187 protein-coding genes, 5 tRNA genes and 3 rRNA genes (2 of these 195 running past the window's edge) are annotated in these 230,686 nt (G+C 44.6%); 96 read left to right on the top strand and 99 right to left on the bottom strand.

The window, feature by feature from the left end:
- The 5 genes from JXR92_RS08525 to JXR92_RS08505 form a co-directional block, all read right to left on the bottom strand.
- On the bottom strand, positions 1 to 335 hold the 5' portion of the coding sequence (locus JXR92_RS08525; protein WP_117601582.1) for an adenylosuccinate synthase. Its footprint begins 937 nt before the window's first position; only the first 335 of its 1,272 coding nucleotides appear in the window; it begins with the start codon at positions 333 to 335; its stop codon lies beyond the left edge, outside the window.
- The gene (locus JXR92_RS08520) at positions 332 to 820 is read right to left on the bottom strand and encodes a Fur family transcriptional regulator (protein WP_005835580.1); all 489 of its coding nucleotides are present in this window, start codon (positions 818 to 820) and stop codon (positions 332 to 334) included. Before JXR92_RS08520 ends, JXR92_RS08525 begins: the two co-directional genes overlap by 4 nt.
- A 127-nt stretch (positions 821 to 947) precedes the next feature.
- On the bottom strand, positions 948 to 1,622 hold the full coding sequence (locus JXR92_RS08515; protein WP_117601583.1) for a DNA alkylation repair protein: 675 nt from the start codon (positions 1,620 to 1,622) through the stop codon (positions 948 to 950).
- A 6-nt stretch (positions 1,623 to 1,628) separates the two neighbouring features.
- Positions 1,629 to 3,677, bottom strand: coding sequence for a dipeptidyl-peptidase 3 family protein (locus tag JXR92_RS08510; RefSeq protein WP_117601584.1), 2,049 nt, complete (start codon positions 3,675 to 3,677; stop codon positions 1,629 to 1,631).
- Positions 3,678 to 3,778: 101 nt separating this feature from the next.
- On the bottom strand, positions 3,779 to 4,252 hold the full coding sequence (locus tag JXR92_RS08505; RefSeq protein ID WP_117601585.1) for a helix-turn-helix domain-containing protein: 474 nt from the start codon (positions 4,250 to 4,252) through the stop codon (positions 3,779 to 3,781).
- Positions 4,253 to 4,533: 281 nt separating this feature from the next.
- Between JXR92_RS08505 and recQ the strand changes: the two genes are divergently transcribed.
- Entirely contained in the window at positions 4,534 to 6,345 is a 1,812-nt protein-coding gene (recQ, locus tag JXR92_RS08500) for a DNA helicase RecQ (protein ID WP_138344716.1), read from the top strand.
- Between the two features lie 3 nt (positions 6,346 to 6,348).
- On the opposite strand, the gene JXR92_RS08495 is transcribed toward recQ, so the two are convergent.
- The 15 genes from JXR92_RS08495 to JXR92_RS08425 all read right to left on the bottom strand — a co-directional run bounded on the left by JXR92_RS08495 (position 6,349) and on the right by JXR92_RS08425 (position 21,257).
- Complete coding sequence (locus JXR92_RS08495) at positions 6,349 to 7,200, bottom strand: tetratricopeptide repeat protein (RefSeq protein ID WP_138344714.1); 852 nt, start codon at positions 7,198 to 7,200, stop codon at positions 6,349 to 6,351.
- Between the two features lie 15 nt (positions 7,201 to 7,215).
- Positions 7,216 to 8,166 (bottom strand): cysteine synthase A, encoded by a 951-nt coding sequence (cysK, locus tag JXR92_RS08490; RefSeq protein ID WP_131225911.1) that lies wholly within the window; start codon positions 8,164 to 8,166, stop codon positions 7,216 to 7,218.
- A 298-nt stretch (positions 8,167 to 8,464) separates the two neighbouring features.
- A complete protein-coding gene (leuB, locus tag JXR92_RS08485) occupies positions 8,465 to 9,526 on the bottom strand; it encodes a 3-isopropylmalate dehydrogenase (protein ID WP_117966782.1) in 1,062 nt (353 codons plus the stop codon).
- Between the two features lie 4 nt (positions 9,527 to 9,530).
- The gene (locus tag JXR92_RS08480; RefSeq protein ID WP_025834589.1) at positions 9,531 to 9,773 is read right to left on the bottom strand and encodes an anthrone oxygenase family protein; all 243 of its coding nucleotides are present in this window, start codon (positions 9,771 to 9,773) and stop codon (positions 9,531 to 9,533) included.
- Positions 9,774 to 9,785: 12 nt separating this feature from the next.
- Positions 9,786 to 11,327: an alpha-isopropylmalate synthase regulatory domain-containing protein gene (locus JXR92_RS08475; protein WP_138344712.1), complete on the bottom strand. Its 1,542-nt coding sequence runs from the start codon at positions 11,325 to 11,327 to the stop codon at positions 9,786 to 9,788.
- Positions 11,317 to 11,916, bottom strand: coding sequence for a 3-isopropylmalate dehydratase small subunit (gene leuD / locus JXR92_RS08470; protein ID WP_117601589.1), 600 nt, complete (start codon positions 11,914 to 11,916; stop codon positions 11,317 to 11,319). Before leuD ends, JXR92_RS08475 begins: the two co-directional genes overlap by 11 nt.
- A gap of 109 nt (positions 11,917 to 12,025) precedes the next feature.
- The gene (gene leuC, locus JXR92_RS08465) at positions 12,026 to 13,420 is read right to left on the bottom strand and encodes a 3-isopropylmalate dehydratase large subunit (RefSeq protein ID WP_131225908.1); all 1,395 of its coding nucleotides are present in this window, start codon (positions 13,418 to 13,420) and stop codon (positions 12,026 to 12,028) included.
- A gap of 42 nt (positions 13,421 to 13,462) precedes the next feature.
- Positions 13,463 to 14,959, bottom strand: a complete 1,497-nt coding sequence (locus JXR92_RS08460; protein ID WP_005835565.1) for a 2-isopropylmalate synthase — start codon at positions 14,957 to 14,959, stop codon at positions 13,463 to 13,465.
- Between the two features lie 365 nt (positions 14,960 to 15,324).
- Positions 15,325 to 15,591, bottom strand: coding sequence for a hypothetical protein (locus tag JXR92_RS08455; protein WP_117966787.1), 267 nt, complete (start codon positions 15,589 to 15,591; stop codon positions 15,325 to 15,327).
- A gap of 123 nt (positions 15,592 to 15,714) precedes the next feature.
- A 5S ribosomal RNA gene (gene rrf / locus JXR92_RS08450) occupies positions 15,715 to 15,825 on the bottom strand.
- 73 nt (positions 15,826 to 15,898) lie between these two features.
- Positions 15,899 to 18,776: ribosomal RNA gene (locus tag JXR92_RS08445) — 23S ribosomal RNA — on the bottom strand.
- A 122-nt stretch (positions 18,777 to 18,898) separates the two neighbouring features.
- Positions 18,899 to 18,972: transfer RNA gene (locus JXR92_RS08440), tRNA-Ala, on the bottom strand.
- A 56-nt stretch (positions 18,973 to 19,028) separates the two neighbouring features.
- Positions 19,029 to 19,102 (bottom strand) — tRNA-Ile (locus tag JXR92_RS08435).
- Positions 19,103 to 19,237: 135 nt separating this feature from the next.
- A 16S ribosomal RNA gene (locus tag JXR92_RS08430) occupies positions 19,238 to 20,764 on the bottom strand.
- The 16S, 23S and 5S rRNA genes sit together here with 2 tRNA genes alongside, the layout of an rRNA operon.
- 232 nt (positions 20,765 to 20,996) lie before the next feature.
- On the bottom strand, positions 20,997 to 21,257 hold the full coding sequence (locus JXR92_RS08425) for a hypothetical protein (protein ID WP_206897467.1): 261 nt from the start codon (positions 21,255 to 21,257) through the stop codon (positions 20,997 to 20,999).
- Between the two features lie 766 nt (positions 21,258 to 22,023).
- On the opposite strand from JXR92_RS08425, the gene sppA reads away from it, so the two are divergent.
- From sppA to JXR92_RS08400, 5 genes are all read left to right on the top strand, one after another.
- Entirely contained in the window at positions 22,024 to 23,793 is a 1,770-nt protein-coding gene (gene sppA, locus JXR92_RS08420; protein WP_005835560.1) for a signal peptide peptidase SppA, read from the top strand.
- Positions 23,794 to 24,924 (top strand): tetraacyldisaccharide 4'-kinase, encoded by a 1,131-nt coding sequence (gene lpxK / locus JXR92_RS08415; protein ID WP_117601100.1) that lies wholly within the window; start codon positions 23,794 to 23,796, stop codon positions 24,922 to 24,924.
- Entirely contained in the window at positions 24,863 to 25,672 is an 810-nt protein-coding gene (locus tag JXR92_RS08410; RefSeq protein ID WP_005835556.1) for a purine-nucleoside phosphorylase, read from the top strand. Before lpxK ends, JXR92_RS08410 begins: the two co-directional genes overlap by 62 nt.
- A gap of 6 nt (positions 25,673 to 25,678) precedes the next feature.
- Complete coding sequence (gene thiL / locus JXR92_RS08405) at positions 25,679 to 26,728, top strand: thiamine-phosphate kinase (RefSeq protein ID WP_005828671.1); 1,050 nt, start codon at positions 25,679 to 25,681, stop codon at positions 26,726 to 26,728.
- Between the two features lie 143 nt (positions 26,729 to 26,871).
- Positions 26,872 to 26,944, top strand: a tRNA-Phe gene (locus tag JXR92_RS08400).
- Positions 26,945 to 27,184: 240 nt separating this feature from the next.
- Here JXR92_RS08400 and JXR92_RS08395 read toward each other — a convergent pair.
- From JXR92_RS08395 to JXR92_RS08375, 5 genes are all read right to left on the bottom strand, one after another.
- Positions 27,185 to 28,942, bottom strand: coding sequence for a relaxase/mobilization nuclease domain-containing protein (locus tag JXR92_RS08395; protein WP_117601504.1), 1,758 nt, complete (start codon positions 28,940 to 28,942; stop codon positions 27,185 to 27,187).
- Positions 28,939 to 29,319, bottom strand: coding sequence for a plasmid mobilization protein (locus tag JXR92_RS08390; protein ID WP_117974733.1), 381 nt, complete (start codon positions 29,317 to 29,319; stop codon positions 28,939 to 28,941). The genes JXR92_RS08395 and JXR92_RS08390 overlap by 4 nt, the downstream gene beginning before the upstream one ends.
- 568 nt (positions 29,320 to 29,887) lie before the next feature.
- Positions 29,888 to 31,300: a DUF3987 domain-containing protein gene (locus JXR92_RS08385; protein WP_117601506.1), complete on the bottom strand. Its 1,413-nt coding sequence runs from the start codon at positions 31,298 to 31,300 to the stop codon at positions 29,888 to 29,890.
- A complete protein-coding gene (locus JXR92_RS08380) occupies positions 31,297 to 31,620 on the bottom strand; it encodes a helix-turn-helix domain-containing protein (protein WP_117601515.1) in 324 nt (107 codons plus the stop codon). Before JXR92_RS08380 ends, JXR92_RS08385 begins: the two co-directional genes overlap by 4 nt.
- A 182-nt stretch (positions 31,621 to 31,802) precedes the next feature.
- Complete coding sequence (locus JXR92_RS08375; RefSeq protein ID WP_117974731.1) at positions 31,803 to 32,750, bottom strand: DUF6043 family protein; 948 nt, start codon at positions 32,748 to 32,750, stop codon at positions 31,803 to 31,805.
- Positions 32,751 to 33,373: 623 nt separating this feature from the next.
- On the opposite strand from JXR92_RS08375, the gene JXR92_RS08370 reads away from it, so the two are divergent.
- From JXR92_RS08370 to JXR92_RS08355, 4 genes are read left to right on the top strand one after another with little or no spacing between them, the layout of a single operon-like run.
- The gene (locus JXR92_RS08370; RefSeq protein WP_117601508.1) at positions 33,374 to 35,329 is read left to right on the top strand and encodes a penicillin acylase family protein; all 1,956 of its coding nucleotides are present in this window, start codon (positions 33,374 to 33,376) and stop codon (positions 35,327 to 35,329) included.
- A gap of 20 nt (positions 35,330 to 35,349) precedes the next feature.
- Entirely contained in the window at positions 35,350 to 36,222 is an 873-nt protein-coding gene (locus tag JXR92_RS08365) for a dimethylarginine dimethylaminohydrolase family protein (RefSeq protein ID WP_158562843.1), read from the top strand.
- Between the two features lie 4 nt (positions 36,223 to 36,226).
- Positions 36,227 to 36,946 carry a phosphatidylserine decarboxylase gene (locus JXR92_RS08360; protein ID WP_117601510.1) on the top strand — a complete coding sequence of 240 codons (720 nt, stop codon included), beginning with the start codon at positions 36,227 to 36,229 and terminating at the stop codon, positions 36,944 to 36,946.
- A complete protein-coding gene (locus JXR92_RS08355) occupies positions 36,936 to 38,225 on the top strand; it encodes an MATE family efflux transporter (protein ID WP_171030418.1) in 1,290 nt (429 codons plus the stop codon). The genes JXR92_RS08360 and JXR92_RS08355 overlap by 11 nt, the downstream gene beginning before the upstream one ends.
- A gap of 450 nt (positions 38,226 to 38,675) precedes the next feature.
- On the opposite strand, the gene rhuM is transcribed toward JXR92_RS08355, so the two are convergent.
- Together rhuM and JXR92_RS08345 are read right to left on the bottom strand one after the other, a co-directional pair.
- Entirely contained in the window at positions 38,676 to 39,650 is a 975-nt protein-coding gene (gene rhuM / locus JXR92_RS08350) for a virulence protein RhuM/Fic/DOC family protein (RefSeq protein WP_117601512.1), read from the bottom strand.
- Positions 39,651 to 39,703: 53 nt separating this feature from the next.
- Positions 39,704 to 41,140, bottom strand: coding sequence for a tyrosine-type recombinase/integrase (locus tag JXR92_RS08345; protein WP_117974726.1), 1,437 nt, complete (start codon positions 41,138 to 41,140; stop codon positions 39,704 to 39,706).
- A 657-nt stretch (positions 41,141 to 41,797) separates the two neighbouring features.
- Between JXR92_RS08345 and JXR92_RS08340 the strand changes: the two genes are divergently transcribed.
- The 3 genes from JXR92_RS08340 to JXR92_RS08330 all read left to right on the top strand — a co-directional run bounded on the left by JXR92_RS08340 (position 41,798) and on the right by JXR92_RS08330 (position 44,319).
- On the top strand, positions 41,798 to 43,033 hold the full coding sequence (locus JXR92_RS08340) for a site-specific integrase (protein WP_117815158.1): 1,236 nt from the start codon (positions 41,798 to 41,800) through the stop codon (positions 43,031 to 43,033).
- Between the two features lie 300 nt (positions 43,034 to 43,333).
- On the top strand, positions 43,334 to 43,888 hold the full coding sequence (locus JXR92_RS08335) for a hypothetical protein (RefSeq protein WP_057098605.1): 555 nt from the start codon (positions 43,334 to 43,336) through the stop codon (positions 43,886 to 43,888).
- A 38-nt stretch (positions 43,889 to 43,926) separates the two neighbouring features.
- Positions 43,927 to 44,319 (top strand): hypothetical protein, encoded by a 393-nt coding sequence (locus JXR92_RS08330; protein ID WP_021929898.1) that lies wholly within the window; start codon positions 43,927 to 43,929, stop codon positions 44,317 to 44,319.
- A gap of 1,081 nt (positions 44,320 to 45,400) precedes the next feature.
- Here the strand turns inward: JXR92_RS08330 and JXR92_RS08325 are convergent.
- The 9 genes from JXR92_RS08325 to JXR92_RS08285 form a co-directional block, all read right to left on the bottom strand.
- Positions 45,401 to 48,286 (bottom strand): KAP family P-loop NTPase fold protein, encoded by a 2,886-nt coding sequence (locus JXR92_RS08325; RefSeq protein ID WP_057098606.1) that lies wholly within the window; start codon positions 48,284 to 48,286, stop codon positions 45,401 to 45,403.
- Positions 48,287 to 48,299: 13 nt separating this feature from the next.
- Positions 48,300 to 50,336, bottom strand: a complete 2,037-nt coding sequence (brxL, locus tag JXR92_RS08320; protein WP_057098607.1) for a protease Lon-related BREX system protein BrxL — start codon at positions 50,334 to 50,336, stop codon at positions 48,300 to 48,302.
- Positions 50,337 to 50,347: 11 nt separating this feature from the next.
- Positions 50,348 to 52,543: a PglZ domain-containing protein gene (locus tag JXR92_RS08315; RefSeq protein ID WP_057098608.1), complete on the bottom strand. Its 2,196-nt coding sequence runs from the start codon at positions 52,541 to 52,543 to the stop codon at positions 50,348 to 50,350.
- A gap of 191 nt (positions 52,544 to 52,734) precedes the next feature.
- Complete coding sequence (locus JXR92_RS08310; protein ID WP_057098609.1) at positions 52,735 to 54,372, bottom strand: ATP-binding protein; 1,638 nt, start codon at positions 54,370 to 54,372, stop codon at positions 52,735 to 52,737.
- Positions 54,373 to 54,396: 24 nt separating this feature from the next.
- The gene (pglX, locus tag JXR92_RS08305) at positions 54,397 to 58,071 is read right to left on the bottom strand and encodes a BREX-1 system adenine-specific DNA-methyltransferase PglX (RefSeq protein ID WP_117815157.1); all 3,675 of its coding nucleotides are present in this window, start codon (positions 58,069 to 58,071) and stop codon (positions 54,397 to 54,399) included.
- A gap of 28 nt (positions 58,072 to 58,099) precedes the next feature.
- Positions 58,100 to 61,738, bottom strand: coding sequence for a BREX system P-loop protein BrxC (gene brxC, locus JXR92_RS08300; RefSeq protein WP_057098610.1), 3,639 nt, complete (start codon positions 61,736 to 61,738; stop codon positions 58,100 to 58,102).
- Positions 61,739 to 61,767: 29 nt separating this feature from the next.
- Positions 61,768 to 62,322 carry a hypothetical protein gene (locus tag JXR92_RS08295; protein ID WP_057098611.1) on the bottom strand — a complete coding sequence of 185 codons (555 nt, stop codon included), beginning with the start codon at positions 62,320 to 62,322 and terminating at the stop codon, positions 61,768 to 61,770.
- Complete coding sequence (locus JXR92_RS08290) at positions 62,315 to 63,058, bottom strand: BrxA family protein (protein ID WP_057098612.1); 744 nt, start codon at positions 63,056 to 63,058, stop codon at positions 62,315 to 62,317. The genes JXR92_RS08295 and JXR92_RS08290 overlap by 8 nt, the downstream gene beginning before the upstream one ends.
- Before the next feature lie 4 nt (positions 63,059 to 63,062).
- Positions 63,063 to 63,266, bottom strand: a complete 204-nt coding sequence (locus JXR92_RS08285) for a helix-turn-helix transcriptional regulator (protein ID WP_057098613.1) — start codon at positions 63,264 to 63,266, stop codon at positions 63,063 to 63,065.
- Positions 63,267 to 63,298: 32 nt separating this feature from the next.
- Between JXR92_RS08285 and JXR92_RS08280 the strand changes: the two genes are divergently transcribed.
- The 6 genes from JXR92_RS08280 (at position 63,299) to JXR92_RS08255 (ending at position 66,668) form a co-directional block, all read left to right on the top strand.
- The gene (locus tag JXR92_RS08280; protein ID WP_224200242.1) at positions 63,299 to 63,685 is read left to right on the top strand and encodes a hypothetical protein; all 387 of its coding nucleotides are present in this window, start codon (positions 63,299 to 63,301) and stop codon (positions 63,683 to 63,685) included.
- A 92-nt stretch (positions 63,686 to 63,777) separates the two neighbouring features.
- Complete coding sequence (locus tag JXR92_RS08275) at positions 63,778 to 64,086, top strand: helix-turn-helix domain-containing protein (protein WP_171030419.1); 309 nt, start codon at positions 63,778 to 63,780, stop codon at positions 64,084 to 64,086.
- A complete protein-coding gene (locus tag JXR92_RS08270; RefSeq protein ID WP_057099551.1) occupies positions 64,064 to 64,360 on the top strand; it encodes a helix-turn-helix domain-containing protein in 297 nt (98 codons plus the stop codon). Before JXR92_RS08275 ends, JXR92_RS08270 begins: the two co-directional genes overlap by 23 nt.
- A 502-nt stretch (positions 64,361 to 64,862) precedes the next feature.
- Positions 64,863 to 66,098, top strand: a complete 1,236-nt coding sequence (locus JXR92_RS08265; RefSeq protein WP_138345156.1) for a site-specific integrase — start codon at positions 64,863 to 64,865, stop codon at positions 66,096 to 66,098.
- A gap of 2 nt (positions 66,099 to 66,100) precedes the next feature.
- The gene (locus JXR92_RS08260; RefSeq protein WP_138345154.1) at positions 66,101 to 66,475 is read left to right on the top strand and encodes a hypothetical protein; all 375 of its coding nucleotides are present in this window, start codon (positions 66,101 to 66,103) and stop codon (positions 66,473 to 66,475) included.
- Positions 66,444 to 66,668, top strand: a complete 225-nt coding sequence (locus tag JXR92_RS08255) for a hypothetical protein (RefSeq protein WP_171030417.1) — start codon at positions 66,444 to 66,446, stop codon at positions 66,666 to 66,668. Before JXR92_RS08260 ends, JXR92_RS08255 begins: the two co-directional genes overlap by 32 nt.
- 163 nt (positions 66,669 to 66,831) lie before the next feature.
- On the opposite strand, the gene JXR92_RS08250 is transcribed toward JXR92_RS08255, so the two are convergent.
- The 11 genes from JXR92_RS08250 to JXR92_RS08200 form a co-directional block, all read right to left on the bottom strand.
- Complete coding sequence (locus JXR92_RS08250) at positions 66,832 to 67,137, bottom strand: helix-turn-helix domain-containing protein (protein WP_138345150.1); 306 nt, start codon at positions 67,135 to 67,137, stop codon at positions 66,832 to 66,834.
- A 36-nt stretch (positions 67,138 to 67,173) separates the two neighbouring features.
- Positions 67,174 to 67,485 carry a helix-turn-helix domain-containing protein gene (locus tag JXR92_RS08245; protein WP_138345147.1) on the bottom strand — a complete coding sequence of 104 codons (312 nt, stop codon included), beginning with the start codon at positions 67,483 to 67,485 and terminating at the stop codon, positions 67,174 to 67,176.
- A gap of 512 nt (positions 67,486 to 67,997) precedes the next feature.
- On the bottom strand, positions 67,998 to 69,527 hold the full coding sequence (locus tag JXR92_RS08240; RefSeq protein WP_138345146.1) for an ATP-binding protein: 1,530 nt from the start codon (positions 69,525 to 69,527) through the stop codon (positions 67,998 to 68,000).
- 14 nt (positions 69,528 to 69,541) lie between these two features.
- Entirely contained in the window at positions 69,542 to 70,573 is a 1,032-nt protein-coding gene (locus JXR92_RS08235) for a nucleoid-associated protein (protein WP_226791312.1), read from the bottom strand.
- The gene (locus JXR92_RS08230) at positions 70,570 to 72,435 is read right to left on the bottom strand and encodes a DUF3732 domain-containing protein (protein ID WP_138345144.1); all 1,866 of its coding nucleotides are present in this window, start codon (positions 72,433 to 72,435) and stop codon (positions 70,570 to 70,572) included. The genes JXR92_RS08235 and JXR92_RS08230 overlap by 4 nt, the downstream gene beginning before the upstream one ends.
- Positions 72,432 to 72,791, bottom strand: a complete 360-nt coding sequence (locus tag JXR92_RS08225) for a hypothetical protein (protein ID WP_226791311.1) — start codon at positions 72,789 to 72,791, stop codon at positions 72,432 to 72,434. The genes JXR92_RS08230 and JXR92_RS08225 overlap by 4 nt, the downstream gene beginning before the upstream one ends.
- Positions 72,792 to 72,856: 65 nt before the next feature.
- On the bottom strand, positions 72,857 to 74,119 hold the full coding sequence (locus JXR92_RS08220; protein WP_138345140.1) for a dsDNA nuclease domain-containing protein: 1,263 nt from the start codon (positions 74,117 to 74,119) through the stop codon (positions 72,857 to 72,859).
- Between the two features lie 13 nt (positions 74,120 to 74,132).
- A complete protein-coding gene (locus tag JXR92_RS08215) occupies positions 74,133 to 77,522 on the bottom strand; it encodes a type I restriction endonuclease subunit R (RefSeq protein ID WP_138345138.1) in 3,390 nt (1,129 codons plus the stop codon).
- 11 nt (positions 77,523 to 77,533) lie between these two features.
- Positions 77,534 to 78,667, bottom strand: a complete 1,134-nt coding sequence (locus JXR92_RS08210) for a restriction endonuclease subunit S (protein WP_138345135.1) — start codon at positions 78,665 to 78,667, stop codon at positions 77,534 to 77,536.
- The gene (locus JXR92_RS08205) at positions 78,654 to 80,279 is read right to left on the bottom strand and encodes an N-6 DNA methylase (RefSeq protein ID WP_138345132.1); all 1,626 of its coding nucleotides are present in this window, start codon (positions 80,277 to 80,279) and stop codon (positions 78,654 to 78,656) included. The genes JXR92_RS08210 and JXR92_RS08205 overlap by 14 nt, the downstream gene beginning before the upstream one ends.
- 2 nt (positions 80,280 to 80,281) lie before the next feature.
- Positions 80,282 to 80,494, bottom strand: coding sequence for a helix-turn-helix transcriptional regulator (locus JXR92_RS08200; RefSeq protein WP_057250095.1), 213 nt, complete (start codon positions 80,492 to 80,494; stop codon positions 80,282 to 80,284).
- A gap of 160 nt (positions 80,495 to 80,654) precedes the next feature.
- Here JXR92_RS08200 and JXR92_RS08195 point away from each other — a divergent pair, with 160 nt between their 5' ends.
- The 4 genes from JXR92_RS08195 (at position 80,655) to JXR92_RS08180 (ending at position 86,675) form a co-directional block, all read left to right on the top strand.
- Positions 80,655 to 81,653 (top strand): virulence RhuM family protein, encoded by a 999-nt coding sequence (locus tag JXR92_RS08195; RefSeq protein WP_138345130.1) that lies wholly within the window; start codon positions 80,655 to 80,657, stop codon positions 81,651 to 81,653.
- Between the two features lie 279 nt (positions 81,654 to 81,932).
- Complete coding sequence (locus JXR92_RS08190; protein WP_171030416.1) at positions 81,933 to 82,883, top strand: ComEC/Rec2 family competence protein; 951 nt, start codon at positions 81,933 to 81,935, stop codon at positions 82,881 to 82,883.
- Positions 82,858 to 85,239, top strand: coding sequence for an RNA-directed DNA polymerase (locus JXR92_RS08185; protein ID WP_138345126.1), 2,382 nt, complete (start codon positions 82,858 to 82,860; stop codon positions 85,237 to 85,239). Before JXR92_RS08190 ends, JXR92_RS08185 begins: the two co-directional genes overlap by 26 nt.
- Positions 85,236 to 86,675: a DNA polymerase gene (locus JXR92_RS08180; protein ID WP_138345124.1), complete on the top strand. Its 1,440-nt coding sequence runs from the start codon at positions 85,236 to 85,238 to the stop codon at positions 86,673 to 86,675. Before JXR92_RS08185 ends, JXR92_RS08180 begins: the two co-directional genes overlap by 4 nt.
- Before the next feature lie 239 nt (positions 86,676 to 86,914).
- Here the strand turns inward: JXR92_RS08180 and JXR92_RS08175 are convergent, their stop codons facing one another.
- Positions 86,915 to 87,379 (bottom strand): DUF2867 domain-containing protein, encoded by a 465-nt coding sequence (locus tag JXR92_RS08175; protein WP_138345122.1) that lies wholly within the window; start codon positions 87,377 to 87,379, stop codon positions 86,915 to 86,917.
- Positions 87,380 to 87,546: 167 nt separating this feature from the next.
- Between JXR92_RS08175 and JXR92_RS08170 the strand changes: the two genes are divergently transcribed.
- Positions 87,547 to 88,311 (top strand): LuxR C-terminal-related transcriptional regulator, encoded by a 765-nt coding sequence (locus JXR92_RS08170; RefSeq protein WP_138345120.1) that lies wholly within the window; start codon positions 87,547 to 87,549, stop codon positions 88,309 to 88,311.
- Positions 88,312 to 88,313: 2 nt separating this feature from the next.
- On the opposite strand, the gene JXR92_RS08165 is transcribed toward JXR92_RS08170, so the two are convergent.
- Positions 88,314 to 88,898, bottom strand: a complete 585-nt coding sequence (locus JXR92_RS08165; protein WP_117601102.1) for a nucleotidyltransferase domain-containing protein — start codon at positions 88,896 to 88,898, stop codon at positions 88,314 to 88,316.
- 126 nt (positions 88,899 to 89,024) lie between these two features.
- Between JXR92_RS08165 and JXR92_RS08160 the strand changes: the two genes are divergently transcribed.
- On the top strand, positions 89,025 to 91,085 hold the full coding sequence (locus JXR92_RS08160; protein WP_138345118.1) for a HelD family protein: 2,061 nt from the start codon (positions 89,025 to 89,027) through the stop codon (positions 91,083 to 91,085).
- 10 nt (positions 91,086 to 91,095) lie between these two features.
- Here JXR92_RS08160 and JXR92_RS08155 read toward each other — a convergent pair whose 3' ends face one another.
- The gene (locus tag JXR92_RS08155; protein WP_138345117.1) at positions 91,096 to 91,716 is read right to left on the bottom strand and encodes a CatB-related O-acetyltransferase; all 621 of its coding nucleotides are present in this window, start codon (positions 91,714 to 91,716) and stop codon (positions 91,096 to 91,098) included.
- A 14-nt stretch (positions 91,717 to 91,730) separates the two neighbouring features.
- A complete protein-coding gene (locus JXR92_RS08150) occupies positions 91,731 to 93,023 on the bottom strand; it encodes an MATE family efflux transporter (RefSeq protein ID WP_138345115.1) in 1,293 nt (430 codons plus the stop codon).
- Positions 93,024 to 93,650: 627 nt separating this feature from the next.
- Here JXR92_RS08150 and miaA (JXR92_RS08145) point away from each other — a divergent pair.
- From miaA (JXR92_RS08145) to JXR92_RS08105, 9 genes are all read left to right on the top strand, one after another.
- A complete protein-coding gene (miaA, locus tag JXR92_RS08145; protein WP_119961238.1) occupies positions 93,651 to 94,568 on the top strand; it encodes a tRNA (adenosine(37)-N6)-dimethylallyltransferase MiaA in 918 nt (305 codons plus the stop codon).
- Between the two features lie 66 nt (positions 94,569 to 94,634).
- The gene (locus tag JXR92_RS08140) at positions 94,635 to 95,561 is read left to right on the top strand and encodes a diacylglycerol/lipid kinase family protein (protein WP_005828845.1); all 927 of its coding nucleotides are present in this window, start codon (positions 94,635 to 94,637) and stop codon (positions 95,559 to 95,561) included.
- A 23-nt stretch (positions 95,562 to 95,584) separates the two neighbouring features.
- Complete coding sequence (gene kdsA / locus JXR92_RS08135) at positions 95,585 to 96,385, top strand: 3-deoxy-8-phosphooctulonate synthase (protein ID WP_009037040.1); 801 nt, start codon at positions 95,585 to 95,587, stop codon at positions 96,383 to 96,385.
- Between the two features lie 103 nt (positions 96,386 to 96,488).
- Positions 96,489 to 99,317 (top strand): M16 family metallopeptidase, encoded by a 2,829-nt coding sequence (locus JXR92_RS08130; RefSeq protein WP_138345113.1) that lies wholly within the window; start codon positions 96,489 to 96,491, stop codon positions 99,315 to 99,317.
- 83 nt (positions 99,318 to 99,400) lie between these two features.
- Positions 99,401 to 100,888, top strand: a complete 1,488-nt coding sequence (locus JXR92_RS08125; protein ID WP_138345111.1) for a DUF5687 family protein — start codon at positions 99,401 to 99,403, stop codon at positions 100,886 to 100,888.
- A gap of 25 nt (positions 100,889 to 100,913) precedes the next feature.
- Positions 100,914 to 101,717 (top strand): ABC transporter ATP-binding protein, encoded by an 804-nt coding sequence (locus JXR92_RS08120; RefSeq protein ID WP_057282038.1) that lies wholly within the window; start codon positions 100,914 to 100,916, stop codon positions 101,715 to 101,717.
- Entirely contained in the window at positions 101,714 to 102,226 is a 513-nt protein-coding gene (locus tag JXR92_RS08115) for a C40 family peptidase (RefSeq protein WP_005828855.1), read from the top strand. Before JXR92_RS08120 ends, JXR92_RS08115 begins: the two co-directional genes overlap by 4 nt.
- 78 nt (positions 102,227 to 102,304) lie before the next feature.
- Complete coding sequence (locus tag JXR92_RS08110) at positions 102,305 to 103,189, top strand: TraB/GumN family protein (RefSeq protein ID WP_005835496.1); 885 nt, start codon at positions 102,305 to 102,307, stop codon at positions 103,187 to 103,189.
- Positions 103,190 to 103,627: 438 nt separating this feature from the next.
- The gene (locus JXR92_RS08105) at positions 103,628 to 105,154 is read left to right on the top strand and encodes a PAS domain-containing sensor histidine kinase (RefSeq protein ID WP_138345109.1); all 1,527 of its coding nucleotides are present in this window, start codon (positions 103,628 to 103,630) and stop codon (positions 105,152 to 105,154) included.
- Between the two features lie 78 nt (positions 105,155 to 105,232).
- Here JXR92_RS08105 and JXR92_RS08100 read toward each other — a convergent pair whose 3' ends face one another.
- The 9 genes from JXR92_RS08100 to JXR92_RS08060 all read right to left on the bottom strand — a co-directional run bounded on the left by JXR92_RS08100 (position 105,233) and on the right by JXR92_RS08060 (position 121,140).
- Positions 105,233 to 107,476: a GH92 family glycosyl hydrolase gene (locus JXR92_RS08100; RefSeq protein ID WP_138345107.1), complete on the bottom strand. Its 2,244-nt coding sequence runs from the start codon at positions 107,474 to 107,476 to the stop codon at positions 105,233 to 105,235.
- A 319-nt stretch (positions 107,477 to 107,795) separates the two neighbouring features.
- On the bottom strand, positions 107,796 to 108,770 hold the full coding sequence (locus JXR92_RS08095; protein ID WP_117965961.1) for a glycoside hydrolase family 130 protein: 975 nt from the start codon (positions 108,768 to 108,770) through the stop codon (positions 107,796 to 107,798).
- 108 nt (positions 108,771 to 108,878) lie between these two features.
- Positions 108,879 to 110,186, bottom strand: a complete 1,308-nt coding sequence (locus JXR92_RS08090) for an MFS transporter (protein WP_117588977.1) — start codon at positions 110,184 to 110,186, stop codon at positions 108,879 to 108,881.
- Between the two features lie 16 nt (positions 110,187 to 110,202).
- Positions 110,203 to 112,488, bottom strand: a complete 2,286-nt coding sequence (locus JXR92_RS08085) for a GH92 family glycosyl hydrolase (protein ID WP_171030415.1) — start codon at positions 112,486 to 112,488, stop codon at positions 110,203 to 110,205.
- A 214-nt stretch (positions 112,489 to 112,702) separates the two neighbouring features.
- A complete protein-coding gene (locus JXR92_RS08080; protein ID WP_117588989.1) occupies positions 112,703 to 113,854 on the bottom strand; it encodes a DUF1735 and LamG domain-containing protein in 1,152 nt (383 codons plus the stop codon).
- Positions 113,855 to 113,881: 27 nt separating this feature from the next.
- Positions 113,882 to 114,991 carry a glycoside hydrolase family 18 gene (locus JXR92_RS08075; protein WP_117601153.1) on the bottom strand — a complete coding sequence of 370 codons (1,110 nt, stop codon included), beginning with the start codon at positions 114,989 to 114,991 and terminating at the stop codon, positions 113,882 to 113,884.
- A gap of 33 nt (positions 114,992 to 115,024) precedes the next feature.
- Complete coding sequence (locus tag JXR92_RS08070; protein ID WP_117958554.1) at positions 115,025 to 116,656, bottom strand: SusD/RagB family nutrient-binding outer membrane lipoprotein; 1,632 nt, start codon at positions 116,654 to 116,656, stop codon at positions 115,025 to 115,027.
- A 16-nt stretch (positions 116,657 to 116,672) separates the two neighbouring features.
- Positions 116,673 to 119,963: a TonB-dependent receptor gene (locus JXR92_RS08065; protein WP_226791310.1), complete on the bottom strand. Its 3,291-nt coding sequence runs from the start codon at positions 119,961 to 119,963 to the stop codon at positions 116,673 to 116,675.
- A 256-nt stretch (positions 119,964 to 120,219) separates the two neighbouring features.
- Positions 120,220 to 121,140, bottom strand: a complete 921-nt coding sequence (locus tag JXR92_RS08060) for a FecR family protein (RefSeq protein WP_117958555.1) — start codon at positions 121,138 to 121,140, stop codon at positions 120,220 to 120,222.
- A gap of 218 nt (positions 121,141 to 121,358) precedes the next feature.
- Between JXR92_RS08060 and JXR92_RS08055 the strand changes: the two genes are divergently transcribed.
- Positions 121,359 to 121,913, top strand: a complete 555-nt coding sequence (locus JXR92_RS08055) for an RNA polymerase sigma-70 factor (protein ID WP_117588972.1) — start codon at positions 121,359 to 121,361, stop codon at positions 121,911 to 121,913.
- A 58-nt stretch (positions 121,914 to 121,971) separates the two neighbouring features.
- On the opposite strand, the gene JXR92_RS08050 is transcribed toward JXR92_RS08055, so the two are convergent.
- The 10 genes from JXR92_RS08050 to JXR92_RS08005 all read right to left on the bottom strand — a co-directional run bounded on the left by JXR92_RS08050 (position 121,972) and on the right by JXR92_RS08005 (position 140,111).
- Positions 121,972 to 124,251 (bottom strand): GH92 family glycosyl hydrolase, encoded by a 2,280-nt coding sequence (locus tag JXR92_RS08050; RefSeq protein ID WP_138345105.1) that lies wholly within the window; start codon positions 124,249 to 124,251, stop codon positions 121,972 to 121,974.
- Positions 124,252 to 124,418: 167 nt separating this feature from the next.
- Positions 124,419 to 126,401: a BT_3987 domain-containing protein gene (locus JXR92_RS08045; RefSeq protein ID WP_117965952.1), complete on the bottom strand. Its 1,983-nt coding sequence runs from the start codon at positions 126,399 to 126,401 to the stop codon at positions 124,419 to 124,421.
- A gap of 38 nt (positions 126,402 to 126,439) precedes the next feature.
- On the bottom strand, positions 126,440 to 127,594 hold the full coding sequence (locus JXR92_RS08040) for a DUF1735 and LamG domain-containing protein (protein ID WP_117965949.1): 1,155 nt from the start codon (positions 127,592 to 127,594) through the stop codon (positions 126,440 to 126,442).
- Between the two features lie 9 nt (positions 127,595 to 127,603).
- Positions 127,604 to 128,617, bottom strand: coding sequence for a glycoside hydrolase family 18 (locus tag JXR92_RS08035; protein ID WP_117965946.1), 1,014 nt, complete (start codon positions 128,615 to 128,617; stop codon positions 127,604 to 127,606).
- A gap of 22 nt (positions 128,618 to 128,639) precedes the next feature.
- On the bottom strand, positions 128,640 to 130,229 hold the full coding sequence (locus tag JXR92_RS08030) for a RagB/SusD family nutrient uptake outer membrane protein (RefSeq protein ID WP_138345103.1): 1,590 nt from the start codon (positions 130,227 to 130,229) through the stop codon (positions 128,640 to 128,642).
- Between the two features lie 11 nt (positions 130,230 to 130,240).
- Positions 130,241 to 133,627: a TonB-dependent receptor gene (locus JXR92_RS08025; RefSeq protein ID WP_117965940.1), complete on the bottom strand. Its 3,387-nt coding sequence runs from the start codon at positions 133,625 to 133,627 to the stop codon at positions 130,241 to 130,243.
- Positions 133,628 to 133,931: 304 nt separating this feature from the next.
- Entirely contained in the window at positions 133,932 to 136,208 is a 2,277-nt protein-coding gene (locus tag JXR92_RS08020; RefSeq protein WP_117965937.1) for a GH92 family glycosyl hydrolase, read from the bottom strand.
- Positions 136,209 to 136,273: 65 nt separating this feature from the next.
- Positions 136,274 to 137,263: a FecR family protein gene (locus tag JXR92_RS08015; RefSeq protein WP_165491389.1), complete on the bottom strand. Its 990-nt coding sequence runs from the start codon at positions 137,261 to 137,263 to the stop codon at positions 136,274 to 136,276.
- Between the two features lie 11 nt (positions 137,264 to 137,274).
- Positions 137,275 to 137,868 (bottom strand): RNA polymerase sigma-70 factor, encoded by a 594-nt coding sequence (locus JXR92_RS08010; RefSeq protein WP_138345101.1) that lies wholly within the window; start codon positions 137,866 to 137,868, stop codon positions 137,275 to 137,277.
- Positions 137,847 to 140,111, bottom strand: a complete 2,265-nt coding sequence (locus JXR92_RS08005; RefSeq protein WP_206897468.1) for a GH92 family glycosyl hydrolase — start codon at positions 140,109 to 140,111, stop codon at positions 137,847 to 137,849. The genes JXR92_RS08010 and JXR92_RS08005 overlap by 22 nt, the downstream gene beginning before the upstream one ends.
- 174 nt (positions 140,112 to 140,285) lie before the next feature.
- Between JXR92_RS08005 and JXR92_RS08000 the strand changes: the two genes are divergently transcribed.
- The 4 genes from JXR92_RS08000 to serS all read left to right on the top strand — a co-directional run bounded on the left by JXR92_RS08000 (position 140,286) and on the right by serS (position 144,549).
- On the top strand, positions 140,286 to 142,298 hold the full coding sequence (locus JXR92_RS08000; protein WP_138345099.1) for an HAD-IA family hydrolase: 2,013 nt from the start codon (positions 140,286 to 140,288) through the stop codon (positions 142,296 to 142,298).
- Between the two features lie 225 nt (positions 142,299 to 142,523).
- On the top strand, positions 142,524 to 142,841 hold the full coding sequence (rplU, locus tag JXR92_RS07995) for a 50S ribosomal protein L21 (protein WP_005828892.1): 318 nt from the start codon (positions 142,524 to 142,526) through the stop codon (positions 142,839 to 142,841).
- Between the two features lie 22 nt (positions 142,842 to 142,863).
- Positions 142,864 to 143,133: a 50S ribosomal protein L27 gene (gene rpmA / locus JXR92_RS07990; protein ID WP_117601126.1), complete on the top strand. Its 270-nt coding sequence runs from the start codon at positions 142,864 to 142,866 to the stop codon at positions 143,131 to 143,133.
- Between the two features lie 141 nt (positions 143,134 to 143,274).
- Complete coding sequence (serS, locus tag JXR92_RS07985; protein WP_117965928.1) at positions 143,275 to 144,549, top strand: serine--tRNA ligase; 1,275 nt, start codon at positions 143,275 to 143,277, stop codon at positions 144,547 to 144,549.
- Between the two features lie 147 nt (positions 144,550 to 144,696).
- On the opposite strand, the gene JXR92_RS07980 is transcribed toward serS, so the two are convergent.
- The 3 genes from JXR92_RS07980 to JXR92_RS07970 are packed head-to-tail and all read right to left on the bottom strand — an operon-like array spanning position 144,697 to position 148,554.
- Positions 144,697 to 145,398 (bottom strand): LytR/AlgR family response regulator transcription factor, encoded by a 702-nt coding sequence (locus tag JXR92_RS07980; RefSeq protein WP_117965925.1) that lies wholly within the window; start codon positions 145,396 to 145,398, stop codon positions 144,697 to 144,699.
- Position 145,399: 1 nt separating this feature from the next.
- On the bottom strand, positions 145,400 to 146,413 hold the full coding sequence (locus JXR92_RS07975) for a sensor histidine kinase (RefSeq protein WP_117965922.1): 1,014 nt from the start codon (positions 146,411 to 146,413) through the stop codon (positions 145,400 to 145,402).
- 5 nt (positions 146,414 to 146,418) lie between these two features.
- The gene (locus tag JXR92_RS07970) at positions 146,419 to 148,554 is read right to left on the bottom strand and encodes an outer membrane beta-barrel family protein (protein ID WP_226791309.1); all 2,136 of its coding nucleotides are present in this window, start codon (positions 148,552 to 148,554) and stop codon (positions 146,419 to 146,421) included.
- 196 nt (positions 148,555 to 148,750) lie between these two features.
- Between JXR92_RS07970 and JXR92_RS07965 the strand changes: the two genes are divergently transcribed.
- The 3 genes from JXR92_RS07965 (at position 148,751) to JXR92_RS07955 (ending at position 152,806) form a co-directional block, all read left to right on the top strand.
- Positions 148,751 to 151,051 (top strand): bifunctional dihydroorotate dehydrogenase B NAD binding subunit/NADPH-dependent glutamate synthase, encoded by a 2,301-nt coding sequence (locus JXR92_RS07965; protein ID WP_117965916.1) that lies wholly within the window; start codon positions 148,751 to 148,753, stop codon positions 151,049 to 151,051.
- A gap of 106 nt (positions 151,052 to 151,157) precedes the next feature.
- Entirely contained in the window at positions 151,158 to 151,769 is a 612-nt protein-coding gene (locus tag JXR92_RS07960) for a hypothetical protein (protein WP_226791308.1), read from the top strand.
- Between the two features lie 41 nt (positions 151,770 to 151,810).
- Positions 151,811 to 152,806, top strand: a complete 996-nt coding sequence (locus JXR92_RS07955; RefSeq protein WP_226791307.1) for a S41 family peptidase — start codon at positions 151,811 to 151,813, stop codon at positions 152,804 to 152,806.
- A gap of 64 nt (positions 152,807 to 152,870) precedes the next feature.
- On the opposite strand, the gene panD is transcribed toward JXR92_RS07955, so the two are convergent.
- Both panD and panC read right to left on the bottom strand, forming a co-directional pair.
- Complete coding sequence (gene panD / locus JXR92_RS07950; protein WP_005823568.1) at positions 152,871 to 153,224, bottom strand: aspartate 1-decarboxylase; 354 nt, start codon at positions 153,222 to 153,224, stop codon at positions 152,871 to 152,873.
- A 32-nt stretch (positions 153,225 to 153,256) separates the two neighbouring features.
- Positions 153,257 to 154,114, bottom strand: coding sequence for a pantoate--beta-alanine ligase (gene panC / locus JXR92_RS07945; RefSeq protein WP_117965911.1), 858 nt, complete (start codon positions 154,112 to 154,114; stop codon positions 153,257 to 153,259).
- 246 nt (positions 154,115 to 154,360) lie between these two features.
- Here panC and JXR92_RS07940 point away from each other — a divergent pair, with 246 nt between their 5' ends.
- Both JXR92_RS07940 and JXR92_RS07935 read left to right on the top strand, forming a co-directional pair.
- The gene (locus tag JXR92_RS07940; protein WP_117601131.1) at positions 154,361 to 155,185 is read left to right on the top strand and encodes a glycogen/starch synthase; all 825 of its coding nucleotides are present in this window, start codon (positions 154,361 to 154,363) and stop codon (positions 155,183 to 155,185) included.
- 23 nt (positions 155,186 to 155,208) lie between these two features.
- Entirely contained in the window at positions 155,209 to 156,792 is a 1,584-nt protein-coding gene (locus JXR92_RS07935) for a DUF4270 domain-containing protein (RefSeq protein WP_117601132.1), read from the top strand.
- Between the two features lie 81 nt (positions 156,793 to 156,873).
- Here JXR92_RS07935 and JXR92_RS07930 read toward each other — a convergent pair whose 3' ends face one another.
- The 3 genes from JXR92_RS07930 to JXR92_RS07920 are packed head-to-tail and all read right to left on the bottom strand — an operon-like array spanning position 156,874 to position 161,530.
- A complete protein-coding gene (locus tag JXR92_RS07930; protein WP_117601133.1) occupies positions 156,874 to 158,289 on the bottom strand; it encodes a glycoside hydrolase family 57 protein in 1,416 nt (471 codons plus the stop codon).
- Between the two features lie 17 nt (positions 158,290 to 158,306).
- Positions 158,307 to 159,575, bottom strand: a complete 1,269-nt coding sequence (locus JXR92_RS07925) for a glycosyltransferase family 4 protein (RefSeq protein WP_008666090.1) — start codon at positions 159,573 to 159,575, stop codon at positions 158,307 to 158,309.
- Positions 159,576 to 159,589: 14 nt separating this feature from the next.
- Positions 159,590 to 161,530 (bottom strand): glycogen debranching enzyme N-terminal domain-containing protein, encoded by a 1,941-nt coding sequence (locus tag JXR92_RS07920; protein WP_117601134.1) that lies wholly within the window; start codon positions 161,528 to 161,530, stop codon positions 159,590 to 159,592.
- Between the two features lie 170 nt (positions 161,531 to 161,700).
- Between JXR92_RS07920 and JXR92_RS07915 the strand changes: the two genes are divergently transcribed.
- Together JXR92_RS07915 and JXR92_RS07910 are read left to right on the top strand one after the other, a co-directional pair.
- Positions 161,701 to 162,384 carry a rhomboid family intramembrane serine protease gene (locus JXR92_RS07915; protein WP_117965902.1) on the top strand — a complete coding sequence of 228 codons (684 nt, stop codon included), beginning with the start codon at positions 161,701 to 161,703 and terminating at the stop codon, positions 162,382 to 162,384.
- 82 nt (positions 162,385 to 162,466) lie between these two features.
- Entirely contained in the window at positions 162,467 to 163,129 is a 663-nt protein-coding gene (locus JXR92_RS07910) for a Crp/Fnr family transcriptional regulator (RefSeq protein WP_117601136.1), read from the top strand.
- 19 nt (positions 163,130 to 163,148) lie between these two features.
- Here the strand turns inward: JXR92_RS07910 and JXR92_RS07905 are convergent, their stop codons facing one another.
- From JXR92_RS07905 to mscL, 4 genes are all read right to left on the bottom strand, one after another.
- Positions 163,149 to 163,841, bottom strand: coding sequence for an SGNH/GDSL hydrolase family protein (locus JXR92_RS07905; RefSeq protein ID WP_117965899.1), 693 nt, complete (start codon positions 163,839 to 163,841; stop codon positions 163,149 to 163,151).
- Between the two features lie 81 nt (positions 163,842 to 163,922).
- The gene (guaA, locus tag JXR92_RS07900) at positions 163,923 to 165,230 is read right to left on the bottom strand and encodes a glutamine-hydrolyzing GMP synthase (protein ID WP_117601138.1); all 1,308 of its coding nucleotides are present in this window, start codon (positions 165,228 to 165,230) and stop codon (positions 163,923 to 163,925) included.
- A 39-nt stretch (positions 165,231 to 165,269) separates the two neighbouring features.
- Positions 165,270 to 166,823: a glutamine-hydrolyzing GMP synthase gene (gene guaA, locus JXR92_RS07895; protein WP_138345097.1), complete on the bottom strand. Its 1,554-nt coding sequence runs from the start codon at positions 166,821 to 166,823 to the stop codon at positions 165,270 to 165,272.
- A 350-nt stretch (positions 166,824 to 167,173) separates the two neighbouring features.
- The gene (mscL, locus tag JXR92_RS07890) at positions 167,174 to 167,608 is read right to left on the bottom strand and encodes a large-conductance mechanosensitive channel protein MscL (protein WP_117601141.1); all 435 of its coding nucleotides are present in this window, start codon (positions 167,606 to 167,608) and stop codon (positions 167,174 to 167,176) included.
- A 140-nt stretch (positions 167,609 to 167,748) separates the two neighbouring features.
- Between mscL and gap the strand changes: the two genes are divergently transcribed.
- The 7 genes from gap to JXR92_RS07855 all read left to right on the top strand — a co-directional run bounded on the left by gap (position 167,749) and on the right by JXR92_RS07855 (position 174,954).
- Positions 167,749 to 168,759 carry a type I glyceraldehyde-3-phosphate dehydrogenase gene (gap, locus tag JXR92_RS07885; RefSeq protein WP_117601142.1) on the top strand — a complete coding sequence of 337 codons (1,011 nt, stop codon included), beginning with the start codon at positions 167,749 to 167,751 and terminating at the stop codon, positions 168,757 to 168,759.
- 140 nt (positions 168,760 to 168,899) lie between these two features.
- A complete protein-coding gene (locus JXR92_RS07880; RefSeq protein WP_138345095.1) occupies positions 168,900 to 170,957 on the top strand; it encodes a M3 family metallopeptidase in 2,058 nt (685 codons plus the stop codon).
- A complete protein-coding gene (locus tag JXR92_RS07875) occupies positions 170,954 to 171,478 on the top strand; it encodes a DUF4847 family protein (RefSeq protein ID WP_138345094.1) in 525 nt (174 codons plus the stop codon). The genes JXR92_RS07880 and JXR92_RS07875 overlap by 4 nt, the downstream gene beginning before the upstream one ends.
- Before the next feature lie 12 nt (positions 171,479 to 171,490).
- Complete coding sequence (locus tag JXR92_RS07870; RefSeq protein WP_022401703.1) at positions 171,491 to 171,931, top strand: dCMP deaminase family protein; 441 nt, start codon at positions 171,491 to 171,493, stop codon at positions 171,929 to 171,931.
- A gap of 68 nt (positions 171,932 to 171,999) precedes the next feature.
- Positions 172,000 to 173,739: a S41 family peptidase gene (locus JXR92_RS07865; protein ID WP_117601145.1), complete on the top strand. Its 1,740-nt coding sequence runs from the start codon at positions 172,000 to 172,002 to the stop codon at positions 173,737 to 173,739.
- A complete protein-coding gene (locus JXR92_RS07860; RefSeq protein WP_119961254.1) occupies positions 173,657 to 174,187 on the top strand; it encodes a 5-formyltetrahydrofolate cyclo-ligase in 531 nt (176 codons plus the stop codon). Before JXR92_RS07865 ends, JXR92_RS07860 begins: the two co-directional genes overlap by 83 nt.
- Positions 174,184 to 174,954 (top strand): histidinol-phosphatase, encoded by a 771-nt coding sequence (locus tag JXR92_RS07855; protein ID WP_138345092.1) that lies wholly within the window; start codon positions 174,184 to 174,186, stop codon positions 174,952 to 174,954. The genes JXR92_RS07860 and JXR92_RS07855 overlap by 4 nt, the downstream gene beginning before the upstream one ends.
- Before the next feature lie 23 nt (positions 174,955 to 174,977).
- Here the strand turns inward: JXR92_RS07855 and JXR92_RS07850 are convergent, their stop codons facing one another.
- Positions 174,978 to 175,268, bottom strand: a complete 291-nt coding sequence (locus tag JXR92_RS07850) for a DciA family protein (protein WP_005823615.1) — start codon at positions 175,266 to 175,268, stop codon at positions 174,978 to 174,980.
- Positions 175,265 to 176,377 carry a DNA replication/repair protein RecF gene (recF, locus tag JXR92_RS07845; protein ID WP_117966027.1) on the bottom strand — a complete coding sequence of 371 codons (1,113 nt, stop codon included), beginning with the start codon at positions 176,375 to 176,377 and terminating at the stop codon, positions 175,265 to 175,267. Before recF ends, JXR92_RS07850 begins: the two co-directional genes overlap by 4 nt.
- A gap of 237 nt (positions 176,378 to 176,614) precedes the next feature.
- On the opposite strand from recF, the gene JXR92_RS07840 reads away from it, so the two are divergent.
- The 14 genes from JXR92_RS07840 to JXR92_RS07775 all read left to right on the top strand — a co-directional run bounded on the left by JXR92_RS07840 (position 176,615) and on the right by JXR92_RS07775 (position 187,793).
- Positions 176,615 to 177,298: a tetratricopeptide repeat protein gene (locus tag JXR92_RS07840; RefSeq protein ID WP_057282025.1), complete on the top strand. Its 684-nt coding sequence runs from the start codon at positions 176,615 to 176,617 to the stop codon at positions 177,296 to 177,298.
- Between the two features lie 150 nt (positions 177,299 to 177,448).
- On the top strand, positions 177,449 to 177,943 hold the full coding sequence (gene ribH / locus JXR92_RS07835; RefSeq protein WP_005823623.1) for a 6,7-dimethyl-8-ribityllumazine synthase: 495 nt from the start codon (positions 177,449 to 177,451) through the stop codon (positions 177,941 to 177,943).
- Positions 177,944 to 178,017: 74 nt separating this feature from the next.
- Positions 178,018 to 178,100: transfer RNA gene (locus JXR92_RS07830), tRNA-Tyr, on the top strand.
- 9 nt (positions 178,101 to 178,109) lie between these two features.
- Positions 178,110 to 178,182: transfer RNA gene (locus JXR92_RS07825), tRNA-Gly, on the top strand.
- Between the two features lie 131 nt (positions 178,183 to 178,313).
- Entirely contained in the window at positions 178,314 to 179,591 is a 1,278-nt protein-coding gene (locus tag JXR92_RS07820; RefSeq protein WP_138345090.1) for a phage integrase SAM-like domain-containing protein, read from the top strand.
- A gap of 99 nt (positions 179,592 to 179,690) precedes the next feature.
- Complete coding sequence (locus JXR92_RS07815) at positions 179,691 to 181,766, top strand: DEAD/DEAH box helicase (protein WP_138345088.1); 2,076 nt, start codon at positions 179,691 to 179,693, stop codon at positions 181,764 to 181,766.
- Positions 181,767 to 181,984: 218 nt separating this feature from the next.
- Positions 181,985 to 182,650 carry a hypothetical protein gene (locus JXR92_RS07810; RefSeq protein WP_138345086.1) on the top strand — a complete coding sequence of 222 codons (666 nt, stop codon included), beginning with the start codon at positions 181,985 to 181,987 and terminating at the stop codon, positions 182,648 to 182,650.
- A 161-nt stretch (positions 182,651 to 182,811) separates the two neighbouring features.
- The gene (locus JXR92_RS07805; protein ID WP_004289510.1) at positions 182,812 to 183,084 is read left to right on the top strand and encodes a hypothetical protein; all 273 of its coding nucleotides are present in this window, start codon (positions 182,812 to 182,814) and stop codon (positions 183,082 to 183,084) included.
- Between the two features lie 89 nt (positions 183,085 to 183,173).
- Positions 183,174 to 184,064: an AAA family ATPase gene (locus tag JXR92_RS07800; protein WP_138345083.1), complete on the top strand. Its 891-nt coding sequence runs from the start codon at positions 183,174 to 183,176 to the stop codon at positions 184,062 to 184,064.
- Positions 184,027 to 185,079: a DUF3871 family protein gene (locus JXR92_RS07795; RefSeq protein WP_138345081.1), complete on the top strand. Its 1,053-nt coding sequence runs from the start codon at positions 184,027 to 184,029 to the stop codon at positions 185,077 to 185,079. Before JXR92_RS07800 ends, JXR92_RS07795 begins: the two co-directional genes overlap by 38 nt.
- Positions 185,080 to 186,023: 944 nt before the next feature.
- Positions 186,024 to 186,431, top strand: a complete 408-nt coding sequence (locus JXR92_RS07790) for a hypothetical protein (protein ID WP_138345079.1) — start codon at positions 186,024 to 186,026, stop codon at positions 186,429 to 186,431.
- Positions 186,432 to 186,678: 247 nt separating this feature from the next.
- Positions 186,679 to 187,086: a pepsin/retropepsin-like aspartic protease family protein gene (locus JXR92_RS07785; RefSeq protein WP_138345077.1), complete on the top strand. Its 408-nt coding sequence runs from the start codon at positions 186,679 to 186,681 to the stop codon at positions 187,084 to 187,086.
- Positions 187,079 to 187,378, top strand: a complete 300-nt coding sequence (locus JXR92_RS07780) for a hypothetical protein (protein WP_138345075.1) — start codon at positions 187,079 to 187,081, stop codon at positions 187,376 to 187,378. The genes JXR92_RS07785 and JXR92_RS07780 overlap by 8 nt, the downstream gene beginning before the upstream one ends.
- Positions 187,353 to 187,793: a hypothetical protein gene (locus JXR92_RS07775; protein WP_138345073.1), complete on the top strand. Its 441-nt coding sequence runs from the start codon at positions 187,353 to 187,355 to the stop codon at positions 187,791 to 187,793. The genes JXR92_RS07780 and JXR92_RS07775 overlap by 26 nt, the downstream gene beginning before the upstream one ends.
- 343 nt (positions 187,794 to 188,136) lie before the next feature.
- Here JXR92_RS07775 and JXR92_RS07770 read toward each other — a convergent pair whose 3' ends face one another.
- The gene (locus JXR92_RS07770) at positions 188,137 to 188,433 is read right to left on the bottom strand and encodes a hypothetical protein (RefSeq protein WP_117599439.1); all 297 of its coding nucleotides are present in this window, start codon (positions 188,431 to 188,433) and stop codon (positions 188,137 to 188,139) included.
- A gap of 173 nt (positions 188,434 to 188,606) precedes the next feature.
- On the opposite strand from JXR92_RS07770, the gene JXR92_RS07765 reads away from it, so the two are divergent.
- Both JXR92_RS07765 and JXR92_RS07760 read left to right on the top strand, forming a co-directional pair.
- Positions 188,607 to 189,170 (top strand): Crp/Fnr family transcriptional regulator, encoded by a 564-nt coding sequence (locus tag JXR92_RS07765; RefSeq protein ID WP_117599438.1) that lies wholly within the window; start codon positions 188,607 to 188,609, stop codon positions 189,168 to 189,170.
- Positions 189,171 to 189,268: 98 nt separating this feature from the next.
- Positions 189,269 to 190,423 (top strand): acyltransferase family protein, encoded by a 1,155-nt coding sequence (locus tag JXR92_RS07760; protein WP_119961259.1) that lies wholly within the window; start codon positions 189,269 to 189,271, stop codon positions 190,421 to 190,423.
- 95 nt (positions 190,424 to 190,518) lie between these two features.
- Here JXR92_RS07760 and JXR92_RS07755 read toward each other — a convergent pair whose 3' ends face one another.
- Entirely contained in the window at positions 190,519 to 190,884 is a 366-nt protein-coding gene (locus JXR92_RS07755; RefSeq protein ID WP_117599436.1) for a hypothetical protein, read from the bottom strand.
- Positions 190,885 to 191,016: 132 nt separating this feature from the next.
- Here JXR92_RS07755 and JXR92_RS07750 point away from each other — a divergent pair, with 132 nt between their 5' ends.
- The gene (locus tag JXR92_RS07750) at positions 191,017 to 191,907 is read left to right on the top strand and encodes a YitT family protein (protein ID WP_005835428.1); all 891 of its coding nucleotides are present in this window, start codon (positions 191,017 to 191,019) and stop codon (positions 191,905 to 191,907) included.
- On the opposite strand, the gene JXR92_RS07745 is transcribed toward JXR92_RS07750, so the two are convergent.
- The 4 genes from JXR92_RS07745 to truA form a co-directional block, all read right to left on the bottom strand.
- Positions 191,894 to 192,553 carry a DUF3256 family protein gene (locus JXR92_RS07745; protein ID WP_005823657.1) on the bottom strand — a complete coding sequence of 220 codons (660 nt, stop codon included), beginning with the start codon at positions 192,551 to 192,553 and terminating at the stop codon, positions 191,894 to 191,896. The two genes, JXR92_RS07750 and JXR92_RS07745, sit on opposite strands and share 14 nt — an antisense overlap.
- Entirely contained in the window at positions 192,550 to 193,020 is a 471-nt protein-coding gene (locus JXR92_RS07740; protein WP_016272604.1) for a GAF domain-containing protein, read from the bottom strand. Before JXR92_RS07740 ends, JXR92_RS07745 begins: the two co-directional genes overlap by 4 nt.
- 11 nt (positions 193,021 to 193,031) lie before the next feature.
- Entirely contained in the window at positions 193,032 to 193,931 is a 900-nt protein-coding gene (locus tag JXR92_RS07735) for a DMT family transporter (protein WP_057282020.1), read from the bottom strand.
- Between the two features lie 69 nt (positions 193,932 to 194,000).
- Positions 194,001 to 194,753 carry a tRNA pseudouridine(38-40) synthase TruA gene (gene truA / locus JXR92_RS07730; protein ID WP_138345069.1) on the bottom strand — a complete coding sequence of 251 codons (753 nt, stop codon included), beginning with the start codon at positions 194,751 to 194,753 and terminating at the stop codon, positions 194,001 to 194,003.
- Between the two features lie 120 nt (positions 194,754 to 194,873).
- Here truA and JXR92_RS07725 point away from each other — a divergent pair, with 120 nt between their 5' ends.
- Positions 194,874 to 195,557: a DUF5715 family protein gene (locus JXR92_RS07725; RefSeq protein WP_005823664.1), complete on the top strand. Its 684-nt coding sequence runs from the start codon at positions 194,874 to 194,876 to the stop codon at positions 195,555 to 195,557.
- A gap of 17 nt (positions 195,558 to 195,574) precedes the next feature.
- Here the strand turns inward: JXR92_RS07725 and JXR92_RS07720 are convergent, their stop codons facing one another.
- Positions 195,575 to 196,138: a YdeI/OmpD-associated family protein gene (locus JXR92_RS07720; protein ID WP_005823665.1), complete on the bottom strand. Its 564-nt coding sequence runs from the start codon at positions 196,136 to 196,138 to the stop codon at positions 195,575 to 195,577.
- 29 nt (positions 196,139 to 196,167) lie between these two features.
- Entirely contained in the window at positions 196,168 to 197,679 is a 1,512-nt protein-coding gene (locus tag JXR92_RS07715) for an NAD(P)H-hydrate dehydratase (RefSeq protein ID WP_138345067.1), read from the bottom strand.
- Positions 197,680 to 198,067: 388 nt separating this feature from the next.
- On the opposite strand from JXR92_RS07715, the gene JXR92_RS07710 reads away from it, so the two are divergent.
- The 23 genes from JXR92_RS07710 to miaA (JXR92_RS07600) all read left to right on the top strand — a co-directional run bounded on the left by JXR92_RS07710 (position 198,068) and on the right by miaA (JXR92_RS07600) (position 220,093).
- Positions 198,068 to 199,606 (top strand): peptide MFS transporter, encoded by a 1,539-nt coding sequence (locus JXR92_RS07710; RefSeq protein WP_131225865.1) that lies wholly within the window; start codon positions 198,068 to 198,070, stop codon positions 199,604 to 199,606.
- A gap of 41 nt (positions 199,607 to 199,647) precedes the next feature.
- Entirely contained in the window at positions 199,648 to 200,184 is a 537-nt protein-coding gene (hpt, locus tag JXR92_RS07705; protein ID WP_005823670.1) for a hypoxanthine phosphoribosyltransferase, read from the top strand.
- Positions 200,185 to 200,226: 42 nt separating this feature from the next.
- On the top strand, positions 200,227 to 200,799 hold the full coding sequence (locus JXR92_RS07700) for an adenylate kinase (protein ID WP_005823672.1): 573 nt from the start codon (positions 200,227 to 200,229) through the stop codon (positions 200,797 to 200,799).
- A 14-nt stretch (positions 200,800 to 200,813) separates the two neighbouring features.
- Positions 200,814 to 201,995 (top strand): GTPase ObgE, encoded by a 1,182-nt coding sequence (gene obgE / locus JXR92_RS07695; protein ID WP_138345065.1) that lies wholly within the window; start codon positions 200,814 to 200,816, stop codon positions 201,993 to 201,995.
- A complete protein-coding gene (gene pgeF, locus JXR92_RS07690) occupies positions 201,992 to 202,801 on the top strand; it encodes a peptidoglycan editing factor PgeF (protein WP_117599429.1) in 810 nt (269 codons plus the stop codon). The genes obgE and pgeF overlap by 4 nt, the downstream gene beginning before the upstream one ends.
- 34 nt (positions 202,802 to 202,835) lie before the next feature.
- Complete coding sequence (locus JXR92_RS07685; protein ID WP_117599428.1) at positions 202,836 to 203,501, top strand: B3/B4 domain-containing protein; 666 nt, start codon at positions 202,836 to 202,838, stop codon at positions 203,499 to 203,501.
- On the top strand, positions 203,502 to 204,221 hold the full coding sequence (locus JXR92_RS07680; RefSeq protein ID WP_117599427.1) for a M23 family metallopeptidase: 720 nt from the start codon (positions 203,502 to 203,504) through the stop codon (positions 204,219 to 204,221). It abuts the gene before it with no gap.
- Between the two features lie 9 nt (positions 204,222 to 204,230).
- The gene (locus JXR92_RS07675) at positions 204,231 to 205,232 is read left to right on the top strand and encodes a PhoH family protein (RefSeq protein ID WP_117599426.1); all 1,002 of its coding nucleotides are present in this window, start codon (positions 204,231 to 204,233) and stop codon (positions 205,230 to 205,232) included.
- Between the two features lie 26 nt (positions 205,233 to 205,258).
- Positions 205,259 to 206,200 carry a phosphoribosylaminoimidazolesuccinocarboxamide synthase gene (locus tag JXR92_RS07670; RefSeq protein ID WP_117599425.1) on the top strand — a complete coding sequence of 314 codons (942 nt, stop codon included), beginning with the start codon at positions 205,259 to 205,261 and terminating at the stop codon, positions 206,198 to 206,200.
- An 89-nt stretch (positions 206,201 to 206,289) separates the two neighbouring features.
- Positions 206,290 to 207,027, top strand: a complete 738-nt coding sequence (ubiE, locus tag JXR92_RS07665) for a bifunctional demethylmenaquinone methyltransferase/2-methoxy-6-polyprenyl-1,4-benzoquinol methylase UbiE (RefSeq protein WP_098032550.1) — start codon at positions 206,290 to 206,292, stop codon at positions 207,025 to 207,027.
- Between the two features lie 30 nt (positions 207,028 to 207,057).
- Positions 207,058 to 207,804, top strand: coding sequence for a shikimate dehydrogenase family protein (locus JXR92_RS07660; RefSeq protein ID WP_005835363.1), 747 nt, complete (start codon positions 207,058 to 207,060; stop codon positions 207,802 to 207,804).
- Positions 207,804 to 208,799, top strand: coding sequence for an alpha/beta hydrolase (locus JXR92_RS07655; protein ID WP_117599423.1), 996 nt, complete (start codon positions 207,804 to 207,806; stop codon positions 208,797 to 208,799). The genes JXR92_RS07660 and JXR92_RS07655 overlap by 1 nt, the downstream gene beginning before the upstream one ends.
- Before the next feature lie 40 nt (positions 208,800 to 208,839).
- The gene (locus JXR92_RS07650) at positions 208,840 to 209,748 is read left to right on the top strand and encodes a TPM domain-containing protein (protein ID WP_117964786.1); all 909 of its coding nucleotides are present in this window, start codon (positions 208,840 to 208,842) and stop codon (positions 209,746 to 209,748) included.
- 171 nt (positions 209,749 to 209,919) lie between these two features.
- Positions 209,920 to 210,501: a LemA family protein gene (locus JXR92_RS07645; protein ID WP_005835359.1), complete on the top strand. Its 582-nt coding sequence runs from the start codon at positions 209,920 to 209,922 to the stop codon at positions 210,499 to 210,501.
- Positions 210,502 to 210,613: 112 nt separating this feature from the next.
- A complete protein-coding gene (locus JXR92_RS07640; protein ID WP_120141110.1) occupies positions 210,614 to 211,783 on the top strand; it encodes an AIR synthase-related protein in 1,170 nt (389 codons plus the stop codon).
- 4 nt (positions 211,784 to 211,787) lie between these two features.
- The gene (prfA, locus tag JXR92_RS07635) at positions 211,788 to 212,900 is read left to right on the top strand and encodes a peptide chain release factor 1 (RefSeq protein WP_016272584.1); all 1,113 of its coding nucleotides are present in this window, start codon (positions 211,788 to 211,790) and stop codon (positions 212,898 to 212,900) included.
- Positions 212,901 to 213,020: 120 nt separating this feature from the next.
- Positions 213,021 to 213,851 carry an orotidine-5'-phosphate decarboxylase gene (gene pyrF, locus JXR92_RS07630; RefSeq protein ID WP_117599419.1) on the top strand — a complete coding sequence of 277 codons (831 nt, stop codon included), beginning with the start codon at positions 213,021 to 213,023 and terminating at the stop codon, positions 213,849 to 213,851.
- Positions 213,852 to 213,857: 6 nt separating this feature from the next.
- Entirely contained in the window at positions 213,858 to 215,084 is a 1,227-nt protein-coding gene (locus tag JXR92_RS07625) for an HD domain-containing protein (protein WP_117599418.1), read from the top strand.
- Positions 215,085 to 215,168: 84 nt separating this feature from the next.
- Entirely contained in the window at positions 215,169 to 216,209 is a 1,041-nt protein-coding gene (gene lpxD, locus JXR92_RS07620) for a UDP-3-O-(3-hydroxymyristoyl)glucosamine N-acyltransferase (RefSeq protein WP_117599417.1), read from the top strand.
- Between the two features lie 3 nt (positions 216,210 to 216,212).
- The gene (locus JXR92_RS07615; protein WP_005823709.1) at positions 216,213 to 217,598 is read left to right on the top strand and encodes a bifunctional UDP-3-O-[3-hydroxymyristoyl] N-acetylglucosamine deacetylase/3-hydroxyacyl-ACP dehydratase; all 1,386 of its coding nucleotides are present in this window, start codon (positions 216,213 to 216,215) and stop codon (positions 217,596 to 217,598) included.
- Positions 217,599 to 217,735: 137 nt separating this feature from the next.
- Entirely contained in the window at positions 217,736 to 218,512 is a 777-nt protein-coding gene (lpxA, locus tag JXR92_RS07610; RefSeq protein ID WP_009037103.1) for an acyl-ACP--UDP-N-acetylglucosamine O-acyltransferase, read from the top strand.
- A 55-nt stretch (positions 218,513 to 218,567) separates the two neighbouring features.
- Positions 218,568 to 219,122 (top strand): IS1096 element passenger TnpR family protein, encoded by a 555-nt coding sequence (locus tag JXR92_RS07605; RefSeq protein ID WP_057282010.1) that lies wholly within the window; start codon positions 218,568 to 218,570, stop codon positions 219,120 to 219,122.
- A gap of 65 nt (positions 219,123 to 219,187) precedes the next feature.
- Positions 219,188 to 220,093, top strand: a complete 906-nt coding sequence (gene miaA / locus JXR92_RS07600) for a tRNA (adenosine(37)-N6)-dimethylallyltransferase MiaA (protein WP_138345063.1) — start codon at positions 219,188 to 219,190, stop codon at positions 220,091 to 220,093.
- Here miaA (JXR92_RS07600) and JXR92_RS07595 read toward each other — a convergent pair.
- From JXR92_RS07595 to JXR92_RS07575, 5 genes are all read right to left on the bottom strand, one after another.
- A complete protein-coding gene (locus JXR92_RS07595; protein WP_117964792.1) occupies positions 220,069 to 221,310 on the bottom strand; it encodes a carcinine hydrolase/isopenicillin-N N-acyltransferase family protein in 1,242 nt (413 codons plus the stop codon). The two genes, miaA (JXR92_RS07600) and JXR92_RS07595, sit on opposite strands and share 25 nt — an antisense overlap.
- Before the next feature lie 101 nt (positions 221,311 to 221,411).
- Positions 221,412 to 222,182, bottom strand: coding sequence for a TlpA family protein disulfide reductase (locus JXR92_RS07590; RefSeq protein WP_117964794.1), 771 nt, complete (start codon positions 222,180 to 222,182; stop codon positions 221,412 to 221,414).
- Positions 222,183 to 222,194: 12 nt separating this feature from the next.
- On the bottom strand, positions 222,195 to 224,276 hold the full coding sequence (locus JXR92_RS07585) for a M56 family metallopeptidase (RefSeq protein WP_131225850.1): 2,082 nt from the start codon (positions 224,274 to 224,276) through the stop codon (positions 222,195 to 222,197).
- A gap of 36 nt (positions 224,277 to 224,312) precedes the next feature.
- Entirely contained in the window at positions 224,313 to 226,178 is a 1,866-nt protein-coding gene (locus tag JXR92_RS07580) for a TlpA family protein disulfide reductase (RefSeq protein ID WP_138345061.1), read from the bottom strand.
- A 29-nt stretch (positions 226,179 to 226,207) separates the two neighbouring features.
- Positions 226,208 to 226,570: a BlaI/MecI/CopY family transcriptional regulator gene (locus tag JXR92_RS07575; protein WP_117599411.1), complete on the bottom strand. Its 363-nt coding sequence runs from the start codon at positions 226,568 to 226,570 to the stop codon at positions 226,208 to 226,210.
- A 210-nt stretch (positions 226,571 to 226,780) separates the two neighbouring features.
- Here JXR92_RS07575 and JXR92_RS07570 point away from each other — a divergent pair, with 210 nt between their 5' ends.
- Positions 226,781 to 227,485: a hemerythrin domain-containing protein gene (locus JXR92_RS07570; RefSeq protein WP_117599410.1), complete on the top strand. Its 705-nt coding sequence runs from the start codon at positions 226,781 to 226,783 to the stop codon at positions 227,483 to 227,485.
- On the top strand, positions 227,475 to 228,089 hold the full coding sequence (locus JXR92_RS07565; protein ID WP_206897469.1) for a response regulator transcription factor: 615 nt from the start codon (positions 227,475 to 227,477) through the stop codon (positions 228,087 to 228,089). Before JXR92_RS07570 ends, JXR92_RS07565 begins: the two co-directional genes overlap by 11 nt.
- 494 nt (positions 228,090 to 228,583) lie before the next feature.
- On the opposite strand, the gene JXR92_RS07560 is transcribed toward JXR92_RS07565, so the two are convergent.
- Together JXR92_RS07560 and JXR92_RS07555 are read right to left on the bottom strand one after the other, a co-directional pair.
- Entirely contained in the window at positions 228,584 to 230,635 is a 2,052-nt protein-coding gene (locus JXR92_RS07560; protein WP_138345057.1) for a cytochrome c biogenesis protein CcsA, read from the bottom strand.
- Positions 230,636 to 230,664: 29 nt separating this feature from the next.
- Positions 230,665 to 230,686 carry the 3' end of a Rid family hydrolase gene (locus JXR92_RS07555; protein WP_005835334.1) on the bottom strand. It continues 1,133 nt past the right edge of the window, so the window shows 22 of its 1,155 coding nt (coding positions 1,134-1,155); the start codon falls outside the window, past its right edge — the gene reads right to left on this strand; it ends in the stop codon at positions 230,665 to 230,667.

Genomic DNA, 230,686 nt, shown 5'->3' with positions numbered 1-230,686 from the left:
ATGCGGTGAGTCGGCAGAATGAGGTGTGCTTTCTTGGAAATGTGCAAGCGTTCCTTCAAGTTATGGCCAGACGCTTCCAAAGATTCGGCTTCCGCTTTGAAGAGAGCCGGGTCAAGCACTACACCGTTACCAATGATATTCACCTTGTCCCCCTGGAATATTCCAGACGGAATGGAACGGAGCACATACTTCTGCCCTTCAAACTCGAGTGTATGTCCGGCATTCGGTCCGCCCTGGAAACGAGCTACGACATCGTATCTCGGAGTTAACACATCAACGACTTTGCCTTTGCCTTCGTCGCCCCATTGTAATCCTAATAATACGTCTACTTTCATTTTTCTTTTTTATGGTTATTATTCTTTTTCTTCCGTTTATTGGCCCGGTCACACTTGCTGCACAACCCATACATATATAAGGAATAGTGCGTAAGATTAAAACGGCTCAGCTTGGTATTCTCAATGGCATGCTGCAACTCCTCGTTCTGAAACTCAGTTACCTTTCCGCACTGGGTGCATATCTGGTGATGGTGTGTATCGCGATTATAAGATTTTTCGTATTGGGAAGAGTTGCCGAACTGATGCTTGATGACCAGACGAGCATTTATAAGCAAAATGATGGTATTGTAAAGCGTTGCACGGCTGACGCGGAAATTCTCCTGGTCGGCCATCAGTGAATAGAGCGTGTCGATATCAAAATGACCGTCTATGGAGTAAATGGTGTCAAGTATGGCATAACGTTCGGGAGTCTTCCGATGCCCGTTCGCATTCAGATATTCAGTGAATATCTGCCTAACTGTATCTTTCACATTCTGACTTTCCATTTGACGGCGCAGTTTTACAGCCAACAAAGTTAATCCTTTTTTGTGGAAAGCAAACGAGAAAGAGATAAAAATTGCGATAAGGGAAATATTCCCTTACCGCATCAGTCTCTATAACCATAGAACTAATCTAACAAACCTCCTCTTTTACAAGATTGTATAGTAATTGTTCTACATCAGAAGAAGAATTGTCCATACCCTCCACCCTGCGGCAAACTTGAAAAGAATTTTCCTCATTTTGCTGCATAAAGCGGCGGATAGCGGTCATGGCTGCATTGCGCACATGATAGGAGCCCGACAAAAAAGCCGTTATTGCCTGGTCGAGGAACTCATTTTCAACCCGTTCACTCATATCCCCTTTCTTCATCAATAGACGGGCTATGGTGAGGAAGCCGCAAACCTGCGTGTATTCGTCCTCGCTTGCAATCCAATGGAAGGACTTGGCAGGCGCATAAGGAAGATGTTGGAATAAATTCATACTAGTAAGTTCTGCAATCTCGATATTACGGATATCTTCCACCCAGATATCGGCTATCTCGGGGAGGAAACTCTCTACTGGCTGTAAAAGTCCCGCCAATATTTTGCACTCTCTGATATCTTCTTTCCACAAAGCCTGAGCCAGAGAGTGGTCCTTCTCGTAACCGGCAGCAATACCCTTGATACGGGGCAGCTCCACGCCAAAGTTCAGCTTATATACCAGCCCTTTTTCACGCATACTTTGGGACACAGCCCCGTTCATTGAGAGACGGAGCTGTGTCTTTATATCTTTCAGCCGCTGATGCAGCTGCTCTTTAGTATCTATCATAGTTCATCATTTATTGACAGAAGGCAATGTAGAATAGTCTTTGCTATAACGCAACATCTGTTCCGCATAACCTTCATCATAAGTCACTGTCACATCTGTTATAGTACCGTTGGCATCCGTCACCGCCTCATATTTCGGATTGACGAAACCCTTATACGGCGCAAGATTCAGCTTCTTGTAGCGTTCCAGCACTTCGGCATGCAAAGCGGGATCGACTTTCACGGCATAGGCTTCCACCAAATCATGGGCACCGGCATAGTCACCGGTGGACTTGATACGCTGTATCTCGGCAAGCAACCGGCCAAACAAGTCACGCACTTTCTCATAATCGTTTATCACGACGTACGTCTTCCCATCCTTCTTTACCAATTCCACAACCTTCTCCGCCGCACCATTTTCATACACCCAGCGCGCTATGAGCTGGCGGTTACGCATATGGGCTTCTTCTACATTGTTGCCCGGTTCGATACGTACAAGCTGTGTCATCAAACCATTCATCAGATAGGTGTAGTATTGAGCCTTATAAGCATCCGCACTTGGAGTAAGCCCCAGTTCCACCAGCTTCGGATCGGCCACGTAGTAGAGTCCGAACAAGTCGGCGCGTGCCTCTTCAATAGTAGAGCCATACGCCTTCAACGCATCCGGGTCCACACCCGGAAGCAATTTGCCGGAACCATGTCCCAAACATTCATGCAGGTCAGTATGCAGTTCATCTGTCACATCTGCGTACTTATCAATCAGTTGAAGCTCTGCATCACTGTACACAAACTCCTCATTGAATCCGTTGCCATGAGCAGCCTTGTTATAAGCATCTGTAATGTTACCGATTGTAACGGATTTCGAACCATGCTGGCTACGTATCCAGTTCGCATTGGGCAGGTTGATGCCGATAGCTGTTGCAGGATACAAGTCACCGGCCAGAATAGCCGCCGTGATTACCTTGGCAGACACCCCTTTCACTTTTTCCTTCTTGAATTGTCCGTCTACCGGTGAATGGTCCTCAAACCACTGTGCATTGCCGCTTATCAACTCTGTACGCCGGGTAGCTTCCAAATCTTTAAAATTCACCAGAGATTCCCAGCTTGCCTTCATGCCGAGCGGGTCACCATAACTTTCGGTAAAACCGTTCACAAAGTCAATGCGTGAGTTCAAATCCTTCACCCACAAAATGGCATATTCATCGAATGTCTTCAAATCGCCGGTTTCATAGAAATCCATCAGTTTGGCTATCACCGCCTTCTGCTCGGGAGTCTCGGCAACTCCTTCCGCCTTCTTCAGCCAATAGACAATCTTTTCAAGTGCCTGTCCATACAAACCACCCACTTTCCATACTTTCTCCTGAATCTTGCCATCCTCTTTCACCAAACGGCTGTTCAAACCATAGGAAACGGGAGTTTCATCCTGCGGATTCTTCAAGGCATTATAAAAGTCTTCGGCTTCTTGCTGCGTCACGCCATCATAATAATTGCATGCGGAAGTCAATACCAAATCTTCACCGGCAGCTTGATTCACCCGCTTGGGCATCACTTTAGGGTCAAAAATAACGGGGAATACTTCCTCGCATAGTTGTTCCACAGTCTGTCCTTCGGCAAGCGGCAACGTAGCTGCATCCACACTCTGTACAGCCTGCCTGAAGAATTCGGGAGTAAATCCCGGAACGAACTTTTCGCTGCCATAGTGATGATGAATGCCATTGGAGAACCATACCCGCTTGAGGTACACTTCCATAGCCTTGAAATCAGGAGTGTTCTTATCTCCATTATAGCCGGTATAGACAGCCTCCAACATCCGGCGAATCGTCAGGTTGTACTTGCCATTCTGATCGAAAAGAATGTCTCTACCCTGCAAAGCCGCTTCCGTCAAATAATAAACCAATTCTTTTTGTTTGAGGGACAAATCCTCAAAACCTGGTACACGGTAACGTAAAATCTGTAAATCTGCAAATTGTTCCACTGTATAGTCAAATTTTTCTGCCTCAGCAGTTGTTTTCGGATTTCCGCCACAAGCCGTCAATAGAGAAAGGGCAGTCACCATAGAAATCAGTTGTTTCTTCATGTGTCGGGAATATATGGATTGGTATTAAAAAAGAAGAAAAGGAAGTATCCCGAAACAACTGTTCCGAAATATTTCCTTTTTATTCATTCAATCATACAGAATTATTTCTTCTTAGCCTCTTTTTCAGCGTGTCTTTTACGATATCCATTAGGAGTCTCACCTACATTTTTATAAAAAGCAGCATAAAAAGACTGACGGTTTGCAAAGCCTACCATCGTACTGATTTCCTCTACATTCTTGTCAGCATATCTTTTGTCTGTCAACAAATGCTGCGCTTCTTTTACTCTATATTCATTCAGCAGGCAAGAGTAGTTCATGCCGAAGCGTGAATTCACCACTGCAGATAAATAGCGGGTATTGGTCTGCAATTCTTTCGCCAAATCCTTAGCGGAATAATCAGCATCTCTATACTTCTTTTGTACAACAACGATATTCAATATCTTGTCATACAACTCATCTGCCAATTCCGGCCTTATCAAAGAACGGTAGGCAGCATTCTTTTCTTTCTTTTCGCGCAGGTTGTAAGGACGTTTCTTCGTTCCTTTTTCCTGGGCATTGTTTTCTAAATCACTCATTGAATTAACTGGTTAGGGTTGTTTAAAATCGGAAAAGCCAAAGGGTTAGCCCTTTAGACTTTACAAAAGTCAGACATTTTTTTTTAATACACAACTTTTCCCGTATATATTTTTGATAAATAAACAACGAAAAAGGTTGAAAAGTAGCTCAATTCAGCCATTAATAAGAAACTTTAACCTTTTGCGGAAACTCATATGATACTAAATCTTGATGACTTTCCATTTGTAGTATATGCAATAATTAGTGTACCTTTGTCGGAAGAAATCCATACTGCCAGATTATGCTACAAACGCTCAAGACATATTTCGGTTACGACAGTTTCCGCCCCTTACAAGAAGACATCATACGCCATCTGATGGACCGTAAAGACGCATTGGTACTGATGCCGACGGGAGGCGGAAAATCCATCTGCTATCAACTTCCCGCCTTATTGAGTGAAGGCACGGCGGTAGTGGTTTCTCCGCTCATTTCCTTGATGAAGGACCAAGTGGAAACGCTCTGTGCAAACGGCATCGCGGCCGGTGCACTGAACAGCAATAATGATGAAACAGAGAATGCTTCCCTACGACGTGCATGCATGGAAGGCAAGCTGAAACTACTATATATTTCTCCTGAAAAATTATTGACGGAAGCCAACTATCTGTTAAGAGATATGCATATTTCCCTTTTCGCCATTGATGAAGCTCACTGCATCTCACAATGGGGACACGATTTCCGTCCGGAATATACACAGATGGGCATCCTTCACCAACAGTTTCCCCAGGTTCCCATCATTGCACTTACTGCCACAGCCGACAAAATAACCCGTGAAGATATTATTAAACAGCTACGCCTCAACCAACCCAGGGTTTTCATTTCATCTTTCGACCGTCCCAACCTGAGCCTCACCGTAAAAAGAGGTTACCAGCAGAAGGAAAAAAGCAAAGCCATCCTCGACTTCATTGCCCGCCATCCGGGAGAGAGCGGCATTATTTATTGCATGAGCCGCAGCAAGACTGAAACAGTGGCACAAATGCTTCAAAAACAAGGGATAAAATCAGCGGTCTATCATGCAGGACTGTCACCGGCACGAAGAGATGAAGCGCAAGACGACTTCATCAATGACCGCGTGCAAGTGGTATGCGCCACCATCGCCTTTGGAATGGGAATTGACAAAAGCAATGTACGCTGGGTAATTCATTACAATTTGCCCAAAAGCATTGAAAGTTTCTATCAGGAAATAGGACGTGCCGGACGGGACGGAATGCCCAGTGACACCCTTTTGTTCTATTCACTGGCCGACCTCATTCTGCTCACTAAATTCGCAACGGACAGTGGACAGCAAAGCATCAACCTGGAAAAACTGCAACGCATGCAGCAATATGCGGAAGCAGATATCTGCCGCCGCCGCATTCTGTTAAGCTATTTCGGTGAAAATACGACTTGCGACTGTGGAAACTGTGATGTATGCAAAAATCCTCCCAAGCGTTTCGATGGTACAATAATCGTACAAAAGGCACTTAGTGCAATCGCGCGTTCCGAGCAGCAGATAGGGACCGGTATTTTAGTGGACATCCTCCGAGGAAACATGAGTTCTGAAGTTACAGAAAGAGGATACCATCGTCTTAAGACCTTTGGAGTCGGGCGTGAAGTACCCGCCAGAGATTGGCATGACTACCTGCTGCAAATGTTGCAACTCGGCTATTTCGAAATAGCCTACAATGAAAACAACCATCTGAAAATTACTCAAAGCGGAACAGATATCTTGTTTGGCAGAGCACGCGCCCTGCTTGTCACCATCCGCCGCGAGGAAGCTGTACAAACTACAAGAGGCCGTAAACGCAAGGCTACAGTTCCAACCAAAGAATTGCCATTGGGATTGCCCAATACAGAAAGTGGGGAACTTTTCGAGGCTCTCCGCACTCTCCGCAAACGCCTTGCCGACCAGGAAGCACTCCCTGCCTATATCGTACTGTCTGACAAAGTACTCCACCTGCTAAGCACCTCCCGCCCCACCACCATAGAAGATTTTGGTAATATCAGCGGTATCGGTGAATATAAGAAGAAGAAATACGGAAAAGAGTTTGTGGAGCTGATACGGAAATATAGTTGAATATTATTTACACTGCAACAACAATTCCCTGAGGTCACCTTGCGGTACGCCAAGCGAAATGGCTTTTTCGAAGTCACGTTTTGCCAACTCCTTTTTCTTTTGGGAAAGATAAATTTGTCCCCGTATCAAGTAGGCTTCCGTCTGTGAAGGATCCAGCTTAATAGCTTCTTCCAAGTCCATCATGGCCAGGTCTGCATGTTTCATATCCTGCTCCACACCCGCACGTGCCACGTAAAGCACGGCATATTGCTGGGTAGTCAGCCGGATAGATTCTCCTCCTTTTTCTGCAATCATGGCATTCAATATCGAAAGCGCCGCTTCATATTTGCCCTCCTTCTGCTCCAGTGTAGCCAACCCCAGACGGCCATTGTAACTCCGGGGGGCAAGTTTCAGCAGACGTTCATAATCAGACTTTGCAAAATTATAGTTGCGCTGCCGCATATAGATATAGGCGCGCATTAGCAAGGCTTCCTGATTATCGCTCTCTATATCCAGCACCAAAGAATAGTCTATCCGGGCCAAATCATCCTTCCCCAACTCAAGATAAAGAGCGGCACGGTTCATCAGGGCAGGTATGGCACGCGGAGCAATGTTCAATGCCAGAGTATACGAGTCAAGGGCCTGCTCATACCGGTGTTGCCGACGCTGTATCGTTCCCAAGTTGGAGAACAGCATAGCGTTATGAGGGTTGGCAGGCTCCATTTTCAAAGCTTGTTCAATGTATTTTTCGGCCAATGACAAGCTATCCTGCTCCGTGGCTGCAACCGCACGTTCGCTCAGTTCTTGATAGGTTTGTGAAAAGGCAGAAAACATCGTGGCTCCACACAAAAGGAAAGAAAAAATAAATTTCTTCATATAATCGTTCAGTATTTATTCCAAAGGATAGGTATCGAAAGCAAACAGTTCTGTTGACAAATAGCGTTCCCCCGTATCGGGCAGTAGGGCAACAATCATTTTATCCGCAAATTCAGGGCGTTCGGCCAGCAACCGTGCCGCATATACCGCTGCACCGGATGAGATGCCGGCCAGCAAGCCTTCCGTAGAAGCCAGCTCCCGTCCTCCACGAATGGCCTCGTCATCGGGTACCGGAATAACCTCGTCTACTACAGAAGCATCATAAATGGAAGGAATAAAATTGGCTCCAATCCCCTGGATGCGGTGCGGTGCGTCTTCCCCTCCTTCCAGGACCGGAGAGGAGGCAGGTTCTACAGCCACAACATAGACATCCGGATTGTGTTTCTTCAAGGCACGCGCCACTCCACAGACCGTGCCGCCCGTGCCCACACCGGCAACAAAAACAGTAACTTTGCCATCCGTGTCCGTCCAGATTTCTTCCCCCGTAGTATGTTCATGAGCCTTGGCATTGGAGGGATTCTCAAACTGTTGCAGAATAACCGCACCGGGTATCGCATCCCGCAGTTCTTTCGCTTTGGCAATGGAGCCGGACATACCTGCCAGCCCGTCGGTCAGTACAATCTCCGCGCCCAAGGCTTTCAACAGATTACGGCGTTCCACACTCATGGTCTCCGGCATGGTCAATATCAAATGGTATCCCTTGATGGTTGCCACCATCGCCAGTCCCACGCCGGTATTGCCACTGGTAGGTTCAATAATCGTAGCTCCGGGTTTCAAAGCCCCACGTGCCTCGGCATCCTCAATCATGGCAAATGCCACACGGTCCTTCACGCTTCCCGCCGGATTAAAAGATTCCAGTTTTGCCACTACGTTTCTTTTCAATCCGTATTTACGGCTGTATTCAGCCAATTCCATCAAAGGAGTATGCCCAATCAACTCCGTCAGGTTCTTTGCAATTTTCGCCATAATCTTATTGTCTAATACATTCTTCCCGCACATACTTGCGGTGCATGGATATGCTGACAAAGATATGCAAATTCCAAGAAATAAACCGTGCGGGAAAGGAAAGATTATGCTGCCATCTACCAAAGCTTAACACGAATAAAGAGGATGAAAGGATATGAAACGATTGAAGAAGGAAAAATGGGAAGGAAGAACCATATCTGACAATCAGCGACTTCCCACTGCAAAGATGGTGCATGCTTTTTGCAGAACTTTACAGTGGGAAGTTACTGATGGACAGAACAGTAATGGGATACTGGCATCAAGACTTCTTAAGATAGTCTACAATCCAAGCGCCCACTTCCTTGGTACCGTATTTGTCTCCACCTTCTACTTGAATCTCCGGTGTACGTACATTCGCATCGAGTGAAGCATCCACTGCCTTGCGAATCAACGCCCCTTCCTCTTTCAGGTCGAAGTATTCGAAAAGCATGGCTACAGACAAAATTTGCGCCAGCGGATTGGCTATATTCAAACCTTTCGCTTGCGGCCAGGAGCCATGAATAGGCTCGAATACCGGCGTGCTCTCTCCCGTAGAAGCAGAAGGCAGCAATCCCATAGAGCCACTGATGCAGGAACCCTCGTCCGTCAAAATATCGCCAAACGTATTTTCCGTAACCATTACGTCAAAGAACTTCGGCTCTTGAATCATCTTCATAGCGGCGTTGTCCACAAACATATAGTCGGTTGTCACTTCGGGATATTGCGGTGCCATTTCCTGGGCAATCTGTCTCCAAAGGCGGGAAGAGGCAAGCACGTTGGCTTTATCCACCACCGTAAGATGTTTGTTACGTTTCATGGCATATTCAAATCCGACTTTCAGGATACGTTCAATCTCAGGACGGGTATACATGTTCGTATCATACGCCTTGTCATTGTCCTGGTATTTCTCACCGAAGTACATGCCACCGGTCAGTTCGCGGATACAAAGGAAATCGGCACCATCCACCAGTTCCGCACGAAGGGGAGACTTATGGAGCAGACATTTGAAGGTCTGTACGGGACGGATGTTGGCAAACAGTCCCAGTTTCTTGCGCATAGCCAGCAAGCCCTGCTCGGGACGCACTTTGGCAGTAGGGTCATTGTCGAATTTCGGGTCACCTACGGCAGAGAACAATACAGCATCCGCATTTTTACAAGCCTCATAAGTGGCTTCGGGAAACGGGTCACCCACCTTGTCTATCGCGTCTGCACCGCAGATGGCATATTCATAGTTCACTTTATGTCCGAACTTCTCACACACGGCAGTCATCACATCCACGCCTACGGTAGAGATTTCGGGGCCGATACCGTCACCGGCCAACACTGCAATTTTAAAATCCATTGTTTTATTTATTATTTAAAAGTTCATCTATCTTCTTTTTGTTTGCAAGATTCTTGCGGCGATACCGGTCACCCCACACAAAACCAGCTGTCAATATAAGGGTATTGATGGCTGACATAAGATACTCGTCCGCATCCAACTCGCCGCTCCACCAACGCAGAAAGAGGTTGAAAGCAAAAAGCAAGCCTGCATACAACGCATAGCATACATAAGGACGCCTCTCAAAAAACGATTTCTTTTTCTCCATAAGATCCATTTTTTATGATTCGTATTCGTCTTCTATGATATTCAACATCTTCACCGTCGCCTTGATGGCCGCTTCCGTCTGGTCTGCGTCCAATCCGCGTGTACGGAATATCGTATCTTCAAAACTCCAGGTAATAACCGTCTGCACAAAGGCATCGGTACGCCCGCCGGGAGGAATGGTCACGGCATAGTTCGTCAGCATCGGGAACTTACGGCCCAGTGTCACTTTATATATCTTGCGCAAGGCGCGCACAAAAGCATCATACTGGCCATCTCCACTGGAACTTTCCTCATATTCCTTTCCGTTGATTTCTATCTTCAACGTAGCCATCGGCTTCAATCCATACGCCAGATTCACAATATAGCTCTTAAGGCTGACGCGTTCTTCTGCCATTCCGTGCTTCAGTACGTCCGAAACAATATAGGGCAGGTCTTCTTGCGTCACCAGTTCCTTCTTGTCGCCCAGCTCAATGATGCGTTCGGTCACTTTGCGCATGGCATCTTCATCCAGTTGTAATCCCAAGTCCTCCAAATTCTTCCGGATATTGGCTTTACCGCTGTTCTTGCCCAGGGCATACTCTCGCTTGCGGCCAAAGCGTTCGGGCAGAAGGTCGTTGCAGTAGAGGTTACTTTTATTGTCACCGTCGGCATGGACGCCTGCCACTTGGGTAAATACATTCTCGCCCACAATCGGTTTATTGGCAGGGATTACGATACCCGAGTAGGACTCCACCACACGGCTTACATCGTTCAGGCGGCTTTCGTCAATGTTGGTAATGGCATTGAAGTGGTCTTTCAGGATAGCCTGCACACTGGCAAGCGGAGCATTGCCGGCACGTTCGCCCAGGCCGTTGATGGTAGTATGCAGTCCCTTACAACCGCTAAGTACGGCGGCAAGCACATTGCTCACGGCAAGGTCATAGTCATTGTGGGCATGGAAGTCGAAATGGGCATACGGATAGCGTTTCACCATCTTGCGCATGAACTCGATGACTTGTAGCGGGTTCAATACGCCCAATGTGTCAGGTAACATGTAACGGCGGATATTGGTCTGCTCCAAGGCGTCCATCAGACGGAACACATATTCCGGAGAATCTTTCATGCCGTTGCTCCAGTCTTCCAGATAGACATTCACTACCATATCCTGCTCGTTAGCGTAATCCACTACGGACAGAATATCCTCGATATGCTCTTCGGGAGTCTTCTTCAACTGGTAGGTGCAATGCTTCAGCGAGCCTTTGCACAGCAGATTGATGACACGGCAACCGGTCGCATGTATCCAGTCCACCGACGTGTGGCCATCTACAAAGCCAAGCACTTCTACTCTTGGCAACTGATTACGGCGTGCCGCCCAGTCACAAATCATTTTTACGGCATCAAACTCTCCTTCGGATACCCGCGCAGAAGCCACCTCTACCCGGTCTACCTTCAATTCCTCCAGCAACAAACGGGCAATCATCAGCTTCTCATGGGGCACAAAGGAGACTCCGCTGGTCTGTTCACCGTCGCGGAGCGTAGTGTCCATGATTTCTATCTTCGGATGATTATGCTTCATTTTTATTCTCCCAAGCTTCTATCTTATCTTTATTCTCAACCAGAAAATCGATGTCATCCAAGCCATTCATCAGGCAATGTTTCTTGTAGGCATTGATTTCAAAATGTTCGCTCTTGCCCGTAGCCTTGTTGGTGATGGTCTGTTCGGGCAGATTCACTTCCACTTCCATCTTCGGATTGGCAGAGATAGAGTCGAATAACTCTTTCAGGAACGGCTCACTTACCACCACCGGAAGCACAAAGTTGTTCAGTTCATTGTTCTTGTGTATATCGGCAAAGAAGCTCGATACCACCACGCGGAACCCGTAACCGGCAATGGCCCATGCAGCATGCTCACGGCTGGAACCGGAACCGAAGTTCTTTCCCGCCACCAGAATCTGTCCACCGTAAGTGGGATTGTTCAAAACAAAGTCCTTGTTCAGAGAACCGTCCGGATGATAGCGCCAATCACGGAACAAATTATCTCCGAAGAACTTTTCCTCACGGGTAGTAGCTTTCAGAAAACGTGCAGGGATTATCTGGTCTGTATCCACATTCTCTAATGGAAGAGGCACACAAGTACTGGTTATTATATCAAATTTTGTCTTCATCTTTGTATTTACGATTTACAATTTACGATTGAAAATACTCTTGATTTACCTTTGTTGAACGATGTTTGATTTACGAAGTAATTTTAATCGTAAATCGTCCAATCGTACATCAAATCAGCGTTCTCGGGTCAGTAATTACTCCAGTCACTGCCGCTGCTGCAGCTACAAGCGGGCTGGCAAGCAGTGTTCGGGAACCCGGCCCCTGGCGTCCTTCAAAATTACGGTTACTGGTAGACACTGCATACTTTCCGGCAGGCACCTTATCGTCGTTCATTGCCAGGCAAGCGGAGCAACCCGGTTGGCGAATGGCAAAACCGGCCTCTTCCAAAATCTTGTCCAGTCCCTCTTCGCGAATCTGTGCATCTACCATCCAGGAGCCCGGAACCAGCCATGCCACTACATTCCCGGCTTTCTGACGACCTTTCACAATGGAGGCAAATGCACGGAAATCCTCAATGCGCCCATTGGTGCAGGCACCCAAAAACACATAGTCAACCTTCTTACCCAGCAAAGGTTCTCCCGGTTGGAAACCCATATAGCTCATAGACTTCATGAAAGAGGTCCGGGCAGCTTCTCCCATGCCTTCGGTAGTAGGAATATGTTGTGTGATACCCATACCCATGCCCGGGTTGGTACCGTATGTAATCATCGGTTCAATATCTTCGGCAGCAAAACGGACTTCCTTGTCGAACACTGCATCCTCATCACTCTTCAATGTTTTCCAATAGGCCAATGCCTTGTCCCATGCCTCACCCTTCGGAGCATATTCGCGTCCTTTAATATACTCGAAAGTGGTCTCATCCGGAGCAACCATACCGCCGCGGGCACCCATCTCTATACTCAGATTGCACAAGGTCAGACGGCCTTCCATAGTCAGACCACGCACAGCTTCTCCGGCATATTCCACGAAATATCCCGTAGCGCCGCTGGTCGTCATCTTCGACATCATATACAATGCTACATCTTTTGCCGTCACTCCCTTGCCAAGTTTGCCGTCGACAGTGATGCGCATTGTCTTAGGACGGGTCTGAAGGATACATTGCGAGGCCATTACCATTTCCACCTCACTCGTACCGATACCGAAAGCCACTGCTCCCATCGCCCCGTGGGTGGAAGTATGCGAGTCACCGCAGACAATGGTCATGCCAGGCAGGGTCAGCCCGCGTTCCGGACCTACTACATGGATAATTCCGTTCTTCTTGTCCATCATGCCGAAATGGACCAATCCAAACTCTTCCGCATTCTTGGCCAGTGTATCTACCTGAGTCTTTGAAACCGGGTCTTCAATCGGCTTGTCCTGGTCATGCGTCGGCGTGTTATGGTCGGGCATACAGAAAATCTTTTCCGGACGGAAACACTTGATTCCACGTTCGCGCAATCCTGAAAAGGCTTGCGGGCTGGTTACTTCATGACAATAAAGCCGATCAATATAAAGCTGTGTGGGACCGTCTTCCACTTTCTGTACCACATGGGCATCCCAGATTTTATCAAATAATGTATTCATCTCTTTATGTACAATTTAGCTATTTACAATTTACGATTAAAATCACATCTTAAACTTATTGATACAGTCGATGTACGCTTCCACTGATGCCGCGATAATATCCGTATTGGCACCGAACCCATAATAAATATGATTATCGTATTCCACCTGCATATGTACCTTACCCATATCGTCGCTACCCTTGCTGATAGCCTGGATGGTGAATTCCTTCAATGTCATATGGCGGTCGATAATCTTCTTCAAAGCCTTGATAGCGGCATCTACCGGACCGTTTCCACTGGCAGCGGCTTCAAACTTCTCACCGGAGATGTTCAATCCCAAGCTGGCAACCGAACGAACCCCCACCCCACTGGTCACCTGAAGATATTCCAGTTTGATACGGTGGTTCTGCGTACGATTTGCCCCTGCCAATACCAGAATATCGTCATCATTGATATCTTTCTTCTTATCGGCAAGTTTCAAGAACTCTTCATACACTTTGTCCAGCTTCTCCTGATCCAGCTGTACTCCCAATATCGACAAACGATTCTTCAAGGCTGCACGTCCGCTACGGGCTGTCAATACGATAGAATTATCATCAATACCCACATCATGCGGGTCAATGATTTCGTACGTCTGCACATTCTTCAATACACCGTCCTGGTGAATACCCGACGAATGGGCAAAAGCATTGCGACCTACAATAGCCTTGTTGGGCTGCACCGGCATGTTCATCAGGCTGGACACCATACGGCTGGTTGGATAAATCTTCTGTGTATTGATGTTGGTCTCGATTTCTATGTCCTTGTGACATTTGATAATCATCGCCACTTCCTCAAGAGAAGTATTGCCGGCACGTTCACCAATACCATTGATGGTTACCTCCACCTGGCGGGCACCATTCAGCACGCCAGCCATTGTATTGGCAGTAGCCATGCCCAAGTCATTGTGGCAATGAGTAGAAATAATGGCATTATGAATACCGTTGACATGTTCCATCAGATATCTTATCTTCGCGCCATACTCATCAGGCAAGCAATACCCCGTTGTATCGGGAATATTCACCACAGTAGCACCTGCCTTGATAACAGCTTCTACCACCCGTGCCAAATATTCATTATCCGTTCGGCCTGCATCTTCGGCATAGAACTCTACATCATCCACATACTTACGTGCATACTTTACGGCAGCCACTGCACGCTCTATTATTTCCTCGCGATTGGAATTGAATTTATATTTAATGTGCGAGTCAGATGTACCGATGCCAGTATGGATACGTTTATGCTTGGCAAATTGCAAAGCCTCTGCTGCCACATCAATATCTTTCTGTACGGCACGTGTCAAGGCGCAGATGGTGGGCCATGTCACAGCCTTTGATATCTCAATGACCGAATTGAAATCTCCCGGACTTGAAATCGGAAATCCGGCTTCAATCACGTCCACCCCCAGGGCTTCCAGTTGTCTGGCTACCTGAATCTTTTCCACTGTATTCAATTGGCATCCCGGAACCTGCTCGCCATCGCGGAGCGTTGTGTCGAAAATAAATAATTTGTCACTCATTGCTTTATTGTATTTAATTTATGTCCCATAAAAAAAGCCTTTCGCACTTGGAAGTGAGAAAGGCTTCATATATCATTGCATCTTACATATATATTCACGCACAGCACTCACTTCCACTAAACTTTGCCAGTAGAATAATAATGCCACACAGTAGAATATATGTAAAGTTCTGAATCATCTTCTTTTTTGTTTTGACGTTGCAAAGGTAGATATTATTTCGTATCACACAAACAAATTCATTACTTTTTTCAAAGAAACAGTTTCATTTTATAAGTTAGCATTCACCTATTACTTAAATATATCACAAAAAAGGCATACTTTACAGTATGCCTTTTCCTATTGCACAATTTAATACAAGTCTTGAATTACTTTTTATCACAAGCTTTCTTGCAATCTTCTTTCTTATCACAAGCAGCTTTATCACAAGCCTTCTCACATTTCGCACTGTCACAAGCAGCAGAGTCAGCACCCTCACAGCAAGCCTTAGCAGAGTCACACACTTGTTCTGTTTTTGCTGCGCAGCAAGAATCCACCTCAGTTACATTAGAATCTGCAGCCTTTTTGTTGCCACAAGATGTCACTGCGAAAGAAAACGCTACCGCAACGGCAGCCAATAAAACTTTAGTCTTCATACTTTCAATTTGCTTTAAACGTTGATATAAAATTAGTTCGACGCAAATATACGAAAAGTTTATGAGACCGCCAAAACGAACGAAGCCTCCGTATCCTTATCAGACACGGAGGCTTCTTCTGAAAAACGGCGACTACCTACTCTCCCACTGTTACGCAGTACCATCGGCGTGACCGGGCTTAACTTCTCTGTTCGGAATGGGAAGAGGTGGAACCCCGGTGCTGTAGTCACCTGAATAAGGTAGACATGATGCGAAAAAAGCAAAGCATTCATTTATGGCTGAACGTATATACCTCCATACAAGGCAAGGCAAAAAGTGAACGGGCAATTAGTAACGCTCGGCTATGACATCGCTGCCTGTACACCTGCGTCCTATCAACGTTGTAGTCTACAACGACCCTGAGAAATCTAATCTTGTGGCTGGCTTCGTACTTAGATGCTTTCAGCACTTATCCAATCCCGACTTAGATACCCGGCAATGCACCTGGCGGCACAACCGGTAAACCAGAGGTCAGTCCAACACGGTCCTCTCGTACTAGTGTCAGAGCCACGCAAATTTCATGCGCCCACGATAGATAGAGACCGAACTGTCTCACGACGTTCTGAACCCAGCTCGCGTGCCACTTTAATGGGCGAACAGCCCAACCCTTGGGACCTTCTCCAGCCCCAGGATGTGACGAGCCGACATCGAGGTGCCAAACCCCTCCGTCGATATGAGCTCTTGGGAGGGATCAGCCTGTTATCCCCGGAGTACCTTTTATCCTTTGAGCGATGTCCTTTCCATACAGAAACACCGGATCACTATGCTCTAGTTTCCTACCTGATCGACTTGTGAGTCTCCCAGTCAAGCGCCCTTATGCCATTACACTCTGCCGACGGTTACCAATCGTCGTGAGGGCACCTTTAGAAGCCTCCGTTACGCTTTTGGAGGCGACCACCCCAGTCAAACTACCCACCAAACAGTGTCCCCGCAACAGCGGGTTAGAACTCAAATAATCAAAGGGCCGTATTTCAACAGCGGCTCCACGAACACTGGCGTGCCCGCTTCAAAGCCTCCGGCCTATCCTACACATCAATTACCCAAATTCAATGTTAAGCTATAGTAAAGGTTCACGGGGTCTTTTCGTCCCATCGCGGGTAATCGGCATCTTCACCGATACTACAATTTCACTGAGCTCACGGTTGAGACAGCGTCCAGATCATTACACCATTCGTGCAGGTCGGAACTTACCCGACAAGGAATTTCGCTACCTTAGGACCGTTATAGTTACGGCCGCCGTTTACTGGGGCTTCAATTCAACGCTTCTCTTGCGATGACGTCTCCTCTTAACCTTCCAGCACCGGGCAGGTGTCAGGCTGTATACTTCATCTTTCAATTTTGCACAGCCCTGTGTTTTTGTTAAACAGTTGCCTGGACCTATTCTCTGCGCCTCAATTGCTTGAGGACCCTTTATCCCGAAGTTACAGGGTCAGTTTGCCTAGTTCCTTAACCGTGAATCACTCAAGCGCCTTAGTATATTCAACCCGACTACGTGTGTCCGTTTGCGGTACGGGTACCGTAAGGATTAAGTTTAGCGGATTTTCTTGGAAGTATGATTACACGCACTATTGGATTGTCCAGAAGGACGCTCCATACTGTCAGGTTCGACTCTCGTTCCGGATTTGCCTGGAACAATCAACATCTACACCCTTCAACGGACTATTCCGTCAGTCCGCGGCGCTGTCACGACTCCGTCTCCACGTCACTCCTTAAGGTAGTACCGGAATATTAACCGGTTCTGCCATCGGCCTCGCCGTTCGGCTGAGCCTTAGGACCCGACTTACCCTGATCCGATTAGCGTTGATCAGGAAACCTTAGTCTTTCGGCGAGGGGGTTTCCCACCCCCTTTATCGTTACTTATACCTACATTTGCTTTTCCACACGCTCCAGCAAGGCTCACGCCTTACCTTCGACGCAGAGTGGAATGCTCCCCTACCGATGATTTCTCATCCCAAAGCTTCGGTAGAATACTTATGCCCGATTATTATCCACGCCAAACTCCTCGACTAGTGAGCTGTTACGCACTCTTTAAATGAATGGCTGCTTCCAAGCCAACATCCTAGCTGTCTTAGCAATCTGACTTCGTTAGTTCAACTTAGTATTCATTTCGGGACCTTAGCTGTTGGTCCGGATTGTTCTCCTTTAGGACATGGACCTTAGCACCCATGCCCTCACTCCTGACATAGAACTGACACGCATTCGGAGTTTGTCAAGACTTGATAGGCGGTGAAGCCCTCGCATCTTATCAGTCGCTCTACCTCATGTCAGTATAAGTCAAGGCTGCACCTAAATGCATTTCGGGGAGTACGAGCTATCTCCAAGTTTGATTAGCCTTTCACCCCCACCCTCAGGTCATCCAGAAGCTTTTCAACGCTTATTGGTTCGGTCCTCCAGATGGTGTTACCCATCCTTCAACCTGCCCAAGGGTAGATCACTTGGTTTCGCGTCTACTCCTTCCGACTATACGCCCTGTTCAGACTCGCTTTCGCTTCGGCTGCGGATCTGAGATCCTTAACCTCGCCGGAAAAAGTAACTCGTAGGTTCATTATGCAAAAGGCACGCCGTCACACTAAAAGTGCTCCGACCGCTTGTAGGCACATGGTTTCAGGAACTATTTCACTCTTCTGTTCGAAGTGCTTTTCACCTTTCCTTCACAGTACTGGTTCACTATCGGTCTCTCGGGAGTATTTAGCCTTACCGGATGGTCCCGGCAGATTCACGCAGAATTCCTCGTGCTCCGCGCTACTCAGGATACCACTAGGCTTCGGTTGGCTTCGCATACGCAGCTATCATGCTCTATGGCTGTACTTTCCAGAACATTCTGCTCACCAACTTTCTTGCCACAACGTGGTCCTACAACCCCACACATGCCGTAACATGGATGGTTTGGGCTGTTCCCCGTTCGCTCGCCACTACTGGGGGAATCATTATTTATTTTCTTTTCCTGCAGGTACTAAGATGTTTCAGTTCCCTGCGTTAGCCTCCCGCATTGCGGGATGATATCCCTTCAGGATATCGGGTTGTCCCATTCGGAAATCCGCGGATCAAAGGTCATTTGCACCTACCCGCGGCTTATCGCAGCTTATCACGTCCTTCATCGCCTCCGAGAGCCAAGGCATCCGCCATGTGCCCTTACTTACTTTTTGTCTTACCGATCACGTATGGTCGATATATACTTTCAGCTTTCAACTTTACTTTTTTTGGTCACATCATGTCAAAGATCGTTGTCAAGGATTAAGGATTAAAGATAATTCCTAATCTTGAGAAGTGGAGAATAACGGATTCGAACCGTTGACCCCCTGCGTGCAAAGCAGGTGCTCTAGCCAGCTGAGCTAATCCCCCTTCACCATTGATGAAAGACCCGCTAAATCGTAACCGGTCGGTCACCAACTGAGAAGTAGTCCCAGGCAGAGTTGAACTGCCGACCTCTACATTATCAGTGTAGCGCTCTAACCAACTGAGCTATAGGACTGTCAGTCAAACCCTCGCCTTACGGCTCGGCTTCTACTTTTCTCGTATATTTTAATAAACAAGTACGCGCAGTACAAGAGGTTCTTATGGAAGCATAACTTCAAGAACCAACGATCGAGTCGAGACGTCACTCCAGAAAGGAGGTGTTCCAGCCGCACCTTCCGGTACGGCTACCTTGTTACGACTTAGCCCCAATCACCAGTTTTACCCTAGGGCGCTCCTCGCGGTTACGCACTTCAGGTACCCCCGGCTTTCATGGCTTGACGGGCGGTGTGTACAAGGCCCGGGAACGTATTCACCGCGCCGTGGCTGATGCGCGATTACTAGCGAATCCAGCTTCATGGAGTCGGGTTGCAGACTCCAATCCGAACTGAGAGAGGTTTTAGGGATTAGCATCACGTCGCCGTGTAGCTGCCTTCTGTACCCCCCATTGTAACACGTGTGTAGCCCCGGACGTAAGGGCCGTGCTGATTTGACGTCATCCCCACCTTCCTCACATCTTACGACGGCAGTCTCGACAGAGTCCCCAGCATAACCTGATGGTAACTATCGATAAGGGTTGCGCTCGTTATGGCACTTAAGCCGACACCTCACGGCACGAGCTGACGACAACCATGCAGCACCTTCACAAATGCCTTGCGGCTGATCTGTTTCCAGAACATTCATTTGCAATTTAAGCCCGGGTAAGGTTCCTCGCGTATCATCGAATTAAACCACATGTTCCTCCGCTTGTGCGGGCCCCCGTCAATTCCTTTGAGTTTCACCGTTGCCGGCGTACTCCCCAGGTGGAATACTTAACGCTTTCGCTTGGCCGCTTACTGTATATCGCAAACAGCGAGTATTCATCGTTTACTGTGTGGACTACCAGGGTATCTAATCCTGTTTGATACCCACACTTTCGAGCATCAGCGTCAGTTACAGTCCAGCAAGCTGCCTTCGCAATCGGAGTTCTTCGTGATATCTAAGCATTTCACCGCTACACCACGAATTCCGCCTGCCTCTACTGTACTCAAGACACCCAGTATCAACTGCAATTTTACGGTTGAGCCGCAAACTTTCACAACTGACTTAAGCATCCGCCTACGCTCCCTTTAAACCCAATAAATCCGGATAACGCTCGGATCCTCCGTATTACCGCGGCTGCTGGCACGGAGTTAGCCGATCCTTATTCATACGGTACATACAAAAAGGCACACGTGCCTAACTTTATTCCCGTATAAAAGAAGTTTACAACCCATAGGGCAGTCATCCTTCACGCTACTTGGCTGGTTCAGACTCTCGTCCATTGACCAATATTCCTCACTGCTGCCTCCCGTAGGAGTTTGGACCGTGTCTCAGTTCCAATGTGGGGGACCTTCCTCTCAGAACCCCTATCCATCGATGGCTTGGTGGGCCGTTACCCCGCCAACAACCTAATGGAACGCATCCCCATCAATGACCGAAATTCTTTAATAGCTGAAAGATGCCTTTCAGATATACCATCGGGTATTAATCTTTCTTTCGAAAGGCTATCCCCGAGTCATCGGCAGGTTGGATACGTGTTACTCACCCGTGCGCCGGTCGCCAGCAAAGAAAGCAAGCTTTCTTCCTGATGCCCCTCGACTTGCATGTGTTAAGCCTGTAGCTAGCGTTCATCCTGAGCCAGGATCAAACTCTTCATTGTAAAAGTATCGTGACTGCGCAAATTAAAAAAAATTAATGTGCGACAGCTTGTTATCTGTTCAGGACGCTCGAATTCAAAAGTTTATCTTTACCTATATAAAATAAGTATTGACGGTTCTCTTGTTTTACCCAAGGCAATTCCCCATTGATAAGGAAAAGCCTTGCTCTTGTACTACTTGTATTGTTTATGTAAATCTGTTCAAAGATCGCTCGTTTCACAATTGCTGTTCTTTTCAGAAAGCGGATGCAAAGGTAAGAACTTTTAAGTATATCCTCCAAATATTTTCGGAAGTTTTTTTTTCTTTTTTTCTCTCTTTTCTCTTTCCTCGTCGTCTCTCTTGTCGAAAGGGAGGCAAAAAGAAAAAGGAAGAAGAACCAGGCACCGTTTCTTTTAAAAGAATGTCAACTCGCGCTGCTTTCATTTTCAAAAGCGGGTGCAAAGGTAAGAACTTTAAAGCATAACTTCCAAATATTTTCAGAAGTTTTTTTTTCATTTTTCTTTTCCAAGGCCGAAGTTCCGGAAGAAACCGATGACAAAGAAGAGAAAAATGGAAGCTTACCGCTCCGTTTTACTGTCAGAATGTCAAAACATCGCCGCCTTCGTTCCCGAAAGCGGATGCAAAAGTAGGCCTTTTATGAACATCTGCAAAATTTATACACGGTTTTTTTGAGAGATTCCATGAACTTTTTCATAACTCACTGATTGATAGATATGTTTTAAAGCATGTTTTTTAAAGAAAACTGGGATAAGGAAAGGAAGGGACACATTATATATATACGCGCGCGAAATACAAGCTCCAATTCATACCTTGACATAGACCACTGAACGGCCGGCACCGCGCTTGCGAATCACAAAGAGAACTGACAATAAACCTGCGAAAGGCTACATCCGGAAAGCACGGAAACTAAACGGGAACTAATGAACAACTTTTCTCACCACAGATATGTTGCTTTCTTTCCACACCCGTGTTTCTTTCTTACCACAGCTGTGGTAAGAAAGAAACACGGGTGTGGAAAGATTAGTTCTTAGGAGAAATAGATTCAGAAAGTAAGAAGACAGCAATTATACTCTGGCATTTTACAAACTAACTATCCATAAAGAACGAAATGACATACTTCAAAGATAAAAGAAAAGAGAATGAAATCTCCCATAATACTGTGACAAACCGAAAAACTCAGCGACAGATAGGGTAAATATCAACCTAATTATTTATCTTTGTTAGCTTTTAAAAGTTAGCATACTAAAAACAATAAAGTACAATGAAAGATTTTCTGAAGTTTACGTTTGCCACCATTACCGGCATCATCGTATCAGTCGTTGTTTTAGTTTTCATCAGTATTCTGGTGGTTTTCAGCATGGTATCATCTTCGGAGTCGGAAACGCAAGTACGCAAGAACTCCATTATGATGCTGGATTTGAATGGCGCACTGGCTGAACGCAGCCAAGACAATCCGTTCGATGCCCTTATGGGAGACAATTATAAGACCTATGGCCTGGATGATGTCCTCTCCTCTATCAAAAAAGCAAAAGAGAATGACAACATTAAAGGTATCTATATAGAAGCAACTTCGCTGGGTGCAGGATTTGCTTCACGCGAAGAAATACGCAATGCATTGAAGGATTTCAAGGAATCGGGAAAATTCATCGTAGCTTATGGTGACAGCTATTCCCAAGGTCTTTATTATCTGTCAAGTGTAGCCGACAAGGTGTTGCTGAACCCGCAAGGTATGGTCGAGTGGAGGGGCTTGGCCGCTACCCCCATGTTCTTCAAGGATTTGCTGGCCAAAATCGGAGTGGAAATGCAGATATTCAAAGTAGGTACCTACAAATCGGCTGTAGAGCCTTTCATCTCTACCGAAATGAGCCCTGCCAACCGTGAACAAATCGACGCTTACCTGACCTCCATCTGGGGACAAGTGACCAATGATGTTGCAGAATCACGCAAAATATCTGTAGACTCACTGAACGCCATTGCCGACCGCATGTTGATGTTCTATCCCGCAGAAGAAAGTGTGCAATGCGGACTGGTCGATACATTAATATATAAGAATGATGTGCGCAACTACCTGAAAGCGATGGTAGGCATCGACAAAGACGACCGCATGCCCGTACTTGGTTTGCAGGACATGATTAACGTAAAGAAGAACGTTCCCAAAGACAAAAGTGGAAATGTGATTGCCGTATACTATGCCTATGGAGAAATTGACGGTGGTTCATCTTCTGCCTCCAGCGAAGAAGGCATCGACTCTAAAAAGGTGATTAAAGACCTGCGCAAGCTGAAAGATGACGAAGATGTAAAAGCGGTAGTATTACGCGTAAACTCACCGGGCGGAAGTGCCTATGGTTCAGAACAGATATGGTATGCCGTCAGCGAATTGAAGAAAGAGAAACCGGTCATTGTTTCCATGGGTGACTATGCAGCTTCAGGAGGTTACTACATTTCTTGTAATGCAGACACCATCGTGGCCGAGCCTACCACACTGACGGGTTCTATCGGCATCTTCGGCATGTTCCCCAACGCAAAGGGGCTGACTGATAAAATCGGGGTAAATTTTGATGTAGTGAAAACCAATAAATACGCAGACTTCGGCATGCTGACACGCCCGATGAATGACGGTGAAAAAGGGCTGATGCAAATGTATGTGAACAACGGATATGACCTCTTCCTCACCCGCTGCTCCGATGGCCGAGGCATCAGCAAGGAAGACCTGGATAAAATTGCCCAAGGTCGTGTATGGACCGGAAGCAAGGCCAAGGAACTAGGACTGGTCGACGAATTGGGTGGTTTGGACAAAGCTTTGGACATTGCCATTGCAAAGGCCGGAGTAGATGCCTATACCGTGATGAGCTATCCGAAAAAGGAAAGTTTCTTTGAAAGCCTGATGAACACCAATCCGGGTAACTACGTCAAAGCACGCATGCTGAAAGGCACAATGGGCGAGATATACCAGCAGTTCAGCGTCCTGGAGAATTTTGACAAATGTGACCGTATACAAGCACGTGTACCCTTTGAACTGAATATTCAATAAATGGAAGAAAACTTTATCAAGATATATCATTGGCTATATCCCCTATCATGGCTTTATGGAATAGGGGTATGCTTGCGAAATAAACTCTTTGACTGGGGCTGGCTCCGGTCAAAGAGTTTTGACGTTCCAGTAATATGCGTGGGCAACCTTGCTGTGGGCGGAACTGGCAAGACGCCACATACCGAATATCTGATAAAGCTATTACAAAAAAACGGAGTGAATGTAGCCACCCTCAGTCGGGGTTACAAGCGTAAAAGCCGAGGCTATGTACTGGCCGATGACAAGAGCAATGTACGGCAAATAGGTGACGAGCCGTATCAAATTAAAAATAAATTCCCCAATGCACGGGTAGCGGTAGACGAAAACCGTTGTCACGGCATTGAGCAACTGCTGAAACTGGGAAATCCCACTGTAGAAGCCATCATCCTGGACGACGCCTTCCAACATCGCCATGTAAAAGCCGGACTGAACATTCTACTAACCGATTTTCACCGGTTACTATGCGATGATGCCTTGCTCCCTGCCGGAAGACTCCGCGAACCTTCAAGCGGTAAAAACCGGGCACAGATGGTCATCGTCACCAAATGTCCGGATGACATCAAGCCGATAGACTTCAACATCATAGCCAAACGGCTCCACCTCTATCCATACCAACAACTGTATTTCTCCAGATTCCGCTATGGAATGTTGACCCCGCTATTTCCCGAGAAAACGAACAGCTGGGAAGTGCTCTCCTCCCTCACCGGAGACGAGCAAGTACTGCTGGTGACAGGCATCGCCTCCCCCGCCCCCTTGCAGAAAGAAGTGGAATCTTACACGCCGCACGTCAAATTGCTGTCATTTGATGACCATCATGACTTTACTCCCAAGGATTTATTGCAAATAAAGGAACAATTCCTGCACCTGGAAGAGTGGAAAAGACTGATAATCACCACGGAGAAAGATGCGGCAAGGCTGAAACTCCATCCCGCACTGGACGAAACACTAAAGCCGTACATCTACGTGCTGCCGATAGAAATAGAAATTTTACAAAATCAACAATATATATTTAACCAAAACATTATTGGCTATGTTAGAGCGCATTCAAGAAACAGCAGCCTTTCTGAAGGGAAAGATGCACACCCAGCCTGAGACAGCAATCATCCTCGGTACCGGACTCGGCAGTCTTGCCGGTGAAATCACTGAAAAGTATGAGATAAGGTACGAAGAAATCCCCAACTTCCCCGTCTCTACCGTAGAGGGACACAGCGGAAAACTTATCTTCGGCAAACTGGGCCATAAAGACATCATGGCGATGCAGGGACGTTTCCATTTTTACGAGGGCTATTCCATGAAGGAAGTAACCTTCCCGGTACGTGTAATGCGCGAACTGGGTATCAAGACCTTGTTCGTTTCCAATGCCAGTGGAGGCACAAATCCGGATTTTGCGATCGGCGACCTGATGATTATCACCGACCATATAAACTACTTCCCCGAACATCCATTGCGTGGCAAAAACATACCTTACGGCCCTCGTTTCCCGGATATGAGCGAGGCCTATGACAAAGAGCTGATTCGTAAGGCCGACGCCATTGCAGCAGAAAAGGGCATCAAGGTTCAGCACGGTGTCTATATCGGTACGCAAGGTCCCACATTCGAAACACCTGCGGAATACAAGATGTTCCATATTCTGGGTGCCGATGCAGTGGGCATGTCCACCGTGCCGGAAGTCATCGTGGCAAATCATTGCGGAATCAAAGTGTTCGGCGTATCTGTCATTACAGACTTGGGGGTAGAAGGTAAAATCGTAGAAGTTTCTCACGAAGAAGTGCAGAAAGCTGCAGACGAGGCACAACCGAGAATGACAGAGATTATGCGTGAATTGATTAATAGAGCATAAGAAAGCATGAGAACAGAAATAGCTACCCTCGGTGAATTCGGCCTCATCCGTCACCTCACCGAAGGCATTGAACTAAAGAATGAGTCGAGCCGATATGGTGTCGGAGATGATGCTGCCGTCCTCTCCTACCCGGCCGAAAAGGAAGTGCTCGTTACTACCGACTTGCTGATGGAAGGCGTCCATTTCGACCTTGTGTATGTACCGCTCAAGCATTTGGGGTATAAATCGGCCGTAGTCAATTTCTCCGATATCTATGCCATGAACGGCACACCGAAGCAGATTACCGTTTCCTTGGGCATATCCAAGCGTTTCAGTATAGAAGACATGGAGGAACTCTATGCCGGCATCCGTTTGGCTTGCGAAGAATATGATGTTGACATCGTGGGAGGAGACACCTCCGCTTCCTATACCGGGCTTACCATCAGCATCACCTGCATAGGCGAGGGTGAGAAAGGAAAAGTGGTCTACCGCAATGGTGCCCGCGAAACCGACCTGATTTGCGTCAGCGGCGACTTGGGTGCCGCCTACATGGGACTACAGCTTTTGGAACGCGAAAAGGCGGTGCTCAAAGGAGGTGACAAAGACTTGCAACCGGACTTCTCGGGGAAGGAGTATCTTCTGGAACGTCAACTGAAGCCCGAAGCACGCCGTGACATCATTCAGAAACTGGCAGAAGAAGGTATACAACCCACCTCCATGATGGATATATCGGACGGACTTTCTTCGGAATTACTGCATATCTGTACCCAAAGCAAAGTGGGTTGCCGAGTTTACGAAGAACATATTCCTATCGACTATCAGACGGCTGTAATGGCAGAAGAATTCAATATGAACTTGAGCACTTGTGCACTGAACGGAGGCGAGGATTATGAGTTATTGTTCACCGTCCCCATTGCCGACCATGAAAAGGTTGCCGAAATGGAAGGCGTCAAGCTGATTGGCCATATCACCAAACCGGAATTAGGCTGCGCCCTAATTACCCGTGACGGTCAAGAGTTTGAACTCAAAGCACAAGGATGGAATCCTTTGAAGGAAGAAGAAGCGGAAAAAGCATAACTATAAAACTTTTTCAGTATTTTTTCTCAAATCATAAACGCTGATAATTAACCACATAGCCAATTATCAGCGTTTTTTATTATGGAAGCTATTGCATAGTCCAAAAGTTTCACTACCTTTGCAACCGCAAAAGAGATAAACATGGTGCCATAGCTCAGTTGGTAGAGCAAAGGACTGAAAATCCTTGTGTCCCCGGTTCGATTCCTGGTGGTACCACCCAAACAAAAGTCAAATCGCTAATTCTCACGGAGTTAGCGATTTTTCTTTTAGTCCCTACAGGGCGTAGTCACTATAATAGTCACTATCTAAATCGCTATAAACCACGATAAATCGGCTTGATTAAACGGTATTAAAAAGTAGCGTTTAATTTTAAATCCGATTAAACTCTACATTAAATCCTCCGCAAAATAATAGTGACTATCGGCGTGGTGCGTTGAGATAGTCACTATTTCATTCTTACATTGTAAGCCGTGTGCCCGACTGACGATCGTCGATGTCGTCGTAGCGGGAGCGGTTGCCGACTTCGTGCTCGCGCTTGTAGCCGGATGAGCCGGAACTTACATTGAGGGAAGATAGTGCGTTGGCAAGGTTTAATGTGAACACTTGCGAGATTTCCGGGGAGTAGTCCTGTGGTCGGGAAGGGAGAATACGGACTCCGGCTTTTGATTGGGTATTCTGTTTTATTCTGTCTTTAACCGCCTCGGCATCCTTTCGAGTAAGATGCAGCATGGCTATTGACAGCAGGAAATCCTGTCGGGCCTGTTCGTCAGTATGGAGCGAACGGAACTTGGCTTCTTCCTCGGGAGTTAAGTCTATCAATGGAATATAGCCGTCTGTCAGTGCTACGCGGAGGCAGTAGTTGCCGTTTCTATGTTTGACAACTGCCATGCCTTTTATCCTCTCTTGATGGTTGTATATAGGATGGCGCATGAGATATTCGGTTAATATCTCCTCGGAGAACATCGTGGCTGCTATTGTCAGACCTACATCCTCGCGCTCGTCATCTTTCACGCCGTTATACCATGCGTACTGCCTCTGTGAGATTGGCTTGCGGTACGTCGAGCCGTCTTTGACATTGATGAGCATATAGTTCCCTTTGCCGTCTTTGCCCACCTCGACAGTGAACAGGTCGCGGTACACGTCAAGCGGCGACGGTTTCCTTTGCGGCTTGATGGCGAAATCAATAAGCTCCGACAGTTTTATCACCTTGCTGCCATCGAAAGCTATCTTTTCGGCATGGTCGATTATACTGCAGCCTCTCACCCTGCCGTCCTTGTCCTTCTGGAAACTGATGTCTATGCCAAACTTTGTCTTGAGGACATCAATGAGAGTCTGTATGCGCTGGCAGTTCTCCTCGCTCAACGGCTTGCCGTGGTTATCAAGTATTTTGCGGATGTCGGTGTTCAGTTTTGCTTTTACCGGCTTTCGCTTCTTACCTTTTGACACTTTGACATTATCAACACTTTGACATTTTCCATCGGCTATCTCACTCTTGTATTTCCGGATTATGGCGCGAAGCTGCGTAGCGCGGTCTTTGCGCTTGGGGCTGTTCTTGGTGATTCGATTGAGAATGTCGCTGATGGCGATATTCCCGGCATTGCCGCCACACTTGAACAGACGGTAGTCGTCGAGCGATTTCTCTATCTTGTAGCCGTGAGCCTTAACTATATTGGCAAACTGCCCCTCCGTTTCGTAGTCGTAGCCGAAAATACGCTCTATGTCTTTACTGATGTCAGGCGCGAGTATGCGGTTGGCACACTCGTTAAGCCTGCGCCTGTCCTGATGGTCAGAAATGGCATAACCGTTAGGCTTTATTCTCGTCGAGAGAATATGCACATGATTGTTGCCGGTATCATGATGGGCGTAAACAAAATACGGCTGACGGGCATAGCCCATCCCCTCCATAAGCTCACGCGCGAAGTCGGTGAGTTCTTCCGGCGACATGGCGCGTCCTTTCACAGAGGCCGACACATGGAACTGAAAACGTGTCGTCTTTGTATTGCCATAAGTCTTAGAGTTTTCTTTCAGATACCTCTCGACTTCTGCCGAGGCATCAAGGCCGAAACGGTGCAGCGTCTCGACATTGTGGCGCAACGCCTCGCTGACGTTCTCCATCGCCATAAGGGTTGCCACACCATCAGCAATCTTTTTCTCGTTATATCGAGCGCCGGGGAAACCGCCGCCGGACACATCGTTGAGCTTCTTGACTATCATTTCCCTGATATTATCATGTTATAGAGGTAAGTCAGCATCTGCCGGATTTTATCGGTATCCTCGCAAAACTGACCGAAGGGAAGAAGATCTGCCGCCCGCAACGAGTAAGGACTCATTTTCTGCTGTTCGTTGATGTGCTTTGCAACCTGATTTGTGTTGGTACCGGTCCGTTCTATGAGCTTGATAGCGGACTTGATCAAGGCAAACATCCGGGGATTATCGTGGTCGGTAATCGGCTGCTCTTCATATTTGAGTGTGGCGCAGCGTACAAACGCGCTTAGGTTGCCATCGGTATATCTGTCGGCTCTTGACTGTATTTCTGCGTGTGTCTGCGAATCGACACGTATTTTTATAGTAATGGATTTTTTATCCGTCATAGAGATTGACTTTTTAAGATAGATTGGTTTGATAGATTGGTGGATTGAATATTTGATACAATGAAGGCTGTGTGACTTGATGACTTGGAACCCTGATGTCTTGATGATTTGATGACCTGGTACCTTGATGATAAAATACCTGAATGTCTCAATCATCTGATTACCCAATGCTCCGTTACCCGATGATACATTATCCAATGACTCATTATAACATTATCCCATGTACCGATTATCCGATGTACCGATGACCGATAAACCGAAGTATCACGGTTCATGATAAACGCGATGCTGAATAATCTATCAACCGCAGATTTTCAGTCTATCATCATTCATTTTTCAGTCTATAATCGTTCACGGACAATGTATCATTAGACAAAAGACTGCGAGTTTCGAGCTGGATTGACCCTCCCCTCGGGGGAGGCGGGATTGCCGTTGTGGACACAATCGGCATATCTTGCAAAGCAAGGTCGATACTCCAAATCAGGCGTGAGTAACCGGGGTGTCTCAGTCAGTTCGACCTCGGTCGAAAATGTCATAATGTCAAAAGTTCATAGTGTCAGCGCATGCGTCATATTTTATGATAGCAACCGTGTGACTTTTTCTTCACGAATCCTCGGCCTCCGTCTCTCAGGAATCTCTTGACCGAGGATTCAGAGATTCCGAGTTGCAGAGCTTCCCGGACAGCTTCTGCCGTGGTGAACGAATCCCTGAGGTTTCCGAGTAACTCGGTGAACCGGTTGTCGAGGATGCCGGTTTCAATCTCCGGAGCAATCCGGCTCTCCATGTTTCTGAAATATTCGGTGAGCCTTATGGCGAGTTCGGCAGTTTTCGGTTCAATTTCATTCATTCCCGATTCTCCACAGATACCGTGCATAATCTGTATGACCAGACAGAAGCGGACGAGATAAGTTTCCAGTTTGCCGCACAACGCCCTGACAGCATCCGAATCCGTTTCAGCATAGGCTTTGTTATTGACCTCGTCTTTCCATTGAATTACGCGGAGCTTCGCCTCTTGGGAAAACATTAGCTCTATTGAGGTTGCTTTTCCCTCTTGGTCTGTTGAAGGAGTGACTGTTACCACCTTTCGGATAATTCGCTCCCATTCTTCAAGAACGCCGTCCGGCATGGCGGTGTCGTTCCACGACGGCATCTTGTCAATTTCGGGATAGACTTTCAGAAAACGTGATGAAAAGCCATTCATCATTCGCTTGCCGCCGAACTGTTCGCCCAAACGCCCGGGCTGCGTAGAGCCGATAATCGAACAGTAGGGATTGGAGAGGAAGATATGCTCGTTGCTTGACTTTCGGCTGTACTTGAAAGGCGTGCCGCTGAACAGACTGAGAAAGTAGCCCTCGTCCGAACCGTTATAGCGGTTGAAATTGGAAAGAAGGCTGTCTATCTCATCCTTGTAAATCAGCACTCCGCGTGGATTGTCGCGCAACGCTCCGATAAGAGCCTCTACGGTCGAGTCAACCACCACATGGCATTTTCGCTGAGGCATCTTCATTTCTTCAGGTAGAGAATATCTCTCACGCTGCTTTGCCGACATGCGTTCCCACCGGCGGAAGGTTTCCATCTCCTTACAATATAACACGTCATACTCTCCGTCGAGTTTGAGAAGAGGTGCGACCGCCTGTTGCAAAGGCGGAGTCTTGCCGCAGCTCGGCGAGCCGACAAGCACCATGTAGATTATCGGTCGGCTTACCCACCCGGTCATGAAGCGGACTGACCATGTGTTGCCCATAGCAGCCGCGAATACCGTAAGGAATGAAGCCGCTGTGAAATCAACATTATAGTTCTCATACTCCTCAAGAGCCTCGATGATGTCTCGGATAGCTTTCGGGAATATCTCTAAAGGGAAAGAAGGAGTTTCGGCAGTTTTACCGGAAACGCTGGTAAAGGCAATGCTATCCTCCTCGATCAATCCACATCCGGCTTCCAATGGAACGCGTGGATGGTTGTAATAGCCATTCGCTTTCATGGTGCTTGGATATTGATGTTACGTTGTCCGAGAGCTTTGCGTACCTCATATTCCGGATACATAATCTTGTTGCCGGTCTTGACAGGTTTGAGGATTCCTTTGTTCGCCCAATGCCATAGTGTTGCATCGCACACTCCGAAAAGTTCCTTGACTTCGGTTTTGGTGAGCATTCGTTCCTTCTTTGCAGCCTCTACCATTGAACCGAGTTCATCCTTTGCCCGACGGATCAGGTCTTCGGAAAACGCCTTGAGGTCTTCGGCGCTCATCTCTACCTTGACGTGAGCGCGACCTTCATTGAGAATATCTAAAAGATCTTGCATATTTATGTCTATTGCCATCATTTTTTGGGCGCCTCCGCTGACGGCTTAAGACGGAAACGCCACCGCTCCGAAATGGAACGATGGCGCAAAAGTATAGCGTAATTTCTTGGATTAAAAAGAATTGGCGATTCGTTAAGTTCGCGAACTCTAAAACGAATCAAACGAATTGAAAAGAGGCTATTTCAGTCTACTCCATCAGTGCTGATTCGCAAAATATCAGTCTTTATAGAATCAATAGCGAAGCGATGTTCAGGCTCGTCTTTGATGAATTGCTTGCGATTGGGGGATAAGCCTTGGAGTGTGCTTACACTCTTCTGTACCTGACGGCCGCCGACTATTTTGCATTCAGGGAATGTGGCGGATAGTATCCCGACAAATCGCTTGACAGGTGTTGACGGAGCCAGTTCGCCAGACTCGACAAGTGCGACATATAAGTGTGCGATGTCAACGCCACGGATATGTGTTTCTATCCATTTGCCAATGCGCTTAACAATCTCACTGTCGTGAGATGCCAAAAGGGAAAGAAGGTCATGGGGCAATTCCGTATTCTCCGTAATTTTAGCGGTCGGTTTAGATTCGTCGATGCCCTCCAACGCCCAATCAGCCAAATTGCCGTTATCGATACTTTTTCGATAATCAAGATACTCCTTCAAATCCTTGCGCGAGCGTCGTTTGTCTTCAACTTCCCTCGCAAGAAATGCCTTCAGGAACTTTGCAAGCTGCCACTGGTACTGTTTGTTGTCAATCGACAGTGCCGCTTCCTCAATATTATCCACCATCATTTCAGAAGAGCGTCCATATTTGAGCCATGCGGCAAAGGGCAACCGGTATTTAGCCCATTCACTCCCTTCTGCCTGTTCGCCAAATATCTTCTCAGCAAAATCCGACTCTTGAAGAATCTTCAAAAGCTCATCCAAGTCCATATTGTCAAGGTCAATCATATTCTCCAGCCGTTTTTGGAACTCCGGCGACGTATTAAACGCAGCCGAACCCAACAGAAACACCTCCAGCAAGTCCGCTTCGCCCATCGCCGCAGCAAACTCGCCATACTCCTGAGGATGTTCCTCCATCCACGCCTTCATATCAAACTTCTCCCTTCCAGAGATATTATTCTCGTTGCCATTATCCATATATCGTGTGTTTCGTTTGTCTTGTAAAACAATAAACTCACAACAAATTTCGCATATTTTCGCCATTTAACTGCTATGTATAGACAAAAAATCTGATAACTCACAATATATTCTCACATTATCCTACCTTGGATTATGTATGAGTGATAGCTAGAATTCGCTCTAATTGTCATAATATATGGCTCTAATTCATGGTGGCATTATACTGATCCGATATGGCTGGCACACCAACTGTACTGACCAACTGCGCCAGCCGCAATATATATATGTTTATCAGATTATTCGCTTGTCAACTCAGAAAAATTCACTAATTTTGCATTGTTGAATACGGATCTATATAGCATAATTGCTTTATGCATACTAAGACACGATATGAAGAAAGCGCTTAAGAAATATTCATGGATAATAATATCAATAATTTCAGTTGTTTCGCTGGAATCAATGTATGCATCTCCAAGCGGTAACACGGAGAGTGTATATTATTGTACTGGGCCAAAATCTAAAAGATATCATATCGCCAAAGATTGTAAAGGACTTGAGCATTGTTCTGGTGAAATAAAGAAGTGCTCAAAAATTAATGCTATAAACAAAGGTCTAACACCCTGTCGATACTGTTATAAGAAATGATTGAAATCTATAGAGATTCTTTTGGAGTACCACACATCGTTTGTGATGATTTCAATGATGGGGCAAGAGCAACGGCTTTATGTCACTGTGAAGATGATTTCTTTTCTATTCAATTATGGTTGCTGGCTGTTAATAAAAAGGCCGGGCGCTTTGACGACTGGGATGGCGTTTATCTCGACTTCTTATACGAATTCTTCAATATAGAAAAAGCTGTATCAAAACTTAAGGCCCAAATATCTAAAGAATATTTATCAGCAGTGTCATACTATTGCAACGGCATTAACGAATATGCCGAAAGTCACTCTGATCAAATACTTGACACCGGGATATTCCCAGTATCAGCCGATAAGGTTATTGAAGCTCAACATCTGTTAGAAATTGTTGGAATTCAACTTGATAAACCATATTCTTACCTGAGGGGACCTAAAAAGAGAAGTAAAGGATTCCCAAACAAGGAAGGATCGAACATCTTGGCAGTGTCAGGGAATCATACAAGATGCGGCAATAGTATCATAGCAATTTCCCCTCATCAACCGCTTGAGGGTATTTTTTCGTTCTATGAGATTCATTTATTTTACCGAAAAAGCGGGTGCGAATTATTCGGATTTATCTTGCCCATAACCTTTACGATTTTTATGGGGACAAATTTCAAGGTAGCATGGGGCACAACTGCAAGTTATCCTGATATGTATTCTGTATACAAGGTTGGCTTAAAAGGTGTGTTTAATAAGAGACTTAATGTAACAGAAGGGCTTATTCCATTGAATAGGAGTGCTTATTTCAATTACACCCTGTTATATGGAAAGTTCCCGGCTCCGATAGTAAAACAATATTTCACAACACCGGACGGTAAGCCTATTGTCAAGATAAACCATCGTTATTTTTTGATTGACATTCCATTGATTGGATATAAATTAGGAACGGAATTGAATTATAGGATATCTCATGCCCAAAGCAATAATGAGATACTTGCATTAACGCTTGATTACGGATATCCTTATCTGGATCTGGTTTCTATCGATACAAAAAATAATATCCTATATGTTCATAATAGCCATGAGCCAATACGTGCATCCGAAGATGAATATATGTCTGACATTCTAAGCCTTGACAGCCTGACCCAGCTTGATAATGGCTTTGAGGATGGAATGTTTTATATAGAAAATCCGAAATCCGGTTATATATGCAGTGCAAATCAGTCTCCTTTGAAGACTGATAATGATTGCAGAAGATTCAATAAAAATGGACTTCATTATTATAATGATAATTCAAGATCCACAAGAATAAAAAATTTGCTGGAGACGGAGATTGCCAAAGGTAAAATCGATCTGGAGACTCTTGCGAATATTTTTTCCGATACGAGGGTTATCCTTCCGATAGTTCGTGGTATAGATTTTTCTGTAATCTATGAGGTGGTTGCGCATGGCAATAGAGGGTTTCTGCTTGACATATTGCAAAAATGGGATGGGGAAGCAGATATAATGTCTGAAGGAGCTGCCGTATTTGCACTTCTATTCTATAGATACAAGGATATGTATTATACATATCATAAGAACCCGGATACAATCAAGGTAGCCTCTGCATCCGAAATCAATGAATGTCTTGACTGGGTATCGAAAAGATATGTCAAAGGAATGACTCTTGGAAGCATTCAATTTATCAAACGCGGTTCGGTGTCAAAGCCAATCGGAGGTATTCCGGATTCTGTAAATACAATTCGTTCCTATTTTGAGAAAGACAAACTCGTAGCGGAAGAAGGGTGTGCGTTCAGAATGCTGATAAATCTGAATGAGAGAGATATACGTACATGCCATCCTTATGGGACATCTTCGGATGAAGCTGCAGAGCATTATACATCTCAACTTGACTTATTTCTAAATAATGAATATAAACAGTTGAGACCAATGACATACTATAAACAAAATTACAAATCTAAAATGATAATCAAATAATGACAAACGTTCCTACTTTTATGATGAATATCCCGTCATCATATGATACTGCTGTACGAAACAATGTATGGATGGAGGAATATGACGATGAGGATATTATTGTAAATAAACCCAAAGCGATACGTGAGATGTGGGAGGTTTATTCATTTCTTGCCTCCCAAGGCTTTGTATATCTATTGCCTACACCCATTGACTGTAAACTGCAGGATTTGGTTTTTGTGGCGAATAACGGAATCGTACTCCAGCATACGCCCATATATATTGGGTCTAATTTCAAAGCAACCAACCGTATAGGCGAGGAGGTGATTGGAATGAGATTCTTTGACTCGTTGGGATATAAGACAATCCGCTCACCATTTGAATTTGAGGGAGAGGCCGAACTTAAATACCTCAGAGACAATATCTATATAGGAGGATATGGAATTCGCTCGGATAAGCGTGCTTACGAGTGGATGGAGTCGGAATTTGGAATGAACATTATTAAGCTTGAGCTGAAGGACCCGAAGAACTACCACCTCGACTGCACGATATTTCCTTTCACAAACGAGAGTGTGATAGTGGCGGTAGACTCTTTCACGAAGGAAGAGATCAAGAGTATAGAAAAAGTGGCTGATATAATCCCCATTACCATGGATCAGGCACATACCGGACTCACCAACTCGGTAAGGGTCAACAATTATCTTCTGAATGCATCCGATATCGACTTTCTGTCGAAGCGTTCTGAGGATTACAGATATGAATCGGATAAAAACCGCAGGCTTGAGCAGATTGCTGCGGACAATGCTATGGAGGTGTGCTATTTCAATCTTGAGGAGTATATGAAAGGCGGCGGTCTGCTGTCATGCTTGGTCCTTCATGTGAATTATGAAAGAATGCTGACAAAACTAATCTGAAATTATGGCAGAAGCAATTTCCCAATGGCGGAAGAGGATAAAAAGCATCACACGGGACTGTACTGTAGACTATTTGTCTTCAGAGTTCTGTTTCAGGGATCCTATCAGGCCTATTAAGAACAATTCCGGAATAATATATTCGCCTGCTGATGGAATAGTGATAGATGTATCCAAAGTGGATTCTGTGGATCAACTTATATACACCAAAATGGGGAATGTGTGCCTGTCGTCACTGTGCCATGGCATGATAGAAAACGGCAACTATACCTGCGTATCGATATTCCTTACATTTTATGATCCGCATATTGTCAGAATGCCGTTTGACGGAGTAGTTTCTCGTAAAGACTTACCGCCATACTATGTTCTGGACCATCCGATGCTGGATTTCGAGAACACTATCATTAACGGCAGGATTTCTGAAATAGACCGTAGGGAGATAGGGACCTTTGCCTTTAATCAAAGATCCTTGTTTGAGATTTTCTCTCCGATGATCGGCCGGAAGCTATTTCTGCTTCTCACTGCTGATTACGATATTGATACTATAGTCAGTTTCTTCACGGGCAACAACCGTCCGCTGAAACAGAACCAGCGAATAGGTCAGATCAGATATGGCAGCATGGCCACTCTCATTATTCCATCTGATATTAAGTTTTCTCCATGCGTCAGAGAACTTGTGCATGTCGAAGCCGGTATTGACCCTATATTTATGTCTGATGAGAAATGAAGATCTCAGGTTGGATGCTATTGCACGACTTGCCGCCCCGGTAATAATAAGTGAGTTTTTGGAAGAAGCCCTGATTGTGACAGACTCCATACTGCTCTCTTATATGCCGTCGGTATATCTGGCTTCTGTAGGAATAATAGATGCTATTCTTCTCATTATTTTAGCCTATGGCATAGCCTTGAATGATTCGTATCAGAATTATTTTGCAAGATATAGAGATAAAAATATTGTGGAGGTGATTGCGGTTTTCAGAAAAGCATGGCTAAAATTCGGAATATCCGGAATAGTTGTTTCTCTATTTGTAATCCTGCTTTCATCATTTGGCGCAAGATTTCTCGGGGACAATGACGTGATTGAGTGTGTTGGGCAAGTAATATGGTTTATCTTGCCCTTGGCGTTATGTTCATATATATCTATGTGGCTCAATTCATTTTTAATGGGATTGGGGCATTATCGGCTGCTGGCATGGATATCTATATGCTGCGTTGTCCTGAATGGCGTATCTGGCTATGTTCTGCTGTTTAAGGTCTCGACGCATTTTAATCCGACAAGTATTGTTTTACTGACTTCGGCATTGTCTGAGCTTTTCGCAATAATAATGATGGGAGTATATGTATTGAGGCGATATGTGCCCTGGAAATTCGATGTTCCTATCAGACATAACAGGTTGCTGTCCCGCATATTCTCGTATGCGTCAGTATATCCAGCTATATCAGAGATTGGCTTCCATGTAGGTTCTCTTGCCCTTTTCTTGTTTTGTTCATATTTCTTCCCTAATAATCAAGTCGCGCTTTTGACATTAATCTTTTCATATTGGGGATTGATTCAGGTTCCGGTTGATGCACTGCAGGAAATCACTTTGAATTATTTTGCTGAAATATATAGTAAAAAGCAATCCGGCAAGTTTTCGCCATATTCACAGATGTTAATCAGATTTTCAAGAATCTGTTGTGTCATACTGTTTATTATTATTGCGGTTTCGGATCTTGTATTAGAGGGGTGGTCGGTTTATAAATGCTTGGGGCTATGTATCGTGTTCGTGATTTCTTTGTTCGCTTGTGGGACGGAAGTATTTAATACTTCCTTGATTGTTAGATTAAAGAACGACTCTTACATAATCAGCAAACTTATTTTTGGGGTGATATCTTGTTTGTTAATTATAATTGGTAGATTTGTAATTGGAATAGAAAATATTTTAGCCATACTAATTCCATTCCTATTGGCTCAATTGGCAGAAAACGCATATTCGTCATATAGAGCCCGGAAAGCATGGAAGTAGAACATCGTTATATTTGTATATTAGCATAACTGAGCAAAAGAAAAACTGCAATAATTATACTTTTCTTTCATGTCATAATCGGTGGTCTACATTCAAAGATGGAACGAGAAAGTCAAGGACGGGCTTGTACTATATTCATCGCCCCATTCGAGGCCACCGCAACCAGAGCATCGCGTTACATCTGTCAACAATGCAACGAAACGTCGCTTCCATCTCCGACGCAAATTCTGCATCACCCATTCCTGAGAAAGGATTTCGCGATTCCATGCTCCAACTATTACAAATGTGTCTGTATCGACAATGAGTCCTTCCATTTCTTAGGCTCAATTTGAGCAGCAAAATTAGATTTTTTATTAAATCACCAACCGACACCTAATATATTGCGTAATATATAGACAATCAGCAGCTTTCTTGTTGTGAAAAACCCCTTTGACTTTTATGGACAAGGCGTCAGTTATTCTTGTTGATGAGGTTGACGATGACTTTAACCATTGTGTCCTTTTCCTCAGTGCGGCTTTCTGCTATCATAAGGGTAAGGGCGACGAGGGTGTTGTCGGCAATGCGCTTTGTGCCGTCTTCGTTGTAGAGAATGCCATTGCCGTTGAGGAACCACAGGAACAGTGTGGCGGCAATGCGTTTGTTGCCGTCACTGAACGAGTGGTTTTTGGTAACGAGATACAGGAGCATGGCGGCTTTCTCCTCCACTGAGGGATAGAGGTCAACGCCTCCGAAAGTCTGGTAAATCTGACCGATGGAGCTTTTGAAGGAATCATCTTTTTCGTTGCCGAACAATGTGCTACCTCCAAATTTCTCATGTAACTCGCGGATGACTTCCATGGCGTTTTCGTAGGTGGCATGAAACGACTCTCTACCGGTGGTGTCCTCAATCTTCAGTTCCTGATAGTCGTAGCGGTCAAGGGTGTCGAGGGCGTATGTGTAATCGACGACAACATCAAGCAATGAACGGCTATCCTCCGTAAGCCTTTCTTGATTCTGGATTGTGCGGCCAAGCACTTTTACCAACTGACTCAGTTCGTCATATTTCTGCGCAGCTATGCGTTCGTTTATAGCATAGCCTTGAAGAAGATACTGCTTCAATATCTTATTCGCCCAAATGCGGAATTGAGTGCCACGTTTGGATTTAACGCGATAGCCAACAGAGATAATAACATCAAGGCTGTAAACTTGAGTCGGCTTGTACTTCGACAGAGTATTATGCAAAATTTGCATATTACTCTCTTTCTCCAGCTCGCCTTCCTTGAAAACATTAGAGATGTGGCGGGCAATAACTGACTGATCTTTGTCAAAGAGTTCGGCCATCTGCCCTTGGCTCAACCATACGGTATCATTCTGAACTGTCACATCAATCGACATATTTCCGTCGGGTGCCTGATAGATTACGAGCTGTGAATTATTTGTTTCCATATTCAAAATTACAATTTATATTTTGATTTGTAGCTGTTTCTGAGTAATAATAGTTAAAATACTTCCGTTTTACTGCCATTGGCGATAGCGTTAATCTCGTCGGCAATTTCATCGGAGGAGAGTTTGATGTAGTCCATGAAGGTCTTTTGCGTTTTGTGGCCGCTGACGTGCATCATCTGGACTATGGAGTATTTGTGGGTGAGGTACATGTTGGTTATTCCACTGCGGCGGGCTGTGTGGGTAGTCACGCACTTATAGCGGGGCATTATCACCTCTCCCTTTTCGTTGTGCTCGACAACGAGCTTGCCGTCCTCCACCAGTTTCTTCTGCTTTTGAGTAAGCTTGGTTACTACCATCCTGGCTAAGTCGGGCACTTTACCGGACAGCTCCTTTAGAATCTCCTTTATGTAGCGGTTGAGTATCACGTCAACAACATAAGGGAGATTGTAGTCGTATTTTTCGCATATAGCCTTTAGGTTGGGATTCATTATAGGAATCTTTACCTCGTTGCGGGTTTTCTTCTGAATGAGGCGTATTACCGGTGTTCCTTTGGCAGTAGTGGTGAAACAATCCTTGTCGATGTCGTTGTAATCGCTCACGCGCTGACAAGTGTAGCACCCGACAAGAAATATATCGCGCACCTCTTCCTGCTTGCCTGACAGTGGCATTTCATACAATGCCTGAAGCTCTGCCTCGGTAAGGTAGATTTCGATAGCCTTGTCTTTCTCTTCAATTTTCTTTTTTGCGAAATATTGCAGGGCACGGTCATTGTTGTGGATTCCGTCTGCATAAGCGTAGCTGATAATTGCACGGAGATCAACCAGATATTTATTCTGCGCAGTCACCATATAATCTTTCTTCTCCATAAAATTCAGGAATTTGGTGACGAACGCACGGTCTACGTCATACCATGTGTTGCGATGCTTTCTGTCAAACAAGTCATAGAGCTTCCTAAAGCTATTCCATGCCTTCACAGTGCCGGGCGCATATCTATCATGACCATTAAGCCTGGCACCGCTCTTGATTTCATTGCAAAATCGGTCTATGAAATTCCATATTTTGGCGCGTTCAGCATCGATGCCTTCCTTTATCAGACGTTCCTGCTCTTCCTTTATGCGTTCTTCCTCACGTTGCCGTTCCTCCTCTTCACGCTTCGCTTTCATTATGGCTTCTGCCTTTTTCGGATTGGCGATAGCGAGGATTTCGGCCTCAACATGCGACTTGTCGAAAGACATGCCTTCGACTTCCGATTTTACTACCAGTTCAATCCTATTGAGTGAGTCGTGTAAATTAAAGTTCGCCCTTTGATGTCGCATCCATTTTTCAGGACACGACAAAGCCTCTTTCCACTCCGCAACATTCACACGGATCTGAGAGGAAAAGAGCGTATCGACTTTGTGTTTCTTATTCTGCACCCTAAAGAAAAGAGTTGCGATTTCGTTCTTCTCGTCCTGCTTGCGGATGAAGAACCGGGAAAGAGATTTTGCCATAGAATCCAAGGTTCGATTCCCTTATGAATCGGACACTGCAAAGTTAGTGACTTTTTCCGGATAGTCACTACAATAGTCACTATAATTTCTAAAACAGTCACTACTCGCCTAAATTGAAATTCGTTTAATTAGCGTTAATATCAACATATTAGCATATATTTGGATTTAATCAGATTGATAATAATTTAACATTTATATTGCTGGTGGCACCACTTTTACAAAACGAAAAATCATGAAAACCGCTGAAATACAGTTATTTCAGCGGTTTTTTCTTTATGTACTGTCCGCAAAAATATGCAATTTGGTGCAATAAAAAATTGCTGATTCGGTGGCTTTTTTTGAGTCCCATGAAAAAACCACCGATATGTACCATACTTCACTTATTCTCAACGATTTGCGTGAATCATTTTCAGGGATGAAATTCTACATTTGCATACCCTACTGAATGACGGATGAAATACAACGTTTGCTACAGGCTTTCTTATCCGATGATAATGATTGTACCTACAGGCGGATAATAGTAAGAGAAACAAAAATCGGTGGTTTTTTAGAGCCGGCAATAATAAAAGCCACCGAATTTAACATTTTTCTCCAGCCATCCGCTCAATTCAGGATTGACGAAATAACCGAATGTGCAACTTCAAAAAGAAAATGATCATGAAACAAGGAACAATGAACATTCTATTTTTCGTTCTGAAAACAAAACTGCTGAAAAATGGCGAGGCTCCAATCCTAATGAGGATTACCATCAACGGGCAATATGAAGAAATAAGAATACAGAGAAGCGTTCCATTAAAGAACTGGAATCCGGCCAAGGGATGCAGTAAAGGAAAAGACAGGGCTTCCATCGAATTGAACAACTATATTTCCGCCCTCACTACACGCGCATACGAAAAGCACAAGGAACTGACCTTTGAATCGGCACTGATAACTCCAAAGACAATATTAAAGCGTGTGTTCGGAAAGGATGAGACTGTCCGGACGTTGCTTGGAACAGTCAAAGAAGAAATTTCCTCTATGGAAAAGGTTGTTGACATAGACTATTCTCCCGTCACCATCAACCGTTATAAGAATGTGCTCAGAAAACTTGAAACGTTTGTGCCGCGTTTTTATGAGAAGGATGATATTACGTTCCATGAACTTTCCCCTGATTTCATCAAGGCTTTTGATGTTTTCCTGAAGACAGAAGCCGGACTGTGCCGCAACACAATAGTCCGCTACATGAAATGCCTGAAGAAAATCACCAATATGGCAATAGCCAAAGAATGGATGCGGAAAGACCCGTTTTACGGATATAAGATGGAACAGGACGAGACTGATCCGGTATTCCTGACAAACAACGAGCTTCAGGCTATAATGAACAGGGAATTTGATATTCCGAGGCTGGAGCTTGTCAAGGACATCTTTTTGTTTGCGTGCTTCACCGGTCTGGCGTTCGCTGATGTATCCACATTGAGACCGGAACATCTGGAGCAGGACAATAACGGTGACTGGTGGATAAGAAAAGGACGTGTAAAGCTGGAGAGAAGAAGAAAGTCAAGTTCCATAGCAAATGTTCCGCTTCTTCCTGTTCCATTGGCAATCCTGAAGAAATACGAATCACATCCGATATGTCTTAAACAAGGGACTTGCCTTCCTGTTGTCTGCAATCAGAAGGCAAACAGCTACCTGAAGGAGATTGCGGACTTCTGCGGCATCAAAAAGAATCTGACCACACATGCAGCTAGACATACGTTTGCTACGACCGTCACATTGGCCAACAATGTTCCATTGCAGGAGGTGTCTGCCATGCTCGGACATGCATCCACAAGAATGACACAACATTATGCAAGAGTCATGGACAGGAACCTGAAGGACAACATGAATATAGTAAGGAGCAAGATGGGGTTATAGAGATAAACCTATCTTATACCTCGCATAACCGTCTGTAATAACATACAGAGACCAGGCGCTTTCAAGATGAAGCCATCCTCATTTCTTGCAGCAAAGATAGTTGTTTTTCCGAATGATCGCGCAAGGCGGCCCCTGAAGGGGCTTGGTTGCCTGTGAAAAAATCTTCCTCTTGCTGGCGCAAGAGCGTATTTTTTCACGGCAAGCCTTGCAGCAATCATCGGAAAACGAACTGGGGAACGCACAAGAAATAAGAATGCCTACCCACGGGCAGGCCATGTATAACTCAATAAATGGAAGATTATGGAAGCGAACAATGTGGAAAAAAGGTTCAATGACTGGTTTACGGTGTCTTATGACAGGTTAAGAAATCTCGTTGGCAGATACGGGGCACTGGATGAGGACAATTTTCATGACACTTATCTGTTTGTAAGAAAGCAGGTGCTGAATCCGGAAAGGGAAATAACGGATTATGAAGCATACTTTATCGGATGTTACAGGAAAGCGTTCATGGTCAAGTTCAGGCTGGAAAGCAAATATGCCCATCCGGATGAATATTTCTTTCTTCGATGTGGGGAAGATGCGGATTTCCTTTCTCCGGATGACCTGAACAGCTGTGAAAAACTGGTGAAGGACATTCTTAACTTTATCAGAAGAAAGTTCTCCTATCAGGAATACAGGATGTTTACGTTGCGTTTTTATGAATCAGACTTTTCATTCAAGGCGTTGGGTGAATGTATGGGTATATCGGCAAGTGCCATTTCAGGAAAAGTAAACACGATCATGGATGCAGTACGATCAAACCGGGGATTCTCATGGAGAAGCCAAATGCTGGCAGTAGAAGGATTCATATCCTAATCCGTTAGTTTATTGTATCACCATTAAAACAGAAACTTATGGCACTGATAGTATATAACAAGGAGAACTCACGTCCGCAGCAGGTGGTTTATCAGGGGAAGCGGACAATTAATATGGACAGCAAGGGAACGGTTTACCTGTCAAAGACAATGTCTATAGAACTGGGGATTCTCGGTGGAGGACGGGTTAATTTCGCACACGATGAGGATACGGGAGAATGGTATATCTGCCATACGACAGACAAGGACGGGTTCACTGTATGGAAAGATAAAAGGTGTGCCAGATTCTCTGCCGGATTCATCGTCAGAAGAATCATGCTTCAGGCAAAAGTGGAAAGGAAGACCGTACAGTTTATGATTGCCAAGGCTCCCATAGAGGTGGGAGGTACAGTATATTACAAGATTCTGCTTTCCAATCCGATTTTCAAATAGACAGAAGAAGGTGGCTCAGAAAGATCCATTATCAGATAATGGTGATGGATTTTTCCGGGCTATGTTGTTCAGATTTTTACATCATACCATTTGGAGCATTAGGATATTGTTTTGTCAGGGCATTATATTGGCATAATACTATGTCCCGACAATATTATAATATGGGGGTATATGTTATTGCAATATTATGTTGTTAGGGTAGTATGTTGTTGTGTTATCATGTTATTGCAATATTATGTTGTCAGGGTATTATGTTGTTGTGTTACTATGTTATTGCAATGTTATGTTATTAGGGTATTATGTTGTTGTGTTACTATGTTATTGCAATGTTATGTTATTAGGGTAGTATATTGTTATGTTACTATGTTATTGTAATGTTATGTTATTAGGGTAGTATATTGTTATGTTACTATGTTATTGTAATGTTATGTTATTAGGGCATTATGTTGTTGTGTTATTATGTTATTGCAATATTATGTTATTAGGGTATTATGTTGTTATGTTACTATGTTATTGCAATGTTATGTTATTAGAGCATTATGTTGTTGTGTTATTATGTTATCAGAGTATTACACGATTGCAATATCACGACAGAGTTCATTCCATATACACGCTGATTATCAATATATTACAACTTTTATTAAGCAACGTATACAACTTTACTATAACAATCTACATACTATTATATGATACAGAATCTGTAAATCAGGATACCATAGTACAATACAGCATAAAACTTTCAATATTGAATATTTAAATTTCGGCAAATAACTAAATATCAGGCACTCCATTCACACGATATTCAACTCTGCATACATGTTTGTCACAAACAAACTGATATTTACATTTTTCATCAGGCAAATATGACTCTATTTTATAGCTATAAATGGGCATGGAGCCACAATCCACTTTAAGTGGATTCTCTGTTCAAACGAACAGAGCAAGTTGTGTTTTTGTACGACAGAAAGTATTCTGTCAGACAAAAACTAACTTGCCTCCCTTACGGTCGGGGGATTTTCCTCCAAAGTCGGAAATACAAAGGATGAAACACTTTGTTATAAACAAAAAGATTATTAAGTATTCAATTTTCAATCATTTTACATATATCATTTCTTAATTTTACAGGTAAAGGATTATTATCAAACATTTTCTTTAAATTTTCATTTATCTTTTTACCCTTATCGAGATATCTTTTTATTTTTTTCAATTGTTCAAGAAGCTCTATTTCATATCTAAAACAGTTATCAATTTTTTCTTGAACATTACCCTGCCCTTCAAATTTAATTGATCTATAACCATTACTCTTATATAATTCCCAAAAGTTCTTTACTCTTATCGTATATTGATTATCATCCTTACAATTTTCCAGGAACTCCTCAAAATTGCCATAATTTTCAAATATTTGGGCACAAAAAGGTTCAGGCGATACTGTATTATATTCAGGATTAGATGTTATTCCTTTACGAATAAACATACTAAAATATCCTTGCGGATTATTTTGAATTTCATTTTTCATTATATCCAGTGCTTCTTGCCTTAAATAGACACGATGTGTTTTAGGATCCGTTTTACTTTGGCAATTATAAAATAACGTAAATCCATCTTCAGAAAATTTATTTTGTTCTTTTATAAAATGTTCTAATTGTATGTCTGATAAAACAGATAAATCTATCAACAAGTCGTCTATTATGGCTTTATCACCATTCTCAATAGCTTCTTTAAATGATGATAATGCAGAACTTATAATAGCTGGATGTGTCGTATTAGACAAGAAATCATAAACTATATCATATTCTTCTTGCCCAATAGGGTGTCGCAATTTCACAGCAAGATTTTTCTTGGCCAATATAGCCATCAAAAAATTCAATATATCAAAATATTTAATCGTTTTCGAGTTAAAATCCACTACATCATATAAGTGCAACAATGCTTTAAAATGCCTATTATCTATACACCTCATTTGTTGCAGATGAGGTATGATAGCATTATAAATTTCATCTCTTAATCCCCTAATATTAGATTTAGTCAGTTTCTCTAACAAATTATATATCTCATTATAGTCAAATGTTCTACCCTCTGCATTGTTTTTATAAATCTGAGCCAAAAGTTCTCCTATTTGATTTTCAAATTCTAATCCATATTTTCTTATATATAACTGATTCGCAGATTTAATCATCTCTGCGTCATCCTTTTCAGCCAAGGACATAAGCTCATCAACTGTAAGAACCTTGTCATCCAATCTATACATAAAGTATTTATAATAGTTTCTAAGACTATATATTGCATTTGCCTTATCTCTATCGTTTCTAAATAAATACTCTAATATATCTGACACAATTTCAATCTGTGTATTATCTAAATATTCCTGAAGAGTTTTTTTATAATCTTTATCTAATGAGAATTCATAATACGACAATTGTAATAATATAAAAGGCCTATTGCACAAAATAGTATAGACATCCATATATCTATATCTTAGCAATTCCAGAAAGAATAAATCTTGAAAACAAACTTCGTTTTCTACTCTTTGATCTTTATATGCTTTAGCTAATAAATAAAAAGAATTATGGAACCGTATCACGTCTCGGACAGTTAACAACACTTTAGTCACCAAATTGTTATCAATGATGCTATTGGTAGGATCATCTGGACGATAATAAACCATATTGGTAATCTTAGTATCCTCTTTTTCCAATCCCCATATTGTGTGTACGGTTTCTTGAATACGAGTCAGCAGTTCATTACAAAGAACTCTCTCCTCACTTCTTGGTAATGACATTTCCACATTAAAAAACTTCTCTAAATAACGGTCAGGAGTATTAATTCCATTGTTCTTCAATGTTTCACATACATAATTCTTGTCATAGGCTACTATAAACTGAATATATGGGAAGTTAGCCGTATTCCTAATCAAACGTAAAACCTCCTTTATTTCTGCTGCGTTCAATCTGTCTATATCATCTATGAGTACAACAGTTTTATGTTTTGTTCTTTCGAGTATTTCTTTTATAAGCTCGTATGGATTTTTATCTTCATTGAAAATACCATGTAATGATTTTCCTATAATCTTTAAAGGTTTTCCAGATTCTTCATCCAATAGCAATTCAACGTATTGATCTATGGTAGATGAGATGTTTGGAATATAGTTGCTTAGTTCATCACGTAGCATTGCAAAGAATCCCTTTACAATGGAATCTGATGTATCACTTTTCCACGGCTCAAATATAATGACACTTTTGACCGAGTTGTTTCTAATATACTGTTCTTTTAGGATATTAATAAAAGTTGTTTTTCCACTTCCCCAAATACCCGTTATAGAGAAAGTAAAACTTCCTTCTTTATAAAAACATGACTCCAAAGTTTTGTATGCAGATTCACATACCGCCTTCCTTTTATATGAATCTGCCACATTATTTGTCTTTTCAATCTCAAGTTCTGGCTTGGCATTTTCAGTAGCCTTTTTATGCTTTAATTGATAACAGATATAACATTCCCATAATATAGGAACTATAATAATAAAATTACTCCAAGCTAAATATCTACTATAATCACAAATCAATACATAGTCCCATTTTCTAGAGAAAAGACAAATACAATATAGCAAAGTTCCAATTACAACAACTTTACATCTATTCATATTTATCACTTCCGTTTCCTTGAGATTATGATAATAATATGCAGATATTATTACTGAATAAATGGCAATAATCCACCATGTGTTGTCTTTGATTTGAGATGCAATCGGATCAACCCATATCTTATTTATCCATGCTGTCCAAAAAGAATCAAAAATAAAGAAAGACAATAATATGGTTATACAACTCAACCATTTTAATGGTGATTTTCCGATATTATCCAATAGGTTCTTAAAAGTTATTGTTAAGTATATTCGAATAGCATTCCATAGTTTTTTAAATATTATTCGTAAGTACCTACAATTGGTTAATCTTTTTATCACTCTTTTCATCTGAACTATACATTTACAACATCATCTTCTGAATAATCATTTGTGTATTGGCATAAAAAGGTACATCAGTCTTGCCCAAAACCGTAGTCGGCAAAGTAGAAAGTTCTGCAAGATTATCCATAGGTACAAGTACCGTCTTTGCTCCGTTTTCCGACAAGATTGAAACCTTGTCATTGAAATTGATAGCACGTTCGATGGCACCACCGATAGATATATTGCCGATAATACCCAAAGCTGGCTTCAAGTTCTTGCTGAATACCGATGAAATGATAGCAGCAAAGACAGCTCCACCAATTCCGCTCTGTACTGTAGAACCTAATAAGGCTGTTACCTGAACCGTCACATCCATGTTGGCAAACGAACGTTGTTGAGAAAGTAACATCTTCTCATTCGCCCTCATATAGTTATATGTATTCTTAATATCCTCCTTTACGGTAGCAGAATTCGTTCCGCTGATGTTCAACTTTCCATTACCAGCCATTGTGATTACCTCTATCTTTACCAAGGCAACCTTATCTCCATCAGAAGTAGCAGAATAACATGTTCCTGGAGGTAAAGGAGAGTCACCGATCAATCCACTACCTCTTTCTTCCGGTACTGGAACAAAAGTCTCTTCCTGTGTTTCCTTGTCTATATAAGAGAAATTAGTATCCCAAAACTCCATTCCACCAATGCGTTTTAACTGCTCTTTTACCCTTCTACGCATTTCAATTGCCCATTCCAGATAAACACGTACATCTTCCTTAGTGTACTTTCCATCCGGATGCAACAGTTTTATAAGTCCTGAAACCGTCTTACGAACCGGTTTCGTATCACGCTGACGCATTTGTGAACCTAATGTGAAATATTCATCTATGGCGTTCGTATAATTGTCCTTTCTTAATGCATGAAGCATTTCACTGAAAAAGTCCGTACTGAAACCAAAATGATTAGTGAAATTGGCAGGTGCAAATTTCATTATTTCCCATCCTGGCAAGAAAAATCCTATACGGTCAAGAAAAGCCGTATCATCCGATATCTTATCAGAGAAAGGACTGAATAAATGACTGGTCTGTAATACTGTTTCTACTGGCTGATTGATGTTACCGTTCAGAATAATAGAAGCATTGGCTGATTTCTCACCTGATTTTCCGGCCCTTGAAAAAGAACCCGATTCCATATAGTCCTTCATCAATGGCACTACTTCACGGTCTTTAAACAATTCATCTGTAGATTCATCGAAACATACGGCATCCCATTTACCCATTGCTCCGATCTGACCATTGGAATTATTCACAAAAAGAGAGGCAGCCGTACCTTGTCCTCCGGAAACCAGCATGGAGTATGGCGACAATTCCTTGAACACGTATGATTTACCGGAACTTCTCGGACCAAGTTCAGCCATATTAAAATTAGCCTCTACCATAGGTATAAAACGTGAAAGAAGGAGCATCTTCATTCGCTGTGTCATACCTTCTGACTCCGGTTCATAACCACCGCTACGTAACAACACGTTCAACCACTCTTCATTAGTAAAATTCTTTCTGTTGTTACTTATTCTGGACATATCAAAGCTCGATAACTGAATAGGACGAACTTTAGATACTACGAACGGATACAGCTTACTGCCAATTGCCATAGTAGAATCATACGCTATATCCACAATAGCCCATATTCCACCCATCATCATCTTTTCATGTTCCGTCACAATCCTGTCATCGATATTGGCATCACGAATATTCAGGTTTGAAAGTTCTGCCCAATATTTATCCTTAGAAGCATCCAAACGGACAGAAATCTTATCTATCACTTTGTAAGTACCTTCTTCCCTTATTTTGGCTTGTATCAGATTAGCTTCATCGGGATTGACATAATGTTTGCGGAGAACATTTTTCACATTCTCAACTCCTTCCTTAATTTTCTGTTCATCATCCGTACTGCATGAATTGGCAAGTAAATACTCCAACACAAAAACCGGCACATTCGCACCACCTTTTACAGAACGAACTACGTCTTTCCGAACTACATATCCCTGAAACAGGTCCAGTAATTTTTTATCTAATTCCAACATAATACCATCTTTTAAAATAAATCATCCAAGTCTCGTGACACTGATTTTTTCACATCACAGAAATCCACTTGCTGCTGTGTCTGAATATCTACAACCACAACTTTCACATTTTCCGTTGCTGCCAATGCAAATTCAGCTTCCTGCACAGATGAAGGAGTCATTCTATATACCGATGACGTACTCAGCAAAGCTCCATTTCCATAAATCTGAATCACCACTTTTCTTTCCGCCTTAAATAACGTATTCTCTACACTTTCAGCCTTCAGCTTAACTGTAAAATAAGTTCCTGTAACATTCAGCAAAGCTGATTTGTTTACAATGAATACTCCTAAAGATTCCTGATTTTCATTTGCAAACTCATAAGAAGGAATAATACATTCCTGAGGAGTAAATCCACCATGGGCATAGCCGTATGCCCCTTTTGAAACAAACGGTTTGTCTGACTTTGCATAATACTGGTATTGACTCTCCTTATACTTCTGGCTCCGTACGATTATATTTTCATTGCCCAAAGTATCATTTGCCAGACAGAACCTTTCCTCCGATTTGATTATATCTCCATCCGGAACCGGAATTTTATCCGCTTCATCCAATATACCGGTTATCACAAATCCATGATCGGCTGTAAGATACACTTTACCATAACCCATACTGAAGAGGTCATTTATTTTTTCCGAGACAAAAGCCTCATATGCATTTATATCTTTCAATCCGGCCAGTTGTTTCTTTTCGCCAACCTGATCTATATCACCGAACATCAATACTAACTTATTTGCCGTCACTCCACTGTTGAGCCTTTCCAGTTGGATAATCTCAACATCAGGTATTACAGTCTTCAGATTGCTATATCTTGTTTGGGCTACATCTTCTACTTCAGCACAACCGAAAAGCGAACTCATGCCATTCTCCGTTACAGATGGCAGTTCAGCAAAAGCTATGTTCTTCTTTCCCTTAACCTTGAGTTTATCTGCTATGGATTCCGCTATTTCAAGTCTCAACCCGTCACAAACTATTACCGCTATCCTTCCATTTCCAGAAAGTTTATCAGCTATAAAGTTTCTTTGAGTTGGTTTATATTCATCTGCTAGTCCAAACCAACGGTCAAGCAATTCTTTATTATATTGTTCGTATCTGTATTGATAAGGGCGCAATAGTTTTTCTTCCTGAAGCCATGCCACATACAGATGTCTTATGGCTGAATCCAAAGGAGCAAAGTGCGATTGATAATAGTTCGCCAGTTGAGAAACGGTATTGATTTCATAAAGCTTCTCATTCTTGAAGTCAAGCAATACCTTTACATCCTTCAACCATTCAGCCTTGTATGCTTCTGCTTTCTTACTTTTAGTTCGATTGTCAACATATTGCTGGAATCCGATAATATATTCATTGTTCTCCAATGCAACACTAAGCTGCTTGAAATATAGTCTGTCCAACTCCATAAAACAATGGTCCGGATGAGTATCCAATACAGACATACCTTGAGGTATTTTATATTTCTCGATATAGTTCAGTAAAGGCTCCCTCATTGAATTACTGTCCACACACTTATAATAGATTTTCAAAAGTCTGTCTGATATGTTATTATGAATCAGTCCGTCAAATATCGTATCAGCTACCGACTGTGCCAATATTTCCACCGGCTGTTTTGTCTGTGGTTTTGAGATAAGACTATAAACTTCCGATTCAAAGATCTTCCAAACATCTCCATCCATATTCTTTTTAATTTCTTTAGGATGATGCAGCAAGTCTATTACTAGTCCGTCCGTATCCAGTGGTTTGATTATTCCCTTACTTACCCCATGCCACCAATTCAAGTCCTTTCCTTTGCTCAATTTGGCAGCCATCAGAAGTTCCTGCTTTCCTAATTCAGTATTTTCCTTTATACCTTCAAACAGATGTTTTCTGATATAAGCCTCCATATCATCCAGTACAATACAGCCATAAGTCTCTGCATATTCCAACAGAAAGCATAAGGAGTCCGGCGTATTCTGTTTATAGAATACCACCTTCTTGCCTATACAGTCTTTTTCAGCCCTATATCTTGCTTTTATCTCATCTATTTCTTCATTGCCGGTATTGATTACCACTACGTCCGAAGGCAAATAATCTAACAGGAATCCACCTTCTCCTAAAGCATCTGTCACCACCATACGGTCATGTACAGCCAATACTTTATTTATATCGTTTTGAAACCATTTATCAATCATGATTTTCTATATTTAAAGCTTTATCCTTTTCATTTCTCTCTTTCAAAATCGATTTTATCTCTTTCTTTATTCACAATTTCGAAAGAGAGAATATTCCTAATAATCAATATATTACGATTCATCTCTTTTATTTTTCTCTTTCAAAATCGATTTTATCTCTTTCTTTATTCACAATTTTGAAAGAGAGAATATTATTTCTTAAGCCTATATTTTGTCCATCTGTTTTTACCTGTAGATTCCAAAATACCTTCTTTTATCATATTATCCAATTGTTTCCACAATTTCTGATAACTAATCTCATCTCCTATTCTCTGCTGAATATCCCTTAAAGAAGCACATTCATATATTTTCAAGTCTTCGATAATTAATTCACGAAGTCTATAAGGTTCTATTCTTTTCAAGGATGTCTGTCCTTTATAACCACTTTCTTTAAGTATATAAGAACAAACCCGATATTCCTTTCCCTTCTTTCTACCTGAAGTTTCTACGATACCGTCATCCACCAACTTATCAAGCCATGGAGAAAGAGCATCACGATTTTTCAGATTCAGCAATTTAATCAGATCTGCCGCCGAAATACTTTCATGCTGGGCTATCAGTCCTAAACAGATAATCTGCTTCTGTCGGAGTTCCGTCTTCTGCAAAGCATAACGAATTACTTTGATGGCTTCCTGACTGATGATTCGTCTTCCTACTATAGCCTTCACATAATCATCACCTTCCTCAACTATTGGGATCTGTTTTCCATTGGAAAGAAGTACTTCATACATCTTGTCATATCCGGAACCTTCACGTTCCATCATTTGCAGGGCATAGCACAGATTGGCAAAATGCTCGTTTCTCTTTACAGTTTTATGAAGGATATTCTGCGGAGTTACTCCCAATGGTAATGCTCCAGGATTGACCACTTCAATCCTGTCCGGATGGATATTGATAAAAACATCTCCTCTTACCGTATAAGGGCGATGCACCAACGCATTACAGGTCAGTTCTCTGACTACCGCTTCGTCATACGCAGGAATTTCCTTGCGGAACAGTCCGTCACTGATTTCGTTACTTTCTCTCCAAACAGGCACATTATTCCATATCGCCTCAATGATTTCCTGAGGATTCTTTGTAAAGTCATCAATAAGATATTTCCAGACCTTATCACCATACTGGTCAAACTGGATACACTGCACCACAGGCGCATTCATCAGTCTGCCTCGTTGAGATTGGGTTCCGATAAAAAGCACTCCCAGATTGGTCATTTTGTCCGACTCTTCCACTGTCAGGAAATAATAATCCAACAGTTCCTTATCCTCTTTCTGTTTTACGAAATCTGATACACGGTTTGATGTCCGCAAATTTTGAAGCAGCATTTTCAATTTTTCCTTGTCAGCATCTTTCCAGCTCCATTTGCTTTCCTCATCTTCCCAACGATAATAACCTTTTTCAGCAGAAAGGCGGGTTATGTCATCTCCTGTAAGTGGTCTACTTTCATCACTTACCCGTGTGAAATATTTACCGGAGGTAGTAGAAGCAGAAGAAGTTCCACGTGCTATATGCAAACGGATATACTGCCCGCCGTTTTCATGCATCAGGATCTCGGCATGGGCAGACACATTATGTGTTTTACCATTTATTTTTTTCTCCAAGTTAATGGCAATATCTTCAGAAACCTTCTGGTCTGTCGGTGGTGCATCCGCATCATCTTCTATGCCATAGTCTATCACACCACCCTGTGCATTACTGAAAGCCACACAGTCTTTGGCTACTTCATTCCAGTCTGCACTCTTTCCGGTAATCTCACAGAGAGATTTTTTATCGTATAGTGAATTTTCCTCCATAATCTTTTCTTTTTAGTAATCCTATTACCAGTCAGCATTCAAGTATTTTTTGAGCTGTCCGGCATTCAGCACCTCATAACTCAACAATCCAGCTTTTTGCAGAGGAGCAATGTTCTTGCCTACACCGTCATCCAGTTTCGGATCGTAACCGCTTGCCAACAGTTCATCAATCTTTTCCGCAAACACTTTCAGCTCTTTCAGCTGTTCTTTCAGTTCTGCTGCTTCAAGTTGACCATTGGCGGTACTTATATCTATACCCGAAAGACGGTCGTTCAAGGCTGTTTCCCTATTGGCTATATAGACACTCTTTATGCGGAATACAGTATCACGGCTCCACTTATAAATACTGATATACAGTTCTATGGCATGATGCGGACCACTTGTCAGATGCCAGATAAACGGAGTCTTTGGCAGATACATAAAGAGATTCAGATGATCGCTCAGTTGTTTGAAGAACTTATCCTGCAAATATTTATCCAATGGTGTTCCAAGCAACTGAATAATCTGTGAAATCTGTGCTGAGTTATATCCGCGCTCCACCAATTCCTGCTCTATACGACCGGCTAACTGTTCTTCACCCATACGTTCCGTCAATGGGATTACCCCATCATCATCTTTTGCCAATACACTGCGGATTACATCGGTTATCAGTTCAAAAGCCAATACCTGTGTACATTGCGGCGGCAATATACCGGCATTCTTAAACTGATACCATACTTCTATCGGGTTCATCTTATGCTTGATGCAGAATTCTTCCCATCCGTTGTTATTCTGATAGAGTGATTCGAAGTCATCAATATGCGGTTGATCTTCGTTTATCTCCAAAGAGTCAATATGCTCCCATACTTCTGGGGAAGCAGGGAATTCCGTATTGGTTGACAGCCATTCTTTATAGGCTTCTTTGGCTTGTGAAGAAACACTGTAATCGCCAACTGGAAGCCCCTCTTTATCAAGAACCATTTGACGATCATGGACTGACAGTTCATAAACATCAAATATTTTACCATTAATTATAGCTTCATTTAACAAGCTAATAGATAGATAACCATTACTTGATACATAGAACGAAAATAATTCAGAATTAATATCTTTAGTATAACCAATAGGAGAAGATTTAAAATTTTTATCTATGATAAAGCATGAATCAATGTAATGTTTTATTGATATATTTTGTTCCGATAAAGCAGATACTAATTCTTCTATTCCTTTTGATGGAATAATAAAAGGTACTCTTTGTAAATCACCTACCTGTGTATTAACTGTTGGGTTTAAACATTCTGCTATATAAAAACAAATTTTTGAATTTAAAAAGGCTAACAAATAATATCGATTAGAATATATATCTGTCAGGAAAATACATGAACCACCAACATCAAATAAACAGTCTTTAGGAAAAATTCTAAAGGATGTTCCTTTAGAACCACTACCTGAATATGTTATACCCTCCCTAAAATAATAGTTTCTATTTTGTAATCGTCCTTTTACCTTTATGTACTCAACATTGTTCTCTTCCCAATTGATATATATCCATAAATTTCCAGCCCATTTAGCATACTCTCCTCCTTTAGAATATGGATAATATGACTGATTAGAACCTGTTATTTCCCACCAATAACGAAGGAACCTATTATTATTACTTGTCGCAATACCTTGTTTTACATCTACGACATCGTCTAAAAGTTTATCACTAAACTTCTCTCTAAATTCATCCGAAATCCAATAAATAAATGGATAAGACTTTATCCCTTTCAACTTTGATTGAGGTAGTTGATAAACATGCTTATTTTGCGATTTAGTCACAATATCATTTAATGCCTCCAGACAATATTGCTTTTTATATTTTTCTTGAGGTGTCCTTGTATATTGATCTAATGAAATAAATAATGAATCATTATTTTTAGTACCACCATCCTTTTCTAACACATAGAAAGCAGGATCAACCATCACTGTGCCAAACAAATTACTCAGACCATATTCAACAAATAAATTAATGTGGGTATTAGTAAGTATATATTTACGAACATCTTCAAATGTTTTAATATACATAAAAGTCATAGGATGAATCATTCCCACTTTACCATCATCCCCTGCCAATTCACAGCATCTTTTGATAAAACAAGCATAAAGATTGGAGTTAAACTTCAAAGGCTTGTAATAATTCGCACTCACAAAATCTTTCAATTCAGCTCCAAAATCCGCACTATCCGTATAAGGGGGATTGGCTACAGCCACATCAAACTTCGTACTTAGAATATCCAAAAACGTAATGGAATCATTCGCCTTTGCTAATGAATATTCATTGCTGCCTTCACCAGTCCACTGATGAACCTGATTGCGCAAAGTAGTAATCATCTGATGTTTGAAATCAAACATATCCGCTTTCCACTGATTGGCAAACATATCTGAAGAATCTACCGGTAGCAAGGCATCCAACTGCTCCTCCACTCGAATCAAAGAGCCGAATTTATATGCAGCACGCAAATCTTCCCAAATAGAATGAATTGTCTTTTGTTGAGTTTCATTCCAGTCTGAACCTGAAATAAATGCTCCCTTCACTTTAGAATACTCTGGAAGTTCAAAATGTGTACTTACCACATGTGTATAAGTAGGCATAGCCCCTCTACGTCCTTTCAGTTGCATAGCCTTAATAAACAAAGCTATCTGAGTAAGCTGTACAGCACGTTCATCCAAATCTACACCATACAGATTATTTTCCACAATCAGTTTCGGTATATCCCTGCGTGAATAATCGGCATCATACTGGTCTATCTGGTTCAGATACAAATCATAGAACAGTGAAAATGCATAAATCAGAAAGTTTCCGCTACCGCAAGCCGGATCTATCAATTTGATTTCTTCCAATTTCTTCGGATGACGCATTTGTGAAGTAGGCGCATTAGCAATCAGATATTTTACCTTACCATCTTCATCATAGATAAAATTACTCTCCGGATACATTTCCAAATACATCTTTCCCAATGTATTGTCCACCAAAAACTTTACTACCCACTGAGGAGTATAGACCTGGCTCTGCAAAGAAACCTTGTCATATTCCGTTTTATCACCGGAATCTTTCAACGCAAGTTTCTCTACTGTATTAAAGTTTTCATATAACCAGCCCAATATATCATCACCTTTCCAAATATCCGCACCGCAATCCGCATCCTGTTCTATCTCATTGAAAGCCGTAATAATTTCAAACAATTCATCAGCTGTAGGCAACATGGCGTATGCATAATTCGGACTATACAGAGGAATCTTGTAATTTTCGGAAAACTCCTGAAATTTATCTTCCAGAAAATGCTTCAAGCCCATACGTTCCGCATTTCGTTCATCCGCATGTTCTTCCAGCCATTGCTTATGAGCATAGGAAAGATTCCCATGCTCCACACGGCGACGGATTACTTCCGGGAAAAGCTCCCTGTCTTCCATCACCTTCAGAGCTGCCAGACGATTGAAGAGCGTGAAGGTACATTCATTGATGGTTTCCTTTCTCGCTTCCACATAGTCATCACCTAACGCCTGCTTATGCGTTTCAATAATGGATTCCAGTTTGTTTCTCTTCTCTCTATTACCGATTGAAGTATTTTCCGGAAGTTCATTTTCTTCCGATGCTTCCAGTCCCAAACGGGAGAAACGGTTATCTATAGCCTGCTGTATCAGGCTGCGTATATGGAGTACATGATCGATCAGTTTCATACCTGTTTTTATTATCTATCTTACATTCTTAATTATCAAAATTCAAAATATCATCCTCACCAAACATGTTCAACATCGCCAACTGCTGTTTCAGCCAAGACCTATATTCAGCGACAGAAGTAGTACCCTTCGGCAACTTCGCTTTCATATTGCGCTGTATAGGTTTGGGTTGTGCCGGCTTATCTTCCGGAGTCGGAGTATCAGGTAATTTAGGAATATCCGTTTTTTTAGGTGCAGAATCTTGGGTTACAATCTCTGTATCCCACAAACTAACTTCCTGCTTATCTATACCCAAATTCGTAATTTTGTATTCAATGTCGCGCAACAACATGCCTGTATTGCTACACTTCACACTCCATTTATCCAAGTTTACTTTGACAGTTGCATATCGTTTCCATGATTTTTCCAATTCTTCAACCTTGCGATAGAGTTTGGTATTCCATTCCTTTGGATATTGGTCTATTTGCTGTTTCAGTTCATCTGTTTTAGCAAATAAGGCTATAACTTCTTCACTCAATAATTCGGCTTTATGCTTCATTACCTCATAATAAATATCCTTAATGTCCTGAGTCAGTTTTTTCATTAACGGAGCATTAGCCACCAAATCCTTTTCACGTGCTTCTTCAAACTGTTCTTTTTTGCCACGAATCAGGTTCATATCATTTCCTGTCTTGTCGAATTCCTCCGTCACATTTTGAATAAAAACACGTTCCTCTTCAATAGCCTTAAACTCAGAGTCTATGAACTTCAAATCCTTCTGTACCTGTTCTACCGCCTTGATATAATCATCCGCTTCCTGAAGGAATGTACGTGCCGTAGCTATATAATTGGCATCCGTTACAGCTGCTGTATATTGACTGAATACATTACGTGCCCGAACAGAACGTTTGAACAGAAGTTCCATTTCATCATCGCCCATGATTTTGTCCTTTACCTTATCCATCATACGTTTGGAAAGTGTACGGATGCAATCGACCAGCTCAAAATCATTCAAATTGTAAGAAGGAGCATTTTCTCCGGTAATCTTCTTATACTGGCAATCCTCTTTCAGAATATCTACAATCTCCTGCCTGTCATTATAAGACAAGGATTTCATGACCGCCTTGAACGATGCTTTAGCAAAGTTACGGGTATTGTCGAAGATCTTAGCATCAAGTGCATCCGATACAGAATGGAAGTCTTCGCCATTGAACTTGGCTATCAACTTATTGCCACGGAATAAGGCTGCAACAGAAGTTATGATAGTTCCGAACTTATACCCTGTAGGAGGTGCAGAAAGTTCCTCTTCCAGTTTATCTCCAGTACAGTACGACTTGCATTTCTCTAAAATCTCTGTAGATACACTTAAATTCTCACCTATAAACTTTCCGGCAGAATCGAAGAAACGGAATTCCTCCGAACCACCAAACATGGTAGTCAGCTGAGTACTGTTTGCCGTAAGCACTTTAACTGCCAATGAATCGGATAAAGACGCTCCCAGTCTCTTATAAAAAATATTTCCAAACATCTTGCGCTGAAGAGATTCTATCTCTTTCTGGTAATTGGCATCAGTCAACTGATAGGTGTTAAAGAGATAGACTGCAGTTCCTTCCGTGTATGATTTGTTAATCAATTCAGTAAGGAATTTCATCTTTTCTTCCTTAGTAGAAACAATATTGTTTACTACCTTCTTCTCATCGGCAGTATGATAAGTCTTGGTTTCGATATAATCTATCTTCAAAAGCTCCTGTGCACGATTAAAGATTTCTGTTCCGTAAACAGATGAAGGGATGATACTAATTATACCTTTCTGGCTCTGTGTATCCTGTTTTACAGAAGCCACAAGCTGTGCATGATCTTCATGAAAGACATCATAGAAGCTGACCTTCATATATTTTTCTCCTGCATTTACAAAGTTTTCTCCAAGGGAGTTCTCTACACAGAATGGTATAGCCTGTCCATCAGAAGTTAATGTCTGCGAAACTTTGATGATTTTCTGTTGTTTCAATATTTTGGTTACCTCGGCACGCACACGATAAACTTCAGCAGAGTATGAATTCATATCATCGATAATCTGCTGTTCTATCTGACTGGTAATACGATACTGATTACCGGATGTAATCAAGACATTACGCTCTACCAATATTTCAAGTGCTTTCTTTACTTCTGCAAGCACACTGTAATAGTCTTCCGGTCTGCGGACATACGACTTGGTGATATTTTCTATTGTAGTATAAGCATTGGCTTTTTCCAGGAAATGAATGGTTTGCAGCAAAGCCCTTCCTTCTACATACTTCATACCTTCTTTACCGATATGGTTATCTGCCTGTTCATAGCGCATACGCAATGCTTCCGGAATATTTTCCTCTGCCTGACGGCATAGCTGCGTAGCATTGACATGCGTAAATACGTCAGCTTCTGTCATAGCTTCTTTTTTCAATACATCAAATACAGAAACTAACATACCGCGAGTACCGATTTGAGAAGTTACCGTATCTCTTGAGCCGAACAGGAAATACTGCAACAGTTTGAACTGATGCTCATAGAACGGATAATAATCTGCGTATGTATGCTCATCTTTGGTGGCATTCAAGGAAACACCGGCAATATGGGTTATATCCTGAATCATACCGTTGTTCTTATCATAATAGGCTTCCAACTGTTCTTTTCCTGAATCGGTCTTAGCCAACAACCGCTTACGGATGATAGTGTCAATTTCTTCGGCAGCTATAGGGATACGAGTCTTGAATCTGGCTTCCACCTTATTAAGCTGATGAATATTCAGTCCGGATGCATTCAGCACATCATTAAAGGCCTGTTGTGCGATACCAACTGTCCATACTCTGTTTCCAAGAGAAGACAAGGCTTCCGAAAGTCCTTCCAAATCCAGAAGATTTATTTTCTTCTGACTTAAAGCTTCGCTCATTTCATCAATGAAGAACACGATTTTCTTTTCCGGATAATGTTCCAGATAAAGACTCAAATCCTCCTTCAGTTTTGTAGCATCGTATGTTTTTATTCTTTCATCTATCAGTTTGCGGGTTTCTTCATATTCATCTTCTGCCATGAAAGTAAGAATGGCTTTTTTAAGAGCCGGAACTGCTGACATCTTTTTTCTTATATCATACCAGTCTTTTCCTGCATTCTGCTCCTTTACTGTTGCTAAGAACTTGTCATATTTGTTTTCAAGCATCAGATTGAATTCCATCATTCCAATCCAGTTACTCAGAAACCCTAAAGACAACAGGAAATGACTCATAGCCATATACGATATGCCATGACTGGAATCTACTTTGGCACAGTCGAACAAAGTAACCTGATAATCTGTCTTACCCAATGAACGTATCTGATTCTCTATGATTTCCTTATTCTTAAGACCAATAAGTTTAGGCATAAACCGGTCACGCATAGGGGTTCCTTTAATAACAGGATTGGCTATCAGGAAACCTATCATCTTTGCGAAATATGATTTACCGGAACCATAAAAGCCACTAAGCCACACTCCTGATTCCTTCATATCTGAACAGAATACATCAAGGAAATCAGATAAATGTTTGGCAAGACTTTCCGTAAGGATAAAACCATCCAGTTCATCTTTTATATCTTCCTCATTTTGCGAATTCAAGTCAATGACATTCTTTATGTCGTTCTCCAATTCAATGGAGAGTATATCTTTTATCTTACTCATAAGACATCTTTAATCAATAGGTTTCTGATTTATTTTATTACGATACAGCGGTATTTGGAAGCAATCTGCTTACCCAAAAAGTTAATGTTATCTTTATCCACAGTAGCAGGATAAAAAGCAATCAATGGAAGTTGGGCTGACATCACAATCCGATGTTCCATAATATTGATATTGGAGAAGCCCATACCATAAATAGCACCTGTATGAACAAGGACAGGAATCTTATTCATTTGATAGGAATTTTCTATAGCTTTAATTATATAATAGAAGAAAGTTTCTTCATAGAAATTATCACTAAAGAAAACTTCATTTCCAAATTCCTTGTAATTCTCCTGAAACTGTTCTATTCCTTGTTCAGAAACAAACTCAGTAAAAAGAGTTCTTAAATCTATAAAAGAATATTCATCAGAATTAAAATTCTCTCTTGCATACGCTATATAGGCATCATCATCTTCAGGAGGATAAACAAAAAGGATGCTTCTTCCTCCATTTGCCTTACCTGTAATGCGCGCTATATCTGTTTTAAGCACTTCTCTCAGTTCTCCAAACAAACGATTATGCTCTATCTGAAATGTACTACTCATGGTCTATCAAATCTATGGTTACATCTTCACCCATCTGGCTGATCTGCCATAGTGAAAGATACTCAACTTTTTTTAATCTCTCGATAATGCTTCTCTTGTCCATAAACCCAAAGATGACAAATGGATTTTCCAACGTCCTGTTCTCTGGACATGTAACTATTATCCAACGGATAAAATAAACAAACAGCTGTCCTGTAATGATAGGATGGCATATATCCTTAGCTGTTTTACCTTCAGCCAGGTTCATTTTCTTAAGCATTGTCAGATACTTGGATGCTGTTATTTTCAAAGTTTCTTCCGACCAGTTCAATTCACTCTCTTCCGTTTCCTTTATATGATGCAGCAAGCTCAATACATCTATAACAGAAAGTGAAGTTCTTCCCTGATATACAGCTCTCATAAAAACTTCTTTGGTCACTTTTGCAAAAAGAGCGTTACCGTAAACCAACTGCCAAAACAATACAAGCAATTTTTCTCTTACAGAAAAATCATCTGAACTGATAGCGGAAAGAAACATAGTCTTCTGATCATCATTGGCAAACTGAAGAATGGAAGCTTTGATAGCAGCCAGGAATCTATTAAAGGTTTTATGTGTTCTGAAAGAAAACGCCTGCTCTGATTCTGACTTCTTACCTGTGTACTCGCAAATAAATTCAAGCATTGCTCCATAATCAGGAATACTACCCAAAACATTTATACCGGAATCATACTTTACTTTTTTATCATTGATTGCCATACTTTCATACCTTAGGAGTATTCAACAAATCCTGTACGTTCACTTCAAGCAGTGATGCTATTTTTATAAGAGTTTCCAAATCAGGTTGAGAAGAGTTAGTGCACCATTTAGACACTGTAGAAGGATTGATACCTAACTGTTCACTCAACCATTTATTGGTACGTTTCTTCTCAACAAGAACCAATTTCAGTCTATTTATATCTTGCATAAAGTCATTATTGTTATTATGAGCGCAATTTAATGAAAAGTTTTCATTTTAAAGAAAAGAAGTCCTATAAATATTTCTCCCTTCCATCAAAGATAAATCCCAATCCTGATTTGCCAGCCGCATTTATTTCTTTTTTCAGGAGAATTTTCCTTATGGCTTACGCCATGAAAATTCACCTGAAAAAGAATGCGGCGGCAAACGGATTGGAATTAAAGGAAAGATTACAGGGATTAACTGCGACCGACGTGACGCATAGCCGTAAATCAAAGGCGGCTATCCTTATATCCCATATACGACCTCACAATTACAGTGAAAATCCACCTTCCCAAATAACCAAACATAGTCTGCTTATAAAATCCCGAAATAAGACAGGGATTTCAGCTCCCTCCGATCTGCATAGTTCAGTTGCTTCGCTATGACATCTGATGTAATATAATGCACTTTGATGATAGTCTCTTGTGTTCCACAGCCTTCTATTCTATTTTTGTACCAACCACTTAAACAAATGATTATGGAGATAGTGAACATAGAAGCCAGTGCATTTATGGAAATGAACGACATATTGTTCAAGATAGAAAAACAACTGAAAGGACTGAACCCTTCCAAATCTGAACTGAATGAATGGTTGGATAATCAGGATGTATGTATTCTTATGAATATATCAGACAGAAAACTGTTGTCTTTAAGACAGAAAGGGCTAATCCCCTTCAGTCGTATAGACAGAAAAATTTATTATAAAAAAGAAGATATTCTAAGCTATGTAAGGAATAACCTTAAAACATATACAAATAATGGAAATGGGACAGCAGGTATTGAATAAGGATAGTAATGAGGTCAAGAGATTTATTGAATCCATGGAAGGTATATCCAAAATGTTGGATGCAAATCCTTTAATCTACAGACCTATATTAGACGGGAACCGCTATATTACAGAACAAGAATTATCAAAGGCTCTCAAAATAACCAAAAGAACACTCATTGAATATAGAATGAATGGTAAATTGCCATATTACAAAATAGGAGGAAAGATCCTGTATAAGGAACAGGACATTATAGAAATATTGGAAAGAAACAAAGTATTGGCATTTGAATGATATTTCTTAAAACATTAGTAATCAAAAGCTAAACTTTATACAAATAACTTGTAACCACTTTAAATAACTATATAAATATTTGGAGGAATAGAACCGAACACTTACCTTTGTAAAGTCAAAGGATGATTAACGAGAATCTATCGAAAATTGGTGAATTTGGCATATGGCTGATTCAGTGGTTCGGGGATTTTTCCAAAGATATTAAAGTGCTGCAAATTAGGACTTTGAATTAAAACATTCGATTCCTGGTGGCACCACTTAGAAGAAAAGCAATTCACAGCAAACTCCTGATTTCCAAACGAAATCGGGAGTTTTTGTTTTCCGGCGGGACGCAAAAAACGGCAATATATTACCGTTTCTGGTGTTCCAAAAGGTGGAGCAAAATAGGTGGAGCAAACATCTCCACCGAATAAGATTCTTTCTCTCTGATTTGCAGCATTTTGCGTATCAAGAAAGCGTGTATGGTTTCCTACTTTTGTACCACAAATAAAACTGTAGGAACATGAAACGAGACTCATTCAAAGTGCTTTTCTTTCTCAAGAAAGCCAAACTGCTGAAAAACGGAGAAGCCTCCGTGTGTATGCGCATCACGGTGAACGGTGCACGAGTGGAAACCAACATCCGCAAGAGTATCGACCCGGCTTTGTGGAATCAGGCGAAGGAGTGCGCCAAAGGCAAAAGCCGCAAGTCCTGCGACTTGAATGCCTATATTGAAGAGGCCAGAATCAAACTGCATGGCATCTTCAACGAATTGGAAAGCGAAGGCATTCCCATCCATGCACGTCTGTTGCAGGAAAAGTTCTTCGGGCAGGACAAAGAGCCCGAGGTTATCCGCACCATCATCGGCACGATGCAGGAGCACAACGACCAATGCCGTGAACTTGTGGGCAAGGACTACGCTCTGATTACCGTCCGCCGCTATGAAAGTTGCAAGCGTTATCTGGCGGAACTTATCAAGCAGAAATACGGAAAAGAAGATTTACCCTTGACAGAGGTCAATGGCGAATTGGTACGTGCCTTTGAGTTTTACCTCAAGACAGAAAAAGAGTGCCAGCAGAATACCGTTATCCGCTACATGAAGTGTCTGAAGAAGATAACCAACCTCGCCCTTGCCAACGAATGGATAACCAAAGACCCGTTCATCGGCATCAAGTTCCACGAGAAGGAGGTCATCCGTGAGTTCCTGACAATGGATGAACTACTCACCATATACAACAAGAAGTTCTCATTGGAGCGCATCACCGTTGTTCGTGATGTTTTTATTTTCGCCGCTTTCACCGGGTTAGCTTTCATAGATGTGCAGCAACTGGCTCCCGAACACATCGTGGAAGACCAAAACGGGAATCTTTGGATTCGCAAGCCTCGCCAGAAAACAAAGAACATGTGCAACATCCCACTGCTTGACATCCCGATGGCCATTCTCCGTAAATACGCAACACATCCTACTTGCCAAAAGAAAAATGTGTTGCTACCTGTTCCCTGCAATCAGAAAATGAACAGTTATCTGAAAGAGATTGCTGATTTATGCATGATAAACAAGACCTTGACCACACATACGGCTCGGCATTCGTATGCAACCTCTGTCTGCCTCGCCAACGGTGTGAGCATTGAGAATGTGGCCAAGATGCTCGGTCACTCTAATATCAAGATGACCCAACACTATGCACGTGTATTGGATTCCTCCATCCTGCGCGATATGAATAATGTAAAGAACATGATGGCTAAAGTAATGGGATGAGTATGGAAAGAGGAATAATCACAATCAGTAAAAACGGAGTGGTGGGTGTTCCCTCTGCACCTATATGGATGACCCAATTCGAGATAGCCGACTTTTTCGGAGTATTTTCAAGTGTTGTTCGCAAGGCGATTCAGTCCATCTACAAGAACAAGGAACTGAACGAGGTTGAAACGCAGAAGTATATCAGGCAGACGGACGGCATCAGTTATGATGTTTACAACCTTGAAATGGTTGTCGCCGTTGCGTTCAGGATATGCAGCCGAGAAAGTATCCTGTTCAGAAAGTTTGTAGTAAATGAAATCTGCATCACCAAGAAAGAGGCTTCGATAACATTGTTTCTTCCCTGTGGCAGAAGAAGCAACCGATGGTATAATTGAGTTCATCCCGTCAGGCACTTGTTCCCGATGCTCGGATGCAAAGGTAGCGCATGGTTCAGATGGTAGCGACAAGGTCAAGCGGCAGAGCCGTTTCGGGCAGAATCTTCCTCCTGCGGAGCGTATTCAGCCCGAAAACCTTGCCTCTGCCAACCATACGCAGAAAGGGCATCCAGCAACGGAAACAAGCGACTGACGGGAAATCAAAAGACAAAGAAGGGGAACGACTTACAGACGAAGCAGAGTTTTGGTACTTCATCCGTAAGCCGTTCCTTTTTCTTTTTGTTGTAAGTCTATTGCTGCCGCAAATTATAGGGCAGACGGCAAACTGCGCTCCTTCAAGAAAATCAGATAGCTAATCAAGTTGCCCTCTGTCGGAAGGCGGAGCGGTAGCCGTCATTCAACATCCGTTCGATGTCCGATTCACGGTAAAGGATTTTGCCGCCCAACTGGATATAGGCTACCCTTCCTTCGTTGCGGTAGTCTTGAAGCGTTCTTCGGCTTACCTTCAACCGTGCTGACACTTCCTTGTCAGTAAAGAAACGCTCACCGCCCAATGTCTGACGATAGTTGGCGGTCAGACGCTCGTAGCTGTCCAGCAGTCGGTCAAGACTGCCCATGAAGTGGATTATCCACTCGTTGTCTTTGTTGATTAACTCATTCATGTTACTTGGATTTAGTGGGATTACTATAGATGGTGGTTAATTTGTCTTGCCCTTGAACTTCGCCTCCTTACGTCTGTCCTCCACAACGGAAACGATACGTTGCACATCTTCGGGACGGTAAAATATCTTGTGGTTTATCTGCGAGTAGGCAAGCGTACCGTTATCCCGCAGTGTTTGCAATGTGCGGGGACTGATGTTGAGCATCTGGCACACATCTTGATTGTCCATCCACTCACTCATTTTCTTTTCGTCGTGCCGCTGGCAGATGGCTTCCATACGGTGGACGAAGCGGTCGAACTTGGCGACCATCGCCTCAAATGTCTTTCTTTCGATAGATACGATTTCCATATACATCATTCTTTACTGTTATTGTTTCTTTTGCCGCAAAGGAATATATAATCCGTTATCCGACAATGGATTTTCCAAAAGTGGCAGCATATTGCGCTGATGTTGTAGTCATTGTCCTATATCGCATTTGAAAGGTTCGGCTACTTTGTGTATTAAAATGAACTATAAATCAATCGTATCAGTTAGCCGTATTATCAGTCATACGACATATCAATTATACATATGGCTGATAAAGCATATTACTGGTCACATATTATTATGGTCAGTTGTATTAACGTATGACCATACATACGTGTTATCATCTAAACTCAAAGGCGACTTTGTATGGTGTAGTTCTCTTATGAAAGCTTTTTTATCAATCCGTTTCTTACGGATTCTTGTGTTCACTTGAACACAGCAAGGTATGTTTTGGGCAGCTCAAAATACTTCGAGCAGCTCAAAACGCCTTGCCCTTGCAGGAGGCTGAGTTTTCCTCCGAAGTCGGAAAACTTTTCAAACCTGCGGTGCTGCTTTTACGATTTAGATGAATCGGTATTATTCTTTAACCACTCTTTAGCCGCTTCCGTGAGCCTATATTTTTGCTTTGGGTGCTTTGGCTGTTCTGGATACTGCAGTTCAATTGCACCGTCCTCCAACGCAGGGAGGAAATAATTTTCTCGGAATGATGTACGATGTTTGAATCCCATATTTGACATTATTTCATTCATCGTTAGATAGTCTTCACTCATTGAAAAAATTATTTCTTGAACTTGAGCGGTACTTGGACGGTACTTGAGCGGTACTTGAGCGGTACTTGAGCGGTACTTGTCCTGTTTAGTTGTCCTGTTATCCCCTCTGTCAGTTTTAAGAGTGTTTGTCTTGAAGTAAGGTCGCTTGAAGGTGACGGTCACGAAACCGCCATCAGAAGCCCAAGTGGGTGCATCCACTCCTTGTGCCTTACAAGCATCCATAATACGTTTCGCACCACTACCCCAGTTTTCCAGATAAGTCATACGATAAAGTGCCTCCGCCACCTTTAGGTTATGAGGAAATGACTCATGAGGTTTCTTGATATTTTCGGGAGTTATCTGCGGAGGGAACGTGCCGGGACTTGCTATCTCGATGCGGTCATCATAGATGGCAAGACTGATAGTTAGATTATATCTTTCCCAATACCGATGGCAAAGGGCATTGATTAGAGCTTCGCGCAACGCATGATAGGGCACTTCAAGTTGTTCTTCACGCTCTAAACTATGGTTGGTAATTACCCCACTGAGCGAAAGATGTTTGAAGCAAAATGCAACTCCGGCATCTAAGAGTTGGAAGAAATTGCCTTCGGCTCGTTGGTTATCACGGAACCTATTTTTGTCGATTCCTACAAACCGCGCCATCCTCAGTGTAAACTGTGGATACTCGTCTATTTTGTCGGAGAAAAGTAGTACAGCACCATTAGTCGGAACGCCATTCTTTAATAGCTTCCATTTTGCGAGAATATCTCCAGTAGGTTCATATAAAGCAGACTCTGGGATGCGACCACCATCAATACCTCGACGGATGCCATTACGAATCAGATTCTCGTTAAGATCTGCCAAAGTCACACCGTCAGCAGCAAGTCGTTCCCATGCGTACAGTTGAGGTTGATGTGCCCGAATACGCTCGTCATACATATCCTGCGGCATGACCTTCGTTGTACTCTCAACCTTATAATACGGGCAACCATGGAAGGTGTGCGGACGCTCACCCCATACCCATCCATCAAAGTGCATAGCTATGATCTGGTAGCCCGGGCGCTCTGGCGCATCAACATACGCCACTCGTACATCTACCGCAGGTTCCAGCCCTGCCAAAGCCTGAGCAATCTCCTGTTGAGTCTTGTCTGTCACCTCCTGTCCGATTATCTTCAACGAACTCGGAGCAACCCCAAAAATCAGCCAGCCACCTTCTGTGTTGAGAAAGGCGCACGCTGAGTGCATCCCGTCTTTCAGTTCACCGGTTGTTTTCTTCAGTTCCAGAGTCCGTGACTCATCTGCTGCAATTAATGTCCTTATATCGTCAATTGTCATATGCTCTTTTATACCTATCTGTAATATAGCTTAAGAAAATTCTGTTTCTTCTCATCATCATATCCCTGTTCAATAATGGCAGATGAATCTAATACTTTAAGTTCAAAATCAGAACCAATTCTTAGGATATTTGCTTTCGTTATGGCTTTTCTTTTCGTAGCATTTTGTGCAATTTTAAAAGTCTCTGGCAGTTCCCCTTTCCTTTCCTCATATTCTTTTTTATAAGATGACAGCATGGATGTCACCTCATCATCGATTGCTAATGACGAAATCAATTCATTCGTATTTACTTCTCTACCATCATTCTGCAGTATTTGAGTAATTTTTCTGGATGCCTTAGCTAAATCCAAAGATTTCTCTGGAATCTTTTTACTAATCTGATGAACCACTGTAGAACAAAAGTCCGCTATACGTTCTGTATACTGGAAATCTGTAATTATGTCCTTTATATAAAGGAAGTTATTAGACCAATATCTTCCATCTTGACGGATGGTTGATGTTTCTACTATTGAGATTAAATATCCTTTATCTGATTGGATATTGAAAATTATGCACCCTTTGTCCAAATGCTTTGTACTCAATCCCAGCTGCGATTTAATAGAGTATTCTCCGTTTTCATAGGACACGGTTAAAAAACTATCTTTTGCTTCTGTTTTGAGTAACAAAATAGCATCAACTGTCTCATCGTTAATAATGCAACCGTCAATATAAATTACATAAAACTCACCATTACTAATGTGCGGATGTATACTTTGGTCATAAAGGTGCCTTGCAAGGTTATTTGATTGTTTGACAAAATCATCTTTGTTTTCAAATATCTTACGTACAAATCTATAGGACGGATTCATGTCCAGAGAGTCAATAGAATCAAATTGGCTAAATGTGTCAAACTTAAACGTATTTTTCACCAATGTTGATATGAATTCAGAAGCAAACGACATATCGTCTGCTTTAGAAGCAAATGCGATCCCTTCTTCTTTGGATTTATTTCCAACTTTTTGTACAGTGGCAATTACTGGTGTACCTAACTTAAAATTTACCATCATTCATAGATATATTTAGGAATTAGACCTCCATTTTCTGATTTTGAAAACTTTGCCGCAGTATGGAAATACTCTAAATCTTTCCAATAAGATTCGTCAGCATGTTCTATTAGTATAATCTGAAAATGATTGCTTTCGCCGCATACAATATCTTTCATAAAATCATTGAGTAGTCCGAAAGCTTTGATTAGCTGTTTCTTGTCATCGTTATCAAGCGTGTTTTTATCAGCGTAATACGGTATGCTTGGTTGATCAATAAATAGAAATGAGCCAACCTGTTCGGACTGATGTGCCAGAATAGAGCGATGGAGACCTAGAAAAAAGCATAAGTGTAGGAACATATAGTTTGATTTGCTGCCGACATTTCTAATAGGATACTCCTCCCCATTTTTCAACAGCGAAACTCTACGCTCCTCATCGTCATAACGCATAGAAGAATCTGGATAAGAATCTACAATGCCATTGGTTGAACGAAAATATTTGTTTATATATTCGTTCAATACCTCTTTCACATCATGAGGCAATAAATACATCTGTTTTAATTGAATTTTCAATGATTCAATTTCTGACAGCATATCTTGCTCAACATTTGGTAGATAAGCATCTGCTTGTGGTTTCTTCAAATCTTTCAGTCGATATTTAAGACTTAGAGCCATGTTAAGCCATTTAGGATTAACAATAGTTTTACGGAGAAACGTTAATCGTTTTAGTTCATTTTCGCAAGTTTTCAGTTCTTTTTTTAATTCTTCATACCTTGCATTGAAATCAATAGGCAATTTAGGCGTTTCTATCCTTGACTTCTTTATTTGTATAAGTTGATTTTCTAACAAATCAAGAAGTTCTGTCGTTTCAGAGCACAGAATGACCTCATCTATGTGCTCTCTAATGTAGGAAATAGGACGTAGGCTGTCTTGAATCTTTATTCCTGCATCTTTCTGTTTGCCCATCTCCGAAAGTAGAGAGTTGTAGATACTTAATTTAGAATTAAGTTCATCCCTTTGTTTTTTAAGTCTCTCTAATTTATTTGTATCTTCATCGTTTTTGATGAGTTTGTCGTATTCATTTATAGTTCGTTGAATATAATGTTGTAGTTCATTTGCATTTTCACAAATAAACAAATTGTCGGCAGGGACTAGGTTAAGACGCAATGCGTCTTCATAAATAGAAATGAGACTGTCCTTATATTTTATTTCATCAGCTTGTGCTTTTTGATGCTTCTGCTGATATTGGTTCAATTCCCTTTCTGCCTTTTGAATTGCAGATTCTACTTCTTTCCCATTATGACACCTAATGCCATTGACATACTCCAAGGCATAATCAAGGTGTGCATCAAAACTTCGGCTCATAAAAAAAGCCGTGTCAAAATATGTATTAGCTGATGATATAATATCCTCTGTCAGATAATTAAATGGTAAAAAATGTCTGAAAGTCATAGGAAATGTTCTATGACCAATCTTCACATCATGTTTCGGGACATTGAACATACTCGTAAGCATTGTTCTCATCTCTCCAACTGTATGAGTAGGGGTATATGGCGTTGGGTATTCTTGCTGTTTTTTCCAATATACATCTTGCGAACCTTTCCCAAGATACGGAGCTTTTCTTATAAGGATGTAACTTATTCCATCAAGATATAAATGCATACCATAGAACTCCACATTTTCATTAACTATATTTTCTACAATTACAGGATTGTCTGATAGGAAAAGATAATCAATAATTCCGAGTATCGATGATTTGCCAGTGGAAGAATCCCCTGTAATAACATTTATTTTATTGGGCTTGAATGGATAGGTTACCGTCTTTAGGACGTCTTCACTAAAACCCTTGAACCATAATTTTATGCTTTCAATATATAGATTCATAGGAGTACGTTTAAATCGTTATAAATTTCTTCGGTTGATAAGTCCTTGCACATATCTAATAAATGATCTGCATTATTGATTATACGACCCAATCTTCTGGAACTCAATTTTCCAGAAGGAAAGGATAGATCGATTAATCGCAGTACACCTTCTGATACAGCAATAATCTTGCTTTGTGTTAGTATTATCATAGCATTTATGAAATATGGGCCAAACGAATCTAATTTACGAGATATTAGTCCTTGATTTTTAATGCGACTGGAAAGCTGCTTGAAATCCATGCAGCCATGCAACCCTGTACTTAGTTGACGGTCTATCAGGATTGTACTAACAAGATACAATAGAGCTATATCCATATCTCTTTCTCTGAGAATTCGGACTATGCATGCCATAATTATTCCTTCATTATTGTAGACTCTGTTCATGACTTCTTAAATTTATCTTCCCAATCACGATGCCAACCAATTAAAGGTAATTCGGGGATTATATTTGTTGGAGAATTTGAGTAGTAATATATACACCCTTCGCTTAAGAATTGCTCTAACGGAGTTTCAGCTAAAGAAAATCGTTCTTTTCTCATTTCATCAACCGTATCACATCCGGCTTCACACAATTCTATCTCGGTACAATTTGGAGATAGTCTTCTATGTTTAGAGTTGTGACAACGTCTCCATGCTGAAGATACATTTTGGGTTAATTGTTTCACATCATCTGGAACGATTACATTATCATCCCAATGTTCATGAAGATTATTATTAAAGCATAACCAACACAACGTGCGTTCAGCAATTTCATCTACATTCTCCTCTCTTGTATCACCTATGACAAATAATTGTTTCATAAATAACAAGTCACGGGGATTGCCATTAAATTCATTAAGGTCGTAGTCCGTTCTGAAATGAATTTTCTGACGTCCAATATCAATTACACTCTGGTATTGCTCTTTAAAAATCGTCCCAGCATAAGATACTGGTTCACCATTCTCAATATTTTTCACTGAGTCGTCCCTTAATTTTGTCATAAGTTGATCATAAACCCATTCTATGCGGTTGTTTCTTAAAGCAAAGCGGGTGGCCATTAAATTCTTTATTTCTTTTTTCAATAAATCCGAGGTTTCAGAAACAGAGATTCGTGCACAAAATTGTGACAGGTACAACTTACCTAACAATTCCGTAATAATCTCTGAAATATCAACGCTTTTCTTCTTGGTGGTATCGGTCTTATCTTTATTGCCTCTTTCGGATTCTTGAATGGAAATAAGAGCTGATTTTAATTCGTCGATAGACTGATTTGCTCCAAATTTTTCAAGAGCTTTCACAAAAGCATTCTCAGAAATTGCTTTATTTGTCACCAACACAAACTTGTGGCTATTTAACATATCCGGTTGCTCGTCAATAAGCTTCATCCAAATAGATATAGTTTTCCATAAGTCTGTATCACGATTACTTAGGTTTATTGTTTCACCATTAGCATTTTTTTGGACGCTATGTTTTATTTGATACAGCGTTATGCTCTCTCCCGTCTGTTTATCAACATCATCAAGACGTTCAAAACTTACGGTAGTCGAATCATCAATTATGCCTAATAGTTGCAGAACAAAGTAATTCCATTGATATTCAAAAGCAGCAAAAACATGTGCTGCAGAACGCTTACTTTGTTCTTTTGATGGTGCTATCATATTCATAAGGATATTTCTATTACGGTTCTGCAACCATAGATGAATAATAGTCAGAATTAACACGATATAAACGTGGAGCAGATTGATGCTCCTTATAGTTTTCTACTTGGTCTAGGACTTCGTTGAAAACTTCGTCGCTGTATGTGGGTGGATAGCCGTTCTTGGCGAGCAGGAAGAATAACTTGCCGTTGAGATCGGCTTTCACATTATCATTGTTCAGCCAATCGGTGAACGATGACTGTGTGTCAATAAGTTCCTTAATCTTCTTGGCGAGTATCTTGCATTTGTCGTTGACAATGAGAGTGCCAACTTTCTTATCCTCTCCATACTCAAAGTTGTGTTTGTCGCGCATCGCCATGAGAATGTCGTAGAAGGCTTTCTCCTGGAATGTAAGGCCGAGCTGTCGGAAACTTTCTTTGTCCTCGCCAAGGCGACCGAGAATTTCAATAGCCTGTTCGGTCGCACTCTTGACTATTTCGTTGACGGTCTCGCTCTGAGTGGCGGTAGCCTCTCCGGCGGTAAGAGCGTCGCGGCGTTTATGGTATTCTTCAAGTGTCTTTTTGAGCATTTCCTCGAATTTCTCAGCGGCAATTTTGTTGGTATCTTTATACTGTGAGATTGCGCGACGAAGCATTTTGATGAGTACTTCGAGGCGAGTGGCGGGTGCTGGTATATTGTTGATATGCTCAATGAACTCCGGGCTAAAGATATTCTCCTCTACATCCGTATCGAGAATGTTTACTACTGAGTTACATTTAAGAGCTTCAGCCACCATGCTTTCCACGGCGCGGTTCATGCTCTCGGTGTCGTGCTTCTCGCTGGAGGTCTTGCGGATATAAGATGCGACAGCCATAAAACATTGGCAGAGCGTATTCTGCTCATTTGTCAGCACATTTGAGGGTTGGCAAATGTCATAGGCGATGCGCAGTCGCTTGACGTGAGCGAGGAAGAATGTCTTGGCATCAACAAGGCGCGGTTTCTTACCCTCGTCGGCTACATTCAGTTTCTCCGTACTACTGAGAATGAAGTCGGCAGCATTAGACAGACACTCGAGACGGTCGATAGGCTTTGCCTCCGGGTCAATGAACGGAGTGATGTCAAAACCGTGGAACAAGGTTTTGAGTATTTCAAGTTCGATGAGCATAGCTTCCAGAGCTTGCTTCACATCGTCTTCACTCGGACCAAATGATGTACCGCCGTACTTGTGCATCGCTTCCATCATGTTGGAACGGATGCCGATATAGTCTATAATGAAACCGAATTCTTTGCCTGGGTATTTGCGGTTGACACGGCTGATTGTCTGCACGAGCGTATGCTTCTGCAACGGCTTGTCGTTGTAGAGATAAGTCAGGCAATCAACATCAAAACCGGTAGTCCACATATCCACAACGATAGCGACGCGCAGATTGGAATGTTCCTGCTTGAAAGCGTCATCAAGTTTTTTGATGCGCTTTTTGTCGCCGAGATAATCGTACATATCTTTTGGGTCGTTCTTACCGCGAGTGGCTACCATGGCGATTGTCGGTATGGGCTTTAGCTTTTCAAGTTCCTCTGTAGTAAGAACAGAATCATCAGGTGACTTACGCTCCTCGAACCATTCGGGACGTATCTTGCGGAATTTCTGCAAGAGGTTGTAGCCAATGTATCGTTTCGAGCAGACAATCATAGCTTTTTGTATCACGTCGGGCTTGTTGGCGCATGCGGCTTCGTAGTGAGCTATGATGTCGGCGGCGAGGCGTTCCAGACGTTCTTCATCGGCAAGTATCACTTCCATTGCGCTCATAGCTTTTTTGGATGCAGCAATGTCGGCATCTGTCGCGCCCTCGTCGGCGCACTTCTTATAGTATTCGTCTATCTCTTTGACCTTGGTGCTATCGAGCGTAACCTGCGCTATACGCGGAATGTATTTGAGCGGCTTGGTGATTTCATCATCTACCGCCTGTTGCATGGTATAGCGGTCTACAATATCACCAAACACCTGTATGGTCTCATCAATAGGCGTGCCAGTAAAGCCTACAAAGGTCGCATGAGGGAATGCTGTGCGCAAATGTTCTGCGTATGGCTTGGTGACAAATGCGCCAATCTTTGATTCGTCTTTCTCCGTAGTAGCGATGGCCTGTGTATCGGTTTCGGGTTCATCGACATCTGTGCGTGTACGGACTTTCAGGGTCGTGCCCGTTCCGAGCTGTGTGCGGTGGGCTTCGTCGGAGAAACAGATGATGTTTCGTCTGGTGTTTAGTTCGCCGATTTCTTCGCAGAATTTCTGAATAGTGCAAATGAAGAAACCGCCGGAGTCGCGTGCTGCGAGTTCCTGTTTTAGGATTGTGCGGTTCGGAATAACCTGTGCCGCTCCGAGGCTCAGATATTCGGTGGAGCGCAGAAATAGTTTGCCCGCCTGAGTCTGAAGGTCATCGCGGTCAACAATCATTACGATTGTAGGCGAGCCAAGTTCTGCGCAACGGAGCGAGAGCTGACGGGCGAGGAACATCATTGTGTAGGTTTTGCCGCATCCTGTGGCACCGAAATAAGTGCCGCCCTTGCGGTCGCCGCGGGCGTATACCTCCCGCACATGCTCACGGAGCATTCGGGTGGCGAAGAACTGCGGGTAGCGGCATACTATTTCCTGCTCCTTGTCGAAGTCCTTGTCAGGGAAATAACAGTAATCGCGGAATATTTCGATAAAGCGGCTCGGTTCATATACTCCTGCCACAATGGTGCGCACTTGGTCAAGTCCCTTAGTTGCCACCGGGTCTTCGTTGTTGACCTTTTTCCATGCGTAGTAATGTTCGTATGGGGTATAAGTCGTACCGATTTTGGTATTGTTTACCGTGGCATCACTGATGCACGATAGCGGGCAATAGCGCAGCAGATGCGGTATGTCGCGTAGGTAGCGTATATGGATTTGGTCGTAGGCATCAGCAATAGTTGCATTTTCATCGGCAGGATTCTTTAACTCGAAAATGCAAAGCGGCATACCATTAACAAACAGAATTACGTCGGGGATGCGGATGTTATCACCGAGACCATAGCCAACCTCAAACTGGTTGACAACGCGATAGGTGTTGTCGCTTCCGTCGTAGTCGATAAAGTCAATGTCGAATGTTTTGCCATCGTCGTGCCGTACATAGCGGAAGCCATCGCGGATAAGATAATAAGTGTTGCGCAGCGTTTCAAAATGAGTCTGACCCGAAACATGGCGCAGCTTATTAGAAATTTCCTCAATATCCTGTGCGGTCAAATCAGGATAACGCCGATTAAGATAGCTTGTAAGATCATCGAGCAACAGCACATCCCTGTTATGCCGATGTATCTTACCGCCATAAGTATATTCCCAACCTTGTTCCACAAGCAAATCTAACAAGGCCAATTCGTATTCGTCTTCGTAGAATTTTCCGTTACTCTGTTTCATGGCACTTCATTTTAGGCGTTGGCTCCTTTTAGCACAAGGGCTGGACAGATAGTTTTTAATTTCTCACGAGCTATTGCAGCGACACCCTTGGCTTCCTCCATACAGTGATAGAGGTTAACGATTGATTGCTGTGCTTCAATGGGCGGAAGGGGAATTTTAGCCCTACAGAGTTCCGACCAATCAAATGTTTCTCTTGCGCTACCCCATGAGTTGAAACGCGAATAGCGGTCAAACTCGCTGCGGCTTAATAGTAAGAACAGATATTCAGGCAATAGCTGTGAGTAATTTTTGCAATCAAAGTTTATATACGATGATGAAACTATAAACGTCTGAGCCATATTATTGATTGCCAAAGAAATTTTACCTCCATTACGAGACGTAACAGAAACATAACAGAAATTTCTTGGCTTTAATAATTTATAAGGCGAAAGAGATACGCCTTTCATGTCGGCTTTAGTATATATCAATTTTTTCTCTATGCTAATACCTCTAACATCATCAAGAGTATACTTCCCAAAAGTATTTCTTTCGTCAACTTGGTTAATATACTCCCCGAGGGAAACACGTGAATATTTCTTACCAGACTCTATGACGAGGGCTTCGCACATTTTGGAGAGGGAGGCCACGAGGACTTCATTCTGCTCGGCGAGAACCTTCAGCCCGTTGTAGGTTTCCACCAACTCACGTTGTACCTCAATCGACGGCAAAGGGATGTCGACACGGCAAAATTCCTCCCAGTCGAATGTCTCGCGAGCACTTCCCCACGAGTTAAACCGCGAGTAGCGGTCAAATTCGGGGCGAGAGAGTAGAAGGAATAAATAGCCCGGGAGAAGAATGGTCTCGTCCTTACAGCAAAAGGTGATATAGGATGAAGATACTATGAACGTATTTGATGTTTCATTCATAGCCAAAGAGATTTTACCGCCATTACGAGAAGTAACAGTGACATAGCAAAAGCTATTTGGCTTAAGCAGTTTATATGGCTTCAATGAAACATCTTTCATATCAGCCTTTGTAAATATCAGTTTCTTTTCAATGCTAATACCTCGAACATCCGATAGCTGATATTTTTCAAAGAAATTGCGCTCGTCTTGCTGAACAATGTAGTCACCGAGACGTACCCATTTCGTTTCACTTGCACTCATATCCAAGTTGTTTTAGGGCGTTACGAAGAGTAATGTTGTTATCGGACTGACGGCGCAGTAGGTCGGAAATTGTTGTCGTGGCTTCGGAGAGGACTTTATGATAGTCGGCTTCAAGGTCTCGGTCGACAAACTTAATGTAACGGCTCGGAACGAGCGAAAAGTCATTCTCTTTCTCGGCTAGTTCTTTGTAGCTGACCGAACGGTACAACTCAGGTTCGGCGTAGGTTGCGCCGTCCGTGCCCTCACTTTGCCATTTGAAGTAAATCTCGGATGCTCGCTTGATTTGTTCGGCATCAAACATGACCTTCTTTTTCTGTTCCCCTTTCACTGGGTTCTGCGTCCACTGGCGCAAATCCATGAAAAGGATTTGACCTGTGCGGTCGCGTAGCTTGCGGCCATGCCACATTCTGGCTTTCTTATTTTGGTTGAGAATCCAAAGTGTTACGGATATGTCTGTATTATAGAAAAGTTCACGAGGCAAAACGATGATGGCTTCAACTTTATCACCGAAGCCTTGTTCGTCGAGTTTAAGAAGCTTCTTACGGATTGTATATGCGTCAGAGTCTCCGAGGGCACCATTGGCGAGCAGGAAACCGGCTACGCCTTTCTTGGGGGTAAGTTTTGAAAGAATATGAAGAATCCAAGCATAGTTGGCATTGCTTTCAGGAGGCGTGGCATAATTGGCCCAACGGGCATCATTGCTAAGCTTATCTTCGTACCATTTTTTCTTGTTGAAAGGTGGGTTGGCCATGATATAATCAAAGGTCAACCCCTTATGAAGGTCATCGGTGAATGTCGAGGCGTTCTTCTCGCCGAGATGATGTGAAATACCTCGAACTGCCAAATTCATTTTGGCGAGACGGTATGTGGCAGGGTCGCTCTCTTGGCCATAGACATTTACGTGGGTAATGTCGCCCTGTTTGGACTCAACATATTTTGCACATTGCACAAACATACCGCCGGAGCCGCAGCAAGGGTCATAGAGAGTGCCGTCAAACGGCTCAATAAAAGCCGCTATAAATTCTACTACATCATGGGGCGTATAATATTCGCCCTCTTCCTTGTCCGCATTTATCGCAAAAGACTTTAGAAAGTACTCATACACTCGACCGAACAAGTCTTTTTCCTCTCCGAAAGCACGATGCGAAACCTTATTTACCTCATCTACGACTTTCTTGATGACATTGGCTTCAAGATTGATAGAGGTAAACAAACCGAGTTTCACACAACCTTTGAAGGCTTCGCCGCTGTCGTTAATAGCTTGCAGGGCATCATCGAGAGCACCATTGAGTTTTGGAGCGGGTATATTGATAAGCATAGACCAACGGGCAGCTTCCGGCACAAAGGCGATGCCCTTGTAACGCGAAGGACTAGCGAGAAATGTTTCAATCATAACTTCATCAGTAATACCGTTGTCGATGCACTCCTGACGCATCTTTGCCTGTGCATCTTCAAACTTTTCACCAATAAAGCGGAGGAAAACAAGAGTAAGCAGCAAATCGCGCTTATCCATCAAAGAGGCATTGCCGCGCAGATAGTCGCGGCAGTTAAATAATATAGATTCAAGATTGAGAGAGTTCCCCTCTTTTTTCTTTGTCGTTTTCTTTGCCATATTCAATCGTTATTACCGCCATTGATGAGTTGGCGAGGGTCCACATTCAAAAGTCCTGCAATCTTCACAAGCATATCAAGGGATGGTTGCATCTTGTTGGAACACCATCGGGAAACAGTTGCTTCATTTTTCCCTACTTGTTCGGCTAACCATTTACCTGTTTTGCCATTCTCAACTAACACGACCTTTAGCCTGTTTATCTTTTGCGATTCCATACGTTTTAATTTGCTTGCTAATTACAATACTTTGATTTGTAACGCAAATATAGTGATAATACTCGGAAATACCGCATTGTGCCTCAAAAAAGTAGCCTGAACGCCCGCAAAATCAAGTATATTAGCTATATTTGCAATCACAGAGAGAAGAAATAGGCCAATGAACGAAGAAAACAAAATAATACTCTATCAGGACGATGATGAGATAACTCGTGTGTCTGTGCGTTTTACCGATGAAGATTTGTGGTTGACACAAAATCAGTTGGCGGAGATATATTGTACGACAAAGCAGAATATCAGTCAGCACATAGACAACATCCTAAATGATGGAGAATTAGACCCAAATCGAACTGTAAAGGATTTCTTGACAGTTCGGCAAGAAGGTAAACGCCAAGTGCAGCGCAGTGTTTTGCACTATAATCTTGATATGGTTATCGCCTTGGGCTATCGTGTGCAGTCGCAGGTGGCTACCCGTTTCCGTCGCTGGGCTACTCAGCGGCTTCATGAGTATATCCAAAAGGGATTTGCGATGGATGATGAGCGGTTGAAGCAAGGAGGTAATCGGTATTTCCGTGAGTTGCTGCAGCGTATCAGAGATATTCGTAGTAGCGAGCGTAACTTCTATCAACAGGTGACGGACATCTATGCCACAGCCACAGATTATGACCCACGGGACGAGATGACAAAGATGTTCTTTGCAACCGTACAGAACAAGCTGCACTACGCCGTCCATGAGAACACGGCAGCGGAGGTTATCTACAATCGTGTGGATAATGAAAAGCCGTTTGTAGGTATGACGAACTTCAAAGGCAACTATGTAACCAAAGACGATGTGAAGATTGCCAAGAACTATCTCTCAGAGATTGAACTGCAACGTCTTAACCTGCTTGTTTCCGGTTTCTTGGACTTTGCCGAGTTCCAAGCATTGGAAATGAATCCTATGACGATGAAAGATTGGATAGAGGCATTGGACAATCAGATTATCGCTCATAAACGGAAGGTCTTGATTGGCAAGGGCAACATTTCGCACAAGCAAGCGATTGAGAAGGCAGAAAAGGAGTTTGAAATCTACCGCAAACGAGAAATGGATCTACTTGAAAGCGATTTTGATAGAGAAATCAAAAGATTGAAAGATAATAACGACTATGGCTCAAAATAATATTATTATCTTTGAACCAGAAGTCATTCTTTGGCAGAGACGGTTCACGGAATACAATCGTTAAAAAGTGGAAGTATAGAAAGACATGACTCTAAACTAATGTTAGGCAGGAATACAATAACCGTCGATTGCGGAAATTAAGTTTCAATAGAATTGCAATGAACATTAAGAGCATATATAATTAAGTATTGCATCTTTTGTTCAAACTGTATTCCACACTTGCTCTGCCTGTTTTAGATGGTATATGAAAATGAAACAGAAATTACAAAGTTAAAAACAATGACGATATCATTTTTACGAGCAAAACATGGTGACTGTATCAACATCCGTCATAATGATAAGAATGTAATTATAGATTCAGGCACGCCAGATTCCGATGCATATTCTTGTTTGATTGATGAAGTAAGAGCACAAGGTCAGCGAGTTGATCTTCTTGTTATAACCCATTATGATTATGACCACATCGGAGGAGTGTTTGCTATGGATTCAGATAATTGGGAAATAGTTGACAACGTGTGGTTCAATTCCGCACAAATGGTAATGCCGACTGTTAATAAAGAAAATTATCTATCTATTCGTCAAGCCAATTCAGTACAGAGCGCTTTGGAAGATTTTCATGTAAAATGGGACAGAGAATTAACACGAGGCAAAGAATTTGAACTAGGGAATAACTGGTTGCTGAAAATCCTATATGGTGGTTGTGACAAAATATTGGATGGGGTGGGAGAATTTCTGTCGTCTCCCAAATGCGACTGGAATGCTACGTTTGAAGAGCTAGAACACTATCTGAATGACAATGTATTAGATACTACAGAAGTCAACGCTTCTTCAATTGTATTGTTACTTACTGATGGCGAGCACAACTATCTATTTCCTGGCGATAGTACGCCCCAAGTCTTATTAGATGCATTATCCGACTATTCTGAGACCAATCCCCTGCGTCTTGATTTGCTAAAGCTCCCTCATCATGGCAGTTACAAGAACATCACACACGAGATTTTGAAAAAAATTATATGCTCGGATTACGTAGTACTCACGAACGGTAAGGTTCATTTTCATCCGAATAAAAAAATGATGCTTAAGGTATTGAACTGGGGACGTCGTACAGATGATAAAATCCGTTTTCATCTTAATTATCACCAAGAGCTAAGTGAAAAGCTAAAAATATCCGAAGCAGAACAGAAAAAGTATAAATTTGAGCTGGATGGACAAACTGAATTTAAAATATAATGCCTGCAAAATAGATGCGAGGGTAGCGGGCCAAGATAGTCATGGGTCAGGATTTTTATACGTCACATCTCCCGGTAGTAAATATAATTATGTTGTCACAGCTAAACACATCCTGTCAGAAGACTCTACTGTAAATCCACAACTATCAGATATCACTGATTTGTCAATTATGGTCGCAGCAGAGGAAGGCTTTGTTACTTTAGAGGTGTATTCTGAAAGTTTGGATGAAAATATATTTTTCCATCCTCGTTGGGATGTTGCCATAATTCGTGTACGAAAATCCTATCTGCCACGAGTTGTCAAGGTCTGGATGAAAAACTATAGCGAGATAAATAAGGAGTGTCTTCTTAAATGTCACGCTTGTCCTAATTTTGGGCGAGATCATTCTATACCTTTTGAGCTAAATTATCATCCTGACGATAAGCATTTGGTACATTGCAATAGCGAGATTAAAAATATCCATCATTATCATGGAATTTCAGGCGGTGGCGTATATCTTGCAGATGCTCCCTATATGGTGAGTGTTATTTCAAAGTATCCCTTTGTTGATTTTGAAATGAACCAGCTTATGCTCGCCCAAGTAGATTGGGACGAGATAAATGAAATGCTTTATGAAAGGCAGTGGCAGAAATTAGGAAGAGGAGCTTCTACTAAAACTCGAATAGCACAGGACAAAACCATCATTGACCTACGAGAGATGAGTGTTAATGGAACGAGATTGAATCTTGATACTGCACTAAAGAATTTGCGCCGCGATATGATTGACGATTGGTTTTTCGACCCATTGCAATATGTGGATTTATGCAATCAAGATTTTGTCCTCGACTATTTTTCGAGCCAAGATGTTCGTGAACATTACAAATTCCAGGAAATGGAAGTGTTATATATTCCTAAGGAATCTTTGGTGCAGCGTAAGGCCATGGTCGGTAATTTTGTTGATCGTTTGCTTTACATTGCTATTGTAGAAAAATTGGCACCGTTGATGGAGGAATATATCTCCTCTCGTGTTTATGCAGCTCGTCTTAATCGTTCTGAGGATAATTCACTTATAGCAAACGGTGTAAATCAGTGGATAAAGATGAATTATCTAATTGACGAATGGCTCGAAAAAGGAGAGGGATGCCTATTCAAGTGCGATGTGGTGAATTATTTTGATAACATATCGCATGCGACGCTTATAGGCTTCTTACGTGAAATTGCAACTGATGCGGATGCTCTCAACGCAATAAAATTGCTTGAGCAAATGTTTTCAGAAATTTCGGACTCCCAAACGAACTGTGGACTTCCACAAAACAGTGACGCATCCTCATTATTGGCGACCTTCTATCTCAGTCATGTTGATATCCAGATTCAGGCACAAGCTATAGAATACTGTCGCTTTATGGATGACATTTATTTTATGGCACCAGATTATTTTAGTGCCCGCAATGTGTTGCAATCGCTCGAAGGTGAGTTGCGTCGTCTTAATCTTTGCCTAAACTCCTCTAAGGTGGTTTGTATAACCTTCGAAAACAAAAAGGAGGTCGACGAATTTCGTGAAGGACTGAGTCTATATAATCACACTAATCAAAAGATAAAACAACTCATCAGGAGCGAAGATCTCGGACGACGCGAAAACGGCATCGCTTTATTAGTAAACACTCTTCACGAAATCATGGATTCGTTAAAAAGAAATTCTAAAGAGCATACAAAAGATATACAACGTAAAAAGAAATTCCTTCTCTACATACTTTGTAACTATCCAATTACGCTTGTGTCATATTGGGATTATTTCTACAAGAATATGCTTTTCTTCCTTGACACCTTAAAGGTTGCACCTGTTGATACACCTTTAATTTGTAGGTTGATTTCTTGTGTAAAGCATGATCGGGATTTAGACGATGCCAAACGCATGATTGCAAACATGCTTATGCGTAAGGAGTGCGACATCTATCCTTGGCAGGCATATCATTTTTGGCTGCTCATGGCTCATCTGAAATACAATGATGAACAGTTGGTGAGATATGCTGCTGTAGAATTAGAGCGAAACGACGCCACGCACCGCATAGAAAATGCAGCGATAATAATTTATTTGTGCTCGGTGCGTCCTGCCTACGTGCGAGTTATCATGAATATGCTTGGCAAGCAAAGATTCCATGGTTATATGCAGATAAGGGCGGCATTGATAGCATGTCGTTCCCTTAATCCGGAATCTGTGTCAGGTATGCTACCCGTGAACCTCAAGCCCCTTGCTTCGATGTCAGTGTTCCTGCATCGGAATAAAGAAAAAGAACTCACTCTGATGGGACAAGTTTCATCCTATCTTTTCAAATCCCCCAATAAGAACCTATACACCGATATGTACTCTGGCTTATGAGAAAAGAAAAAGAATATGTGGTAATCTATCTTGATTGTTGTCTTTATGGCTGTGACGTAGCAGACGATCAGCGCATAGTAATCAATTTGACAAGAAATGGGCTCTTCTATCACGACAGAATCATTACGTGTCAGATAACGGAAGTTATCCATTTGCTTTGTAATAATTATGGTGGTATCAGTAGATTTGATTTGCTTGATTTTGAATGTCTAGACCTGCAAATTCGCCAATCCGTGGAGTATTGTGAAGAACAGAATGAGTGCTGGTCTCCACATGAAATGGTTTTGTATTATACTGGTCGGGAACTGCCGTTGCGACCCGAGGAACAACATGAAGAAGCACTTAGACTTATGATAGACTGTTATCAGGAAATGAAAAGGCGAGGAGAAGAAGAATGGCCACGTATTGAGAAAATAGAAATACCCGTAAATCGTGTGCTGTATGATTTAGTCGCTCGTGGCATAGAGTTTCGGAATGATCAACTTAAGGAGTTTTGTCAGGTGCAGCATAAAAAGCTCTATCGTGCCCTAAATCGAATTCAGCTTGATTTCGGTCAGGTGCAGCCGAATTTGGAGGCTTTGTATAATCAATTGAATCTTCCAATTCATTATCTGAAATATGGGAGATTAAAGGCTTTATGTAAGAAATACCCTAAGCTTCAACCATTTCGTGATGCGGAAAAAGCGGAGCGCAATCTTAGGATACTTACATATTTGAGTGCTATAAGGAAGAATCTGAATATAGTCACGCCTGTAGTAAAACCCGTGGGTAGTCGCACATCGCGTATTATTTTGCGTAATCCGTCATTACAAAATATGAGCAAAGAATTTCGTGAACTATTTAACTGCTCCCATCAGACCTTTGTCAATCATAGATATCTGTATGTGGACTACAGTCAGTTTGAAGCAGGTATACTTGCGGGTCTTACGAATAGGAAAGAATTGATATCCCTTTATGAAAAAAACAGGATTTATTCAGAAATTGAGAGAATCGCTAATTGCGATAGATCAGAGGCTAAGATTCTCTTTTACTGTTTTATCTATGGAGGGGTATGCGCTAAGAAACTTAAAGGATTCTTTAATCGTTATTGCTCTGAAGACGATTTAGAATCACTGGTAAACGCTCCTAAAGTTTCCTCCCTTTTGGGAAACAGCAGAATTCTTAATATGGATACTGATTGCCATAAAATACTTAATCACAGGATTCAAAGCATAGGGTCACTTATATTCAAGCAGGCTTTAATCGATGTCTATAATCGCTATCGTTGGAAAGTAGATCTCGTTCTTCCGCTTCATGATGGAGCTCTGTATAAAATCATAGATGATGAAATTACTGATGAGGATATTTGTCGTATCTATCGTGAGGCATTTCGGAAATATTTTCCCGACTTATCTCCCTTGGTAAAACCTCAACAATTCTTTCCAGAAGGGGAATAATTACATCATCGCTTAATTCTTTTGGTTTTTCAATCAGAATCACTACCTTTGCTGCGTGAAACCACCATGCAGCGATGCGCAGAACGCTGAAGTCCAGCGGTGGAGTAATAGGAGGAGAATACTGTCAAGGCGATTCTGAAAAGTGATGATATAGAGCCACTTGGAGAAAGATTACGATTCCTGGTGGCACCACTCAAATAAATACTCCCATTGAAATGATAATATTTCAATGGGAGTATTTATTTACACCCACTCCCCCTATCCCCAGCAACATGCTTTAAGATAGACTTTACTATTATCCCATGAAAAGGTCTGATAATAAAGAAATATGCCCTTCCCAGCCAATTATTGTACTTCACAACAGTAGTAATCCGAAGTTCTTGTTTTCCTTCGTGATATTCCCCGCACCACATGGACACATGGAAATCAAGATGCTTATCCAGCATTCCGAGAATTTCTTCATGCAGATTTTTATCCAAGACCATATCTGTAAATCTGGTTGCTGTATCCAGTCCTAATGGCTTTACAATCGCATTCCTGAAATTCATGAGCCAACCAATCCATTTAGGAAATCGGCTGAAGGCAAGATTGCGAAAATCTTCCGGTGTCAATGCCTGCCCAGTGACCATCACTTTAGAAAAAGAATCTATATAATTTACAGGAAAATAATTCTTTATTAAGCTGTCTGCCGGTATATCTTTCATCTTATCACATATTGAATTTATTACTCGTTTGCTTTTCATTCACGACGTCCCCAATGACACGGCCTACAAAGGTAGCCACTTAATCCAACCCTACAACATATTCTTAGAAATAATATTATCCCGTAAAAGATAAAGCTCAAAAGAAAATTATCAGTTATCTTTGTTCCATGACTACCAACAAGACAACTCCCAAAGAATTATGGGCAAGACAGCAGATTAGCGGTCCCGATGTAGACTATGATTTGTGGAACAAGAAAAGAATATCCGTGCAAGCGTTCTCACAAATGAGTCAGAACTGTATTTTTACAGTTGACGTATTTAAAGAAAGATACGATTTTGCATCCGACAGTTTTGCCCATCTTTTCGGATACAATCCCACTTGGATAAAGACAATCAGGCAACAAGGCGATTTACTGGAAGAGAGAATACACCCTGATGACAGAATTCAACTCACAGAATGCCAAATCGAGCATGGACAGTTCATCTACTCACTCCCACCGGAAGAAAGAAATGACTACCGGCAAATATTTCAATTCCGTATGTTGAATGCACGGCAACAGTATATCAATGTAAGCAGCCGGCAACAAATCATAGAAACAGACCGGAATGGTAAAGCCTGGATAATCATGGGAGTAATGGACATACTTCCCGACCAGACCCCTATCGAAAGAATCAAACGGACGGTGGTGAACAGAAAAACGGGAGAGATACTTCCAACATGCACTGTTTCTCCCGACAAACAATTATCCAACCGGGAGAAAGAAATATTACGACTCATCCGACAAGGTTTTCTAAGCAAGGAAATCGCTTACCAGCTGGGAGTGAGCATCTATACTGTGAACAATCACCGGAAAAACATCCTAAGCAAGTTAGATGCCAACAATATAATGGAAGCCATCCATATAGTAGAAAATCTTGGTATCTACCTCTAAGATTACGGAAGCCAACCGAGACTGTCCGCCAACTGATTTGTTTTGCGCCACTCTTCAAGCTCCTTATAAGTGCGGACACCTCCCGTAAAGACAGCATGATAAATCTCTATACCTGGAATCGTTACACCATCCGGCACATCGAATTTGATTTGCAATATCGTTTTCCTAATTTCAGGAGTAAGGCGCTCCGCAATAGCGGCAGTCACCTTTTCTACAACACCATCATACCTGGAACCTTTCCGGATGTGAATCATATCAAACTTCCAAGTATTCTGTTCTCTATCCTTATATAAAGCATGCCACTCCATGCACTCTTCCTCCGTATGGATAAGGTTCCTATATTGTATTTCCTGCAAAGGCAACCGTTCCGCAAGTTCCCGGAGGACCGAAAAACTCTCTCCTACATCCAACCTATCGGTATAAATATGGATATCTATATCCCTACTTTTCGCCAACAGCCCGGTACGGAGTGAGCCCACCAAATGAACGGTTGCTCCAATGCGCTCCCATGCTTCAATAATACGGGTATCTTCCAATACTTTCCATGCAGATTGCTGATTCTGCCTTGCAAGCTCATGAATATCCATTTACCTCCACTTTTTTGAATGTGCAAAGATATAAAACTCCCCAATATATAGCTATAAATAGCCATTTCCCTTCCCGATACAATACACTAATTTTGCACACTGTCTTATTTTTAGCAACAACTAATTATGGCATTCAATCAAACAGAGAAACAAGAGAAAGAATATTTAAAGCAAATAATCAGTTTTCTGAAAAAGGTTATCGGTAATACCGACGCATCAGTGAAAGACCACGTCGACACCTTGGCAGAATACAAAGACTATATCTGGTCCAACAAAGACATCGACCCGCACGAGATACGCTCCATGCGCGAAAGCATCCTAAACCATTTTGCCTTGGGGGAAAGTGTAATCAACAAGCGTAAGCGGCTCACCAAGATACTTGCCATTCCTTACTTCGGACGAATTGATTTTTTGGAAAAGAAAGAAAACAGCAAAGTGATGCCTATCTATATAGGCATCCATACCTTCTATGACCCGGAAAGTCGAGCTACCCTTATCCATGACTGGCGAGCACCTGTTTCGAGCATGTTCTATGACCATGAATTAGGAGAAGCAGGCTATCGGTCTCCATCGGGAGAGATTAAAGGAGAAATTTCCCTAAAACGCCAATACAGAATTCGGGGCGGCAAAATGGAATTTATGATTGAAAGTGCCCTGACCGTCCATGACGACATTCTGCAAAAAGAGTTAAGTTCCAATGTAGATGACAAGATGAAAAATATCGTTGCCACCATCCAACGGGAACAGAACCAGATTATCCGCAACAAAGATATCCGCACGCTTATTATTCAAGGAGTGGCCGGCTCTGGAAAAACATCCATAGCCCTGCACCGCATAGCCTACCTGCTCTATACCTTCAGAGACAGCATCTCGTCAAAAGATATTCTGATTGTCTCCCCCAACAAAGTGTTTTCCGATTACATCTCCAACGTCCTCCCCGAACTTGGGGAAGAAACCGTGCCCGAAACCAGTATGGAACCAATACTCTCCGGAGTGTTGGAACACAAATATAAGTACCAAACATACTTCGGGTTAGTGAATGAACTGTTAGAGAAGCCATCCTCAAGCCTCATCGACAGAATAGCCTATAAAGCCTCTTTCGGTTTCATTTCAGAGCTTAACAAGTTTATCCTCCACATAGAGAACACCTACTTCAAGGCAGCAGATGTGAAGCTGACCAAATACATCACCATACCTGCCCCGTTTATCGAAGAACAGTACCTACGTTTCAACCGTTACCCCATACGCCGACGATTTGAAGCTATGGCTGATTATATGCTGGATATGTTGAAAATACAATACGCCTTTACGGTAACCACCGCCGGAAGAAACCTTCTGAAGAAAGAAATCAGACTAATGTTTGCAGGTAATAACGACATTCAAGTCTACAAAGATTTCTTTAAATGGACAAATAATCCCGGAATGTTCAAAATGCGAAAGGGACATACACTCGAATACTCAGACTTGGCACCGCTGGCATACCTACACTTGGCATTGGAGGGAAACGGGAACCAGCCATGCAGAGTCAAACATCTGTTGATAGATGAGATGCAGGACTATTCGCCCATACAGTACAAGGTAATACAGAAACTCTTTCCATGCCGGAAAACCGTGTTGGGCGATGCAGGACAGTCCGTGAATCCTTATGGCTCATCCACAGCAGAAACTATCCAAAAGTCACTTACTGCAAGTGAAATCATGAAATTGTGTAAGAGTTATCGTTCCACCTTCGAGATTACGGATTTTGCGCAAAAGATTCATCCCAACGCAGAGCTGGAACCGGTTGCCCGGCATGGAGAAAAGCCACAAATCCTGCAGTTCGGCAGTGCCGTAGAAGAACTGTCCGGCATTATGGGACTAATCTCCACTTACCGGAAATCCGGATATAAATCTCTTGGCATCATATGCAAGACGGAGCAGCAAGCCAAGGAGATGGCAGACATGCTGAAATCATATGCCAATGATATCAGCTTCCTATCAAGTCAAAGCTCCGCATTTGTGCAAGGCATCGTCATCACCTCTGCCCACATGGCAAAAGGGCTTGAGTTTGACGAAGTCATTATTCCACAGACGGATGAGAGAAATTACCGTTCGGAAATTGACAAGAGTATGCTTTATGTAGCTGTAACCAGAGCTATGCACCGCCTAACCTTGACATTTCACGAGGCAAGACCGGCAACTCACTGATGATGGATTATTAAGGAAATCTATCCCAACAGCCTTGTACAAGATGCGGCAAGTAACGGCGTATCTCATCAATCGACCAATCCCACCATTGCAGCCGCAATAATTTCTTCACCACATCCTCATCAAAACGTTTCCTGATTTCTTTGGCAGGAGTTCCCCCTACAATTGTATAAGGGGGAACATCTTTAGTCACAACAGCACGTGCACCAATAATCGCCCCATCTCCTATATGAACACCAGCCATTATCACCGCTTCATAACCAATCCAAACATCATTACCTATTATAATATCTCCTTTGTCATCCCATGCATCCGTTATGTCCGATTTCTTCAATCCCCACTCTTCGTAAAATAAAGGAAATGTATAAGTAGACAGAGATTTCAACGTATGATTGGCACAGTTGAACAGAAATTTCGTACCGCAAGCAATGGAACAGAATTTACCAATAACCAGCCTCTCCTGATGGATGGGGTAATGATACAGCACATTGTTTTTCTCGAACAACAAAGGGTCAGCTACAAAATCATTATAAATAGTATAGTCACCAACCTCTATTCGAGGATCCTTTACAACAGCATTAAGATATACGGTTTGCTTATCTCCCGTACGCGGATATATTTTAGTCATCATAATTCGATATGTTTCTAATATTGTTTACTTCTTAAATAGAAAACCGATTGCAGTGCCAGCAAAATCACAAAAAGGTATTCTGCCGTTAAGTAAATAGCCAAGGATGCATGAGTGCAAGCGCTTAACCAATAAAGATACCCCAGATACACGACAGTGGTAGTCACTTGGAAAAGAAAAGTAATCCGGGTTTTACCGGTTCCTCCAACTGCGTTGAGATATACATAGCCTGGCAAGGCAAAGGTATAATTCAGCAACGTCACAACAAAAGGGATGAAAGCCTGCTCTGTTAACAGTTCGTTATCTGTATAGATTCCTATTATCAAGCGATTATAACATACAGCTACCCCTATCAGTGGAAATCCAGCAGAATAGCCCAACCTCAGTATCTTACGGCAGATAATGAAAACAGCCCTCCTTTCTCCAGCCCCAATCGCATTACTGACCAGCGAACCCGTAGTGACCGCAAAAGAATTGACTATTACAAAAAAGACAGCAGATACACTTCGCGTAATATTGGAAATGGCTAATTCCGTTTTACCCAAATGTTCCACCGCCACAAAGAACAAGAACCACGGAGCCACGCTGATAAAGGCATGAAGCATGCTCCATACCGACAAGCTCAGCACATCCACCAACAGCTTTCCGTCATATACCGGTTTCAATCCATATTTCCCTTTATCTATTTTCAGCCATACATAGAAAAGAAGCATCACCAAAGAACCCATCTCTGCCAGAGAAGAAGCAATGGCAGCTCCCGATATTCCCAGTCCTCCAACGAATATCAGAATATAATTCAAAGGAATATTAATCACTACTGCAACGGCAGCAGCCCACGATAATGCCCGAGTGCATGTTATTCCCACAAGAAAAGAACGGATAACCAAAAACGGAAACGAAAACAGCAAACCGAAACTGCGCCAGTCCAGATACTGAATTACAGCCCGATAAATCTCCGGTGAGGAAATCAACCTTCCCAATATGAAAGGAGAACTTGCCTGCATCAGCAGACAAAGCAAAATGGCCAATCCCGATAAAAAGAAGAAACCTTGAAAGAATATCTTTCCAGCCTTACCATAGCCACATTCTCCATTCCTTCGAGCAATCATCACCTGCAATCCGATACTAAACCCAAACCCAAGCATGTAGACCGCCAAATAATAAATCCCTGCAATGGCAGATGCTCCCAATTCCACCTCGCCAACGTGACCTAAGAAAACAGCATCGGTTATATTTATCAGCTGCTCCATCAAAATGCTCATCATTACCGGAAAGTTGATAATCCATATCTGTTTATATGTATAATGCATTGCTCAACAATAAAATAGCACAAAACAACACACTGTACAAGTACAGCATGCCATCCTGCAAATTCATGAATAAAAGGATACACAATCTCTGTGGCAAACGGGTCATCGTTTGCCAGATAGCTGAATAGCTTTATCAAGCAGGGCTATTCGTTGAGCGTAGCTATATACAGAGCTTCATAAGAGGTGAATATGTTTGTTCATTCAATATATAGTGCAAAAATATAGAAAAAAAGTGCCAAAGTTCAGTTTAGGGCATAAAAAAAGGAGTACCGCTGTACTCCAACCTTTGTTAACCTTAAATCTAATACTATGAAAAACACATTGCAAATGTACGGACTTTTGGGACATTGACAAACTTTCCAAGAAAAAAAGCATGTTTCATAACACATTTTAATAAGATTAATGCTCGTTTTCACGTCCTTTTTCACTTTTTCTGCTTCAAAGTAGAAAAGAAGGTATAGCATCACGTAAAAAAATGAGCAAGTTCTTTCCATTATACTCCCAGTTTGCATTATCTTTGCACTAACACGAAGATAAGCTGCACCTCAGCATAAAAAATGAACGAGTTCATTTTATTCTGCATTCGGTTTGCACTATCTTTGTAGTGAGATTAACAAGAACTTATATATGCCAGACTATGATTTAATCGCCATATTAGGACCTACCGCCTCAGGAAAGACTCCATTTGCAGCCGCCTTGGCCGCCGAACTCCATACGGAAATCATCAGTGCCGATTCACGGCAAATCTATCGGGGGATGGACCTGGGCACCGGCAAAGACCTTGCCGACTATACCGTCGACGGGAAACAGATTCCCTATCACCTCATCGACATAGCCGACCCGGGCTATAAGTACAATGTTTTCGAGTATCAGCGTGATTTCTTGAATGCTTACGAGACTATTAAACAAAAAGGTTGCCTGCCCGTTGTATGTGGAGGAACCGGAATGTATCTCGAATCAGTGCTGAAAGGCTACCGTCTGCTGCCCGTACCCGAGAATCCCGAGTTGCGCACCCGTCTGGCAGACAAATCGCTGGAAGAACTGACCGACATACTGAAAGGTTACAAAAGCCTGCACAATACTACGGACGTAGACACAGCCAAACGTGCCATACGAGCCATCGAAATCGAAGAGTATTATGCCCATACCCCAGTAGACGAACGCTCCTTCCCCCAGCTGAACAGCCTCATCATTGGTGTGGACATCAACCGGGAACTGCGTCGGGAGAAAATCACCCGCCGCCTGCACCAGCGTCTGGAAGAAGGAATGATAGACGAAGTGCGTCGTCTGATAGAGCAAGGCATCCAACCGGATGACCTCATCTATTACGGACTGGAATACAAGTATCTGACACTTTATGTCATCGGCAAGTTGACCTATGAAGAGATGTTCACGCAACTGGAAACAGCCATCCACCAGTTTGCCAAACGCCAGATGACCTGGTTCCGCGGTATGGAACGGCGTGGATTTACCATCCATTGGATGAATGCCCGGTGGCCGATGGAAGAAAAGATAGCTTTTGTAAAGAAGAAGTTGGAAGGATGATGAAACGATAAAGTGACCGGGTGATTTAAATCGTAAATAGTAAATAGTCAAATTGTAAATAGAATCATGAGTGCAGAACCCGAAAAGTTGGGAGTAATATACAACCCCAAAGCCGGAACACGGAAAGTGCAGAAACGGTGGAAAGAAATCAAAGAATACATGGACAGCAAAGGTGTGCCTTACGACTATGTGCAGTCCGAAGGGTTCGGTTCGGTAGAGCGTCTGGCAGGTATCCTTGCCAACAACGGCTACCGCACCATTGTTGTAGTAGGCGGTGACGGCGCACTGAATGACGTCATTAACGGCATCATGCTTTCCAATGCACCGGACAAGGAGAATATAGCCATCGGCATCATCCCCAATGGTATAGGAAATGACTTTGCCGACTATTGGGAAATGAGTTCGGACTACAAGAAAGCGGTGGATTGCATCATCAACAACCGCCGCCGGAAAATAGACGTGGGTACCTGCTATTATTACGACGGTGAAAAGCATCTGACACGCTACTTTCTCAATGCCATCAACATAGGCCTGGGAGCCCGTATCGTGAAAATCACCGACCAGTGCAAGCGTTTCTGGGGAGTGAAGTTCCTCTCTTACTTCATGGCACTGCTATCTATTATCTTCGAACGGAAGCTGTACCGCATGCATCTCAAGATAAACGGCGAGCACATACGTGGACGCATCATGACTGTCTGCATAGGCAGTGCGTGGGGATACGGACAAGCGCCTAGTGCAGTGCCCTATAATGGCTGGCTGGATGTTTCCGTCATTTACCGTCCCGAATTGCTGCAACTATGGTCGGGATTGTGGATGCTTATCCAAGGGCGGATTCTGAACCATAAGGTAGTGATGCCCTACCGTACGCAAAAAGTAAAAGTGCTGCGTGCGCAAAATGCCTCTGTCGATTTGGACGGACGTATTCTCGACCGTCATTTTCCACTGGACATCAGCGTACTGCATGAAGCAATAACATTGATTATACCCAATTGAAAATACTTAATCAGTAACAACCTATGATTGAATTAAAGAATAATCCTGCCGGAAACTTCTTCCTACTGGCAGGTCCATGTGTCATCGAAGGAGAAGAAATGGCAATGCGCATTGCCGAACGTATCGTGACTATCACCGAAAAACTGCAAATCCCCTATGTATTCAAAGGGTCGTACCGCAAAGCCAACCGCTCCCGCCTGGATTCCTTTATGGGCATCGGCGACGAAAAGGCGCTGAAGATACTGCAAAAGGTACACGACACTTTCGGAGTACCTACCGTGACCGACATTCATGCCGCCGAAGAAGCCACCATGGCTGCCGAATATGTGGATATTCTGCAAATTCCCGCCTTCCTCTGCCGGCAGACAGACCTGCTTGTAGCCGCCGCCAAAACCGGAAAAACCATCAACATCAAGAAAGGGCAGTTCCTCTCTCCGCTTGCCATGCGCTTTGCGGCTGATAAAGTAGTGGAAGCAGGCAATAGGAACGTCATGCTGACGGAACGCGGAACTACTTTCGGTTATCAGGATTTAGTCATCGACTATCGCGGCATCCCCGAAATGCAGACCTTCGGTTTCCCCGTCATCCTGGATGTAACCCACTCCCTGCAACAGCCCAACCAGACCAGTGGCGTCACGGGAGGTATGCCGCAACTTATCGAGACCGTAGCCAAAGCCGGTGTTGCCGTAGGTGTAGACGGACTGTTCATCGAAACCCACGAAAATCCCGCCGTAGCCAAGAGTGACGGCGCCAACATGCTGAAACTCGACCTGCTGGAAGACCTGCTGACCAAATTGGTCCGCATCCGGGAAGCAGTCAGATAAATTCCATTTATCCGGAATGGAATCCGAAAAAAACAACAGAAGTTGTGATTTATCTAAGGGCTGTCCGACAGATAGTTCAAGAACAATTTAAATTCATAATAATATGAAACATCTATTACGTGGTTTATGGATTGTAGCGTTAATTCTTTGCTGCAATTTTCAGCAGGTATTTGCACAGCAAATGCCGCCTATCCCGGTCGACAAAAATGTCCGTATCGGAAAGTTGGACAACGGATTGACCTATTATATCCGCAAGAACAGCCAGCCTGCAAACCGGGCCGACTTTTACATTGCCCAAAAGGTAGGCTCCATTCAGGAAGAAGCCGACCAGCGCGGCCTTGCCCACTTCCTGGAACACATGTGTTTCAATGGAACAACCCACTTCCCCGGTGATGCACTGAAGCAATACCTGGAGCGTATCGGGGTGAAATTCGGTGAAAACTTGAACGCCTATACTTCCGTAGACGAAACCGTATACAACATTTCCAATGTGCCGGTCACTACTCCGGGAGCCATCGACTCCTGCCTGCTGATTCTGCACGACTGGAGTAACGATTTGACCCTGGACCCGAAGGAAATAGACAAGGAACGCGGAGTCATCAACGAAGAATGGCGCACCCGTATGAGCGCCATACAACGCTTCCAGGAGAAGATGCTTCCAGTCATGTTCGAAGGAACGAAGTATGCCACTTGTTTCCCTATCGGAACGATGGAGGTCGTTATGAACTTCAAACCGCAAACTTTGAGAGACTACTATGAAAAGTGGTACCGTCCAGACCTTCAGGGTATTGTGGTAGTTGGCGATATAGATGTGGACGCCATCGAAGCCCAAATCAAGAAAATGTTTTCTGATATTCCCGCCCAGCCCAATGCTGCCAAACGCGAGTACTATCCGGTAAACGACAACAAGGAGCCTATTGTATTGGTTTATCAGGACAAGGAACAGTCCAATGTACAAGCCCTCATCTTCAACAAGCACGAAGCCACTCCTGACGAGCAGAAAGGCGACATGGGCTATCTGGTACAGAATTATGCAACCACGCTCATCAACAATATGCTGAATGCGCGTCTGAACGAATTGGTACAGACCGCCAATCCTCCTTATATATATGCCGCCACTTATGACGATGATTTCTTTGTTGCCAAAACCAAAGATGCCTTCACCGGTGTCGTTGTCTGCAAGGAAGATGCCATAGAAAATGGAATAGCCACTCTCCTGCGCGAAACAGAACGCGCCCGCCAATTCGGCTTTACGGAAACGGAATACAACCGTGCCCGTGCCGAATATCTGCGCCAACTGGAATCTGCTTATAACGAGCGTGACAAACGCAAGAATGAAGAGTACGTGGATGAATATGTCCGTCATTTCCTCGATAACGAACCGATTCCGGGCATCGAAAACGAATACGCCATCATCAATCAGATAGCTCCCGCCATTCCGGTTGCCGCACTGAACCAGATGATGCAAGCCCTCGTGACAGACAGTAACCAGGTAGTCGCAATTCTCGGTCCGGATAAGGAAGGATTGAAAATGCCGACAGAAGATGTAATCAAGAAGATTCTGAAAGACATTAAAGCTGAAAAACTGACTGCCTACGTAGACAAGGTGTCGGATGAACCTTTGATGGCCGAAGCCCCGAAAGGCGGAAAGATTGTATCCGAGCAGACAGATGATACATTCGGCACTACAACGCTGACACTCTCCAACGGAGTCAAGGTCATTATCAAGAAGACAGACTTCAAGGCAGACGAAATCCGCATGAAGGGAGTCAGCCTAGGCGGTAGTTCCCTGTTCCCCGACTCGGAAATCATCAACATCAACGGACTGGATGCAGTGAGTGTCGGTGGTCTGGGTAATTTCAGTGCCGTAGACCTGGAAAAAGTTCTGGCCGGCAAGAAAGCTTCCGTCAGCTATGGTATCGGTGACAAGACAGAAACCGTCAATGGCAGCTGTTCACCGAAAGACTTCGAAACAATGATGCAGCTCACTTACTTGACGTTCACCGCTCCACGCCGTGACGACGATGCCTTCGCATCCTACAAGAACCGCAACAAAGCTGCTTTGCAGAATATGGAAATGAATCCCCAGGTAGCGTTCAGTGACTCTGTCTCGGCCGGTATTTACATGCACCATCCCAGAAGAGCCAGAATAAAGGCGGACATGATTGACAAGATGGATTATGACAAGATTCTGTCCATGTATCAAGACCGCTACAAAGATGCCAGCGATTTTACCTTTATCTTTGTAGGAAATGTGAATGTGGAGGAAATGAAACCACTCATCGCCGAGTACCTGGGTTCACTGCCTGCCATCAACCGCAAGGAAACATTCAAGGACAATAAAGTGGACATGCGCCAGGGAGTTTATAAGAACGAATTCGTACGGAAGCAGGAAACTGCCAAAGCGTCGAACTTTGTCCTGCTGAACGGTGACTGCAAGTACGACCTGAAAAATGACATCCTGCTGAGTATGACCAGCCAGATTCTCGACTTGGTTTATACAGCCAAGGTACGTGAAGACGAAGGGGGCACTTACGGTGTATATGTAGGCGGCCAATTAAGCAAATATCCGAAAGAAAAGGCTCTCTTGCAGATTGTATTCGAAACCGCTCCGGCAAAAAGAGAAAAGCTGATGCAGATTATCTTTGCAGAACTCGACAACATCGCCAAAGCAGGTCCGTCGGAAGGAGACTTGAATAAAGTGAAGGAGTTCATGCTGAAGAAACATGCCGAAGACTTGAAGGAGAACAGCTACTGGCTGGGAAGCATTGACGAATACCTGTTCACCGGTATGAATCCGATAAAGGATTACGAACAGATTGTCAACAGCATCACCGTGAAGGACATCCAGAAGTTCACCGACGACTTGTTCAAGCAGAAGAACGAGATTGAGGTATCAATGATCAGTCCTGAAACTCCTGACAAAGAATAAGAGAGCCATACACACAGAAGGCTGCGTTGTTCGATGAAAGGCAGCGCAGCTTTTTTTATACAAACTCTATATATACAAATACTATGAGTCTTTTCTTAGATTTGCGCAAGCACGGAAAACTGGCAGAAAAACGAAATCCGATGTACGAAAAAAGTAAATTCGGAAAATTCTGGATGTACTTCATGTTTGTCTTCTGGGCCGGTTACCTGATATTCTTCGGTACGACCTTTGCATTCGCCTTTGACGGCGGTGCCACAGAAGCCTATCACGTAATGAACTCCGGATTGATATTTGTCCTTGTGCTGGATTTCCTGATACGCCTGCCTTTCCAAAAAACACCCACCCAGGAAGTGAAGCCCTACCTACTGCTTCCCATCAAACAGAATCGTCTTATAGACTTCCTGCTGATCCGTTCCGGACTGGATGGCTTCAATCTGTTCTGGCTGTTTCTATTTGTTCCGTTTTCCATCATCACCGTCACCAAATTCTATGGAATCAGTGGTGTGCTGACCTATTGCATTGGCATCTGGCTGCTGATGGTATTCAATAACTACTGGTTCTTGTTGTGCCGCACACTGATGGGTGAGCGCATCTGGTGGCTGGCATTACCGGTAGTAGTATATGGTGGCATTGCCGCCGCACTATTCATTCCGGACAACAGTCCGCTTTTCGACTGTTTTGTCAATCTGGGAGAAGGGTTCATCACCGGTAATATACTGTCATTCATCGGTGTACTGGCTGCCATCGCCCTCATGTGGTTCATCAACCGCACCCTGATGCAGAAACTCATCTACAATGAACTGAACAAAGTGGAAGATACACGGATAAAACATGTATCCGAATACAAATTCCTCGACCGCTACGGCGAAATAGGCGAATACATGAGACTGGAACTCAAGTTATTGCTACGCAACAAGATTTGTAAGCGTTCGCTCTATTCCATCACCGGTGTAGTGATAATGTTCAGTAGTATCATTAGCTTTTCCGATGTGTATGACGGAGGTCTGAGAGATTTCTTCGTCCTTTATAATTACATTATCTTCGGCATCATGTTCCTCAGCACACTGATGGGTTACGAAGGCAATTACATTGACGGACTGATGAGCCGCAAGGAATCTATCTACTCGCTGCTGCGTGCCAAATACATACTGTACAGCATTGCATTGCTCATTCCTACGATTCTGATGATTCCCGGTATGGTTACCGGGAAGGTATCCGTACTCGGTTGCATTGCATGGCTGATATTCATTCCGGGAGCCGTATACTGCTGTCTGTTCCAACTGGCAGTCTACAACAACAAGACTACCGACCTGAATTCAAAGATGACCAGCCGGCAGAATATAGGCACCGGTCTGCAGAATCTGATTTCAGGAGGTGCTTTCGGCATACCTTTACTGCTGCTTTTTGCACTGAATGCCATCTTTGGCAAAGAGGTCACCCCCTGGATACTTATCGGCATCGGCGTGGCATTTATCGCCACTTCCAAATTCTGGCTGATGAATGTATATCACCGGCTCATGAAACGCCGCTACAAGAATATGGAAGGCTTCAGGGACAGTAGACAGAAATAGAAATCATTAAACATCAATCACTAACATGATACGCATCAACAATTTACAAAAGAATTTCGGCACAAAAAAAGCCGTAGATATAGAGAACTACACCATCGGGCAAGGCGATATGCTGGGACTGGTAGGCAACAACGGTGCAGGCAAGACCACCCTCTTCCGTCTGATTCTTGACTTGCTGCAGGCAGACCGGGGCAATGTAACCATCAATGACATTGACGTCAGCAAAAGTGAGGACTGGAAGAACTTCACGGGAGCCTTTATAGACGACGGTTTCCTGATAGACTACCTCACCCCCGAAGAATACTTCTACTTCATCGGTAAGATGTATGGTCTGAAGAAAGAGGAAGTAGACGAACGCCTGCTTCCCTTCGAACGCTTCATGAACGGCGAGGTAATGGGCCAGAAGAAATTCATCCGCAACTATTCTGCCGGAAACAAGCAGAAAATCGGCATCATCTCCGCTATGCTACATCACCCGCAACTGTTGATTCTGGATGAACCGTTCAACTTCCTTGACCCCAGTTCACAGTCCGTAATCAAACACTTGCTGAAAAGATACAATGAAGAACACGGAGCCACCGTCATCATTTCCAGCCATAACCTAAATCATACAGTGGACGTTTGCCCGCGTATTGCATTGCTGGAAAACGGTGTTATTATCCGCGATATACGAAATGAGAACAACTCTGCCGAGCAGGAACTGGAAGCTTACTTCAACGTCGGCGTGGAGGAAGAAGCCGTAGTAGAAGAAACGGTAGAAGAAGAAGCCGTAGAAGAAATAACGGAAAAAGAAGAAAAAACGGTAGAAGAAAAAAACGCGGAAGCATGAAAAAATATCTTTCTTATATAGTAGCTCTTACCATCATATTGATAGGTCTAAGTTCCTGCCATACCTCCGCGCCACGCCTGGACTACAAAGCCCTGGCACAGGCATCCGTCCGTTTGGGAGTGGATATTGAACTGCAGGACAACCACAAGCTGTACATCCATGCCTCCGAATGGATAGGCACTCCCTATCGTGCAGGCGGTGACAGCAAGCGTGGAACGGACTGCTCCGGACTGGTATCGCAACTGTATAAGAAAGTTTATCACACCCGTCTGTCGAGAAGCACAGACGGGCAACTGAAAGAGAGCAGCAAAATCTCCCGCCGCAACTTGCGTGAGGGAGATTTGGTGTTCTTCACCAGCCGTGCTTCCCGCAAAAAAGTAGCCCATGTGGGTATTTACCTCAAGGACGGCAAGTTTATCCATGCCAGTACCAGCCAGGGAGTCATAGTCAGCAACCTCCGGGAAAAATATTACACCCAACACTGGCTCTGCGGAGGAAGAATAAAATGATACTAATTTTTCCCCTTCTTGTGATTTTCTTTACTCTTTCCCGACTGATAGTCCAGAAACAATTAAAAGAAGAAAGCAATGAAGAAACTTTTAGGCATCCTCTTATTCATCAGCATTGCGCTGAGTGCCAATGCACAACTTTTATGGAAAGTATCCGGTAAAGGATTAGAGAAACCATCCTATATTTTCGGTACTTACCATCTCTCTCCACTCAGCATCAAGGACAGCATCGCCGCCATGCCGCAGGCCATGAACGAAACCACCCAAGTCTACGGTGAGGTCGTGATGAGCGAAATGGCGACTCCCGCCTTCATGCAAAGCATGCAACAGCAGATGATGATGCCCAAAGACACCACGCTGCAAAACCTCTTTACTCCCGAGCAATACGAAGAAGTGGGTAAAGTTGTAAAAGAGAATATGATGGTAGACATCGCCATGCTTGCTCAACTGAAACCGGCTGCCATCAACCAGCAGCTTGTCGTCCTGCTCTACATGAAACATACTCCGGGCTTCAACCCGCAAGAACAGCTCGACACTTACTTCCAGCAGCAGGCCGGACAGCAAGGCAAGAAAGTTGGCGGTCTGGAAACAGCCCAGTCACAAATAGACATTCTGTTCAACAGCCAGACGCTGCAACGCCAGGCAAACCTCCTCTACTGCGCTATCAGTGACATCGAGAAAGGTATCGAGCAAAGCAAGCGCCTGATTGCCGCTTATGAAAAGCAGGACCTGGATGCCATGCTGCAACTGATGGAAGAGCGCGACGGCAATTCATGCGACCCGCTGCCCGGAGAGATGGAAGCCATGCTGGACAACCGCAACAAGGCATGGGTTGAAAAGATGCCTGCTATCATGACAGAAGCCCCTACCCTTTTCGTAGTCGGCGCCGGACACCTGCCCGGAGACAATGGAGTGTTGAACCTTCTGAAGCAACAAGGATACACTATAGAAGCCATGAAATAAATCCTCTAACAATTCTCTCTAACAATTTTTAATGGCAAGCTATACAAAGCGTGACGGTCAAATACCATCACGCTTTGTTTGCATATACACTTTATTCTCCTCATCATACCGTACATCCCAAAAAATATACTACTTTTGCACCAAAGTCTTGGCAGTTATAGTGATAACGGCCATTTTTGACTTGATTCGATAAGAACGCAAGAAGCGAAAGTTATTATCCCTGCCTATTCGGAATCTGGAAAATTCAATAAACGTCATGGGATGATAGCAACAGTTTCTTCACGTCTATGTTATTATATACTTAGGCGTGGGGACTGTTGTCTATTTATGACGTGGGCATTTTCCAGAGCCTCGAATGCAGATAGGCAATAACAGTCCTCGCGCTTTTTATATAATAACCTTCGTCAACGGGGACAGACGAAATGAAAGACACCGCGTATGCATCTTACATTATTTGGAGAAATACAGTTATTTCTGTTGATTGCCGCTACATCTGCAAGCTTTCTATACTGGATAAATTATAAATACAAAAGTCTGAACAGGCAGATTATCCGGGCAATAGACATTCCGGTATATCTGCTGAACAGACAAGGTTTTGTCGTAAAACTACTTAATACACCTACCGAAAAGGCAAACAGACTTCCGTTCCTGAATCCGGGAGTTCTAAATATCAATAATTTAGTGACAGACGCCGATGAATGCCGGAAATACATGACGTCGCTGTTACGCGTACTGAATACCCGCACTTCGGACAGCCTGACCCTAAAGATAAGAATAGAAAGTGGTGAGAAACTATATATCGCAGTGCGCATGGTCTACCTCAACAGAAATTATGTCATAGCCTTCATACGCGACATTACGGAAGATGAAGTCCAACGCCGGGAAAACGAAAAATACCGTTTCTTCCTTGAAAGTATTCTGGAGAACCTTCCCATCGCCACTACAGTAAAAGATAAAAACGATGAAGGACGTTACCTGATATGGAACAAAAAAGCGGCAGAGATGATGGAAGTCCCCGCTGAGGATATTGTGGGACACTATGAAGAGGAGTTCAAACCCCTAATGCAAGATAATTTCATCCAAGAGACAGACAAAGAAGTTGAAGAGTCGGAAACTCCCCAGTCCTACATCAAACACTTTGTCAATCCCAAAGGCAGAGAGTATATTCTGTCGTTTCACAAAACGCTGGTGTCCTACAACAAAGGGAAAGAGAGGTGGATTGTCAGTTCTGCACTGGACATCACCGAACTGCTGGCAGCCAAAGAGAAAGCAGAAGAAGCCAACCGCCTGAAATCGGCTTTTCTCGCCAACATGAGCCACGAGATACGTACTCCGCTAAACGCCATCGTCGGATTCTCCTCCATACTTTCCGATTATATACAAGACGAAGATACAAAGGAATACATACATATCATCGAAGAAAACACCCAACTGCTGCTGCAACTGATTAATGATATTCTCGACCTGTCACGCATCGAAGCTGGCATTCTCGAATTCACAGAAGGAGATATGGATGTAAACAAGACGCTTGATGAAATGCAGACGATGGCAAAACTGAAACTTCCGTCCGAAGTCAGTATACGTCTCCTGCCCGGTGCGGATTACTGTATTATTCACACAGTCCCCAAACGGGTAAGACAAGTACTGAACAACTATCTGTCAAACGCCCTCAAGCATACGGAAGAAGGTTTCATCGACATTGGTTATCACCTGCCGCAAGAAGACAGGATTCGCTTCTTTGTCCGTGATACCGGTTGCGGCATTCCTCCTGAAAAGCAAAAGGATGTATTCGAACGCTTTGTCAAGCTAAACAGTTTTAAACAAGGCACGGGTCTCGGACTCTCCATCTGCACCATGATTGCCGAGAAAATGAACGGAAAAGTGGGCGTCAGCTCTATTCCGGGGAAAGGTTCCGAATTCTGGTTCGAAATACCCTATCAACCTACCGGAAGCCAACCTGCATAGAAAAGCCCGCCACTGACATGAACTCTGTCAACGACGGGCAACCTAAACCATCACCGATGCTATCCTGACTCACAATACCTATCGAAGACTAAATCGCAGTTTTCCACTCTGCACCAGTTCTTCATGAGTGATACGATATCGGGACAGTTTTTTTCCTCCCAGTTCCATTTCACGGATATAAAGCGACTCTGCCGACGGGCGTTCCGTCTCTATCACCAGTTGGTCGCGTCCCCAATACTTAGGGTCGAGCTTTATGGTCACCTTATCAAATACCGGAGTAGACAGCGTATAAGCCGGTTCTCCGGGACAATCCGGATAAAAGCCCATCATATTGAAGATAGCCCAAGCGGACATCGTTCCGGTATCATCATTGCCGGGAATTCCGTCGGGGGCATTCTTGAAATACTTCTGCAAAAGGCGGTGCAGCTCTTTCTGCGTGCGCCACTCCTCACCCTTGAAATAAGAAAAAAGATGGGCGTATGCAATGTCCGGTTCGTTGGCAGGGTCGTACAGTCCTTCGTCGAACACACGCTGAAGCTTGTCTACGAACGGCTTCTTTCCACCCATGAGCCGGGCAAGCCCTTTCACATCGTGGGGAACATAGAAAGTATAGTTCCAGGCACAACCTTCGTGAAATCCGGGGTTCGGCTCAAAGTTCTCTCCCTGCCTCGGGTCGAAAGGAGCATAGAATTCACCGTTAGGCAGGATAGGACGGAAAGTACCGTACTCCTTACAGTAATAATGCTTGTAGCCCAGCGAACGTTCGTGGAACAGACGGGCATCCTCCTTCTTGCCAAGCGCAGCGGCTATGCGCGACAAGGCATTGTCGGCAATATAGTATTCCAGGGCATGCGAAACGGAATTGTCATACTGCTCCCGCAGGGGCACATATCCCAATGATACGTAGTCGTCATTGTCCGGACGGAGCAGATTCTCCGCTCCCGGCAGGGTGGCTCCCTTGCACATGGCCTCGTAGGCCAGTTCTATATCAAAGTCGCGCAGACCTTTCAGCCAGGTGTCGACGATGACGGGAATGGAAGGGTCACCTTCCATGGTCAGCGTCTCACGTCCGTAGAGTTCCCATTTGGGAAGCCAGCCGTGTTCGCGGTACATGTCGAGCATGGAACGCACCATCTGCAATTGTCGTTCGGGATATACCAGCGTAAGAAGCTGGTGCACATTGCGGTAAGTGTCCCACAAAGAAAAGACGGTATAACGGTCGCCTTGGGTAGTCAAAATCTTATCACTCTCCATAGCGGGATATTCCCCGTTCACATCTTGCAGGATATTGGGATGTATCAGCGTATGATAGAGTGCCGTATAAAAAACGGTTTTCTGTTCCTCCGTACCTCCTTCTACAAGGATGCGCGAAAGGTCATCGTTCCAGCGGCGACGGGCTTCCTCCAGCACTTGACCGAAGTTCTTTCCCTGCTGCTCGGTATCCAGATTGAGGCGGGCATTCTCCATGCTCACAAAAGAGACTCCCATCTGTACTTCCACCTGCTCGCCTTCTTCGGTATCGAATGTAAGATAGGCGCCGATATCATCTCCCGCCAGTTCCTTCTGGTAGCGGGTGTAAAGTTTGTAGCGTCCGTTATCGGGGTCCCATTCGGCCTCTACACCGGTCATGGGGCGCTGCTTCTTCCAGTAGCCCGAAGCAGCAGGCTGCTTGTTGACACGCATCACAAAGTAGATGGGGAAAACGGCCTGCGGATTATAGCAGAAAGTACCCAGCAGCTTCATACCTTCAAACTCGCACTCACCCGTCCGACGCAGAAAAGCTCCCGATTCATTGGTCAGACCTTCGCCCAGATTCAGCAGTACATGGCTTTGCCCAGCAGGAAAGGTGAAACGCGCCACACCCGTGCGGGGAGTTGCCGTCACTTCCGTCTTCACATTGTAGCGGGTCAGGAAGTTGCTGTAATATCCGGGGGATGCCTGCTCGTCCTTATAGCGGCTTCCATACTCCTTATAATCCACGGACAACTCTCCCGTAGTGGGCATCAGCAGCAAAGAACCCAATTCCGGACAGCCCACACCGCTCAAATTGACATGCGAATATCCGGTGAAGAAACAATTGTGATACTCATAGGGAGTGGACCACCAGCGGGCATCTTTATCGTATTTGTTGTCCTCCGAGCCCATCACGTTGAAGGGCACTACGGACATCATTCCATTGGGACAGACGGCTCCCGGATTTGTAGTGCCGAAGTTGGTGGTACCAATAAAAGGATTCACATAGTCCGTCGGTTGCTTCTCCGCAGCCATAGATGCCGTGAGCATTCCAAAGGAGATGATACAGAAAGTAATCAGTCGTTTCATAATATAGTAGGGATTTGTTCTTTATTAGTTAGTGAGCACGCTACCCATGCCGGTGTCATTGCATGCACTCTGCAGCGTTACTGCAAACGGTCTGCAGTGACACTGCAAACTACTTTGCAGTAGCGCTGCAACAGCTTTGCAGTAACGCTGCATCAGCTTTGCAGTGGCGCTGCAACGGCTTTGCAGTGGCGCTGCAACGGCTCTGCAGTATCACTGCAAAAAGCATGCAGTATCTTTGCAGTGATATTTCACTAAGTATAAGACAGTTACGGCAGACGTTTTTTTCAGCAATACCAAGCGCCTGCCAACTGCTTGGTGCTTACAAAATACTTGTGCGCTTCGTGAACTCCAGAATCTCGCGGATATAGCCAAAGGCAAGCCCCACTACCGTATCGGCTGCACCGTAGTATACAGCTACACGTTCTCCATCCTGCAATGCTGCGCAAGGGAACACCACATTGGGTACATCGCCTGCCAGTTCGTATGGAGCAGCAGGCGCAAGCAGATACTCACGGGTGCGGTAGAGCAACTTGGCAGGATTGTCCTTATCCAGAATAGCCGCCCCCATGGAGTAACGGAAACCGTTGCAAGTGGTTATCACGCCGTGATAGAACATCAGCCAACCTTCGTCCGTGAGGAACGGTACCGAACCCGCCCCTATCTTGGTGCATTGCCAGGCACTTTCGGGGAAAGGTGTGGGAGCCATCACATGGCGGTGTTCGCCCCAGAACTTCATGTCGGGGCTGAAGCTGATGTAGATGTCGCCAAAAGGTGTATGGCCACTGTCGCTGGGACGGCTCAAGAGTGCATATTTGCCATCGAACCTCTGAGGCAACAATACACCGTTGCGATTGAAAGGCAAGAAAGCATTCTCGCACTGGAAGAACTCCTTGAAATCGAAAGTATAGCCGATACCGATGGTGGGACCGTAGTAGCCGTTGCACCACGTAATCCAGTAGCGATCCTCAATCCATGTCACGCGCGGGTCGTATTTATATTCGGACTCTATCATGTCCGTATTCCCGGCCTTGAACTTGATTGGCTCATGCTCTATTTCCCAGTGGATGCCGTCCTTGCTGAAACCGGCAAAAATATTCATCTGCACCGCCCGGTTGTCACAACGGAACACACCGGCAAATCCGTCGCCAAAAGGCACCACTGCACTATTGAAGATACTGTTGGACGTCGGAATATGGTAACGTCCGATAACGGGATTCTGCGAATAACGCCACATCACGTCCGCACAATCTGCCGGACGCTCTTCCCAAGGGATTGAAGTAAATTTATTGTTCATAATATTTTGGATTTTTATCTTTGCACCACAGATTACACAGATGGGCACAGATTATATTCTTTTATTCAATAGTTTTTTATGCAACAAGTCTCATTCATGCTGCAAAGCTTACTTCACCTCATCGTCATGCGTAAAGGGAATGAAGTATGTTATCAGCAACGACGGTACGGCGGCCAACAGCACGTAAGTGAAGAACTTCTCGTACCCCAACAAATCACTAAAGAAACCACTCATCATCCCCGGAAGCATCACTCCCAAATTCATGATGCCGGAAGCAAAGGCGTAGTGTGACATCTGATGCTTGCCGGGAGCAATCTGCTGCATCATGAACAACGTCAGCCCCACGAAGCCGAAGCCGTAACCGAAATACTCCGCCACGATGCCCGCACCTATCAGATAAAGGTTCTCCGGTTGATAAATGGCGAGTAGCGTGTAGGCCACGAACGGAAAGTTGAACACGATGCAGAGCGAAAACAGCGTCTTCTTCAGCCCGCGCTTCGACACGTAGATGCCTGCCAACAAGGATCCCAGCACAAAAGCCGCTGAACCGAAGACACCGTTCAACGTACCGATTTCAGTAAGCGAAAGCCCCAATCCCCCCACCTCACGCGAGGAGCGCAAGAAGAGCGGTGCAATCTTCATCACAAGCCCTTCAGCAAAGCGGTAGAGGATAATGAAGCAAATGTAATAGAAGATGTGGCGCTTTGTGAAGAAATTCCTTATCACCGCCCACAGTTCCCGCATCACCTCCGCGCCCGAACGCTTGGCGTCCTGCCGCTTCTGCGTGCACGGCAACATCCGTGAATGATACCCCCCCAACAGCAACAGCAACACGGCAATGACGATAAAGATAATCATCCACGCTTCCTTATAAGCAGACATGTTCTCCTGCATAGAACGGCCTTCCATCGCCCCGAAACTCTGGGCCAGCATACCCGCCATCGCCACCAGTCCGCCGTTCGCCACCAATTTGGCGATGTTGTAGAAAGCCCCCTGCACACCGATGTACTTGGCTTGGTCGGCAGGTGACAGTTCCGCCATATACACGCCATCGCAGGCTATATCGTGCGTGGCTCCGCTGAAAGCGATGACTGCCATTGTCGAAATACTAATGGCAAAAAAGTAATCGAACTTCAACGAAAAAGCCACCAGTCCGAACAGCAATCCGCTCAACAACTGGGTGATAACCACAAAGAACTTCTTTGTGCGGTACATCTCCAGGAACGGACTCCAAAGGAACTTCAACGTCCAGGGCATCATGATGATAGAAGTCCAGAAGGCAATCTGCGTGTCGGATATGCCCAAATCCTTAAACATGAACGTAGAGACCAGGTTGACTGCAATGAAAGGCAGCCCCATGGCAAAATAAACGGAAGGCACCCAGGAAACCGGGTTACGGTAATTATTGTGATTCATAACTAATCGCACGTTATCAATTGTTTGTCTTTACCGGCTTGTCGCCCATTATCAACTCCAAAGTGCCACCGTCCGTTATGTCCTGATGCGTAAAGAACGGGCGTACCAATTCCTCGCCGTTCAACAACATCTTCTGAACATACTTGTTCGTACGACTGTTGTCCGTGGCCACCACCGTGAATTTCTTTCCATCCTTAAGGTTCACTGTCGCCTTGTCGAACAACGGGCGACCGATGGAATAGAGCGGACGGCCTGGGCAAACTTGGTAGAAGCCCATGGCATTCAGTACATACCATGCCGACATCTGCCCACAGTCTTCATTACCCGAAAGCCCGTTCGGATTGTTGAAATAAAGCGTCTGCAGTACCTCGTCCACCAACTCCTGCGTGCGCCAGGGTTGGCCCACATAGTTGTAGAAGTGAATGATATGGTGACTCGGCTCATTACCATGGGCATACTGCCCTATCAGGCCGGAAATGTCGGCAGACACTAGTTCACCTTCCAGTGAAGAATCGGCCACGAACAGCGAGTCCAACTTACCGATAAAAGCTTCACGGCCTCCCATCAGTTCCACCAGTCCCTCCACATCGTGAGGAACAAACCAGGTCCATTGCCAGGCAGTCCCCTCACAATAGTCATCACTGCGATGGTTGGAAGAGCGGGGATTGAACGGCGTACGCCAATTGCCTTTGCTATCCAGTCCACGCATAAAACGGGTAACTGGATCGAAATAGTTCTGATAGCCCTTGCTGAAATCAGCATACTTCCGTTGGTTCAGCGTGTCGCCCAACTCACCGGCCAGCACAGAGATGCACCAGTCATCGTAGGCATACTCCAAGGCCTTAGCTACTGCTTCATTATCCTTGTCGCAAGGCACGTAACCGACCTTGTTCTTCCAATATTTGGCCTGCGGCATCAAATGAGGCAATACCAAAGGATGGGTGATAATACCAGTAGTGTCATACTCCGCCACACGCAGGCAAGCGCGGTATGCCTTCTGTACATCAAAGTCGCGATAGCCCTTCATATAGGCATCTGCCACAAGGGAGGCAGCATGATAGCCTATCATCGTGCCCGTATAGTTGCCCGCCAATTCCCACATGGGAAATACACCGCCTTCGCGCTCCTTCTGGATGAGCGAGCGGATGAAAGCTTGGTTCAAATCCGGATTGATAATCGTCATCAACGGGTGGTAGGCACGGAACGTGTCCCACAAAGAGAAAATGGTATAGACGGGCTCTTCCACGCTACCCTGATGCACTTTCAAATCCATGCCAAAATAACGCCCGTCGGCATCGGTAAACAGATTGGGCTGCATACCCGTATGATAAAGCGCCGTATAGAACATGGTACGCTGGTCTTCATCCTCCGTCTCGATATCTATCTTGGCAAGGTATTCATTCCATGATTGGCGGGCTGCCCGACGCACTCCGTCAAAATCCCATCCGGGTATCTCCGCTTCCACATTCCGGCGGGCACCGTCCATATCCACAGCTGAAACACCCACCTTCACCATCACCTGCTCATCCTTCTCCGTCTGGAATTGCAATAGCACCTTGGCGGTGGGCAGCAGCGGTTCCCCTTCATCCAATGCCATGGAATCGGTCACCATTGTATAAGTAAACGGTTTGGAGAACTTGGCATAGAAGTTTATGTATTGATCGAAAGCCCAGTAAACGGTTTTCTTATGTCCGCGGATTTCTGTATCACTGATGACTTCCAGCTTCATCTCTTCATTCTTCTGACGCTGGAGGCTGTAGTCAAGGTCAAGGATAAATCCTGCTTTCCCAGACTTGGGAAACGTGTAGCGATGAATGGCGGCGCGCTTGGTAGAGGTCAACTCGGCTTGTACGCCATAACGGTTGAGGAATACGGAATAATATCCCGGTTCTGCCTTCTCCCGCCCGTGCGAGAAAGGCGAGGCGTATGCCATTTGCTGGCTCTTCTTCCCCATCGCATGATAGTCCTGACGGCCCACGGTGGGCATCAGCAGCACATCGCCATAATCACCGCAACCCGTTCCACTGAGGTGCGTGTGCGAGAATCCGTTAATGGTGGAATCGGCATAGTAATAACCGGAACAAGCATCCCACTGAAAGATGCGCGTGTCGGGGCTCGGCTGAATCATCCCGTTGGGTACCACTGCGCCCGGATAGGTATGTCCGTGCCCCCCCGTACCGATAAACGGATTTACGTAAGATGCATAGTCTTCCCCTGAAGAAGCCGGAGTACAGTTGCATACCGCCATGCCCAACCACAAGAGACATCCGGCTTGCCATGCAATAGATTTCATGTTTTTCATCCTAAATTTAAGTTTATTGAGACACATTCTTTTGCCTTTTATTGGTTAATAAAACAATTCACTCGGCAAAAACACTAATACTGCAGATTATTTTTTAATTTTAATTAGCAGAATAGAAGGATAAAGAATAAAGACATGTCGGTAAAAGAAAGAATGCAAGTTCTTGTAATTGGTAGTTGCAAGAACTTGCATTCATATCCAAACCGGAATCCTGCTATTTAATAGTTATCGGTTCATCCAATTCCACGATGCCGAGGGCTTTATCGCCTCCATTCACCAATCCGTCCATTCCATGACCGGAAGCATCTTTCACTTTCCACGTCTCTCCGTCTTGGAACTGGTCGGTTCCGTTCAACTTATAATAAGCAGCAAGGCCTTCCGATTTCGGGTCAACCGTAATCATGTTTTCCTTGATTTGACTCTCCGTGCGCGACACATTCCAAAGTCTGACTTCGCTCATGCGACCATAGAACGGACGTTCGCCCCACATGAATCCGGCCACCTTACCGATAAAGAAGTCGCCCTTACCGAAATCGAAGCTCGGAATATCCCAAACCGCTTCGGAAGCTTTTTCTCCATTGATGAAGATGGCAGTCTTGCCGGTAGGCTGATTGTAAGTGAACGCCACGTGATACCATTTCCCGGTTCCCAAAGCCTGAGAAACGCTGTATTCCGATTTGCCTGCAATCTGCAAATGGTCTTTCTCCAGCAAAGGTGCATCACCGATACGGAAAATCAGAGTTCCCTCGCATCCCATAACAGTATTGTTGTTTCCAAAGAAATCAATATAAATCAATGCTTCGTAAGTAACGGATGTGAATTGGGTACCGGGAAGCAAAGGTATCCTCACATAATTGTTATACACACGAGCCACCTTCATAATCCGCACGGGCTTGTGGAGGATAAAATAAACCACATCTCCCCCTTGGGAAACCGGTAGAGAAGCAGACCGTACACGCACCGGAAGCAGATAAGACTTACCTTCTTCCACCTTATCCAACTTAGAAAATTTCACCGATACCGATCCGGCATACACCTCTCCGGAAGGAACAGTGGCAACAGCATTTCCCAAATCTACGGCAGTAGCATCGAACATCTCATATTCCGTTCCATACTTTTTGTTATAAGCCTCAATTACAGAAGTATCGGCCACTTCATAAGACACCTCTACCTGCGAAGCACACAAGGATGACACACGTGCCCGCAACTCATGGGTCATCGCTTCGCCCTCTTCCACCTCTATCCGGTACTCCCTTTCTTCAAAATAGACCTTAGGTTCCAGCAAATCACTTTCGCTATCATTGCAACTGACCGACAGCATGGCTATGAAGCAAAACACCATATATTTCAACAAATATTTATTCATATCTTTCATATTCTAAAATTTGATTCACTACTTATTTTTTCCTTTGCTTTCTTTCCATTCGTTGAACACACGCTGATTAATCTGTATGGCTTGACGCATCCATTTATAATCGGGTGCATTGTCATAGTCATTATCAAAGCGATAAGCTCCCACACCGCCTTTATACCCTTCTTCCGGCATCCAGGCGGCCTGTTTCAACAATTGCCCTCCATTGGAAGCAAACGATTCGAAGTTCTCCGTGACAATGAGTTTCTCATTGATATTGCCAGGCGAATGCAAATAAGGAGAAGCTTGCCCATACGCCTGAGCTATCCAGTAATCCACATAATCTTCTATCTCAGGCAAGAAATCATTGATATGCCCGTCGATGCATAGCAGTTTATGCCCTTTGTTCTCCGGGTCGCTCTTAGGACCGATGTATTTGCCCAACTCTTTCACCACGAAACCGATGTTACGGCTGCCGATAGTACCGTCGGAATCATTGAAACCGTTACCCGGTTCCCAGTCGATATCATATCCGTCCCACTCGCCGGTCACCAACGAGTCACAGATGGCTTTGGCAAATTTGGAAAGAGCCCGTTCCAGCTCTTCCTTGTTGTTCAAGTCATGCGAAGTAAACCCCCAGAAGTCCCAGCGAGCAAACTTTCTTTCTTCTGTCAGCTTAGCTTCGCTCCAACCCTCTTCTATGGCTTTTTTTTCCACTTCATCGTATACCGAAGTAGGGGTGCGCCCTTTGCCCAAGTGTGAAAGCAGGCAGACTTCCAATAACCTGATGCCTTTCACTTTTTGCACAAACTCCTTGTCTTTCTTCTGCGCCTCAGTGATTTCATAACGTCCTGGGGCACCGCTCCACATAGATATGATATCCATACTATCGGGCACAGAAGTGAGATACCCCCTCCGCATGGCTCCCGTCGGCGCCCAGTTGGAAAACCAGCCGAACGCAACGGGGCGGCCATAATTCTTGGCGGTTTCTTTATACGCGCGCAAGTCGGCATAGTACGCTTCGCTCTCCACGTCATCTTTGGTATTGTTACCACCGATATGATCTATCTCAATGCTCTCAATATCCGTGCAGGCAGTAGCCATCAAACCAAGCAACGGAACAATATATAATAGTTTCTTCAATTTTTTCATATTTTTCTTATTTCTAACGTAAGACATCGTTTATCACTTGCAATCCCACCACAGACGGGTAGAAGATTTGTCTTCACCACCCTTCCCATTATTGAGCAACTTCAGGATGGCCTGATAGTTGGCCTCGTCCTCCGTTGTCTGATGGAAACTGGTCGGATAAATCATTCGGCGCACTCCTTTTTCAATGGTGGCTCCTTGGAACGAACCTCTGTTTGCCATCACCGGATTCAAGTCGGGATAGCCAGTTCTTCTCCACTCCGTCCAAGCCTCTTGACCGTTGGGAAAGAGCGCAAGCCACTTCTGGATAATAATCTTCTCCAATTTTTCTTCCCGGCTGCCTTCAAACTTGACTGTAACGGCACGAGGGGCGGAAAAACTGCAAGAGTAAGAACCACCGAACTCATGCTTGATTGGTACATTGCCGGAGTTCATGTAATCATCGACCGAAGCTGTCACCCCGTTTTCCTGGAACGACATCCCAATACCTTGCTTGTAGAGTTCGTCGGCATTACCGAATTCACCTCCCCACACCAAAGCAGCTTCAGCACGTAAGAAATAGACTTCGGAAGCACGCATCCAATAGGTCGGAGTGTCACCTTTGATATTCGGCTTTGAGAATGTCGTATAGACATCGTTCTGCCCGTAAAGATGCCCGGCAGGAATGGCTTGATATTTCTTGCCATCGAATGCCAACTGTCCCAAAGTACATTTGTCATCCACCGGTTTGAAGTAAGCGCTCAGACGTGGGTCTTCGTAACCCATCAGGTAAGAGAACATGGACGACCCCATGCGCGATTCATTGTACTGCTCGGCCAACCACTCGATGTTGTTGCGGAAAGTGATGCCCGCACCCGAACTCATCTGCGCCTCTTCGTCTTTGGAGGTCATCACTCCGATGGAGTGTTTCACGGCCAAAGCCGCATACCGCTTTGCCAGTTCGGCATCGGCAAAACGTACGCGCATCGCCAGACGAAGCATCAGCGAATTGGCATACTTCACCCATTTCCTAGAGTCACCCGCATAAACCGCATCATAATCTCCCATAATGGTCACCCCGGCATCCGCTTTCTTGGTCAAAACCTCCACAGCATCGGCCAAGTCTTTGAACATGGCAGCATATATGTCCTTCTCCAAGTCGAAAGGAATGTTCATCGTAGCATCGGCTGCATGTGAATAAGGCATCGGCCCGAAACTCTCCAACGCCTTGTGCCAAGCAGAAATCTTCAATACTTGTGCCAAGGCAAAGACTTCGGGAGTGTCGTTCTTTTCAGAAGCGGCTTTCAATTTTTTCCACGGGTCGAGTGCATTGGTATAAGAACGTGCATAAGTACCCTTAATCCATCCGTCAATCAAATAATAACTGGTATTGTTGTTACCACCGTTCCAAGAGTTGTTTTGTGAGAAGAATCCACTCCAGCAGTCGGCAGACAGATGATAGTCGGTCTGGTACATGTTGATGATGTCCGTATCGTCGGCTTGTGTCCCTACCGGGAAGACGGTCTGCTCCATCGTTGTCACCAATCCTCCGACGGCAACACCGTCCATGGCTTCTTCCTTCTCGTTCATTTCAGCCCAATTGGTATTGATTTCCTCGTAATCGCAGGATGCCAACAATGCTAGGGCATATATTCCCGCTAAAAGCTTATATTGATTTATCTTTTTCATATTAAAAGTCGGTCTGTTATAATTTGAATTTAATACCAAAGCCAAAGCTACGCACACTTGGCTGCATAAAGTAATCGTTGCCTTGTCCGTAGGTGGCGGTAGAGGGAGTCAGTTCGGGGTCGAACGGAGCCTCGCAGTACAACATCCAGGGATTGTTGGCAATGAAGGAAACCGTCACGTCCTTCAGTACGTTGCCAAACCAGCGGTTGGGCATGGTGTAGCTGAGTGTCAACTCCTGCAAACGGATGTTGGTAGCGCTGTAGACATAGTAGCCGGAGGTCTCGTAACCTCCTGTACCAATCATCTGGTAGTAGGTCTTTGCATCTACCCTGCCCTGTCCCGGCAATAATGCACCGCCATTGTCACGTGCCTCGGCCGAACGCTTCGACACGCCGAAACGGTCGAGCAATGCTTCGGTAGAGGAGGTAACCACACCTCCGAAACGTCCGTTGAGCAGGAAGCTGAGTCCGAGTCCTTTGTACGACAAGGAGTTGTTCCATCCCATATTGAAGTCGGGGGAAGTCTTGCCCAAATAGACGGGCTTACCGCTATTATCCAGTTCAAACGTACCGTCACTCTTTATCTCTACATAACCCTGATGATCTTTCTTCAAGAAGGTATTGGCGTAAATGTCGTGAATGCTGCCACCTTTCCTCAAAATGATACGTCCGCCATCTTTCACAACTTCAGAAATCTGGATGGGATCGTCCAACAAATCAGTATGGTAACCATCCACCATTTCTTTAATTCTGTTGACGTTACGCGAAAATGTCAATGTGGAGGAGAATGCCAGTCCGTTCTTCAGCTTGTCATTGTAACCCAAAGAGGCTTCCCATCCGCGGTTCTCCACATTACCGGCCTGCAAGTAAATCTGCTTGTAACCGGTAAATTCAGGCAAGTTACCCAAGAAAGTCTGGTTCTTGGTATTGGAATGGTAGTAAGTGACTTCTGCACTCAACTTGTTCCACAAACGCAAACTTAAACCGAATTCATACGAACGGGTACGCTCTGCCTTGAAGTCGGTAAACGGATAGATATAGGTAGGCTTCACCGTACCGCCGTCAATGGGAGTTGTCACCGTACCGGGAGTCAGACCGGAACGGGAAATTGGAGCGCCCACTTCGGTAAAGGAACCACGTACCTTCAAGTAAGAAATGAACCGGGGCAAATCTACCATTTCGGAAATGATGGCCGACAAACCTACGGAAGGATAGAAGAAGGACTCTTCGTCGGTGTTCACCAGACGGGAGTTCCAGTCGTTACGTCCGGTCAGCGTCAAGTAAAGCATACTCTTCCAGCCTAATTCCACATTGGCAAAGACGGCATGGTTGCGCACGCGGCTATCACCGCCCTTTTCGGAGACACGTCCATTGGCCGGGTCGATGTTGACTGCCACGAATTTATTGGGTACCAGGCTCAATGTTCCTTTATATCCTCTCTCCAATAGCCAATAGTTAGAATAGCTCCAGCCCAAGTTAGCAGCAATGCTGAAGTCCCGGATATGCTTGTTGACATTCAGCATGAAGTCGGCGTATTCTTGGCGGTCGTTATAGTTGCTGTAGCCATAATGTCCTTTCTTTCCCTCGGCAAACTTCTGGTCGGAAGTGGCGTAAATCTTGCGTTCGAAGAGCACATGCGTATCGTCCATGCGGAAGCGTGCGGCGGCGTTCAGCCAGTCGGTAATCTTGTAGGTCAGCCCCACGTTGAACATGTAGCGGCTCTTCTCGTTGGTAGCCACATTGCGGTAGGCAGTCCAGTAAGGGTTCTGCGAAGCGTAGGTAGGTTCGGACACCGGCCAGTATTGTACGGGAAACTTACGGCTGTCATCATAACGCTCAAAAGTCTTGATGTCTTCAAAGTTTTCTCCCCGCGGGAAGAGGTAGGCAGCCATCACCGGATTCCAGTACTGTCCTTGCGACACCATGTTGCGGTCTTTCTGCTTCACATACGACGCGCCCAGGTCGAGTTGCAGTTTATCCTTGAAGAAGGTGGCAGTGTTGCGGATAGTGAAGTTCAGACGGTCGTAAGAGTTATTGGGCACAATACCGGCCGAGTTGGTGGATGATACGGACGCGAACGTCTGGTTCTGCTTGGTGCCCGTGGTCAATGTCAACGAGTTGATGAAGTTGGTTCCGGTATTGAAGAAGTCGTCCTTCGGATCGTAGGCAGAAGGGGTAGCCAGCTTTTCTCCCCAGCTTTCGTACATGTCCTTTTTATTGCCGTAGGTGCTCTGGAACTCCGGTGTCATGTAGGCTTTGCTAAACTCCGTGGAAGAAGAGAACTGGACGGAAAGTTTTCCTTCCTTGCCCTTTTTGGTAGTAATCAGAATCACCCCGTTGGCGGCGCTGCTACCGTACAAGGCGGCTGCCGAAGGGCCGCTCAACACGGAGAGGCTTTCGATGTCTTCGGGGTTGAAGTCAGCAATACCTTCCGTTCCGGCCTTGCCCTCACCCATGATACCGCTGTCCGTATTCCCCATATTGGTGTTGAACAAAGGGATACCGTCCACCACGTAGAGTGCATTGTTATCGCCCTCGATGGACTTGGCTCCACGCATCACCACGCGGGTAGCTCCTCCCACGCCGCTAGCACTCTTGTTGATGCTTACACCGGCAATCTTTCCGCTCAGCGAGTTCACGAAGTTAGCATCCTTCACACGGACCAGCTCGTCTTGTTTCACCTGCTGCACGTTGTAGCTCAACGCTTTCTCGGCACGCTTGATACCCAGGGCAGTGACCACTACCTCGTTCAGCTTCTGCGAATCTTCTTCCAACAGCACATTCAGGATTCGATCGTCTATTATCTTGATTTCCTTAGTAGTATATCCCACATAAGAGATTTCGAGAACGTCCCCCTTGTTTACCGCCAAGTTGAACTTGCCGTCCAAATCAGTAATGGTACCGGCAATGGTATTCTTCACCTTCACGTTGACGCCAATCAGCGGTTCGCCGGTAGCATCCTTGACCACGCCGTCCACCTTGATTTTGGGTTCTTGTTGCTTTATCTGTTTCGTGGACAAGATTATCTGATTGTCTACCAATGTATAAGTGACATTTGTTCCACGGAACATGTCATCCAGGATCTCTGTTATCTTTCCCGACCGGCTGTTTACCGAAACAATGCGGTCTGCCTGAATCGTCTTGTTATTATAGAGGAACACATAGTCGGAGTTCTCCTCTATCTTATTCAATACATTTTCTATGGAAACACTCGACATAGAAAAGGAGCCTCGCGTCCGCTGGGCGTACCCGTTACTGGCAGGAAGCTGTAATACAACAGCAAAAAGTAGTATTAGACTTATCCTCATAGGTAAAGGAAGTTTTAATTTTAAGGTATATTTAAGGCATACTGCACTAAATGAATGATTATTTTTCATACATTTGCGGTTAACTAAAGTTTATTACTAAATGAACTAAGGTTTGATTCACGGCTTCTTGTCTGCTAAACCAAAATCCGTGAGTTTTTTAATGAGTAGGGAAGAAAGCTGTGGGGACAGTTTTCTTCCTTTTTTGTTTTTGCTCTTCTTATGCTATATCATAGGCTCTTTATGGTTTTAAGGGTTACTAATATAAGTTTACTATAATCCTAGCCTTCGTAAGGGTATCGTCTGCCTGCTGCGCAGCATCTTCCACCCTCCACTTCAAGGCTGCCGACTTTGCCAGATAATCCAAAATCTGCTGCAAGGTCTCTTTGTGGAAAGTCGCCCGGTACTTGTATTCCTTTCCCAACCTATTGTCAAACTCAATATCCACATTGAAATGCCTTGAAAGCCTTTTGAATATCTCTTCCAACGTCGCATTCCTGAAAATCAGCTTTCCGTCTTTCCAAGCCACCTTCTCGTAGACATCCACTTTATTTTTAATCCATTTCCGACTGTTCCGATTGTAAAGCAACTGCTCTCCGGGTAACAATTCCATTGTCTCCTGATTGGGGGTTATCACATTTACCTTACCTTTCTCCAACACCGTACCAATAAGTTCTTCATCCTCGTAGGCAGCCACGTTGAACTTCGTTCCGTATACATATACACTCAATCCATCCGGTGTGTTCACATAAAAAGGACGTTTCTTGTCGGCCTGCACTTCAAAATACGCTTCCCCTTTCAGTTCCACGCTCCGATTGTCTTTCCTGAAAACTATGGGATAACGCAAGGTACTTCCCGCATTGAGCCACGCCACCGAATGGTCAGGAAGCTCATAACGGATGACCGAACCTTTGGCAGCCGTGACTTCGGCGTAGCAGTCTACCGCTTCCGGTCCACTGAAATATAAGTAGCCCAACGTCAGCGAAATCATCAGCAAAGGTAACGTCAAGAATGCGGCATAGCGCATCAAGCTATCATACATCTGCCTACCCCGCTTTTTCCTTATCAACTGCTGTGTCCGTTCAAAAGCTTTGGCCACATCAATTGATTCCATTTCCCGGATATCATCTCCCAATGCTTGTGCTTTCCGAAACAATAAATCCGAATCTAATTTTTCCATAATCTCTAAACCTTATAACCTATTTATAATTGCAATTACATAGATAATACAATCGGGAAATCAAAAAGGGACAGCTAAAACAAAGTTTTTTCAATTGGGTCCTTAATAGCAAAATACTACTTGCCTATTGCCACAGCTTTGTTCTTTTAAATTTCAAAAAGAACCTTTTATTTGACTTTCTTATTGTATATTTGCCTTCGAAATACTGTAGATATATTATGAAACTATCTCTTAATGAACAAAGCAAGAAACAAGTATTCAAGCAGCTCTACGAGGAGTACTATGCCCCCTTCTGCTTGTATGCCAAGCGTTTTGTTGACAATAAAGAGACTCGCGAAGACATTGTTTCCGAAGTATTCGCCTCCCTATGGAACAACATGGACAACTTCGAGATAGACCCGAAAACGATATTGGGTTACCTCAAGATGTGCGTGAGGAACAATTGCCTGAACTACCTGAAGCATCAGGAATATGAATGGAATTATGCGGAAGTCGTCAAAAAGAAAACCCCTGTCTACGAAACGGAACCGGACAGTGTATATACCTTAGACGAAATGTACCGGATGCTGTACGGTACCCTGAACAAGCTTCCCGAGAGCTACCGCATTGTCTTCATCGAGAGCTTCTTCAAGGGAAAAACGCATACAGAAATAGCGGAAGAGCTGAACCTTAGTGTGAAGTCAGTCAACCGCTATAAACAAAAAACATTGGAATTTCTGCGCAACGAGCTAAAAGAATACATGCCGTTGCTGCTGCTATTCATTTCCCGGTAGGACTCCACCTTATTAAAGGTATTGCTCATCAGGGAATCTTGTGAGCATAATAATCCATTTACTCTTCCGGCTTCAGCGGTTCGCTGCCCATAGTCAGTTCCAGTGTACCGCCGTCCACTATATCCTGATGCGTGAAGAATGGAGTCTCCAGCTTATTGCCGTTCAGCACAATGCTCTGCACATACTTGTTATCGCGGCTATTGTTGTGGGCTATCACCTTGAACGACTTGCCGTCTTTCAGATGAACGGTCGCCTCGTTGAACAGCGGGCGTCCGATGGAATATACCGACTTGCCGGGGCATACCTGATAGAAGCCCATCGCATTCAGAATGTACCATGCAGACATCTGTCCGCAGTCTTCATTGCCCGAAAGTCCGTCGGGGTTGTTGAAGTAAAGCGTATGCAGCACCTCATCCACAATCTCCTGCGTACGCCAGGGCTGGCCTACGTAGTTGTAGAGATGGGCAATGTGATGGCTCGGCTCATTGCCGTGAGCATACTGGCCTATCAGACCGGAAATATCCACCGAAGTCGATTCACCTTCCAGCTTGGAATCGGCAGTGAACAGAGAATCCAACTTGCCGATGAAAGCGTCGCGTCCTCCCATCAGTTCTACCAATCCGTCTACATCGTGGGGAACGAACCAAGTCCACTGCCAGGCAGTGCCTTCGCAATAGTCATCGTTACGGTGATTGGATGCGCGGGGGTTGAAAGGCGTACGCCAGTTGCCCTCACTGTCCAGTCCACGCATGAAACGGGTACTCGGATCGAAATAAACTTTATATCCCTCGGCAAAGGCAGCATACTTGTCGCGGTTGACTTCGTCGTCCAAGGCACCTGCCAGTACAGAGATGCACCAGTCATCGTAAGCATACTCCAGTGCTTTTGCCACGGACTCATTGTCTTTGTCGCAAGGCACGTAGCCAATCTTGTTCTTCCAGTACTTGGCCTGCGGCATCAGATGCGGCACAACCAAAGGATGCGTGATAATGCCCGTCGTATCGTATTCTGCCGTACGGAGGCAAGCCTTATAGGCCTCCTGCACGTCGAAGTTACGGTATCCCTTTACATACGAATCCGCTATGAGGGAAGCTGCATGATAACCAATCATGGTACCCGTATAGTTTCCGGCCAGTTCCCACATAGGCAGGACGCCGCCCTCGCGGGACTTCTGGATGAGCGAACGGATGAAAGCCTCGTTCAGTTCAGGATCAATAATCGTCATCAGCGGATGATAGGCACGGAAAGTGTCCCATAAAGAGAAAATGGTGTAGACAGGCTCGTCCACCCTGCCTTGATGGGGCTTCAAGTCCATACCAAAGTAACGTCCGTCGGCATCGGTAAATAAGTTGGGCTGCATGCCCGTGTGGTAAAGTGCCGTGTAGAACATGGTACGCTGGTCGTTGTCCTTCGTATCGATGTCAATCTTGGAGAGATAAGTGTTCCACTGCTGGCGGGCAGCACGGCGCACACCGTCAAAATCCCATCCGGAGATTTCGGCTTCCACATTCTTGCGGGCACCGTCCATATCCACGGCAGACACACCTACCTTTACCAATACCTCCTCATTGGGCTCCGTCTGGAATTGCAGTAAAGCTTTAGCTGTAGGCAGAAGCGGACCGCCTTCGTCCAATGCCATGGAGTCCGTGACCAGCGTATAGGTAAATGGTTTGGAGAACTTGGCGTAGAAGTTGATATACTGGTCGAAAGCCCAATATACAGTCTTCTTGCGTCCACGGATTTCAGTATCGCTGATTACTTCCAGCTCCATCTGTTCATTCTTCTGGCGCTGAATGCTATAATCCAAGTCGAGGATAAAGCCTGCATCTTCCGCTTTCGGGAAGGTATAGCGATGAATCGCCGCACGTTTGGTAGAGGTCAGTTCGGCTTTCACCCCGTAGCGGTCCAAAAATACGGAATAATATCCCGGTTCGGCTGTTTCATTCTCGTGGGAAAAGGCAGAGGCGTACGCCATCTGCTGGCTCTTCGAGCCCATAGAGTGGTAATCCTGCCGCCCTACAGTGGGCATCAGCAACACATCCCCGTAATCGGCACAACCCGTACCGCTGACGTGAGTATGTGAAAATCCGTTGATAGTAGTATCTGCATAGTAATATCCGGAGCAGGCATCCCACTCGTAGATACGCGTGTCGGGGCTGGGCTGAATCATTCCGTTGGGAACTACCGCTCCGGGATAGGTATGCCCATGTCCGCCCGTACCGATGAACGGATTGACGTAAGACGCATAGTCCGGTGCCGTCTGGGTACAGCTGCAAACCGCCCCCAGCAGAAAAAGTCTGCCCAACAGTATGGAACTAGATTTCATGTTTTTCTTCATATTGTTTATTGTATAAGTAAGTGTATAGCTTCATAATAGAATCTTGTTATATGAGAATGCTTGAGGAGGGCCGCCCCATTACTTTGAGCAAAGCCCTCCTTTGTTTCATGTATGAAAAGGTTCAAGCATCCATTTTTCCGAAACCTCAGTTTACGGAAAACATGGCATCAGCGTACCTTCTTCATCGTATAGTTCTCACTCACGAAGTAAGGAACATCGGGGAAGATGTCGTTCTCAATCTCACCGCCTACATACTTATAAGGGTTGATAGCCCATCTGTTGCCCAAACCATAGATACGCATATCACCGTTAGGAGCAATATCGCCATCCATGGAATAATTATCATACTTAGGATATGCTTTCCACTGGAAGGCATTACTATAAGTACCGAAATGCATCTTGTAGGTAGCAGGGTCTTCAGCATCGCCCTCATGAATGGTTTGCGGATAGATGAGCAGTGCACCGTTATAGTAATCGCAATGCATCGGATACTTACCGGTAATTTCGGGGAAAGTACCCCAGTTGTAAACTACATATCCGGTACCTTCTTCATCTTTCTCTATAATTACATTCTTCTCAAAATCCTGACTGCCTTTCCAATCCCACCAGCGAGGATTGCCTTCTTCATCCACATAGGTAAAGAGGGAGTTACTGGAAGTTACTTTCCATTCACCGACCAAATCTTCATAGCCCATCATCTTTCCTTGATAAGCTTCACCAGTACGGTTCCAGTACTTACCGCTCCACTCCACTTCATCATCAAAAAGTACTTTACTTATTTCCGAAAGCAGCGTATAATACTGATACATCAGCGGTTTGGGATTGTAGAACATCTGAATGCCATAACCTTCATCTTTCACTTTTTGGAATTTGCTCTTGTCAAATCCATTCCAACCTCCGTTCAACTCATCATTAATCTTCCAAGGCAGCGGAGCATACTTGGATTTGGGCAGGTTCTCAAAATGAGACGCTTCACGGCCAAAAGCTCCATTAGGATTCTGATTCTGGTAATAACCATAGGTCATATAGTCCACAATATCACCAACTTTCACACCTTCTACCTCGCCATCGGGAGAATCAAGCGAACCATATTCATACACACCGATCAGTTTATCTCCAAATACCTGGCGGCACTCATAAACCAAACGTGCGAAGTTGGCACGTGAACGTTTTTCGAAGCCGGGACTGGGGTTGGAGTTGTTGTAACTGGTGTACTCATCATCAAAGTCAATGCCATCCAAACCATAGATATCCAAATAAGCCTTCAGTTCCTTGGCAAAGTCTTTGGCGGCAGCTTCAGAAAGGTTACCCATACCGGCCTCATCATGGTTGCCAAGAATAGTCATAGCCACCTTAATGCCCTTAGCCTGCAAAGGACGGATGAACTTATCCGCATTTCTCAGCAAGAAAGAAACCTGGTCATTGCAAAAAACATGTACGCGACCGGTCTTGCTATCCACATTGATATTGGCAGCAAAAATGCTGACTACATCAAAGAAAGGCTTTCCGTCGCTCTTCATGGTATATTCACCCATATTCAAGATGTTCTCGTCATTTACTTCCACAAAGCAATGTGTAAGTATATCACCCTTACTGATACTCTCAGGAATAGCAGCCAAAGGCTTTACCAAGTAAATATATTCCTGATTGTTTGTAGAAACTTCCACACCGTTATTGGCAGATGCAGAAACGGCAACAGCATAAGTTTGTCCGATTGTGCCTCCTGCATTGATATTCAGTTCCACAGAAGCCGACTTCTGTTCGCCCGCCTTGATAATGACAGTTCCACCGTTCGCCAGACTCAACTTATCGGCGGGATACATTTTATAGCTTGTTCCATTCTTCTTATTATAAGCTTCCAAAACGTCTTCGTCCACTTTGAAGGTCACCGTAACATCCTGCTCTGCAGCTTTGCTCAGTTCAAAATAGAGATGTCCGGTAGCAACCTTGTCGCCAAAAACGGAAATCGGAGTAAGTTCACGTGCACCAGCGGCAGACTTTACATAACCATACACGCCATCCACAGTATCCAGCTTGTCGCTGTTGCCGGTGTTGATGACAACATCATCTTCACAACCGGTAAAGCATATTCCTGCACATGCAAAAGCCATTGCCAGCAAGCCTGATTTTACATGATTCATATATTTCATAATCAATATCTTTTTATTTGAATTAAGGTATAACTAAATTATTTGGCGGGCAGTTCCACAGCAGTCCAAGTCAATGGTTCAACTGCAGTAGCATTGTTCTCATTTCCGCTATAGTCATGAATGGCAGTACCGGCACCTTCATCGAACTTCCAGTAAGAAACCAGTCCGTCAGCATCCGGATCTACCTGGTAGAAGTGGTCCTTTGCATTGATTTCTGCTGATGTCAACACCTTGTTCCAGATACGTACCTCTGAGATGTTACCTTCCAACCAGCGGTCACGATTGTATGAATGACCAATCCAGAATCCGTTACCTTCATCAGTCATAGTCTGCCCCCAGTTCACAGCACCGCAGTCCAAAGTAGTCTCCAACATATTCTTACCATTGATGTAAACTATAACAGTTTTTGCATCCGCATCGTAGGTCACAGCTATATGTGTCCATTCATTTGTCGGAATAGCCAGACTCTCATCAGTCACATTGCCACTGCTTGTAGCCACCTGCAATTGGTTCTGAGGAATTCCGGCATCACCGATACGGAGCAGGAACTTGCCTTCGATACCCATAATGGAAGTCAGCATCTTGTCGAACTTGCTTACGCGAATCAACGCTTCTGCCGTCAGTTTATTCATATTATTGGCTACATCCGGATTGGTCCAAGTTACGTAAACCAGATTCTTGGTAATATCAGGAACCGTATTAATCAATGCAGCACCCTTCAGCACGTAGTACATGGTACCGGAGCTCTTCAAGACTCCGATACTTGCCTGGTCTACCGTAACCGGCAATACATATACCTTCTCACGGTCCAGTTCCGTCAAGTTCTTGAAGCTGACAGTGATGTCATCTGAAATGACAGCACCGGCCAAAATGGTAGCCTGCGGAGTTTCTACCGTATAATAATTTTCCGGCAGCGCCTCGGCTGTGTCATAATAGGTGGCGTTATAAGTAGCTACCAAGGAAGGGTCCGCCTTCAAGGAAATAGTTATGTCCCGTGATTCAGGGCGAGCCATTGAAATCCGGAATGAACCTTCCGTATCGGAAACTGTGTTTTTCAACAACACAGTGCTGGTCATCGCCGAGCTGTTGATATACACCTGATTATCGAAATTCTCAACGTCATTATCATTACAAGCAGCAAATACACCTGCCAATAATGCCATCGATACTAAATATATACTTTTCAGTTTCATGATATTCTTTTATTTTTTAGGAGCAGGATTCATAATATTGATAGCTTCTCTCACGTATTGGTAGGTATTGGTTGCATTGTAGTAATCATTCTGCATGTTCTCAATAGCCAAACCAGCTTTTATAAACTCAGCAGACGGCTCTGTCACCCAATAAGCGGCTTCCGACAGAGCTCTCAAAGCATTGTAATATCCGGTAGTCTTATCAGTTGTATCCAGAGAGATGGTAGATGCCGATACAATGAAGCGGTCAGCCGGAACACCGTCTGCCATCAAGGCCTGAAGCGCTTCTATCCCCAGTTGGGCAACATCCGTGACATCATTTGTAATCAAGATGATATGGTCACAAGAAGACAGTACAGACTGACCTATCAGGTTGGCAGGATACCCCTGGAACACCAGCTTCTTACCCGAATTGGCGCTCTTCCAGTTGGCTATCACACTGAAAAAGGTATCTTGATTTGCCTTTGCTTCAGCCTTGTCAGCTTCGGACATGTAGATAGGATTGCTGCCGCGATATTCAGCAACAATGCCGTCGAAAGGAGCTTCCAGAGCAATCAATCTGTTCAACTCAGCAGAAAGATAAGCCGAGAATGTGGACGTTTCCGTTCCTTCCTTCACCTTGTCGGTATGTTCCTTCAAGATATTGTCATAACTGATAGAGTAGAATACTTTTGTTCCTTTCTCGTGTACACTTACAATGTCTTTCAGTTCGAATTCCACTAAATCGGGAGTAGTCACAATAATTACGTCCAGACTGTCAGGCACATCTGACATGTGTTGCCCACGACTGAAAGGAACTTTCTCACTATTATCAAACCAGCCGTACACAATCTTATGGTCAGAATTCTTATATTCCTGCAAGTTCTTCAGATACTTGGCATACAATTCGGGAGACTGTTCGTCGATTCCGGGTTCTGCCAAATTGATGCTTTCTGTATCTGTCCAGTCGGAGCAGGCAGACAATGCCAATACGGAAAAAGCTGCCAGCGCAATTCCTTTAAATGATTTCTTATATAATTTCATAATTATTCAGCATTTATTGTTATTATTTACGTGCCCACCATACATCAGTAGCCATGTTGTCCGGTCCACCCAGATAATTGCTTACTGCATCCTGCACGTTTTCAGTATTATTTGTATATTCTTCAGAAGGATAAGGCATGCGACGTGCACCTTTCTCGCTGTCAACAATTCCATTACTCTTATTGCCTTCGCTGGTTGCAGGCAACAGTTTGGGATAACCCGTACGACGGTAATCAGCCCAAGCCTCGTTGCCTAACGGCCAGTTAGCAATCCATTTCTGAGTAATGATACGCTCCTGCTTTTCCTCTTTGGATGCTCCCTCATTCCATTTGATGGTAATGTTTGAAAGGTTCTTTTCATACGTATTAAGACCAGCAGGATCCTTATAAAGGGCAGGGACACTGCTTTCATCAGCCAGATAACTGTCTACCCCCGTAGCTCCCCATTGTTCAAAAGAAAGGCGGACACCTTGTTCATAAAAATCAGCCGCAGTTCCTTTCATGCTGAAACCATAGACTGCAGTAGCTTCAGCGCGCAAGAAGGCAACTTCCGCTGCATTCATCCAAAGCACAGGGTCTGAAGAGGAAATCTTCACCCGTGAATAATTTATGAAAGATTCCCTCGCTTTGCTGAGATCGATACCACGGCGTAATCCTACATAAGACTCTCCCTCCCATTTGGATTCTTCAAAATAGCTGGCGCGGCGATTGTCATTGTAACCGTTCATGTAACAGATGATGTCAGCAGCAGGATGGGTATCACCGCCTGATGCTTCTTCATTATAACGCACTGCCATAAACAGCGGGTTGCTGATTGTTCCGAAATACTTCCATGTAGCATTGTCTGCATTTGTTTCAATCAAGCCCAGTTCATGATTCACTGCGCTTTCAGCCATCTCTTTGGCTTTGGCAGGACTTACATTGGCAATGCGGATAGCTAGACGCAACTTCAATGAGTTGGCAAATTTCACCCATTTCTGTACATTACCGCTGTATACGAAGTCTGCAGAAGCGACCAACGCCGCGTTTCTGTTCTCGGTCAGCACCTCAATGGACTCGTCCAGTTCCTTGAAGAATGCATTGTAGACTTCTTCCTGCGTATCATAAGGAATAGTTATCTTGCCATCCTGACCAATCTTGGAATAAGGGATGGGACCATATGTATCAGTCACGCGGCTCATGGCAGCAACCTTTATGATTTGTGCAATAGCATAGGGAACCGGATTGTTGGTATTCTCCGATACTTGTTTCACTGTGCTCAAGTTAGCATATAATGTCGAGATGATACGGTCACTCATCAAGAATACGCGTGTCCAGTCATTCGTAGCATTAAAATTGGATATTGTATTGGACCAGCCGGCATTTGAATCGGCAAAATAACCTCCCAACGGTCCGCCCAACAAACAATCGGTAAATTGTGCCGTATTGACGTCTGACGAAATAACCGTACTTGCCAAGTTACTCATGGCAGAACCCAGTGCATAATCATCGGGAGTCAAATCGCCCGGTTGATAAGGATTGGAATTGATATCCATATAATTGCCGGTGCAGGACATAAAGCCCATAAGCAATGGAGCAATAATCAATTTATTTATTATATTTCTCTTTTTCATATCGTTTGGTATTAAAATTTAAAGCTCAAGCTAAAGCCGATGTTACGCAAAGCCGGCATCATGAAATAGTCGATTCCCTGATAGAAGTTATCGGTAGAAGCCACACTTTCTGGATCGAAAGGAGCCTTGCTGTAAATCATCCATAAGTTGCGGCCTACCAACGAAACCTTGATATCACACACATCGTTCAACAACTTTTTGGGAATAGTGTAACCCAAGGAAACTTCCTGCAGGCGAACGTTGGTAGCAGAGTAAGTATAGTATTGGGGAACAGCTGTACCACTACCGACTACACCATACCATGTTTCGGGATTTACCTTGTCCTTGCCATTCACCAATACGTAACCTAAATCACGTGCATCCGCAGAGGCCTCAGACACACCATAGTAATCCAACATGGCTTGTGTACGTGAGTAGACCACACCACCCAAACGGGCTGAAATCAAAAAGCCTGCTGTGAAATTCTTCCAGATGAAGTTGTTACGCCAAGCCAAATTCCCCTTAGGAAGTACACTTCCCAATTTGATGTATTTGTCAGGATCGGTAATGGTTTCCGTAGCAACTGCTCCGTTCTGGTCTACAAAAATCTGTCCATTGGCATCACGCTTCATATCTCTCAGAGAGTAAAGGTCCCCCATGCTTCCTCCCTCTTTCAGCAAGAAGCGGGCATCACCTAAACCACCCATATTCAACGTGCTCAAAGAGAACAACTCACCGGTAACGGGGTTGATGGCTTTGTCTGCCAGTGTCAAAATCTTATTCTTGTTGCTGGAAAAAGTTATACCAGTATCCCATGTAAAGTCCTTCCAAGTATTCTTATAGTTCAGTGACAACTCAATACCGGAGTTACGTACGGCACCGGTCTGGATATACAAAGCCGACCAACCGCTGACAGGCAACTGCGGATTGAATGTCTGATTCATAGTCTTGGCATTGTAATATGTCACATCCAATTCAAAATTTTTGAGGAAACGCATGTTCAAACCGATTTCCCAAGAATTGGTACGCTCAGGCTTCAGATTATACAACGGATATTGAGTCGTGATACTCCATTGACCGGAACTTGAATTCCATTCGTAGTGAGGATTAGCCAAGTATCTGGAGAAAGCACTACCAACAGATGCCCATGAACCACGAACCTTTATAAAAGAAAGATAATCTTTGTTCAAGTTAGGCATCAGTTCAGACAGTACAACAGAACCACCGACTGAAGGATAAAAGAATGATTTACTGTTGGAGTTGGGACCTGCCAACTGTGAAGGCCAGTCGTTACGTCCGGTCAGCGTCAAGAAGTAAGTATTCTTGTAACCAAGCTCAGCCGAAGCGAAGAGAGACTGAGTCTGTTCACGCCATCCCTCCTGCAAGCGCTGTGTCTTGCTGGCACTCAGGTTCTGGATAGCAAAGTAGTTGGTTAGACCTACCGGTTCACCACCGAAAGCATCACCACCGTCAGCAATCGGACCACGTGTTTTCATTGCATCCGAACGTATATCGGAGAATGAACCACCGACGTTGGCCTGGAGTGACCAGTCTTCACCGAAATATTTGTTGATACTCACCAGGAAGTCAGCATACAACTGTTTGTCCTGCGTCTTAGTAATACCATAAAGACCTCGTGAAGAACTCTCGGTGAGCTGAGTATTGGTAGAAGCATAAAACTTTTCTGTATAGTCATTATTGGAGTTATCCAAACGTACACGTCCTGAAACAGTCAGCCAGTCCAGAATCTTATAGCTCAAACCGGCATTCAGCATATAGCGATCCTTCTTGTTCTGGCGCAAATTGCGGTAGTTAATCCAATAAGGATTCTGCATTACCATACCTTCGTCCCCTACCGGCCAATATTGCGTATAAATCTTACGGGCAGCGTCATAGCGCTCATACATGCTGATATCCGACCAGTCGTTGCTGCGCGGGAACAAATAAGCACCCACCAACGGGTTATTGTAGGTACCCTGGTTCGTCATGTTCTGGTCATTCTGCAGAATATAGCTTGCACCGAAGTCCAAAGTCATCTTGTCGTCCAAGAAAGTAGTGGTATTACGTACCGTGAAGTTGTAACGGTTGTATTTGTTGTTGGGAACAATACCCTTAGAGTTTACGGCAGCAGCCGATGCATACGTCTGGTTTTTTTCTGTACCAGTTGACAAAGAGATGCTTTCCGTCCCTACAATACCCGTCTGGAAATAATCATCTTTCGGACTGTAATTGTAATTATTGGCTGCAGACAAAGGAGCTCCCCAGCTCATGGCTCCTGAAGTGCTCATCACACCACCGGTTCCCGTACCATACCGGTTTTGGAAGCTCGGCATCACAAACGGATTGGTGAATTCAGTATTGCTGCTGACAGTAAGACTCACCTTACCTTCTTTACCTTTCTTTGTAGTGATGACAATGGCACCGTTGGCAGCTTCCGAACCGTACAAGGCAGCAGCGGCGGCGCCAGTCAAGACCGACATTGACTCGATGTCTTCCGGGTTGATGTCAGCAATCGGTTCTGAAGATCCCTGGGAGTCGAACTCCTTACCTCCGGCAGTACCACGGCCAGAGAAAATAGGCACACCGTCAATTACATAAAGTGCATTGGAAGACTGCATGATGGATTTCGTACCACGCATCACTACCTTTGACACGCCACCCACACCGGATGAAGAAGCATTGATATTCACACCTGCTACTTTACCACTCAATGAGTTCACAAAGTTGGCGTCTTTATTGGAAGTAATGGCATCTGTATTCACCTGCTGTACATTGTAGGACAATGCCTTTTCCGAACGCTTGATACCTAGGGCAGTAACCACAACTTCTTCAAGCTGTTGGGTATCTCCGGCCATCATCACATTAATCGGTGCATTACCTTTCACGGGAATTTCCTGCGTAGTATAACCGATATAAGAGAATACGATCACCGGATTCGCTTCCGTAGTGGTCAACGTAAAGTTACCGTCGAGGTCGGTAATGCACCCGTTGCTGGTACCTTTTATCAATACATTCACACCAATCAGAGGTCCCATGTCATCTGACACGACTCCGGTAATCGTCCGTTCTTTCCCTTGTTGGTTGCCCTCTTGAGGAGCAGCAGACTTTTCAGAAAGATAAACGATGTTATCCTCCACTTTATAGGAAATGTCTTTCCCTTTGAGAATAACATTCAAAGCATCTTCTATAGACGCATTGTTCACTTTGACGTTTTCTACCGGCAACGCAGCCAGTTTGTCGTCATAAAAAAATTGATACTTGGATTGAGACTTGATTTGTTCAATGACTGTCCTCAATGTGCCGCGAGACACATTCAGGTTTAATTGGGCAAAGCCCCACTGGATAGAAACTGCCATGAACAACAAAACTAATAAAGCCCGCATGAACGTCGAACTCCGAAAAGCATAATTGTCTTTCATAAACACAATTTATAGGTTATACAATAAATTACTTCGAGAGATTCATTCTCTCGCATTCCTATATAAAACAACAGACAATGAAAATACACTTACTGAAAAAGTATCTTTTTTATCATTAATCCTAAAAAAAAAGAGTTACCCCGAAAATAAGTTGATATATCATTTTGCTCAATATTACTAACGAAGTAAATAATTATTTCCACCTGATTCAAGAAAAACACCTATAATACAGATTGTAAATAACAAAATGATATATCAACTTATTTTCGAGGCAACCCTTTTCTTACTATATTATTACTATTCTTTACTTCTTCAGTTCATTCGAGAAAGAATAAGGATAATCTTCCGGCTGCGTACCTCTCTTCATATTAGGCTGGCTGCCCATATCAAACCTCAAGGTACCGCCATTCTGCAAATTGCCATGCGTCAGATAATTCCTGGAATAATCCACGCCGTTCACCTTGAGAGACTCGATATACATGTTCTCCGGTGAGTTATCCGGAGCGTCAATTGTCAGGGACTTACCGTTCTCGAAATGGAGGGTAGCCTTACGGAACAGAGGGGCGCCCAGTACATACTCGTCCGTACCAGGGCAAACCGGATAGAAACCAAGTGCAGAGAAGACATACCACGCGGAAGTCTGACCGTTGTCCTCGTCACCGCAATAACCGTCGGGACCGGCAGTGTACATGCGGTTCATTACCTGACGAAGCCAATATTGGGCCTTCCAAGGCTCCCCGGCATAATTATAAAGGTAAATCATGTGCTGGATGGGCTGGTTGCCATGGGCATAGTTACCCATATTCATCACTGTCATCTCACGGATTTCATGGATTACCTGGCCGTAATAGCTGTCATCGAACAAGGGTGGAACAATAAATACAGAGTCAAGCATCTCCACGAAAGATTCCTTGCCACCCATCAAGTCTATCAGACCTTGAGGGTCGTGGAATACAGACCAGGAATAGTGCCAACTGTTACCTTCAGTAAAGGCATCACCCCACTTCAATGGAGAGAAAGGAGCCTGGAACTGGCCGTCTTGATTACGACCACGCATCAGCTTGCTTTCCTTATCAAACACATTCCTATAGTTCATGGCACGTTCCGCAAAGAGTTTCTGCTCCTTCTTCGGACGGTTCAACTCTTTTGCCATGCGGTAGATGCACCAGTCATTATAAGCATACTCCAAAGTACGGGCAGTGTTCTCGTTGATTTTCACATCGTAGGGAACATAACCAAGCTTATTGTAATACTCATAGCCGAGGCGACCCGTAGAAGAGACCTCGGGATGGACATTCTTTGTACCGTTGATGAGACCTTCGTACAGCGTCTGCACATCCTCCACCTTCACACCTTTCAGATAGGCATCTGCCAGTACGGAAGCAGAGTTGTTGCCAATCATACAGCCACGGTGACCCGGACTTGCCCATTCGGGGAAGAAACCGCTTTCCTTATAGGTGTTGACAAGACCTTCCTGAATCTGCCTGTTCACTGACGGATACATCAGATTAAGGAATGGAAAGAGACAGCGGAAAGTATCCCAGAAACCGGTATCCGTATACATATAACCGGGCAGCACCTGACCATTGTAAGGGCTGTAATGAATAGGACTTCCCGCCTCATCCAGTTCATAGAATGCACGGGGGAATAACAAGGAACGATACAAACATGAGTAGAAAGTACGGTACTGGTCAAGGGTTCCGCCTTCCACATCAATACGGCCCAGCACCTTGTTCCAGGCATCCTGACCTTTCTGAACCAATGTTTCCAAATTGTCATTGCCAAGCTCCTTCAAGTTACGGTCAGCCTGCTCAAAACTGATGAAAGAAGAGGCTACACGGGCATGTACCACTTCACCCTTGCGGGTTTTGAAGCCGATAACAGCACCGGCGTGTCCGGCTTCCTGCTCAACCTTATTCTCGGTCAAGACGCCATCGGCTACAGACGCCTTATAAGTAAAAGGCTTGTCGAACTCTATCACGAAATAGTTCTTGAAGTTCTCGGGAACACCGCCGCTGTTACGGGTAGTATAACCGATAATACGATTCTGTTCCGGAAGTATCTTCACATAAGAGCCCTTGTCAAAGGCATCAACAACAACGTATGAATGATCATTTTCAGGGAAAGTGAAACGGAACAATACGGCACGGTCGGTAGGGGTGAACTCGGTAACCACATCGTGTTCGGCAAGATATACCTTATAATAATGAGGAAGTGCCACTTCGCCCTTGTGGGAGAACCAGCTTGCACGCTTCTCCTCATCAAACTCGGGCTTGCCAACCACCGGCATGATGGAGAACTGCCCGTAGTCGTTAATCCAGGGACTGGGCTGGTGTGTCTGCTTGAAACCACGGATCTTGTTCGCGGTATAGACGTATTGCCAGCCGTCACCCATCTTACCAGTCTGAGGAGTCCAGAAGTTCATACCCCAGGGACGTGCGATCGCAGGATAGGTATTACCGGTGGAAAGCTCGAAAGTAGACTGCGTGCCGACAAGAGGACTGACATACTGGGTAAAGTCCTTGGCATGCAGCCACAAGGAACTGCTCACAAAAAGAAACAATAGGATTAATTTTCGCATAATATTAGAAAGTTGTTAGTATTAAATAAATTCTTCTCGTCATATCTCGGATTTGTGCGGCCTTCCTACTTCATTGAGGAGAGGAAAACACTGTTCCCCACAATTTTATACTCCAATGGAATGGCATTCTTTATCAGATTCAGCACAGCCCCCACACTCTCTTTTTTCTTCAGTGTACCCGAGTAGGTCTTGCTTACATCTATGTTCGGTGCCAGAATTATCCTCACCCCATACGAATTCTCCAATGTACGCGCAATGGTGTATAGGTCAGCCTTCTCAAAGACAAACTCATTATTGTGCCAGTTTTCGATTCCCGTATCCACCTGCTTCACCACCAGACGCCTAGTCATTCCGTTCAGCTCGGCTTTCTGTCCGGGGGCAAGGATAATCATACCCTCGCCATGATTGCCTTTCACCTCTACTTCGCCTTTCAGAAGGGTAGCTACTGCAGACATCTTAGCCTTGTCAGACTTGAGGTTGAAAACAGTTCCCAATACTCTGACCTGCATGGCCTCACTCTGTACGACAAACGGTTTTTCCGGATTCCTCATTACCTCAAAATATCCTTCTCCTTCCAGATAAACCTTTCTTCCCTTCCCTGCAAACTCATACGGATATTTCAAGGTAGTATTTTTATTCAGCCAGACTTTTGTGCCATCCGGCAGTTTCAATTCCTTAATCTTATCATGAGTGGTGACAGCCAGTAATGTTTCCGGCTGGCTATAAGTCTGATAAAAAAGATAGCCGAAAGTACCCAAAAGGAAGAAGCCCACAAATACGGCCGCATACCGCATCCATCCAACCATCCTCCGTACCTTGTATTGTTTCGTCTTCTCTTGTTCCAACCTTTTAAACAATCGCTTTTCGACCTTTTCTATGTCTTGTGCATTCGAAGTATCCCCCAGTCTCCCCAAGTGGTAAATCTCCTCCAGCCTGAACAATTCGCGTGCATTCTCACCCGACCCTTCCAGCCAGGCGTTCACCTCACGAAGTTCATCTTCCGTACATTCACCCATAAGGAACTTGGCCAATATCTCCTCATTCAACTTATTCATTCTTTCCTTCATTATGATAATAAAACAACGCTGCTCGCAAAAACACTTACTTTCCCGATGAAAAACAGAGCCAACATCAGGTTCAGATACCCCAGTTTATCGCGCAGCAACTTCAAAGCTTTGTACATGTGAGCCTCCACCGTACGCAATGACACTCCCATCGTATCAGCTATCTCCTTATTCTTCATATCATGCAGATAGCTGAGTTTGAATACCATCCGGCACTTGTCCGGCAATTCATTGATGGCATCGGACAGCTTCCTTCTGAGTTCGGCATCCTCTATCCGTTTCACCACATCATTGCTGTCGGGTTGATAGAACTCAACCCTCTTTTTATGGATTTCGAGCATGACAGCCTCATAGCCACTTACAATGTCCCGATGCTTCAGAACGTTCAAGGCACGGGTATACACCGCCCTATACAAAAAAGCCTGAATCTGCTCTCCCACCTTCATGGCATCTTTCCGCTTCCACAGCTCCACGAAAACATCCTGCACCACATCTTCCGCATCTTCTTCCCCCACAATGCGTGTGGCGTAGAACAGCAGATTGGTATAATACCTGCGGAAAAGGGATTTATATGTCAAGTCGAAATGTTCATCCATATTTTAGCCGGTTGTCGGGGGCTGTACCATGCATCACCTGGCTTATCCCCCATTTCAAATTCGAAAACACTTCCATCCATTATCTGTTCATGCGTAATATAACTTTTGTCATAGCTCTTACCGTTGAGTTTGACAGATTGAATGTAGCAATTTTCCTTGCTCACCGCCGGTGCCAGTACCTTAAAGGTCTTTCCACCAGGCAGGTGCATCTTCATTTCCGGATATAGGGGGGTACCGATTTCATATTTTCCGCCAACCGGGTCTACCGGATAAAAGCCCATCGCACTGAACACATACCAAGCAGACATCTGTCCGCAATCCTCGTTGCCACACAAACCGGCAGGAGTGTTCAGGTAGAGTTCATGCATCACCCGGGCTGCATATTTCTGGGTTTTCCAAGGTTGATCCACAGCATTGAACAGATAAATGACGTGATGGCTAGGCTCATTTCCATGCGCATACTGGCCAATCATTCCGGTGCTGAAAATAGGCAGCTCATCATCTGCAGAAGGATTATAGGTAAACATACTGTCCAGCTTCTGGGCAAACCGTTCCTTACCTCCGGTCAAAGCTATCAAGCCGTCAATATCCTGCTGTACAGACCAGAAGTACTGCCAGCCGTTGCTCTCGCAGATGTGCGGAGTATAGTCGTCCGGCGAGAAGTTCCGGATAAACTCTCCCTTGTCATCACGGGGCTGCATGAAAGAACTTACCGGATTGTAAACATTCCGGTAATTACGGGAACGCTTATAAAACTCGTCCGCTACCTCCTTATCGCCCAGTTTCTCTGCCATACGGGCTATACAATAGTCATCGTATGCATATTCCAGTGTTTTAGAAAGTGACCAGTTTTCCGAATTATACTGATCCGTCACATTATAAGGAACATAAGCATATTTCTTATATAACCCAATGCCACGATAAGAATCGATATTGGCAGTAGCTACACAAGCCTCCAAGGCCTTTTTCGCATCGAAGTCCCCAATACCTTTCAGATAGGCATCTACAATAACTGGTACAGAGTGGTAACCTATCATCATATCTGTCTCGCTCCCCTGAAAATTCCATACGGGAAGGCGACCGTTCTGTTCGAAGAAGGCGAGGAAGGACTTCACCATATCGTTCACCCGTTCCGGCTCAATAAAGGTATAGAGAGGATGAGCCGCACGGTAAGTGTCCCACAAGGAGAAAGTACTGTAATTTGTCCAGCTCTCCGCACGGTGCACTTGCTTGTCGGGACCGTAATAAGCACCGTCCACATCACTGTAAATGGTAGGAGCAATCATCGAATGATACAAAGCCGTATAGAACTTGACTTTCTCATCACGGTCATCGCATTTTATTTCTATCCGGGACAATTGTTTGTTCCAATCATCCTGCACAGCTGCCAGGTATTTGTCGAAATCATCATCGGGTACTTCGGCTGCCAAATTACGTGCCGCCCCTTCCATACTCACACCGGAGATGGCAGTACTAACAAGAATCTGTTCTCCTTCCTTAGTCTGAAAGTCGAATCGTGCAATGACGGATGTCCCTATCCGCTTGCCATCTTTCTCTATGGCAGCTGTATCGAGCTGCATCACAACAAACGGTTTGGAGAAACGGGTACGGAAGTAGAGGCGCTGGTCGCGTGCCCAACCGTCAGAGTAACGGTAACCTTGCACCGTTACCGAATCGACGACTTCTATGTGAGAATCATTGGTAAAATCCCAATTCATGGCTTTCCGCAAATTCAGGAAAACGGCAGCATCGGCTTTGGGGAAAGTATACCGCTGAATGCCACAACGCTCGGTGGCCGTCAACTCTACATTGATATTATAATCTTTCAGACGCACCTGGTAATATCCGGCGCTTGCCGACTCTTCCGAATGAGAGAACAAAGAGTGAATGCCGAGCGGAGCTTCCGCCTCCTTATAAGGCAATGTCACCGGCATAAAAGAGATATCATACAAGTCACCAGCGCCGGTTCCGGAGAGATGGGTATGGCTGAAGCCTGCAATGGTACTGTCTGGATAAAAATATCCGGAAATACGGTCCCAGCCCGGCAGTCCGTTGTCAGGACTGAGTTGCACCATGCCAAACGGTGCCTGGGCACCCGGATAGGTGTTTCCAGTAAAATCTGTACCGATAAAGGGGTTCACGAACTCTGTATAAGACATACTCTTCACATCCGACACTTGTGGGGTACATGCCAGAAAGGATGAAAAGACCACAAACAAACAACAAGATTTTATCAAATTCATAACATTATAGGGTTAACGTGTATAGTATAACAACCTAACCGGATAAAACACTTACACATCTTGTCACTTTTTCAACAGAATTCATGCAAACAAAAGTAATACAAAATTCCGATTAATCCTCTTTTTTATTTTGTAAAAATATACTTTACACTATCTTTGCCACAAAAAGTCACAATGAATTACACGACCTATCTTTTCGACTTTGACTATACGCTTGCTGATTCTTCCCGCGGAATCGTCACTTGTTTCCGCAACGTACTGACCCATCACGGATATACAGAGGTTACAGATGACGACATCAAACGTACCATCGGCAAGACTCTGGAAAACTCTTTTTCCATCCTCACCGGCGTGACAGATGCCGGACAACTGGCAGGATTCAAGGCAGAATACCGAAAAGAGGCCGATACGCATATGACTGTCAATACGGTGCTTTTCCTGGAAACCAAGTCTGTACTGACTGCACTAAAGGACTCTGGCGCCCGCATCGGAATCATCTCGACCAAATACCGATTCCGCATCAAGGAACTCCTCGACCAGCATTTTCCTGAAGATTTTATAGACATCATCGTGGGTGGTGAAGACGTGAAAACCGCCAAGCCATCTCCCGAAGGGCTACTCCTTGCCATTAAGCGGCTACATGTCAGCAAAACCGATACCCTCTATATAGGCGACAGCACGATAGATGCGGAAACAGCCCAAGCGGCCGGAGTAGACTTTGCCGGGGTCACCCACGGAGTAACCACTGCCAAAGAATTGGAAAAGTACCCACACCGGAAAATAATGAGCACTTTGGAAGAACTGCTGGCAGTTCAGGAGGAGCATCCCTCCATATTCAAGATTGAAAGCCCCATCCGACCGGAAAATATGTATGCCACTTCTCCCCGGAAACAGAAAAGGATAAATGCCTGGCAAATCCTCCTTCTATTGACACTCTTTTGGTTGGCTATTGAAGAGCTGGACATGACCGACGACAGCAACTTCTTCCCGGTTGTCTTCATACTGACATTGTGGGGCATCCTCCAAAAAAGAAGGATACTGCCCAACAAAGCAAGAACTTTCATCGACTCATGGTGGCACCCCTACGCAGTACGCCTGCGTGCATTCCACATCAAGCTGATACAAGGAAGGAAAACTCCTCCTGCGAGTACCGAAACCTGCACTTGCCTGAATTGTGGCACCACCTATACCGGCAACTACTGTAACCGTTGCGGACAAAGCCGAAACACTCCACGTTACCGGCTAAGCAACGCCCTTAAAAACATTGCCGGAGGCTTCTTCAATATAGACAATGGTTTTGGACGTACCCTTCTGGAACTCCTCTACCGTCCGGGATACATGATTAGAGACTTCATCGGTGGTAAGCGTATAGAGTATTTTCGCCCGTTCCAGACACTCTTCATTCTTGCAGCTCTTTATATCATGGCTGTGCAACTGGTAGACCCGGAAGCTCTGAGCAAAAAAGCAAAGACGGAAAAGACAGAGCAGACAGACAAAGAAGAAATCATTGCCGCTAAAGAGAAGCTTACCCAAAAGATGGAGAAAACCTATAGCAAAGAGGAAAAGCGAGCCCTCGCCATCACTATAAAAAGCCTGGAGAAAAGCCTGAACAAACTGGAAGAGAAGAACGACTCCACTTCTGCCACACAGGTATCCGAATCGAACAGCGATGATGGCGACCTCATCGATGAGTTTGTAAACGACACCTCGGAGGTGGGAGACAGACTGGAAAAAGTCTTCCAGAACTCTCCTTTCCTAATGAAAGTATGGAATCTGATGAAGAGCTGGGGACACGGAAACAAAGCATTCCGCATCATTGCCACACTGCCTCTGTTTGCACTTGCTACCCAACTTGCCTTCCGATGCCGGAAATATAAGTTAAACTACAATACCACGGAGCATGTATTCATACAAGCCTACATAGCTTGCCAGATACTCCTGCTAAGCATCATCGTGCTGCCTTTCAACGGGTGTGCAAAGGTAGACGATTTGTATGAGCTGCCTTTATGGCTTATTTTCGTCCTATTCTGTTGCGATTACAAACAATTGTACCGCTGCACCTGGTGGAGAAGCTTTTGGCGCACTATCCTCATGCTGACTTACAGTCTTGTGCTACTCGTCATATTTGCATGCCTCGTCATGGCACTAATGCTGGCCGGTATCTATGTACTGAAATTCATCTTGTAACAACAACCATCCCTACATAAATTGTCTCTTCTTGATGAAACAGTTTTTCTCCAATAGGCCAAAAGTACAATCTGCACTAAAAGAATAAAAAAGCAAAAGAACATTTGCCCATTTAGAATAAAAAGAGTACTTTTGTGCCCGATTATTCCGCACCGGGTTCGACCAAGTGCTTTCTAAGTGATTAGAGACCACCCGACGGAGCTAACTTATACATTAATATAAGAAATGTACGCAATTGTAGAAATTAACGGTCAGCAATTCAAAGCAGAAGCTGGCAAAAAACTGTTTGTACACCACATCCAGAATGCAGAAAACGGTGCAACAGTAGAGTTTGACAAGGTTCTTTTGGTAGACAAAGACGGCAACATCACCGTAGGTGCTCCCACTGTAGAGGGTGCAAAGGTTGTTTGCCAGGTCGTATCAAACATGGTAAAAGGCGATAAAGTTCTCGTTTTCCATAAGAAAAGAAGAAAAGGTTATCGTAAGTTGAACGGTCACCGTCAACAATTCACAGAGTTAACAATTACAGAAGTAGTAGCTTAATCAATTAAAACAGTAAGAAAAAATGGCACATAAAAAAGGTGTCGGTAGTTCTAAGAACGGCCGCGAATCACAGAGCAAGAGATTAGGCGTTAAGATATTTGGTGGCGAAGCTTGCAAGGCAGGTAACATCATCGTTCGTCAAAGAGGTACTGAATTCCACCCGGGTGAGAACATCGGCATGGGAAAAGACCACACTCTTTTCGCTTTAGTAGACGGAACTGTAAAGTTCAAAGTAGGCAAGGAAGACAGACGTTCAGTTTCTGTTATCCCCGCAGAAAACGCAGAAGCATAAGTTTCCGAACAAGAAATAAGGAAAAGGGATGTAATCCGAATGGATTGCATCCCTTTCTTTCATGTCAAAAGCAACACTTTATTTGTTTTTTCCATATCTTTGCACTCACAAAACCGAATAACATAAAAACAAGTATAAGATATGCTTACCATCAAACAAATTACAGAAAATACCGACGCGGTTCTCCGCGGACTGGAAAAGAAGCACTTCAAGAATGCGAAAGAAACCATTGCACAAGTGCTGGACTTCAATGACAAAAGAAAAGCCAATCAAACCATCTTAGATAAAAACTTGGCAGAAGCCAACTCACTCTCCAAATCCATCGGACAACTGATGAAGGAGGGTAAGAAAGAAGAAGCAGAAGCCGCCAAAAGCCGCGTGGCCGAGCTGAAAGAAGTCAACAAAGACTTGCAAGCCAATATGGAGCAGGCTGCCAACGATTTGCAGACTTTACTTTACACCATCCCCAACGTTCCCTATGACAGTGTGCCCGAAGGCGTCGGTGCCGACGACAATGTGGTAGAGAAGATGGGCGGCATGGAAACCGAATTGCCCAAAGATGCCCTGCCCCACTGGGAACTGGCCAAGAAATATGACTTGATAGACTTTGACCTGGGCGTTAAGATTACCGGTGCCGGATTCCCCGTATACAAAGGCAAAGGTGCACAACTGCAACGCGCGCTCATCAACTTCTTCCTGGACGAGGCACGCAAATCCGGCTATACAGAAGTAATGCCGCCGACAGTGGTGAACGTCGCTTCTGGCTATGGCACGGGGCAACTTCCCGATAAAGAAGGACAAATGTACCATTGCGAAGTGGACGACTTATATCTGATTCCTACAGCCGAAGTTCCGGTAACAAACATCTACCGCGATGTGATTCTGGACGAAAAACAGTTGCCCATCAAGAATTGCGCCTATACTCAATGTTTCCGTCGCGAAGCCGGCTCATACGGAAAAGATGTACGTGGTCTGAACCGTCTGCACGAATTCTCCAAAGTAGAACTGGTGCGCATCGACAAGCCGGAACACTCCAAACAGTCTCATCAGGAAATGCTGGACCATGTAGAAGGTTTGCTTCAAAAACTGGAACTCCCCTACCGCATCCTGCGCCTTTGCGGTGGCGATATGAGCTTCACGGCTGCCCTCTGTTTTGACTTTGAGGTGTATTCCGAAGCACAGAAACGCTGGCTGGAAGTAAGTTCCGTCTCTAATTTTGACACTTATCAAGCCAACCGTCTGAAATGCCGCTACCGTACGGCAGAAAAGAAAACAGAGCTTTGCCATACGCTGAACGGTTCCGCACTCGCTCTGCCACGCATCGTTGCCGCCTTGCTGGAAAACAACCAGACTCCAGAAGGAATCCGCATACCAAAGGCATTGGTTCCGTATACGGGATTTGAAATAATAGACTAAGGCCATAATAGTCACGTGCAGCAATACGCCTTTGACACTTTCTTTCGGGCACGAATTACATGGATTTCACGTTTTTTGCTAACCGCAACTGTGAAATTCATGTAATTCGTGCCCAGAGTTTTATCATGACAAGCTTCTCCTGCGCAACTACAAAGTATTCTTCAAAATACGTGCAAACACCTCCTCGCGGAAATTACGTGCCACCGGAACAGTATGCCTCCCAACTATAATCCGATTGCCATCTATCATCTCAATCTTTTCCAAATTTATCAGATATGATTTATGGACTTGCTGAAATACTCCACCAGGAAGAGCCTCTATCATACGCTTCATGGTAGAACGTACAAGCAGCTTTGTGCTTTCCGTATAAATACAGACGTAATTTTCCAGCCCCTCTACCACCAGAATATCCTTAAACAACACCTTATGCATCTGACGGTCTGAACGGACAAATATAAAATTATTAGCTTCATCCGGCCATTTCTCCTGCTGCAAAAGACCATGTACTTTATTCACCGCTTTCAGGAACCGGTCAAACGAAATCGGTTTCAACAGATAGTCCGTAACATCAAGTTCATAACCTTTCAATGCATACTGCTCATAAGCGGAAGTGATAATCACATGAGGCGGATGGGCAAGAGATGCCAAGAGTTCAAGCCCCGAAAGATAAGGCATTTCAATATCCAGAAACAACAAGTCCGGCTGCTCAGTCTGCAAAAGAGTGTTCAACTGCATAGCATCTTCACATACACCCATTAAAGAAAGGAAATCCACCTTTTCCACATAGCGTTGCAATCCTTCACATGCAGTAGGCTCGTCATCGGTTATTACACATTTTACCTGTTTCATCCTATAATTCTATCACAAGTTTTACTCTAAACAAAGTATCTCCTCTATTTATGTCCAGCGTATGACGCTCCGGATATAGCAGCTCCAGCCTGCGCCTCAGATTTTCTATGCCGATTCCATGTTTTCCTTTCTGGTGCACTAATGGTTCCGGTATAGAATTTTCAATACTAAAACACAACTTGCCTTCTTTCAGACACATATCCATAGCTATAAAATAGTTCCCTCCCACATATTTGAAAGCATTCTCCACCAACGGTACAAACAACAATGGATAAATCTCAACCTGCGCCTCCATTTCATCGAAATGCACCTGCAACTGCAGCCGCTTCGTAGCACGAAGTTTACATAGGCTGATGTATTGTTTCAGATATTCCAATTCCACACGAACCTGCACTTTCTCCCCATCATTGTATAATTGGTAACGAAGCAAATCGGACAATTGCTCAAGAGTATGCCGTGGAGCCTCATTATTCTCATCTATCTGAAAATAAACCGTATTGAGTACATTAAAAAGAAAATGTGGATGATATTGCGCTTTAAGGAATTTCAGCTCTGTCTGGAGCTGGTCATTTTTTATCTTCTCCAATTGCAGGCGTTGAGCTTCGTTTTCCTTCTGTATCATCTGATTACGCAAGAATATATAGAAGAAGCCGCCAAGCAACATACTGACTATGGCGGGAATAGGCACATCGTATAAATCAAGACTTACCCCCATCAAAAAGCGGATAACCCACATCGTCAGAAGACACCAGACGGGAGCTGTCAGGACAACCACCCCGTATTCCTGCCACCACACCAGCTTCCGCTTCCGGCACAAACAAAGCCAATACTTCAATAGAAAAAAGATAGGGTAAGACATGAAGAGTACCACAAGCATATCCTTCAACATGAAATTCCACTCATTGCTTTCCCAATAGTATTCATGTTTCGGAATATCATTCGCCACACGAATACATAGAAAAAGAATCACGGCAAATAATGCCGGCATCAGCCATTTGTTCCACAGTCTGCCCATAGTAGTTACAAATTTACTCTTTTTGTTTCATCTATTTCTTTTTTTCTTCTGCTTTCTTTTGTATCGCTGCCTTTTTGAAAACGCCAAGAGAAAGCAATACCCAGCACACGTTTGTTGTGCCGTTCGTCAACAAACGCCTGCACACCGGGAGACCGAATATCTACTTTTTGATAATTGGTGTTGAATACATCCTTGGCAAACAAGGTAACGGTGCATCTGTTACGGAACATCTTCTTTTGGATACCGATGTTCACCTCCAGCACCGGATGTACAGTGGCTTGTCCGTAGGCCATTCGCCCATTATAATTTGCCGAAAGTTCGGCCGACCATACTGAAGCGAAAGCAAACTGGTTCATGCAGCCGAGTATCGGGGTAAACATACGGTTTTTCATTTTCTGCCCTTGTTCCGTCCAACCATAATTATTATAAATACCGATAGCGGTCAGATTCACTTTCCAAAAAGAAGCAGGTGAGAGGTTGGCAGCATGTACACGCACACCCGTCTGTACATAGGAAGACAGATTCTGAGGCATTACATAGATACGCCGTTCCTCTTGTTCGCGATAGCTCTTCATGATAGCATCATCTGTATACGAGAAAAAGAGAACCGTCTGAAACCAGTCACGATACACATACCCCAACTCTATATTATCAGAAAAGGAAGGATGCAGTTTTGTATTTCCTCCTTCATGGGTATAGTCATCGAATATGTAGGTAAAAGGATTCAAATCACCATAATTGGGGCGGGTAATACGCCTGCCATACGAAAACTGAAACAAATGTTCCGAAGTCAAACCGTATTGCAAAGCAATGGTAGGAAACAAATGGAAGTAATTCGTTGTAAACGAAGAGTCTTTCTGTTGTGTATTTCCTCCAAAGTCCCCGTGTACATGGGTATGTTCCAACCTTAGACCCGCTGAGATTTTCAAGCGGTCTTTCTCATAGCCGGCTTGCAGATAGGAGGCATTGATATTTTCATCATATACAAATCGGGAACCAAGCGCCCCGTCCGGCAGCCAGCCGGAAGCCGACGGACGCATATAACCTGCCGTATTGTCTATCGTAACAAATGAGGTTTTGACTCCGGCCTGCAACTTCCAAACCTCACTTAATGGATAAACCGCATCTATCTGTCCGACATATAAGTCTGTATTTCCCTTCATGTCCCCTTTCAATGTATCGGGCTTAAAACTATCCATCAACTGGTTTCCAACACGGTAATAATGGAAATAATCAAAAGAAGCGCTGAGTTCTCCCCCTTCTCTTTTAAGCTTATGCACCATACTGGTCCCGGCAGAAAGATTGTTCCGGTTTTGCTCCGCATAGCTATAAGTATTTCCCGCAACTCCGATTTCTTGGATTTCCGTAAACATGCCTGCATTTTCCTTTTGCCGGGAAAAGTTTCCACCCAACGAGACTCCCCAAACTGTCCGTTCATTGAGATAATAATCACATCCGGTACGAAAATAGTGCGAATAATTCCTACGCTTCCGGTAAGAGTCCTGCATCATTCTTCCTCCATCCCGTTCGAACGCACGGTCGATAAACAAGTCTATGACATCCTTTCCCTGATAATACGAATAATTCAAATAAAGATTGAACTTATTCTCCCTGACATTCATGGAAACGCCGCCATAACCGCCACCCGTCCGTCCAAGACTGCCATTGCCGTTCAAGGCCAGATTCACACCGCGCAGCCTTATTTTTCTTGTACGTATATCAATCAACCCGGAGCTTCCCGCCGCATCGTGGCGTGCGGAAGGCTGGGTTATCAAATCTATCTTATCAGCATTAGTTGCAGGAGTAGATTTCAACAGACTCATCAATTCATCTCCCGAAAGATAAGTAGGCTTGCCATCCATCAGAATCGTTGCACCGCTTTGTCCGTTCAACAAAATATTGCCATTGGAATCTATCACGACTCCCGGCAGGGAAGCAAGAACATCATAAAGACTGCCCGTACTTTGAGTGACAGATGCATCCATCCGATAACTTGTTTTACCGGCAGATATTTCTACCAACGGGAGTTTAGCAGTTACCATAATCTCTTCCAAACGCTGGTCGGCAATCGTATCCTGCTGCGACCAAACCACCAAAGGCATACTCAATAAAATTGCCCCTAAAAAAACATTTCGATACATACTCTTCCTCATTTTTTATTTCAAAAGTAGGCAGGCTGTAGAAAGTGAACAAATTATAGTGACAAAGGGATGTTATCCAGTGACAACATGCAGTTTTACCCTATTCTTCTTTTGATATTACCAAATAACCCCTATCTTTGCAAAATCTATCAATCTGACAGTAATTGCGTAATTACACCAACAAAATTATTAGATAATGAATAAAATCATTAGCAAAGAACACTTTTCTGAAAAGGTCTTTAAGTTAGTCATTGAAGCACCATTGATTGCCAAATCACGTAAGGCAGGGCACTTTGTCATTGTACGTGTGGGCGAAAAAGGCGAACGTATGCCGCTTACCATTGCGGAAGCCGACCCGGTAAAGGGAACCATCACACTGGTGGTTCAGGAAGTCGGGCTCTCCTCTACCCGTCTTTGCGAACTGAACGAAGGCGATTACATTACGGATGTTGTCGGCCCGTTGGGACAAGCTACGCACATTGACAACTTCGGTACTGTGGTCTGTGCCGGAGGTGGTGTAGGCGTAGCTCCCATGCTCCCTATCGTGCAAGCGCTGAAAGCTGCCGGCAACCGCGTCATCACCGTACTGGCAGGACGTACCAAAGAACTGATCATCCTTGAAAAGGAGATGCGCGAAAGCTCCGACGAAGTCATTATCATGACCGACGACGGTTCCTACGGACGAAAAGGTCTGGTGACGGAAGGCGTAGAAGAAGTCATCAAGCGCGAGAAGGTGAACAAGTGTTTCGCCATCGGCCCCGCCATCATGATGAAATTTGTTTGTTTGCTGACAAAGAAATACGAAATCCCCACGGATGTATCCCTGAATACGATTATGGTTGACGGTACCGGCATGTGTGGCGCCTGCCGAATCACCATCGGAGGAAAGACCAAATTTGTATGTGTGGACGGCCCTGAGTTCGACGGACATCAAGTGGACTTCGATGAGATGCTGAAGCGTATGGGCGCTTTTAAAAGCATCGAACGCGAGGAGATGCACAAGCTGGAAGAACCTCAGACCTGCCAAGCTACCGGTGAAAACATGGAAGATGAGAAAAGCCGTAATGCTGCATGGCGTCAGGAGTTACGCAAATCCATGAAAGCCAAAGAACGGACTGCCATTCCACGCGTGGAGATGAACGAGCTCGATGCAGAATACCGCTCGCACAGCCGCAAGGAGGAAGTCAACCAAGGGTTAACGAAAGAACAAGCGCTGACAGAGGCCAAACGTTGCTTGGACTGCGCCAACCCCGGATGTACGGAAGGTTGTCCGGTAGGTATCGACATCCCCCGCTTCATCAAGAACATTGAGCGCGGTGAATTCCTCGAAGCGGCCAAGACACTGAAAGAAACCAGTGCGCTGCCTGCCGTCTGCGGTCGCGTCTGTCCGCAAGAGAAACAGTGCGAATCCAAATGTATCCATCTGAAGATGAACGAAAAGCCGGTAGCCATCGGCTATCTGGAACGTTTTGCCGCTGACTACGAACGAGAGAGCGGACAAATCTCCATACCTGAAATCAAGGAAAAGAACAGTATCAAAGTAGCTGTCATCGGTTCAGGTCCCGCCGGTCTGTCATTTGCCGGAGATATGGCGAAGTATGGCTATGACGTGACTGTTTTCGAAGCACTGCACGAGATTGGTGGTGTATTGAAATACGGCATTCCTGAGTTCCGCCTGCCCAACAAAGTGGTGGATGTAGAAATTGACAACCTTGCCAAAATGGGAGTAGAATTCGTCAAGGACTGTATCATCGGCAAGACGCTCAGCGTGGAACAACTGGAAGAGGAAGGCTTCAAAGGCATATTCGTAGCTTCCGGTGCAGGACTGCCCAACTTTATGAACATCCCCGGCGAGAACTCCATCAATATCCTCTCGTCCAATGAATACCTGACCCGTGTCAACCTGATGGATGCGGCAAGTGAAGATTCCGATACACCGGTTCCCTTCGGCAAATGTGTAGCCGTGATAGGCGGCGGTAATACTGCCATGGACTCCGTGCGTACTGCACGCCGCCTCGGTGCAGCGCGCGCCCTAATTATCTACCGTCGTTCGGAAGAAGAAATGCCGGCACGTATCGAGGAGGTGAAACATGCCAAGGAAGAAGGTGTAGAATTCCTGACCCTCCACAACCCAATCGAATACATTGCCGACGAACAAGGAAAAGTGAAACAAGTGGTGCTTCAGAAAATGGAACTGGGTGAACCGGATGCCAGCGGACGCCGCAGTCCCGTACCCATCCCCGGAGCCACGGAAACCATCGACATTGACCTTGCCATCGTCAGCGTAGGTGTATCTCCCAACCCGATTGTCCCAAGCTCCATCAAGGGACTGGAATTGGGCCGGAAAGGAACGATTGCCGTCAACGATAACATGCAGTCGTCCATCCCGACCATCTTTGCCGGAGGAGACATTGTCCGCGGAGGTGCTACCGTAATCCTTGCCATGGGAGACGGACGAAAGGCAGCAGCAGCGATGAACGAACAGCTAAAAAAATAAGAATCTGTCATGAAAGGTGGAGACATACGAACTCCACCTTTTTTATTCTACTACAACCTCTCCTTCTACTTTCCCCTTCTAACATACAACTTAATATTTCAAGAATATGAAACATATTCATCTATCCTTCCTTCTCTGTCTGGCTTCCCTATTGGCAAGCGCCCAAGAGCCCCTAAACGGGGATTCCCTTGCTTCAGACTTTCGGTATCTGGTAAAAGAACTGACAGCAACCCATCCTGACCCTTACAGCGGCTTCGGAGGAAAAGTATTCTTCTACGAACAAGCTTTCCATCTGGAGAACGAGTTACGCCGGACTCCCAGTACGAAACAGACCTTTTTTGACAAGGTAAGCATTTTCCTATCCAATCTGCAAGACGGACACACCTACCTTTTACCTCCCACAGCCAATCAACAAGCAAAGCAGCGTTACCTGGCACTGGAAGTACGCACCATCCCCGACGGCATTATACTTCAAGGAATCCCTGAAACGTACAAAGACTTGTTAGGTAGCCGTATCACAACCATCAACGGAGATTCTTTAGAAGAGGTACTGGCCCGCACTGCCGCTATCCAAGCCAGTGAAAACCTATATGACCGTTATGCCAATCTATGCAAGTCCATGCCTACGGAACATTTCTTGAGACAGCTTTTCCCTGAAATGAAAGACAACCTTCACCTCTCACTTCTTACTCTCCCGACGGCAAATCAAGAGGATTAACCCTTCCCTTATTGTCAAGGCAGGAAGTGCAAAACACACCCATGCAACACAATAACAGTTGGAAAGCTTATACAGACAAACAACTGACCTATCAGTTCGTAGACAACGACAAGCAAATAATGCTCATCAATATCAACAGTATCATGGCACGGGATAATTTTGAGTATATGCAAAAACAAGGGCTGAAAGATTTATACCGGCAAATAGGATTCTATTATCGGGATATCTTGAAACAAGATATGCCCGCCGATACCCTGCAAGCCATTCGGCAACTCCCGTCCCTTTCCGAAGTTTTCGCCCATATGTTGAAAGAGATGAAGAAGGAAGCCTCCTCCACTCTCATCATAGATTTGCGCAACAATAGCGGCGGCTGGACTCCGATTGTCCTACCCACACTTTACCAACTGTTCGGTGACCACTTCCTGCAAACGGATATGGATATAAAATTCTATCGTATCATCTCTCCCCTCTACATGCAAAAACTACAGACAAACTTGCAGGATTTCAACCAAACATACGGAACAGACTATACCTACGGTGACTACACTTTTAGTACGGACGAAGCAGATACCACAAACATAGAACAGCGACGGGCCGACTTCATCGAGAACTGTATGTCCAGTGCACCGGAAGAACTGAGAAAGCAACAAGGAAAGGCGCTCTATACTCCGGAACACATTTACGTCATTACCAACGAACGTACCTTCAGTGCAGCTTTCCACTACACTTTCTATCTGTGGAAAATGGGTGCTACCCTTGTAGGAATACCCAGTGGACAAGCCCCCAATACCTATATGGAACAAACCTTATTCCGGTTACCTTATACCGGCATGCAAGGCTCTATCTCCAACTCCATACAAATATGCTTTCCGGGCAAAGACCGGTGTGCCCACACACTTTATCCGGACTTGATGCCCACCTATCAGGACTACCAAAGATATAATTTCGATGTCCAAACTGAGATTCTGTATTTACTCGATAAGATTAAATCGGCTCCTCATTCTCATACGAACCCTGCGGGGAAGAATCAGAAGTAAAAACAAAGCCCCGTTTACAGAAAAATTGCAAACGGGGCTTTATTTCCATATTTCAATAAAGAGACTACTTCACCACCTTGTTCGTTGCCGGGTCGGGGAAAATCACCGTCGGCTTGAATGACTTGGCTTCTTCAAAGTCCATCAGCGCGTAGGACATGATAATAACGATGTCATCAGGTTGCACCTTGCGGGCTGCCGCACCGTTCAAGCAAATTTTTCCAGAGCCGCGCTCGCCCTTAATAATGTAGGTTTCAAAACGTTCACCGTTATTATTGTCGGCTATATACACCTTCTCGCCGGCAATCATGTTGGCAGCATCCATCAAATCCTCATCAATCGTAATGCTTCCCATATAGTTCAGGTTTGCTTCCGTGACGCGGGCACAATGGATTTTCGACTTCAACACTTCAATCATCATATCTTTATAAATTACGAATTACTAATTATAAATTACAAGGCAGCAGGCTCTTTGTACTTGATATTGTCAATCAGACGGACTTCCCCGCAGAACACCGTGATACAACCCACAGCATAAGAGGTTTCCTCCCAATCGGCAATCTTCTGTAAGGTACTGCCATCCACCAGCTCAAAGTATTCCAAACGCAATCCGGGGGTGGCTGCGATGGTGTCTTCCACAAACTTCTGTGTCTCAGTTACCGTATGCGAGGTTGCAAAGGTACGACTTTCAAATAAAGTCTGCGAAATTCTCAGTGCATTTTTGCGTTCTTCGGCAGATAAACGGGCATTGCGGCTGCTCAGAGCCAACCCGTCTTCCTCACGAACAATGGGACAGCCTACAATTTCCAAAGGATACTTCAGCTGGCGGACCATCTCGCGAATAATTGCCAGCTGCTGGAAATCTTTCTCGCCGAAGTAGGCACGATCCGGCTGCACAGCATCAAACAGTTTGCTCACAATCTGGCAAACACCATTAAAATGTCCCGGACGGAATGCCCCTTCCATCACTGTGTCCAGCGGTGCATAGCTGAAACGGCGGGTATCCGGTTCCGGATACATCTCCTCCACCGAAGGAGCAAAGACAAATGCCGCTCCACACTCCTCCAGCAAACGGCAATCAGCCTCCGGCGTACGGGGATATTTCACTAAATCATTCTTGTCATTAAACTGGGTCGGATTTACAAAAACGCTTACTACGGCAGCGTCATTTTCTGCCACACAACGTTTCACCAATGAGGCATGACCGGCATGCAAGGCACCCATCGTAGGTACCAGACCTATCTTCTTTCCCTGGGCTCTCAAAGCCGAAAGTCCGGCCTGCAAGTCCTTGATAGTATGTACTATTTCCATTTTAATTGGTTATATAATAACTTGGTTGTTCTCAAAAGCGGTGCAAAATAAACCATTATTTAGCATATAAAGAAGAAATATCACAAATTAATGCAAAACTCAGTACACTTTCCGACAATTCCAAAAGAAGATTTCTCACTGAACAACAATCAGTTAACAATTCATAAGGAATTATAGACGGGCTCTGTTTGCTTTATTGCCCGATTTTTTTTATATCTTTGCAGAATAATTGAGAACATTGTTATTATGACAAAGGCGAACAAGGTTTTATTTATAACCCAAGAAATTACCCCTTACGTTTCAGAATCCGAAATGTCCCTCGTAGGCAGAAACCTACCTCAGGCTATTCAAGAAAAAGGCAGAGAAATCAGAACGTTTATGCCAAAATGGGGAAATATCAACGAACGCAGAAACCAGCTGCATGAGGTGATACGACTCTCCGGCATGAACCTCATCATTGACGATACCGATCACCCGCTCATCATCAAGGTTGCCTCTATCCAGTCTGCACGTATGCAAGTATACTTCATCGACAACGATGACTACTTCCAGAACCGCTTGCAGGTAACAGACGAAAATGGTGAAGAGTATGAAGACAATGATGCCCGTGCCATCTTCTATGCCCGCGGCGTACTGGAAACGGTGAAGAAACTGCGTTGGTGTCCCGACATCATCCACTGCCACGGCTGGATGACCGCTTTAGCGCCTCTGTACATCAAGAAAGCCTATAAAGACGAACCTTCTTTCAGAGATGCCAAAGTCATATTTTCCCTTTATGAAGATGACTTCAAACAAGCTTTCCACACAGACTTTTCTAACAAGCTATTGTTGAAAGGCATTGCCAAAAAAGATATTGCAGGATTGAAGGAACCCATTGACTACACAGCACTTTGCAAACTGGCTGCTGACTTCTCCGACGGCATTATACAGCAAAGCGAACACGTCAATGAGGAAGTACTGAACTATGCCCGCGAATCCGGAAAGCCCGTATTGGAATATCAATCTCCCGAAAACTTTGCTGAAGCCTGCAACGACTTCTACGACAAGGTATGGAAAACAGAACAAAAATAAAATCGATTTAGACAGTTAAAACTATGAAAGTAAGATATCTGGGAACATTACTTTTGGCAGTCCTGACTTTCTTTGGATGCGATGACAACACCGGCACATTAGGCCTGGGTATGTTGCCCGATTCTGACGGCATGTCAGCGCATACTGCTACTTTTAATGTAACAACATGTTCATTTCCCGTTGATTCCGTATTTGCCAAAACGAGTACCGGCTATATAGGCAAGTTTTCCGACCCGGAATTCGGTTATTACGAAACAAGTTTCCTTACGGAGCTGAACTGTACGGAGAACTTCTCACTTCCGGAAGTGTATAAAGTGACCGAATGGGACAGTGAAGGAAATCCAATCAAGGCAACAGGTACAATGACTGCCGACTCGGTAGTTTCAGTACAACTAGCAGTCTATTATTCCAGTTGGTTCGGCGATTCCCTGAATGCATGCCGAATGAGTGTCTATGAACTGGACAAGAAGCTGGACAAAAATCGCTATACCAACATCAATCCAGAGGAGTACTACAATAAGTATGACCCCAAGTCCCTGCTCGGACGTAAGGCCTATTCAGCTTTCGACACGTCTGTTCCAGACTCTGTGAGATTTGAAAAGGACAATAACGGTTATTATACTTTCTATCCCAATGTAACGTTCCCATTGGACAAGAAAACCTTCGGCGAAGACAGAATATTGAAGGTTTATCGCGAGCATCCCGAATACTTTAAAGACGCCGCAACTTTCATAGACAAGATTTTCAAAGGAGTATACGTGAAGAGCGATTATGGAGATGGAACCATCCTCTATGTGGATTATGTGGCTCTGCAAATGCAATTCCGTTTCCACCACGTAAATGATACTACCGGTGTAGCACTGAAGAAAAAAGATGGTACAGACTCTTTGTTCTATAGCATGCAAACTGTATTCGCCTCTACCAAAGAGGTTATCCAGGCAAACCAGTTTCTGAATTCTGATTTGATAAAAGCAAAGGCTGCCGAAACTCAACATACCTATATCAAATCTCCTGCCGGTATCTTCACTCAAGCTACCATGCCATACGATTCAATATACAATAAACTGACCAATGACACCTTGAATGCCGTGAAGTTAACTTTCACGAATTATAATATAAACAGTGACTATGAATATAGCATGAGTGCTCCCAATGACGTGCTGTTGATACGTAAACAAGACTTGAAAAGCTTCTTTGAAGAGAACAAAGTCATGGATAATATTACCTCATTTACAACCACCCACAATGCATTTGCCACTAATCAATATGTATTCAGCAACATCGCCCGGTTGGTTACCACTTGCATCAACGAAAAACAAGCTGCCAAGAAAGCCGCCAAAGAAAAGGCCGGCAGTTCTTGGAATGAGACAGAGTGGGAAAAAACTTGGAACAAAGAAAATGAAGACTGGGATAAGGTATTGCTGATTCCGGTTTCCATTACCTATGACAACAGTACAAGCAGTAGCGGCAACAAAACCATAACCGGTATCCAAAACGACCTCAAGCCGGGATATGCCAAACTGAAAGGCGGTCCGAAAGAGAATGCAAAAGGCGAAGTGGAATCGCCTCTGAAGATAGAAGTTACATACACCAGTTTCAACAAGTAACTGACAGATATTCCATAAAAAAGCCTTCCGCTCATCGTAGAGCGGAAGGCTTTTTTATGATTGATGGGAAAGCTGCCGATATTATTCAGCAGCCTTTTTAGTTGTTTTCTTTGCAGCAGGCTTTTTGGCAGAAGCCTTGGCCTTTGCCGTTTTTTCTGCGGCAGATTTAGCTGTAGCCTTGCCCTCTTTCTTTTCCGCAGCCTTTATCTTCTCCAGTTTGGTCTGCGCTTTCGCCAATTCCTTATGAAGTTCCTCTATCTCGGTACCTTGGTTTTGGATAGTGGTCAGCAATGCATTCAGTTCTTCATTATCTATATCTACCGGATAAAGAGAATCGACACGTTTGATAAAGTCACCAAGAATATTCATATAATTGGTGAAAGCATCAAAAGGAGATTCATAAATGCCACGGTTCAAACCGACACCGCTTTGCTTGGTAGTCATGAAACGGAAGTTGTTACTTGCCTGCAGATAATCCCAGTCTTGCTTGATACGACGGTCATCACAGAGATGGACACGTTCGGCAACACTATACAACTTGTTGAATGCTTCACGCTGCATCACGTTACCCAGCCAGCAGCTGGTATCTCTTTCTTCGTCCACCCAAGACATCGGATATGGAACGTCCAACTGGGAAACAGATTTCAGTTTAGTAACGATTTCCGTCGGTGTGGAGAAAGTAATCCCCTTTTCTTTGGCACAGTATGGAAGTGCCTTCAGGAATTCCAGAATATTGGAAGACAACGGCTGTGCCATGCCCAGAGCAGAGAGTTCCATAAAGATGTTGATGACCTGCTCTTCCTGCGGTAAAGCATCAATCCAGTTGATGTACTTGTCGGCAAACAAAGGATACTCGTTCCACTCGGAGTTGGAGAAGCGTAGGCTGATGTCGTCAGACAGCTTAAAGTCACGCAACAGCAACTTCAAGTTAGGATTCATGGAGCAATGGTATACATAGTGCGGACTCTTCCAACCCAAAACATGCTTGGCTCCTTCCGTCAGCATGCCCTTGAATCCCAAAGCTGCCACCATCGCACCAATCTCGTCATTATAAATCAGGCTGGAATTACGAAACACCTTCGGCGCCTTACCGAACATTTGCTTCATCTTAGCGCTCTGACGCATCACCTCTTCCTTGAAGCAATCCTCGTTGGCCAGAGAAGAAAGGCCATGAGAATAAGGCTCGGCAAGGAACTCACAGCAACCAGTATCATTCAGCTGGTGCAACAAGTCGATGACAGCCGGTGCATATATTTCCAACTGCTCCAGCGCAACCCCTGAAATGGAGAAAGCCACTTTAAACGCACCTCCGGAATTCTTCACCATTTCAATCAGAGTGTTCAATGCCGGGATATAAGAGCGTTCGGCTACATCATTGATACTGGTTTCATTGGCATAATCATCGTAGTAATAATGATCGATACCTATATCAAAGAAACGGTAACGTTTCAGATGAATGATTTGATGTATTTCAAAATAAAGACAGATAGTTCTCATTTCTATTATTGTTTTTGTTATTTACCATAGTTTCTTAACACATCCTCATAGAGGGCGCGGATTCTCAAGCCTACTTTTTCCCACGTGATTCCATCCACTTCCTTCTTGCCTTCCTCCTGCAGATATTGGAAGAGAGCGGGATTAGTGCAGAGAGAGTAAATGGCATCGGCCATTGCATGAATGTCCCAATAATCGGTCTTGATGACCTTATCAAGAATTTCACCGCATCCCGACTGCTTTGAAATGATGGAAGGAGTTCCACACTGCATAGCTTCCAGCGGAGCAATACCGAAAGGTTCGGAAACGGAAGGCATAACGAATACATCACTGTTCTTATAAACCTCATATACCTGCTTTCCCTTCATGAAGCCCGGGAAATGGAACCGGTCGGCGATGCCCCGCTCGGCTGCCAGATTAATCATGGCATCCATCATATCTCCCGAACCGGCCATAACAAAGCGGATGTTACGGGCACGCTGCAATACCAGTGAAGCAGCTTCCACAAAGTATTCCGGTCCCTTTTGCATGGTGATGCGGCCAAGGAATGTCACAATCTTCTCTTTGGAATGGTCGGGACGTGGAATGTCCTGGTATTCCTGCGAGAGAGGATAGACGGCATTGTGCATGGCAAACACCTTCTTGGGATTCTGATGGTACTGCTCAATAACCGTGCGACGGGTCAGTTCGGACACGCACATGATGCAGTCGGCATAATCCATACCGTTCTTCTCCATAGAATAGACGGTAGGATTGACTTTTCCACGTGAACGGTCAAAGTCCGTAGCATGCACATGGATGCAGAGCGGCTTTCCGCTCACCATCTTGGCATGCACTCCGGCAGGATACGTCAGCCAGTCGTGGGCATGAATAATATCAAATTCCTGCTGGCGAGCCACTACTCCGGCAATCACCGAGAAGTTGTTTATCTCTTCGTGCAGGTTGCCGGGATAACCGCCGGCAAAGTCCATGCAGCCTATGTCATTGACGTGCATATAAGAGAAATCCGAATAGATATGGTCGCGGAAAGAATAATAATCTTCCGGCGTCATGTTGCGCGTCAGCCTCGACTTCAAATAATTGTAATCGACATCACGCCACACGATAGGCACCTGGTTCATGCCTACTATCTTCAAGAAGTCCTCTTCTTCACCCGTCGGCTTGGGCATGCAGAAAGTAGTTTCCACATCGCCCTGCAAACTTAATCCTTTAGTTATTCCATAAGAAGCAACCGCAAGACCACCATATATTTTGGGAGGAAATTCCCATCCAAACATTAAAACTTTCATCTTCGTTCCTCCTTTTATAAATTATACTTAGACAATAACTTCAAGATACGCAGGATTTCTGCCGTATTCATGGCAAATGACACCGCCCCTCTTCCTACAAACGGAGGATTACCATCGAAGAGTTCGGGCAATGCGCCAATACAATGGGAAGTCATTTCATCTTCCATACCGATGAGGTATCTTTCTACAAACGACACGCCACTCACTTTATAGATACGCAGATATGCTTCCATGTAAAAACCCATCAGCCACGGCCATGCCGTACCCTGATGATAGGCATAATCTCTTTGAATCTGAGGACCTACATAATTCGGATTGTATCCGCCACTCTTGGGGCTCAGTGTACGCAAACCCTTCGGAGTCAACAGTTCTTTCGTCACAATATCGAGTACCTGCTTTTTCTGGGCCCTATCCAACGGAGAATAGTCAAAAGCAACAGTAAATATCATGTTGGGACGTACACTCCAATCCATCATATAACCATCCACATAGTCAAACAGATAGCCATACTCATTGCGGAATACGTCTACGAAAGACTTTCCGGTAACTTCTGCCTGAGCGTCCAGTGTATCAGCAAGAATTTCATTGCCTCCCTCCCGCACCATATCGGCTACAAAACGCAGGGCATTGTACCACAGTGCATTCACTTCCACAATATAGCCCGTACGCGGAATAACCGGACGGCCATTGGCGGTAGAGTTCATCCAGGTAACCGCTTTCTCGGTACCATTGGTATACAACAATCCATTTTCGTGCAGGAAGAGATTGCCATGCCTGCGTTCACGGATATAGTCAACAATCTCTTCAAGGAGATTACCGTACATCTGCCGGCAATTTTCACGCGAAGTCTCCTTAGCATACTGCTGTAAAGCCCAGACAGCCCACAGTAGCACATCCGGATGCTCCATCTCGTATATCTTATAGGAAGAAGGTTCTCCATTGATAAATTCACGGATAGCCTTTTCGGCTGTTTTCATCACGTCTTCAAATTCATCTTGTTCGCCTAAGGCCAAAGTAAGACCCGGCAGGGAGATGAACAAGTCACGGGCACGGCACTTGAACCAAGGATAACCTGCAAGCACATAATGCTCCTCTCCCTGCTTGTTGTGGAACTGGTGCGCCGAGTTTTTCAGACAGTGGTAAAAGCTGTCACGCGGAGTGCGGTCGGCCACCTCGGACTCAAAAGTCTGCTTCAGCTTGCGGGGGGAAATCTCGGAAATACCGGCGGAGAAGACAACGCTTTCCCCTTTCTTTATATCAACTTCAAAATATCCCGGCACATAAAGGTCTTCATTGAAGTCATATCCGCGTTCCTGTTCTTTAGGATACTCAATACCACGATACCAGTCAGGCTGGAAGTGGAACTCATTCTTTTTGTTGAGCTGCATGAACAACTCCGGATAACCAGGATACATGCAGGTTTTAATGCCATTCTCTACCAACTGATAGTCGCGGCTTGCCTGCGCATTTTCGTGCGTGTACTCGCGCACACTGCGGAATGCCAGGAAAGGGCGGAATCTGAGTGTAGTTGCCGAATGGGCATCGACCAAGGTATAACGAATCAGAATCCGATTTTCATGATGTACGAAAATCTTTTCTTTACGAAGGATGACACCTCCTACACGATAGGTAGTTGTGGGGATATTTTCACAGTCGAACTCTCGAATGTACTTGTGTCCGTTAGGACTGAAGTGGTTCCCTTGATACTTATGCAACCCCAGGTTGAACTCCGCACCGTGCTGAATTACAGTTTCATCCAAAGAAGACAGCAGCACATGGTTTTCATCATCAAGGTTGGGGACCGGTATCACCAACAGACCGTGATATTTGCGTGTGTTACAATCTACAATTGTTGTACAATGATAGGCTCCCGACCTATTCGTCCGCAATATCTCCCTTGGCAAAGATTCTTGCAGATTAATCATCAGGGTCTTGTCAAATCGTAAATAACTCATAGTTGTGCATTATTTAAAGGTTAATTATTTCGGTATATGCGCTACAAGCCATGTAGCGATGCCCAAAAATACGAATTAAAGCTTATAGGCAAAATAAAAAGTCAGTTTTTTTTCGGTTTTCGTCAAATATTCCGTAGTATTGTACAAAAATAGCAATCACTGTACGAAATATGAAGCATGATATACGCAGAATGGCATTGGCGGCGGTTATACCCCTATTCCTGCTATTCATTTTATACATTTTGAAGTTTTTGGAGATAGGCATGGACTGGAACTTCACACAACTGGGAGTATATCCGATGGAACAGCGGGGTATGTTCGGAATTTTCGCACATCCACTGGTGCACAGCAGCTTCAAGCATCTGCTCGCCAATACGATTCCACTCTTTTTCCTGATGTGGTGTCTGTTCTATTTCTACCGCCATATAGCCCCCTACATTTTCTTTGCCATTTGGATAGGATGCGGTACACTTACCTTTCTTATAGGGAAACCGGGATGGCATATCGGAGCCAGTGGCATTATATACGGACTGGCTTTCTTTCTGTTCTTCAGCGGCATACTGCGCAAACATGTACCGCTTATCGCCATTTCACTGTTGATAACGTTCCTATATGGCGGCCTGGTATGGAATATGTTCCCACAATTTGCAAAGGCCACCACTTCTTGGGAAGGACACCTTAGCGGAGCCATAGCAGGCACGCTATGCGCCATATGCTTTATGGGATACGGACCACAACGGCCTGATCCGTTTGCCGGAGAGGAGGAAGAGGAAGACACGGAAGAAGAGGATTCAGAAAAAGAGGATTCGGACCACAAGGCAGAAGAGGACAACAGCACGTTTAAGAAACAATAAAAAAAACAAAAAGAGGGGCAAAGAGTTTACAGTACACCTTGATAATGTCTACTTTTGTTTCAAAACAAGAAGAAAAAGCATCATGAATACAATGTTTGATACATTATTGCAACTGCCACTCTTTCAAGGACTCGCACAAGAAGACTTTACCAATATCCTAGGAAAAGTCAAGCTGAACTTTACAAAGCATAAAGCCGGCGAAGTTATCGTGAAAGCCGGTGACACATGCAGTCAACTGATATTCGTATTGAAAGGTGAAATCTCCTCATGTACTTCATCCGCTAATACCTCATACAGCTTCACGGAATATTTTCAAGCGCCTTATGTCATCGAGCCACAATCCCTATTCGGGATGAGCACCTCCTATGTCTCGACCTATACCGCCCAAACTGAGACCCACACTGTTAGCATAAGCAAGGCTTTCGTCATGAGCGAATTGTTTAAATATGATATATTCCGCCTGAATTACATGAATATCATCAGCAACCGCGCGCAAAGTCTGAGCAACCGCCTTTGGGCAGAAAACACCGACAACCTTGAAAGACGTATCGGCAACTTTATCCTAACACACATCGAACGTCCGGCAGGCAGGAAAACGCTGAAAATAAAAATGGAAGAACTGGCCCAGGTGGTCAATGATACCCGCGTGGGAGTATCGAGAGCGCTGAACAGCATGCAGGAGAAAGGTCTGCTCGAACTGCACAGAGGCGAGATGATGATTCCCAACGCAGAAAAACTCTTATAACCACCTGAACCGAGATTTCCTACAACACCTTGTCTATCACTTTCTTTATCAAGGATTCCATCACTTTATACCCTTCCAGAGTGGGGTGTACCCCGTCCTTAGTATACAAGGGGTTCAAGGCGTTATTGCCGTCTTCCGCCTCTACCATCTCACTGTAATAGTCGACATAAGGAATCTTGTTCTCCTTAGCATATGCCCGTATTCTGGCATTCAGCTGCATTATCTTTTGCGGAGCATCCTTCACCGAAGAATTCCAGCCAAAAGCAGCGGCAGGCAACACAGATGTCAAAATCACCTTTATCTTATTAGCCCGTGCCAACTCAACCATAGACACTATATTTCCAAAAGTGTATTCTTCATTATAAGCGCCTGCATTTTCCGCTACGTCATTGGTACCTGCATTTATCACGACCAGCGCCGGAGCAAGCTTGATGACATCCTCACGAAAACGGAGCAGGAAATGGGAAGAAGTCTGCCCACTTATACCACGGCCCACATAGCCATTTTTTTCAAAGAAAGCGGCATCATTTGCCACCCATCCTTCTGTGATTGAGTTGCCCATAAAAACCACCCGGTCCTTTTGCTTTCCCTTCCGTACCAGTTCCTTATTTGCCTCTGCATAACGTTTCAAATTTCCCCAATCCTGCTTCTGCGCGTCAGAGGCTACCCAAGGTATGCACAAAAAGACAGCAATCATACATAAAAGTTTCATTGTTCTATTCTTTGTTGTTTTTGTCATAAAAAAACAGCCCCACCATTTTTAAGGTGAGGCTATCATTATCATTGGCCAGTCTCACTCCCACTCGATTGTCGCATTGGGTTTCGGAGACATATCGTAGCAAACACGGTTGACGGTCTTCACTTCCTTGAGGATACGGTCTGTAATCTTCATCAGGATGGGCCAGTCTACCGGCTCGACGGTAGCGGTCATAGCATCCACCGTATTGACGGCACGGATAATGACGGGCCAGTCGAAAGAGCGCGCATTGTCGCGTACACCTACAGATTTGAAATCGGGCACCACAGTGAAATACTGCCATACCTTCTTATCCAGGCCTGCCAATTGGAATTCCTCACGCAGAATGGCATCCGACTCGCGTACAGCCTCCAAACGGTCGCGGGTAATGGCTCCCAGACAACGCACTCCCAATCCGGGACCGGGGAACGGTTGACGGTAAACCATCTCGTACGGCAATCCAAGCTCTACACCGCATGCACGTACTTCGTCCTTGAACAACTGGCGCAACGGCTCCACCAGTTCAAATTGCAAATCCTCGGGCAGACCGCCTACGTTGTGATGAGACTTCACCATCTTGGCTGTTTTTGTACCACTCTCTACAATGTCGGGATAGATGGTACCCTGTCCAAGGAAGTCGATGCCGTCCAGCTTACGGGCTTCTTCCTCAAAGACGCGGATAAACTCTCCGCCGATAATCTTGCGCTTCTGTTCGGGGTCGGCCACGTTTTCAAGCTTGGAGAGGAAACGGTCTGTGGCATCCACGTATATCAAGTTAGCCTTCAGCTCCTTGCCAAAGATTTCCACCACGGCTTCCGATTCGCCCTTACGCATCAACCCGTGGTTCACGTGTACGCAAACCAGCTTGTCGCCGATAGCTTTCAGCAGCAAAGCAGCCACCACGGAGCTATCCACACCACCGGACAGTGCCAGCAGCACCTTACGGTCGCCTACCTGACGGCGTATCAATTCTATCTGGTCGTTGACGAAATTCGTCATGTTCCAATTAGCCTCAGCCTTACAAGTATCGAATACGAAAGATTTCACAGCATCCTTGATGGCTTCCACATCATCCGTAAACTGCGGCAGCTTCACTTCACACAACGCCTTGTCGTGTCCGGCGGCCATCACGGGGAACCCTGCTTCGTAAATCTCGGGCAATACATCGATAGATACCCCATCAACCACATTATTGGGACCACCGTTGATGATGATACCTTTCACATTCGGCAAAGCCTTCAGTTCGGCAGCGGTAATATCGTGCGGGTATATTTCGCTATATACTCCCAACGCACGAATCGCTCTGGCAAGCACTGTGTTCTCATGGCTTCCCAAATCCAGAATCACAATCATATCCTGCTTCATTCTTCTATATTGTTTTTAAGTTAATAATTTCAGTCGGTCTTATTCCCATTCTATTGTGCTGGGCGGTTTTGAAGAGATGTCATAGGTTACGCGGTTCACACCTTTCACTTTATTAATAATGTCGTTGGACACCTTGCCCAGAAATTCGTAGGGCAGATGCGCCCAGTCGGCCGTCATGGCATCGGTGGAAGTAACAGCACGCAAGGCCACCGCACGTTCATAGGTACGTTCGTCACCCATCACGCCCACACTCTGTACGGGCAGAAGAATGACGCCCGCCTGCCAGACCTGATGGTAGAGCGATGTCTCGTTGCCGGCGGCATCCTTCACTTTCCAATCACGCAAGCCCTGGATGAAAATATCGTCGGCTTCCTGCAAGGTCTGTACTTTCTCTCGTGTTATATCCCCCAGAATGCGGACAGCCAGTCCCGGGCCAGGGAAAGGATGACGAGTAATCAGATGTTCGGGCATTCCCAATTCGCGTCCTACGCGGCGTACTTCGTCCTTGAACAGCCACTGCAACGGCTCGCACAGACGGAGGTTCATCTCCTCGGGCAGACCGCCCACGTTGTGATGGCTTTTGATGGTCTTGCCCGTAATGTTCAAGCTCTCGATGCGGTCGGGATAAATGGTGCCTTGTGCCAACCAACGGGCATCGGTAATTTTGTGCGCCTCGGCATCGAAGACTTCGATGAAATCGCGGCCGATGATTTTACGCTTCTGCTCAGGCTCGGTCACTCCCTTCAAATCCTTGAAGAACTTCTCACTGGCATCCACACCAATCACATTCAACCCCAGACACTCGTAGTCGTGCATCACATTCTTGAACTCATTCTTGCGAAGCAGTCCGTGGTCTACAAAGATGCAGGTCAGGTTCTTACCGATGGCACGATGCAGCAACACGGCGGCTACCGAAGAGTCTACACCGCCACTCAGTCCCAAGATAACGCGATCGTTGCCAAGCTGCTCCTTCAGTTCGGCCACAGTGGTATCTACAAACGATGCGGCGCTCCAGCTTTGACTGCAACCGCAGACGTCTACCACGAAGTTGCGTAGCATCTGCGTACCATCCTCGCTATGAAACACTTCCGGATGGAACTGCACTCCCCATACCTCCTCGCCGGACACCTGGTAAGCAGCAATCGCTACCTTGTCCGTAGAAGCTATAATCTTGAAATTGTCGGGAATGGCTGTAATCGTGTCTCCGTGGCTCATCCATACTTGGGTATTCTTCCTTACCCCTTTGAAAAGGACATTCTCCGAATCGAAAGAACCGAGATGGGCACGTCCGTACTCGCGGGTTCCTGCCGGCTCCACCCGTCCACCGTTGCTGTAGGAGATAAACTGTGCACCGTAGCAGATACCCAGAATGGGATATTTCCCACGAATCCCGCTCAAATCTACCTTGAATGCACTCTTATCATAAACAGAAAAGGGGCTACCCGAAAGGATAACTCCTTTTACACTCTCATCTCCGTATGGAAATTTGTTGTAAGGTACAATCTCGCAATAGACATTCAGTTCGCGCAACCGGCGGCCTATGAGCTGCGTGGTTTGCGAACCGAAATCAAGAATAATAATCTTCTCTTGCATATAAATCCGTATAGACTTTAATAAATGATTTGCAAAAGTAGAAAAAGTAAAGGAATTATTAGGGATAATGTGACAGAAAAACGCTTTTTTACTAAAAACAGCTTTAAATTCAGGCAAACACTATCCACAAATATACGAAAAGCTATTCTCACCACAGCCGTGTTGTTTTCTTACCACAGCTATGCAACTTGCTTACCACAGCAATGTTATTTTCTTACCACAGCTGTGGTAAGATTATTGCTTAGCACAAAAAGGAACAGTTTCCGGCAGTGTCGGGAAGAGTTAAAGGTACCAATGTAATTAATATGCCAACCGGCACATTAACCACATTATGAAGTTCTGCTTCGATATTACTTTTCTTTCAGCAAGTCACGGATTTCGGTCAGCAGCACCTCTTCCTTGCTCGGTACGGGGGGAGCCGGAGGAACGGCAGGCGCCTCTTCTTTCTTCTTTTCAGTCAGTTTGGTCAACAACTTTATAAACATGAAGATAGAGAATGCTATAATCAGAAAGTCGAAAGTGACCTGCAAGAAATTACCGTAATTCAAGGTCACGGCAGCAACCTCTTTCCCATCCACCATTTCGGCAGGTTTCAGCACCCACTTCAAGTCTGTAAAGTTGACACCGCCCACCAGTAACCCGATAGGAGGCATAATCACATCTGCCACGATGGAAGAGACGATTTTTCCAAATGCCCCACCGATAATCACACCGACGGCCATGTCTATCACATTGCCCTTCATGGCAAAAGCCTTAAATTCCTGTAAAAATGAACTTTTTCCCATCTTTTCAATTATTTAATTATGATTTTGGTTACGAATATAAAAACATTTTCTTACTTTTGCACCGCAAATCAGAAAGAAATGCAATTAGTAAGCGAAAGTTTATTTTTAAACATTATAAAACCCTTAAAAGTTTAAACAAAATGATTAAAGTAGGTATTAATGGATTCGGACGTATCGGACGTTTCGTATTCCGCGCTGCAATGAAGAGAAACGATATTCAGATCGTAGGTATCAACGACCTTTGCCCGGTAGACTACTTGGCTTACATGCTGAAGTATGACACTATGCACGGTCAATTCGACGGTACTATCGAAGCTGACGTTGAAAACAGCAAATTGATCGTTAACGGTCAGGCTATCCGCATCACTGCAGAAAAAAATCCGGCTGACTTGAAATGGAACGAAGTAGAGGCAGAATACGTTGTTGAATCTACTGGCTTGTTCCTGAGCAAAGACAAAGCTCAAGCTCACATCGAAGCTGGCGCAAAATATGTTGTAATGTCTGCTCCTTCTAAGGACGACACTCCGATGTTCGTTTGCGGTGTTAACGAAAAGACTTACGTTAAGGGTACTCAATTCGTATCTAACGCTTCTTGTACTACTAACTGCTTGGCTCCTATCGCTAAGGTATTGAACGACAAATGGGGTATCACTGACGGTTTGATGACTACTGTTCACTCTACAACTGCTACTCAGAAGACAGTTGACGGTCCTTCTATGAAAGACTGGAGAGGTGGTCGTGCTGCTTCTGGCAACATTATCCCGTCTTCTACCGGTGCTGCTAAGGCTGTAGGTAAAGTTATCCCGGCATTGAACGGTAAACTGACTGGTATGTCTATGCGTGTTCCGACTTTGGACGTATCTGTAGTTGACTTGACAGTTAACTTGGCTAAGCCCGCTACTTACGCTGAAATCTGCGCTGCCATGAAGGAAGCTTCTGAAGGCGAATTGAAGGGTGTTCTGGGTTACACTGAAGATGCAGTTGTTTCTTCTGACTTCTTGGGTGACACTCGCACTTCTATCTTCGACGCTAAGGCTGGTATCGCTTTGACTGATACTTTCGTTAAGGTTGTATCTTGGTATGATAACGAAATCGGTTATTCTAACAAGGTTCTTGACCTGATTGCTCACATGGCATCAGTTAACTGCTAATATACAGTTAGAAAATAATAAAAAATAGGTGGCTTCTGCAGAAGTCGCCTATTTTTTTTGCAATTTTGCAGCTAGTACGTTTTTTATCAGCTTCTTTAATGATGATGAAGATTATACTAACTCTAATATTGCTTTGCTTTATGAACACTATATCGTCTCAAAATCCTTTTTTTGAAACATACTCCACGCCACACGGCACTGTCCCGTTCGACAAGATTAAGACCGGAGACTATGTACCCGCCATCCACGAAGGCATCCGCCGCCAGAATGCGGAAATAGATGCCATCATCCGCAATCCGGAAGTCCCGACATTTGCCAACACAGTGCTGGCCTATGAGAAGTCCGGCGAAATGCTCCACCGTGTCGGTACCGTATTCGGCAATCTGCTCAGCGCAGAAACGAACGATGACCTGCAGGAACTGGCCAAGGAAATCATGCCTATGATGAGCGAGCATGAAAACGACATCAGCCTGAACGAAGAGCTGTTTGCACGCATCAAAGCGGTTTACGAGCAGCAAGACAAAGAGACGCTGAACCCGGAACAGCACAAGCTGCTGGAAGATATTTACAATGGCTTTGTACGCAATGGAGCCAACCTCCAGGGAGAAGCCAAGGAGAAATACCGGGCTTTATGCAAAGAGCTCAGTCTGCTGACGCTGCAGTTCAGTGAAAACAACCTGAAAGAAACGAACGACTACAAGCTTGTCATCACCGACAAGTCACAACTGGCCGGGCTACCCGAGAGCGCGGTAGAAGCCGCTGCAGAGACAGCCGGGGAAAAAGGCGTCGAAGGCTGGGTATTCACCTTGCAGGCTCCCAGCTATGGCCCTTTCCTGACCTACGCAGACAGCCGTGACCTGCGCCGTGAGCTATATATGGCCTACAATACGAAGTGTACGCATGACAACGCCAGCAATAACCTGGAAATTGTAAAGAAACTGGCCAATGTCCGTATGGAGATTGCCCAACTCCTAGGCTATGACAACTTCGCCGAATACAACCTCCAGGAGCGCATGGCACAAAACAGTGAGTCCGTGTATAAGCTGCTGGACCAACTGCTGGAGGCTTACACGCCTACCGCCAAACAAGAATATGCAGAAGTGCAAGCCCTGGCACGCCAAGCGGAAGGAGAAGACTTCGTCGTGATGCCGTGGGACTGGGCGTACTATTCCCATAAACTGAAAGACCGGAAGTTCAATATCGACGATGAGCTGCTCCGCCCTTACTTTGAGCTGAACAACGTGAAGGAAGGTGTATTCAGCCTGGCAACCAGACTGTATGGCATCACCTTCAAGAAGAACCCAAATATTCCCGTTTATCACAAGGATGTGGACGCCTACGAGGTATTCGACAAAGACGGAAAATTCCTGGCTGTGTTCTATACCGACTTCCACCCCCGGGCAGGCAAGCGCTCGGGAGCCTGGATGACCAGCTACAAGGAGCAGTGGATTGACGAGAAGACCGGCGAGAACAGCCGTCCCCACATATCCATCGTGATGAACTTCACCAAACCGACACAAGACAAACCCGCCCTATTGACCTTCGGTGAAGTAGAAACCTTCCTGCACGAATTCGGACACAGCCTGCATGGTATGTTTGCCAATTCCACCTACGGAAGCCTGAGTGGGACCAATGTGTATTGGGACTTTGTGGAACTCCCCTCCCAATTCATGGAGAACTTCGCTATCGAAAAGGAATTCCTGCATACGTTTGCCCGCCATTACCAAACCGGTGAACTGATACCGGACGAACTGGTACAGCGCATTGTGGATTCCTCCAACTTCAACGCGGCATACGCCTGCCTCCGCCAGGTTAGCTTCGGCCTGCTTGATATGGCTTGGTACACACGTAACACCCCGTTTGAAGGTGACGTGAAAGCCTATGAAAAGAAGGCTTGGGAAAAAGCACAGATTCTGCCTTCTGTGGCAGAAGCCTGCATGAGCACACAATTCTCCCATATCTTTTCCGGAGGATATTCTGCCGGATACTATAGTTATAAGTGGGCAGAGGTGCTGGATGCAGATGCATTCTCGCTATTCAAGCAGACGGGCATCTTCAACCCTGAGACTGCCGCCTCCTTCCGAGAGAATATCCTTTCCAAAGGTGGAACGGAACATCCGATGACGCTCTATAAACGCTTCCGCGGACAAGAGCCTACAATCGACGCATTATTAATCAGAAATGGAATAAAGAAATGAAGAGACTTATAAGGAACATCTGTTGCATACTGCTCATGTTGTCGTTGCTTCCCCTGTTAAGCGGTTGCGACAATGAAGACGATGTTGTCGGGATATTCACCGGGAAGACATGGAAGCTCAGCCGACTCACCAATAAAGGCAGCAATGCCCAATTCTATCCAAACCTTTGGAACAACAATGAGGAAGAGATGAAGAAGAGTCTGGACAAGCTATATAATCAGAAAAGTACCTTCACCCTCAATTTTGAAGGTACCGAACTGGATGGAGAACTGATGGGCACCACCGTCAACGGACAAGGCATCAACTCAAGCGTCAACGGCACTTGGAAAGCCGACGGAGCTTCAGGCTCGCTCAGCATCAGCGTAAAGGTTACGGGGTCCGCAGAGAGCGATGCACTGGCCAAGACATTCATCTCCGGACTGCAAAATGTGTACAAGTATGAAGGGGATGCCAATTCACTGACCCTCTATTTTAAAGACGGACCGACAACCAGAGTCATGGGATTCACCCCGCAACGATAAAACATAAATATGATGGACGATTCTACAAAAGACAAACAAGAAGCATTGGACAGGCGTTATATACGTATGGCAAGCATTTGGGCCGAAAATTCGTATTGCCAACGCCGCCAGGTCGGTGCACTGATTGTAAAAGACAAGATGATTATCTCCGACGGCTACAACGGTACTCCTTCCGGTTTTGAGAATGTGTGCGAAGATGAGAACAACGTCACCAAACCATACGTGCTCCATGCCGAAGCAAATGCCATTACCAAAATAGCCCGTTCAAACAACAGCAGTAACGGTGCCACCATGTACGTCACCGCCTCCCCATGCATAGAATGTGCCAAACTGATTATCCAGGCAGGCATCAAACGGGTGGTCTACTCCGAGAAATACCGCCTGGAAGATGGTATCGAACTTTTGAAACGGGCAGGCATCGAGGTGGTATTTATTTCAATGGATAATGGATAATAGAAAGTTGAAAATTGCATGTGCAGCCAAATAGTAAATTGTAAATAGTCTAATAGTAAATAAACATCATGAGTACAAAAAATACTTCCCGCTTTATGCCGCTTATCATCGCAATCAGCGTAGTCGCGGGAATCCTTATCGGAACGTTTTATGCCAGGCATTTTGCCGGTAATAAACTGGGAATCATCAATAGCTCGTCCAACAAGCTGAATGCCTTGCTGCGTGTTATTGACGACCAGTATGTGGATACCGTCAACATGACCGATTTGGTAGAGAAGGCCATGCCACAGATATTGGCGGAACTCGACCCCCACTCCACCTACATCCCCGCACAGAAACTGGAGGAGGTTAATTCCGAACTTGAAGGCAGCTTCAGCGGTATAGGCATCCAGTTCACCATTCAGGAAGACACGATACACGTAAACAGCGTGATTCCCGGCGGACCGTCCGAGAAAGTGGGCCTGATGGCAGGCGACCGCATTGTGATGGTCAACGACAGTCTTTTTGCAGGCAAAGGCCTGACAAACGAAAAGGCTATGCGCAACCTGAAAGGTCCGAAAGGAAGCCAAGTGAAGTTAGGCGTCAAGCGTGCCACGGAAAAGGAGTTGCTCGACTTCACCATCACACGCGGTGACATCCCGCAAAACACCATTGATGCAGCCTATATGCTCGATGATGACTATGGCTATATACAAATCAGCAAATTCGGACGCACCACACACGTGGAGCTGCTGAATGCGATTGCCCAACTGAGCCACGAGAAATGCAAAGGCCTGATTATCGACCTGCGCGACAATACCGGAGGATACATGGAAGCCGCCACGCGCATGGTGAACGAATTCCTGCCGGAAGGAAAGCTGATAGTGTATACCCACGGCCGCAAATATCCCCGTATGGAGGAATATGCCAACGGCACCGGCAGTTGCCAGAAGCTGCCGCTGATAGTATTGGTGAATGAAGGCTCCGCTTCGGCCAGCGAAATCTTTGCGGGCGCCATTCAGGACAATGACCGCGGGACCATTGTAGGACGCCGTTCCTTCGGCAAGGGACTCGTACAGCAACCCATCGACTTCAGCGACGGTTCCGCCATCCGCCTGACCATTGCCCGCTATTACACCCCATCGGGCCGTTGCATCCAGCGTCCCTATGAGAACGGTAAGGACAGCAAATACGAAATGGACTGGATTACCCGTTACGAACACGGCGAGTTCTTCTCCAAAGACAGTATCAAACTGGACGAAAACCTACGTTACTCTACCGGCTTGGGCAGACCCGTATACGGCGGCGGTGGCATTATGCCGGACGTATTCGTTCCGCAAGACACCACCGGAGTATCTTCTTACCTGATAGAAGTAAGCAACAAGGGACTGATTCTGCAATTCAGCTTCCAGTATACCGACCGCAACCGCACGAAATTGAGTGAATACGACAATGAAGAAGACTTGTTGAAGTACCTTCGCCATCAGGGTATTGTGGAACAGTTTGTGCGTTTTGCAGACTCCAAGGGAGTAAAGCGGCGCAACCTGCTTATACACAAGTCTTACAAGCTACTGGAAAGAAGCCTTTACGGCAACATTATCTATAACATACTGGGAAGGGAGCAATACATCCGCTACATCAACCAGAGCGATGCTACCGTCAAGAAGGCATTGGATATTCTGGAACGTGGCGAGGCATTCCCCAAAGCCCCGGAAGCGACACCAATCATAGAGGATACAAAAGATGATGGAAAGGAAAAAAGAACTGCGCAGGCAGGTAGCTTTGTTGAAGACCCGACACAGCTCTTCCACTACGCGTCAGTCTGCTGAAATACTTGCCGCCCTCGAGGCACATCCTGCTTTCAGGGCGGCAACAACCGTACTGCTTTATCACTCTCTCAAAGACGAAGTGGACACACACGAATTTATCCGGAAGTGGAGCCGCGAAAAGCGAATACTGCTTCCGGTAGTTGTAGGCGACGACCTGGAACTGCGGCTGTACACCGGACCGGAAGACCTGAAACCCGGCGCATACGGCATTGAAGAACCAACCGGCGAGCTATTTACCGACTATGCAGACATTGACTTCATAGTAGTTCCCGGTGTCGCATTCGACCGTAACGGCAACCGTCTGGGGCGCGGTAAAGGTTACTACGACCGGCTTCTGCCCCGCATCCCATTAGCCTACAAAGCCGGCATCTGTTTCCCGTTTCAACTCGTAGAAGAAGTTCCTGCGGAACCGTTTGATATACGCATGGATGAAATCATAACGCAATGAAAACTAATTATCACACGCACACCACACGCTGCATGCATGCCACCGGAGATGATGAAGACTATGTGCTCAGTGCCATCAAAGGCGGTTACCGGATACTCGGATTTTCGGACCACACTCCCTGGAAATACCGTACTGACTACGTAGCCGACATGCGGATGCTCCCCGAAGAGCTTCCCGGCTACGTGGAGAGTCTTAAGACGCTCCGTGAGAAATACCACGACCGGATAGACATCAGAATAGGACTTGAATGTGAATACTTCCCCCAATATATCCATTGGCTGAAAGAACAAATCAAGAAGTACCAACTGGACTATATCATCTTCGGAAACCATCACTACCACACTGATGAAAAGTTCCCCTACTTCGGCCATCATACGGACAGCCGCGATATGCTCGACCTTTACGAAGAGAGCGCCATCGAAGGTATGGAAAGCGGATTATTCTCTTGCCTTGCCCATCCGGACTTGTTCATGCGTTCCTATCCGAGATTCGACCACCATTGCACTACCATCAGCCGGCACATCTGCCGCACTGCTGCACGCCTGAATGTCCCGTTGGAATACAATATAGGCTATGTAGCCTACAATGAAGCGCACAGCTTATCCACCTACCCATGCCCGGAATTCTGGCGAATCGCTGCCAATGAAGGCTGTACAGCTATCATCGGACTGGATGCGCATGACAACAAGGATTTGGAAACTCCGATGTATTATGACCGGGCAGTCCAGGAATTGAAAGAACTGAAGATTGAAAGAACTGAAGATTGAAAGAATAGATGAGCTGAGGATGCTCATCTGAATATGATATTCGTTATGACCTGAGCCCCCACATGACGGTTCAAGTTGCGCACCAGCAACTCACGCCCCATCATCAGCTCCTGGCGCAGGGCAGCAGAAGTGAGGTGTACATAAAGTACCTGGTTCTTTATATAAAGTTCACGGGTGTAGGAGGCAATAGTAGGGCCCAGCACTTCGGGCCACGCACTGATAAGCCGCCGTTCATTCAGCGGAGACTCCAGACTTTCCTGCCTGAGGTAATGACGGATAAGCTCACCTATCTGTTCGGCATTATTTCGCTTCATGCCTCTTCCTCCTTCATCTCAGCAACTATTCCCTGCTCCACACGGAACATCTTATAATCACTGCCCACTTTATGCAGAATACGGTCCAGGTGTTCGCGGTTGGTATCGGTTATAAAAATCTGTCCGAAACTGTCGCCTGCCACCAACTTGATGATTTGCTCCACACGCGAGGCATCCAGTTTGTCAAAGATATCGTCCAGCAACAACAAGGGAACAGTGGTCCCGGTACGTTTCAGGAAATCAAACTGTGCCAGCTTCAACGCTACCAGATAAGTCTTGTTCTGTCCCTGCGATCCTTCACGTTTGATGGGGAAATCTCCCAAAAGCATATTCAGCTCGTCCTTGTGCACACCGCGCAATGAATAGCCCATAATCTGGTCGCGTACACGGCTTTCCTTCAGTACTTCCAGCAAAGAGGCATCGCGGGCATGGGAATCATAGCTTAATCCCACCTTCTCCCTATCTTGCGAAATGAATGAATAGAAAGACTGGAAAATAGGAATAAACTCACGGATAAAGGCCTCACGTTTGCGGAACACCACTTCGCCGGCTTGCGCCATCATCTCCTCCCAAACCAGAAAGAGCTCTTCCTCCACCGGCTGTTCACTCTTCAGTAAGGTATTCCGCTGCACCAAAGCTTTATTGTATCGTATCAAAGCATCCAGATACTCTTTGTCGTACTGCGAGATAACCACATCCATAAAACGTCGGCGTTCATCACTGCCTCCTGCTATCAACTCCGAATCGGCAGGCGAAACCATGACCAAAGGCAGGAAGCCGATATGGTCTGACAAACGCGTATACTCCTTCTTGTTTCGCTTGAACTGTTTCTTCTGGCGCCTCTTCATACCACAGTAGATTTCTTCAGGAGTCCCATCGGCAGCCTCATAAAACCCTTGAATAACAAAGAAGTCGGCATCATGGCGGATATTCTGGGAATCAATGGGATTACCGGCACTTTTACAGAAAGACAAGAAATACACCGCATCCAGCAGGTTCGTTTTCCCCATGCCGTTCTGTCCGAAAAAGCAGTTCAACTTGGGCGAGAATGTAAGCTCTACCTGCTCCAAGTTCTTATAATTGAGTATAGATATACGTTTCAGTATCATTATAGTAACGATGAGTTCGGTTACAAAGATAATGCAAAACCAAAAGCAGTACAAAATAAGCCTGCTTATTTTTAACACAGAGGTGAAGCCCGGCTTATTGAAAAGTAGAAATAATTTCAGCGTTTTCTGATACAATACAAAAAAAGATGCTGCTAAATTTCGTTGATAGCTATAAAAAACTTACTTTTGCGGGTCGAAATAGATAAATAAGAATAATAACAAAAAGATTATATAAAAATGGCAGAACAAAAAAAGACGAATGAAGCCTTAAACGTGGAGGATGCACTGACACAATCGGAGGCCTTTTTCATTAAGAACAAAAAAGCAATCATCGGCGCTGTAGTAGCAGTAATCATCATCATTGCCGGTGTAGTGATGTACAAGAACCTTTATGCAGACCCCCGTGAAGAAAAAGCACAAGCTGCCTTATTCAAAGGACAAGAATACTTCGAAGCAGACGCTTATGCACAAGCACTGAACGGTGACAGCATCGGTTTTGCCGGATTTGTAAAAGTGGCAGACGAATACAGCGGCACAAAAGCAGCCAATCTTGCAAAAGCCTATATGGGTCTCTGCTATGCACACCTCGGCAAATATGACGAAGCAGTGAAAGCATTGGACAGCTTTGACGGAGACGACCAAATGGTAGCTCCTGCCATGAAAGGTGCTATGGGTAACTGCTATGCGCAGCTCGGCCAACTGGACAAAGCCGCTTCTATGCTGCTGAAAGCCGCCAACGAAGCCGACAACAACTCCCTCAGCCCCATCTACCTGCTGCAAGCCGGAGAAATCCTGGTAAAGCAAGGTAAATATGACGATGCAATTCAGGCGTATACCACTATCAAGGATAAATACTTCCGTTCATATCAGGCAATGGATATTGACAAGTATATCGAACAAGCCAAACTGTTGAAGAAGTAATATACCTTATTATAAAAACATCTCAGGCACGGATTACACGGAAAACACGGAAAGACACAATAGCCGTGAATCCGTGTAGTCCGTGCCTCTTTTATCTCCCCTCTCCCTTTAATTTTCAATTATTAATTTTTAATTCTTAATTCCTTATTTATGGCAACAGCTTATCACAATCTTTCAGACTACGATTTCAGTTCTGTACCCAGCGCGGAAAAAATGAAATTCGGCATCGTTGTATCTGAGTGGAATTATAATATTACCGGTGCTCTCCTAAAAGGTGCCATAGACACCTTAAAAAAACATGGAGCCAAAGATGAAAATATCCTGGTAAAAACAGTACCCGGCAGTTTTGAACTGACTTTCGGTGCCAACCAACTTATCGAATACAGTGAAGTCGATGCAGTTATTGCAATTGGTTGTGTAGTCAGAGGAGATACTCCACATTTTGACTATGTTTGCATGGGTGCTACCCAAGGAATTACCCAATTAAACGCAAGTGGCGATGTACCAGTAATTTACGGATTAATTACTACCAATACTATGGAGCAAGCAGAAGACCGCGCCGGTGGCAAACTAGGTAATAAAGGAGACGAATGTGCAATTACTGCAATAAAAATGATAGATTTTGCTTGGAGTTTACAAAAATAGTCGTATCTTTGCACCGCAATTGAGAAACAAACCTACTCAATGAGAGAATTGAGATAGAATCTTAAGTGCAAAAGGGGCAAATACCAGAGTGGCCAAATGGGGCAGACTGTAAATCTGCTGGCTTACGCCTTCGGTGGTTCGAATCCATCTTTGCCCACAAAAAATTGCGGAAGTAGCTCAGTTGATAGAGCATTAGCCTTCCAAGCTGAGGGTCGCGGGTTTGAGCCCCGTCTTCCGCTCTTAAGAAAGGATTGATAATCAATAGATTATTAATCCTTTTTCTTTTATACAAACTCTTTGGAGAACCCTTTTATTATACTATAAATTATATCATTGTTGGTCTATTGTTGTTCCCAAAAAAACAATAGATATGATAACAATCAAAGCCGAAGTATTAAAAGGCAAACAAAAGAGTGATGGTACGTATAATGTCAAAATCAGAATGACTTATAAGAGAGAAGTCAAAAGACTGCCTACTTCTATCTATGTAAGGAAGGAAGACCTCACCAAGGCATTCAAAATAAAGAATCCCAAGTTTATTAAGGAAGCAAATAATATTGTTAGGCAATATCAAGAATTATGTGCTTCCCTCCCATTGGAAACAGCTAATTACAGCTTAAATGATATAATAGAGTGCATCAAGGTTAAAAATGAAAGAAAGACTACCATAGATTTCATTCAGTTCTCAAAAGAGTGGTTGGAAACTACTCAATTAAAAGGAAAAGCCAACTACCAGACATCTATTAATGCTTTCATCACTTATCTTGGAAAAGAACACTTGGATACAGACCAAATAACTAAAAAGCTATTAAAAGATTTCATGAACTATCTACAATTAAAAAGAGCCCAAAGAATTGAGGAATTAAAGAAACATGGAAAACGAATACCTTCCAACAGAATGCTCTCTTTATATATTGGATGCCTCAGACATCTATACAATGAAGTCAAAAAAAGATATAATGACTATGATAGAAATATCATCTTAGTGCCCAATTCACCTTTTGATAACTTAGAAATACCTAAGCAAGAGGCTACAAGAAAGAGAGCCATACCAGCAGAAGCCATCAAAAAGATATGGGAATTACCTTATCAATACAACAACACAGGAAAAGAGAAGAAATGCCCATATAATTTAGCCAAAGATTGCTTCATTATATCTTTCTGCCTGATGGGAATGAACTCAATAGACTTATACAGTTGCTCTACACTGGAAGGAAAAGCAATCACCTACTACAGAAGTAAAACCAAAGACAGAAGATTAGATAAAGCCAAAATGAAAGTTATAGTTCCCCCTATTCTTCAACCACTAATGGAAAAATACCAAGACCAAACAAAAAATAGAATATTTAATTTCTATCATACTTATTCAACTGCTGGCAACTTCAATAAGGCTATAAATATAGGACTCAAAGAGATTGGAAAACTTTTGAAAATAGATGATTTGGAGTACTATGCAGCAAGACACTCATGGGCTACTTTAGCAGTCAACAAAGTAGGCATAGACAAATACACAGTCCATTCAGCCCTCAACCATATAGATGAAGCAATGAAAGTCACAGATATATACATTGAAAGAGACTTTAAGATTGAGAATGAAGCTAATTCTAAAGTTCTTAAATATGTGTTTGGCAGTGGTCTCCAGAAGTAAGTAGGTTTAAAAGAATCTCTATGGTTTATTGGATTATGGAGATTCTTTACTATTTTTGCTCACTTTGTTATTTTATTATAAACTTAAACTAAGTGAGATATGGAAAATACTACCCCATTGTATAATACTTATGGAGATTTATATGATGCTCCACAGATTGTATATTCAATAGATGGAAATTCCGAAGAAATCAAAGAAATATCACCAGATACAAGAATTGATAGTCTTGAAGGATTATTATATGGAGATTTTTCAAAGTATGAAGAGGTTCAATGTAACTTTAATCTATCTTTTTACATTGATAAGATGCCACATGGCATAGTAAACAAACAGATTCCTGGAGTAGGTGCTACTACCCTTGAAATAAACTCAAATAGAAATTCAATTATAGTCCTTCCTACAAAAGCACTGGCTTTCTCCAAATGTAAAAAGCACCCCAAAACTTTATATATAGGAAGTGAAATAAAGGATGAAAAGGAAAGGACAACAGACCAAGAGATAATAGAGTATCTCCAGAAGGAAGGATATAAGAAGCTGTTGGTAGTAGCAGATAGTTTAGGTAGGTTACTGAAATTAATAAAAGAAGAGAATTATAAGGACTACTTTCTAATAATTGATGAAATAGATGTCCTTCAATCTGATAGTAACTACAGACCTCATCTGGAAGATGTGATTGATTATTATCTGTTGTTCCCTCCCAAGAATAGGTGCATGGTTACAGCTACTATGAAAGAGTTTACCAATTCCCTTTTAAAGAAGGAATGTCTATTTCCTATTTCATGGCAATGGGAAAAGAAAAGAAATATTAAACTACTTCATACCAATAACATTATCCAAGTAGTGATAAATGAGATTAAATCTCACCCAAATGAGAAAATATTCATTGCATATAACTCCATTCTACAGATTCAAAATATCATATCTTCTCTTGAAGAAGAAGTGAAAAAGGAATGTGCAATACTATGTAGTGAGGCATCTATTAAAGAAGCAGGAGAATATTATGCAGCCAAATTAGATAGTAATGATGTATTGCCAAATAGAATTAATTTTGCCACTTGTTGCTACTTTACTGGAATAGACATATCAGACAATTATCATCTAATAACAGTATCAGACTCCAGAAGAGACTATTCTATGTTAACCTTAGATAGAATGACACAAATATATGGAAGATGTAGAGGTGAGTATAAGATACTAAGTGACACTATTGTTTATAATACCAAAGATTATGCATTGGTAGAAGATATGAGAACCTATCCAAATTCTCTTGTAAGAAAAGCTAATAAAGTTTTAAGGCTTATTACTGCTGCTGATGACATTAGCCAAGGAGACTATACACTTACAAACCTATTCTCTATTGTAAAAGAGGCTATAAAGGATAAAGCACAAGAGAGGATAAGCAATGATGAACCTATAAATTTAATTAGGAGAAACATATGTGGTGAGTATGTGCCTGCCTATCTGAATATAGATTATTTAGTTGAGAGAATGGAGTTATATAGAGGACTATATTTCCTACCTGAGAAGATGAAAGAAGCTTTAGATAAATGTGCCAACATAGCTCAATACAACTCTATAAATTATGATATAAGCCAGCAACAAATGGCTCTTGAAGATGAAAACAAAGCCATGCAAGGAGAACTTGCAGATAGTTACATACAAGAGGCTATTACTGAAATTAATACATTGGCTGCAATAGGTAGTTTAAATGACAATACTTTAAAGACATGTATTAGGCAGAGTAAAAGAAATAAGAGAATATTTCTTGAGAGATTTGGTAGACTATATAAGTATGTTGATTTGGATAGCCTATTAAACCAACTTTGGGAGATTAGAACTGACAATGATGTAGCCTTTAAAAATCTCAATAATGCTGTAATGTATTGGGCTTTAGCAGAAGAACACCCTTTCAAAAAAGCTATAAGGGAGTCTTTTTCTGTAAATCAAACATTATCTTCCCCTGAAATACAAGCTATATTAGTTCCTATAGTCAAATATCATCTGCACAAGGTACTAATGCCCAGAAAGTATATAAGCCTCTTTAAAAGCATGTATAAGACTGATAGACCAAGGAATCAATATGTTATTAGAGGGGAAAATCCTCTACAATTAAAAGAGCATAAGGATAGAATTGCTCCAGAAGAAAATAATTTATTAAGATTTTTTAATCCTTAAATCCTGATTATCAACATAATAAACTGTTAAATAATTTGTGTAAGTCAATATTTTTTCATATCTTTATATATTCCTTAAAGGAGAGATTGTTTTCTTCTCATATTTATCTTTAGCAAAACTGGATTTACAATTGTCTATATTTTATGCGATACTATAATACAAAAGATTAAGGTAGGTATTATAGTATCACATAAAATATGGACTCATGAAAATAAGATATGAAAAATTATACTGTAATACCCAATAGAATTAGTAGTTTGTTTTCTCCAAATGATTTATATACTTTAATAGGCTTATACTTTACAGCCAACTCAAACTATTCAACTGACTCAACCTATCTCCAAATAGCAGATATTACAAAACAATCCTTTAGTTATATAAAAGATAACTTTATGCCAAGGTTAGAAAAAAGTGGTTTCTGCGATAGAATAGAGTTCTTTACTCAAGAAGGACTTAAAAGAAAAAGATATTTTCTGCCACACCCACAAACTAATTTTAGAATAATTCAGAAGGAAGTATTAGAAAATACAGATTTAACTTCAGAAGAGAAAGGATTCATCATTGCACTATATTGTAATACTGTGAATAATTCTTTCAACCTTACTATGTCATGGAAATTTTGGGAGGAAAAAATTAAAGTGAAAAAAAGCACCTTTTATAAAATAAGAAAATCACTCATAAATAAGGATTATTTGAAAAAACTTGAAGATGTTCCTGAGAATCCAGAAAGTGAAGATTATCCTCATGACTATATGTTATGTGTATCTTGGTTAGGACATATAAACTATGAAAATTGGTTAGAAATGGCAGCCATAAGTGAAGATGTTCCTAAAAGTATGTATGTTTACAAAGATAAGCAACAGTATTACTATGTTTATAAGTAGTAATGTATAACTGTTTTTACTGACTTGAAAAAACTATTCAAAATTATTTTTTTATTTTTTTCTCTTCTGGAGCCATGAGTGTTATGCACTCCAACCAATCACCTACCCCATCATTCAGGGTGGGGATGGTCCCCCCCTACAACAATAATAAATTTACAATTATGGAAAGAAACTTGAAGTTCTTAAAAACAATGAGTGTAGCTGAATTTAAAGCACAGCACAATGTGGAAAAGATTGAAGTGAAAAGAAATGAACACACTGGCAAGTGTTTCTTTGTCTATGGCTTTGAAACTGGAGCTTGTTCAAGGAAGGTGGAGACTGGAGAGCTGACAATACCAGTCATTTCAGAAGTATGCTCTGCTGAAACTGGAGATATATTCCTTCTGTTACATCAGAAAGGGGAAGGAGGGGCTACTACATTGGCAACTCTATAGAAACTAATAAAAAAGCTCCAGAAGGGCAGTTGGATTAATAGTCTGACTGCCTTTTTTTCTAAGTAGTTAATCATTAATAGAATATAGTCATGTTAAATTTAAGAGTATCATCAAAGAAGCAGGCTAAGATAAAGCTTGCCCTACAAGGCTGTGCAGGTTCAGGAAAGACCTATTCTGCACTATTATTAGCCTATGGTCTGACAAATGACTGGACCAAAATTGCCATTATTGATAGTGAAAATGGGAGTGCTGATTTGTATGCCAGTTTAGGTAATTACAATGTATTACCCCTTCAAGACAACTTCACACCTGAGACTTATATTGAAGCTATAAAGATATGTGAAGAGGCTAAAATGGAGGTGATAATCATAGACAGCATTTCTCAATGTTGGGATAACCTTCTGGAATACCATGCTAACCTACAAGGCAATTCATTCACTAATTGGCAGAAGATTACACCAAGAATTAATGCCTTCATGCAGAAGATTCTACAATCTCCAAGCCATGTTATTTGTACCATGAGGTGTAAGCAGGATTATGTTCTTAGTGAAAAAAATGGCAAGATAATTCCTGAGAAAGTGGGCTTAAAGGCTGTCATGAGGGATGGAATAGACTATGAATTTACCATAGTCCTTGATATTAATATGAAGCATCAAGCCATTGCATCAAAGGATAGAACAAGTCTATTCATGGGTAAACCAGACTTTACTATTACACCCACTACTGGGCAAATAATACTGGATTGGTGTAATAATGGAGTAAACTTGGATATGATAAGGCAGAAAATAAATCAGGCTAAAACCATTGAAGAACTTACCTCCATTTATCACCAATACCCAGAATGGTATCAACAACTTACATCAGATTTCATGCAGAAGAAGATGCAGTTACAAGAAGAGAGCAATAAACCTATTATCAACTATAATCCTAATTTTATACATTATGGAAGCAATGCAGTTAATGCCAGTACACAGAACTAATATGTTGATGCAAACATTCAATCAACCAAAGTTTGAGATTGAAACCCCAGTTGAAACTATAGAGACTGAAATTATCAGCTCCAGAAGGGAAAACAAAAGATTACCTTTTATAGAAGCCAACACCAAAGAAGTCACTATACAGCATCTAAGGGAAGAATGTGTAGTGCCAGTATTCAGTAAGGATAATGAGATAACTATCAGTCACCCTTCATTTATTGAAACTGTTTGGGAAGCTGCCAATCAGATATTTCCCAATGAGAGGATTGAAGAACCTGCAATCAGAGTAAGCCATGTCATTAAAGGCAGAACACCCGAAGCTATTCATAAACCAGTGAAGGATTTACTTGAATCAGACAAGACCATTTACTATGAGAGGATGATGTTCTGTTTTGAGATTCCCACTATCCATGAAGATATAATGGGCAATAGATTGAATCTTACTATTGGTGGAGTAAGGGCATATAACCATGAGAACCTATACAGCAAGAAAGGAGTAGAAAAATTCAAGGTATTTATAGGCTTTAAGAACTTAGTATGCTGTAATATGTGTGTCTCAACTGATGGTTACAAGTCTGAGTTAAAGGTGATGAGTACTGCTGATTTATTTAGTTCAGTGATGAGGCTATTTCAAGAATATAATATAGCCAAGCACCTATACTACATGAGTGCTTATAAGGATAGTTATATGACTGAAAGCCAATTTGCCCAGTTCTTGGGAAAGAGCAGATTATACCAATATCTCCCAATTGAACAGAAGAAAAGGCTTCCTCAAATGCTGATGACAGATACTCAGATAGGACTTGTAGCCAAATCATATTATAATGATGATAATTTTGCCCTTCCTGAGAATCAGAGTGCCATATCTATGTGGAATGTATATAATTTGCTCACTGGAGCCAATAAAAGCAGCTATATAGATAATTTCTTGGATAGGTCACTCAATGCCACACAGCTTACAGAAGGGCTAAATAAGGCTCTGTATGGAGAAAATGAATATTCATGGTTTATACAATAATCTTATATTTCCTATTTCCTTCTGGAGTATCTGCTCCCATTTATCCATTATGTTAGGAAATTCTGTAGTGTCGAAAAAAACTGTAATGTACCTTATAGGAATAAAAATAAAAATTCGACACTTCACATTTACTTGGTTATATTTATATAAGAAGTAAGTGAGCAAGGGGTATTTTCTGTGGTGGCTGAATGGAGAACTGGAAAATAAGCTCCAAAAGGTAGTTTGGAAGAAAGATTGGATATGAAATGTCCTCCATCTTTTTCTTGTTTTTCCTTCTGGAGTAGCTGGCTGTAGTTGGGTACTAAGGTATTTGAACTGGTTATAACATGGAGATAATGGTAAAAGGCATTTTGAATATCACTATTGGATTGATATTCATGTGTATAATGGCTAAAGAGAGATAAAGGTGAACAGCCTTTGTATTGTGTTTATTATTGTTGTAAGCCTCGGTTCCAGCATGGAATTGGGGCTTTTATTTTGAAAAGACATGAGAATCAGAGATATGTAATAGAATAAATGGTACATTTGCCACTGGTGGATATGAAGGTTATTATTACTTTTCCACTTCAAGAGCCTTAATGATAGATAAGAGAATAAGCTCATGCCTATGGTACTAATATGGATTGAGACCTATTAAAAGTAGCCTTCAAATGATTGTTTATTTGTGGAAAGTCCTAACTTTGCAACAGAAACAATCAAATGATTGCTAATGAAATAGAAGTTTAACAAGACATATTAGAAAAAGAAGTGTTTGCTTCTTACTTGTGAAGTCCTAAAATCACCACTTTGAAGACTAACAATCACAGCAGTAAGGGAGTGAATGCTCATACCATCAGGTGTGGGCTTTCCTTGTTTGTGATTGTAGGTGTTGTGGTGATACCTTGGACTCAGCAGGAAAGTACCACACCTTCTTTTTTGTAGTATGACTACAAAAAAGTAGAACAATGAAAATGATTAAGCTTATTATTACTGTATTTATGTTATTTTTTAGCATTAATATTTTTGCACAAACTAAGCAATTATTAGTAACTGCACATCATCCCAATGACAAAAATACAATAATCCGAATATGGAAAACTACTGATAACAACTATATAATACGAACAAGTTATAGTAATAAAGAAGATGATTTTGACCAAGAACGATTGTATCAGTATCAAAAGAAAGTTGAGTATGATGGTTTTGCTAAGAGAGTTACTTTCAAAACATCATCAGAAGCATTTTATGTCATAGCATATGTTAATGAGCAATATGCTTTTGTATATGGTTTTTATAGTGATGCATTGAAAGATGTGGTATCTATTTATTATGAGATTGATTATATAAATAAAAATCTATTCAAAAATTTATGATGATATATTAGATATATTATTGTGTCATTATCTCATGAAATTCTATAATGAATTAGCAAAATGGAATTTATGGCAATGGTAGTGCATGGATGAATTTTACTAGTAATTTTTGATACATCCTACATTCTATATACAAGAGGACACATTGTTTTGATATACTATCTTTAAATATATTACCATAACAAAATCTTATATAAATAGACCTTGATAAATCATCAAACATATTCAAATAGATAATGTGATAATTATGGAATTTCCACTAACATTTGGTCTGCAAAAAGCAGGTTTACCACTGATACTGACATCTGGAAAAACAAATAACCTTTGTTTCTTGATTGATACTGGTGCTACTCATAACACCCTATTTGACTTTGTATATGAACATTTTAAGAGTGAGTTTAAGCTACTTGAAGGAACATATAGAACAATGGGGATAGAGGGACACTACAAAGAAACCCCTATCATTGAAGCTACATTCAATTTTGAAGGGAGAGATTATACTTCCACTTTTTCAGTTTTGGATGCTTCTGAGGCTATAAAACAAGTGCAGGATGAAACTGGAATACAGATTCATGGAGTACTTGGAGTACAATTCCTTATAGAGAATAAATGGATTATAGATTTTGAAACTTATAATGTAAAATGTAATGATTGAGGGCATAGCAATACTTGCCGTAGGAGCTGCAATACTTCTATATGCAGAAATGAAATCTAATAGGAAAACCATAGAGCAACAAGACTATAAGATAAGACATCTCACTGGTAATCTTAATGAGGAAGATGAGAGGGAAAATCAACAGCTCAGGGATGATTATCACTTTGACAAAATAGTTAGGCAGATAAAATCAGCAGATGAATATGCAGAGTTTATTCCAGATGATATAGTTGAAGAACAAGCAAAGGATAAGTTCAAAAAGCTGTATGGATATGACTACAAGAAAAGATGAAATAGAAGTATTTATTCAAGTAAAAGGCTTAGGCTTTACATTTCTTCTTGACAACAAAATGAAGCATAACCTTATTAACCCTGATTTTTTGAAATTCTTTAAAGAGGAGTATCCTGCAATAGAAGAAGAATATCAAGCTAACCAAATGGCTGTTGAGAAGCTGATGAGGGAAAGTGAAGATGCTTTTCCTATTCTTCCAGAACCTTTGAAACTTTATCATTTCAAAGGTGTATATAGGGAAGTGGGTTGTAAGGTGGTTAAGTGTAGTGATAATAAACTCAGAAGGTGTAAAGCTATAAAGTTCAACTTTGAGCATGAAGGACATCCTTATTCTGAACTATTCTTTGTTGATAAGAGTGTTGAAGAGGACTATGCTATTTTAGGCTCTACCTTCTGGAGCAAATGTGATATTTAAAAATAATAGAAATTGTTATGAGAAAGAAACAAGAAACTTAGCATTACTAAATGCTGCTATTGGTATTGTATAAACCTTACCAATGTTGGTCAATAGTTGTTCTATTGACTTTTAAAGAAGTAATTAACAGACTAACAATCAAATAATTGAATAGTATTATCAAAGAGCCTTCCAAGCTGAGGGTCGCGGGTTTGAGCCCCGTCTTCCGCTCTTAAGAAAATCAGATAGTTATCGCAAGATTTCTATCTGATTTTTGTTTTTAGAGAATGCTGAATTTAGTGTGGTTTAACCGAGTGAGTTAAACCTGGAAGTCAACCGAATGCCGCAAAGCACAAATTCATGGTTATTTAAATAAGATATTTCTGAGAATATCATCTAACCACGGCTCTTTCATCTTTTCCACAAAAACATCATTCTTTAGTTGAAAAGCCTTTTTGTAAACACTCTGCATTTTCAAATTATAGCGCACCGTATCATAGCGGACTACTGACTGGTAAAATCCGGTATCAACAGCGACAATTTCATTTTCTATTCTCAATGTATCCTCAGCTGTATCGGAAATTCTTCCGGTCTCCATCTGTGCGAATGAAATGCAGCTGCCTCCGATTAGAGCCAATAATGTTACCAATATTTTATTCATAGGCTACCGTTTTCTACAAAGATACAATATTCAAAGAACAAACATCTCTTTTACAAGAAAAATTCCATTATACCATAAACGCTTATGAGGCAACGCACACATTTGTATATCAAAGTTCTGTTTTAGTTAATAAAATTATGTAAGTTTGTAAACGAATAAAAAGTTCCCCTCCAATGAACAACATCATTCATAAAATCAGGCAGATTTATCCGGTTTCCGAAGAAGCACTTCAGGCACTTTTGACGAATATGCAGGTAAGATACTATCCTAAAGGAACTTATATAGTACAAGCGGGAGTAACAGACCGTTTGATTTATTTCATTGAGGAAGGGGTCACCCGTTCCGTATTTCATCACGACGGACAAGATACCACCACTTGGTTCAGCCAGGAAGGTGATGTAACCTTCGGAATGGATTCACTGTACTATCAGCAGCCGTCGGTAGAAAGCATTGAAACTCTTTCGGACTGCAAAATCTATACTATCCACATAGACAAGTTAAATGCTCTCTACGAAACATATATTGATATAGCCAACTGGGGCAGAATACTGCATCAGAACGTAAACAAGGAGCTCAGTCATATGTTTGTGGAAAGACTCCAACTGCCTCCCCAAGAGCGGTATGAACAATTTAACCGCCGTTACCCCGGACTGATAAATCGGGTGAAGCTAAAATATGTGGCAGCTTTCCTGGGTATTTCCATCTATACTCTCAGCCGGGTACGCGCAAAAAAATAGAAGATTACCGTTCTTTTTTGCTTTTAAGCAAAAGAACTTCGCTTCGCATGGCGTATCTTTGACATCCGAAAACATTAACCAAACAACAGAAAAAACAGATGTCGTACATTTCATCTTCTGCCTTTTCAGACACCAAAGCACATTATGACCTTCTCGACGGGCTCCGTGGCGTAGCAGCCTTGATGGTTATATGGTATCATATATTCGAAGGCTACGCTTTTGCCGGTGGTGGCATTATCGAAACCTTCAACCACGGCTATTTAGCTGTAGATTTCTTCTTTATACTATCGGGATTCGTTATCGGGTATGCTTATGACGACCGTTGGGGCAGGAGCCTCACCATGAAGAGTTTTTTCAAGCGACGTCTGATACGTCTTCATCCGATGGTAATTATGGGCGCTGTTTTGGGCGCCATCACCTTCTGCATTCAAGGATGCATACAATGGGACGGAACACATATTGCCCTATCAATGATTATGCTGTCCCTTCTCTGCTCCATATTCTTTATTCCCGCAATGCCGGGAGCAGGCTATGAAGTCCGTGGTAATGGCGAAATGTTTCCCTTGAATGGTCCTTGCTGGTCATTGTTCTTTGAGTATATAGGCAACATCCTTTATGCCTTGTTCATCCGACGATTGTCAAACAAAGCACTGACCGTACTGACAATATTGCTGGGAATAGCATTGGCATCATTCGCCATCTTCGATGTCTCCGGATATGGCAATATGGGAGTAGGTTGGACACTGGACGGAATAAACTTTATCGGAGGATTATTGAGGATGCTTTTCCCTTTCTCCATGGGTATGCTTTTATCGCGCAACTTCAAGCCCATTAAGGTGAAAGGCGCTTTCTGGATATGCACCATTGCATTGATTACCTTGTTCTCAGTGCCCTATCTGGAAGGTACGGCGCCGGTCTGTACAAATGGCATTTATGAAGTGTTCTGTGTCATCATAGCTTTTCCGATTCTTGTCTGGTTAGGAGCTTCCGGTACCACAACGGATAAGAAATCGACCCAGATATGCAAGTTCCTGGGAGATATATCCTATCCTGTCTATGTGATACATTATCCATTTATGTACTTGTTCTATGCATGGCTCATCAAGAACCAGCTCTTCACGTTGGAGCAGACTTGGCAGGTTGCCTTATGCGTCTATGCATGGAATATATTGTTAGCCTATCTATGCCTGAAATTCTATGATGAACCGGTACGGAAATATCTGGCTAAACGCTTCTTGAGCAAAAAACAATAAACAGTCCGTCACGGAGATTATGCTGATTCGCACAGATACAAATACGCGATATGAATTCAATCCGTACAAATCAGCATAATCTCCGTGGCGAACTGCTATTCCAGATAAAGTGGCTCCACCACCTCCGTCACATTCTCATGGAACCACTCATCCAATTTAGCTTCAACCTTGTCTTTTATCTGTGGAGTGATGTATTTCTTCACTTTCTTATAAGCATAAACTGCGGCAAATCCCTTCCCTACCATAAAGACTTGTCCCAAAAGGTCTTCTATACTGGTAGGAAATACAATGGCCACCAAAGCAATCATGATATTTGTCCTTTCACTCTCCGGAGTAGAGTCTGCAGTCATCACATAATAAGCCGTCAGTACTGGACGACCAGCTGCCCGGCCACCTTTCTTTATATACTCTTCTACTTTAAGACGAATCTCGTTCATGGAAAAATTCATTTTCATATTCATAATCTCCTCTTTTTATTTATTAGACGCAGAAAGATGAAGTTTGGTTGCAAAAATCTGCATTTTTTTTTCAACATTATATCCCAAATAAGCAGTATCTTTGTCCCCGCATTTTCACAACCACATAAAATTATAATGAAAACAATAGTAAATATTCCCTCCCGACAGAACACTATGCGCGAACTGCGGGATTATCTGATGATTGCCTTAGGCATGGTCTTGTACGGTATCGGCTGGACAGTCTTCCTGCTTCCCAACGATATTACTACCGGTGGCGTACCGGGCATTGCATCCATCGTATATTTTGCCACTGGATTTCCCGTCCAATATACGTACTTCGCCATCAATTTTCTGCTTCTATTGCTTGCCCTACGTGTGTTGGGATGGAAGTTCAGCGTAAAGACAATCTTTGCCGTATTCACCCTGACCTTTTTCCTTTCCATTATCCAGAAACTGACCGAGGGTGTTGTCCTCCTGCACGACCAGCCTTTCATGGCTTGTGTCATCGGTGCCTCCTTCTGCGGTAGCGGCATCGGCATCGCCTTTTCCAACAACGGCAGTACTGGCGGCACGGACATCATTGCCGCCGTAATCAACAAGTACCGCGACATCACGCTGGGCAGAGTCATGTTGATATGTGACCTTATCATCATCTCGTCCAGTTACTTTGTTCTAAAAGATTGGGAAAAGGTGGTGTATGGCTACGTTACTCTATACATATGCAGCTTCGTGCTCGACCAAGTGGTGAACAGTGCCCGCCAGTCCGTACAATTCTTTATTATCAGCGATAAATATGAGGAGATAGCCAAGCACATCCAGGTATATCCTCACAGAGGTGCAACGGTCATCAACGCCTCGGGCTTCTATACGGGAAAAGAGATAAAAATGCTGTTCGTGCTGGCCAAGAAGCGGGAGTCCACCATCATTTTCCGGCTCATAAAAGACATAGACCCCAATGCCTTTGTATCACAAAGTGCAGTCATCGGAGTCTATGGAGAGGGATTCGACAGAATCAAAGTGAAGTAGAGGATTTCTCGAACTTCCCTTGATTCCAAGTATAAACAATAGGACGGCGGACAAACGGTTTCAGTTTCTCCGCCGCTTCTTTACCCATGTAATCGGTCGTGGTAAAAGTGAATGCCAACGTGGCATCCTTCGCAGAAAGGTCCGCTTTCATCAGCAGCATGTCGGCCTGGCGACGGGCATCCTGATACTCATAGACATCCACCGTATCCGCGGCCTCAGCGATAAAATCATCCAGAACGGGCAATGCCGGCAGGTAGGACGAAGCAACCAGCTCCTTCCAGTCTGTCGTATAGAACTTGACATGGCTGTCGCAAGCCGGAGCACAAACCGTAGCAACCACACAAATCACCTTCGTACTGTCGTTAATAGACAAGAGCTTCATCTGCCATGAACTCTGGGGCGTCATCTTCACATGTATATAGTCTGGAGAAAGTTCCGTCATTTCCGATTTACCACCAAAGCTGTTGGTCACCTCAGCTTTCATCTTACTTTCCAGAAAGTCTATAAAATCCGCACGGTTCACGGCGCTAAGCAACGGACATATAGAATCCGGCATATTCTTAAAACACGTCTTGGCTTCCTGGGCCTGCAAATACCCCCATCCGATGAAAGCCAAAATCAAAAAAGCACTCAGTTTTCTTATCATAACATTTTAATCATTTCTTCAAGGAAACGGGCATCTGTTTCATCAAAACCGCCCAAATCGTCACTGTCAATATCCAATACTCCCCACACTTCACCGTCCTCACGCTTCAGCGGAACCACGATCTCCGAACGCGACAGCGAGCTACAGGCTATATGTCCGGGAAATGCATCCACATCGGGCACAACCAACGTCTCGGCTCTATCCCATGCCGCGCCGCAAACACCGCGGCCTTTCCTGATGCGCGTACAAGCTATCGGTCCCTGGAAAGGTCCTAACACCAATTCTTCACCCTTCACCAAATAGAAGCCTACCCAAAAGAAATGGAAAGTCTCTTTCAGCGCCGCCGAAACATTCGCCAGATTGGCTATCAAGTCATCTTCACCTGCCAGCAGATTTTTCAGTTGAGGAAGCAAAGCGCGATATTTCTCTGTCTTGCTACCAGCATTTATATATAGGTCTTCTGCCATATATCTCTTGTTTATTTACTCCCCAAATATAAGAAGAACATTCCAATCAACACCAAAATGAGGTCGACAGCCTTGCTTTTTAAATTCTTTTCACGGAAGAAAAGCGCACCGAAAAGGAAGGAAACAACAACGCTTCCACGACGCACCATCGAAACGATGGAAATCATGGAGTCCTCATAGCTCAGGGCATAAAAATAGACAAAGTCTGCCGCACAAAGGAAAATGGAGATACAGATAATGGTCCAGTCCCAACGAAACGGGGTACTTTCTTTTCGCTTGGGGTACCACAACAGCAGGATGATGGGGCACATGATAAAGACTTGGTAGACATTATACCACGACTGCACCAGCATCGGGTTGAGCTGCTTCATCAGATATTTGTCATACAGCCCGCTGACAGCTCCGGCAACGGCAGCCAGCACGATGAAAAGAATCCATTTGTTATGCTTGAAGTCGATTCCCTCTTTCTTGCCCGAACGGCTCAGCATGAAGAAGGACACTATGGCAAGCAGCACGCCAATCCATTGATAAAGGTTCAAGCGTTCGCCAAACACAAGCATGGCACCTACAAGCACCATTACGGGACGCGTCGCATTAATCGGTCCCACGATGGTCAGCGGCAGATGCTTCATCCCGAAATAACCGAATATCCAGGAAGAAAGCACGATAAACGACTTGACAATAATGAACTTATGTACCTCCCACCCCACCACGGGAACATCAAACATCGTACCTCCCAACACCGACGGCGCAAAGGCAGATACCAGAATGAAAGGAAGAAATATAAGGCTTGAGAACAGCGTGTTCAGGAAAAGCACCGGCAGTACGGCATTGTCACGAAGCGACTTCTTCTTGAAGACATCGTAAAATCCCAATAAGGCAGCAGAGAGGAAAGCAAGTAATAACCACATAGAGTCAATTAAAAATTAAGAATTAAAAATTAAAGGGAGGGGGCTACGTTTTTGTAGTACATCCCTCTTTTATTCTAAAAAAGTAGTTTCCGGATAGGCTACGTCCACCAGAAACAATGCATTTCCGGGAACGGAAGTTCCTGCCTGGCAACGGTCCTTCTGTTCGACGACGCGTCGGAAACCTTCAACGGAAAGTTTTCCACGCCCCACTTCGAGCAGAGTGCCGACAATGGCACGTACCATGTTCCGCAGGAACCGGTCGGCCTGGATGGTGAACACCCAGGTCACATCGTCCACTTGCGTCCAGGCGGCATGCATAATCTTGCAATTATTGGTTTTGACATCGGTATGGAGTTTGCTGAAGCTGGTAAAGTCCGTATAGTCAAACAAGGTTTGGGCAGCCTCATTCATCCGCTCAAAGTCCGGCGTTTGGAACAGACGGCAACGGTATTGACGATTGAAAGGCATCTTGGCAGTAGTGACGTAATACTTATACATCCGCGCCGTAGCATCAAAGCGGGCATGTGCATCGGGCTTCACGGCCCGCAAGCGGTATACGGAAATATCGGGAGGAAGCAGACGATTCAGCTTATCCGTCATAAAAACAGTGTCCAGAGGAGAATCACTGTCAAAGTGAGCTATCATCAGTGAGGCATGCACCCCGGCATCGGTACGCCCCGCTCCCACGACTTCCACCTCGCGACGCAGCAAGGTACTCAGCGCCTTCATCAAACACTCCTGCACACTCGCTCCATTCGGCTGGATTTGCCAGCCGTGATAAGCGGTGCCATCATAAGCCAGGTATATAAAATATCGTTGCACGGTCTTTTTTGTGTGCAAAGATAGTGCAAACTTAAGAAGGTTTGAATTATCTTTGCAAGGTTTTCACCACAGATTACACAGATTAACGCAGATTTTTCACAGACATAGTACATTTATAAGATGAGATATTCTTCCAGAATCCTACCTATACTGATAATTGTCGCAGCTGCCGCAACATTCACCTTTGCCGGCTGCAAGAAGAAGGACATGTCGCTCAAGTTGAACGAACCGCGCAACATTCGGGGTGTTGTCAGCTACAAGCGCTCGTTCGGAGACTTGAATGAGAAACATCTCAATGTAGCCCAAGCCATCGGCATACGTGTACTTTCATCCCGCGAGGAAGCAGAAAAGATGAGAGAGCAACTGCAACCTATCACGACAAACGAGCTCTATGCCGTGGATTCACTGACGCATTCCATCCCTTATCTCATTCCGGGCGCCGCCAGCCTGCTGGACACCATCGGACACAACTTCCTTGATTCACTGACCGCCAAGGGGCTGAATCCAAACAAGATAATTGTGACTTCCGTACTCCGCACCCAAGACGACGTAAAACGCCTGCGCCGCCGTAACGGCAATGCTTCTCCAAACTCGGCACATTTTTACGGAACGACATTCGATGTCAGTTGGAAGCGCTTTCAGAAAATAGAAGACGAGGATGGACGTCCTTTGCAGGATGTCAGCGCAGATACCTTAAAACTGGTTCTTTCGGAAGTGCTCCGTGACCTGCGGAAAGCCGATAAATGCTACATCAAGTACGAGTTGAAGCAAGGATGCTTCCACATTACGACAAGAGAGAAATAAGCGGAAAAGAATTAGCGTTAATAGTATTTTTCAATCCCGCCAAACCCTATTATTATTTTGTTCTCTTTCGTTTTACAGATAAAGTTATTTAATCGCCTTTCAAATTCTTCCGGTCGTTTCCTCGCCGCTTCAATGTATGCGATTCGGATACGTTTATAGGGGTCAGAGAAACTCTGATAATTCTTCCATATTCTTTCATCCTCTTTCAATCTGTCGATTATATCATTTGGAAAAACAAAAGGAACCGACAAGACAGTTCGTATTTTATCCTCAAATTCAAGATGTATCATTTTATGCTCCAGTAACCATTTCAACCTTTCTTTGTTGGCTTGCGAATAGGTACTTTTAGGATTCCTGGGCGTGAAACGCTGAATTTTATGTTCTTTGTCAAGTGACTTTATCGTGCTGTCAATCCACCCGAAACAAAGGGCCTCTTCAACAGCGTCATTATATACAATACTTTTCTCGCTTGAAGATTTAGTAGGAAACACAAACCAGACTCCATCGGCAGTATCGAAATTGTCAGCCAGCCACTTCCGCCAATCTTTTCTGTTTTCAAAATATCTTATTTCTGTTGACATGACAAGCCATCCAAATTACACTTCTCTCCTTATTCTTCCAGCATCTTCCACGCTAGCGGCAGGCAGGCAACTATATCCCCCACCGTCATCCCCACTGCCCCCTGCTTCTTGCAGGCAACATCTCCCGCCAGTCCGTGCACATACGTGGCCAGGCAGGCAGCCTTCTCCGGCTCATAGCCTTGGGCAAGCAAGGCAAGCACCACTCCCGTCAGCACATCACCGCTGCCTCCCGTTGCCATACCCGGATTGCCGGTAGGGTTGAAAAAACATTTCCCGGCAGGAGTGACAATGGCAGAATAAGCGCCTTTCAAGATGATATGCACTCCGGCGCTCTTCGCCAGCTCGCGAGCCTTCATCAAGCGTTCGTACGAATTCTGGCATTTGCCTACAAGACGCTCCAGTTCCTTGGGGTGCGGAGTCAGAATACTCCCTTTGGGCAGACGCCCTATATAGTTACGCTTCTCGCCCAGCAAGTTCAGGGCATCAGCATCCACCACCATCGGAGTCTGGCATATCTCTATCTGCTCCAGCAGAGCCGCCTCGGTCTCTGCCGCCTTTCCCAGTCCCGGACCTATCGCCACGGCCTGATAATCGTCCGTATCAGTAGCGGCGGCAAAGCAGGTGTCGCTGATGTCCAGCTCCGTCATGGCTTCGGGCACGGAAGTCTGCACAATGAAGTTGTTGCAGAACGGCACATGTACCGTCAGCAGCCCCACACCCGAACGCAGGCACGCACGCGCAGCCAGCACCGAAGCTCCCGCCATCCCCTGCGAACCGGCTATCAGCAGTGCGCGGCCAAAATTCCCCTTATGGGCAAACCGGCTGCGCGGCTTCAGCAGGGCAGACACATCTTCATGCTCCAGCAGGCAGAAGTCCGTTTCCATATCATGAATGGCATCCTCACTGAGCCCGATGTCCAGTAACTGCCATTCGCCCACATACGGCTCGTTCTCGGCAAAGAGAAATGCCAGTTTCGGCAATTGCAGGCTCAGTGTCAGATGGGCACGGACGATATTCGTATGTACGTTGTAGGTGTTGTCCTCACCCATCAGTCCCGATGGGATATCGATGGACACCACCGTGGCGGGCGAAGCATTGATGTACTTCACTACGGCTGCAAAACCGCCGCTCAGAGCCTTGTTCAGACCGCTGCCGAAGAGGCCGTCTATCACCACATGGTCCGCCGTCAGCACAGGAGGCACAAACTGAGTGGTCACTTCGTGGAAGTCCACGCCCGGCACGTCGGCCAGCCGCTCCTTGTTCGTCTCGCAGTCCGGCGAAAGCGTCCCTTTCGTATTGAAGAGATACACCTCGAGCCGGTAGCCCTTCCCGGCCAGCAGTCGCGCCAGGGCAAGCGCATCGCCACCGTTGTTCCCCGGTCCGGCAAAAACGGTGAGCGGCGTGTCCGGCTCCCAACGCTCGGCAATGGCACGGGCCAATGCGCGTGAGGCACGTTCCATCAAGTCAATGGAGGCAATCGGTTCATTCTCTATGGTATCTGCATCCAGTTGCTTGATGCTTGTAGTAGGAAATATCTTCATAATAGGATTATCTTAAAATCGTAGAGCAAAGATAGGGCTTTGATTTCAACTGTACAAAGAGAAGACGTTTTTTATCAAGTTGCTTTGTCCCCCGGGAAAAAATATCTGCTCTGTAAGGAAAAGTTGTCTTCAATGCAAAGGATTCTTAGAACAAAGCCTTTATTCTTAGAAACAAAAGCTCTATTTCTATAAACAAAAGCTTTATTTACAGAAACAGAAATTCTGTTTTAAGTTTGCGTAGGCTTACGGATAAGTTTGCACAAGTTGTCGGCAAGTTCCCGCAGGCTTGTCGGCAAGTTTCTAATTATACCCATTAACTTACGCAAAATAATGACTAATTTTGTACCCTCAACATATAATAAAAGCCAAAACAATAAAAGCATATTCAATGAGTACATCCCGACACCCGAAAGGTCTTTACCTTATCTTCGCCACCAGCACGGCAGAGCGTTTCAGCTACTACGGCATGCGTGCCATCTTCATCCTGTTCCTCACCCAGGCGCTCCTTTTCGACAAGGAGCACGCCGCCTCCATCTACGGCAGCTACACCGGACTGGTGTACCTGACGCCCTTAATCGGAGGCTACATCGCCGACAAATACTGGGGCATCCGCCGTTCCGTCTTCTGGGGGGCCATGATGATGGCAGTCGGCCAGTTCCTGATGTTTGCCAGCGCCTCGATGCTGGAGGCGCGTGAGCTTTCGCATTGGCTGATGTACGGCGGACTGACTTTCCTTATATTGGGCAACGGCTGCTTCAAGCCCACCGTCTCCTCCCTGGTGGGGCAACTCTACAAGCCGGGTGACAAACGGCTGGATTCCGCCTACACCATCTTCTATATGGGTGTCAACGTGGGTTCCTTCCTCGCCCCGCTGGTCTGCGGCTACTTTGGCGAGACGGGCAATCCTCACGACTTCCGATGGGGCTTCCTCATCGCAGCCATCGTCACCGTGCTGACGGTCGTCCTCTTCGAAACCCAGAAGAACAAGTACCTCATCGGCCCCGACGGCAAGCCCCTCGGCATTATCCCCGACGCCCGCAAGGAGCGGCCCCAGGCAGACAACACCGCCCGGAAGAGTGCCCACGCCAACGGACGGCCCATGCGCAACTACCTGCTGCTCGCCCTGCTCGCCATCGCGCTTGCCGGTTTCTTCTACCGGTGTTTCGGGAGCGATTGGATAAGCATCGGCATCTTCACCGCCTGCATCGTGTTTCCCGTCAGCATCCTGCTGGAAGGCTCGCTCACCAAGACGGAGCGCGACCGCATCTTCGTCATCTACATCATCGCCTTCTTCGTCATTTTCTTCTGGGCGGCCTACGAGCAGGCAGGCGCCTCGCTCACGCTTTTCGCCTCCGAGCAGACCGACCGCGTCATCCTGGGGTGGGAAATGCCCGCCTCCTGGATTCAGTCCTTCAACCCCTTCTTTGTAGTGATACTTGCCGCCATCATGCCGGGCGTATGGGGCGCCCTGGGCAAACGGGGCATGGAGCCCGCCTCGCCCACCAAGCAAGCCATCGGCCTGCTACTGCTTTCACTGGGCTATCTCGTCATCTGCTTTGGGGTGAAAGATGTTCAGCCGGGCATCAAGGTGAGTCTCATCTGGCTGACGGGGCTCTACTTCATCCATACCATGGGCGAAATCTGCCTCTCGCCCATCGGGCTCTCCATGGTGAACAAGCTCACGCCCATCCGCTTCGCCTCACTAATGATGGGGATATGGTACCTCTCCACCGCCACTGCCAATAAGTTTGCAGGCACGTTGAGCGGGCTCTACCCCGAAGCCGGAAAAGTAAAGACGCTGCTGGGTTATCGCATCGAGACGATGTACGATTTCTTCATGGTGTTCGTCGTCATGTCTGCCACGGCATCGCTTATCCTCTTCCTGCTTTCAAAGAAATTACAGAAGATGATGCATGGAGTGGAATAAAAATCGTATTTTTGCGGCAACTTTCTAAAAACATCCCATCTATGGATACCATACAAATAAAAGACAAGATGTTCACAGTCTCCATCAAGGAGCAGGACATACTGAAAGAAGTAACCCGTGTAGCGAACGAAATCAACCGCGACCTGGCAGGAAAGAATCCTCTATTCCTCAGCGTACTGAACGGTTCGTTCATGTTTACCGCCGATTTGCTGAAACGAATCACGATTCCCTGCGAAATTTCGTTTGTCAAATTAGCATCTTATCAAGGAGTATCCTCTACCGGGGTAATCAAGGAAGTAATAGGCATCAATGAAGACCTCACAGACCGTACAGTGGTCATTGTAGAGGACATAGTAGATACGGGACTCACCATGCAACGCTTACTGGACACCCTCGGCACTCGCGGTCCCAGGGAGATTCATATTGCCTCCCTACTGGTGAAACCTGATAAGCTGAAAGTTGATTTAAACATAGAATATGTGGCCATGAATATTCCGAACGACTTCATTGTGGGCTACGGGTTGGATTATGACGGCTTCGGGCGCAACTATCCCGACATTTATACTGTAGTAGACTGATACAGACATAATATAGTAAATCATTAAATAATAACTAAGCAAATGTTGAACATTGTAATTTTTGGTGCTCCCGGTTCAGGTAAGGGAACACAAAGTGAAAAGATTGTAGAAAAGTATGGCATTAACCACATCTCTACCGGAGACGTGCTCCGTGCTGAAATGAAAAACGGTACAGAACTGGGCAAGACTGCTAAAGGTTATATCGACCAGGGCCAGTTGATTCCCGATGAGTTGATGATTGATATTCTGGCAAGCGTATTCGACAGCTTCAAGGATAGCAAAGGCGTGATTTTCGACGGCTTCCCCAGAACAATCGCCCAGGCTGAAGCATTAAAGAAGATGCTCGCCGAACGCGGACAGGAAGTCAGCGTGATGCTCGACCTCGACGTGCCCGAAGAAGAACTGATGAAGCGCCTCATCAAGCGCGGACAAGAATCAGGACGTGCAGACGACAATGAAGAGACAATCAAGAAGCGTCTGGTGGTTTACCACTCACAGACAGCTCCGCTGATTGACTGGTACAAGCAGGACGGCAAATACCAACACATCCAGGGCTTCGGCGTATTGGAAGAAATCTTTGCCGATGTTTGCAAGGCTATTGACGCAGTGAAATAACAATAAAACAGAATATGGCTGAATCGAATTTTGTTGACTACGTAAAAATATATTGCCGCTCCGGAAAGGGCGGACGAGGTTCTACGCATATGCGGCGTGAGAAATACATACCCAACGGAGGCCCCGACGGAGGTGACGGAGGACGAGGAGGCCATGTCATCCTGCGGGGTAACCGCAACTACTGGACGCTACTCCATCTGAAGTACGATCGCCACATCCTGGCAGGTCACGGAGAATCCGGTTCCAAAAACCGCAGTTTCGGAAAAGACGGAGCGGACAAGGTGATTGAAGTGCCCTGCGGCACGGTGGTGTACAACGCCGAAACGGGTGAATATATCTGCGACGTCACCGAGCACGAACAAGAAGTCATCTTGCTGAAAGGCGGACGCGGAGGTCTGGGTAACTGGCACTTCAAAACCGCCACACGCCAGGCTCCCCGCTTTGCACAACCGGGCGAACCGATGCAGGAGTTGACGGTAATCATGGAACTGAAGCTGCTGGCAGACGTCGGTCTGGTAGGTTTCCCCAATGCAGGAAAATCCACTTTACTGGCATCCGTTTCTGCGGCGAAGCCCAAAATCGCCAATTATCCGTTTACAACGCTGGAACCCAATCTGGGCATCGTGTCCTATCGCGACAGCAAATCGTTTGTGATGGCGGACATTCCCGGCATCATCGAAGGAGCCAGTGCCGGCAAAGGCTTAGGATTGCGTTTCCTGCGCCACATCGAGCGCAACTCATTGTTGCTGTTCATGGTGCCTGCCGACAGTGACGACATCCGTAAGGAATACGAAATCCTATTGAACGAGCTTCGCACTTTCAACCCCGAAATGCTGGACAAACAGAGAGTGCTTGCCGTCACCAAATGCGACATGCTCGACCAGGAACTGATGGACGAGATAGAGCCGACACTGCCCGAAGGGATTCCGCATATATTCATCTCTGCTGTCTCCGGCATGGGCATCTCTACGCTGAAAGACATCCTTTGGGAAGAGCTGAACAAGGAAAGTAATAAGATAGAAGGCAAAGTGGACAGCATTGCCCATCGCGCCAAAGACCTCAACCACCTGCAGGAAGAATTGAAAGAAGAGGGTGAGGACGAGGACCTCAGCTATGAATACGTCAATGACGACAAGGACATAGAGGACCTCGAGGACTTTGAATACGAAGAAGATTGGGAGGAAGATAAAAAATGATTCCTCTTACAGAAGATAGGAAAATGTTGGGATATGAGCTGCTTGCCTCATATCCCGGCATTTCTTGTTTTGTAACCACCCGCCACGGTGGATGCAGCCAAGGTAACTATGCCTCCCTCAACTGTACACCTTACACGGGAGACGAAGCCGAAGCTGTACGCCGCAACCAGGAAATAGTATGTTCTTCCCTGCCCCAACGCCCCCAAGAACTGGTCATCCCGTTTCAGACCCACGGGACAAAGGCACTTGTCATTGACGGAACTTATCTGCATGCAACAGCAGAAGAACGCCACTCCATGTTGCAGGGCATTGATGCACTGATAACCCGTGAACCGGGCTGCTGCATCTGCATCTCTACGGCAGACTGCATTCCCATCCTGCTCTACGACCGGAAGAATGCCGTGATAGCCGCTGTTCATGCCGGATGGCGTGGCACTGTGAATTACATCCTCGGCCACACACTCGACAAGATGAGTGCCTGCTATGGCACAGAGGGTAAAGAAGTGATAGCCTGCATCGGCCCCGGCATCTCCCTTTCTGCCTTCGAGGTAGGCGACGAAGTCTATGAAACATTCCGCAAGAACGGTTTCCAGATGGATTACATCTCCGAATGGAAACCCGACACCCACAAATACCATATCGACCTATGGGCTGCCAACCGACTGCAACTGCTGGACTTCGGAGTACCTTCCGCACAAGTGGAGACGGCAGGCATCTGCACATACACCCGACACGAAGAATTCTTCTCCGCACGCAGGCTGGGTATCAAATCCGGAAGATTACTGTCAGGAATCATGTTAAAATGAAATTGAGATAAAGAACATATTCAAGCATATTATAATGTATCATATCACACTTTCTAAAGAAATCAAACAGAATTGCTCCGAATTCCGTGGTGCGGCCGTATTTGCCGAAGTGACAAATACCGCATATAGCGAAGGGTTGTGGCAGGAAATCGCAACTTTCACCCAAGAGCTAAGAGCCCGTGAAACCACGGACAGCATCAAGTACCAACCTGTCATTGCCGCCACCCGTGAAGCCTACAAACGTTGCGGCAAAGACCCCAGCCGCTACCGTCCCTCGGCCGAAGCACTGAGACGACGACTGCTACGCGGATTGGAACTCTATCAGATAGATACATTGGTAGACCTTATCAACCTTGTTTCCTTACGTACGGGTCACTCTATCGGCGGATTTGATGCCGACGAGATACAAGGAACCGACCTTGAACTGGGCATAGGACGTGCAGAGGAATCGTTCGAGGGTATAGGCCGTGGCATGCTGAACATAGAAGGGCTACCCGTCTACCGCGACCGTATAGGCGGTATCGGTACCCCGACCAGTGACCACGAACGCACCAAGATGAAACTGGAAACCCGCCATATCCTTGCCATTGTCAACGGCTACAACGGGCAGGAAGGCCTGAAAGAAGCAGCCGAAATGATATTGGGACTGTTGGAGAAATATGCTTCCTCTACCGGTGGGACCATACAATATTTTGAATAAATGAGAATACGCGTTCTTGTCCCTCTCCTACTCATAGCCCTTGGTGCCACGGCACAAGGGAAAAAAGCGGTCTTTTCCGCCATGGAAACCAACCATATCCGCGTTGCCACTCCAGGACTGTTTTCGCAAAGAGAACTGATAGAGCTACCTTTGGAGGACATTCCGGACACGGAATACTCCTTTCCTCTGCCCGGAGGAAAAGTCATCTCCCCTTACGGACGGGGGCGGGGACGCCACAGCGGCATAGACATCAAGACCTGCGCCAAAGACACCATACGGAGTGCCTTCAACGGCGTAGTACGGATGTCCAAGCCTTACAGCGCCTACGGCAATGTCGTTGTCGTACGCCATGACTTCGGACTGGAAACGATATACAGCCACAACTTCAAAAACCTTGTACATTGTGGCGACACGGTCAAAGCCGGACAGCCCATCGCACTGACCGGACGTACCGGACGCGCCTCTACCGAGCATCTCCACTTTGAGACACGAGTCAACGGCCAGCACTTCGACCCCAATATCATCTTCAACATGAAGGAGCAGACGCTGAACCGGCAACGCATCGGATGCTCAAAAAAAGGAAACGGCATCGTCGTGCAACAATTGCCGGCAATCTACCCGAAGCCTCTGCAAAAAAAATACCCGATAGAACCATTTAAGTATCCAAACGTTTCACTACATTTGCAAAACGTTTCACTAAAAGAACGAATTGAACTTTAAAGCATATCAATGATAGAAAAACTGATTGTTCTTGAAGATATTGATCCGGTAATATTCTACGGCGTAAACAACGCCAACATGCAACTGATAAAAGCCCTGTATCCCAAGCTTCGTATCATCGCCCGTGGCAATGTCATCAAAGTATTGGGTGATGAGGAGGAAATGTGTGCATTCGAGGAGAACATCACCAAACTGGAAAAACACTGTGCCGAGTACAACTCTTTGAAAGAAGAGGTCATTATAGACATCATCAAAGGCAATGCCCCGCAAGCAGAGAAATCGGGCAATGTCATTGTATTCAGCGTAACCGGAAAGCCGATTATCCCGCGCAGCGAGAACCAGCTGAAACTGGTGGAGGCTTTTGCCAAGAACGACATGCTGTTTGCCATCGGTCCTGCCGGTTCCGGAAAGACTTATACTGCCATCGCGCTTGCTGTGCGGGCACTGAAAAACAAAGAAATCAAGAAAATCATCCTCAGCCGCCCCGCTGTAGAAGCCGGAGAAAAGCTCGGTTTCCTGCCCGGCGACATGAAGGACAAGATAGACCCGTATCTGCAACCGCTCTATGACGCCCTGCAGGACATGATACCTGCTGCCAAGCTGAAAGAGTACATGGAGCTGAACATCATCCAGATTGCCCCCCTCGCCTTTATGCGCGGACGCACACTGAACGATGCCGTCGTCATTCTGGACGAAGCGCAGAACACCACCACCCAGCAAATCAAAATGTTCCTCACCCGCATGGGAATGAACACCAAGATGATTGTCACGGGAGACATGACGCAGATTGACTTGCCTTCCTCCCAGACATCCGGTCTGGTGCAGGCACTCCGTATTCTGAAAGGAGTGAAAGGCATCAGCTTCGTGGAACTGAACAAGAAAGACATCGTAAGGCATAAGCTTGTCACCCAAATTGTGGAGGCCTACGAAAAGTTTGACAAAGAAGCGAAAGCGGAGCGCGAAAGACGCAAGGCCGAACAAGCCAATAGCAAGATTGAACAGAAACAGTAAATTCTCAAATCGTAAATATTACAAAGATGAAAGCATTAACAAAAACAGATTTCAACTTTCCCGGACAGAAAAGTGTCTATCATGGGAAGGTTCGTGATGTGTACAACATCAATGGCGAGAAGTTGGTCATGGTAGCTACCGACCGTATCTCAGCCTTCGACGTAGTATTGCCCAAAGGCATTCCTTTCAAGGGACAAATGCTGAACCAGATTGCAGCCAAGTTTCTGGATGCCACCACCGACATCTGCCCCAACTGGAAAATGGCTACTCCCGACCCGATGGTGACGGTAGGCGTGATGTGTGAAGGATTCCCCGTAGAAATGATTGTACGCGGTTACCTCTGCGGCAGTGCATGGCGCGCTTACAAAAGCGGTGTCCGTGAAATCTGCGGTGTGAAACTGCCCGAAGGAATGAAGGAGAACCAGAAGTTCCCCGAACCCATCATCACCCCGACTACCAAAGCCGAAATTGGCGAACACGATGCCGACATCTCCAAAGAAGAAATCCTAGCACAAGGACTTGCCACGCCCGAAGAATATGCCGTATTGGAAAAATACACAATGGCTCTCTTCAAACGCGGTACAGAGATTGCAGCGGAACGCGGATTGATTCTGGTAGACACCAAATACGAATTCGGCAAGCACGACGGCAAGATTTATCTGATGGACGAAATCCATACCCCGGACTCCAGCCGTTATTTCTACTCCGAAGGCTACGAAGAACGTTTTGCCAAAGGCGAACCGCAGAAACAACTTTCCAAGGAATTTGTACGCGAATGGCTGATGGACAACGGTTTTCAGGGTAAGGAAGGACAGCAGGTACCGGAAATGACAGACGAAATCGTTACTTCAATCAGCGAACGTTACATCGAACTGTACGAACACATCACTGGCGAGAAGTTCGTAAAGGAAGATACCGACAACATTGCCGAACGCATTGAAAAGAATGTAACTAATTACTTAATGTGATAATATGCCAATGTGCTAATGACCTTGCGGCATAATAGCGCAGCCAATTAGCACATTGGCGTATCAGCACATTAGCACATAAAAAAATCATGGATTACCCCCAAGAACACATCAAGCCCTACGGCGCTGACGGTAAGAAGAGCGAACAAGTGGAAGAAATGTTCGACAACATCGCTCCCGCCTACGACAAGCTGAATCACACCCTATCCATGGGTATTGACCGCAGCTGGCGCAGGAAGGCAATCAAATACCTCCTTCCTTTCCACCCCCGACGTATCATGGACGTAGCTACCGGCACCGGTGATTTCGCCATCCTTGCATGCCGCGAACTGCAACCCGATGCTTTGATTGGTACCGACATCTCGGAAGGCATGATGAATGTGGGGCGCGAAAAAGTAAAACGGGCGCACCTCTCGGACAAGATTTCATTTGCCCGGGAGGACTGCACCTCTCTCTCGTTTGCCGATGAGAGTTTCGATGCTGTAACCGTAGCGTTCGGCATCCGCAACTTCGAAGGGCTGGATAAAGGACTGTCCGAAATGTGCCGCGTACTGACGGCCGGCGGACATCTTGTCATACTGGAACTCTCCACGCCGGACCGCTTCCCGATGAAACAACTGTTTACCATTTACTCCAAAGTCGTTATCCCCCTGCTCGGTAAATGTATTTCGAAAGACAACAGCGCCTACACTTATCTGCCGGAAAGCATCCGTGCCTTCCCTCAAGGAGAAGTGATGCAGGAAGTTATCCGCAAGGCCGGTTTCAGTGAAGTACACTTCAAGCGGCTCACTTTCGGAATATGTACGTTGTATACAGCCAGAAAATAATCATTAATTCCCCTTTAACACACCCTCATTATGCAGAAATACGGTTTAATAGGTTACCCGTTGAAACATTCCTTTTCCATCGGATATTTCAATGAGAAATTCACGGCAGAAAACATTGATGCAGAATATGTAAACTTCGAAATTCCACGTATCGAGGATTTCATGGAAGTTATAGAGGAAAACCCTAACCTCTGTGGACTGAATGTGACCATTCCCTACAAGGAGCAAGTCATCCCCTATCTGGACGAACTGGACAAAGACACCGCCAAGATAGGCGCCGTCAATGTCATCAAGATTATCCGCCTTCCCAAAGGCAAGGTAAAGCTGGTTGGCTACAATTCCGACATCATAGGATTCACACAATCCATAGAACCGCTTTTGCAACCACATCACAAGAAAGCCCTGATTCTGGGCACCGGCGGCGCATCGAAAGCCGTATATCGCGGGCTGGAGAACCTGGGTATAAAAAGTACCTTCGTATCGCGCACCAAGAAAGAGGACAAATACCTCACTTACGAAGAGCTGACACCGGAAATCATGCAGGAGTACACGGTGATTGTCAACTGTACCCCCGTAGGCATGTACCCCAAAGTGGACTTCTGTCCCAACATTCCTTACGAGCTACTGACCCCCAACCATTTGCTCTACGATTTGTTATATAATCCAAACGAAACCCTCTTCATGAAGAAAGGCCAGGCACAAGGAGCCGTCACCAAGAACGGACTGGAGATGTTGCTGTTGCAGGCCTTTGCCGCATGGGAAATTTGGAATAAATAATGAAAAAAGCCATAAAATATTCAATTCTCAGTCTGGCCGCCCTCTGCACCCTACTGTTGTGCGGAGGGTACTATATGCTGGGCTATTCCCTGAAACCGGACGACCTCGTTTCACGCAGCCGCAACATAGCCGCATCCTACGATTTCATGTACGAGCGCTACCCCGAACTGCACCCCTGGGTGGATAGCCTGATGACCGCAGGAGCACTGAAGGACTTCTACATCGAGAACGACCGCGGAGAGACGCTGCATGCGCTCTATGTTGCCGCTGCCCGCCCTACCGACAAAACGGCAGTCATCGTACATGGATATACGGACAACGCCGTGCGCATGCTGATGATAGGTTATTTGTACAGCAAGGAGATGGGCTTCAATATCCTGCTGCCCGACCTTTACGGACACGGGATGAGCGAAGGAAACCATGTACAGATGGGCTGGAAAGACCGGCTCGACGTGTTGCAATGGACCGAAACCGCCGATGAGCTTTTCGGACGCAGCCATACGGACAGCATAGCGTCCCGCAGTACAAAGATGGTAGTACACGGCATCTCCATGGGAGCCGCCACCACCATGATGGTATCCGGCGAAGTGGAACACGGACAATACCAACAGCCATTCATCAAGTGTTTTGTGGAAGACTGCGGTTACACAAGCGTATGGGATGAGTTTCGCGGGGAGTTGAAAGAACAGTTCGGACTGCCCTCTTTCCCCCTACTGCATACTGCAAGCTGGCTTTGCCGGCAGGAGTACGGATGGGATTTCCGCGAAGCTTCTGCCCTGGAGCAAGTAAAGAAATGTACTTTGCCGATGCTCTTCATCCACGGTGATGCCGACACCTTTGTACCGACGTGGATGGTTTATCCCCTCTATGAAGCCAAGCCCGAACCCAAAGAATTATGGATTGTACCCGGTGCCACACATGCCATGTCTTACAAGGATTATCCGCAGGAATACACCGAGCATGTAAAGAAATTCGTAGGGAAATACATACATTGACGTGATTTTTCCTATCTTCGCCGCAACAAACATTGGTAATATGAAACGATTTATTTCCATAGCATTCTTCCTGTGCTTGTTCATATCCTTGCAGGCACAAGAAGTCTACACCACTAAGAACATTCCTAAAGTACACCTTCAGGACAAGACGCGTTATGTCTGCAACCCTGCCGACATCTTATCCAAAGAGGCATGTGCCGACATAGACCGCATGCTCTACGCATTGGAGCAGCAGACGGGTATTGAAACGGTAGTTGCCGTTGTTCCCTCCATCGGACAAGAAGACTGTTTTGATTTCTCACACCGGCTGCTCAATGAATGGGGAGTAGGGAAAAAAGAGAAAAACAACGGTCTGGTCATTCTGCTGGTAACCGATCAACGCTGCATCCAGTTTTATACGGGATACGGTTTGGAAGGGGACCTGCCTGACGCCATCTGCAAACGCATACAGACCAAATATATGATTCCCTATCTAAAAGACGGTAATTGGGATGCCGGAATGGTCGCGGGTGTAAAGGCGGTCTGTTCACGTCTTGACGGCACTATGGTGAATGACACGGAAGAGGAGGATGACCTCTCCGTAGGAGGTATCCTACTGGGACTTATCGGTTTCCTCGCAGTGGCATCTATTATAGGCATCCTTGCCCAACGCGCTGCCAACAAATGCCCCAACTGCGGACAACATAAATTGCAACGTAGCAGCAGCATACTCATCTCACGCCGCAATGGAGTGAAAACGGAAGATGTGACCTACACCTGCCGCAATTGCGGACATAAAGTAGTGCGCCGCCAGCAGTCATACGATGAAAACTACCGGGGAGGAGGCGGAGGTGGTCCGGTCATCTTCGGTGGTGGAGGTCTCTTCGGCGGAAGTGGCGGAGGAGGCTTCAGCGGTGGTAGCTTCGGAGGCGGTATGGGAGGTGGCGGTGGAGCCGGTTCCCGGTTCTAACGCCGAGTATGTGTCATCTGTGCGCCATCAACCGTTTTGACACACCTTCGAGGATACTGGAAGAAAATAAAACGTTTACATAGAATATAATTAAATGATTAATAACTGCCTTCCCCTCCTCCCCTCTCTCTATCGGAGAGGAATCGGAGGTGAGGCCTAAAAATGAAAAGTATGAAGAAATCAACCATTATCATTATCGTTGTTATAGCTCTTCTCGCCATTTGGGGTGTAACCGGCTATAACGGACTCGTAACCATGGACGAAAATGTCAGCGGACAATGGTCGAACGTAGAAACCCAATACCAACGCCGTGCCGACCTGATTCCGAACTTGGTGAATACCGTGAAAGGATATGCCACGCACGAGAAGGAAACACTGGAAGGTGTAGTAGAAGCCCGCAGCAAAGCCACTCAAATCAAAGTGGATGCTGCAGACCTTACTCCGGAAAAGCTGGCTGAATATCAGAAAGCACAAGGTGCGGTGACTTCTGCCCTCGGTAAATTGCTTGCCATCACAGAAAACTATCCGGACTTGAAAGCAAATCAGAATTTCTTGGAACTGCAGGCACAGCTGGAAGGTACGGAAAACCGTATCAACGTAGCACGGACCAACTTCAACAATGCAGCCAAGAACTTCAATACAGCCATTCGCCGTTTCCCCAAAAATATCCTTGCCGGTCTCTTCGGTTTTGAGAAACGAGCTTATTTCGAAGCGGCAGAAGGAGCGGAACAAGCTCCCCAGGTACAATTCTGATAAATACACAACTCTATAGCGAGGCACAAAGGCGAGAAACTTTGTGCCTCGCTTTGTGTTGTAGAAGATTAGATGTATCTTTGCACATTCAATTGAACAAACCTATTATCTCATGAGTAATCAACGATACATGATGCGAGGCGTCAGCGCATCTAAGGAAGATGTGCACAACGCCATCAAGAACATCGACAAAGGTATTTTCCCGCAGGCTTTCTGCAAAATTATCCCCGACATTTTGGGCGGTAACCCGGAGTATTGCAACATTATGCATGCCGATGGAGCAGGCACCAAATCCAGTCTTGCCTATATGTACTGGAAGGAAACCGGCGACCTGGGTGTGTGGAAAGGCATTGCACAAGATGCACTGATTATGAACATCGACGACCTGCTTTGTGTGGGTGCGGTAGACAACATTCTGGTATCCTCTACCATCGGACGTAATAAACTTCTCATCCCCGGCGAAGTAATTTCAGCCATCATCAACGGTACGGACGAACTGCTTGCCGAACTCCGCGAGATGGGTGTAGGCGTTTATGCCACCGGTGGCGAAACAGCCGACGTGGGCGACCTTGTACGTACCATTATCGTAGACTCGACAGTGACCTGCCGCATGAAGCGCTCAGATGTTATAGACAATGCCAATATCCGTCCGGGCGATGTGATTGTTGGTCTGGCATCTTACGGAAAGGCTACTTATGAGAAAGAATACAATGGCGGTATGGGCAGTAACGGACTGACCAGCGCACGCCACGATGTATTCTCCAAATACCTGGCAGAGAAATACCCTGAAAGCTATGACAAGGCTGTACCCGAAGAACTGGTATACAGTGGCAAGCTAAAACTGACAGACAGTGTCGAAGACAGTCCGCTGGATGCAGGAAAGCTGGTACTTTCCCCTACCCGCACCTACGCACCGGTAGTAAAGAAACTGCTCGATGCGCTCCGTCCCCAAATCCACGGTATGGTACACTGCTCGGGCGGCGCACAAACCAAGGTACTGCACTTTGTGGGAGACAACTGCCGTGTCATCAAAGACAATCTCTTCCCCGTTCCACCGTTGTTCAAGACCATCAAGGAGCAGAGCGATACGGACTGGAGTGAAATGTACAAGGTGTTCAATATGGGGCATCGCCTGGAAGTGTACCTCTCTCCCGAACATGCAGAAGAGGTGATTGCTATTTCGAAGAGTTTCAACATCGATGCACAGATTGTAGGCCGCGTGGAAGAAAGCGACAAGAAAGAACTGATTATCAAGAGCGAATTCGGAGAGTTCAAGTATTAAATATATGGCAGACAACAATACCATACTCGAAAAGCTGGAAGGGCTTGTCGCCCGCTTCGAAGAAGTGTCGACCTTGATTACAGACCCGGCAGTGATTGCGGACCAGAAGCGTTACGTCAAGCTCACCAAAGAATATAAAGAACTGGGCGACCTGATGAATGCCCGCAAAGAGTACATGCAAGTACTGGGCGGCATAGAAGAAGCCAAAGAAATTATCGCCAACGAAACAGACCAGGAGATGCGGGAAATGGCACGCGAAGAGCTGGATGCCTGCCAAGCCCGCCAACCGGAACTGGAAGAGCAGATAAAGCTGCTGCTCGTCCCCGCCGACCCGCAGGATGGCCGTAATGCCATCCTCGAAATTCGTGGCGGCACGGGTGGTGACGAAGCGGCAATCTTTGCCGGCGACCTCTTCCGCATGTACACCAAGTATTGCGAATCCAAGGGATGGAAAATGGAGATATCCAGCGCCAACGAAGGTGCAGCCGGCGGTTTCAAGGAAATTGTCTGCTCCGTGACGGGCGACAATGTATACGGCACACTGAAATATGAATCGGGCGTGCACCGCGTGCAGCGCGTACCGGCCACAGAAACGCAAGGACGGGTACACACCTCAGCCGCCAGTGTAGCCGTGCTTCCCGAAGCCGAAGAGTTCGACGTAGTTATCAACGAAGGTGAAATCAAGTGGGACACCTTCCGAAGCGGTGGTGCCGGCGGTCAGAACGTGAACAAGGTGGAATCCGGCGTGCGCCTGCGCTACAACTGGAAGAATCCCAACACAGGCATAGTCGAAGAAATCCTCATCGAATGTACCGAGACGCGCGACCAGCCCAAGAACAAGGAACGCGCCCTCTCGCGCCTACGTACCTTCATCTACGACAAGGAACACCAGAAGTACATCGACGATATCGCCTCCAAGCGTAAGACGATGGTCAGTACTGGCGACCGCTCTGCCAAGATACGCACCTACAACTATCCGCAAGGACGCATCACCGACCACCGCATCAACTACACCATTTATAATCTCGCCGCCTTTATGGACGGAGACATCCAAGACTGCATCGACCACCTGATTGTGGCGGAAAATGCAGAAAGGCTGAAAGAGAGCGAGCTGTAAGATAGTTACAAGAAACAAGTGACAAGTAGCTCGTAACTCATAACTAAAAAAACAACCAGCTGCCAGCCCACACGCTATCTCTCGTAGCTCGTAGCTTGTAGCCCGTAACTAAAAAATAATATGAACAAACAGCAATTATTCGAGAACATCAAGCGCAAGAAGTCATTTCTTTGCGTAGGTCTTGACACCGACATCAAGAAAATACCCGAACATCTTCTGAAAGAGGAAGACCCTATATTCGCTTTCAACAAAGCTATCATCGACGCTACTGCCGACCTCTGCATCGCCTACAAGCCCAATCTGGCATTTTATGAGAGTATGGGCGTGAAAGGCTGGATAGCTTTCGAGAAAACCGTAAATTACATCAAGCAGAACTATCCCGACCAATTCATCATTGCCGACGCCAAACGCGGTGACATCGGGAACACCTCTGCCATGTATGCCCGCACCTTCTTCGAAGAGCTGGATATAGATTCCGTAACCGTAGCTCCCTACATGGGCGAAGACAGTGTGACCCCGTTCCTTACGTACGAAGGCAAATGGGTAATCCTGCTTGCGTTGACCAGCAACAAAGGCTCGCACGACTTCCAGCTGACGGAAGACACCAACGGCGAACGCCTCTTCGAAAAAGTGCTCCGCAAATCCCAGGAGTGGGCCAGTGACGAACAGATGATGTACGTAGTAGGCGCCACACAAGGCCGCGCCTTCGAAGATATCCGCAAGATTGTTCCCGAACACTTTCTATTGGTTCCCGGCGTAGGCGCACAAGGCGGCTCCCTGGAAGAAGTCTGCAAGTATGGCATGAACAAGACTTGCGGCCTGATTGTCAACTCCAGCCGTGGCATCATCTACGTGGACAAGACAGAGAACTTCGCCGCCGCCAGCCGAAAAGCAGCCCAAGAAGTGCAGGCACAGATGGCGGAAGAGTTGAAAAAAGTGATTAACGGCTAACGCTTAATGTTCGAAAGAAAGATTATCAACGACCCTGTCTTCGGGTTCATCAACATACCAAAGGGGTTGTTGTACGATGTTGTACGACATCCTCTTTTGCAACGTCTAAACCGTATCAAGCAACTGGGGTTGTCCTCTGTCGTATATCCCGGTGCGCAGCATACACGGTTCCAACACTCTTTGGGAGCCTTCTACCTGATGAGTGAGGCCATCCAGCAACTTGCCACCAAAGGAAACTTTATCTTCGACAGCGAAGCCGAAGCTGTGGAAGCCGCTATCCTGATGCACGACATCGGCCACGGCCCCTTCTCCCACGTACTGGAAAATACTATCGTGCAGGGCGTCTCCCACGAAGACATCTCCTTGATGCTGATGGAACGTATCAACAAGGAAATGAACGGACAGTTGACACTCGCCATTCAAATTTTCAAGGATGAATACCCCAAGCGCTTCCTGCACCAACTGGTAAGCGGGCAACTGGATATGGACCGCCTGGACTACCTGCGCCGCGACAGCTTCTATACCGGAGTGACCGAAGGCAACATTGGCTCCGCCCGCATCATCAAGATGCTGGATGTAAAGGATGACCACCTGGTAGTAGAGTCCAAAGGCATCTATTCTATTGAGAACTTCCTCACCGCCCGCCGCCTGATGTACTGGCAGGTCTACCTGCATAAGACCTCCGTTGCCTACGAGAAAATGCTGATTAGCGCCCTGCTCCGCGCCAAGGAACTGGCAAGCCGCGGCATAGACCTCTTTGCCTCACCCGCCTTGAAATTCTTTCTATACAACGACATCAGCCGGGAGGCATTCTACAACAATCCCGAATGTTTGGAGAATTTCATTCAGTTGGACGATAATGACATCTGGACTGCCCTCAAGGTATGGAGCCGCCATTCGGACAAGGTTTTGTCCACCTTGAGCGCCGGCATGATTAACCGAAACATCTTCAAAGTTGAGATTTCTACCGAACCTATTAGTGAGGAACGGAAAAAAGCACTAACTTTGCAAATCAGTGAACAACTGAACATCCCTCTCTCCGAAGCGAGATATTTCATCTCTACCCCCAGCATCGAGAAGAATATGTACGACGAGGCAGATGACAGTATTGACATCCTCTACAACGACGGCAGCATCAAGAATATTGCCGAAGCATCGGATATGCTCAATATCTCTCTTCTGTCCAAGAAAGTAAAAAAATACTACTTATGCTACCAACGTTTGCATAGATAAGTATAAAATATTCACCTCAGGACAAGGAAATATAAAAAAAAAGTCCGTTATTTGCGTTTTGAAACCATCTAACAAGAATAAGACATGGAGTTCTCTGCTAAACAAATTGCAACATTTATCCAAGGAGAAATTGTTGGAGACGAGAATGCTACCGTTCACACCTTTGCGAAAATCGAAGAGGGAATACCGGGAGCCATCTCCTTCCTATCCAACCCCAAATATACCCCCTACATATACGAAACCCAATCAAGCATTGTTCTGGTAAATAAGGACTTTGTTCCGGAACAAGAAGTGAAAGCTACCTTGATTAAAGTGGACAATGCGTATGAAAGTCTTGCTAAATTGCTAAATCTTTATGAGCAAAGTAAACCAAAGCGAGTGGGAATTGACTCTCTGGCATTTGTTGCCGAAACAGCTAAAATTGGCAAGGATGTTTACATTGCGCCTTTTGCCTGCATTGACGAGCATGCAGAGGTGGGAGACAATACGGTCATTCATCCGCACGTCACGATTGGCAGCGGTGCCAAAGTAGGCAATGACTGTATTATTTACGCCAATTCAACCATCTACCACGATTGCCGGGTAGGAAACCACTGTATCCTGCACTCCGGTTGCGTTATCGGTGCAGACGGTTTCGGCTTCGCCCCCACTTCCGAGGGTTATGAAAAAATCCCGCAAATAGGCATTACCATTCTGGAAGACCATGTGGAAATCGGTGCCAACACGTGTGTGGACCGTGCTACTATGGGAGCTACCATCGTACATAGCGGCGTGAAACTGGATAATTTAATCCAGGTGGCACACAACGATGAAATAGGCTCCCACACCGTAATGGCGGCGCAAGTAGGTATAGCAGGTTCTACCAAGATAGGAGAATGGTGCATGTTCGGCGGTCAGGTAGGCATTGCAGGCCATATTCATATTGGCAATAAAGTAAACCTTGGCGCACAGTCTGGTGTTCCCAGTAGCATAAAAGACGGCAGCCAGCTTATCGGCACCCCTCCTATGGAGCTGAAACAATATTTCAAGGCATCCATCGTACAAAGAAGTTTGCCGGAAATGCAAGTGGAGCTACGCCAGCTCCGCAAAGAATTGAATGAACTTAAACAACAATTAAATAAGTAACCAATGTTAAAACAAAAGACTCTGAAAGATAGCTTTTCGCTTAGTGGAAAAGGTCTTCATACGGGACTTGACCTAACCGTTACTTTCAATCCTGCTCCGGATAACCATGGATACAAAATCCAACGTATCGACCTGGAAGGACAGCCAACCTTCGATGCCGTTGCAGACAACGTATCCGAAACTACCCGTGGAACTGTAATCTCCAAAAACGGAGTAAAGGTGAGCACAGTGGAGCATGGTATGGCAGCCCTCTATGCATTGGGTATCGATAACTGCCTGATACAGGTAAACGGACCGGAATTTCCCATTCTGGACGGAAGCGCCCAATATTATGTCAACGAAATAGAGCGCGTAGGCACTGTAGAACAAAATGCCGTAAAAGATTTCTATATCATCAAGTCCAAAATTGAATTCCGTGACGAAACAACCGGCTCTTCCATCATCGTATTGCCGGACGAGAACTTCAGCTTGAATGTATTGGTATCATACGACTCCAACATCCTCCCCAACCAGTTTGCAACGCTGGAAGACATGACGAAGTTCAAGGATGAAATCGCCGCAAGCCGTACTTTCGTGTTTGTACGCGAAATTGAGCCGTTGCTGCAAGCCGGTCTTATCAAGGGCGGCGACCTTGACAATGCGATTGTTATTTACGAACGCGAAATGTCCCAGGAGAACTATGACAAGCTGGCCGATGTGATGGGTGTTCCTCACATGGACGCCAAACAATTGGGATATATCAACCACAAACCTTTGGTGTGGCCCAATGAATGCGCCCGCCACAAGTTGCTCGACGTCATCGGTGACCTGGCTTTGATAGGCAAGCCCATCAAGGGCCGTATCATCGCTACCCGCCCGGGACACACCATCAACAATAAGTTCGCTCGCCAGATGCGCAAGGAAATCCGCCTGCACGAAATACAGGCTCCTACCTACGACTGCAACCGCGAACCGATTATGGATGTAAACCGCATCCGCGAACTTCTGCCTCACCGTTACCCGATGCAATTGGTGGACAAAGTCATAGAAATAGGTGCCAACTACATTGTAGGTGTCAAGAACGTAACTTCCAACGAACCTTTCTTCCAGGGACACTTCCCGCAGGAACCCGTAATGCCCGGTGTATTGCAGATAGAGGCAATGGCACAGACGGGAGGTTTGCTTGTACTGAATTCGGTGGATGAACCGGAACGTTACTCCACCTACTTCATGAAGATTGACGGTGTGAAATTCCGCCAGAAAGTGGTACCGGGAGACACGCTCATCTTCCGTGTAGAGCTGATGGCCCCCATACGCCGCGGCATCTCCACCATGAAAGGTTATGTGTTCGTAGGCGAAAAGGTGGTCTGCGAAGCAGAGTTTATGGCACAAATAGTTAAGAACAAATAAATAGATTTACGATTAGAAGATTTACGATTTACGATTCATATTACCCATAAGAATTATCACCTTCGGGTAAAATCGTATATACAGTAAATCGCAAGTAATCTCAATCGTAAATTGTAAATAGCTAAATCGTAAATAATATGATAAGTCCCTTAGCGTATATTCATCCCGAAGCTAAAATCGGGGAAAACGTAGAAATTGCTCCTTTTGTTTTCATTGACAAGAATGTGGTAATCGGTGATAACAACAAGATTATGGCAAACGCCAACATTCTGTACGGTGCACGCATCGGCAATGGAAACACCATTTTCCCGGGAGCCGTTATCGGTGCCATTCCCCAGGATTTAAAGTTCAGAGGGGAGGAAAGCACTGCTGAAATCGGAGACAACAATATCATACGTGAAAACGTAACTGTCAACCGCGGTACAGCTGCCAAAGGCAGAACCATTGTCGGCAACAACAATCTCTTGATGGAAAGTGTACACGTGGCGCATGATGCCCTAATAGGCAACGGCTGTATCATTGGCAACTCTACAAAAATGGCGGGTGAAATTGTCATCGACGATTATTCCATCATCAGCGCCAATGTACTGATGCACCAATTCTGCCATGTAGGTGGTTACGGCATGATACAGGGCGGCTGCCGTTTCAGCAAGGACATCCCGCCGTACATCATTGCCGGACGCGAGCCTATCTGCTATGCGGGAATCAATGTGGTAGGGTTACGCCGACGCGGCTTCTCCAACGAGACCATCGAGAAAATCCATGATGCCTATCGCATCATCTATCAAGGCGGCCTGAACAATACGGATGCCTTGAAGAAAATCGAGGATGAAATGGAAATGACACCGGAAATAAGCTATATCGTAAACTTTATACGTGAATCAGCCCGCGGCATTATCCCCGCAGGAAAATGAAAAACGTATGATTTACACAAAATCAGAAGTCAGAAATCATAAATTATAAATCATCATGATCTACAGATTTACAATCATCTCTGATGAGGTGGACGATTTTGTCAGAGAAATACAGATAGACCCGGAAGCTACCTTTTATGACTTCCATGAGGCGATTCTAAAGTCGGCAGGCTACACCAACGACCAGATGACTTCTTTCTTCATTTGCGATGATGACTGGGAAAAAGAAAAGGAAATTACGCTGGAAGAAATGGACGACAATCCGGAAATGGACAGTTGGGTGATGAAAGAGACCCAGCTGAGCGAACTGGTTGAAGACGAGAAGCAGAAACTTCTCTATGTATTCGATTATATGACTGAACGCTGCTTCTTCATCGAGCTTTCTGAAATCATTACCGGAAAAGAAATGAAAGGCGCCAAATGCACCAAGAAAGCGGGTGAAGCTCCCAAGCAGACCGTTGACTTTGAAGAAATGGCAGCTGCCGGCGGTTCCCTGGACTTGGACGAAAACTTTTACGGCGACCAAGACTTCGATATGGAAGATTTCGACAAAGAGGGTTTCGGCGGTTTGGACGAAGCCGGGAACTCCTTCGAAGAAGAGAAATATTAAACAGACATTATTCCCCTTCAGAAAGGCGCGGATTGTTATGGTTCGCGCCTAAATTTTATACCCGCATGCACACCCTAATCGTACTTATCGGCCCCACCGGAGTAGGCAAAACAGAATTAAGCCTCCGATTGGCAGAACATTTCCATACTTGTATCGTCTCGGCCGATTCGAGACAACTCTATGCAGATTTAAAGATAGGCACGGCTGCCCCTACACCGGAGCAGCTGCAACGGGTACAGCATCACTTCGTCGGTACCCTGAAGCTGACAGACTATTACAGTGCCGCCCAATACGAAGCGGAAGTAATGAAGCTGCTGGAAGACTTGTTTACAAAGCATAACACCATACTGCTGACCGGAGGCTCAATGATGTATGTAGATGCAGTCTGTAAAGGCATTGACGACATTCCGACCGTAGATGCCGATACACGCCAACTCATGCTGTACAAATACGAAACAGAAGGTCTGGAAAGACTTTGTGCGGAACTTAAGCTGTTGGACCCGGAATATTACAAAATAGTAGATTTGAAAAACCCAAAACGCGTAGTCCATGCTTTGGAAATCTGCTATATGACGGGCAAGACCTACACTTCCTTCCGCACCCAACAAAAGAAAGAACGCCCCTTCCGTATTATCAAAATAGGATTAACGCGTGACCGGGAAGAGCTTTATGAACGCATCAACTGCCGGGTGGACCAAATGGTGGAAGAGGGTTTGGTGGAAGAAGCGCACATGGTCTATCCGCATAAAAGTCTAAATTCCCTAAATACAGTAGGCTACAAAGAAATATTCAAGTACCTGGACGGCGAATGGACATTACCCTTTGCCATTGAGAAGATAAAGCAGAACTCACGCATCTATTCCCGTAAGCAAATGACCTGGTTCAAACGGGACGAGGAAATCCGCTGGTTCCACCCTGAGCAGGAAAGAGAAATACTGGAATACTGTCATTGCTCCATCAAAGGCGTATAAGCCTTTCGGACAAGTGCTTCCACATCTTGATAAAGCTTCTGCATTTCTTGAGAATCAATGCTTCCTTGCTGTCTCCAACTGTCCAACAATGGGCATGTACGGCGAAACACCTCCGCCTCCACCGGAACAAGCTGTTGCATATAGCCGTTATTCTCCATATTGTACAGTTTTTCCCAATTCAGATAACGATTGGTTCCCATCCCCTGATTGTAACAGAAGACATTATTGGAAAGCCGGAGTGACCAATCACTGAGCGGAGCGGCAGCACACGCCTTGTCCCAACATACCATCGAAGGCAGAAATTTATCCGCATCCTTCACCCAAAGTGGCACGGCAATGCCCGTAGGAGAATATCCCAGCATTGTCCACATCGTAGTAAGTTCCGCCTTCTCACCCGGTTTTACGCCCTGCACCACAATGGAACAAGAAGTGCTGTTACGGGGAATAAAATCCTGGTCGACAAACCAACCGGAACCTTGCGGGCGATTAAACTTCCCGCTCCTCAAATCAATATCGAGCATGCAATTGCGGAACGAACGTGAAAGGTCATTGAAGATACCCTGAGGTGTCACCCCACCCGTTGCAGAAGCCTTCATCAATACCCGGTCTGCCTCCATATAGCGTACATAACCCGCTCCCCGGTTCACCTCACCGGCAAAAGAAAAGTTCGTACGGGCAATGTAACCGTAAGGAGCATCTTTCGGATCATTGGCATCATACATCGTATATTTATAGTAATCCACCTCAAACATGGCGGCACCGCCTTTGGCATCAATCACGCCAAAATTGGCTTCTATCAGGCTGGGCTTGGTGATGGTATCAAGAAAATGGCAGAAGTCCTCCACCGTGGCACAAACCTCCAAAGCACGGTAGATAATCCTCCCGTTGGCGGCACCCCGTTCTTCCCCATCTTTCACTTCCACCAGATTGTAGGATTGGGTGTTCATCAAGGCAAAGCCGGCGGAATTGGTACCGACCCATGCCTCCTTCAAATCAGGGAAATTGTCACTATTCACATCGGCAATGAAGTCATACTTCTCACCTTTCACATAAGCTACATGATTTCGCAGATAGTCCGTATCACGGTTTTTCCATAGCAACGGACGGCCGTCAAGAGTAACCTTTCCGGAAACGACGGCAGATGTACAAGCCAGAACCGGCTCGGCAAAAGTGAGCGCAGCAAGCAGTCCCAATATTAAAAAAAGATGTTTTATCATAACCTTCCCCTTCCTTAGATTTATATTCGCAAAGGTATGATAATCTGTGAAAGAGCAAAAGAAATCCTCTGAAATCCTTATCCCTATTCATCAAGAAAGAATTATTCGCTGACAAGTTTCTGCAACTTATCCTGTATATACCGAAGTTTCGCAGTTCCAGTACCTTGTTCTATATGGCGGATAATACCTTTCTTATCCACCAGTATAGTGACCGGCATACCGCTCACATGAAAGGTCTCGAAGAAAAACAAGTCATCGGCTATCTGGGTAAAGAGAAAAGGACGGCTCTCTACAATTTTCTTTATTTGTGCAGCACTGTCAAAAGTCGTAGCAAGATAGGTTACATCAGGATAGACTTCCATCCATTTGTTCAGCTCCGGCATTTCACGGATACAAGGGCCACAGCCAGTATACCAGAAGTTCAAGACCATAGGACGGCCCACTACATCGGTATTAGTCCACTCCTTCCCTGCGGTATCTTTTACTTTGAATTCTGGAAAGGGTTTACCTATCCATTCCTCTGTCTTCAGAGTCCGTACGACAGAGACTATCGGGAGCTTCTGCCCTATCCCTCCACGATAACTCATCAAAAAGGCTTCCGCACCAGACACCTCTTCAGCAGGAGTAGCGTATTTTCTCACATCTTCAGGCAGCACAAAATCCCTGCACAAACGAAGTTCTGTAACCTCGTGTCCCACGCCGTCCTTATGTATAACGTAGGCTGCTACATTATCCGAATCCACACAAGGTGGCATGCCTTCGAAGAAAAGGCCATCCACTAAATAATATTTCTTACCTGCTGTCTGGGCAGAGCAAAGCCCTGCCCCCACAGCTATCAGAATCAGAAACAAAGAAAGAATTTTACTTGTCATAGTTGTTAGAGACTATTCATTTTTTAGTGTAATCGTAAGCTTGGATTGCGCCTTCACTTTGCTGGTAGCCATGCCTATATACGAAGCAACCAATACAGCATCCTTAGAAGGAACAGAAAGGACAAAATTACCATTGACATCGGTAACGCTTCCCGTAGTGGTACCTTCTATCAGAACAGCCGCACCAATAATAGGCTCGCCCTGCTCATCCACCACTTTGCCTTCCACTTTCATATTACCTTGAACGGAAGTCTTTTCTACAGCTTTAGTTTTTTTAGTAGCAATGTAAATCTCACCTTTTCCACCTGCCTCTTTCTTCACCTCAATGCTCTCAATATTCTCCGCAGGTATTAAATCATCGATAGTTTTAGTACCCAAATCAACCTTTTCTCCATCAATATAAATAGTCTTCGTTAAATCAAGACTACCGTTATGCTGTACTTTAGCGTTCTCTGTCACCTCTTTATCCCGACGGATAACTATACCTGGAGTTCCTTGTTTCAGGGTTATCAAAAGAACACCATTCTTTCCCTTTTCTCCATATAATTCCGTGGCAGATTTATCTTTCAAAACCGTTACACGCTCTATCTTATCAGGATCCAATGCACTCATGACAGATGGTGTCACCTCTTTTCCATCCACAATATACAGTGGTTCTTTCCCATTACCTGCATATCCTTCAACTGTAATACCATTGGCAGAAGAAGTTTTCTCAAGTTTGTCATCATCCAAACTGAACATCACCGGAACCGTATATTTCACCGCCACCGGCTGCCCCTTCTGTCTCCCCGGTTTCCACTTCGGCATATTACTTATCAAACGCAACGCTTCAGCATCCATATCCTTATCTACAGAACGGAGAAGTTTCGGTTCCTTGATACTTCCATCTTTATCCACCACAAATTGGACAGTCACACGCCCTTGCGTACCTTTCTCTTTGGCAGATGCCGGATAGCGCATATTGTCTTTCAGATAACCCATAAGAGCACTCATTCCACCTCCGGGAAATTCCGGCATCTCCTCTACCAGTTCAAAGACCGGAGTTCCCTTCAACTGCTTGCGGACTTCCGTAGGTACATACTTCACATCGGCAGGTTTCGTTGTGTCTCCTACACTTTCCACCACTTTTGTTTCTACAATTGCAGCCAAATCGTTAACTTTGACACTTGAAATCTCCTCAACCTTATCGGAGACTTCTGGACGGGCAAAAGTTGTCACTGCAATGGCAGCTACCGGAAGTACATAAAGATACTTCAAACGTGCCCACGGACTTGATTTTTCTTTTAACATCATAGTGATACGTTTTTTAAGTTTACTGTGATTAAAGCTGTTGGCCATAGAGTAGAGCCTTGTGCCGACAGCTTTTTTTATTAATAATAGTTGATACTGTTTTGCATCCACACCCTCCTTTATCACCGTTTCATCCGCTTCAAACTCATGGATATTCTGCAATTCCTGCTTCAGGAGCCATGATGCCGGATTGAACCACTGAAAGAAAATGCAGACATCAGCCACCAGCAAGTCCCAGGAATGGCGGTTATGGATATGGGCAAGCTCGTGGATAAGGATTTCCCGTCCGTTCTCCTCCAAGTCTTTCCGTGGAATGACAATATATCCCATCCAACTGAACGGAGCGATGTCACAGTTGTGTACAATCAAAGTAACGCGCTCTTTCCTGCCCGGCAAGTAATTGCCGACACTTTCTTTCTTACCCGCTTTCAGCAACATCAGCAACCGCACCAACGAACAAGCATTGCGGAGAGCAAAGAAAATGATTCCTGCCAGATAAACCAACAACGCCACCTGTATCCAGGTGACCGTTGCCGCCTCAGCCGTTATTCCGGTTTCAGTAGCATTCATTGCATCTGCCATCATCAACAACTGTTCCAATGTCAGCATGGTCTGATGCACTTCAGTCTCTTGCCTTACACTTACCTCAACCAAAGGCAGCAGGCACGACAACAACAAAATGCCCAGCAACGCAAACCGGTTGAAACGATGAAATGTATCACGTGCCAGCAGCAAGCGATAAAACAGATAGAATACCGCCAGACAAACGGATGATTTGAGTATATAAACAAAAAACAGACCCATGGAGTTATTTACTATTTAACGATTTACTATTTACAGCTACTTAGTCAGTTCATTCCGTAGCATCTCCACTCCGGGGAATCCGGTTACTTTGTAGGAGACATCTCCTTCACGGTTCACTACGAAATAGGTCGGGATGCCCGGATATTCATACAGCTTTGCCAATGCTGTACTTTGCTCATTACTGATGCGGCAATGGATGCCGTGTATATCCGGTATCCTCAATTTCCATTTCCCTTCAGGAGATGATTCATCCGCAATGTATAAATAGACCACCTCTTTCAACTCTTCCTTCAAAGGTTTCAGACTTTTCATTGCCCGCATACAAGGACCGCACCAGGTGTTCCACATATCGACCAATACCATCTTACCACGATAAGGACGGGTAATAACTTTCAATAAGCTATCTGCCGCTATCTCCTTTCCTACTTCAACAACCGTATATCCGGTCTTGCCCTTAGCAGCTTCCATCCCGGCCTTCAATTCAGCCTCAATCCTCTCGTTTCTCATCAGGAACAATTGCCTGAGGTCGGGAGAAGCAATGCTGTCTACCGTCCGATGCTCTTCCTCAGTCAAAGGCATGTACTTGCTCAGATTACGGGAAGCACGCCTGGCAAGAAGCATGTCCGGCCAAAGGGTGTCCTGCACAAACCTGTCACGAAGTTCTCCGGTAGCAGTCCGCACAAAATCCGTATAAAAGTCATAATACTTCTGCGCGGGAGAATGCAGAATATCTAGTTGCAGTATTTCCTTGAAGTATGAGGTGCTGTCCACCGTCATGTCCGCCCTTTTCACACCCTTCCTGCCCGAAAGCATCGGGGCATAACTAAGGTTGCTCTTGTAATTATAGATAAGGCTGAATAGATTCATATCCAGATTTGACCGGATATAGGTGCGGCAAGCCTGACTCATATCCTTGTTTTTCACAAGTTCCTCCAGCATATCTTCATAATGCCTGAACAGATATTTCTTATATGCCTGCGGAGTCATCCCACAAATATCGGAATAAAAATCATCAGCTTCCGATAAGCTTTTCATTTCACCGAACCGCAACAACTCGGTGTTCAGTCCGGCATAGTCTCCTTCAAACCAGACGCGGTTCTCCACTTCCCCATCGCTTTTCCTGCTTAAAAGACGGCTCTGCGAATAGAATATTTCGGGCAGATTGATTGTAATATCCAGTTCTCCACCCGGCACAAGGAACAATTCTATCTTCGAACGGGATATCCACAACGCAGCACCGCTTGGCAACAGCACCTCCGTCTCATAGCGGAACGTGCCATCCTCCGCAATCTCCAAGTCCTTGCCGGTGAAATACATAAAGAACCAAGGCGAGCCATAGTAGCGTAACGTCACTCCATATTCCGGCTTATACCCTAATATCCGTCCTTTTATGACAGCCTTTCCTGCATTCAGTTCCGGTGCGGGCAAGGGTAAAACTTCATCCGGCTTCTTGTCCAGTAGCCTTTCGGGAATATCCACCTGAGGCTTCTGCCCGTTGAGCTGTATGTCGTAGATTATCCATCCCTCATCACTGCCAGGCATCTCCAGAAAGTCAAAACTCTCGGTGTCCATCGGAAGCGGCCTAAACTTCAAAGTAGCGGTCATTTCACCGGAAGCAGGAATACTTGTCCATTCCCCTCTGGAAAAACCGGTATCCCCCCAATATTCATAATGCTTTCCGGATGCCTGCAATACGGCTGCCGAATCTATCCTGACCTTATCACCCTGCATACCGTATATCTTCACATCCAGCCAAGTCGTGTCTTCTCCAAGTATCACTCGCTCCACTTCGATGCTACGCGTATTACAAGCCATGAAATAGGGAGTCTTTACAATTTTCTTTGCTTGCAATCCGCAGCAAATACTCACCAGCAACCAACAAACCAATCCGATGTTTTTCATAAGCAAGAGTTATTAGATTTTCAATTACCTCAATCCTTTCCCTTTTCCACCTCTTGTATCAACAGTTTCAGTTCTTCCAAAGATATATCTTCTTCCCTCACCAAAGACGACACTGCACTGAGATAGGAATTATTGAAATATTTACTGATAACATTCTTCAGTGTCCGCTTGCGAAAATCCTCCTCGCTGACCACCGCATAATACTGATAGGTGTTACCATATGCATGATGGCTTAGGAATCCCTTATCCTCCAATCCCCTCACAATGGTGGACAAAGTATTGAAATGGGGTTTCGGCTCTTCATAGAATGCCAGCATTTCCTTCACAAACAAGGGTCCTTTTCCCCAGAAAAAGCCCATGATTTCTTCTTCTTTTGCAGTCAATCCTTTCATAACATTCTTTGTTTTCCGCAAATAACTAAATTATTTAGTTCAAAAACTAATTTCTCTCGTTAAATAAAACTAAAGCTTTTAGTTTATCCAGCAAACACCACTCTCCAACCATCTCCCGACAAGCAAAATACCTACTAATAGTGATTGCAGTTCTCGGATAAAAGCCGTTACTTTGCGCACGAATTAAAGAATTAAAAACAATAACACACAATGAATGAGCAACATAAGTACCGCTCCACGGACAAAATGAGCGACCTCATCTGTGACAATTACTCCTTATTAATGGTGATGAGCCGCTTCGGACTGTCATTAGGATTCGGAGACAAGAACGTGAAGGACGTCTGCGAAGCGCAAGGCGTAGATTGCCCCACATTCCTCGCCGTAGCCAACTTTATCAGCGAAGAACAATACTCTTACAGCGGCAATGAAAGTGACTTTTCCATTCCCGCCCTTATGGATTATCTGAAGCGTGCCCACACGTATTTCCTCGACTTCAACCTGCCGGCCATCCGCCGCAAACTCATCGAAGCCATCGATTGTTCCAGTACAAACGATGTAGCCTACCTCATCCTGAAGTTCTTCGATGAATATGCCAAGGAGGTACGCCGCCACATGGAATATGAAAACCAGGCCGTATTCACCTACGTAGAGCACTTGCTCCAGGGCAGACTATCGGACGAATACAACATCGCCACTTTTGCCAGCAAACATAATCAGATAGACACCAAACTGAAAGAACTGAAGAACATCATCATCAAATACTACCCGGAAAAGGAGAACAACAATCTCCTGAATGCGGTCTTGTTCGATATATTCAACTGCGAACAAGACCTTGCCACCCACTGCCAGGTAGAAGATTATATGTTTGTTCCCGCCGTAGCGCAAATAGAAAGGAAACTGAAAAATGAACAATAATACTTCTTTGAAGATTGTCATTGCAGAAACTTCGGTCATCATCCGAAGTGGTCTGACGGCTGTTTTGAAGCGTATTCCCAACTTGAATGCACACCCTATTGAAGTTTCTTCTCCGGAATCGCTGCAAAACTACATTCACATGCATCCGGCAGACATTATCATCATCAACCCCACTTTCGGTGGCTGGTTCGACCTGCCCGCCTTCAAGGCAGAACACGGAAAATCCGGCATCAAGTACATTGCTATGGTATGCTCCGTCATCGACAACAACATATTGAAGAAATATGACGAGAACTTCGCCATGTGCGATGACATAGATGTCATCACCTCCAAAATCAACCACTTGCTGCACACCGAGGAGGAAGAGGAAAAAGACAGCGAACAAGAAACCCTGAGCCAGCGCGAAAAAGAAATCATCACCTGCGTTGTGAAGGGCATGACCAACAAAGCCATCGCCGACAAACTCTACCTCTCCATTCATACTGTCATTACCCATCGCCGTAACATTGCACGCAAACTGCAGATACATTCTCCGGCAGGGCTTACCATCTACGCTATTGTGAACAAGCTAGTGGAATTGGGAGACATCAAGGACTCTCTATAAGGTTCTTCCGGCAACTGTTTCCCTACCCACTACGGCCTATAGGGAAAAAACGGATGAATCCCTTGCAAAAGTATTCTCCCCCATACGGGAAAAGGCCTCTGGCTATTGATTAAGGTTTATCTTGTGACTGGCGATATACATCTTTAGCGTAACGATGTATATCTTCAGCATAGAGATGTGCATCTTCAGGCTGAAGACAAAGCTCATCCCCTATGTCAGCCCTCCCCATGCTATGACTCAAGCAGTCTGACAAGTAGCCTTAACCAACCTTGCCCACAGTATCCGCCACGCCATACACAAATCCCCACTTCACGATATCACATCGGAAAGTGGGGATCCTTTTATCTTCATAAAAGTGGTTACGTAATTATGACTAACTAATTCATTCAAATCTGATGTTGCAAAGATAAGGCATCGGCAGACAGTACGCAATCGCTCAAATTAGGTATAATGAAAAAAGCCAGTCATTATAAATAGGTAGAACCACCCGCAAATCAAGCATTGGCATAGCTATGCATTCCTCCAAGGATGTAGTTCACCCCAAAATAGGTCATCAGGACTGTCAGAAAAGCGACAATCATATAGATGTGGAAGAATAACGGCCTGCGGAAAATGCGCAGGCTGCGCGCATGGAACGCCGCTCCATAAACCATAAAGGTAATCAGCGCCCATACTTCCTTCGGGTCCCAAGCCCAATATCGCCCCCAAGAAGCATTGGCCCAAACCGCACCCAGAAAAATACCGGCTCCCAAAAAGAAAACGGCAGGATAAAGCAGCAATCGGCCGAGCAGCATCAACATCCGGGCTGAACGGCGAAGACACAATGCCAGTATGCCGTTCAGCATCATAAAGGCAAACAAAGCATAAGACATCATTATCAACGACACATGCGTACTGAGCCATGGAGAAACAAGCACGGGCATCAAGGGAGTGATTTGGGGATTCATCTGTCCCAAATAAGACACTAGCAAGGCAAAACCGGACAGCAAAAAGCCGAAAGGCACCATAAACGGGAAGCGCCGCCGAAACAGACAAGCCAGGAACAGCGCACACAATGCCATGAACTGCATCGTTTCGTATCCGTTGCCCAACGGTATTCGCCCACCGATGTACCACCTCAGGCCATACCCGAAGAGCTGAAAGAGAAACGCCGCATAAAGAGAAAACGGGAAAAAAGTATCTGCCAAACGCGAAGAGAAAGAGAGCGCTACAATCCTACCGGAAGAGTCTGACAATGCCGACGAACGACGCAGGCCGCGATACAGCAGACGGAAGAAAGCCAGCATCCCCACCGTAAGGTTGAACATGAACAGTAATTTGCTGAAAGGAATACGGTTATACAGCAATTCGGCTTGTATTTTAGTATCGGAAACAGGCTCCACACTCCCGTCTTCCGGCAAAGGATGAATCAATGTACCATTTTGGAGCATCAAAATCAGTCCCACCTTTTCATCCGCCTCTACAATGGCCTTTTCCAGAGAAGTCATTTTCTGATGATGGTCTTGCTTCCCCTTCCAGAACTTCTGCAAGCGATACTTCTCACCGTCGAACAAATCAGCCAGACATGCATAGGGTGTCTCCAAATGAAGCAGGCGACGGAGTGCCTCGTTTTTGATATAAATCATCGGCTCATTCTGCCAAACTTCCGGACGCAGAAGCCATCCACCAATCACCTGCTCCGGCGTCATGCCTCCATAAGACGGTTTTCCCGTCAGTTTCAGTACAAAATCGCGCGCAAGGGTATTGAAAGGAACCACACGGTCATTATAAATCACCTGCTTACGGGCGAGACTATCCGCCTGCTTGCGTGCCAGTGCCGGAAGGCTTCTCTTCTGCGCATGTACCCCACTTCCCAGACACAGCAACAATAGAACAAACATTCCTCCCTTCTTCAACAACGGATGCCTCAGCAGCCTGCGGAACTCTCCACCCCGGCTGACCAGCATCCAGAGCATGGAGACACCTAACAAGAGGTATCCACTATAGGTAACCCCTATCCCCCACGGGTCATAATTCACTGTCAGCCAGCTCCCCTGCATATCCTCATCAAAGGAAGACTGATAAAAGCGGAACCCCTGCCGTGAAAGAATACGGTTCATGGAGACGGGCGTCTCACCGTGAATATAGCTGATATAATCTGCAGGAGCATCCGTACCCGGATAGTACTCAATCCGGAAACTGTCCAGACGTAAGGTGAACGGTAACTCTACAACCTGCCTGCCGTCTTGTTCCAAAAAGCAGTTCACCTCACTGCCGACAGTAAGATGCACATATCCTTTTCGGCCACAAAGAAACGTAGTCATGGCTCCCGCCAAAATCACGAGGAAGGAGCCATGCAACAACAACGTCGGGAGACGCCGCCACAACCGCTGTCTTACAAGCACAACAACAGTCATCGCAGCAAGGGCTCCCCACAAACAACAGAACCAAATCGTATGATAAACATGCTTTTCTACAAAATCCGTACTGTATGTCTGCTCTACAAACGTAGTTGCAGCAAGTAAGAGCAGCAAACAACCATAAACAGCTATGAGAAACTTTTTCAATTAAGAGCTATCAATTAAAAGTAAAAAAATCAATATGGAGCAAACTCCTTG

This window comes from Bacteroides parvus (assembly GCF_017309675.2).
Lineage (GTDB): Bacteria > Bacteroidota > Bacteroidia > Bacteroidales > Bacteroidaceae > Bacteroides > Bacteroides uniformis.
The sequence above is the reverse complement of the archived record's forward strand: the minus strand, read 5'-3'. Positions and strand labels throughout refer to the sequence as shown.

Bases quoted from the DNA above. Each gene is read 5' to 3' on its own strand.
- JXR92_RS07580 (WP_138345061.1), bottom strand. From the start codon at position 226,178: ATGAAAAACATCGGATTGGTTTGTTGGTTGCTGGTGAGTATTTGCTGC.
- JXR92_RS07670 (WP_117599425.1), top strand. From the start codon at position 205,259: ATGAAAGCATTAACAAAAACAGATTTCAACTTTCCCGGACAGAAAAGT.
- JXR92_RS07910 (WP_117601136.1), top strand. From the start codon at position 162,467: ATGAATACAATGTTTGATACATTATTGCAACTGCCACTCTTTCAAGGA.
- lpxA (WP_009037103.1), top strand. From the start codon at position 217,736: ATGATAAGTCCCTTAGCGTATATTCATCCCGAAGCTAAAATCGGGGAA.
- JXR92_RS08110 (WP_005835496.1), top strand. From the start codon at position 102,305: ATGAAGAAACTTTTAGGCATCCTCTTATTCATCAGCATTGCGCTGAGT.
- JXR92_RS07595 (WP_117964792.1), bottom strand. From the start codon at position 221,310: ATGATAAAACATCTTTTTTTAATATTGGGACTGCTTGCTGCGCTCACT.
- JXR92_RS08125 (WP_138345111.1), top strand. From the start codon at position 99,401: ATGAGTCTTTTCTTAGATTTGCGCAAGCACGGAAAACTGGCAGAAAAA.
- brxL (WP_057098607.1), bottom strand. From the start codon at position 50,336: ATGTTGGAATTAGATAAAAAATTACTGGACCTGTTTCAGGGATATGTA.
- rpmA (WP_117601126.1), top strand. From the start codon at position 142,864: ATGGCACATAAAAAAGGTGTCGGTAGTTCTAAGAACGGCCGCGAATCA.
- lpxK (WP_117601100.1), top strand. From the start codon at position 23,794: ATGGAAGAAAACTTTATCAAGATATATCATTGGCTATATCCCCTATCA.
- JXR92_RS08515 (WP_117601583.1), bottom strand. From the start codon at position 1,622: ATGATAGATACTAAAGAGCAGCTGCATCAGCGGCTGAAAGATATAAAG.
- JXR92_RS08150 (WP_138345115.1), bottom strand. From the start codon at position 93,023: ATGCATTATACATATAAACAGATATGGATTATCAACTTTCCGGTAATG.
- JXR92_RS08025 (WP_117965940.1), bottom strand. From the start codon at position 133,627: ATGAAAGACAATTATGCTTTTCGGAGTTCGACGTTCATGCGGGCTTTA.
- panC (WP_117965911.1), bottom strand. From the start codon at position 154,114: ATGGAAATAGTACATACTATCAAGGACTTGCAGGCCGGACTTTCGGCT.
- panD (WP_005823568.1), bottom strand. From the start codon at position 153,224: ATGATGATTGAAGTGTTGAAGTCGAAAATCCATTGTGCCCGCGTCACG.
- obgE (WP_138345065.1), top strand. From the start codon at position 200,814: ATGGCTGAATCGAATTTTGTTGACTACGTAAAAATATATTGCCGCTCC.
- JXR92_RS07715 (WP_138345067.1), bottom strand. From the start codon at position 197,679: ATGAAGATATTTCCTACTACAAGCATCAAGCAACTGGATGCAGATACC.
- lpxD (WP_117599417.1), top strand. From the start codon at position 215,169: ATGGAGTTCTCTGCTAAACAAATTGCAACATTTATCCAAGGAGAAATT.
- JXR92_RS08370 (WP_117601508.1), top strand. From the start codon at position 33,374: ATGATTGAAATCTATAGAGATTCTTTTGGAGTACCACACATCGTTTGT.
- JXR92_RS07720 (WP_005823665.1), bottom strand. From the start codon at position 196,138: ATGTCAACAGAAATAAGATATTTTGAAAACAGAAAAGATTGGCGGAAG.
- thiL (WP_005828671.1), top strand. From the start codon at position 25,679: ATGAGAACAGAAATAGCTACCCTCGGTGAATTCGGCCTCATCCGTCAC.
- JXR92_RS07780 (WP_138345075.1), top strand. From the start codon at position 187,079: ATGATTGAGGGCATAGCAATACTTGCCGTAGGAGCTGCAATACTTCTA.
- JXR92_RS08060 (WP_117958555.1), bottom strand. From the start codon at position 121,140: ATGGAAAAATTAGATTCGGATTTATTGTTTCGGAAAGCACAAGCATTG.
- JXR92_RS08055 (WP_117588972.1), top strand. From the start codon at position 121,359: ATGAAACTATCTCTTAATGAACAAAGCAAGAAACAAGTATTCAAGCAG.
- gap (WP_117601142.1), top strand. From the start codon at position 167,749: ATGATTAAAGTAGGTATTAATGGATTCGGACGTATCGGACGTTTCGTA.
- JXR92_RS08155 (WP_138345117.1), bottom strand. From the start codon at position 91,716: ATGATGACTAAAATATATCCGCGTACGGGAGATAAGCAAACCGTATAT.
- recQ (WP_138344716.1), top strand. From the start codon at position 4,534: ATGCTACAAACGCTCAAGACATATTTCGGTTACGACAGTTTCCGCCCC.
- pyrF (WP_117599419.1), top strand. From the start codon at position 213,021: ATGAACAAACAGCAATTATTCGAGAACATCAAGCGCAAGAAGTCATTT.
- miaA (WP_138345063.1), top strand. From the start codon at position 219,188: ATGCACACCCTAATCGTACTTATCGGCCCCACCGGAGTAGGCAAAACA.
- JXR92_RS08410 (WP_005835556.1), top strand. From the start codon at position 24,863: ATGTTAGAGCGCATTCAAGAAACAGCAGCCTTTCTGAAGGGAAAGATG.
- brxC (WP_057098610.1), bottom strand. From the start codon at position 61,738: ATGAGTAAGATAAAAGATATACTCTCCATTGAATTGGAGAACGACATA.
- JXR92_RS08115 (WP_005828855.1), top strand. From the start codon at position 101,714: ATGAAAAAATATCTTTCTTATATAGTAGCTCTTACCATCATATTGATA.
- rhuM (WP_117601512.1), bottom strand. From the start codon at position 39,650: ATGGAAACAAATAATTCACAGCTCGTAATCTATCAGGCACCCGACGGA.
- miaA (WP_119961238.1), top strand. From the start codon at position 93,651: ATGCCAGACTATGATTTAATCGCCATATTAGGACCTACCGCCTCAGGA.
- JXR92_RS08310 (WP_057098609.1), bottom strand. From the start codon at position 54,372: ATGGAGGAAAATTCACTATACGATAAAAAATCTCTCTGTGAGATTACC.
- JXR92_RS08270 (WP_057099551.1), top strand. From the start codon at position 64,064: ATGGGACAGCAGGTATTGAATAAGGATAGTAATGAGGTCAAGAGATTT.
- JXR92_RS07920 (WP_117601134.1), bottom strand. From the start codon at position 161,530: ATGAGTTATTTACGATTTGACAAGACCCTGATGATTAATCTGCAAGAA.
- JXR92_RS08355 (WP_171030418.1), top strand. From the start codon at position 36,936: ATGAGAAATGAAGATCTCAGGTTGGATGCTATTGCACGACTTGCCGCC.
- JXR92_RS08455 (WP_117966787.1), bottom strand. From the start codon at position 15,591: ATGAAGACTAAAGTTTTATTGGCTGCCGTTGCGGTAGCGTTTTCTTTC.
- JXR92_RS08280 (WP_224200242.1), top strand. From the start codon at position 63,299: ATGAAAAGTTTTCATTTTAAAGAAAAGAAGTCCTATAAATATTTCTCC.
- JXR92_RS07965 (WP_117965916.1), top strand. From the start codon at position 148,751: ATGAATAAAATCATTAGCAAAGAACACTTTTCTGAAAAGGTCTTTAAG.
- JXR92_RS07875 (WP_138345094.1), top strand. From the start codon at position 170,954: ATGAAGAGACTTATAAGGAACATCTGTTGCATACTGCTCATGTTGTCG.
- JXR92_RS08260 (WP_138345154.1), top strand. From the start codon at position 66,101: ATGGAAAGAGGAATAATCACAATCAGTAAAAACGGAGTGGTGGGTGTT.
- JXR92_RS08290 (WP_057098612.1), bottom strand. From the start codon at position 63,058: ATGGCAATCAATGATAAAAAAGTAAAGTATGATTCCGGTATAAATGTT.
- JXR92_RS08105 (WP_138345109.1), top strand. From the start codon at position 103,628: ATGCATCTTACATTATTTGGAGAAATACAGTTATTTCTGTTGATTGCC.
- pgeF (WP_117599429.1), top strand. From the start codon at position 201,992: ATGATTCCTCTTACAGAAGATAGGAAAATGTTGGGATATGAGCTGCTT.
- JXR92_RS08080 (WP_117588989.1), bottom strand. From the start codon at position 113,854: ATGAATAAATATTTGTTGAAATATATGGTGTTTTGCTTCATAGCCATG.
- JXR92_RS08180 (WP_138345124.1), top strand. From the start codon at position 85,236: ATGAGAAAAGAAAAAGAATATGTGGTAATCTATCTTGATTGTTGTCTT.
- JXR92_RS08015 (WP_165491389.1), bottom strand. From the start codon at position 137,263: ATGAATAAGTTGAATGAGGAGATATTGGCCAAGTTCCTTATGGGTGAA.
- JXR92_RS08130 (WP_138345113.1), top strand. From the start codon at position 96,489: ATGAAACATCTATTACGTGGTTTATGGATTGTAGCGTTAATTCTTTGC.
- JXR92_RS08010 (WP_138345101.1), bottom strand. From the start codon at position 137,868: ATGGATGAACATTTCGACTTGACATATAAATCCCTTTTCCGCAGGTAT.
- serS (WP_117965928.1), top strand. From the start codon at position 143,275: ATGCTTACCATCAAACAAATTACAGAAAATACCGACGCGGTTCTCCGC.
- prfA (WP_016272584.1), top strand. From the start codon at position 211,788: ATGGCAGACAACAATACCATACTCGAAAAGCTGGAAGGGCTTGTCGCC.
- JXR92_RS08215 (WP_138345138.1), bottom strand. From the start codon at position 77,522: ATGAAACAGAGTAACGGAAAATTCTACGAAGACGAATACGAATTGGCC.
- JXR92_RS07940 (WP_117601131.1), top strand. From the start codon at position 154,361: ATGACAAAGGCGAACAAGGTTTTATTTATAACCCAAGAAATTACCCCT.
- JXR92_RS08380 (WP_117601515.1), bottom strand. From the start codon at position 31,620: ATGCAAGATCTTTTAGATATTCTCAATGAAGGTCGCGCTCACGTCAAG.
- JXR92_RS08235 (WP_226791312.1), bottom strand. From the start codon at position 70,573: ATGATGGTAAATTTTAAGTTAGGTACACCAGTAATTGCCACTGTACAA.
- JXR92_RS08225 (WP_226791311.1), bottom strand. From the start codon at position 72,791: ATGGATATAGCTCTATTGTATCTTGTTAGTACAATCCTGATAGACCGT.
- JXR92_RS07750 (WP_005835428.1), top strand. From the start codon at position 191,017: ATGAAAACAATAGTAAATATTCCCTCCCGACAGAACACTATGCGCGAA.
- JXR92_RS07810 (WP_138345086.1), top strand. From the start codon at position 181,985: ATGAAAAATTATACTGTAATACCCAATAGAATTAGTAGTTTGTTTTCT.
- JXR92_RS07565 (WP_206897469.1), top strand. From the start codon at position 227,475: ATGAACAATAATACTTCTTTGAAGATTGTCATTGCAGAAACTTCGGTC.
- JXR92_RS07855 (WP_138345092.1), top strand. From the start codon at position 174,184: ATGAAAACTAATTATCACACGCACACCACACGCTGCATGCATGCCACC.
- JXR92_RS08085 (WP_171030415.1), bottom strand. From the start codon at position 112,488: ATGAAAAACATGAAATCTATTGCATGGCAAGCCGGATGTCTCTTGTGG.
- JXR92_RS08090 (WP_117588977.1), bottom strand. From the start codon at position 110,186: ATGAATCACAATAATTACCGTAACCCGGTTTCCTGGGTGCCTTCCGTT.
- JXR92_RS07575 (WP_117599411.1), bottom strand. From the start codon at position 226,570: ATGAAAGGATTGACTGCAAAAGAAGAAGAAATCATGGGCTTTTTCTGG.
- JXR92_RS08190 (WP_171030416.1), top strand. From the start codon at position 81,933: ATGACGATATCATTTTTACGAGCAAAACATGGTGACTGTATCAACATC.
- JXR92_RS08000 (WP_138345099.1), top strand. From the start codon at position 140,286: ATGAATTACACGACCTATCTTTTCGACTTTGACTATACGCTTGCTGAT.
- JXR92_RS08175 (WP_138345122.1), bottom strand. From the start codon at position 87,379: ATGAAAGATATACCGGCAGACAGCTTAATAAAGAATTATTTTCCTGTA.
- JXR92_RS08205 (WP_138345132.1), bottom strand. From the start codon at position 80,279: ATGGCAAAGAAAACGACAAAGAAAAAAGAGGGGAACTCTCTCAATCTT.
- hpt (WP_005823670.1), top strand. From the start codon at position 199,648: ATGGATACCATACAAATAAAAGACAAGATGTTCACAGTCTCCATCAAG.
- guaA (WP_138345097.1), bottom strand. From the start codon at position 166,823: ATGCAAGAGAAGATTATTATTCTTGATTTCGGTTCGCAAACCACGCAG.
- ribH (WP_005823623.1), top strand. From the start codon at position 177,449: ATGGCAACAGCTTATCACAATCTTTCAGACTACGATTTCAGTTCTGTA.
- JXR92_RS08250 (WP_138345150.1), bottom strand. From the start codon at position 67,137: ATGAATGAGTTAATCAACAAAGACAACGAGTGGATAATCCACTTCATG.
- JXR92_RS08160 (WP_138345118.1), top strand. From the start codon at position 89,025: ATGGCATTCAATCAAACAGAGAAACAAGAGAAAGAATATTTAAAGCAA.
- JXR92_RS08365 (WP_158562843.1), top strand. From the start codon at position 35,350: ATGATGAATATCCCGTCATCATATGATACTGCTGTACGAAACAATGTA.
- JXR92_RS07770 (WP_117599439.1), bottom strand. From the start codon at position 188,433: ATGAATAAAATATTGGTAACATTATTGGCTCTAATCGGAGGCAGCTGC.
- JXR92_RS08375 (WP_117974731.1), bottom strand. From the start codon at position 32,750: ATGGATAATGGCAACGAGAATAATATCTCTGGAAGGGAGAAGTTTGAT.
- recF (WP_117966027.1), bottom strand. From the start codon at position 176,377: ATGATACTGAAACGTATATCTATACTCAATTATAAGAACTTGGAGCAG.
- JXR92_RS08045 (WP_117965952.1), bottom strand. From the start codon at position 126,401: ATGAAATATATGAATCATGTAAAATCAGGCTTGCTGGCAATGGCTTTT.
- JXR92_RS07745 (WP_005823657.1), bottom strand. From the start codon at position 192,553: ATGATAAGAAAACTGAGTGCTTTTTTGATTTTGGCTTTCATCGGATGG.
- JXR92_RS07650 (WP_117964786.1), top strand. From the start codon at position 208,840: ATGAAACGATTTATTTCCATAGCATTCTTCCTGTGCTTGTTCATATCC.
- JXR92_RS08330 (WP_021929898.1), top strand. From the start codon at position 43,927: ATGGCACTGATAGTATATAACAAGGAGAACTCACGTCCGCAGCAGGTG.
- JXR92_RS07915 (WP_117965902.1), top strand. From the start codon at position 161,701: ATGAAGCATGATATACGCAGAATGGCATTGGCGGCGGTTATACCCCTA.
- JXR92_RS08325 (WP_057098606.1), bottom strand. From the start codon at position 48,286: ATGAAAAGAGTGATAAAAAGATTAACCAATTGTAGGTACTTACGAATA.
- JXR92_RS08315 (WP_057098608.1), bottom strand. From the start codon at position 52,543: ATGATTGATAAATGGTTTCAAAACGATATAAATAAAGTATTGGCTGTA.
- JXR92_RS07655 (WP_117599423.1), top strand. From the start codon at position 207,804: ATGAAAAAAGCCATAAAATATTCAATTCTCAGTCTGGCCGCCCTCTGC.
- JXR92_RS07765 (WP_117599438.1), top strand. From the start codon at position 188,607: ATGAACAACATCATTCATAAAATCAGGCAGATTTATCCGGTTTCCGAA.
- JXR92_RS08170 (WP_138345120.1), top strand. From the start codon at position 87,547: ATGACTACCAACAAGACAACTCCCAAAGAATTATGGGCAAGACAGCAG.
- JXR92_RS07735 (WP_057282020.1), bottom strand. From the start codon at position 193,931: ATGTGGTTATTACTTGCTTTCCTCTCTGCTGCCTTATTGGGATTTTAC.
- JXR92_RS08070 (WP_117958554.1), bottom strand. From the start codon at position 116,656: ATGAAAAAGATAAATCAATATAAGCTTTTAGCGGGAATATATGCCCTA.
- guaA (WP_117601138.1), bottom strand. From the start codon at position 165,230: ATGAAGCAGGATATGATTGTGATTCTGGATTTGGGAAGCCATGAGAAC.
- JXR92_RS07935 (WP_117601132.1), top strand. From the start codon at position 155,209: ATGAAAGTAAGATATCTGGGAACATTACTTTTGGCAGTCCTGACTTTC.
- mscL (WP_117601141.1), bottom strand. From the start codon at position 167,608: ATGGGAAAAAGTTCATTTTTACAGGAATTTAAGGCTTTTGCCATGAAG.
- JXR92_RS07645 (WP_005835359.1), top strand. From the start codon at position 209,920: ATGAAGAAATCAACCATTATCATTATCGTTGTTATAGCTCTTCTCGCC.
- JXR92_RS08005 (WP_206897468.1), bottom strand. From the start codon at position 140,111: ATGAATTTGATAAAATCTTGTTGTTTGTTTGTGGTCTTTTCATCCTTT.
- leuC (WP_131225908.1), bottom strand. From the start codon at position 13,420: ATGAATACATTATTTGATAAAATCTGGGATGCCCATGTGGTACAGAAA.
- JXR92_RS07980 (WP_117965925.1), bottom strand. From the start codon at position 145,398: ATGAAACAGGTAAAATGTGTAATAACCGATGACGAGCCTACTGCATGT.
- JXR92_RS08425 (WP_206897467.1), bottom strand. From the start codon at position 21,257: ATGAAAAAAAAACTTCTGAAAATATTTGGAAGTTATGCTTTAAAGTTC.
- JXR92_RS08100 (WP_138345107.1), bottom strand. From the start codon at position 107,476: ATGAAACGACTGATTACTTTCTGTATCATCTCCTTTGGAATGCTCACG.
- JXR92_RS07585 (WP_131225850.1), bottom strand. From the start codon at position 224,276: ATGGGTCTGTTTTTTGTTTATATACTCAAATCATCCGTTTGTCTGGCG.
- JXR92_RS07675 (WP_117599426.1), top strand. From the start codon at position 204,231: ATGATAGAAAAACTGATTGTTCTTGAAGATATTGATCCGGTAATATTC.
- rplU (WP_005828892.1), top strand. From the start codon at position 142,524: ATGTACGCAATTGTAGAAATTAACGGTCAGCAATTCAAAGCAGAAGCT.
- JXR92_RS08245 (WP_138345147.1), bottom strand. From the start codon at position 67,485: ATGGAAATCGTATCTATCGAAAGAAAGACATTTGAGGCGATGGTCGCC.
- JXR92_RS08460 (WP_005835565.1), bottom strand. From the start codon at position 14,959: ATGAGTGACAAATTATTTATTTTCGACACAACGCTCCGCGATGGCGAG.
- leuB (WP_117966782.1), bottom strand. From the start codon at position 9,526: ATGGATTTTAAAATTGCAGTGTTGGCCGGTGACGGTATCGGCCCCGAA.
- JXR92_RS08520 (WP_005835580.1), bottom strand. From the start codon at position 820: ATGGAAAGTCAGAATGTGAAAGATACAGTTAGGCAGATATTCACTGAA.
- JXR92_RS07840 (WP_057282025.1), top strand. From the start codon at position 176,615: ATGGCAGAACAAAAAAAGACGAATGAAGCCTTAAACGTGGAGGATGCA.
- JXR92_RS08340 (WP_117815158.1), top strand. From the start codon at position 41,798: ATGAAACAAGGAACAATGAACATTCTATTTTTCGTTCTGAAAACAAAA.
- ubiE (WP_098032550.1), top strand. From the start codon at position 206,290: ATGGATTACCCCCAAGAACACATCAAGCCCTACGGCGCTGACGGTAAG.
- JXR92_RS07805 (WP_004289510.1), top strand. From the start codon at position 182,812: ATGGAAAGAAACTTGAAGTTCTTAAAAACAATGAGTGTAGCTGAATTT.
- JXR92_RS07615 (WP_005823709.1), top strand. From the start codon at position 216,213: ATGTTAAAACAAAAGACTCTGAAAGATAGCTTTTCGCTTAGTGGAAAA.
- JXR92_RS08390 (WP_117974733.1), bottom strand. From the start codon at position 29,319: ATGACGGATAAAAAATCCATTACTATAAAAATACGTGTCGATTCGCAG.
- kdsA (WP_009037040.1), top strand. From the start codon at position 95,585: ATGATTGAATTAAAGAATAATCCTGCCGGAAACTTCTTCCTACTGGCA.
- JXR92_RS07640 (WP_120141110.1), top strand. From the start codon at position 210,614: ATGAGTAATCAACGATACATGATGCGAGGCGTCAGCGCATCTAAGGAA.
- JXR92_RS07710 (WP_131225865.1), top strand. From the start codon at position 198,068: ATGAGTACATCCCGACACCCGAAAGGTCTTTACCTTATCTTCGCCACC.
- JXR92_RS07700 (WP_005823672.1), top strand. From the start codon at position 200,227: ATGTTGAACATTGTAATTTTTGGTGCTCCCGGTTCAGGTAAGGGAACA.
- JXR92_RS08285 (WP_057098613.1), bottom strand. From the start codon at position 63,266: ATGCAAGATATAAATAGACTGAAATTGGTTCTTGTTGAGAAGAAACGT.
- JXR92_RS08220 (WP_138345140.1), bottom strand. From the start codon at position 74,119: ATGAATATGATAGCACCATCAAAAGAACAAAGTAAGCGTTCTGCAGCA.
- JXR92_RS07570 (WP_117599410.1), top strand. From the start codon at position 226,781: ATGAATGAGCAACATAAGTACCGCTCCACGGACAAAATGAGCGACCTC.
- JXR92_RS08495 (WP_138344714.1), bottom strand. From the start codon at position 7,200: ATGAAGAAATTTATTTTTTCTTTCCTTTTGTGTGGAGCCACGATGTTT.
- JXR92_RS08120 (WP_057282038.1), top strand. From the start codon at position 100,914: ATGATACGCATCAACAATTTACAAAAGAATTTCGGCACAAAAAAAGCC.
- JXR92_RS08210 (WP_138345135.1), bottom strand. From the start codon at position 78,667: ATGAGTGCAAGTGAAACGAAATGGGTACGTCTCGGTGACTACATTGTT.
- JXR92_RS08195 (WP_138345130.1), top strand. From the start codon at position 80,655: ATGAACGAAGAAAACAAAATAATACTCTATCAGGACGATGATGAGATA.
- JXR92_RS07605 (WP_057282010.1), top strand. From the start codon at position 218,568: ATGATCTACAGATTTACAATCATCTCTGATGAGGTGGACGATTTTGTC.
- JXR92_RS07790 (WP_138345079.1), top strand. From the start codon at position 186,024: ATGAAAATGATTAAGCTTATTATTACTGTATTTATGTTATTTTTTAGC.
- JXR92_RS08385 (WP_117601506.1), bottom strand. From the start codon at position 31,300: ATGAAAGCGAATGGCTATTACAACCATCCACGCGTTCCATTGGAAGCC.
- JXR92_RS08505 (WP_117601585.1), bottom strand. From the start codon at position 4,252: ATGAGTGATTTAGAAAACAATGCCCAGGAAAAAGGAACGAAGAAACGT.
- JXR92_RS07955 (WP_226791307.1), top strand. From the start codon at position 151,811: ATGCAACACAATAACAGTTGGAAAGCTTATACAGACAAACAACTGACC.
- JXR92_RS07660 (WP_005835363.1), top strand. From the start codon at position 207,058: ATGCAGAAATACGGTTTAATAGGTTACCCGTTGAAACATTCCTTTTCC.
- JXR92_RS08395 (WP_117601504.1), bottom strand. From the start codon at position 28,942: ATGATAGTCAAGAAGCTCAACGATGTGTCCGGCGGCGGTTTCCCCGGC.
- JXR92_RS07740 (WP_016272604.1), bottom strand. From the start codon at position 193,020: ATGGCAGAAGACCTATATATAAATGCTGGTAGCAAGACAGAGAAATAT.
- JXR92_RS08040 (WP_117965949.1), bottom strand. From the start codon at position 127,594: ATGAAACTGAAAAGTATATATTTAGTATCGATGGCATTATTGGCAGGT.
- JXR92_RS07850 (WP_005823615.1), bottom strand. From the start codon at position 175,268: ATGAAGCGAAATAATGCCGAACAGATAGGTGAGCTTATCCGTCATTAC.
- JXR92_RS07870 (WP_022401703.1), top strand. From the start codon at position 171,491: ATGGACGATTCTACAAAAGACAAACAAGAAGCATTGGACAGGCGTTAT.
- JXR92_RS07785 (WP_138345077.1), top strand. From the start codon at position 186,679: ATGGAATTTCCACTAACATTTGGTCTGCAAAAAGCAGGTTTACCACTG.
- JXR92_RS07680 (WP_117599427.1), top strand. From the start codon at position 203,502: ATGAGAATACGCGTTCTTGTCCCTCTCCTACTCATAGCCCTTGGTGCC.
- JXR92_RS07975 (WP_117965922.1), bottom strand. From the start codon at position 146,413: ATGGGCAGACTGTGGAACAAATGGCTGATGCCGGCATTATTTGCCGTG.
- JXR92_RS08360 (WP_117601510.1), top strand. From the start codon at position 36,227: ATGGCAGAAGCAATTTCCCAATGGCGGAAGAGGATAAAAAGCATCACA.
- JXR92_RS07755 (WP_117599436.1), bottom strand. From the start codon at position 190,884: ATGAATATGAAAATGAATTTTTCCATGAACGAGATTCGTCTTAAAGTA.
- JXR92_RS07795 (WP_138345081.1), top strand. From the start codon at position 184,027: ATGGAAGCAATGCAGTTAATGCCAGTACACAGAACTAATATGTTGATG.
- JXR92_RS07625 (WP_117599418.1), top strand. From the start codon at position 213,858: ATGTTCGAAAGAAAGATTATCAACGACCCTGTCTTCGGGTTCATCAAC.
- JXR92_RS07865 (WP_117601145.1), top strand. From the start codon at position 172,000: ATGAGTACAAAAAATACTTCCCGCTTTATGCCGCTTATCATCGCAATC.
- JXR92_RS07725 (WP_005823664.1), top strand. From the start codon at position 194,874: ATGAGATATTCTTCCAGAATCCTACCTATACTGATAATTGTCGCAGCT.
- sppA (WP_005835560.1), top strand. From the start codon at position 22,024: ATGAAAGATTTTCTGAAGTTTACGTTTGCCACCATTACCGGCATCATC.
- JXR92_RS08030 (WP_138345103.1), bottom strand. From the start codon at position 130,229: ATGAAAAAGAGAAATATAATAAATAAATTGATTATTGCTCCATTGCTT.
- JXR92_RS08185 (WP_138345126.1), top strand. From the start codon at position 82,858: ATGGACAAACTGAATTTAAAATATAATGCCTGCAAAATAGATGCGAGG.
- JXR92_RS08095 (WP_117965961.1), bottom strand. From the start codon at position 108,770: ATGAACAATAAATTTACTTCAATCCCTTGGGAAGAGCGTCCGGCAGAT.
- JXR92_RS08335 (WP_057098605.1), top strand. From the start codon at position 43,334: ATGGAAGCGAACAATGTGGAAAAAAGGTTCAATGACTGGTTTACGGTG.
- JXR92_RS07590 (WP_117964794.1), bottom strand. From the start codon at position 222,182: ATGACAAGTAAAATTCTTTCTTTGTTTCTGATTCTGATAGCTGTGGGG.
- JXR92_RS07880 (WP_138345095.1), top strand. From the start codon at position 168,900: ATGAACACTATATCGTCTCAAAATCCTTTTTTTGAAACATACTCCACG.
- JXR92_RS08165 (WP_117601102.1), bottom strand. From the start codon at position 88,898: ATGGATATTCATGAGCTTGCAAGGCAGAATCAGCAATCTGCATGGAAA.
- JXR92_RS08200 (WP_057250095.1), bottom strand. From the start codon at position 80,494: ATGGAATCGCAAAAGATAAACAGGCTAAAGGTCGTGTTAGTTGAGAAT.
- JXR92_RS08475 (WP_138344712.1), bottom strand. From the start codon at position 11,327: ATGAAGCATAATCATCCGAAGATAGAAATCATGGACACTACGCTCCGC.
- cysK (WP_131225911.1), bottom strand. From the start codon at position 8,166: ATGGCGAAAATTGCAAAGAACCTGACGGAGTTGATTGGGCATACTCCT.
- JXR92_RS08510 (WP_117601584.1), bottom strand. From the start codon at position 3,677: ATGAAGAAACAACTGATTTCTATGGTGACTGCCCTTTCTCTATTGACG.
- JXR92_RS07930 (WP_117601133.1), bottom strand. From the start codon at position 158,289: ATGAGAACTATCTGTCTTTATTTTGAAATACATCAAATCATTCATCTG.
- JXR92_RS08065 (WP_226791310.1), bottom strand. From the start codon at position 119,963: ATGAGGATAAGTCTAATACTACTTTTTGCTGTTGTATTACAGCTTCCT.
- JXR92_RS08230 (WP_138345144.1), bottom strand. From the start codon at position 72,435: ATGAATCTATATATTGAAAGCATAAAATTATGGTTCAAGGGTTTTAGT.
- JXR92_RS08295 (WP_057098611.1), bottom strand. From the start codon at position 62,322: ATGAGTAGTACATTTCAGATAGAGCATAATCGTTTGTTTGGAGAACTG.
- JXR92_RS07820 (WP_138345090.1), top strand. From the start codon at position 178,314: ATGATAACAATCAAAGCCGAAGTATTAAAAGGCAAACAAAAGAGTGAT.
- JXR92_RS08035 (WP_117965946.1), bottom strand. From the start codon at position 128,617: ATGAAATTATATAAGAAATCATTTAAAGGAATTGCGCTGGCAGCTTTT.
- JXR92_RS07970 (WP_226791309.1), bottom strand. From the start codon at position 148,554: ATGTATCGAAATGTTTTTTTAGGGGCAATTTTATTGAGTATGCCTTTG.
- JXR92_RS07760 (WP_119961259.1), top strand. From the start codon at position 189,269: ATGTCGTACATTTCATCTTCTGCCTTTTCAGACACCAAAGCACATTAT.
- JXR92_RS07800 (WP_138345083.1), top strand. From the start codon at position 183,174: ATGTTAAATTTAAGAGTATCATCAAAGAAGCAGGCTAAGATAAAGCTT.
- JXR92_RS08240 (WP_138345146.1), bottom strand. From the start codon at position 69,527: ATGACAATTGACGATATAAGGACATTAATTGCAGCAGATGAGTCACGG.
- JXR92_RS08140 (WP_005828845.1), top strand. From the start codon at position 94,635: ATGAGTGCAGAACCCGAAAAGTTGGGAGTAATATACAACCCCAAAGCC.
- JXR92_RS07925 (WP_008666090.1), bottom strand. From the start codon at position 159,575: ATGAAAGTTTTAATGTTTGGATGGGAATTTCCTCCCAAAATATATGGT.
- JXR92_RS07685 (WP_117599428.1), top strand. From the start codon at position 202,836: ATGTATCATATCACACTTTCTAAAGAAATCAAACAGAATTGCTCCGAA.
- JXR92_RS08345 (WP_117974726.1), bottom strand. From the start codon at position 41,140: ATGGCAAAATCTCTTTCCCGGTTCTTCATCCGCAAGCAGGACGAGAAG.
- JXR92_RS07960 (WP_226791308.1), top strand. From the start codon at position 151,158: ATGAAACATATTCATCTATCCTTCCTTCTCTGTCTGGCTTCCCTATTG.
- JXR92_RS08050 (WP_138345105.1), bottom strand. From the start codon at position 124,251: ATGAAGAAAAACATGAAATCTAGTTCCATACTGTTGGGCAGACTTTTT.
- JXR92_RS07860 (WP_119961254.1), top strand. From the start codon at position 173,657: ATGGAAAGGAAAAAAGAACTGCGCAGGCAGGTAGCTTTGTTGAAGACC.
- JXR92_RS08020 (WP_117965937.1), bottom strand. From the start codon at position 136,208: ATGCGAAAATTAATCCTATTGTTTCTTTTTGTGAGCAGTTCCTTGTGG.
- JXR92_RS07815 (WP_138345088.1), top strand. From the start codon at position 179,691: ATGGAAAATACTACCCCATTGTATAATACTTATGGAGATTTATATGAT.
- leuD (WP_117601589.1), bottom strand. From the start codon at position 11,916: ATGAAGACAAAATTTGATATAATAACCAGTACTTGTGTGCCTCTTCCA.
- JXR92_RS08275 (WP_171030419.1), top strand. From the start codon at position 63,778: ATGGAGATAGTGAACATAGAAGCCAGTGCATTTATGGAAATGAACGAC.
- JXR92_RS07905 (WP_117965899.1), bottom strand. From the start codon at position 163,841: ATGAAACTTTTATGTATGATTGCTGTCTTTTTGTGCATACCTTGGGTA.
- JXR92_RS08265 (WP_138345156.1), top strand. From the start codon at position 64,863: ATGAAACGAGACTCATTCAAAGTGCTTTTCTTTCTCAAGAAAGCCAAA.
- JXR92_RS08480 (WP_025834589.1), bottom strand. From the start codon at position 9,773: ATGGAGAAAAAGAAATCGTTTTTTGAGAGGCGTCCTTATGTATGCTAT.
- JXR92_RS07775 (WP_138345073.1), top strand. From the start codon at position 187,353: ATGGATATGACTACAAGAAAAGATGAAATAGAAGTATTTATTCAAGTA.
- pglX (WP_117815157.1), bottom strand. From the start codon at position 58,071: ATGAAACTGATCGATCATGTACTCCATATACGCAGCCTGATACAGCAG.
- JXR92_RS08075 (WP_117601153.1), bottom strand. From the start codon at position 114,991: ATGAAAAAATTGAAGAAACTATTATATATTGTTCCGTTGCTTGGTTTG.